This is a genomic window from Aminobacter sp. BE322, assembly GCF_050433525.1.
Lineage (GTDB): Bacteria > Pseudomonadota > Alphaproteobacteria > Rhizobiales > Rhizobiaceae > Aminobacter.
This window is the reverse complement of the sequence record NZ_JBNPXB010000001.1, coordinates 393,111-619,362: the sequence shown is the minus strand read 5'-3', so window position 1 is coordinate 619,362 and position 226,252 is coordinate 393,111. Positions and strand designations below refer to the sequence as shown.

General features: G+C 65.9%; 209 protein-coding genes, 1 tRNA gene, 2 other RNA genes, 1 pseudogene and 1 riboswitch (2 of these 214 only partly in view). Of the genes and pseudogenes, 141 read left to right on the top strand and 72 right to left on the bottom strand.

Features of this window, described 5'->3' with window-relative positions:
• Positions 1-613: the 5' portion of a phytanoyl-CoA dioxygenase family protein gene (locus J2X50_RS02985; protein WP_429091307.1), read on the bottom strand. 185 nt of this gene lie to the left of the window's left edge; 613 of the gene's 798 nt are visible here — the first part of the coding sequence; it begins with the start codon at positions 611-613; the stop codon falls past the left edge of the window.
• Between the two features lie 83 nt (positions 614-696).
• Between J2X50_RS02985 and J2X50_RS02980 the strand changes: the two genes are divergently transcribed.
• Complete coding sequence (locus tag J2X50_RS02980; protein ID WP_429091305.1) at positions 697-1,605, top strand: LysR family transcriptional regulator; 909 nt, start codon at positions 697-699, stop codon at positions 1,603-1,605.
• Between the two features lie 57 nt (positions 1,606-1,662).
• Here the strand turns inward: J2X50_RS02980 and J2X50_RS02975 are convergent, their stop codons facing one another.
• Both J2X50_RS02975 and J2X50_RS02970 read right to left on the bottom strand, forming a co-directional pair.
• Positions 1,663-2,721 carry a peptidase M14 gene (locus J2X50_RS02975; RefSeq protein ID WP_429091304.1) on the bottom strand — a complete coding sequence of 353 codons (1,059 nt, stop codon included), beginning with the start codon at positions 2,719-2,721 and terminating at the stop codon, positions 1,663-1,665.
• A 94-nt stretch (positions 2,722-2,815) separates the two neighbouring features.
• Positions 2,816-3,919, bottom strand: coding sequence for an NADH:flavin oxidoreductase/NADH oxidase (locus J2X50_RS02970; RefSeq protein WP_429091302.1), 1,104 nt, complete (start codon positions 3,917-3,919; stop codon positions 2,816-2,818).
• A gap of 112 nt (positions 3,920-4,031) precedes the next feature.
• Between J2X50_RS02970 and J2X50_RS02965 the strand changes: the two genes are divergently transcribed.
• From J2X50_RS02965 to J2X50_RS02955, 3 genes are all read left to right on the top strand, one after another.
• A complete protein-coding gene (locus J2X50_RS02965) occupies positions 4,032-5,324 on the top strand; it encodes an amidase (RefSeq protein WP_429091301.1) in 1,293 nt (430 codons plus the stop codon).
• 178 nt (positions 5,325-5,502) lie between these two features.
• Positions 5,503-6,558, top strand: coding sequence for a sugar phosphate isomerase/epimerase family protein (locus J2X50_RS02960; RefSeq protein WP_429091299.1), 1,056 nt, complete (start codon positions 5,503-5,505; stop codon positions 6,556-6,558).
• Between the two features lie 163 nt (positions 6,559-6,721).
• The gene (locus tag J2X50_RS02955) at positions 6,722-7,894 is read left to right on the top strand and encodes a Gfo/Idh/MocA family protein (protein ID WP_429091297.1); all 1,173 of its coding nucleotides are present in this window, start codon (positions 6,722-6,724) and stop codon (positions 7,892-7,894) included.
• A 37-nt stretch (positions 7,895-7,931) separates the two neighbouring features.
• Here J2X50_RS02955 and J2X50_RS02950 read toward each other — a convergent pair whose 3' ends face one another.
• Positions 7,932-8,723 carry an alpha/beta fold hydrolase gene (locus J2X50_RS02950; RefSeq protein ID WP_429091295.1) on the bottom strand — a complete coding sequence of 264 codons (792 nt, stop codon included), beginning with the start codon at positions 8,721-8,723 and terminating at the stop codon, positions 7,932-7,934.
• Between the two features lie 330 nt (positions 8,724-9,053).
• Between J2X50_RS02950 and J2X50_RS02945 the strand changes: the two genes are divergently transcribed.
• From J2X50_RS02945 to J2X50_RS02925, 5 genes are all read left to right on the top strand, one after another.
• Positions 9,054-10,079 carry an amino acid ABC transporter substrate-binding protein gene (locus tag J2X50_RS02945; protein ID WP_429091293.1) on the top strand — a complete coding sequence of 342 codons (1,026 nt, stop codon included), beginning with the start codon at positions 9,054-9,056 and terminating at the stop codon, positions 10,077-10,079.
• A 70-nt stretch (positions 10,080-10,149) separates the two neighbouring features.
• Entirely contained in the window at positions 10,150-11,298 is a 1,149-nt protein-coding gene (locus J2X50_RS02940; RefSeq protein WP_429091292.1) for an amino acid ABC transporter permease, read from the top strand.
• Position 11,299: 1 nt separating this feature from the next.
• Positions 11,300-12,394, top strand: coding sequence for an amino acid ABC transporter permease (locus tag J2X50_RS02935; protein WP_429091291.1), 1,095 nt, complete (start codon positions 11,300-11,302; stop codon positions 12,392-12,394).
• 276 nt (positions 12,395-12,670) lie between these two features.
• Positions 12,671-13,180 (top strand): hypothetical protein, encoded by a 510-nt coding sequence (locus tag J2X50_RS02930; RefSeq protein WP_429091289.1) that lies wholly within the window; start codon positions 12,671-12,673, stop codon positions 13,178-13,180.
• Between the two features lie 95 nt (positions 13,181-13,275).
• Entirely contained in the window at positions 13,276-13,887 is a 612-nt protein-coding gene (locus J2X50_RS02925; RefSeq protein WP_429091288.1) for a hypothetical protein, read from the top strand.
• Between the two features lie 169 nt (positions 13,888-14,056).
• On the opposite strand, the gene J2X50_RS02920 is transcribed toward J2X50_RS02925, so the two are convergent.
• The 6 genes from J2X50_RS02920 to J2X50_RS02895 form a co-directional block, all read right to left on the bottom strand.
• Entirely contained in the window at positions 14,057-15,106 is a 1,050-nt protein-coding gene (locus J2X50_RS02920) for a sulfate/molybdate ABC transporter ATP-binding protein (protein ID WP_429091287.1), read from the bottom strand.
• A 13-nt stretch (positions 15,107-15,119) separates the two neighbouring features.
• The gene (cysW, locus tag J2X50_RS02915; RefSeq protein WP_429091286.1) at positions 15,120-16,004 is read right to left on the bottom strand and encodes a sulfate ABC transporter permease subunit CysW; all 885 of its coding nucleotides are present in this window, start codon (positions 16,002-16,004) and stop codon (positions 15,120-15,122) included.
• Positions 15,997-16,848 (bottom strand): sulfate ABC transporter permease subunit CysT, encoded by an 852-nt coding sequence (cysT, locus tag J2X50_RS02910; RefSeq protein WP_429091284.1) that lies wholly within the window; start codon positions 16,846-16,848, stop codon positions 15,997-15,999. Before cysT ends, cysW begins: the two co-directional genes overlap by 8 nt.
• Before the next feature lie 24 nt (positions 16,849-16,872).
• A complete protein-coding gene (locus J2X50_RS02905; RefSeq protein ID WP_429091282.1) occupies positions 16,873-17,898 on the bottom strand; it encodes a sulfate ABC transporter substrate-binding protein in 1,026 nt (341 codons plus the stop codon).
• A gap of 307 nt (positions 17,899-18,205) precedes the next feature.
• Positions 18,206-20,308, bottom strand: coding sequence for a penicillin-binding protein 1C (pbpC, locus tag J2X50_RS02900; protein ID WP_429091280.1), 2,103 nt, complete (start codon positions 20,306-20,308; stop codon positions 18,206-18,208).
• A gap of 227 nt (positions 20,309-20,535) precedes the next feature.
• A complete protein-coding gene (locus J2X50_RS02895) occupies positions 20,536-25,995 on the bottom strand; it encodes an MG2 domain-containing protein (protein WP_429091839.1) in 5,460 nt (1,819 codons plus the stop codon).
• Between the two features lie 282 nt (positions 25,996-26,277).
• On the opposite strand from J2X50_RS02895, the gene J2X50_RS02890 reads away from it, so the two are divergent.
• The 9 genes and pseudogenes from J2X50_RS02890 to preA all read left to right on the top strand — a co-directional run bounded on the left by J2X50_RS02890 (position 26,278) and on the right by preA (position 43,400).
• Positions 26,278-28,212, top strand: a complete 1,935-nt coding sequence (locus tag J2X50_RS02890; RefSeq protein ID WP_429091278.1) for an autotransporter assembly complex protein TamA — start codon at positions 26,278-26,280, stop codon at positions 28,210-28,212.
• Between the two features lie 9 nt (positions 28,213-28,221).
• Complete coding sequence (locus J2X50_RS02885; protein ID WP_429091276.1) at positions 28,222-32,397, top strand: translocation/assembly module TamB domain-containing protein; 4,176 nt, start codon at positions 28,222-28,224, stop codon at positions 32,395-32,397.
• 298 nt (positions 32,398-32,695) lie between these two features.
• A complete protein-coding gene (locus J2X50_RS02880) occupies positions 32,696-34,348 on the top strand; it encodes an ABC transporter substrate-binding protein (RefSeq protein ID WP_429091274.1) in 1,653 nt (550 codons plus the stop codon).
• A 101-nt stretch (positions 34,349-34,449) separates the two neighbouring features.
• Positions 34,450-35,484 (top strand): ABC transporter permease, encoded by a 1,035-nt coding sequence (locus tag J2X50_RS02875; RefSeq protein WP_429091272.1) that lies wholly within the window; start codon positions 34,450-34,452, stop codon positions 35,482-35,484.
• A gap of 12 nt (positions 35,485-35,496) precedes the next feature.
• On the top strand, positions 35,497-36,654 hold the full coding sequence (locus J2X50_RS02870) for an ABC transporter permease (protein ID WP_429091271.1): 1,158 nt from the start codon (positions 35,497-35,499) through the stop codon (positions 36,652-36,654).
• A gap of 45 nt (positions 36,655-36,699) precedes the next feature.
• Positions 36,700-36,852: pseudogene (locus J2X50_RS02865) on the top strand (ABC transporter ATP-binding protein); the annotation flags it as partial.
• A 47-nt stretch (positions 36,853-36,899) separates the two neighbouring features.
• Positions 36,900-39,029 carry a dipeptide ABC transporter ATP-binding protein gene (locus tag J2X50_RS02860; protein WP_429091269.1) on the top strand — a complete coding sequence of 710 codons (2,130 nt, stop codon included), beginning with the start codon at positions 36,900-36,902 and terminating at the stop codon, positions 39,027-39,029.
• Positions 39,030-40,722: 1,693 nt separating this feature from the next.
• Complete coding sequence (locus tag J2X50_RS02855) at positions 40,723-42,075, top strand: NAD(P)-dependent oxidoreductase (protein WP_429091268.1); 1,353 nt, start codon at positions 40,723-40,725, stop codon at positions 42,073-42,075.
• Between the two features lie 11 nt (positions 42,076-42,086).
• Positions 42,087-43,400 carry an NAD-dependent dihydropyrimidine dehydrogenase subunit PreA gene (preA, locus tag J2X50_RS02850; protein ID WP_429091266.1) on the top strand — a complete coding sequence of 438 codons (1,314 nt, stop codon included), beginning with the start codon at positions 42,087-42,089 and terminating at the stop codon, positions 43,398-43,400.
• A gap of 65 nt (positions 43,401-43,465) precedes the next feature.
• On the opposite strand, the gene J2X50_RS02845 is transcribed toward preA, so the two are convergent.
• Positions 43,466-44,098, bottom strand: a complete 633-nt coding sequence (locus tag J2X50_RS02845; RefSeq protein WP_429091264.1) for a TetR family transcriptional regulator C-terminal domain-containing protein — start codon at positions 44,096-44,098, stop codon at positions 43,466-43,468.
• Between the two features lie 239 nt (positions 44,099-44,337).
• Here J2X50_RS02845 and J2X50_RS02840 point away from each other — a divergent pair, with 239 nt between their 5' ends.
• From J2X50_RS02840 to J2X50_RS02795, 10 genes are all read left to right on the top strand, one after another.
• The gene (locus tag J2X50_RS02840) at positions 44,338-45,666 is read left to right on the top strand and encodes an aspartate aminotransferase family protein (protein WP_429091262.1); all 1,329 of its coding nucleotides are present in this window, start codon (positions 44,338-44,340) and stop codon (positions 45,664-45,666) included.
• Positions 45,667-45,924: 258 nt separating this feature from the next.
• The gene (locus J2X50_RS02835) at positions 45,925-47,175 is read left to right on the top strand and encodes a Zn-dependent hydrolase (RefSeq protein WP_429091260.1); all 1,251 of its coding nucleotides are present in this window, start codon (positions 45,925-45,927) and stop codon (positions 47,173-47,175) included.
• A gap of 169 nt (positions 47,176-47,344) precedes the next feature.
• The gene (locus tag J2X50_RS02830; RefSeq protein WP_429091258.1) at positions 47,345-47,710 is read left to right on the top strand and encodes an endonuclease domain-containing protein; all 366 of its coding nucleotides are present in this window, start codon (positions 47,345-47,347) and stop codon (positions 47,708-47,710) included.
• A gap of 114 nt (positions 47,711-47,824) precedes the next feature.
• On the top strand, positions 47,825-49,276 hold the full coding sequence (gene hydA / locus J2X50_RS02825; RefSeq protein ID WP_429091256.1) for a dihydropyrimidinase: 1,452 nt from the start codon (positions 47,825-47,827) through the stop codon (positions 49,274-49,276).
• A gap of 42 nt (positions 49,277-49,318) precedes the next feature.
• Entirely contained in the window at positions 49,319-49,813 is a 495-nt protein-coding gene (locus J2X50_RS02820; protein ID WP_429091254.1) for a hypothetical protein, read from the top strand.
• A gap of 118 nt (positions 49,814-49,931) precedes the next feature.
• The gene (locus J2X50_RS02815) at positions 49,932-50,753 is read left to right on the top strand and encodes an ABC transporter ATP-binding protein (RefSeq protein WP_429091252.1); all 822 of its coding nucleotides are present in this window, start codon (positions 49,932-49,934) and stop codon (positions 50,751-50,753) included.
• Positions 50,743-51,324 carry an endonuclease domain-containing protein gene (locus tag J2X50_RS02810; RefSeq protein WP_429091250.1) on the top strand — a complete coding sequence of 194 codons (582 nt, stop codon included), beginning with the start codon at positions 50,743-50,745 and terminating at the stop codon, positions 51,322-51,324. The genes J2X50_RS02815 and J2X50_RS02810 overlap by 11 nt, the downstream gene beginning before the upstream one ends.
• A 4-nt stretch (positions 51,325-51,328) precedes the next feature.
• Positions 51,329-52,207 carry an ABC transporter permease gene (locus tag J2X50_RS02805; RefSeq protein WP_429091248.1) on the top strand — a complete coding sequence of 293 codons (879 nt, stop codon included), beginning with the start codon at positions 51,329-51,331 and terminating at the stop codon, positions 52,205-52,207.
• Positions 52,204-53,337 (top strand): ABC transporter permease, encoded by a 1,134-nt coding sequence (locus J2X50_RS02800; protein ID WP_429091246.1) that lies wholly within the window; start codon positions 52,204-52,206, stop codon positions 53,335-53,337. The genes J2X50_RS02805 and J2X50_RS02800 overlap by 4 nt, the downstream gene beginning before the upstream one ends.
• Positions 53,338-53,386: 49 nt before the next feature.
• Positions 53,387-54,358 carry an ABC transporter substrate-binding protein gene (locus tag J2X50_RS02795; protein WP_429091244.1) on the top strand — a complete coding sequence of 324 codons (972 nt, stop codon included), beginning with the start codon at positions 53,387-53,389 and terminating at the stop codon, positions 54,356-54,358.
• Between the two features lie 181 nt (positions 54,359-54,539).
• Here J2X50_RS02795 and J2X50_RS02790 read toward each other — a convergent pair whose 3' ends face one another.
• The 6 genes from J2X50_RS02790 to J2X50_RS02765 all read right to left on the bottom strand — a co-directional run bounded on the left by J2X50_RS02790 (position 54,540) and on the right by J2X50_RS02765 (position 61,224).
• The gene (locus J2X50_RS02790; RefSeq protein WP_429091242.1) at positions 54,540-56,228 is read right to left on the bottom strand and encodes an ArnT family glycosyltransferase; all 1,689 of its coding nucleotides are present in this window, start codon (positions 56,226-56,228) and stop codon (positions 54,540-54,542) included.
• Between the two features lie 8 nt (positions 56,229-56,236).
• Complete coding sequence (locus J2X50_RS02785) at positions 56,237-56,566, bottom strand: lipid-A-disaccharide synthase N-terminal domain-containing protein (RefSeq protein ID WP_340038697.1); 330 nt, start codon at positions 56,564-56,566, stop codon at positions 56,237-56,239.
• Positions 56,563-57,279 (bottom strand): glycosyltransferase family 2 protein, encoded by a 717-nt coding sequence (locus J2X50_RS02780; RefSeq protein WP_429091240.1) that lies wholly within the window; start codon positions 57,277-57,279, stop codon positions 56,563-56,565. Before J2X50_RS02780 ends, J2X50_RS02785 begins: the two co-directional genes overlap by 4 nt.
• A gap of 102 nt (positions 57,280-57,381) precedes the next feature.
• Entirely contained in the window at positions 57,382-59,031 is a 1,650-nt protein-coding gene (locus J2X50_RS02775) for a thiamine pyrophosphate-binding protein (protein WP_429091238.1), read from the bottom strand.
• Entirely contained in the window at positions 59,028-60,203 is a 1,176-nt protein-coding gene (locus J2X50_RS02770; RefSeq protein ID WP_429091237.1) for a CaiB/BaiF CoA transferase family protein, read from the bottom strand. Before J2X50_RS02770 ends, J2X50_RS02775 begins: the two co-directional genes overlap by 4 nt.
• Before the next feature lie 88 nt (positions 60,204-60,291).
• A complete protein-coding gene (locus J2X50_RS02765) occupies positions 60,292-61,224 on the bottom strand; it encodes an alpha/beta fold hydrolase (protein ID WP_429091235.1) in 933 nt (310 codons plus the stop codon).
• A gap of 200 nt (positions 61,225-61,424) precedes the next feature.
• Here J2X50_RS02765 and J2X50_RS02760 point away from each other — a divergent pair, with 200 nt between their 5' ends.
• Positions 61,425-62,351, top strand: coding sequence for an ABC transporter ATP-binding protein (locus tag J2X50_RS02760; RefSeq protein WP_429091234.1), 927 nt, complete (start codon positions 61,425-61,427; stop codon positions 62,349-62,351).
• A complete protein-coding gene (locus J2X50_RS02755; RefSeq protein WP_429091232.1) occupies positions 62,348-63,109 on the top strand; it encodes an ABC transporter permease in 762 nt (253 codons plus the stop codon). The genes J2X50_RS02760 and J2X50_RS02755 overlap by 4 nt, the downstream gene beginning before the upstream one ends.
• Before the next feature lie 35 nt (positions 63,110-63,144).
• Here the strand turns inward: J2X50_RS02755 and J2X50_RS02750 are convergent, their stop codons facing one another.
• Entirely contained in the window at positions 63,145-64,017 is an 873-nt protein-coding gene (locus J2X50_RS02750) for a LysR family transcriptional regulator (protein WP_429091230.1), read from the bottom strand.
• 126 nt (positions 64,018-64,143) lie between these two features.
• On the opposite strand from J2X50_RS02750, the gene ampC reads away from it, so the two are divergent.
• Positions 64,144-65,316: a class C beta-lactamase gene (gene ampC, locus J2X50_RS02745; protein ID WP_429091228.1), complete on the top strand. Its 1,173-nt coding sequence runs from the start codon at positions 64,144-64,146 to the stop codon at positions 65,314-65,316.
• A gap of 167 nt (positions 65,317-65,483) precedes the next feature.
• Positions 65,484-67,133, top strand: coding sequence for an energy-dependent translational throttle protein EttA (ettA, locus tag J2X50_RS02740; RefSeq protein WP_429091227.1), 1,650 nt, complete (start codon positions 65,484-65,486; stop codon positions 67,131-67,133).
• Between the two features lie 28 nt (positions 67,134-67,161).
• Here ettA and J2X50_RS02735 read toward each other — a convergent pair whose 3' ends face one another.
• Genes J2X50_RS02735 through J2X50_RS02715 form a run of 5 tightly spaced genes read right to left on the bottom strand, consistent with a single transcriptional unit; the run spans position 67,162 to position 70,678 of the window.
• A complete protein-coding gene (locus tag J2X50_RS02735) occupies positions 67,162-67,761 on the bottom strand; it encodes a BglII/BstYI family type II restriction endonuclease (protein ID WP_347964993.1) in 600 nt (199 codons plus the stop codon).
• A gap of 3 nt (positions 67,762-67,764) precedes the next feature.
• On the bottom strand, positions 67,765-68,568 hold the full coding sequence (locus tag J2X50_RS02730) for an MT-A70 family methyltransferase (RefSeq protein ID WP_429091225.1): 804 nt from the start codon (positions 68,566-68,568) through the stop codon (positions 67,765-67,767).
• A gap of 11 nt (positions 68,569-68,579) precedes the next feature.
• Complete coding sequence (locus J2X50_RS02725; protein WP_429091223.1) at positions 68,580-69,398, bottom strand: hypothetical protein; 819 nt, start codon at positions 69,396-69,398, stop codon at positions 68,580-68,582.
• Positions 69,391-69,651, bottom strand: a complete 261-nt coding sequence (locus J2X50_RS02720; RefSeq protein WP_429091221.1) for an acyl carrier protein — start codon at positions 69,649-69,651, stop codon at positions 69,391-69,393. The genes J2X50_RS02725 and J2X50_RS02720 overlap by 8 nt, the downstream gene beginning before the upstream one ends.
• Complete coding sequence (locus tag J2X50_RS02715) at positions 69,644-70,678, bottom strand: hypothetical protein (protein WP_429091219.1); 1,035 nt, start codon at positions 70,676-70,678, stop codon at positions 69,644-69,646. Before J2X50_RS02715 ends, J2X50_RS02720 begins: the two co-directional genes overlap by 8 nt.
• Before the next feature lie 244 nt (positions 70,679-70,922).
• Here J2X50_RS02715 and J2X50_RS02710 point away from each other — a divergent pair, with 244 nt between their 5' ends.
• Positions 70,923-72,044, top strand: a complete 1,122-nt coding sequence (locus J2X50_RS02710) for a beta-ketoacyl-ACP synthase III (protein ID WP_429091218.1) — start codon at positions 70,923-70,925, stop codon at positions 72,042-72,044.
• Between the two features lie 94 nt (positions 72,045-72,138).
• Positions 72,139-72,756, top strand: coding sequence for an MOSC domain-containing protein (locus J2X50_RS02705; protein ID WP_429091216.1), 618 nt, complete (start codon positions 72,139-72,141; stop codon positions 72,754-72,756).
• Between the two features lie 196 nt (positions 72,757-72,952).
• Here J2X50_RS02705 and J2X50_RS02700 read toward each other — a convergent pair whose 3' ends face one another.
• Complete coding sequence (locus tag J2X50_RS02700) at positions 72,953-73,990, bottom strand: hypothetical protein (RefSeq protein WP_429091214.1); 1,038 nt, start codon at positions 73,988-73,990, stop codon at positions 72,953-72,955.
• A gap of 91 nt (positions 73,991-74,081) precedes the next feature.
• Between J2X50_RS02700 and J2X50_RS02695 the strand changes: the two genes are divergently transcribed.
• A complete protein-coding gene (locus J2X50_RS02695; RefSeq protein ID WP_429091212.1) occupies positions 74,082-74,681 on the top strand; it encodes a TetR/AcrR family transcriptional regulator in 600 nt (199 codons plus the stop codon).
• 50 nt (positions 74,682-74,731) lie between these two features.
• On the opposite strand, the gene J2X50_RS02690 is transcribed toward J2X50_RS02695, so the two are convergent.
• Positions 74,732-75,046, bottom strand: coding sequence for a DUF2293 domain-containing protein (locus J2X50_RS02690; RefSeq protein WP_429091210.1), 315 nt, complete (start codon positions 75,044-75,046; stop codon positions 74,732-74,734).
• A gap of 2 nt (positions 75,047-75,048) precedes the next feature.
• Complete coding sequence (gene tsaA / locus J2X50_RS02685) at positions 75,049-75,552, bottom strand: tRNA (N6-threonylcarbamoyladenosine(37)-N6)-methyltransferase TrmO (protein ID WP_429091836.1); 504 nt, start codon at positions 75,550-75,552, stop codon at positions 75,049-75,051.
• Positions 75,553-75,670: 118 nt separating this feature from the next.
• Here tsaA and J2X50_RS02680 point away from each other — a divergent pair, with 118 nt between their 5' ends.
• Positions 75,671-76,678 carry an ArsR/SmtB family transcription factor gene (locus J2X50_RS02680; protein WP_429091208.1) on the top strand — a complete coding sequence of 336 codons (1,008 nt, stop codon included), beginning with the start codon at positions 75,671-75,673 and terminating at the stop codon, positions 76,676-76,678.
• The gene (gene metF / locus J2X50_RS02675; protein ID WP_429091206.1) at positions 76,678-77,592 is read left to right on the top strand and encodes a methylenetetrahydrofolate reductase [NAD(P)H]; all 915 of its coding nucleotides are present in this window, start codon (positions 76,678-76,680) and stop codon (positions 77,590-77,592) included. The genes J2X50_RS02680 and metF overlap by 1 nt, the downstream gene beginning before the upstream one ends.
• A 444-nt stretch (positions 77,593-78,036) precedes the next feature.
• Here the strand turns inward: metF and J2X50_RS02670 are convergent, their stop codons facing one another.
• The gene (locus J2X50_RS02670; RefSeq protein WP_429091204.1) at positions 78,037-78,933 is read right to left on the bottom strand and encodes a DMT family transporter; all 897 of its coding nucleotides are present in this window, start codon (positions 78,931-78,933) and stop codon (positions 78,037-78,039) included.
• Between the two features lie 173 nt (positions 78,934-79,106).
• Between J2X50_RS02670 and J2X50_RS02665 the strand changes: the two genes are divergently transcribed.
• The gene (locus J2X50_RS02665; RefSeq protein WP_429091202.1) at positions 79,107-80,330 is read left to right on the top strand and encodes an alanine racemase; all 1,224 of its coding nucleotides are present in this window, start codon (positions 79,107-79,109) and stop codon (positions 80,328-80,330) included.
• A 97-nt stretch (positions 80,331-80,427) separates the two neighbouring features.
• Here the strand turns inward: J2X50_RS02665 and J2X50_RS02660 are convergent, their stop codons facing one another.
• Positions 80,428-81,606: a lytic murein transglycosylase gene (locus J2X50_RS02660; protein ID WP_429091201.1), complete on the bottom strand. Its 1,179-nt coding sequence runs from the start codon at positions 81,604-81,606 to the stop codon at positions 80,428-80,430.
• A 187-nt stretch (positions 81,607-81,793) separates the two neighbouring features.
• Positions 81,794-82,597, bottom strand: a complete 804-nt coding sequence (locus J2X50_RS02655; RefSeq protein ID WP_429091199.1) for a glycoside hydrolase family 25 protein — start codon at positions 82,595-82,597, stop codon at positions 81,794-81,796.
• Between the two features lie 221 nt (positions 82,598-82,818).
• On the opposite strand from J2X50_RS02655, the gene J2X50_RS02650 reads away from it, so the two are divergent.
• The gene (locus J2X50_RS02650) at positions 82,819-84,204 is read left to right on the top strand and encodes a serine hydrolase domain-containing protein (protein ID WP_429091197.1); all 1,386 of its coding nucleotides are present in this window, start codon (positions 82,819-82,821) and stop codon (positions 84,202-84,204) included.
• Here J2X50_RS02650 and J2X50_RS02645 read toward each other — a convergent pair.
• Both J2X50_RS02645 and J2X50_RS02640 read right to left on the bottom strand, forming a co-directional pair.
• On the bottom strand, positions 84,197-84,862 hold the full coding sequence (locus tag J2X50_RS02645; RefSeq protein WP_429091195.1) for a class I SAM-dependent methyltransferase: 666 nt from the start codon (positions 84,860-84,862) through the stop codon (positions 84,197-84,199). The genes J2X50_RS02650 and J2X50_RS02645 overlap by 8 nt on opposite strands.
• Positions 84,859-86,106, bottom strand: coding sequence for a DUF3419 family protein (locus J2X50_RS02640; protein WP_429091194.1), 1,248 nt, complete (start codon positions 86,104-86,106; stop codon positions 84,859-84,861). Before J2X50_RS02640 ends, J2X50_RS02645 begins: the two co-directional genes overlap by 4 nt.
• 210 nt (positions 86,107-86,316) lie before the next feature.
• Here J2X50_RS02640 and J2X50_RS02635 point away from each other — a divergent pair, with 210 nt between their 5' ends.
• Positions 86,317-86,526, top strand: a complete 210-nt coding sequence (locus J2X50_RS02635) for a hypothetical protein (RefSeq protein ID WP_429091192.1) — start codon at positions 86,317-86,319, stop codon at positions 86,524-86,526.
• Positions 86,527-86,577: 51 nt separating this feature from the next.
• On the opposite strand, the gene J2X50_RS02630 is transcribed toward J2X50_RS02635, so the two are convergent.
• Entirely contained in the window at positions 86,578-87,480 is a 903-nt protein-coding gene (locus J2X50_RS02630) for a DMT family transporter (RefSeq protein ID WP_429091191.1), read from the bottom strand.
• 157 nt (positions 87,481-87,637) lie between these two features.
• On the opposite strand from J2X50_RS02630, the gene J2X50_RS02625 reads away from it, so the two are divergent.
• The 6 genes from J2X50_RS02625 (at position 87,638) to J2X50_RS02600 (ending at position 91,188) form a co-directional block, all read left to right on the top strand.
• The gene (locus J2X50_RS02625) at positions 87,638-88,357 is read left to right on the top strand and encodes a TerB family tellurite resistance protein (RefSeq protein WP_429091189.1); all 720 of its coding nucleotides are present in this window, start codon (positions 87,638-87,640) and stop codon (positions 88,355-88,357) included.
• Positions 88,354-89,121 (top strand): peptidoglycan recognition protein family protein, encoded by a 768-nt coding sequence (locus tag J2X50_RS02620; protein ID WP_429091187.1) that lies wholly within the window; start codon positions 88,354-88,356, stop codon positions 89,119-89,121. Before J2X50_RS02625 ends, J2X50_RS02620 begins: the two co-directional genes overlap by 4 nt.
• 197 nt (positions 89,122-89,318) lie before the next feature.
• Entirely contained in the window at positions 89,319-89,984 is a 666-nt protein-coding gene (locus J2X50_RS02615; RefSeq protein WP_429091185.1) for a lytic transglycosylase domain-containing protein, read from the top strand.
• 82 nt (positions 89,985-90,066) lie between these two features.
• Positions 90,067-90,463, top strand: an RNA gene (gene rnpB / locus J2X50_RS02610) — RNase P RNA component class A.
• Between the two features lie 149 nt (positions 90,464-90,612).
• Complete coding sequence (locus J2X50_RS02605) at positions 90,613-90,885, top strand: type II toxin-antitoxin system ParD family antitoxin (protein WP_429091183.1); 273 nt, start codon at positions 90,613-90,615, stop codon at positions 90,883-90,885.
• 9 nt (positions 90,886-90,894) lie between these two features.
• Complete coding sequence (locus J2X50_RS02600; RefSeq protein ID WP_429091181.1) at positions 90,895-91,188, top strand: type II toxin-antitoxin system RelE/ParE family toxin; 294 nt, start codon at positions 90,895-90,897, stop codon at positions 91,186-91,188.
• A 4-nt stretch (positions 91,189-91,192) separates the two neighbouring features.
• Here J2X50_RS02600 and J2X50_RS02595 read toward each other — a convergent pair whose 3' ends face one another.
• Entirely contained in the window at positions 91,193-92,308 is a 1,116-nt protein-coding gene (locus J2X50_RS02595; protein WP_429091179.1) for a cystathionine gamma-lyase, read from the bottom strand.
• A 408-nt stretch (positions 92,309-92,716) separates the two neighbouring features.
• Here J2X50_RS02595 and mraZ point away from each other — a divergent pair, with 408 nt between their 5' ends.
• The 22 genes from mraZ (at position 92,717) to J2X50_RS02485 (ending at position 119,054) form a co-directional block, all read left to right on the top strand.
• Positions 92,717-93,175: a division/cell wall cluster transcriptional repressor MraZ gene (mraZ, locus tag J2X50_RS02590; RefSeq protein ID WP_429091833.1), complete on the top strand. Its 459-nt coding sequence runs from the start codon at positions 92,717-92,719 to the stop codon at positions 93,173-93,175.
• Positions 93,172-94,188 (top strand): 16S rRNA (cytosine(1402)-N(4))-methyltransferase RsmH, encoded by a 1,017-nt coding sequence (gene rsmH / locus J2X50_RS02585; RefSeq protein ID WP_429091177.1) that lies wholly within the window; start codon positions 93,172-93,174, stop codon positions 94,186-94,188. Before mraZ ends, rsmH begins: the two co-directional genes overlap by 4 nt.
• Before the next feature lie 5 nt (positions 94,189-94,193).
• Positions 94,194-94,568 (top strand): cell division protein FtsL, encoded by a 375-nt coding sequence (ftsL, locus tag J2X50_RS02580; protein WP_429091175.1) that lies wholly within the window; start codon positions 94,194-94,196, stop codon positions 94,566-94,568.
• The gene (locus J2X50_RS02575; protein ID WP_429091173.1) at positions 94,565-96,274 is read left to right on the top strand and encodes a peptidoglycan D,D-transpeptidase FtsI family protein; all 1,710 of its coding nucleotides are present in this window, start codon (positions 94,565-94,567) and stop codon (positions 96,272-96,274) included. The genes ftsL and J2X50_RS02575 overlap by 4 nt, the downstream gene beginning before the upstream one ends.
• Before the next feature lie 48 nt (positions 96,275-96,322).
• The gene (locus J2X50_RS02570) at positions 96,323-97,777 is read left to right on the top strand and encodes a UDP-N-acetylmuramoyl-L-alanyl-D-glutamate--2,6-diaminopimelate ligase (protein WP_429091172.1); all 1,455 of its coding nucleotides are present in this window, start codon (positions 96,323-96,325) and stop codon (positions 97,775-97,777) included.
• Entirely contained in the window at positions 97,774-99,207 is a 1,434-nt protein-coding gene (locus J2X50_RS02565; RefSeq protein ID WP_429091171.1) for a UDP-N-acetylmuramoylalanyl-D-glutamyl-2,6-diaminopimelate--D-alanyl-D-alanine ligase, read from the top strand. Before J2X50_RS02570 ends, J2X50_RS02565 begins: the two co-directional genes overlap by 4 nt.
• A 24-nt stretch (positions 99,208-99,231) precedes the next feature.
• Positions 99,232-100,314 carry a phospho-N-acetylmuramoyl-pentapeptide-transferase gene (mraY, locus tag J2X50_RS02560; protein ID WP_429091169.1) on the top strand — a complete coding sequence of 361 codons (1,083 nt, stop codon included), beginning with the start codon at positions 99,232-99,234 and terminating at the stop codon, positions 100,312-100,314.
• A gap of 7 nt (positions 100,315-100,321) precedes the next feature.
• Entirely contained in the window at positions 100,322-101,725 is a 1,404-nt protein-coding gene (gene murD / locus J2X50_RS02555) for a UDP-N-acetylmuramoyl-L-alanine--D-glutamate ligase (protein WP_429091167.1), read from the top strand.
• Positions 101,722-102,876 carry a putative lipid II flippase FtsW gene (ftsW, locus tag J2X50_RS02550; protein WP_429091165.1) on the top strand — a complete coding sequence of 385 codons (1,155 nt, stop codon included), beginning with the start codon at positions 101,722-101,724 and terminating at the stop codon, positions 102,874-102,876. The genes murD and ftsW overlap by 4 nt, the downstream gene beginning before the upstream one ends.
• A gap of 1 nt (position 102,877) precedes the next feature.
• Complete coding sequence (murG, locus tag J2X50_RS02545; protein WP_429091163.1) at positions 102,878-104,005, top strand: undecaprenyldiphospho-muramoylpentapeptide beta-N-acetylglucosaminyltransferase; 1,128 nt, start codon at positions 102,878-102,880, stop codon at positions 104,003-104,005.
• The gene (murC, locus tag J2X50_RS02540) at positions 104,002-105,408 is read left to right on the top strand and encodes a UDP-N-acetylmuramate--L-alanine ligase (RefSeq protein WP_429091161.1); all 1,407 of its coding nucleotides are present in this window, start codon (positions 104,002-104,004) and stop codon (positions 105,406-105,408) included. The genes murG and murC overlap by 4 nt, the downstream gene beginning before the upstream one ends.
• Positions 105,405-106,373 carry a UDP-N-acetylmuramate dehydrogenase gene (murB, locus tag J2X50_RS02535; RefSeq protein ID WP_429091160.1) on the top strand — a complete coding sequence of 323 codons (969 nt, stop codon included), beginning with the start codon at positions 105,405-105,407 and terminating at the stop codon, positions 106,371-106,373. The genes murC and murB overlap by 4 nt, the downstream gene beginning before the upstream one ends.
• Positions 106,374-106,689: 316 nt before the next feature.
• Positions 106,690-107,616 (top strand): D-alanine--D-alanine ligase, encoded by a 927-nt coding sequence (locus J2X50_RS02530; protein ID WP_429091158.1) that lies wholly within the window; start codon positions 106,690-106,692, stop codon positions 107,614-107,616.
• Positions 107,604-108,545: a cell division protein FtsQ/DivIB gene (locus J2X50_RS02525; RefSeq protein ID WP_429091156.1), complete on the top strand. Its 942-nt coding sequence runs from the start codon at positions 107,604-107,606 to the stop codon at positions 108,543-108,545. The genes J2X50_RS02530 and J2X50_RS02525 overlap by 13 nt, the downstream gene beginning before the upstream one ends.
• A complete protein-coding gene (ftsA, locus tag J2X50_RS02520) occupies positions 108,542-109,852 on the top strand; it encodes a cell division protein FtsA (RefSeq protein WP_429091155.1) in 1,311 nt (436 codons plus the stop codon). Before J2X50_RS02525 ends, ftsA begins: the two co-directional genes overlap by 4 nt.
• Positions 109,853-109,924: 72 nt before the next feature.
• Entirely contained in the window at positions 109,925-111,619 is a 1,695-nt protein-coding gene (ftsZ, locus tag J2X50_RS02515; RefSeq protein ID WP_429091154.1) for a cell division protein FtsZ, read from the top strand.
• Between the two features lie 372 nt (positions 111,620-111,991).
• Positions 111,992-112,927, top strand: a complete 936-nt coding sequence (lpxC, locus tag J2X50_RS02510) for a UDP-3-O-acyl-N-acetylglucosamine deacetylase (protein ID WP_429091153.1) — start codon at positions 111,992-111,994, stop codon at positions 112,925-112,927.
• A gap of 183 nt (positions 112,928-113,110) precedes the next feature.
• Entirely contained in the window at positions 113,111-113,983 is an 873-nt protein-coding gene (locus tag J2X50_RS02505; protein ID WP_347965035.1) for an outer membrane protein assembly factor BamD, read from the top strand.
• Positions 113,984-113,993: 10 nt separating this feature from the next.
• Positions 113,994-115,670 (top strand): DNA repair protein RecN, encoded by a 1,677-nt coding sequence (gene recN / locus J2X50_RS02500; protein WP_429091151.1) that lies wholly within the window; start codon positions 113,994-113,996, stop codon positions 115,668-115,670.
• 136 nt (positions 115,671-115,806) lie between these two features.
• The gene (gene ligA, locus J2X50_RS02495) at positions 115,807-117,957 is read left to right on the top strand and encodes an NAD-dependent DNA ligase LigA (protein WP_429091149.1); all 2,151 of its coding nucleotides are present in this window, start codon (positions 115,807-115,809) and stop codon (positions 117,955-117,957) included.
• Positions 117,958-118,089: 132 nt separating this feature from the next.
• On the top strand, positions 118,090-118,761 hold the full coding sequence (locus J2X50_RS02490) for an AzlC family ABC transporter permease (RefSeq protein ID WP_429091830.1): 672 nt from the start codon (positions 118,090-118,092) through the stop codon (positions 118,759-118,761).
• Entirely contained in the window at positions 118,758-119,054 is a 297-nt protein-coding gene (locus J2X50_RS02485; RefSeq protein WP_347965038.1) for an AzlD family protein, read from the top strand. The genes J2X50_RS02490 and J2X50_RS02485 overlap by 4 nt, the downstream gene beginning before the upstream one ends.
• Before the next feature lie 42 nt (positions 119,055-119,096).
• On the opposite strand, the gene J2X50_RS02480 is transcribed toward J2X50_RS02485, so the two are convergent.
• From J2X50_RS02480 to J2X50_RS02465, 4 genes are all read right to left on the bottom strand, one after another.
• Positions 119,097-120,926: an aminopeptidase P family protein gene (locus J2X50_RS02480; RefSeq protein WP_429091148.1), complete on the bottom strand. Its 1,830-nt coding sequence runs from the start codon at positions 120,924-120,926 to the stop codon at positions 119,097-119,099.
• Between the two features lie 168 nt (positions 120,927-121,094).
• Positions 121,095-121,967, bottom strand: a complete 873-nt coding sequence (locus J2X50_RS02475) for a 50S ribosomal protein L11 methyltransferase (protein ID WP_429091146.1) — start codon at positions 121,965-121,967, stop codon at positions 121,095-121,097.
• Between the two features lie 19 nt (positions 121,968-121,986).
• Complete coding sequence (locus tag J2X50_RS02470; protein ID WP_347965041.1) at positions 121,987-122,565, bottom strand: SCO family protein; 579 nt, start codon at positions 122,563-122,565, stop codon at positions 121,987-121,989.
• Positions 122,566-122,593: 28 nt separating this feature from the next.
• Entirely contained in the window at positions 122,594-122,737 is a 144-nt protein-coding gene (locus J2X50_RS02465) for a hypothetical protein (protein ID WP_429091144.1), read from the bottom strand.
• A 163-nt stretch (positions 122,738-122,900) separates the two neighbouring features.
• Here J2X50_RS02465 and J2X50_RS02460 point away from each other — a divergent pair, with 163 nt between their 5' ends.
• From J2X50_RS02460 to J2X50_RS02440, 5 genes are all read left to right on the top strand, one after another.
• The gene (locus J2X50_RS02460; protein WP_429091143.1) at positions 122,901-123,389 is read left to right on the top strand and encodes a CreA family protein; all 489 of its coding nucleotides are present in this window, start codon (positions 122,901-122,903) and stop codon (positions 123,387-123,389) included.
• A 36-nt stretch (positions 123,390-123,425) separates the two neighbouring features.
• Positions 123,426-124,055, top strand: coding sequence for a DapH/DapD/GlmU-related protein (locus J2X50_RS02455; protein ID WP_429091142.1), 630 nt, complete (start codon positions 123,426-123,428; stop codon positions 124,053-124,055).
• 33 nt (positions 124,056-124,088) lie between these two features.
• Positions 124,089-124,454, top strand: a complete 366-nt coding sequence (locus J2X50_RS02450) for a DUF488 domain-containing protein (protein WP_429091140.1) — start codon at positions 124,089-124,091, stop codon at positions 124,452-124,454.
• A 53-nt stretch (positions 124,455-124,507) separates the two neighbouring features.
• Positions 124,508-124,912 (top strand): low affinity iron permease family protein, encoded by a 405-nt coding sequence (locus J2X50_RS02445; RefSeq protein WP_429091138.1) that lies wholly within the window; start codon positions 124,508-124,510, stop codon positions 124,910-124,912.
• A 128-nt stretch (positions 124,913-125,040) separates the two neighbouring features.
• Entirely contained in the window at positions 125,041-125,340 is a 300-nt protein-coding gene (locus tag J2X50_RS02440; protein WP_429091136.1) for a hypothetical protein, read from the top strand.
• Between the two features lie 89 nt (positions 125,341-125,429).
• Here J2X50_RS02440 and J2X50_RS02435 read toward each other — a convergent pair whose 3' ends face one another.
• Together J2X50_RS02435 and J2X50_RS02430 are read right to left on the bottom strand one after the other, a co-directional pair.
• Positions 125,430-125,621, bottom strand: coding sequence for a DUF1059 domain-containing protein (locus tag J2X50_RS02435; RefSeq protein ID WP_347965048.1), 192 nt, complete (start codon positions 125,619-125,621; stop codon positions 125,430-125,432).
• Between the two features lie 270 nt (positions 125,622-125,891).
• Positions 125,892-128,390: an ATP-dependent helicase gene (locus tag J2X50_RS02430; protein WP_429091134.1), complete on the bottom strand. Its 2,499-nt coding sequence runs from the start codon at positions 128,388-128,390 to the stop codon at positions 125,892-125,894.
• A 262-nt stretch (positions 128,391-128,652) separates the two neighbouring features.
• Here J2X50_RS02430 and J2X50_RS02425 point away from each other — a divergent pair, with 262 nt between their 5' ends.
• The gene (locus tag J2X50_RS02425; protein WP_429091133.1) at positions 128,653-129,531 is read left to right on the top strand and encodes a dienelactone hydrolase family protein; all 879 of its coding nucleotides are present in this window, start codon (positions 128,653-128,655) and stop codon (positions 129,529-129,531) included.
• Positions 129,532-129,605: 74 nt separating this feature from the next.
• Here J2X50_RS02425 and J2X50_RS02420 read toward each other — a convergent pair whose 3' ends face one another.
• On the bottom strand, positions 129,606-129,803 hold the full coding sequence (locus J2X50_RS02420) for a hypothetical protein (protein WP_429091131.1): 198 nt from the start codon (positions 129,801-129,803) through the stop codon (positions 129,606-129,608).
• A 148-nt stretch (positions 129,804-129,951) separates the two neighbouring features.
• Positions 129,952-130,431, bottom strand: a complete 480-nt coding sequence (locus tag J2X50_RS02415; protein WP_429091129.1) for a thioesterase family protein — start codon at positions 130,429-130,431, stop codon at positions 129,952-129,954.
• Between the two features lie 117 nt (positions 130,432-130,548).
• Between J2X50_RS02415 and J2X50_RS02410 the strand changes: the two genes are divergently transcribed.
• From J2X50_RS02410 to J2X50_RS02400, 3 genes are all read left to right on the top strand, one after another.
• A complete protein-coding gene (locus J2X50_RS02410; RefSeq protein ID WP_429091127.1) occupies positions 130,549-131,964 on the top strand; it encodes an FAD-binding oxidoreductase in 1,416 nt (471 codons plus the stop codon).
• 155 nt (positions 131,965-132,119) lie between these two features.
• The gene (locus J2X50_RS02405) at positions 132,120-132,572 is read left to right on the top strand and encodes a GNAT family N-acetyltransferase (protein ID WP_429091125.1); all 453 of its coding nucleotides are present in this window, start codon (positions 132,120-132,122) and stop codon (positions 132,570-132,572) included.
• A gap of 172 nt (positions 132,573-132,744) precedes the next feature.
• Positions 132,745-136,677, top strand: a complete 3,933-nt coding sequence (locus tag J2X50_RS02400) for an AsmA family protein (RefSeq protein WP_429091124.1) — start codon at positions 132,745-132,747, stop codon at positions 136,675-136,677.
• Between the two features lie 24 nt (positions 136,678-136,701).
• On the opposite strand, the gene J2X50_RS02395 is transcribed toward J2X50_RS02400, so the two are convergent.
• From J2X50_RS02395 to J2X50_RS02380, 4 genes are all read right to left on the bottom strand, one after another.
• Positions 136,702-136,947, bottom strand: a complete 246-nt coding sequence (locus tag J2X50_RS02395) for a ribbon-helix-helix domain-containing protein (RefSeq protein ID WP_429091123.1) — start codon at positions 136,945-136,947, stop codon at positions 136,702-136,704.
• A complete protein-coding gene (locus J2X50_RS02390) occupies positions 136,944-137,141 on the bottom strand; it encodes a DUF4169 family protein (RefSeq protein WP_429091121.1) in 198 nt (65 codons plus the stop codon). Before J2X50_RS02390 ends, J2X50_RS02395 begins: the two co-directional genes overlap by 4 nt.
• 18 nt (positions 137,142-137,159) lie before the next feature.
• The gene (locus J2X50_RS02385) at positions 137,160-137,693 is read right to left on the bottom strand and encodes an SspB family protein (RefSeq protein ID WP_429091120.1); all 534 of its coding nucleotides are present in this window, start codon (positions 137,691-137,693) and stop codon (positions 137,160-137,162) included.
• A gap of 92 nt (positions 137,694-137,785) precedes the next feature.
• Positions 137,786-138,445, bottom strand: coding sequence for a TetR/AcrR family transcriptional regulator C-terminal domain-containing protein (locus J2X50_RS02380; RefSeq protein WP_429091119.1), 660 nt, complete (start codon positions 138,443-138,445; stop codon positions 137,786-137,788).
• Between the two features lie 165 nt (positions 138,446-138,610).
• Between J2X50_RS02380 and J2X50_RS02375 the strand changes: the two genes are divergently transcribed.
• On the top strand, positions 138,611-139,816 hold the full coding sequence (locus tag J2X50_RS02375; protein WP_429091118.1) for a multidrug effflux MFS transporter: 1,206 nt from the start codon (positions 138,611-138,613) through the stop codon (positions 139,814-139,816).
• Positions 139,817-140,004: 188 nt separating this feature from the next.
• Positions 140,005-141,150 (top strand): diguanylate cyclase domain-containing protein, encoded by a 1,146-nt coding sequence (locus tag J2X50_RS02370; RefSeq protein WP_429091116.1) that lies wholly within the window; start codon positions 140,005-140,007, stop codon positions 141,148-141,150.
• On the opposite strand, the gene J2X50_RS02365 is transcribed toward J2X50_RS02370, so the two are convergent.
• The gene (locus J2X50_RS02365; protein ID WP_429091115.1) at positions 141,147-141,698 is read right to left on the bottom strand and encodes an AAA family ATPase; all 552 of its coding nucleotides are present in this window, start codon (positions 141,696-141,698) and stop codon (positions 141,147-141,149) included. The two genes, J2X50_RS02370 and J2X50_RS02365, sit on opposite strands and share 4 nt — an antisense overlap.
• A gap of 126 nt (positions 141,699-141,824) precedes the next feature.
• Positions 141,825-142,184, bottom strand: a transfer-messenger RNA (tmRNA) gene (ssrA, locus tag J2X50_RS02360).
• Positions 142,185-142,353: 169 nt separating this feature from the next.
• Between ssrA and J2X50_RS02355 the strand changes: the two genes are divergently transcribed.
• The 4 genes from J2X50_RS02355 to groL all read left to right on the top strand — a co-directional run bounded on the left by J2X50_RS02355 (position 142,354) and on the right by groL (position 145,942).
• A complete protein-coding gene (locus J2X50_RS02355; protein WP_340038781.1) occupies positions 142,354-142,665 on the top strand; it encodes a DUF2853 family protein in 312 nt (103 codons plus the stop codon).
• A gap of 192 nt (positions 142,666-142,857) precedes the next feature.
• Positions 142,858-143,652 carry a thymidylate synthase gene (locus J2X50_RS02350; protein ID WP_429091114.1) on the top strand — a complete coding sequence of 265 codons (795 nt, stop codon included), beginning with the start codon at positions 142,858-142,860 and terminating at the stop codon, positions 143,650-143,652.
• 178 nt (positions 143,653-143,830) lie between these two features.
• On the top strand, positions 143,831-144,133 hold the full coding sequence (locus tag J2X50_RS02345; RefSeq protein ID WP_429091112.1) for a DUF982 domain-containing protein: 303 nt from the start codon (positions 143,831-143,833) through the stop codon (positions 144,131-144,133).
• Positions 144,134-144,316: 183 nt separating this feature from the next.
• Positions 144,317-145,942 carry a chaperonin GroEL gene (gene groL, locus J2X50_RS02340; RefSeq protein ID WP_429091111.1) on the top strand — a complete coding sequence of 542 codons (1,626 nt, stop codon included), beginning with the start codon at positions 144,317-144,319 and terminating at the stop codon, positions 145,940-145,942.
• A gap of 229 nt (positions 145,943-146,171) precedes the next feature.
• Here groL and J2X50_RS02335 read toward each other — a convergent pair whose 3' ends face one another.
• Positions 146,172-146,411 (bottom strand): hypothetical protein, encoded by a 240-nt coding sequence (locus J2X50_RS02335; protein ID WP_429091110.1) that lies wholly within the window; start codon positions 146,409-146,411, stop codon positions 146,172-146,174.
• Between the two features lie 236 nt (positions 146,412-146,647).
• Between J2X50_RS02335 and J2X50_RS02330 the strand changes: the two genes are divergently transcribed.
• The 7 genes from J2X50_RS02330 (at position 146,648) to J2X50_RS02300 (ending at position 152,015) form a co-directional block, all read left to right on the top strand.
• Positions 146,648-147,169 (top strand): dihydrofolate reductase, encoded by a 522-nt coding sequence (locus tag J2X50_RS02330; RefSeq protein ID WP_429091108.1) that lies wholly within the window; start codon positions 146,648-146,650, stop codon positions 147,167-147,169.
• Positions 147,170-147,318: 149 nt separating this feature from the next.
• Complete coding sequence (gene hflK / locus J2X50_RS02325) at positions 147,319-148,416, top strand: FtsH protease activity modulator HflK (protein WP_429091107.1); 1,098 nt, start codon at positions 147,319-147,321, stop codon at positions 148,414-148,416.
• Positions 148,416-149,360, top strand: coding sequence for a protease modulator HflC (gene hflC / locus J2X50_RS02320; RefSeq protein WP_429091106.1), 945 nt, complete (start codon positions 148,416-148,418; stop codon positions 149,358-149,360). Before hflK ends, hflC begins: the two co-directional genes overlap by 1 nt.
• A gap of 8 nt (positions 149,361-149,368) precedes the next feature.
• On the top strand, positions 149,369-149,554 hold the full coding sequence (locus tag J2X50_RS02315) for a DUF2065 domain-containing protein (RefSeq protein WP_429091105.1): 186 nt from the start codon (positions 149,369-149,371) through the stop codon (positions 149,552-149,554).
• 121 nt (positions 149,555-149,675) lie between these two features.
• Positions 149,676-151,190: a DegQ family serine endoprotease gene (locus J2X50_RS02310; protein ID WP_429091104.1), complete on the top strand. Its 1,515-nt coding sequence runs from the start codon at positions 149,676-149,678 to the stop codon at positions 151,188-151,190.
• Between the two features lie 139 nt (positions 151,191-151,329).
• Positions 151,330-151,752, top strand: a complete 423-nt coding sequence (locus tag J2X50_RS02305) for a putative toxin-antitoxin system toxin component, PIN family (RefSeq protein WP_429091103.1) — start codon at positions 151,330-151,332, stop codon at positions 151,750-151,752.
• Positions 151,749-152,015, top strand: coding sequence for a pilus assembly protein HicB (locus J2X50_RS02300; protein WP_429091101.1), 267 nt, complete (start codon positions 151,749-151,751; stop codon positions 152,013-152,015). Before J2X50_RS02305 ends, J2X50_RS02300 begins: the two co-directional genes overlap by 4 nt.
• Here J2X50_RS02300 and J2X50_RS02295 read toward each other — a convergent pair.
• The gene (locus J2X50_RS02295; RefSeq protein ID WP_429091100.1) at positions 152,008-152,580 is read right to left on the bottom strand and encodes a GNAT family N-acetyltransferase; all 573 of its coding nucleotides are present in this window, start codon (positions 152,578-152,580) and stop codon (positions 152,008-152,010) included. The genes J2X50_RS02300 and J2X50_RS02295 overlap by 8 nt on opposite strands.
• Complete coding sequence (serB, locus tag J2X50_RS02290) at positions 152,577-153,464, bottom strand: phosphoserine phosphatase SerB (RefSeq protein ID WP_429091099.1); 888 nt, start codon at positions 153,462-153,464, stop codon at positions 152,577-152,579. Before serB ends, J2X50_RS02295 begins: the two co-directional genes overlap by 4 nt.
• On the opposite strand from serB, the gene miaA reads away from it, so the two are divergent.
• Together miaA and J2X50_RS02280 are read left to right on the top strand one after the other, a co-directional pair.
• Positions 153,448-154,401 (top strand): tRNA (adenosine(37)-N6)-dimethylallyltransferase MiaA, encoded by a 954-nt coding sequence (gene miaA / locus J2X50_RS02285; protein ID WP_429091097.1) that lies wholly within the window; start codon positions 153,448-153,450, stop codon positions 154,399-154,401. The genes serB and miaA overlap by 17 nt on opposite strands.
• A 54-nt stretch (positions 154,402-154,455) precedes the next feature.
• Positions 154,456-155,244 (top strand): GGDEF domain-containing protein, encoded by a 789-nt coding sequence (locus tag J2X50_RS02280; protein WP_429091095.1) that lies wholly within the window; start codon positions 154,456-154,458, stop codon positions 155,242-155,244.
• A gap of 123 nt (positions 155,245-155,367) precedes the next feature.
• Here J2X50_RS02280 and J2X50_RS02275 read toward each other — a convergent pair whose 3' ends face one another.
• Positions 155,368-157,185, bottom strand: a complete 1,818-nt coding sequence (locus J2X50_RS02275) for an ATP-binding protein (protein WP_429091093.1) — start codon at positions 157,183-157,185, stop codon at positions 155,368-155,370.
• A 366-nt stretch (positions 157,186-157,551) separates the two neighbouring features.
• On the opposite strand from J2X50_RS02275, the gene J2X50_RS02270 reads away from it, so the two are divergent.
• The 9 genes from J2X50_RS02270 to J2X50_RS02230 all read left to right on the top strand — a co-directional run bounded on the left by J2X50_RS02270 (position 157,552) and on the right by J2X50_RS02230 (position 164,524).
• Complete coding sequence (locus tag J2X50_RS02270; protein ID WP_429091092.1) at positions 157,552-159,336, top strand: acetolactate synthase 3 large subunit; 1,785 nt, start codon at positions 157,552-157,554, stop codon at positions 159,334-159,336.
• 75 nt (positions 159,337-159,411) lie between these two features.
• Complete coding sequence (ilvN, locus tag J2X50_RS02265) at positions 159,412-159,984, top strand: acetolactate synthase small subunit (protein ID WP_347965075.1); 573 nt, start codon at positions 159,412-159,414, stop codon at positions 159,982-159,984.
• A 249-nt stretch (positions 159,985-160,233) separates the two neighbouring features.
• Complete coding sequence (locus J2X50_RS02260) at positions 160,234-160,830, top strand: LysE family translocator (protein ID WP_429091090.1); 597 nt, start codon at positions 160,234-160,236, stop codon at positions 160,828-160,830.
• Positions 160,831-160,877: 47 nt separating this feature from the next.
• Complete coding sequence (gene nthA, locus J2X50_RS02255; protein ID WP_429091088.1) at positions 160,878-161,495, top strand: nitrile hydratase subunit alpha; 618 nt, start codon at positions 160,878-160,880, stop codon at positions 161,493-161,495.
• A complete protein-coding gene (gene nthB, locus J2X50_RS02250; protein WP_429091086.1) occupies positions 161,492-162,151 on the top strand; it encodes a nitrile hydratase subunit beta in 660 nt (219 codons plus the stop codon). The genes nthA and nthB overlap by 4 nt, the downstream gene beginning before the upstream one ends.
• A complete protein-coding gene (locus J2X50_RS02245; protein ID WP_429091084.1) occupies positions 162,138-162,488 on the top strand; it encodes a nitrile hydratase accessory protein in 351 nt (116 codons plus the stop codon). The genes nthB and J2X50_RS02245 overlap by 14 nt, the downstream gene beginning before the upstream one ends.
• A 223-nt stretch (positions 162,489-162,711) precedes the next feature.
• The gene (locus tag J2X50_RS02240) at positions 162,712-162,957 is read left to right on the top strand and encodes a type II toxin-antitoxin system VapB family antitoxin (protein WP_340038801.1); all 246 of its coding nucleotides are present in this window, start codon (positions 162,712-162,714) and stop codon (positions 162,955-162,957) included.
• A complete protein-coding gene (locus J2X50_RS02235) occupies positions 162,954-163,349 on the top strand; it encodes a type II toxin-antitoxin system VapC family toxin (RefSeq protein WP_429091082.1) in 396 nt (131 codons plus the stop codon). The genes J2X50_RS02240 and J2X50_RS02235 overlap by 4 nt, the downstream gene beginning before the upstream one ends.
• A 47-nt stretch (positions 163,350-163,396) precedes the next feature.
• Complete coding sequence (locus tag J2X50_RS02230) at positions 163,397-164,524, top strand: ATP-dependent DNA helicase (protein ID WP_429091080.1); 1,128 nt, start codon at positions 163,397-163,399, stop codon at positions 164,522-164,524.
• Here J2X50_RS02230 and J2X50_RS02225 read toward each other — a convergent pair whose 3' ends face one another.
• On the bottom strand, positions 164,525-164,932 hold the full coding sequence (locus tag J2X50_RS02225) for an STAS/SEC14 domain-containing protein (RefSeq protein ID WP_429091078.1): 408 nt from the start codon (positions 164,930-164,932) through the stop codon (positions 164,525-164,527).
• Positions 164,933-165,051: 119 nt separating this feature from the next.
• On the opposite strand from J2X50_RS02225, the gene J2X50_RS02220 reads away from it, so the two are divergent.
• The 3 genes from J2X50_RS02220 to J2X50_RS02210 all read left to right on the top strand — a co-directional run bounded on the left by J2X50_RS02220 (position 165,052) and on the right by J2X50_RS02210 (position 169,160).
• Positions 165,052-165,792 carry a pyridoxine 5'-phosphate synthase gene (locus J2X50_RS02220; RefSeq protein WP_429091076.1) on the top strand — a complete coding sequence of 247 codons (741 nt, stop codon included), beginning with the start codon at positions 165,052-165,054 and terminating at the stop codon, positions 165,790-165,792.
• A 107-nt stretch (positions 165,793-165,899) separates the two neighbouring features.
• Positions 165,900-167,819: a potassium transporter Kup gene (locus J2X50_RS02215; RefSeq protein ID WP_429091074.1), complete on the top strand. Its 1,920-nt coding sequence runs from the start codon at positions 165,900-165,902 to the stop codon at positions 167,817-167,819.
• 66 nt (positions 167,820-167,885) lie between these two features.
• The gene (locus J2X50_RS02210; RefSeq protein ID WP_429091072.1) at positions 167,886-169,160 is read left to right on the top strand and encodes an FAD-dependent oxidoreductase; all 1,275 of its coding nucleotides are present in this window, start codon (positions 167,886-167,888) and stop codon (positions 169,158-169,160) included.
• A gap of 39 nt (positions 169,161-169,199) precedes the next feature.
• On the opposite strand, the gene J2X50_RS02205 is transcribed toward J2X50_RS02210, so the two are convergent.
• A complete protein-coding gene (locus J2X50_RS02205) occupies positions 169,200-170,252 on the bottom strand; it encodes an SDR family oxidoreductase (RefSeq protein ID WP_429091071.1) in 1,053 nt (350 codons plus the stop codon).
• 92 nt (positions 170,253-170,344) lie between these two features.
• Between J2X50_RS02205 and J2X50_RS02200 the strand changes: the two genes are divergently transcribed.
• The 6 genes from J2X50_RS02200 (at position 170,345) to J2X50_RS02175 (ending at position 175,370) form a co-directional block, all read left to right on the top strand.
• On the top strand, positions 170,345-171,274 hold the full coding sequence (locus tag J2X50_RS02200; RefSeq protein WP_429091069.1) for a LysR family transcriptional regulator: 930 nt from the start codon (positions 170,345-170,347) through the stop codon (positions 171,272-171,274).
• A 115-nt stretch (positions 171,275-171,389) separates the two neighbouring features.
• Complete coding sequence (locus J2X50_RS02195; RefSeq protein ID WP_429091067.1) at positions 171,390-172,022, top strand: hypothetical protein; 633 nt, start codon at positions 171,390-171,392, stop codon at positions 172,020-172,022.
• 137 nt (positions 172,023-172,159) lie between these two features.
• Positions 172,160-172,813 carry a TetR/AcrR family transcriptional regulator gene (locus J2X50_RS02190; protein WP_429091065.1) on the top strand — a complete coding sequence of 218 codons (654 nt, stop codon included), beginning with the start codon at positions 172,160-172,162 and terminating at the stop codon, positions 172,811-172,813.
• Between the two features lie 24 nt (positions 172,814-172,837).
• Positions 172,838-173,857 carry a ketol-acid reductoisomerase gene (ilvC, locus tag J2X50_RS02185; protein ID WP_429091063.1) on the top strand — a complete coding sequence of 340 codons (1,020 nt, stop codon included), beginning with the start codon at positions 172,838-172,840 and terminating at the stop codon, positions 173,855-173,857.
• Between the two features lie 206 nt (positions 173,858-174,063).
• Complete coding sequence (locus tag J2X50_RS02180) at positions 174,064-175,128, top strand: trypsin-like peptidase domain-containing protein (RefSeq protein ID WP_429091061.1); 1,065 nt, start codon at positions 174,064-174,066, stop codon at positions 175,126-175,128.
• 8 nt (positions 175,129-175,136) lie between these two features.
• Positions 175,137-175,370 (top strand): hypothetical protein, encoded by a 234-nt coding sequence (locus tag J2X50_RS02175; RefSeq protein WP_347965090.1) that lies wholly within the window; start codon positions 175,137-175,139, stop codon positions 175,368-175,370.
• Between the two features lie 32 nt (positions 175,371-175,402).
• On the opposite strand, the gene J2X50_RS02170 is transcribed toward J2X50_RS02175, so the two are convergent.
• The gene (locus J2X50_RS02170; RefSeq protein WP_347965091.1) at positions 175,403-175,696 is read right to left on the bottom strand and encodes a PilZ domain-containing protein; all 294 of its coding nucleotides are present in this window, start codon (positions 175,694-175,696) and stop codon (positions 175,403-175,405) included.
• 138 nt (positions 175,697-175,834) lie between these two features.
• The gene (locus J2X50_RS02165) at positions 175,835-176,176 is read right to left on the bottom strand and encodes a BA14K family protein (RefSeq protein WP_429091059.1); all 342 of its coding nucleotides are present in this window, start codon (positions 176,174-176,176) and stop codon (positions 175,835-175,837) included.
• 298 nt (positions 176,177-176,474) lie between these two features.
• Between J2X50_RS02165 and J2X50_RS02160 the strand changes: the two genes are divergently transcribed.
• The 9 genes from J2X50_RS02160 (at position 176,475) to J2X50_RS02120 (ending at position 184,858) form a co-directional block, all read left to right on the top strand.
• Positions 176,475-177,587, top strand: a complete 1,113-nt coding sequence (locus tag J2X50_RS02160) for an endonuclease/exonuclease/phosphatase family protein (RefSeq protein ID WP_429091827.1) — start codon at positions 176,475-176,477, stop codon at positions 177,585-177,587.
• Between the two features lie 9 nt (positions 177,588-177,596).
• The gene (locus tag J2X50_RS02155; protein WP_429091057.1) at positions 177,597-178,313 is read left to right on the top strand and encodes a hypothetical protein; all 717 of its coding nucleotides are present in this window, start codon (positions 177,597-177,599) and stop codon (positions 178,311-178,313) included.
• A gap of 221 nt (positions 178,314-178,534) precedes the next feature.
• Positions 178,535-179,449 carry a PhzF family phenazine biosynthesis protein gene (locus tag J2X50_RS02150; RefSeq protein WP_429091055.1) on the top strand — a complete coding sequence of 305 codons (915 nt, stop codon included), beginning with the start codon at positions 178,535-178,537 and terminating at the stop codon, positions 179,447-179,449.
• Positions 179,450-179,551: 102 nt separating this feature from the next.
• Positions 179,552-179,627, top strand: a tRNA-Lys gene (locus J2X50_RS02145).
• Between the two features lie 137 nt (positions 179,628-179,764).
• The gene (locus J2X50_RS02140; protein WP_429091054.1) at positions 179,765-180,703 is read left to right on the top strand and encodes a glutaminase; all 939 of its coding nucleotides are present in this window, start codon (positions 179,765-179,767) and stop codon (positions 180,701-180,703) included.
• Between the two features lie 198 nt (positions 180,704-180,901).
• Positions 180,902-182,860, top strand: a complete 1,959-nt coding sequence (locus J2X50_RS02135; RefSeq protein ID WP_429091052.1) for an AI-2E family transporter — start codon at positions 180,902-180,904, stop codon at positions 182,858-182,860.
• Between the two features lie 186 nt (positions 182,861-183,046).
• Positions 183,047-183,319: a glycine zipper domain-containing protein gene (locus tag J2X50_RS02130; protein WP_340038821.1), complete on the top strand. Its 273-nt coding sequence runs from the start codon at positions 183,047-183,049 to the stop codon at positions 183,317-183,319.
• A 331-nt stretch (positions 183,320-183,650) separates the two neighbouring features.
• On the top strand, positions 183,651-183,803 hold the full coding sequence (locus J2X50_RS02125; RefSeq protein WP_429091050.1) for a hypothetical protein: 153 nt from the start codon (positions 183,651-183,653) through the stop codon (positions 183,801-183,803).
• Positions 183,804-183,940: 137 nt separating this feature from the next.
• Positions 183,941-184,858 (top strand): LLM class flavin-dependent oxidoreductase, encoded by a 918-nt coding sequence (locus tag J2X50_RS02120; protein ID WP_429091048.1) that lies wholly within the window; start codon positions 183,941-183,943, stop codon positions 184,856-184,858.
• 9 nt (positions 184,859-184,867) lie between these two features.
• Here J2X50_RS02120 and J2X50_RS02115 read toward each other — a convergent pair whose 3' ends face one another.
• From J2X50_RS02115 to cobA, 6 genes are all read right to left on the bottom strand, one after another.
• Positions 184,868-185,317: an RrF2 family transcriptional regulator gene (locus J2X50_RS02115; RefSeq protein WP_429091046.1), complete on the bottom strand. Its 450-nt coding sequence runs from the start codon at positions 185,315-185,317 to the stop codon at positions 184,868-184,870.
• A gap of 292 nt (positions 185,318-185,609) precedes the next feature.
• Positions 185,610-186,596: a sulfate ABC transporter substrate-binding protein gene (locus tag J2X50_RS02110; protein ID WP_429091044.1), complete on the bottom strand. Its 987-nt coding sequence runs from the start codon at positions 186,594-186,596 to the stop codon at positions 185,610-185,612.
• A gap of 190 nt (positions 186,597-186,786) precedes the next feature.
• On the bottom strand, positions 186,787-187,797 hold the full coding sequence (gene cobT / locus J2X50_RS02105) for a nicotinate-nucleotide--dimethylbenzimidazole phosphoribosyltransferase (RefSeq protein WP_429091042.1): 1,011 nt from the start codon (positions 187,795-187,797) through the stop codon (positions 186,787-186,789).
• 24 nt (positions 187,798-187,821) lie between these two features.
• Positions 187,822-188,580, bottom strand: coding sequence for an adenosylcobinamide-GDP ribazoletransferase (gene cobS / locus J2X50_RS02100; protein ID WP_429091040.1), 759 nt, complete (start codon positions 188,578-188,580; stop codon positions 187,822-187,824).
• Between the two features lie 3 nt (positions 188,581-188,583).
• The gene (locus tag J2X50_RS02095; protein WP_429091038.1) at positions 188,584-189,897 is read right to left on the bottom strand and encodes a cobyrinate a,c-diamide synthase; all 1,314 of its coding nucleotides are present in this window, start codon (positions 189,895-189,897) and stop codon (positions 188,584-188,586) included.
• Positions 189,894-190,679 carry a uroporphyrinogen-III C-methyltransferase gene (gene cobA, locus J2X50_RS02090; RefSeq protein WP_429091036.1) on the bottom strand — a complete coding sequence of 262 codons (786 nt, stop codon included), beginning with the start codon at positions 190,677-190,679 and terminating at the stop codon, positions 189,894-189,896. The genes J2X50_RS02095 and cobA overlap by 4 nt, the downstream gene beginning before the upstream one ends.
• Before the next feature lie 53 nt (positions 190,680-190,732).
• Here cobA and J2X50_RS02085 point away from each other — a divergent pair, with 53 nt between their 5' ends.
• Positions 190,733-191,848, top strand: a complete 1,116-nt coding sequence (locus J2X50_RS02085) for a cobalt-precorrin-5B (C(1))-methyltransferase (RefSeq protein WP_429091034.1) — start codon at positions 190,733-190,735, stop codon at positions 191,846-191,848.
• Here the strand turns inward: J2X50_RS02085 and cobM are convergent.
• The 3 genes from cobM to cbiE are packed head-to-tail and all read right to left on the bottom strand — an operon-like array spanning position 191,815 to position 194,188.
• On the bottom strand, positions 191,815-192,579 hold the full coding sequence (gene cobM, locus J2X50_RS02080) for a precorrin-4 C(11)-methyltransferase (RefSeq protein ID WP_429091032.1): 765 nt from the start codon (positions 192,577-192,579) through the stop codon (positions 191,815-191,817). The genes J2X50_RS02085 and cobM overlap by 34 nt on opposite strands.
• Positions 192,576-192,962, bottom strand: a complete 387-nt coding sequence (locus tag J2X50_RS02075; protein WP_429091030.1) for a cobalamin biosynthesis protein — start codon at positions 192,960-192,962, stop codon at positions 192,576-192,578. Before J2X50_RS02075 ends, cobM begins: the two co-directional genes overlap by 4 nt.
• The gene (gene cbiE, locus J2X50_RS02070) at positions 192,959-194,188 is read right to left on the bottom strand and encodes a precorrin-6y C5,15-methyltransferase (decarboxylating) subunit CbiE (RefSeq protein ID WP_429091028.1); all 1,230 of its coding nucleotides are present in this window, start codon (positions 194,186-194,188) and stop codon (positions 192,959-192,961) included. The genes J2X50_RS02075 and cbiE overlap by 4 nt, the downstream gene beginning before the upstream one ends.
• Positions 194,189-194,454: 266 nt before the next feature.
• Here cbiE and J2X50_RS02065 point away from each other — a divergent pair, with 266 nt between their 5' ends.
• Positions 194,455-195,219 (top strand): cobalt-precorrin-6A reductase, encoded by a 765-nt coding sequence (locus tag J2X50_RS02065; RefSeq protein ID WP_429091026.1) that lies wholly within the window; start codon positions 194,455-194,457, stop codon positions 195,217-195,219.
• Here the strand turns inward: J2X50_RS02065 and J2X50_RS02060 are convergent.
• From J2X50_RS02060 to J2X50_RS02025, 8 genes are all read right to left on the bottom strand, one after another.
• Positions 195,183-195,947: a precorrin-3B C(17)-methyltransferase gene (locus J2X50_RS02060; RefSeq protein WP_429091025.1), complete on the bottom strand. Its 765-nt coding sequence runs from the start codon at positions 195,945-195,947 to the stop codon at positions 195,183-195,185. The genes J2X50_RS02065 and J2X50_RS02060 overlap by 37 nt on opposite strands.
• On the bottom strand, positions 195,944-196,696 hold the full coding sequence (locus J2X50_RS02055) for a precorrin-2 C(20)-methyltransferase (protein WP_429091023.1): 753 nt from the start codon (positions 196,694-196,696) through the stop codon (positions 195,944-195,946). Before J2X50_RS02055 ends, J2X50_RS02060 begins: the two co-directional genes overlap by 4 nt.
• The gene (locus J2X50_RS02050; protein WP_429091021.1) at positions 196,693-197,325 is read right to left on the bottom strand and encodes a precorrin-8X methylmutase; all 633 of its coding nucleotides are present in this window, start codon (positions 197,323-197,325) and stop codon (positions 196,693-196,695) included. Before J2X50_RS02050 ends, J2X50_RS02055 begins: the two co-directional genes overlap by 4 nt.
• Before the next feature lie 2 nt (positions 197,326-197,327).
• On the bottom strand, positions 197,328-198,965 hold the full coding sequence (gene cobG / locus J2X50_RS02045; RefSeq protein ID WP_429091019.1) for a precorrin-3B synthase: 1,638 nt from the start codon (positions 198,963-198,965) through the stop codon (positions 197,328-197,330).
• A complete protein-coding gene (locus tag J2X50_RS02040; protein WP_429091018.1) occupies positions 198,962-202,612 on the bottom strand; it encodes a cobaltochelatase subunit CobN in 3,651 nt (1,216 codons plus the stop codon). The genes cobG and J2X50_RS02040 overlap by 4 nt, the downstream gene beginning before the upstream one ends.
• A 14-nt stretch (positions 202,613-202,626) precedes the next feature.
• Complete coding sequence (gene cobW, locus J2X50_RS02035) at positions 202,627-203,664, bottom strand: cobalamin biosynthesis protein CobW (RefSeq protein ID WP_429091016.1); 1,038 nt, start codon at positions 203,662-203,664, stop codon at positions 202,627-202,629.
• On the bottom strand, positions 203,661-204,095 hold the full coding sequence (locus J2X50_RS02030; protein WP_429091014.1) for a DUF1636 family protein: 435 nt from the start codon (positions 204,093-204,095) through the stop codon (positions 203,661-203,663). The genes cobW and J2X50_RS02030 overlap by 4 nt, the downstream gene beginning before the upstream one ends.
• Positions 204,096-204,133: 38 nt before the next feature.
• Positions 204,134-204,336: riboswitch (cobalamin riboswitch) on the bottom strand.
• Positions 204,332-205,558, bottom strand: coding sequence for a winged helix-turn-helix domain-containing protein (locus tag J2X50_RS02025; protein ID WP_429091013.1), 1,227 nt, complete (start codon positions 205,556-205,558; stop codon positions 204,332-204,334). (Overlaps the previous riboswitch by 5 nt.)
• Before the next feature lie 343 nt (positions 205,559-205,901).
• On the opposite strand from J2X50_RS02025, the gene J2X50_RS02020 reads away from it, so the two are divergent.
• From J2X50_RS02020 to proS, 20 genes are all read left to right on the top strand, one after another.
• Positions 205,902-206,267 (top strand): NADH-quinone oxidoreductase subunit A, encoded by a 366-nt coding sequence (locus J2X50_RS02020; protein ID WP_340038842.1) that lies wholly within the window; start codon positions 205,902-205,904, stop codon positions 206,265-206,267.
• Positions 206,258-206,839: a NuoB/complex I 20 kDa subunit family protein gene (locus J2X50_RS02015; protein WP_429091010.1), complete on the top strand. Its 582-nt coding sequence runs from the start codon at positions 206,258-206,260 to the stop codon at positions 206,837-206,839. The genes J2X50_RS02020 and J2X50_RS02015 overlap by 10 nt, the downstream gene beginning before the upstream one ends.
• Positions 206,840-206,845: 6 nt before the next feature.
• The gene (locus J2X50_RS02010; protein WP_347965116.1) at positions 206,846-207,451 is read left to right on the top strand and encodes an NADH-quinone oxidoreductase subunit C; all 606 of its coding nucleotides are present in this window, start codon (positions 206,846-206,848) and stop codon (positions 207,449-207,451) included.
• A gap of 9 nt (positions 207,452-207,460) precedes the next feature.
• On the top strand, positions 207,461-208,651 hold the full coding sequence (locus J2X50_RS02005; RefSeq protein WP_429091008.1) for an NADH-quinone oxidoreductase subunit D: 1,191 nt from the start codon (positions 207,461-207,463) through the stop codon (positions 208,649-208,651).
• 395 nt (positions 208,652-209,046) lie between these two features.
• On the top strand, positions 209,047-210,114 hold the full coding sequence (gene nuoE / locus J2X50_RS02000) for an NADH-quinone oxidoreductase subunit NuoE (RefSeq protein WP_429091006.1): 1,068 nt from the start codon (positions 209,047-209,049) through the stop codon (positions 210,112-210,114).
• An 11-nt stretch (positions 210,115-210,125) separates the two neighbouring features.
• Positions 210,126-211,427: an NADH-quinone oxidoreductase subunit NuoF gene (nuoF, locus tag J2X50_RS01995; RefSeq protein WP_429091004.1), complete on the top strand. Its 1,302-nt coding sequence runs from the start codon at positions 210,126-210,128 to the stop codon at positions 211,425-211,427.
• 92 nt (positions 211,428-211,519) lie between these two features.
• Positions 211,520-212,263, top strand: coding sequence for an NADH-ubiquinone dehydrogenase (locus J2X50_RS01990; RefSeq protein ID WP_429091002.1), 744 nt, complete (start codon positions 211,520-211,522; stop codon positions 212,261-212,263).
• Between the two features lie 139 nt (positions 212,264-212,402).
• Positions 212,403-214,484, top strand: a complete 2,082-nt coding sequence (gene nuoG / locus J2X50_RS01985; RefSeq protein ID WP_429091001.1) for an NADH-quinone oxidoreductase subunit NuoG — start codon at positions 212,403-212,405, stop codon at positions 214,482-214,484.
• A gap of 8 nt (positions 214,485-214,492) precedes the next feature.
• Positions 214,493-215,536, top strand: a complete 1,044-nt coding sequence (nuoH, locus tag J2X50_RS01980; RefSeq protein ID WP_347965121.1) for an NADH-quinone oxidoreductase subunit NuoH — start codon at positions 214,493-214,495, stop codon at positions 215,534-215,536.
• Positions 215,536-216,027 carry an NADH-quinone oxidoreductase subunit NuoI gene (gene nuoI, locus J2X50_RS01975; RefSeq protein WP_340038851.1) on the top strand — a complete coding sequence of 164 codons (492 nt, stop codon included), beginning with the start codon at positions 215,536-215,538 and terminating at the stop codon, positions 216,025-216,027. The genes nuoH and nuoI overlap by 1 nt, the downstream gene beginning before the upstream one ends.
• A gap of 128 nt (positions 216,028-216,155) precedes the next feature.
• Entirely contained in the window at positions 216,156-216,776 is a 621-nt protein-coding gene (locus J2X50_RS01970) for an NADH-quinone oxidoreductase subunit J (protein WP_429091000.1), read from the top strand.
• A gap of 2 nt (positions 216,777-216,778) precedes the next feature.
• On the top strand, positions 216,779-217,087 hold the full coding sequence (gene nuoK / locus J2X50_RS01965; protein ID WP_429090998.1) for an NADH-quinone oxidoreductase subunit NuoK: 309 nt from the start codon (positions 216,779-216,781) through the stop codon (positions 217,085-217,087).
• Positions 217,088-217,097: 10 nt separating this feature from the next.
• The gene (nuoL, locus tag J2X50_RS01960) at positions 217,098-219,086 is read left to right on the top strand and encodes an NADH-quinone oxidoreductase subunit L (protein WP_429090996.1); all 1,989 of its coding nucleotides are present in this window, start codon (positions 217,098-217,100) and stop codon (positions 219,084-219,086) included.
• Entirely contained in the window at positions 219,086-220,591 is a 1,506-nt protein-coding gene (locus tag J2X50_RS01955) for an NADH-quinone oxidoreductase subunit M (RefSeq protein ID WP_429090994.1), read from the top strand. Before nuoL ends, J2X50_RS01955 begins: the two co-directional genes overlap by 1 nt.
• Positions 220,592-220,608: 17 nt before the next feature.
• Positions 220,609-222,045: an NADH-quinone oxidoreductase subunit NuoN gene (gene nuoN / locus J2X50_RS01950; RefSeq protein WP_429090993.1), complete on the top strand. Its 1,437-nt coding sequence runs from the start codon at positions 220,609-220,611 to the stop codon at positions 222,043-222,045.
• A gap of 4 nt (positions 222,046-222,049) precedes the next feature.
• A complete protein-coding gene (locus tag J2X50_RS01945; protein ID WP_429090991.1) occupies positions 222,050-222,877 on the top strand; it encodes a biotin--[acetyl-CoA-carboxylase] ligase in 828 nt (275 codons plus the stop codon).
• A gap of 21 nt (positions 222,878-222,898) precedes the next feature.
• Positions 222,899-224,569, top strand: a complete 1,671-nt coding sequence (locus J2X50_RS01940; protein ID WP_429090989.1) for a ribonuclease J — start codon at positions 222,899-222,901, stop codon at positions 224,567-224,569.
• A 17-nt stretch (positions 224,570-224,586) separates the two neighbouring features.
• Positions 224,587-224,991, top strand: a complete 405-nt coding sequence (gene mce / locus J2X50_RS01935) for a methylmalonyl-CoA epimerase (protein WP_429090987.1) — start codon at positions 224,587-224,589, stop codon at positions 224,989-224,991.
• Positions 224,988-225,257, top strand: coding sequence for a DUF1467 family protein (locus tag J2X50_RS01930; RefSeq protein WP_429090986.1), 270 nt, complete (start codon positions 224,988-224,990; stop codon positions 225,255-225,257). Before mce ends, J2X50_RS01930 begins: the two co-directional genes overlap by 4 nt.
• Positions 225,258-225,699: 442 nt before the next feature.
• Positions 225,700-226,252, top strand: partial view of a proline--tRNA ligase gene (proS, locus tag J2X50_RS01925; RefSeq protein ID WP_429090984.1) — the beginning only. 776 nt of this gene lie beyond the right edge of the window; 553 of the gene's 1,329 nt are visible here — the first part of the coding sequence; it begins with the start codon at positions 225,700-225,702; the stop codon falls past the right edge of the window.

The following is a 226,252-nucleotide window of genomic DNA, read 5'->3' as shown; positions in this document are numbered from 1 at the left end:
TCTTGTAGTCGAAGGCCACCGCATCGCCCGGCTCCATCTCCCATTCCACGATCTTCATCCCTTCGGCATCCGGATCGGGCACCGGCATGTAGGCATCGGCGTCGGGATAGAAATTCTGCTCCGACAGCCAGCGCGTCGGCAGCACCGGCTTCTCCCACAGATGCGAGCCGGCGACGCAGCGCAGCGAGGCTTCCCGTACCGGGTCGAGCGGCGACCAGAAGCTGACCGTCTGCCGGCCTTCGACGAAGTAATAGGGCGAGTCCTGGTGCCAGGGGGTGGGTTTCGACGTTCCCGGCTCCTTGACCAGCACATGGTCGTGGAACAGCTGCACGGCGTTCGACTGCATCAGGTCGGCGGCGACCTCGGCGGCGGGCGACGTGCGGATCACCGCCTCGAACTCCGGGATGCGCTGCCAGTTGCAATAGTCGTCGAAGAAGCGGCCGCCTTCGCCCGCCTTAAGGTTCTCGGCCGCGTATTCGCCGGGCTCGGCCATGTTGGTCTCGACGCCCTTCCGCAGCGCCTCCACATGGTCGCGGAAGAGGCCCTTGACGAGCACGACCCCGTCGCGCCGGTAGCTGTCGATATGATCCTGGGTGATGAGCGGGTGGGGCATGGCTGTCTCCTGCTGAATGCCCCGATCATGCCGCCGGTCGATTTTAACTTCCAATAATATATGGATAAGTTAAATATAAGCAGATGTTATATATCTCGCTCAGGCAGCTCGAATATGTGGTGGCGGTGGCCCATGCCGGCAGCCTGACCGTTGCCGCCCAGCAGGTGAACGTCTCGCAGCCGGCGCTGTCGGTGGCCGTGACCCAGGTCGAGGCGCATCTGGGGCGCAAACTCTTCCTGCGCCGTAAGGGCGTGCCGGTGATGCTCACCGGCTTCGGGCGGCTTTTCCTGGCGGATGCCGAGGCGCTGCTGGCCGATGCTGCGCGGCTGGAGGACCCCGGGGCGTTGGGGCGGCGACGGCTGGCGCGCGTCACGCTCGGCATCTTCGAGGACCTGGCGCCGACCTACCTCGCGCCGCTGCTGCGGCGGTTGCGCGACGGCTTCCCCGATGTCGAGATCAGGACCCGGGTGGCGAGTTTCGAGACCCTAGCCGAAGCCGTGCCGGCGGGCCAGATCGACCTGGCGCTGACCTACGACCTCGGGCTCGACGCCAGCTTCCGGCGCGAGCTCTATGCCCGGGTGACGCCGCAGGCGTGGCTTGCGCCGGACGATCCGCTGGCCGGGCGCGTCGAGGTCAGCCTCGCCGAACTCGCCGGCCGGCCGCTGATCCTTTCCGATCAGGGCCTGTCGATCCGCCACATGCTCGGGCTGTTCCGATCACGGGGGCTGATGCCGCTCGTGGCGCATCGGGCGGCCTCGGTCGAGGTTTTGCGCAGCCTGGCGGCGAATGGCGAGGGCGTGGGCATCAGCTACACCAATCCGGCAGGTGCGGTGAGTTATGACGGCAGGCCGCTCGCGCGGGTGCCGGTCGCCGACGCCAGGGAGCCCATCGTCCTGGTCCATTGCGGCGACCAGCCGGCGCCGTTGCCCGAGATCCGCGCCGCCATCCTGGCCACTGCCGCGCAAGAGCCCGCCAGCCATTCAGTCGGATGACAGGTCGAGATCGGCTCGGCGAAGCGCAGACGGCCGGCGCTCCGCCGCCAGCCCGGCCTACGCCTCCAGCGCGCCGGAGCGGGCGTGCTTGCTCGGGCCGATCCCGACCAGCTTGACGAGATCGTCGCCGGCGCCGGTGAAGCGGTGCGAGCGGCGGGTGAGGATGTAGCCGTCCTGGGGGGCAAAGACCTCGACGCGGCCGCCGTCCTCGCCGGGCGCGCACACGATCGTTGCCAGCCGAGCGCCGGCCATGACCCGGTCGCCCGGCTTCACGTCATAGAGGATGGCGCCGGAGCAGGGCGCGGGCATCATCTCGATATGGTCTATGGGCGCTACCACACCGGCGAACGGCTTCGGCGCCTCGACCGATTGATCGGCGACAACGCCGCGCGTCACCAGCAGGCGGTAGATGCCGTCGGCGTCGTGCTCGGCCGTGCCGGCATGGACGTCCGACGTGCCGCGATATTCCACCGTGGAGATGACGCGGCTTTCGAGGCGGGCTTCCTTGCGCGGCAGCTTCAGCCAGGGATGCAGCGAAGCCTCGTCGAAGGAAGCGCCCGACTGGCCGCCCCACAGGATGACGGCGTCCACACCCATGGCCGAGGCGCAATCGGCCATCGCCGGCCACAGCTCCTCGGGCACGTAGAGATAGGCGACTCCCTCGTCGTCGCAGTGCAGGTCGAGCACGATCTCGTGGCCGACCGACAGCTTCAACAACCGCGCCTTGAGCCGCTTGTCGGCGGTCATCGCCACCTCGTCGCCCGGCAGCAGCGACAAGTCGGGCCGGTCGAGCAAGGGGAAGTCGCGGTTGTAGTTGACGCGCGTGCCGAGGTCGAAGCGGCCCTGCGCGCTGTGGAAGAGCTGCTGATTGCCGCCGATCGGATTGGCGCGCGGCACGACGGTGAGGTTACCGCGGATGCGGCCTTCTTTCTCCGCCTTGCGCAGGCGCGGCATCAGCGCGTCGATGGCGACCACGCCGGGCAGTTCGTCGCCGTGGAGGGCGGCCTGGATATAGGCCGAGGGCGCATCGGCCGCCGAGCCCTTCAGGTGCAGCACCGCAAATTCATAGGCGATGCCGTCGCGGTCGCCCCTGATCGTCTCGACGCTCTTTTCCAACTTTTCGACCCCTCGATTCTTTTGCCTGAGCGGTAGAGCAGACCGCGGCTGCGCCGTCCTGATCCAGCCGCACCCGTCCGCCGCGCCAGGCGGCTCAGGCCACTGCCGCACCCCACTGCTTCATCAGTTGCACGGAGCGCGCCAGCTGCGGCGCGGCATGGAACTCGTGGCCGAGCGTGGCCGCCGCCCGCCAGGGCCAGCGCGGGTCGGCGAGCAGCGCGCGGCCGAGCGCCACCATGTCGGCGCGGCCGTCGCGGACGATCGCGTCCGCCTGGCGCGGCTGGTCGATCATGCCGACGGCCCGCACCGGAATGCCGGTCGCCTGCTTCACGGCTTCCGCCAGATGCACCTGGTAGCCGGGGCCGGTGCGCAGGCTCTGGTGCGGAGAGTTGCCCCCGCTCGAGCAGCAGATATAGGCGATGCCGGCCGCCGCATAGGCCCTGGCCACCTCGGTGCCTTCCTCGAGCGTGAAGCCGCCTTCGACCCAATCGGTCAGCGACATGCGCACGCCCACCATCAGGTTCGGCACGGCTGCCACAACGCGGCGGGCGATCTCGATGGCGAAGCGCATGCGGTTTTCCAGCGAGCCGCCCCATCTGTCAGTGCGGTGGTTCGAGAGCGGAGACAGGAACTGGTGCAGCAGGTAGCCATGCGCCGAATGCAGCTCGATGAAGTCGAAGCCGGCGCGCTCCGCCCGCTTCGCCGCTTCGACGAAATGACCGATCGTCTCCTCGATCTCGCCCTCGCTCAGCTCGTGCGGCACCTGCCAGCCATCGGCATAGGCGAGTGCGGAGGCCGACACCACCGGCCAGGCATCCTCGTCTGGCGCCAGCGGACCGCCGCCTTCCCACGGCCTGCGGTTCGCGGCCTTGCGGCCGGCGTGGGCCAATTGCACGCCGAACCTGGCGCCGGGCGTCGCCACCCGCCTGGCGGCATCCAGCGCCCGTTTCGCCGCCGCCTCGTTGGCATCCGAATAGAGCCCCATGCAGCCATGGCTGATGCGGCCGCGCCGCTCGACGTCGGTCATCTCGACCGTGATCATGCCGGCGCCCGACATGGCGAGGTTCATCCAGTGCTGCAGGTGCCAGTCCGACGCCGAGCCGTCGTCGGCCGAATACTGGCACATGGGGGCGACCGCGATGCGGTTGGGGAATTCCAGCTTGCCGAGCGTGATCGGCGAGAACAGATGGACGGTCATGGCGGCTCCGAGCGGTGGGTGCCGCGAATGTAAGGTCTTTGCTGCCGCCGACAACCGTGTTGCATGGGGCCAGCGCGTGTTATTCGGGTATCGCCCAGAATCGGATGCACCCATGAAGACCAGAGACCGGCTCGAAGCCATCCTTGCGCGGCTCTCCGCCCGCGCCGGCGAAGAGCGCGTGTTCATGAAGCTCTATGCGGAGGCCGCCCGCGCCGCGGCCGACGCCGCCGATGCGCGGGCCAGGGCGGGGCTTTCGCTCGGCCCGCTCGACGGTGTCATCGTCTCGATCAAGGACCTGCTAGACGTCGCCGGCGAGCCGACGCTGGCCGGTTCGCTGATGCGCCGCGAGGCAGCGCCCGCGCAGGACGACGCGCTGGTGGTGAAGCGCCTGCGCCGCGCCGGCGCCGTCATCGTCGGCAAGACGGCGATGACCGAATTCGCCTTCACCGCGCTCGGCATCAATCCGCATTACGGCACGCCCGGCAATGCCGCCGATCCCACGCTCATCCCTGGCGGTTCGTCGTCGGGGGCAGGCGTGTCGGCCGCGGAGGGCACCTCCGACATCGCCATCGGCTCGGACACCGGCGGCTCGGTGCGCGTGCCGGCGGCGCTCAACGGCGTCGTCGGCTTCAAGCCGACGGCGCGGCGCGTGCCGCTCGACGGCGCGTTTCCGCTGTCGCCGTCGCTCGATTCGCTTGGGCCGCTGGCGAAGACGGTGGGGGCCTGCATCGCCGCCGACGCCGTCATGGCCGGCAAGGAGCCCGCCGGCCTCGCGCCGCTTCCGCTTGCCGGCCTGCGCATCGGCGTGGCGCGCGGGCGGCTGATGGAAAACTGCGATGCCGTCGTCACCGCCGCCTTCGACCAATCGCTGAAACGGCTTGCGGCCGCCGGTGCCCGCGTTGGCGATCTTGCGCTCGACGACCTGCTCGCCGGCATGCGCGACGCCACCCGCGCGGCCTCGATCGCGGCAATCGAGGGCGCCGAGATCCATGCCGACTGGCTGTCCGCCGGTGCCAAGGTCGCGGTCGACCACCATGTCAGCGGCTCGCTCGGCCGCGCCTTGCAGGTGCCGGCCGTCACCTACATCCGCACCATGCGCCGGCGCGCCGAACTTGCGGCGGCGATGGACGAACGGCTGTCCGCAGTCGATCTTGTGGTGCTGCCGGCGACGCCGGTCGTCGCCCAGCCGATCGCCGAGATGCTGGCCGACGGGATGCATGGCAACCGCATAGAGGGGCTCTTGCTGCGCAACACCCAGGTCGCCAACCAGTTCGACCTCTGCGCCCTGTCGCTGCCCATGCCGGGCACGGCCCTGCCGGCCGGCCTCATGCTGGTCGGCCGCCACGGCCACGACCGCCGTGTGCTTTCGGCGGGGCTCGCGGTCGAGGCCATGCTGCGGGGGTAATTCATGGTCCCGCGCTTCGGCGACTCGGCGCGCCGGCCGCTTTTCGCACGACGCCCGGCTCGGGATCCATGGCCGGCACTGGTTCGGTAGACGGCCCGCTGCCGCCTCTTGCGGAGCCGGCTCAAATGATGGTCATCTGCCCCAGGACGTTGCAGGACCGGAATCGGGAGGATGTGAGATGCCGTCGACAATGAAGGGACCAGCGATCTTCCTCGCCCAGTTCGCCGGCGACGCGGCGCCGTTCAATAGCCTGAAATCGATTACATCCTGGGCCGGCAGCCTCGGCTACAAGGGCGTGCAGATCCCGACACCGGATACGCGGCTGTTCGACCTGCAGAAGGCGGCGACGTCGAAGACCTATTGCGACGAGATCAAGGGCATCTGCGCTGATGCCGGCGTCGAGATCACCGAGCTCTCCACCCACCTGCAGGGCCAGCTCGTCGCCGTCCACCCGGCCTACGATGCCCAGTTCGACGCGTTCGCGCCCGCCGCCGTGCACGGCAAGCCGAAGGCGCGGCAGCAATGGGCGGTCGAGCAGATGAAGCTCGGCGCCAAGGCCTCGCAGAACCTCGGCCTCAAGGCCTGCGTGTCGTTTACCGGGTCGTTGGCCTTCCCCTATCTCTATCCCTGGCCGCAGCGGCCGGCCGGGCTGATCGAGGAGGCTTTTGCCGAACTCGGCAAGCGCTGGCGGCCGATCCTCGACGCCTATGACGAGGCCGGCGTCGACCTCTGCTTCGAGCTGCATCCGGGCGAGGATACCTTCGATGGCATGACCTTCGAGATGTTCCTCGACGCGGTGGGCGGCCACAGGCGCTGCAACATCAACTACGACCCGTCGCACTTCCTTTTGCAGCAGCTCGACTATCTCGCCTTCATCGATATCTACCACGAGCGCATCAAGGCGTTTCACGTCAAGGACGCCGAGTTCAACCCGACCGGGCGCCAGGGCGTCTATTCCGGCTACCAGGGCTGGCTCGGCCGCGCCGGCCGCTTCCGTTCGCTCGGCGACGGCCAGGTCGATTTCACCGGCATCTTCTCCAGGCTCGCGCAATATGGCTACGACCGCTGGGCGGTGCTCGAATGGGAATGCTGCCTCAAGCATCCGGAAGACGGCGCCGCCGAGGGCGCCCCTTTCATCGAGAGCCACATCATCCGCGTCACCGACAAGGCGTTTGACGATTTCGCCGGCGGGTCCAGTGATCGGAAGATGCTTAGGAAAATGATGGGGATTTGAACGCAGCGCTGCCCCTCATCCCCTGCCGGACCTTCTCCCCGTGAACGGGGAGAAGGAGGCTGGCCGCGAGGGGCCCGCTTGCTCCTTCTCCCCGTCACTATACGGGGAGAAGGTCCCGGCAGGGGGATGAGGGGCAGCGCCAACATTCGAGGGAGGACACAACATGGTCGGTGCATCGAAATCAGCAGACGCCAACGGCCCGATCCGCTACGGCATGGTCGGCGGCGGGCAGGGTGCCTTCATCGGTGCCGTGCACCGCATCGCCGCCCGCATGGACGGCGATTTCCAACTCGTCGCGGGTGCCCTGTCGTCCAACCCCGAGCGCGCCAGGGCGTCAGCCGCCGAGATCGGCCTCGACCCCGAGCGCTCCTACGCCTCCTATGCCGAGATGGCCAAGGCCGAGGCGAAGCGCCCCGACGGCATCGAGGCGGTCGCCATCGTCACCCCCAACAACATCCATTTTCCTGCCGCCAAGGCGTTCCTCGAGGCAGGCATCCACGTCATCTGCGACAAGCCGCTGACGGCGACGCTAGCCGAGGCCAGGAAGCTCGCCGCACTGGTCGAGAAGACCGGCAAGGTCTTCGTGCTCACCCACAACTATACCGGCTATCCGATGGTCCGGCAGGCGCGCGAGATGGTCGCCAAGGGCCTTCTGGGCGACATCCGCGTCGTCCAGGCCGAGTACCCGCAGGACTGGCTGACCGAAGACCTCGCCGCCACCGGCCAGAAGCAGGCGACCTGGCGCGCCGATCCCAAGCAGTCGGGCGCCGGCGGCGCCACCGGCGACATCGGCACCCACGCCTACAATCTCGCCCGATTCGTCTCCGGCCTCGAACTCGACAGCCTGTCCGCCGACCTCGACGCCTTCGTGCCCGGCCGGCTGCTCGACGACAACGTCAACGTCATGCTGCGATTCAAGGGCGGGGCCAAGGGCATGATCTGGGCAAGCCAGGTGGCGCCCGGCCACGAGAACGGGCTCAAGCTGCGCGTCTACGGCTCCAGGGGCGGCATCGAATGGGTGCAGGCCGATCCGAACTACCTCTGGTACACACCCTTCGGCCAGCCCAGGCAGCTGATCACCCGTGGCGGCGTCGGCGCGGGACCCGCCGCGGCGCGGGTGACGCGCGTGCCGTCGGGCCATCCCGAAGGCTATCTCGAAGGCTTTGCCAACATCTACCAGGAGGCGGCCCGCGCCATCCGCGCGGCGCGGAAAAAAGGTGGCAAGCCGGCCAGGGACGTGATCTATCCGACCGTCCAGGACGGGGTCGAGGGCGTGGCCTTCATCGAGGCCTGCGTGCGCTCGTCGAGGAAGAACGCCGCCTGGACGAAGCTCTGAGCCCAGGCCTGTTGCGCGCCACCCGGCGCCGCGACCGTCAGTCCGCGAAGAACGCGGCGGTGCGCTGCGTCCAGCTCTTCACGTCGTCGACGCTGCGCGCGACGTGCAGGGTCGCGTCGGGGATCAGCTCGGCCAGCCGTTCGGCGGTGGTCACGGGATGCAGCGGGTCGGTGTCCCAGGCGAGAATCAGCGTGGGGTGCGGCAGCCCGGCCAGAGCGGCCGGGTCGGGCAAGTCCGAGCGCCCGGCGCCGCGCAGCACGGCCGGCACCAGCCTGTCATCGATGTCCGGGCTGAACTTCGCTCGCGGATAGTCGGCGAAGATCGGCAGCGGCGGCATTTCGGCCCACTGGCGCCGCCATGCGGCCGGCCCGATCTCCTCGATGCTGTCGGCGGTGTCGAAGTACCATTGTTTCAACTGGTCGGGCCCCGTCTCCCAGGCAACCGGCGGGATGAGCAGCGCCAGACGCCTGAAGCGGTGCGGCGCGGCCAGGGCGGCGTAAAGGGCGGCGGCAGCGCCGAGGGAGGAGCCGGCGAAGTCGATGGGTTGGTCGATCCCGGCCACGTCGAGCAGGCCGAGCAGGTCGGCGGCGACCCGTTCGAACCGGTAGTCGGCGGATTTCGGCCGTCCGGTCGAGTGACCGTGCGCGCGCTGGTCGTAGGTGAGCAGCGGGCGACCGGCCGCGATGACGTCGAGGTCGAAGATGCCCAGGCCCCGCACGGCGGCCCTGCTCAACAGGATGCCGTGAGCATATCCGACCGGAACGCCCGCGCCGCCGGCGAGGCTGTAGGCGATGCAGGCCCCTTCGGCGGCGAACTGTCTGTCGGTCATGTCAGTCTCCTGGCGGGTTGACGTAGGTGTGAGGCTGCGCGTTCCCGGCGATGGAGGGTCAAGCACTTTCCGAATTTTCACGATTTCTCGCAGCTCGCCCGCCATCGCAGTCGGTCTTGGCTCCGGGGCAGAACAGGATGCAGCCGATCCCGGCGCTGGCCTTTTCGGCCTTATTCACAAGTACGAATAATTGTATACACCACTTCGTTGCACCCTCTTCCTAATCGTACACAATATATGCATACATAGCCCGGCGAAGCTCCGACGCCGCGCTCCGGGGAAGGCAGGCGCGGGCGGATCTTACGAGGATCAACACCCAGGGAGGGATGAATGAAACGTGGATTTCTGGCGCTGTGCGCCGCAACCGCAGCACTCGCCGGCGTGGTCGCCGCCGGGGCGGCGCAGGCCGCGACGCTCGACACGGTCAAGAGCCGCGGCAAGCTGATCTGCGGCGTGTCGCTGAGCACGCCCGGCTTCGCGGCCGCGGACGAAAAGGGCCGGATGCAGGGTTTTGACGCCGATATCTGCCGCGCCGTGGCGGCCGCCGTGTTCGGCGATCCGGAGAAGGTCGACTTCGTCCTCACCAACATCAACACCCGCTTCCAGGCGCTGCAGTCGGGCGAGATCGACGTGCTGTCGCGCCAGACCACCAACACCTTCTCGCGCGAGACCTCGCTCGGCCTCGATTTCGGCCCGACCGTGTTCTACGACGGCCAGGGCCTGCTGGTGCCCAAGTCGCTCGGCGTCTCCAGCGCCAAGGAACTGACCGACGCGGCGATCTGCACGCTGCCCGGCACCACCACCGCGCAGAACCTGACCGACTTCTTCCGCACGATCGGCGGCAAGTTCGAACTCGTCGTGTTCGAGAGCCCGGACGAGAACCGCGCCGCCTTCTATTCCGGCCGCTGCGAGGCGATCTCGTCCGACCGTTCCGACCTGGCGTCGATCCGCGCGGTCGCCAACAATCCGGACGACTACGTGCTCCTGCCGGAGACGATCTCCAAGGAGCCGCTGGCGCCTGCCGTGCGCCAGAACGATTCCAACTGGCGCGACGTCGTCTCCTGGTCGGTGTGGATGCTGATGGCCGCCGAGGAGAAGGGCATCACCCAGGCCAATGTCGACGAGAAGCTGAAGAGCGAGGACCCCGAGGTGCAGCGCATGCTGGGCGGCGCCGACGAACTCGGCAAGATGCTCGGCCTCGACAACAAGTGGGGCTACAACGTCATCAAGGCCGTCGGCAACTACGGCGAGGTGTTCGACCGCAACCTCGGCGAGAAGACCAAGCTCGGCATGACCCGCGGCCCGAACACGCAGTGGAACGCCGGAGGCCTGCTCTACGCGCCGCCGGTGCGCTGACGACACCGGTCCGCGCCGCCGCAAGCCGGCGCGGACCTTTCCTTTTCCGGTCCACCTGCTCGGCGCGCCCATGATTTTCCTGAACGACGCGCGATTCCGCGCCGCCTTCTATCAATTCGTCGCGATTTCCGCCGTGCTGCTCGCCGGATGGGCGATGTACGGCACCGCGAGCGCCAATCTCGCCAAGCAGGACATCGCCACCGGCTTCGGCTTCCTGTCGCGGCAGGCGGGCTTCGAGATCAGCGAGACGGCGATCGCCTTCCAGTCGACCGACAGCGTCGGGCGCGCCATCCTGGTCGGCATCGCCAACACGGTGAAGGTGTCGTTCCTGGCCGTGCTGTTCGGCACGGTCATCGGCCTGTTCGTCGGCATCGGCCGGCTGTCGACCAATCCGCTGCTCGGCCGCCTCATGCTCGCCTATGTCGAGGTGCTGCGCAACGTGCCGCTGCTGCTCTACCTTTTGCTGTGGTACTCGTTGATCATCCTGGTGTTTCCGCCGGTCAAGCAGGCGATCCAGTTCCTGCCCGGCTTCTTCCTGTCCAACAGCGGCCTCGCCGTTCCGGCCATCCAGTGGCAGAGCGGCTTCTACGCGCTGCTGGGCGCCGTGGCGGTCGGTGTGGCGGCAGCCTTCATCGCGCACGCGATCGCGCGCCGGCGGCGCATCGCCAGTGGCCGGGGTGGCTCGGGTTGGGCCATGGCCGCAACGCTGTTCCTCCTGCCCATCGTTGCCGTCTGGGCCAGCGGCCAGGTCGCGGTCACCTGGGAGGCGCCGGAACTCGGGCGGTTCCGGCTTACCGGCGGACTGCACATTCGTCCCGAATTCGTCGCCCTGCTGTTCGGCCTGGCGCTCAACCTGTCGGCCAGCGTCGCCGAAATCGTCCGCGGCGGCATCCAGGCGGTGAACCGGGGGCAGTGGGAGGCGGCGATGGCGCTCGGCCTGTCGCGCTCGCTGGCGCTGCGGCTGGTCGTGCTGCCGCAGGCGCTCAGGGTCATCGTGCCGCCGCTCACCAACAACTACCTCAGCGTCTTCAAGAACAGCTCGCTCGCCATCGCCATCGGCTATCCCGACCTGGTGATGGTGTCGAACACGGTCATGAACCAGACCGGCCAGGCCATCGAGACCATCGCCATCTTCATGGGCGTCTATCTCGGCCTGTCGGTGCTGATCTCGGTGTTCATGAACTGGTACAACGCGCGTGTCGCGCTGAAGGAGCGCTGACATGACCGATGTCCAGGCACTCCCCACGGCTGCGGAGAAGGTCGCCCGGCCGCCGCGTCGGTCACGCTGGCGCGAAGCCTATTTCGGCACGCCGGGCAATGCCGTCGTCACGCTGGTTTCCGGCGCGGTCATCCTGCTCTTGGCCAAGCTCGCCATAGGCTGGCTGTTCGTCGACGCCGTGTTCGACGGCGGTTCCGAAGACTGCAAGCAGAGCTCGGGCGCCTGCTGGCCGTTCCTCGCCGGCAAGCTGCGCTACATGCTGTTCGGCTTCTATCCGTTCGAGGAGCAGTGGCGGCCGCTCGCAGCACTCATCCTGTTCATCGGCAGCTGTGCGCTGTCCATGGTTCCGCGGCTGTGGGGCAGGGGCCTGCTGCTCGCCTGGGCGCTCGTCATCCTGCCGCTGCTCTACGGGCTGATGGCCGGCGGCGTCTTCGGCCTCACGCCCGTGCCGACGTCGAAATGGGGCGGCCTGCCGCTGTCGTTCACGCTGTCCTTCGTCGGCCTGGCGTTTGCGCTGCCGCTCGGCATCGGGCTTGCGCTGGCGCGCGCCTCGGAGCTGCCCGTCATCCGCGTGCTCGGCACGGGCTTCATCGAGATCGTGCGCGGCGTGCCGCTGATCAGCATCCTGTTCATGGCGGCGGTGATGCTGCCGCTGTTCATGCCCGACGGGGTCACCATCGACAAGCTCTTGCGCGCCCAGGTGGCGATCATCCTGTTTGCCGCGGCGTATATCGCCGAGGTGGTGCGCGGCGGCCTGCAGGACGTGCCCAAGGGCCAGTTCGAGGCCGGCCGCTCGCTCGGGCTGCACTACTGGCTGGTGATGTTCAAGATCGTGCTGCCGCAGGCGCTGAAGAAGGTGATCCCGGCGCTGGTCGGCCTGTTCATCGCCTTCTTCCAGGACACCACGCTGGTGACGATCATCGGCCTGCTCGACTTCCTCGACACCGTGCGCACGGCGCTGCGCGACCCCGAATGGCAGGGCATCGCCGTGCTCGAAGGCTATGTCTTCGCCGCAGCCGTCTACTTCCTGTTCAGCGCCGTGATGGGTGCCTACAGCCGCTTCCTCGAAAGGCACTTCAACACGTCGTACCGGTAGGGGGGTGCGCGCGAGTGCCCAGCAGCGGTTCTGACCCGGAGTTCCCTTGGCATCCGAGGGGCTCAGAACCGTGTGTCCATGCGCATCGTCGGTCTAAGCTAGGTTATTGTGGCGCTCTACTGGAACTTTGTTCGGTGTACCACGCTTGCGCCCAGCACCCGGCCTATTGCCGCCACGAGACATGTTTGATTTCCTGCAACAGGGTTTGATTGTCTTTCAAAAGGGGCGCGTGTGTCTGCGGCAAGGGGGGCGCTTGGTAGATTAGCCAAGTTCTTGATGATCGCTTGGATATTGCTCGGCCTGTTGCCCATGCTTGCCCAGATGTTCGGCGGCGGCTTCGTGCCATCGACCGAATGGGCATCCACAACACGCGGCCCTGGACTTGTTGCCGGTCTAGGAACCGTGATGCTGTGGCTTTGGTCGGTATGGAGCGCCGACGATTGGCCTTCGCGCAGTGACCTCAGCAAGTTTGGTGCTGCTCTTGGCGTGCTGCTTTTGGGTTTTATGACCGGCAAGAACATCGTTGACGTTACCGGCCCGATGGCAATTGCCCTTGTTGCTGGCGGAGAGACTGAGCTGCAGTTCACTGTAGAACGCGCTGACAGCTTCGGACCCAAAGGCTGTCGTTCGCAGGTGGAGCTGCAGGGGCTGCCGCTCCTCTTCGATAGCGCTTGCGGCGTTCCGAGTGACTTCAGGGACAGCCTCACCCCAGGTACACGCGTCGTCGTCTCTGGCCGCGGGACCAGTCTAGGCGTCTATGCAAGGTACATGCGTCGAGCTGATTGATTGGCGGCAAGGAGGTAGGCGACGAAGCGCTGCTGCTTGTCAGTTGGCGCCATGGGGGCTTACCTGTGCTTTCAATACGGCAGGAGGGGTAGTGAATGACACCGGAACTATTGGGAGAGTGGTTGCTGCCGGTCGCGCTGGCAGCATGCATACTTGGCGGATTAGCGATCGTCTTCGTTTCCGTTCGGACGGGGTGGGTCAAACAAGCAATCAGCTGGGCAACCGTCTCGTTCGGTTTGATAGGAGCGGTCATGATCTTGTCCCCCAAATGGACGACTTTCGCCATCGAGTGGGGAGACCTAAAAGCAACAGTTGCCAAGCTTCAGGACGAAAACCGGAAACTTGCTGCGGAGAACGGGAACCTCACATCGCAAATCGCACAGGTTTCGAGCCTTGCCCGTAGTGATTTTGCTTCTGCGCAAGACGCAGTGACTTCCATCCTCAATACGCGCAACGCGGTAGCGTGGGCGGACTTCCTTCCAGCAACTCCGGAGGCCTACCGCCTGGAAATCTCGCCAGAGAATTCGAATTTCGCAGCGGAAATAGCCGCAAAACTGAATACTTCGCCAACGGACGTGACTAAAGCGTTCGAAACTTCTGGCTATACACTTCTGAAGTTGCCCACCCCAACCGACCTAAAGAACAGCCCAGCGAAGTCGCTTTGGGTTACACCGCGCGAGGATTTCAGTGGCCAAGTAAAGCAGTAGCGGCGCTCGACCGGGTATTCTTGGTTTTCCGTTGCGGCCGGGAAGGGATGATCGTATCGTTCAGCCGGCGACGGCCCTCGCACCTGCCGGCCAGATGGATATGTCCTAGGCTTACCCGTCCCCGACTGCAGGGCCGTCGCTTTCTGGCCTCGCAAGGGGCCGCTGCCCCTCAGCCCTCCGAATTCTTCGGAAACACCTTCCACCGCTTCGGCCTGAACGCGACCCGGCTCTTGTGGGCGGCCGGATGGCCGACCGGCAGCTCGATCTCGACGCGCTCGCGGCCGCCGCCGATCTCGAGTTCGACGCGGCGCGTGCCGGCGACGCGGCGGCTCGACGCCACCGTGCCGGCGATGCAGCCGTTGCATTCGTCGAGCAGCTCGACATGGTGCGGGCGGAAATAGAGCGTCGCCTCGCCATTCGGCAGGTCGGGCGTCGCAAGCCCGATCGGCCGGTCGGAGATCCAGACATGGCCGTCCTCGACCTTCACCGGCAGCGAGCTCGATTCGCCGATGAAGCCGTAGACGAAGGGCGAGTTGGGCTGGTCGTAGACCTCGTCGGCGGTGCCGACCTGCTCGATGCGGCCCTGGCTCATCACCACCACGCGGTCGGCGAGTTCGAGCGCCTCCTCCTGGTCGTGGGTCACGAACACGGTGGTGTGGCCGGTGGCGTCGTGGATCTCGCGCAGCCAGCGCCGGAGTTCGCGCCTGACCTGCGCGTCGAGCGCGCCGAACGGCTCGTCGAGCAGAAGCACCCGCGGCTCGATCGCCATGGCGCGGGCCAGCGCCACGCGCTGCCGCTGGCCGCCCGACAATTGCGCCGGATAGCGCTTTTCGAGGCCCGAGAGCTGCACCAGGTCGAGCAGTTCCGAGGCGCGGCGGCGGATTTCAGCCTTGGGCGGACGCTTGCCGCCCGGCCGCACCTTGAGGCCGAAGCCGATGTTGTCGGCGACCGTCATGTGGCGGAACAGGGCGTAGTGCTGGAACACGAACCCGACATTGCGCTCCTGGATCGTCCTGTTCGAGGCATCTTCGTCGCCGAAGAAGATGGTGCCCCGGGTCGGCCGCTCCAGCCCCGCGATCAGGCGCAGCAGCGTCGTCTTGCCCGAGCCGGAGGGCCCGAGCAGCGCGATCAGCTCGCCGGAGCGTATGTCGAGCGAAACATCGCGCAGCGCCGGAAACCGGTCGAATTCCTTGCGCACATTGGCAACGCGAACATCCATAAATCAACCTCGGTCAATGTCCGCGCGTAGCGGCAAGTTCGGCGCCGTAGCGCATTTCAAGTATGGTTTTCAGCACGAGCGTCACCAGTGCCAGGCCGGCGAGAACGGATGCGACGGCGAAGGCGCCCACGGCATTGTACTCATTGTAGAGGATTTCGACCTGCAGCGGCATGGTGTTGGTCTGGCCCCTGATGTGGCCCGAGACCACCGATACGGCGCCGAATTCGCCCATGGCGCGGGCGTTGCAGAGCAGCACGCCGTAGAACAGGCCCCATTTGATGTTGGGCAGCGTCACGTGCCAGAAGGTCTGCCAGCCGTTGGCGCCGAGCGAAAGGGCGGCTTCCTCGTCGCCAGTACCCTGTTCCTGCATCAGCGGGATCAGTTCGCGCGCGACGAAGGGGAAGGTCACGAAGATCGTGGCGAGCACGATGCCGGGGACCGCGAACAGGATGACGATGCCCTGCGCCTTGAGCCACGGCCCGAGCAGGCTCGATGCGCCGAACAGCAGCACATAGACCAGGCCCGAGATCACCGGCGACACCGAAAAGGGCAGGTCGATCAAGGTGATGAGGAAGGCCTTTCCCTTGAATTCGAACTTGGCGATGGCCCAGGCGGCGGCGACGCCGAAGACGAGGTTGAGCGGCACCGAGATCGCCGCCACCAGGAGCGTCAGCTTGATCGCGGCGATCGTGTCAGGTTCGTTGACGGCTGCGAGGAAGGCGCCGATGCCCTTGGCGAAGGCCTGCTCGAAGACCACGATCAGCGGTACCACCAGGAAGATGCCGAGGAAGGCGAAGGCCGTCGCCATCAGCAGGAGGCGTGCTGCCGGCGCTTCGCTGGTGGCGAGCGAGACGTGCTCGTGCAGTTGGTCTGCGGGGTAAAGGTCCGGATCAGCCATAACGCTTGCGGGTCCACGCCTGGATGAGGTTGATGACGAAGAGCAGGCTGAAGGACAGCAGCAGCATGATCGCGGCGATCGCCGTGGCTGCGGCGTAGTCGTATTCCTCCAGCCGGATGATGATCAGCAGCGGCGTGATCTCCGACACGTAGGGCAGGTTGCCGGCGATGAAGATGACCGAGCCGTATTCGCCGACGCCGCGGGCGAAGGCGAGCGCGAAGCCGGTGGTGACGGCCGGCGCCAGCCCCGGGAACAGCACCCTGGTGATCGTCTGGAAGCGGTTTGCGCCGAGCGTGGCGGCCGCTTCCTCGACCTCCTTGTCGATCTCCTCGATGATCGGCTGCACGGTGCGCACGACGAAGGGCAGGCCGATGAAGATCAGCGCGATGACGATGCCGAGCGGGGTGTAGGCGACCTTGATGCCCAGGGGTTCGAGCAGGCGGCCGATCCAGCCTTGCGTCGAATAGAGCGTGGTCAGCGCAATGCCGGCCACCGCGGTCGGCAGCGCGAAGGGCAGGTCGACCATGGCGTCGACGACGCGGCGCCCGGGAAAGCGGTAGCGCACCAGCACCCAGGCGACCAGCGTGCCGAACACGACATTGACCAGTGCTGCGATGAAAGCGGTGCCGAAGCTGATCTCGAGCGCCTTGAGCGTGCGCCGGTCCGTGGCAATGGCGAGGAAGTCGCTCCAGCCGAGCGCCGCCGAGCGCCATACGAGAGCCGCCAGCGGGATGAGGATGATGAGGGTGAGGTAGGCAAGCGAGAAGCCGAGCGTCAATCCAAAGCCTGGAATGACGCTCGGCTGTCTGAACCGCCACCCCGCCGTAGCGGGTGCTGAACTCATGTCGTTTGGAACTTCCCTGCTGGCTTACTGCGCTGGCTTGTAGATCTGGTCGAATATACCACCATCTCCGAAATGATAGGGCTGCGCTTTTGCCCAGCCGCCGAAGATCGGATCGTCGATGGTCACCAGCTTGAGTTCGGGAAGCTTCTCCACGTCGACCGGAACCAGCTCCGGCTTGGACGGCCGGTAGTGGTGCTTGGCGATGATCGTCTGGCCTTCCGCCGAATAGAGGTAGTTGAGATAGGCCTCGGCCACCTTGCGCGAGCCCTTGGCGTCGACATTGGCGTCGACCACGGCAACCGGCGGCTCGGCCAGGATCGACGAGGGCGGGATGACGATGTCGAAATTGTCGGCGCCGAATTCGTCGAGGGCGAGATAGGCCTCGTTCTCCCAGGCCAGCAGCACGTCGCCCAGGCCGCGCTCGGCGAAGGTCACCGTCGAGCCGCGCGCACCGGTGTCGAGCACCGGCACGTGGGCGTAGAGGTTGCCGACATACTGCTTGATCTTGCCCTCGTCGCCGCCGAACCGGCCGTTGGCCCAGGCCCAGGCGGCGAGGTAGTTCCAGCGCGCACCGCCGGAAGTCTTGGGGTTGGGCGTGATCACCTGCACGCCTTCCTTCACCAGGTCGCCCCAGTCCTTGATGCCCTTGGGGTTGCCCTTGCGGACGAGGAAGATGATGGTCGAGGTGTAGGGCGAGGAATTGTTGGGCAGCCTGCCGCGCCAGTCGGGATTGATCGTCTTGGATTTCTCGACGATCGCGTTGATGTCGCTTTCGAGTGCCAGCGTGACGACGTCGGCGTCGAGGCCGTCTATCACCGCACGCGCCTGCTTGCCCGAGCCGCCATGCGACTGCTGGATGGTCACCGTCTCGCCGGTCTCGGCCTTCCAGTGCTTGGCAAAGGCCTCGTTGTAGTCCTTGTAGAGCTCGCGGGTGGGATCGTAGGAGACGTTGAGCAGCGTCGTCTCGGCATGGGCAGCGCTCAGGCCGCCGAGTTGCACGGCCCCGGCGACCAGCGCCGAGAGGAGCAGCGTTCTGCGTGAAGTGGTCATTTCCGCCTCCGTTCGAATAGGCATAGTCTATCGAACTGGTAGAAATTAGATGCGGCGAACGTTCCGAATTTTGCCGCCGCGGGGCAATTTTCGGCCACACCGGGACCGGTCGCGAAATTTTTTTGCTCGCCCAAAAAGTCCTGGTCGGCGGAGCAACGATTCGCCACAGGCCATGACAGCTAGCGGAGTTGTTGGGGCGGGCAAGGGGCCGCGGTCGGGGATGAGCTTGGTTGCAGCCCCACGGAATTTGCGGCCAGTCGAAATATTCTGCACGGGCATTGGTGCAGCCGTCACGGCATGGATCGATCTACTCCACGAACACCCGCACGCTCGCAGCCCGCCCTGCCGCATCGATCACGGTCAGCGTCGAATAGCCCGCGCCGTCGGGCTGCCAGGTGGCCTCGCGCCGGCGTTCGACGGCGTCCAGCGGCTTGCCGTTGGCGAGCCAGCGGAACGGCGCGCGGCCGCCCTGCAGCTTGAGCACCAGCGGGCTCGTGCCGCCGCTCGTCGCGCCGAGCTCGACCCTGGCGCCGTCGGGCGGGAAGACGATCTGCGGCGCCGGCTCGGTGACGGCGGCGGTGACGACCGTCGGCAGCTGGCCGGCCGAGGAGAAGCGTTCGAGCGTCACCGGCAGGTCGGCACGGGCCAGGCGCAGGGCACCTGCGGGCGCCTGCGGCAGCGGCATCGCCGGCAGGCCCGAACGGGCAAAACCCTCGAACAGGATCGGCGCCGCCGAGACGTAGCCGGACAGGCCGGGCACCGCGCCCGCATCGGCGCGTCCGGCCCATACGCCCAGCACGTAGCGGCCGTCGTAGCCGACCGACCAGGCGTCGCGGTAGCCGTAGGAGGTGCCGGTCTTGTAGGCGATGCTGCGCTTGGCCGCCCCTTCGGGCGCGCGCACGCCGGCAAGGATGTCGGCCACCTGCCAGGCCGCCTGTTCCTCCAGGATCGTGCCGTTGGCGAGCGGTGCGGGCGTGGAAGGCTCGGTGCCGTCACGCAAGACCTTGGCGCGGCCGCCATTGGCGAGCCCGGTATAGAGTTGTACCAGGTCGCGCAGCGAAACGCCGACGCCGCCCAGCCCGATGGCGAGCCCCGGCACCTCGCCCGGCGGCAGCGAAGGCGTCACGCCGGCCTGGCGGAAGCGCGCCGTCAGCCGCTGCGGCCCGACGGCGTCGAGCAGGCGGATGGCCGGCACGTTGAGCGACAGCTGCAGCGCCTGGCGCACCGACACGTCGCCCTGGTAGCTCATGTCGAAATTCTTCGGCCGGTAGCCGGCGAAATCGGCCGGCCGGTCCTCGATCAGCGTTTCCTGCGCCACCAGCCCCTGTTCGAAGGCGAGCCCGTAGATGAAGGGCTTCAGCGTCGAGCCGGGCGAGCGCACCGTCCGGGTCATGTCGATCCAGCCGGATCGGGACGCATCGAGATAGTCGGCCGAGCCGACCTCGCCGAGGATCTCGCCGGTCATGGCGTCGGCCATCACCAGGGCAACCGATATGCGCGGCCCGAGCCGCTGTCCTGCCTCGCGCGCCACGGCCTCCAGCCCGGCCTGCACGCCTTTGCGCAAGGTGAGCCGGTGCCTGGCGATGCCGGGCGCATTGCGCAACGCCAGGTCGGCTGCGTGCGGCGCCATGGCGGGCAGCGCGAGCCGCGTGGTGCCGACGTCCTCGAGTGCGGCGCGCGCCGCCTCGGCCTCGCCGAGCAGCCCCGCCGTCACCATCCGCCCCAGCACCCGGTCGCGCGCCACCTGGGCGTTGTTCGGGTTCCTGTCGGGCCGGCGCCGCTCCGGCAGTTGCGGCAGCGCCACCAGGAGCGCCGCCTCGGACACGGTCAGGCGCTTCGGCTCCTTGCCGAAATAGGCGAGCGCAGCGGCGCGCACGCCTTCCAGGTTGCCGCCATAGGGAGCGAGCGTGAGATAGCGTTCTAGGATTTGCTCTTTCGACAGCCGTCGCTCGATCTGCACGGCGCGGGCAAGCTGCCTGAGCTTGGAGCCGAAGCTGCGTTCGGCGCGCGGCTCGATCAGCCGCGCCAGCTGCATCGACAGCGTCGAACCGCCGGAGACGATCCTGCCGTTGCTGGCGAACTGCCAGGCGGCGCGGCCGAGTGCCAGGAAATCGACGCCCTCATGCTCCCAGAAGCGCTTGTCCTCATAGGCGACCAGCATCTTCACCAGCTGCGGGTCGACGTCGTCGAGGCCGACGCCGAGACGCCAATGCCCGGACGGCGTCGCATAGGCGCGCAACAGCTGGCCTTCGCGGTCGACCACCTCGGCCGAAACGACGAGCTTTTCGGGCAGGGGCGGGGGGAAGGCCCGGTCGAGCACGACAAGGCCGCCGACGGCCAGCACAGCCAGGCCGGTTGTCACGGCACCGGCCAGCAGCAGTCTACGCAACGTCTTTCCGGTCGGGCGCATAGTCGCCCCTCATCTGTTCTGTGCAAGAGGCAAGGTGCTCGCTTGTGGAGTTACCCCCACCCCCGACCCCTCCCCACAAGGGGGAGGGGAATCTTGTGGCAACGTCGTCGCACCCCAACCACCGCTGGACCGCATGGCAGCATCGGTGAAGTTGTCTCCCTCCCCCTTGTGGGGAGGGGTCAGGGGTGGGGGTACAAGGGCGCTCACCTTCGCACTCCGAAGGCGGATCACTCCGCCTTCACCTCCATCATGCCGGTGGCCGTGCGGGCCGAATATTGCGGACGGTACATGTCCTCGACATTCGCCGCCGGGTGGGCATAGACGCCCGGCGTCACCGCGCGGACGACATAGGCCAGCGTGAATTCCTGGTCGGCGCCTTCGCCGCTGTCCATGGCGGCGACGAAGCGGTCGTTGCGGAATTCGAGATGTGCTGCCTCCGTCTGTGTCAGCCACGGGAAGTTCGACAGGTTGGCGCTGTTGACCAGCCCCGGATTGTCGATCTCGAAGCCGGCGGGCAACATGTCGGCGACGACGATGCGCGAGGGCCAGTCGTTGAGCTCGCTGATCTTGAGCACCACGACGAAGCGCTCGTTCTGCTTCACCTCCGTCACGTTGGCCTCGCTGCCGTCGAGCCGGTAGTAGGTGCGCTCGATGGTGAAGCCGTCACCGCCCGCGGGCAGCGGCTGCACCGGCGGCGCCACCGTCGTCACCACCGCCTGCAGCGTATCCTTGCCGGTGTTCGACACCACGATCGGGTTGACCAAAAGGTCCGCCCCGCTGACCCGCTCCGAATAGGCGCCGCTGCGCGCCGTACCGTTGACGTCGAGCGAGATCGCCTCGTTGCCGGCCTTGAGCGCGCGTGCCGCAAGCAGCATCCAGGCATCGTCCTGGGTGCTGGTCCAGTTCGCGGTGATGCGATCGGCCGCCACCATCTTGACCAGCTCCGGCACCACCGAGGGCATCGGCTTGCTCTCGGCGGCCAGCGCCAGCATGGCAGCGCCGTCGCGCAGGCGCGAACCGTAGTCCGAGCGGTACCAGTCGTAGTCGGTCGCGGCCTTGGCAAGCTGCAGCGCGGCTTCGAAGGTCTGCTCGGAGCGCTGGGCGTCGCCATAGAGCGCGAGGCTCGCGCCCAGCTGGGCCACCGCCATCGGGCTGGTGAAGGCCTCGAGCTTGGTGTCGGCAAAGTAGCGCAGGTCGCCCACCGAGGCCTGCTTGTTGCGCGCCAGCACGTAGAGCGCATAGGCGATCTCCGAGCCGCGGTCCTCGACGTCGACGTCGTAGCCGATCGAGTTCTGCAGGTTGTTGAGCGCCTGCATCATCGCCTGCTGCGGCACCTCGAAGCCCTTTTCACGCGCCCTTGTCAGGAAGTCGGAGACATAGGCGTCGAGCCAGAGGTCGCCGGAGCCCGGCCCCCACAGGCCGAAGCTGCCCGCCGAAGCCTGGTAGTTGAGCACGCGGTAGATCGCGCCCTGGATGCGCTCGCGCAGCTCCGGATCGTCGGCCATGCCGTAGTCGCCGCTGAGCTCGCTGAGATAGAGCAGCGGCAAGGCCCGGCTGGTCGTCTGCTCGGCGCAGCCATAGGGATAGCGGTCGAGCGTCATCAAGAGCGACGGCACGTCGAAGGCCGAGGACTGCGACACGCCGATGCTGACATGGGCGTCCTGCAGCAGGCTCGCCGCGAGCAGCTCCCTGTCGATGCGCAGCGCGACGTTGGGCTTGAGGTCGACGACCATGCGCGTGGTCACCGGCAACTGGCCGGGCCGCACGGGGATGGAAAGCTCCTGCTCGACCGTCAGGCCCTCGGCATTGGCGAGGCGGATCGTCAAGCCTGCCGTGCCCGCCGTCACCGGCATCAGCGGGATTTTCACCGTCTGGCGCTTGCCGGGCTCCAGCGCAAGCTTCTGCGTCAGGGCGGCATCGCCGGTAGAAAGATCGCCGGTGGTGTCGACCGACAGCGTGTAGTCGCCTGACGGAGCATCGGTGTTGGCGATGTCTAGCGTCATCTCGGCGAAATCGCCGGGCGCCATGAAGCGCGGCATGCCGGCGGTCAGCACGATCGGGTCGCGCACGATAACGTCGCCCACGGCGCGTCCCACGGCATCCTTGGTCCAGGCCACGCTCATCACGCGCACCGTGCCGTTGAACTGCGGAATGTCGAAGTCGACGGTGGCCTTGCCGTCTGCATCGAGCTCGACGACGCCGGAGAAGAAGGCGACCAGCTTCTCCTTGGGCGGGCTGCCCTGCGAGGTCATGGAGGCGCCGTCGCCGCCGGTGCGCAGCTTGCCCATCGCCCCCAGCGAGCCGTCGATCAGCCGGCCGTAGAGGTCGCGGATCTCGAGCCCCATCATGCGCTGGCCGAAATACCAGTCCTCGGGGTCGGGCGCGCGGTAGTTGGTGAGGTTGAGGATGCCGACGTCGACGGCGGCGACCATCACATAGGCCTTGTCGCCGGCCTTCGCCCCGGTCACGGCGACCGGGATCGACAGCGTCTTGCGCGGCTCGGTCTTCTCGGGAAGCGTGAGTGCCACGCCGAGCTTCTTGTCGGCGGGGTCGACCGCCAGCCATTTCAGGCCGATGGCGCGGGCCGGCATGCGCGATTCCTGCGCCTCGCCGGGCCGGTAGAGCGTGGCCGTCACATAGGCGCCGGCGCCCCAGTCGTCGCCGACCGGGATGTCGATGGTGGCGCCGTCGGCCGGCACGCTGGCGGTGACGGTCCTGATCAGCTTCTCGGCGCCGATGGTGACCAGAAGCTCGCCGGCGAAGCGCGGCGAAACCTTCAGCTTGGCCACCTCGCCGGCGGCATAGGTCTCCTTGTCGAGCGCCACTTCGAGGCCGTCGGGCGTTTCGGTCGAGGTCGCGGCCACGTACCAGCCGGCATCGAACTCGTAGCTCGAGGCCGGTCCGGCCGGGTCGGCGGTTTCAACCTCCAGGCGGTAGCGGCCCCAGTCGACCGGCAGCGAAACGCTCGGCTCGCCGTTGGCGTCGAGGTCCACCTGGCCGGTCGCAATCGACTTGGTGAAGGTCACCGGCTCGTAGTTCCAGGAACTGCCCGAGCGGTACCACTGGTAGTTCCGCTCGACCTTGACCAGCGACCACTGCGCGCCCTTGAGCTCGGCACGCCTGCCGTCGGGCTGTGCCGCGATCAGGCTGAACTTGGCTGTGCCGCCCTGCGGTACCTCCTCGCCGGAGAAGTCGGGGCGGATGCCGATCATCGTGCCTTGCGGCAGGATGCCGATGTCGAGCCGCTCCTCGACGGCGCGGCCGCCGGTCTCGCGCATGCGCAGCGTCAGCGCCGCGTTGACCAGGCGCGTGGTCGAGGGCACCGAGCCGATCTCGACGGGGAAGGTCGCCTTGCCGTCGTCGCCGACCACGGGCAGGCCGGTCAGCGGAATGCGGGTCGCTTCGCCTTCCTGTTCGTCGGCGAGGCCGAAATAGTAGCCCTTGAAGGCGTCCCATTCGCGCTTGGTCGACAGCGTCACCTCGCCCTCGATCGCCAGCCCCGCGGCCGGTGCGCCATAGAGGAAGCGTCCGTCGACGGTGGCGGTGGCGGTCTCGCCCACCGCGACCTCCTTGCGGTCGGCGGTGAGGTCGAACTCGATGCGGTCGGGAACGAAGTCCTCGACCAGGAACATCTGGCTGGCGACCGCCGGCTGCTTGGGATCGGTGTAGATGCCGAGGCTCCAGGTGCCGCGCATGGCGGCGCTGGACAGGGGCAGGTCGACGGCGTGGCCGCCGGCATTGCCGCCCTGGCTGACGATGCGCCGGTCCTCGACGCCGTCGGGACGGGTGAAGATGAAGGTCAGCGGCAGGTCGTTGGCGCGGGCCGCGTCGTCGCGGGCAAGGGCCGCCGCATGCACCGTCTCGCCGACGCGGTAGATGCCGCGCTCGGTCCAGGCATAGACGTCGAGCGCGCCGGGTGCGGCGCGGCCGGTCACGCCGCGGTCGGACAGGTCGAAGCCGGCCCTGGTCATGTCGAGGAAGACGAAGTCGTCGCCCCCGTTGCCCGCCATCAGCACCGCCGGCGCAAGGCCCGAGTCGCCGCGGGTCAGGCCGGGATTGAAGGTGGCGCGGCCCTCGGCGTCGGTCCTGGCGGTGCCGAGGACCTCGTTGTTGCGGGCGAGCAGGGTCACTTCGGTGTCGGCGATGGGCTTTGCGGTCGCCAGCGAGCGGGCGAAGACGTTGAGCCCGTCCTGGCCGGTATAGGTCGAAAGCCCGATGTCGGAGACCACGAACCATTGCGTCGCCTTGGTCGCCCACTCCTCGCTCCTGTCGTCGAGCGGCTGGGCGGTCAGCACATAGACGCCCGGCTTGCGGCTGGGCAGCGCCTCGTCGACGGGGAAGGAGGTCGTCACTTCCTTGTTGAGCTCGTTGGCGATGACCAGCTGGCCCTCCCAGATGGGTTCGCCCATCTGGTCGGAGATGCTCGACAGGTCATAGCTGTCGAGCTGGCGCAGGAACTGGTAGCCGGAGAGCAGCTGCGCCAGCGAGCGGTCGCCGATGCGGTAGAGCTTCATCGCCGCCGCGTCCATGTTGACCGTGACCACCGGGATGCCGCGGCGCGCGGTCGACGGCAGCACGAAGCTGTCGCCGGTGAAGCGGGCCGACTGCGCCCGATCCTGGATGTAGACGCTGAGCACCACCGGCGCCTCCAGCACCTCGCCGATCGCCGCCGGCAGGCCGGGGCGGAAGGTGACGCGATAGTGCTTGCCGTGCTCCAGCCCCTCGACGCAGATCTGCTGGTCCTTGGCCTCGACGGCCTTCGGGGCGGCATCGTCGACGGTCACGAAGGGGGTGTAGTCGACCCCGGCCTTGACCAGCGCCTCGGAGAACTGGGCGCAGACGCGCGGCGAGGTGGTGTCGGCGTCGATCGAGTGGTCGACGACACGGAAGCCCTTGCGGGCCTTGAGGTCTTCGTATTCGGCGCGCACCGAGGCCGAGTTGTCGAGCGCCAGGCTGGCCTCGTAGGCCTGCAGCGCCGGGCGGAACATGTCGCGCTTGTCGAAAGCGCGGGCGATGAGCGTCAGGCTCTCGGCACGCACCTTGGCGGTGCGCGACAGCAGGTAGGCGTTGTAGGCGCTGGCGGTGGCGTCGCGCTGCTGGTTGGCCGTCTCGTTGCCGTCATTGGGCTGGATCAGCAGCACGGCATTGGCCAGCCGGTTCCAGATCGCGGTGTCGTCGGGCAGGATTTTCAGCGCGGCGCGGAACTTCTGGCTGGCCGCGCGGCCGTCGCCGCCCTGGATGGCCGCCTCGCCGGTATCCACCAGGCCCGCCAGGCCTTCGCTGCCGTCGATCTGGCCGCCGGTGACCTCGGCGCGAAACTTGCGGGCTTCCTCCACGAACGCGGCGGGAAAGAACGACAGTTCGGCCGGCGCGCCGATGTCCGGATCGCCGCTCACCGGCACCACCTTGCCGGCGACCGCGCCGCTGAACGGCTTGATGGTCGCGAAGTCGGACTTGAGGAAGCACCATTTGGCCTTGGTGTTGTAGGTGAAGGCGCGGCAGACCGAATCGCCCAGGCAGGAGGTCTGGCACTGGTCGAGCGTCACGTTCTGCTCCGACCTCAGGTCGAAGCCGAAATAGTCGCTGTTGTCGGTGGTCACCACGCGCCGGGCCTCGAGCGCCGCCGCACTGAGCGTCCAGCCGAGCAGGAAAAGAACGAAAACCGGAAAAACACGCGCCGCACGCATCATCAGTCCCTCCGACAGGCTCGTCGCCGTTCAAGTCGCATTCAGGCTAGCCTCCCTACAGGCAATACGGAAGCCTGCATGCGAGTGCTCGCCAAGGTTGTCGCTTGTCTTGGAAGCCATGCATGGTATTGCCCCCACCATGCGGTTGCCCAGATGTACTGCCGAATCCCTATCGCGGGGCTCGACCTTTCGCCCACTGGAATCTCACGCCTCTATTGTGTCTGCTTTACGAATGCACAGAAACTTCATTCCAATTTTAGATTTGAAGGTTACGTTGGCTTGATGTTTGTGCGGCGTAAGCGTGGAATCGATGGTCCTGCCCGCGCCCGCGTGCTTTGGCGCGCGGCGATGGCGGCGCTGTTGTCCACCACGATTCTCGCCGCCGAAGCGCGCCAGGCGTCGGCGCTCGAAATCTTCGGCATCAAGCTTTGGGGATCGAGCAAGGACGAGGACGCCGACATCGTCGATCCGCTCGACTATGCCGTCACCTTCGAGGTCGCCGGCGACGACGACGACCTGCGCGAAGCGCTCGAGAACGTCTCCTTGCTCAAGAGCGAGGAGGAGCGTCCGGTCTCCGGTTCGCTCGGCCTGCTCGCCAAGGCGCGCAGCGACCGCGAACGGCTGATCGCCGCACTCTTCTCCAGGGCGCGCTACGATGGCGTCGTCGAGATTGCGATCGCCGGCAGGCCGCTCGACGAGCTCGAGCCCGACGCCGTGTTCGACGGGCCCCAGCCCGTCCCGGTGACCGTCCGCATCCAGCCCGGATCGCAGTTCACTCTGGGCGACATCGTGCTCAAGGGCGACGCGGCCGGCATCCGCGGCGCCGATTTCGGCCTGATCGCCGGCGGCGACGCCTCGTCCGACGCCATCCTCAAGGCCGAGGCCGAGATCGTGCGGGCGCTGAAGGAGGAAGGCCGGCCGCTGGCGCGCGTCACCGACCGCGCCATCGTCGCCGACCACGCCACCACCACGCTCGACGTCACGCTCGGCGTCGAGGCGGGCCCCATCGCCGGCTACGGCGACACCTCCGTGGAGGGCACCGAAGCCGTCGACCGCGACTTCACCGTCTACATGACCGGGCTGGAGCGCGGCCGCCGCTACTCGCCCAAGGAAATCGACGACGCGCGCGACCGTCTTCTGGCGCTCGACGTCTTCTCCAGCGTCTCGATCAGCGAGGCGGCGGCGCTCGATCCTGCCGGCCAGATCCCCATCGACGTCCGCGTCAGCGAGCGCAAGATGCGCTATTTCGGCGCCGGCGCCACCTTCTCCAACACCGAGGGCGCCGGCATCGAAGGCTACTGGGGCCATCGCAACCTGTTCGGGCGCGCCGAGAAGCTGCGCATCGGCGGCGCCATCAGCCGCATCGGCGACACCACCGAACTCGGCCAGCTCAACTACAATGCCGGCATCATGTTCGAGAAGCCGGGCGTGCTCGGCCCGGCGTCGAAGTTCTTCGCCAACGCCAAGGTGGTGTTCGAGCATCCCGACGCCTACGACCGCTTCTCGGTCAAGGGCGGCGCCGGCGTCTCCTACGAGCTGACCAAGCAGCAGACGGTGTCGGCCGAGGTCGCGGTCGACTATTCCGACATCGAGGACGCGCTCAATCCCGACGGCAAGCGCTACCTCCTGGTCAGCCTGCCGCTGCAATATGTCTACGACAGCCGCGACGACAAGCTGAACCCGACCCGCGGCTTCCGCGCGCTCGCCTATGTCGAGCCCACCTACGACACGCTCAATGGCAAGGCCTTCGTCAAGCTCAAGGGCGAGGGCTCGGCCTATTACGGCCTCGGCGCCGACAACCGCTTCGTGCTCGCCGGCCGCGTCGCCATGGGGTCGATCCTCGGCGCCAGCCTCGAGGATGTGCCTGCCGACCGGCGCTTCTATTCCGGCGGCGGCGGCTCTGTGCGTGGCTACGCCTACCAGGGCATCGGCCCCAAGTCGGGCGACCAGCCCACCGGCGGCCTGTCCTATGCCGAGACCTCGGTGGAGATGCGTTATGCCGTCAACGACAAGTTCGGCATCGTGCCCTTCATCGACGCCGGCACGGTTTCGACCAGCCAGTTCCCGAATTTCTCGGCCATGAAGGTCGGCGCCGGAATCGGCGTGCGCTACCTCACGCCGTTCGGCCCGCTGCGCGTCGACGTCGCGGTTCCGCTCAACCCCGGCCCCGGCGATCCGAGCTACGGCATCTATGCCGGCGTCGGCCAGTCGTTCTAGGCTCGCTCAATGGCCATGCTGAAGATCATCCTGCGCTTCCTCCGCATCGCCGTCCTCGTCGTGCTGGCCTTGGCCATCGGCGCGGCGGCGGTCCTCACGCTCACCGCCAAGGGACGTGAAAACCTCGCCGGGCTGATCTCCAGCGTCGCCTCCAGCGACGACCAGAAGATCAAGCTGAGCGGACTGAGCGGCATCTGGTCGGGCAATCTCCGCCTCGACAACGTCGTGATCGAGGACAAGGAGGGCGCATGGCTCGCCCTGCGCAGGGTTTCGGTCGACTGGTCGCCGCTGGCGCTGCTGTCGTTCACCTTCCGCGCCGACCGGATCGCGGCGGAGCGGATCGAGGCCGCGCGCCTGCCCAGGCCGGGCACGCAGCAGGCGAAGAGCGAAAGCGGCGGCTTCGCCCTGCCGGTGGCGCTCGACATCAGGCAGGTCGACCTGCCCGAGATCGCGCTCGGCGAGGAGCTTGCCGGCGTGGGCATCGCCGAGCTTTCGGCCAAGGGCATGTTGCGCGCCGGCGGTTCGCCGCTCGCGGTCGAGACCAGGCTCAATGTCGCGCGCAGCGACGGCAGGCAGGGCAGCGTCGATGCCGACATCGCGTTTGCGCCCGAGGAGAACCGGCTGACGCTGAACGTCCGCGCCGCCGAGCCGGCCGGCGGCATCATCGCCAACATCCTCAAGCTGCCCAACCAGCCGGCGGTCGAACTGGTCGTCGCGGGCGAGGGGCCCCTGGCCGACTGGAGCGGCAACGGCACGTTCGCCGTCGACGGCAACGTCGTCACCCGCGTCTCCGGCACGCACCGGCTCACCGACCAGGGCAACGTCGTCACCGCCATCGGCGACGGCGCCTTCGAGGATTTCCTGCCCGCGGCCCTCAAGTCGCTGCTTGCCGGCAGCACCAGCTTCGACATCGCCGGCACCCGCACCGCCACCGGCGGCCTCGACATCGAGCGTGCCACCATCGCCAGCGGCGCGCTGACCGCCACCGCCACCGGCTCGCTCGATCCGCAAGGTGCTGCCGACCTCGCGCTCGACGTCAAGGCCAATGACGGGCCGATCGTGCTCAGCCTCGGCAGCGACGCCCAGCCGGTCACCGTCGCCATCAACGCGGCCAGCCTGCGCGCGCTCGGCGACGGCAAGGCGCCGGCCGTCGATTTCAGCGCCTCGCTGCTTTCGGTCATCGCCGGCAACACCGAGCTGCGCGACATCGCCGCCTCGGCCCAGTCCGACGGCTTCGACATCGCCGACCGCAGCGGCCCGGTATCGATCAAGCTCGGCGTGGCCGAACTCAAGACCGACATCGCCACGCTGGCGCCGCTCGTCGCCGGCCGCGTCTCGGTCGACATGGCCGGTTCCATCAACAAGGACGCGGTGGTCGTCGACCGCGGTACAGTCCGCAGCGACGCGCTCAACGGCGAGATGAATGCCCGCCTGGCGCTGGCCGACCTGGCGCTGACGCTGGGCCTGAATGCCGACGTCGCTTCGAACGCGCTGCCCGCCGGCGTCCGCATCGCACTTGCCGAGCGGGTGCAGCTGTCGGCCACCGCGAGCCGCGACGCCGAAGGCAGCTTCGCCGCCAATGCCATCGAGCTGACTTCCGGCGCGCTCAAGGCCCAGGGCACCGCACGGATGAAGGGCAGCGAGATCGACGCCGATCTCAAGGGCGCCTTCGCCGACGTCTCGCTGCTGTCGAAGGACGCCAAGGGCGCCATCGATTTCGCCGTCACCGCCAAGGGCGCGCGCACCGCGCCCGACGTGTCGCTGACCGTCACCAGCGACCGCATCGAGGCGGCCGCGCGCGAGATCACCGGACTCAACCTGACCGCCACCGGCAAGGTCGACCCGGCCAATCCCGCCGCCAATGTCGCGCTTTCGGGCGACGTCGCCGGCCAGAGGCTCCAGGGCAGCGCCGTGCTCGCCACCGCCGACGGTTCGAGCCAGATAAAGGGCCTGTCGCTGTCGCTCGGCCAGAACAGGCTGTCGGGCGACCTCGTGCTCGACAAGGGCTTCGTGCCGATCGGCAGCATCGACATCGACATGCCCGACATCGGCCCTCTGGCCGCACTCGCCCTGGAGAAGGCCGAGGGCGATATCCGCGGCAGGATCGACTTCACCCGCAGCGGCGACGTCCCGCAGGTCAAGGTCGCGCTGGATACGGCGCAGCTCAGGCGCGGCGACCTCGCCGCCAACTCGGTCGCCGTCAGCGCCGATGTGCTGAATTACCTCGAGGCGCCCGCCATCTCGGGAAGGGTCAAGGCCAAGTCGGTCACCTCGGGCAAGACCGTCATTTCCGGCATCGGCGTCGATCTCAAGCGCGACGGCGAGTGGACCGGCTTCTCCGGCGGCGCGACCGTCGCCGACATTCCGGCCAAGGCCGTAGGCCGCCTCAAGGTCGGCGGCGGCACGACCACCATCGAGCTTGCCTCGGGCGAGGCGATCGTGCGCGGCATCCGCGCCGCCATCGCCCGGCCGACCACCGTGGCGATCGCCGGCGGCACGACGACGCTCGACCGCCTGGCCCTCAACCTCGGCGGCGGCACGGCAACCGTCTCCGGCACCGCCGGTTCCGCGCTCAACCTCAACGTCGCGCTTGCCAACGTGCCCGCGTCGCTGGCCAACTCGTTCGCGCCGGGCCTCGATGCCGCCGGCTCGATCTCCGGCACGGTCAAGGTTTCCGGTGCCGCGTCCAACCCGACCGTCGGCTACGACCTCAAGGTCGCGGACGCGGCCACCTCCCAGACCCGCGGCGCCGGTTTCGGCGCCATGAACATCGGTTCGACCGGAACCTTCGCCGGCGGCAAGCTCGCCTTCCAGTCGACCATCGGCGACGGCTCGGGCCTGGCGCTGAAGGGCGGGGGCACGGTCGTCACCAACAAGCCCGTCGCGCTCGACCTGAATTTCTCGGGACCCGTGCCGTTTGCCTTCCTCACCGGCACGCTCGCGGCGCAGGGCATGGCGCTGACCGGCACGGCCGACGTCAACGTGCAGGTGCGCGGGCCGGCCACGTCGCCCGTCATCGGCGGCAGCGTCCGCTCCACCGGCGCGCGCCTGGTCGCGGCGCAGATGGGGCTCGCCATCAACGACATCGCCCTCGACATCGGCATCGCCTCCGGCGTGGCCACCATCAACCGGCTCACCGGCTCGCTGTCGACCGGCGGCTCGCTGTCGGCCAGCGGCACGGTGGGCATCGATGCGGCGAAGGGGCTGCCGGCCGACATCTCCGTCAAGCTGACCGACGGCCGCTACACCGACGGCCGCGTCGTCACCGCCAATCTCGGCGGCGACATCGCCGTCAAGGGACCGCTGGCCTCGGCGCCGGTGCTGAGCGGGACGATCAACCTCGCGCGCACGGTCATCAGCATCCCCGAGAAGATTCCCGGTTCGCTGACCGCCGTCGACGTCAAGCACAAGAACGCCCCCAAGGCCGTCGTCGCCCAGCAGGAGGCGATGCGCCCGCCGGCCAAGGCGAGCGGCGGCAGCGGCGCGCTCACCCTCGACGTCACGGTCAATGCGCCCAATCAGATCTTCGTGCAGGGCCGCGGCCTCGACGCCGAACTCGGCGGCTCGCTGCGCCTGACCGGATCGTCGGCCTCGCCTCAGGCGGTGGGCAAGTTCGATCTCAGGCGGGGCCGCTTGTCGATCCTAGGCAAGCGCCTCAACTTCACCCGCGGCTCCGTCGGCTTCGCCGGCTCGCTGGTGCCCACCATCGACTTTGCCGCCGAAACGACGGCCACCGACGCCACGGTGACGGTCGGCATCAGCGGCCAGGCCAACAATCCGAAGTTCACCTTCTCGTCGGTGCCGGCACTGCCCGAGGACGAGGTTCTGGCGCGGCTGATCTTCGGCCGGTCGATGTCGAACCTGTCGCCGCTGCAGATCGCCCAGCTCGCCGACGCTGCCGCGACCATGGCCGGCATCGGCGGCTCCACCTCGCTGCTCTCCAGCCTGCGTGCCACGCTCGGCGTCGACGATCTCGACGTCAGGACCAACGAGAAGGGCGACACCTCGGTGGCTGTGGGCAAGTATCTCAACGACCGGACCTACATGACCATCGAGAAGGGCGACAAGCCCGGCTCGGGCAAGGCCACCATCGACCTGACCATCGGCCGCGGAGTCAAGCTGCGCGGCCAGGCGTCGGATGACGGCGAGGCCAAGGGCGGCATCTTCTACGAGCGCGAGTACTGATCCTTCCGGGGTCGGAAAACCGGCTTGTCAGAGGAATTCTTACACTCTGCTGACATCATCCTACGCCGACCACAGCCCTGTCGCGGAAGGTGGTCTCGTTGCCATATGTGACATCGGTGAAGTTTCCCTGGAATCCGGCGCGCATTACCATTTTTGCGCCAATCCTGTCGTTATCGCGCGAACTGCTCCACTCCCAAAATTGCAAAGTTGATCCGGGAACAACGACATCCACACGTTTTTGACAACGGCAGTTGGATGCGGAATGGTAGCCAACAGGCCAATACAATGGGAGAAGCAAATGGCATTCTACAAAAGCAACTCTGATCTTGTCCCCGGCCACATCCGTGAGCTGGCGCGGGACGTCATCGACGGCAAGATGGACCGCCGCGAGTTTCTCGCGATGGCAACGACCTTCGGCGCCTCGGCCGCCATGGCCTATGGCATGATCGGCCTTGCCGCGCCGACCGAGGCGCGGGCTCAGGAAGCCAAGAAGGGCGGCATCCTCAAGGTCGCGCAGTGGATCAAGGATCCCAAGGACCCGCGCAAGGCCGACTGGTCCGAGATCGCCAATGCCGAGCGCCAGGCGCTCGAGCCGCTGGTCAAGTACACCGCCAAATACACCTTCGAGCCCTACCTGCTCGAAAGCTGGGAAGTGAACGACGACGCCACCGAATACCTCCTGCACGTGCGCCCGGGCGTGACCTGGAACAACGGCGACCCGTTCACCGCCGACGACGTGATCTTCAATTTCACCCGCTGGGCTGACAAGAGCGCCGAGGGCAACTCGATGCCCGGCCGCCTGGGCACGCTGTTCGACGACAAGACCGGCAAGCTGCGTGAAGGCGCGGTCGAAAAGGTCGATGACAAGACGGTCAAGCTCAAGCTGACCAAGTCCGACATCTCGATCATCCCGAACCTGTGCGACTATCCCGGCCTGGTGGTGCACAAGACGTTCGACGAGAAGGGCGGCGACTTCAAGTCGTGCCCGATCGGCACCGGCCCGTTCGAACTCGTCTCCTACGACGTCGGCCAGAAGGTGGTCTACAAGCGCCGCGAGGACAACAAGTGGTGGAACGGCGAGGTCTATCTCGACGGCATCGAGATGATCGACTACGGCACCGACCCGGCCGCCATGGTCAGCGCCTTCGAGTCCGGCGAGGTCCACACAAACTTCGAAACCTCGGCCGACTACGTCAAGATCCTCGACGATCTCGGCCTGGTGAAGTCGGAGGTCGTGACCGCGGCGACGATCGTGGCGCGCACCAACGTCGCCAACAAGCCCTATGACGACCAGAAGGTGCGCCAGGCGCTGCACAAGGCGGTCGACAATTCGGTCGTTCTGCAGCTCGGCTATGGCAATGCCGGCGAGGCGGCGGAGAACCACCACGTCGCCCGCATCCATCCGGAATACTTCGAGCTGCCCAAGCAGGTCCGCGACATGGCTGCGGCCAAGAAGATGATGGAAGAGGCCGGCCAGGCCGACTTCGAGCACGAACTCATCACCGTCGACGAGGACTGGCACAAGAACACCGGCGACGCCATCGCCGCCCAGCTGCGCGAGGCCGGCATCAAGGTCAAGCGCACGGTGCTGCCGGGCTCGACCTTCTGGAACGACTGGACCAAGTACCCGTTCTCGATGACCAACTGGAACATGCGCCCGCTCGGCGTGCAGGTTCTGGCGCTCGCCTACCGCACCGGCGAGGCCTGGAACGAGACTGCCTGGTCCAACCCGGACTGGGACGCCAAGCTCAACGCGGCGCTCGCGGTGGCCGACGCCGACAAGCGCCGCGAGATGATGAAGGACATCGAGCAGATCCTGCAGGATTCCGGCATCATCATCCAGCCGTTCTGGCGCAAGCTCTACAACCACTCGGTGGCGGCGGTGAAGAACCACGGCATGCACCCGACCTTCGAGGCCGACTACGGCAAGGTCTGGCTCGAGGAGGCATGACCTCAGGCCACGAGCCGGGGAGGGGTGCCCGCCACCCCTCCCTCCCATCGCGAGCGGGCTGACCGCACCGGACCCCAAACCCGCAAAGGCAGGGGACGTACATGCTATCTTTCATCATGCGCCGGCTGGGCACCATGGCACTCACCATGGTGTGCCTGACGCTCGTTGTGTTCTTCCTCATCAATCTCGAGCCCAACCTCAAGAAGCTCGCGATCAGCCAGACCGAGATGCGCACCACCGCCGACCAGCTCGAAAGCTGGCTGCAGCGCAACGGCTACCGCCAGAACTTCTTCGTCCGCTACGGCCAGTGGCTCGGCGTCGTCCAGAAGCAGCCCAACATCGACCCGGCCACCGGCCAGGCCGTGCCGCGCTTCCGCTTCTGCAACGAGCCGGCGGAGCCTACCTATTCCGGCATCCTGCAGGGCGATTTCGGCTGCTCGACCAAGTTCAAGACCCCGGTCGCGACAAAGCTCTTCCCGGCACTCGGCTCCACCGGCATCCTGATGTTCTGGGTGCTGGCGACGATGGTGCCGATCGCCCTGCTCATCGGCATCCTCGCCGGCATGCGCGAGGGCTCGCGCACCGACCGCACGCTGTCGGTCGCCTCGATCGCCACGACGGCGACGCCCGAATATGTCTCGGGCGTCATCTTCACCGTCGTCTTCGCGTCGTGGCTGGGCTGGCTCAACGGCTCGGCGGCCTCCGCCAGCCAGGGCATCACCTTCTACAACTTCACCCTGCCGGTGATGACGCTCGCCATCTACGGCATCGGCTACATCGCCCGCATGACGCGCGCCTCGATGGTCGAGGTGATGACGCAGCAATATATCCGCACGGCGCGCCTCAAGGGCCTCGGCTTCGGCGCGGTGGTGGTCAGGCACGCGCTGCGCAACGCGCTGATCGCGCCGTTCACCGTCATCATGCTGCAGTTCCCGTGGCTGCTCACCGGCGTCGTCATCGTCGAGGTGATGTTCCGCTACCAGGGCTTCGGCTACACGCTGGTCGAAGCCGCCGGCAACAACGACATCGACCTCCTGCTCGGCTGTTCGCTGGTGTCGGTGTTCATCGTGCTGATCACCCAGCTGATCTCCGACATAGGCTATGCCTATCTCAATCCACGCATCCGGGTTCAGTAGGGAGCGCGCTTGATGCAGATCGAATATATCGGCGGCTTCCAGGTCTTCCTCGGCGTGCTGGCGCGGTTCTGGCCGGTGTGGGCGGCACTCGCCATCGTGCTCGTCGCCAGCTTCAACTTCCGCAAGCATCTCGGGCTCTACGGCCAGCTCTACGATTCCGGCGTCGGCATCGCCGGCGTGTTCATCTGCCTGTTCTGGCTGTTCACGGCGATCTTCGCGACCAGGATCGCGCCCTTCGATCCGCTCAGCCAGATCCCGGTCATGAAGGATGCGCTGCCCGGCGCGATCGAGCCGACGTCGAAGCAGATCTATCTCTTCGGCGGCGACAAGCTCGCCCGCGACGTGTTCTCGCGCATGGTGTTCGGCAGCCAGATCGTGCTGATCATAGCGCCCGCGGCAACCGCCTTCGCGCTGATGGTCGGCATCACGCTCGGCCTGCCTGCGGGCTACTATGGCGGGCGGATCGATGCGTTCCTGTCGTTCCTGGCCAACCTCGTGCTGGCCTTCCCGGTCATCCTTCTGTTCTACCTCCTGGTCACGCCCGGCATCATGGACACGCCGATCCCCTATGCCATGGCGGGCGTCTTCTTCCTGTTCCCGATCATCTTCTTCGTCACGCTGTTCTACACCCGCTTCAAGGCGCGGCCGGAGCGGCTCTATCTCCTGGTTGGTCTCACGCTCGTGCTCGGCGGCTGGGTCTATGCCGGCCTGGTCTTCGACGCCGACCCGCTCGGCATCGTCTCGATCGACCCCAACCAGCTCAACATCTTCGTCGCCGTCGTCTTCGCCTCCAGCCCCGGCGTATTCCGCATCGTCCGCGGGCTGACCATGGACATCAAGACGCGCGACTACGTCGCCGCCGCACAGACCCGCGGCGAGAGCCCGTGGTACATCATGCTGTGGGAGATCCTGCCCAACGCGCGCGGCCCGCTGATCGTCGATGCCTGCCTGCGCATCGGCTACACCACCATCCTGCTCGGCACGCTCGGCTATTTCGGCCTTGGCCTCGCGCCCGAAAGCCCCGACTGGGGCACGGCGATCAAGGATGCCAGCCGCCTGCTGCGCTCCTTCATCCACCCGGCGCTGCCGCCGACGATCGCGCTGATGTCCTTCGTGCTCGGCCTCAACCTTCTGGCCGACGCGCTGCGCGAACAATCGATGAAGGATTGAGGCGCTATGGACACGGCACGTCGTTCCTCAGCACCCCCCTCTGTCCTGCCGGACATCTCCCCCGCAAGGGGGGAGATCACGCCGTCATGGCGACCTTCGCCAATCTCAGGCGTCGCAGGATGGGCGAGATCCAGGCAACTGCCGATCTCCCCCCTTGTGGGGGAGATGTCCGGCAGGACAGAGGGGGGTGGGAAGGATCGCGACCTCGCCGTCTTCCAGATCAGCCAATTGGAACGGAGACCATGATGAACCAGGTCGTCACCAATCCAATCCAGCCCATCCTCGAGATCGAGAACCTCTCCATCTCCTTCTTCACCCGTGCCGGCGAGATCCCGGCGGTGATGGACTTTTCCTGCACCGTCATGCCGGGCGAGGCGATGGGCATCGTCGGCGAGAGCGGCTGCGGCAAGTCGACCGTGTCGCTCGGCATCATGCGCGACCTCTCCAACATCGGTAAGATCGTCGGCGGGCGCATCCTGTTCCAGGGCAAGGACATGGGCGAGATGTCCGAGGCCGAGCTGCGCGCCGTGCGCGGCAACAAGATCGCCATGATCTACCAGGAGCCGATGGCGAGCCTCAACCCGGCCATGAAGATCGGCAAGCAGCTGATGGAAGTGCCGCTTATCCACGACAAGGTGTCGAAGGAGGAGGCCTACGGCAGGGCGCTCGACATGGTGCGCGCGGTCAAGCTGCCCGATCCCGAGCGCATGATGCGCTCGTTCCCGCACCAGCTCTCCGGCGGCCAGCAGCAGCGCATCGTCATCGCCATGGCGCTCCTGTCCAAGCCGGCGCTGCTCCTGCTCGACGAGCCCACCACCGCGCTCGACGTCACCGTCGAGGCCGGCATCGTGCAGCTGGTCAAGGGGCTCGGCAAGCAGTTCGGCACCTCGATGATCTTCGTGTCGCACAATCTCGGCCTGATCCTCGAGACCTGCGACCGCATCACGGTGATGTATTCGGGCGAGGCGGTCGAGACCGGTTCGATCAGGGACGTGTTCGACCGCATGCGCCACCCCTACACGCAGGGGCTGTTCCGCTCGATCCCGCTGCCCGGCGCCGACAAGAACGAGCGGCCGCTGGTCGCCATCCCCGGCCAGCTGCCCTTGCCGCACCAGCGGCCCAAGGGCTGCAACTTCGGCCCGCGCTGCCACCACTTCGTCGAAGGGCTGTGCAACGCCGCCGAGATCCCGATGATCCCGGTCGCCGGCCATGACGGCCATTTCAGCCGCTGCGTGCGCTTCAACGAGATCGACTGGGCGGCACTTCCGCCCGGCGCCAAGGCGGGCCAGGAGCCGGTCAAGCCGGGCGCGCCGGTGCTCAAGGTCGACGACCTCAAGAAATACTACCGCGTCGGCGGCAACGAGGTGTTCGGCGGCGGCGAGGGCAGGGTGGTCAAGGCCAACGAGACCGTCAGCTTCGAGGCGCGCGAATCCGAGACCGTCGCCATCGTCGGCGAGAGCGGCTGCGGCAAGTCCACGCTCGCAAAAGTGCTGCTCGGCCTGGAGACCGCCAGCTCCGGCAAGGTGGTGCTCGGCAACAAGGAGATCCAGTCGACCGGCATCGAATCCCGCGACGTCGGGACCGTGTCGTCGATCCAGATGGTGTTCCAGAACCCGTTCGACACGCTGAACCCCAGCCATTCGGTCGGCTCGCAGATCATCCGCACTCTGGAGAAATTCAAGGTCGGCAGGAACGCCGCCGAGCGCAAGCAGCGCATGCTGGAGCTGCTCGACCTGGTCAAGCTGCCTCGCGCTTTCGCCGAGCGCATGCCGCGCCAGCTCTCGGGCGGCCAGAAGCAGCGCATCGGTGTCGCCCGAGCCTTCGCCGGCAACGCCCGCGTCGTCGTTGCCGACGAGCCGGTGTCGGCGCTCGACGTCTCCGTCCAGGCGGCGGTCACCGAGCTTCTGATGGACATCCAGCGCAAGTCGAAGACGACGATGCTGTTCATCAGCCACGACCTGTCGGTGGTGCGCTACATCGCCGACCGCGTGGTGGTCATGTATCTCGGCCACATCGTCGAGCAGGGCACGACCGACCAGATTTTCTCCCCCCCCTATCACCCCTATACCGAGGCCCTGCTCTCGGCGATCCCGATCGCCGACACGTCGGTGGTCAAGAAGCACATCGTGCTCGAGGGCGACGTCCCCTCGGCGATGAACCCGCCGTCGGGCTGCCCGTTCCAGACCCGCTGCCGCTACAAGTCCCAGGTGCCCGGCAATCTGTGCGAAACCCAGGTGCCGCCGGTGCGCGACATGGGCGGCGGCCACCAGATCAAGTGCCACCTGCCGCAAAGCGCCTTCGATGCCATGGAGCCGGTCATCAGCCTCGGCAAGGGCGCTGCCCCCGGCGCGCACGACATCACCCCCGAGGCGTGAGGGGAGAGGCCGTCGGCCTGGACCTGTCGTGGTTTCCACGCGGTCGGGATCAGCAACCCGACGAGGCGCCGGCATTCGTCATCCCAGGGCAGAGCAGGCGCGTCAGCGCCGTCGCGGAGACCTTGGGATCCATGCCGTGAACTCTGTTCGCGCGTGGACATCTTTTCCACGGCCGGGTGATTTTTCTCTCTCCAGCGCGCCATTCCTTCCGGGGGCATTCGGCACTTTCGGCGACCACGCCTGGCCAGCCAATCGCATGTGAACCTACCCCCACCCCTGACCCCTCCCCACAAGGGGGAGGGGAATTCTGCGGCACCGCCGTCGCGCCAACCGTCAACGATCTTGGCCGCAAGGGCGGCAAGCAAGTCCCCCTCCCCCTTGTGGGGAGGGGTCAGGGGTGGGGGTATGAGGCTGGTCAAATCCTCAAATCCCTTGCGGTATGAAAGTCGGGGTGAGACGCCGGAGCTGCCAATCTCCCCCTTGCGGGGGGTGAGGAGTGGTCGCCGAAGGCGACGAAAAGCCAATTGCTTGGCTTTTCGAACGACGAACGCCGGCAGGGCAGAGGGGGGTGGGACGGAATGAGACGCTGAAGGTCTGCGTCGTGAACCGGCTCAGGATGTCCGCCAATTTGTCAGGAACTCTGTCAGCAATGTGCGTGGAGAAATCCACCCGTTTTTCCACCCCCTGCAAAACCTCCCGTATCCTTGTGTCATCGCCCTTGTCGGGACCTGGTGCGCACCGGGTGTCAGGAAGGGCGGCGGTGACCTCCCGCCACGGCTGCGGTAGCCGTGGCTCCGAGGGCCCGTCGACAGGCCGGCGTCGTCCGGCGCGCGCCGCAAATGGCGGGTGCCGGAGGGTGCGGAGAAGCCGCGGGTTCAGGCCACGAAAAGACCGTGGGACGGACCTGTGACCGGCCGACCGAGGGACAGACACCGGGCGGGGCGCGGGGTTCGCGCCACGTATCAATCTATCGGACGGCTCGGCCGCGCGCCCCGCTTCCCGAACCACCTCCCGGCAAGGGAGTGTTCTTTGACAATGGCCAGGCGCGAAAGCGAGCGTGGCAATGGATAGGTATGTGGGACAGCACCCCCCTCTGGGCTGCCGCCCATCTCCCCCACAAGGGGGGAGATCGGGCCGTCACCGAGGTCCCGGCCAATCACCAGCGTTGCAACAGAATTCCTTAAGAGTCGGTAGAAAGGGGCGAGGCGTTGAAGCTGCCAATCTCCCCCCTTGTGGGGGGTGAGGAGTGGTCGCCGAAGGCGACGAAAAGCCAATTGCTTGGCTTTTCGAACGACGAACGCCGGCAGGACAGAGGGGGGTGGGAAGGAATGAGACGGTCGCGACGTCTCCCTTCCCCTCGAGGGGAGGGTCGATCCGCGCAGCGGATCGGGGGTGGGGTCGCCCGAGGCAGTGCTCGACTTTTCTCCCCACCCTCGATGGGGGAGGTGCCGAGCGGAGGGGGTAACGCAACAAGCACGTGGAGGAGACTGTGGAAGCCGAACGGTCCTCGACGCCACACACCACCGCGAATCCTTCCCCGACGGAACCGGCCAGCCTCGATTGCCCTAATCATGACTAGAATAATCATATTATTTTCCAGCAAAATCAGTCGCTTATCCAAAAATTTGACCGATTGATAAAAAAACAGAAAGTGCTACGCTTCCTCAAAACCAATAAAAACTGGGGAACTGGAATGGCAGAAGGTCTTTTCAAGGAAGGCATCGTCGGCGGCCGCCTTGACACCGCTCAATACGCCGAGAATTTCTCCGACCTGCACCCGCCGCTCGACAACCACGAGGCGCTGGTCGAGGCCGATCGTTGCTATTTCTGCTATGACGCGCCGTGCATGCAGGCATGCCCGACCTCGATCGACATCCCGATGTTCATCCGCCAGATCGCGACCGGCAATCCGCTGGGATCGGCCAAGACCATCTTCGACCAGAACATCCTCGGCGGCATGTGCGCCCGCGTCTGCCCGACCGAGACGCTGTGCGAGGAGGTCTGCGTCCGCGAGGTGGCCGAGGGCAAGCCGGTGCAGATCGGCCGCCTGCAGCGCTACGCCACCGACGTCGCGATGGAGGAGGGCAAGCAGTTCTACGGTCGCGCCGCCTCGACCGGCAAGAAGGTCGCCGTCGTCGGCGCCGGCCCCGCGGGGCTTGCCGCCGCCCACCGGCTCGCCCGCCACGGCCATGAGGTGATCATCCTCGAGGCACGGCCCAAGGCCGGCGGCCTCAACGAATACGGCATCGCCGCCTACAAGAGCACCGACGACTTCGCGCAGGCCGAGGTCGACTACGTCACCGCCATCGGCGGCATCAGGACCGAGAACGGCAAGGCGCTCGGCCGCGACTATCATCTCGCCGACCTGACTGCGTCCTACGACGCCGTGTTCCTGGGCCTCGGCCTCGCCGGCGTCAACGCGCTGCGCGCCGAGGGCGAGGACGCCGACGGCGTCGCCAACGCGGTCGACTTCATCTCGACCCTGCGCCAGGCGAGCGACCTTTCGAGCCTGCCGGTCGGACGCCGCGTCGTCGTCATCGGCGGCGGCATGACGGCTATCGACGCCGCCGTGCAGTCCAAGCTGCTCGGCGCCGAGGAGGTGACGATCTGCTACCGCCGCGGCCAGGAGCACATGAACGCTTCCGTCTTCGAGCAGGATCTCGCCGCCGCCAACGGCGTCGTCATCCGCCACTGGCTGCAGCCGAAGAAGGTCATTTCCGAAGGCGGCAAGGTCACTGCCATCGAGCTCGAATACACCGCCATGAAGGGCGACAAGCTCGCGGGCACCGGCGAGACCGTGCGGCTCGCCGCCGACCAGGTGTTCAAGGCCATCGGCCAGAGCTTCGAGCCGTCGGCGCTCAACGGCAGCGGCCCGTCGGTCGCCATGGAAGGCGGCCGCATCAAGGTCGATGGCGAAGGACGTACTTCGCTCGCCAAGGTCTGGGCCGGCGGCGACTGCATCGCCGGAGGCGACGACCTGACCGTCTCGGCCGTGGCGCAAGGGCGCGACGCGGCAGAATCCATCAACCGCGCCCTGATCGGCTGAGGGAGGACAAGATGGCAGACATTCGCAACAACTTCGTCGGCATCAAGTCGCCCAACCCGTTCTGGCTGGCCTCTGCGCCGCCCACCGACAAGGCCTACAACGTCGAGCGCGCCTTCAAGGCGGGCTGGGGCGGCGTCGTCTGGAAGACGCTGGGCGAGGAAGGCCCGCCCGTCGTCAACGTCAACGGCCCGCGCTACGGCGCGATCTGGGGTGCCGACCGCCGCCTGCTCGGCCTCAACAACATCGAACTGATCACCGACCGCGACCTGCAGACCAATTTGCGCGAGATGAAGCAGGTCAAGATGAACTGGCCGGATCGGGCGCTGGTCGCCTCGATCATGGTGCCGTGCGAGGAAAACGCCTGGAAGGCGATCCTGCCGCTGGTCGAGGAGACCGGCGCCGACGGCATCGAGCTCAACTTCGGCTGCCCGCACGGCATGAGTGAGCGCGGCATGGGCTCGGCGGTCGGCCAGGTGCCCGAATATATCGAGATGGTGGTGCGCTGGTGCAAGCAGTACACGCGCATGCCCGTCATCACCAAGCTGACGCCCAACATCACCGACATCCGCAAGCCGGCGCGGGCGGCGAAGGCGGGAGGCACGGACGCCGTCTCGCTGATCAACACCATCAACTCGATCACGGGCGTCGACCTCGACAGCTTCGCACCCCAGCCGACCATCGACGGCAAGGGCAGCCATGGCGGCTATTGCGGCCCGGCCGTGAAGCCGATCGCCATGAACATGGTGGCCGAGATCGCCAGGGACCCCGAGACGCGCGGCCTGCCGATCTCGGGCATCGGCGGCATCACCACCTGGCGCGACGCGGCGGAGTTCATGGCGCTCGGCGCCGGCAACGTGCAGGTCTGCACGGCTGCCATGACCTACGGCTTCAAGATCGTGCAGGAGATGATTGCCGGCCTCGAGAACTGGATGGACGAGAGGGGCCACCGCTCGCTCGACGACATCGTCGGACGTGCCACGCCCAACGTCACCGACTGGCAGTATCTCAACCTCAACTACGTCGCCAAGGCGCATATCGACCAGGACGCCTGCATCAAGTGCGGCCGCTGCCACATCGCCTGCGAGGATACCTCGCACCAGGCGATCACCAGCATGGTCGACGGCGCCAGGCACTTCGAGGTGATCGAGGAAGAGTGCGTCGGCTGCAATCTTTGCGTCAACGTCTGCCCGGTCGAGAACTGCATCACCATGGAGCCGCTGGCAGCAGGCGCCATGGACAAGCGCACCGGCAAGCCGGTGTCGCCGACCTACGCCAACTGGACGACGCACCCGAACAACCCGATGGCCAAGGCGGCCGCGGAGTAGGGAGCCGAGGGCCGGGATTGAGCGGGAGCATCTCGGGGGCGGCCTCGACCCCGAGAGAAACCGTTTCAGCCCTTCGGCCTGAGCCCTTCGAGGAAAAGCTGTTCGAGGAAGCGGGCGGCATCCTCGAAGCGGCCGTCGCCGCCGCGGTCCTGGCCGAGCACGGCGCGGACCTGGACGTCGAAATCGGCGTAGTGCTGGGTCGTGGCCCAGATGGCGAAGATCAGGTGCCAGGGGTCGGTCCTGGCGATCTTGCCCGACCGCATCCAGCCCTTGATGACCTCGACCTTCTCGTCGACCAGTTCCTTCAGCTCGCCTTCCAGCATCGGCATGATGCGGGGTGCGCCCTGCAGGATTTCGTTGGCGAACAGCCGGCTCTCGCGGGGATAGTCGCGCGCCATTTCGAGCTTGCGGCGGATGTAGCTCCTGAGCTCGGTCATCGGGTCGCCGATGTTGTCGAGCTCCTTCAGCGGCGCCAGCCAGGTGTCGAGCAGGCGGTGCATCAGCGTCTCGTGGATATCTTCCTTGCGGCGGAAATAATAGAGCAGGTTGGGCTTGGACATGCCCGCGGCCTCGGCGATCTGGTCGATGGTCGAGCCGCGGAAACCGTTGGCCGAAAACACCTCGAGTGCCGCCTCGAGGATGACCTCGCGCTTCTCCTTCTGGATGCGGGTGCGGCCGCGCGGTGTCGAGCCTTCCATGGTCATGGCGTCCCGCATTCGAGAGTGGACAGCGATCGTATCTGGACCAATCCGCTGGACCAGTTCTTGCCGACCTGTGGAGCGCGCCTCAGAAGCCGCATTTCCGGTAGTAATCCCTTGACCGCGAATGCGGCGGTGCTAACGTTTGTCCAATCGGTCAAAAAATTGCGTAGCATGAAAACGCACCGAAGACCAAGCGTTGGCCGTACCGAAACAGGGGAAGAAAGGAAAGCTTGGTCATGTCGGACAGGCTAAAAGTTACGCCCAACGATCTCAGCGCATTCTGGATGCCGTTCACCTCGAACCGGCAGTTCAAGCAGGCGCCGCGCATGATGGTTGCGGCCAAGGACATGCATTATACGGCCAGCGACGGCCGCAAGATCCTCGACGGCACCGCGGGTCTCTGGTGCGTCAATGCCGGCCACTGCCGGCCCAAGATCACCGAGGCGATCCAGCGACAGGCTGCCGAGCTCGACTATGCGCCGGCCTTCCAGATGGGACATCCGATCGTCTTCGAACTGGCCAACCGCCTCGTCGACATCGCGCCCAAGGGCATGGACCATGTGTTCTTCACCAATTCCGGTTCGGAATCGGTCGACACCGCGCTGAAGATGGCGCTGGCCTACCATCGCGTGAAGGGCGAGGGCTCGCGTACCCGCCTCATCGGCCGCGAACGTGGCTATCACGGCGTCAATTTCGGCGGCATCTCGGTCGGCGGCATCGTCACCAACCGCAAGATGTTCGGCACGCTGCTCACCGGCGTCGACCATCTGCCGCACACCCACCTGCCGGGCAAGAACGCCTTCACCAAGGGCGAGCCGGAGCATGGCGCGGAGCTGGCCGACGAACTCGAGCGCATCGTCACCCTGCATGACGCCTCGACCATCGCCGCCGTGATCGTCGAGCCGGTCGCCGGCTCCACCGGCGTGCTGATCCCGCCGAAGGGCTACCTGCAGAAGCTGCGCGACATCTGCACCAAGCACGGCATCCTTTTGATCTTCGACGAAGTCATCACCGGCTTCGGCCGTCTCGGCACGCCGTTCGCGGCCGACTATTTCGGCGTCGTACCCGACATCATCACCACCGCCAAGGGCGTCTCCAACGGCGTCATCCCGATGGGCGCGGTGTTCGTGAAGAAGGAAATCCACGACGCCTTCATGACCGGCCCCGAGCACATGATCGAGTTCTTCCACGGCTACACCTATTCGGGCAACCCGATTGCCTCGGCCGCGGCACTCGCCACGCTCGACACCTACAAGGACGAGGGGCTGCTCACGCGCGGCGCGGAGATCGGCGCCTATTGGGAAGAGGCGCTGCATTCGCTCAAGGGCGAGCCGCATGTCATCGACATCCGCAACATCGGCCTGATCGGCGCGATCGAGCTTCAGCCGATCGCGGGCGCGCCGACCAAGCGTGCCTTCTCGGCCTTCGTGAAGGCATTCGAGCGCGGTGCGCTGATCCGCACGACGGGCGACATCATCGCGCTGTCGCCGCCGCTGATCATCACCAAGGGCCAGATCAACGAACTGATCGATCACGTCCGCGAGGTGCTGAGGATGATCGACTGACGCATCCGTCCGAAGATCGGGTTCGGTCTTCGGCGATGCGATTGAAGATGTTGGAGCGTCTGTCGGCGTCAAAGTGGACGCACATCGCTCTGGAGCTTGAACCCGCAGGGTGTCCGTGCTCTGCGGGTATCGCTCCGACGAAGATGGGAGCCCCGTTCCGAAGGCGTGGGGCTCCGGGCGAAAGCCGACCGAAGGAGATCCGGCGCCGGGAACCGCTGGGGTTTCCGGGCAGAACAAGAAAATGAGAGGACGTTTGCGATGGCCGCCCCCGGCGAAAATCTGCGAATCAATTCAGAGCGTTTGTGGGATTCGCTGATGGAGATGGCGAAGATCGGCCCCGGCATCGCCGGCGGCAACAATCGCCAGACCCTGACCGACGAGGACGGCGAGGGCCGTCATCTTTTCAAGAAATGGTGCGACGCCGCCGGGCTCGACATGGGCATCGACGAGATGGGCACGATGTTCGCCCGCCGCGAGGGCACCGATCCCGACGCGTTGCCGGTCTATGTCGGCAGCCATCTCGACACCCAGCCGACGGGCGGCAAGTTCGACGGCGTGCTGGGCGTGCTGGGCGGGCTCGAGGTGATCCGCAGCCTGAACGACCTCGGCATCAAGACCAAGCACCCGATCGTCGTCACCAACTGGACCAACGAGGAGGGCACCCGCTTTGCGCCGGCCATGCTTGCGTCGGGCGTGTTCGCCGGCGTGCTCGAACAGGACTGGGCCTACGAACGCAAGGATGCGCACGGCAAGCTGTTCGGCGACGAACTGGAGCGCATCGGCTGGAAGGGCACCGAGAAGGTCGGCGCCCGCAAGATGAAGGCGTTCTTTGAACTTCACATCGAGCAGGGGCCGATCCTCGAGGACGAGGACATCGACATCGGCGTGGTCACCCACGGCCAGGGGCTGAAGTGGCTGCAGGTGACGCTGACCGGACGTGAGAGCCACACCGGCTCGACGCCTATGCCCAAGCGCCGTAACGCTGGCCTCGGCATGGCGCGCGTGACCGAACTGGTGCACGAGGTGGCGATGGACTACCAGCCGGACGCCGTGGGCGCGGTCGGCCACATGGAGGTCTATCCCAACTCGCGCAACATCATTGCAGGCCGCACCGTGTTCACCATCGACATCCGCTCGCCGGAGAAGGAGGTGCTCGACACGATGGACGCGCGCATCCGCGAGGGCATCGCCACAATCTGCGAGGCGCTGGACATCTCCTACGAGGTCGAACAGGTCGGGCATTTCGATCCTGTCGCCTTCGACAAGGACTGCGTGAAGGCCGTGCGTGATGCGGCCGAGCGGCTGGGCTACAGTCACCGCGACATCGTCTCGGGCGCCGGCCACGACGCCTGCTGGATCAACCGCGTGGCGCCGACGGCCATGGTGTTCTGCCCGTGCGTCGATGGCTTGAGCCACAACGAGGCCGAGGAAATCTATCCGGAATGGGCCGCCGCCGGCTGCGACGTGCTCTTCCACGCCGTGGTGGAGACGGCGGAGATCGTGGAGTGAGGTTTTGGGCTCATACCCCCACCCCTAACCCCTCCCCACAAGGGGGAGGGGAATTCGTCACCGTTGAGCCCTTCCTATGCCGACACGAGGTTGAAGGTGGTGTGATGACGGCGCGACGCCAGGCCTCCCTCCCCCTTGTGGGGAGGGATTGAGGGTGGGGGTCTCTGTCATGGCTCCAACCGCAATCGATCCGGCAGCGATAAAGCGCGCCAGATCGTTGCGCAGGAACATGACGGAAGGCGAGCGCAAGTTGTGGTCCGAACTGAAGGAGTTCCGCCGGCTCTATGGGCTTCAAGCTCGAAAGCAGGCGCCAATCGGGCCCTACATTGCCGATTTCGTTCTGCGTGAGAAAGCGGTCGTTATCGAGGTGGATGGCGAGCACCATTTCAGGGCGGAACAAATGGAAAGGGACCGCGCACGCGATATCTGGTTTCGTGAACAGGGTTATCGCGTGCTCAGGTTTTCGACTGGAGAACTGGCGGATTCATTCGACGGGTGCGTCGAGGAGATTCTGCGCGAGGTGAATGTGATGTGAGTTTTCGGAACGCCGGCCCCTGGCCCTTCTGGAGCAGTGTGCGGCGATCCTAGGTAGATCTGAACCAATGCCGAAGCGCTCGCAAAGAAGCGCGGCAATACAAGGGGAACTAAAATGACCAAGGTCATCAGAAACGGCACCATCGTCACGGCCGACCGGACGTGGAAGGCCGACGTGCTGATCCAGCACGGCAAGATCGTCGCCATCGGCGAGAACCTGCATGCCGACCACGAGTTCGATGCCACCGGCTGCTACATCATGCCTGGCGGCATCGACCCGCACACCCATCTCGAAATGCCGTTCATGGGCACCTATTCGGCCGACGACTTCGAGAGCGGCACGCGCGCTGCCCTTTCCGGCGGCACGACGATGGTGGTGGATTTCTGCCTGCCCGCGCCCGGCCAGTCGCTGCTCGAAGCGCTGCAGATGTGGGACAACAAGACCTCGAAGGCGTGTTCCGACTTCTCGTTCCACATGGCGATCACCTGGTGGGGCGAGCAGGTGTTCAACGAGATGGCCGAGGTCGTCGACAAGGGCATCACCTCGTTCAAGCACTTCATGGCCTACAAGGGCGCGCTGATGGTGGACGACGACGAGATGTATGCGTCGTTCAGGCGCTGCGCCGAACTCGGCGCGCTGCCCCTGGTGCATGCCGAGAATGGCGACGTGGTCGCGCAGTTGCAGCAGAAGCTGATGGCCGAGGGCAACAACGGCCCCGAGGCGCACGCCTATTCGCGTCCGCCCGAGGTGGAAGGCGAGGCGACCAACCGCGCCATCATGATCGCCGACATGGTGGGCTCGCCGCTCTACGTGGTGCACACCTCCTGCGAGCAGGCGCATGAAGCGATCCGCCGGGCGAGGCAGAAAGGCATGCGCGTCTTTGGCGAGCCGCTGATCCAGCACCTGGTGCTCGACGAGACCGAATATTTGAACAAGGACTGGGACCATGCGGCGCGCCGGGTGATGAGCCCGCCCTTCCGCAACAAGCTGCACCAGGACTCGCTGTGGGCCGGCCTACAGGCGGGCTCGCTGCAGGTGGTGGCAACCGACCATTGCTCGTTCACGACCCAGCAGAAGCGCACCGGCGTCGGCGACTTCACCAAGATCCCCAACGGCACCGGCGGCCTCGAGGACCGCATGCCGGTGCTGTGGACCAAGGGCGTCAACACCGGCCGGCTGACGATGAACGAGTTCGTGGCGGTGACCTCGACCAACATCGCCAAGATCCTCAACATGTACCCGAAGAAGGGCGCCATCGTCGAAGGGGCCGACGCCGACATCATCGTGTGGGATCCCAAGCGCAAGAAGACGATCGCGGCCAAGAGCCAGCAGTCGGTGATCGACTACAACGTCTTCGAGGGCATCGAGGTGACGGGCCTGCCGCGCTTCGTCTTCACCCGTGGCGAGCTGGCGATCCAGGAGCACGAGGTCAAGGCGCATCCAGGCCACGGCGAGTTCGTCGCCCGCGAGCCGCATGCAGCGGTCAACCGGGCGCTGTCGCAGTGGAAGGAGATCACTGCGCCGCGCAAGGTGGAGCGCACCGGCATCCCGGCGACGGGCGTGTGATCACTCGCTCCTGGTGGTTTCGATAGAGGCGGGGGCCTTCCGATGGCACCGGAAACCGTCACGTCCAGGCGACAGTTTTACAGGCACTTTTCTTTTGGCGCGCTTATCGGAAGTGTGTTCGCCGGAATCTGGGCTGGTGGGGCTATGTTGATGCTCCTCAATGTCAATTCAATGACGGAGCTGCCATGGCATGCGGCTGGTTCGGCTTTTGTGAGCATGGTGATTGCCATCTTCTGGACTATTCCTATGAGTGTGGTCGTCGGTCCGGTCGTCTTTGTGGTGGCCATAGTAGGGCGCAGTCGCCCGCTGCCGGGCTCTTTAGGGGTTATGGGGTTGGGTGCCGCCGTCGGCTTGACGATTGGATTGCTGCTCGTTTTGCCCGATGTCTTCTCCCGTGGGGCTGTGTTTCTTCTGCGCAGCTTGCCGGTCGTCCTGGCCGGAATCGTGGGTGGAATGGTTGGCGGGGCCGCGTATCGGGCACTTTATGTCTACCGTTGTCCGGACGACGGGCATGGTCGGCAAGGAGGTCTCGTTTGACCAATCAGGGCTCCACGGCAAAAGGCCGGCCGTGTCCTGCGTTTAGAAAAAGTCTCGATCAAGTGGACGCTTCCCTCATCTTCGGAGAGGATGGCACTATGTGGGGTAAAGTCGGGCAATGCTCATGACAGTCAATCAAGCCACGGCGACCAGCGTCGAACAGAACGCCGTCGTCGAAGCCAGAAAGCTGGGGCTGACCTTCCAGACCAATGACGGCCCGGTGCGGGCGCTTTCCAACGTCGACCTCACCATCAACAAGGGCGAGTTCGTCTCCTTCATCGGCCCTTCGGGCTGCGGCAAGACGACGTTCCTGCGCGTCATCGCCGATCTCGAGAAGCCGACAGAAGGCGCGATCTCGATCAACGGCATGTCGCCGGAGCAGGCGCGCGAGGCGCGGGCCTATGGCTACGTGTTCCAGGCGGCGGCACTGCTGCCGTGGCGGACCATCGAGCGCAATGTCGGGCTGCCGCTCGAGATCATCGGCCTCTCCAAGGCCGAGCAGCAGGAGCGCATCAAGCGCACGATGGATCTCGTCAACCTTTCCGGCTTCGAGAAGAAGTATCCCTGGCAGCTCTCCGGCGGCATGCAGCAGCGGGCGTCGATCGCGCGCGCGCTCGCCTTCGATGCCGACCTGCTCCTGATGGACGAGCCGTTCGGCGCGCTCGACGAGATCGTCCGCGACCACCTGAACGAACAGTTGCTGCAGCTTTGGCGGCGGACCAACAAGACCATCTGCTTCGTCACCCACTCGATCCCGGAAGCGGTGTACCTGTCGACCCGCATCGTGGTGATGTCGCCCAGGCCCGGGCGTGTCACCGACGTGATCGAGTCGACGCTGCCGCGCGAGCGGCCGCTCGACATCCGCGAAAGCCCGGAGTTCCTGGCGATCGCCGCTCGCGTGCGCGACGGGCTCAGGGCGGGGCACAGCTATGAGGATTGAGGCGAGGACTCGCGGCGAGGCGTTACCCCCACCCCTAACCCCTCCCCACAAGGGGGAGGGGGATTCTGGCGCGCATGCATCCGATGAAGGGCGCAGGCGGGGGCGCATTTTTTCCCCTCCCCCTTGTGGGGAGGGGCTAGGGGTGGGGGTATTCTTGATGCCTTCGGGAATTGGACAATCAACGATCTCCCGCGCGCGCCGGCTACGCAGGGGCATGTCCGATGGCGAACGCAAGCTCTGGTCGGAGCTTCGGGAGTTCAGGCGCTGGTATGGTGTCCATGTGCGCCGGCAGGCGCCAATCGGTCCCTATGTCGTCGACTTCGTGATCCACGAGAGTGGTCTCGTCATCGAAGTTGACGGCGAGCATCATTTCACTCCCTCGGGGCTGTCGCGAGATCGGGTGCGCGACGACTGGCTGGCCGCTCAAGGCTACAAGGTTCTTCGTTTCAACACTGGTGAACTCGAGGCGTCGTACAACGGCTGCATCGAGGAGATATTGCGGGAGCTTGGTCTGATGCGTGACACCCCCACCCCTAACCTCTCCCCACAAGGGGAAGGGGGACGAGGGTAGCGCCATGGACCGTGTCAGAGACAAGATCATCCCGGTTCTGACTATCCTCGCGGCGCTCGTCGCCGTTTGGTACGTGGCGGCCATGTTCATGAACGCGCCGTTCCAGCGTGACCTCGACCGGCGCTCGGGCGAGACGCCTGGGACCGTCGAGTTCATCGGCAAGACGCTGTCGCAGCCGAAGCCGACGATGCCGGCGCCGCACCAGGTGGCGCAGAATTTCTTCGAGAATACCTTTCTCCGTAAGGTCACCAGCAACCGCAGCCTCGTCTACCATGCGTGGGTGACGCTGTCGTCGACGCTGCTGGGCTTCGCCTTCGGCACCGCGCTCGGTATCCTGATCGCTGTCGGCATCGTGCATGTGACGGCGCTCGACCGCAGCCTGATGCCGTGGATCATCGCCTCGCAGACCATCCCCATCCTGGCGGTCGCGCCGATGATCATCGTGGTGCTGGCGGCCATCGGCATCACCGGGCTGATCCCCAAGGCGCTGATCTCGACCTACCTTTCGTTCTTCCCCGTCGCCGTCGGCATGGTGAAGGGCCTGCGTTCGCCCGAGATCATGCACCTCGACCTGATGCACACCTACAATGCCAGCCGTTCGCAGACCTTCTGGAAGCTGCGCGCGCCCGCCTCGGTGCCGTTCCTGTTCGCCTCGATGAAGGTGGCGGTGGCGGCGAGCCTCGTCGGCGCGATCGTCGGCGAGCTGCCGACCGGCGCGGTTGCCGGCATCGGCGCCAAGCTGCTCGCGGGGGCCTATTACAGCCAGACCATCGATATCTGGGCGGCACTGGTCGCCGGCTCGGTGGTGGCGGCGATGCTGGTCGTGCTTGTCGGGCTCGTCGGCAAGCTGGTCGAACGGTCCATGGGCGGGAGGCCGGCATGAGTTTTTCGAGACTGTCCTGGCAGGTCGGGCTGGCCCTGGTGCTGTGCGCCGTGGCCATGACCACGATGCCCATGTTGGCGGCCGAGGCCGCAGAACCGATGTCGAACGGCACGTCGACCTTGATCATCGGGCTCATCGCGTTGAGCGCTGTCGCCTCCTTCGCCATGTTTTCGGGCGCCGCCAGTGCCGCCGTGCTTTTCTTTGGAGCACACGGGGCTGCCTGGCTGCTGATTGCGGGCATTGCCGGCAATGAAGGCATGGCGCGCATGCCCTATTTCCTGCTGCTGGCCGCCGCATGGCTGCTCGCCTGGCGCTGCGTTGCCGAACTGTCGGCGATGAAGCCGGCGAAGCGGCAGGTAAAGACCCTGCTCAGGCTCCTGATCCCGGCGATCTTCGGCGCCTGGATCCTGATCATCTGGGAGGCGGTGACGCGCGGCGCGGGCATCCCGTTCATCCTGCTGCCGCCGCCGAGTTCGGTCGCAGCCCGCATCGCAAGCTCGCTGCCGATCCTTGCCGCGGACGTGCAGCAGACGATCTTCAAGGCCGTGCTGTTCGGCTATGTCGTCGGCTGCGGGGCGGGGTTCGCCGTCGCGATCCTCGCCGACCGTGTGGCCTTCCTGCGCCGCGGGCTCCTGCCCATCGGCAACATGGTGTCGGCGCTGCCGATCATCGGCGTGGCGCCGATCATGGTGATGTGGTTCGGCTTCGACTGGCAGTCGAAGGCGGCCGTGGTCATCATCATGACGTTCTTCCCGATGCTGGTGAACACGGTCGCCGGTCTCACCGCCTCGGGCCACATGGAGCGCGACCTGATGCGCACCTATGCGTCGAGCTACTGGCAGACGCTGTTCAAGCTGAGGCTGCCGGCCGCGGCACCGTTCATCTTCAACGCGCTGAAGATCAACTCGACGCTGGCCCTGATCGGCGCCATCGTGGCCGAATTCTTCGGCACGCCGGTCGTCGGCATGGGCTTCCGCATTTCGACCGAGATCGGGCGCATGAATGTCGACATGGTCTGGGCGGAGATCGCGGTTGCGGCTCTGGCCGGCTCACTCTTCTATGGCATGGTCGCCCTCGCTGAGAGGGCAACCACATTCTGGCATCCGTCCGTCCGTGGTGGACGGGCGTGACCTAAGCTCCGGGGGCGGGGCCGCGGTCCAACTTCAGAGGGAAAAGAAGATGAAAAGACTTGTGGTTTCACTGATGGCGGGGGCGATGTCGCTGGCCGCGGTGCAGGCGATGGCAGCGGAGAAGGTGACGCTGCAGCTCAAATGGGTGACGCAGGCGCAGTTCGGCGGCTACTACGTCGCCAAGGACAAGGGCTTCTACGAGGAGGAAGGCCTCGACGTCGACATCAAGCCGGGCGGTCCCGACATCGCGCCGGAGCAGGTGATCGCCGGCGGCGGCGCCGACGTCATCGTCGACTGGATGGGTGGCGCGCTGGCGGCCCGCGACAAGGGCGTGATGCTGGTCAACATCGCCCAGCCGTTCAAGAAGGCCGGCATGCAGCTGGTCTGCCCGAAGGACGGCCCGGTCAAGACGGAAGCCGATTTCAAGGGCAAGACGCTGGGCGTCTGGTTCTTCGGCAACGAGTATCCGTTCTATGCCTGGATGAACAAGCTCGGCATCCCGACCGAGGGCGGCAAGGACGGCGTGACCGTGCTGAAGCAGAGCTTCGACGTGCAGCCGCTGATCCAGAAGCAGGCCGACTGCATCTCGGTGATGACCTACAACGAGTACTGGCAGCTGATCGATGCCGGCTACAAGGCGGAAGACCTGACCGTCTTCAACTACTCGGCCATGGGCGTCGACCTGCTCGAGGATGGCCTCTACGTGATGGAGGACAAGCTCAAGGACCCGGCCTTCGAGGAGAAGATGGTCAAGTTCGTCCGCGCTTCGATGAAGGGCTGGAAGTATGCCGTCGACAATCCCGATGAGGCGGCCGAGATCGTGGTCGAGAACGGCGGCCAGGACGAGAACCACCAGAAGCGCATGATGGGCGAGGTGGCCAAGCTCATCGACAACGCCGACGGCAAGCTGATCGAGGCCGCCTACGAGCGCACCGCCAAGGCGCTGCTCGACCAGAAGATCATCACCAAGGAGCCCTCGGGCGCCTGGACCGCGGCCATCACCGACAAGGCGATCAAGTAAGGCTCGCCGCAGGGATGCAAGGAGAGGGGCGGGCGACCGCCCCTTTCTCTTTGGCGAGCCTGTCGAACCACGGGATTTGGAGCAGGCAGGGTGTCGTGCCTGGCGCGCCCTCGTGGTTCGCCTGGCTCACCATGAGGGCCGCTGAAGCGTCCGCGCGACTTCGGGCTGCTGAACGTCCGCGCTACTTCGCCAGGGTGTAGAAGGTCAGCGTACGGGGCTCGCCCTTGGAATAGTTCATGCCCTCGATGCGTCCGAGTTCCCTCAGTGCGGCAGCACCGCCCGGCACGGCGTCGAGGAAGCGCTTGGTTTCGGCCGCCGAGACGACCGCGATGGCGCAGGCCGGATCCTGGGCGAGTACTTCGGCCGCGTCCTTGCCGTTGCCGAGCAACGTATTTGTGCCGGCGAGGAAGACGAGGCTCGGCTCGCCATAGCCGGCGGATGCGAGCCGCGAGGTGGGGCAGGCCTTCAACTGATCGAATTGTGCGGCGATCTGCGGGCTGAGCCACAGGGGCCGCAGCGGCGGCAATACCTTCCAGGTGAGGACGCCGAAGGCGGCTGCCGCGGCGGCGGCGGCAAAGCCGGTGCGCCGGAGCGGCGACATGTCCTTCGGCATGCCGGCGCCGAGGGCGGCGGCGACCAGCACCAGCAGGCCGGCGAGCTGGCCCCACCAGGAATACTGGCCGAGGAAATAGGGCGTGACCCCGGTGGCGATCGCCGCCAGGCCGGCGCTGACGCCGATCACGCCGAAGGCGCAGACGCGGCGCAGCCAGAGCTGCCAGCGCGGCTGGACGATGCCTGACGCCACCGGGTCGGTCAGCGACCAGGCCATCAGCAGGATCAATGCCGGATAGGCCGGCAGCGCATAGTGCGGCAGCTTGGTCGGGATGAGCTCGATGGCGATCCAGTAGGGCAGGTACCAGGCGAGGCAGAACAGCAGCCGCGGATCGTCGCGGAAACGGTTGAGCGCCTTGAGCCCGCCGTCCAGCGCCGCCAGGGCAAAGGGCCACATGAACACCGAATAGGTGAGGAAGTAGTAGCCCGGCGGGAAGCCGTGGGATTCCTGGCCGGAACCGACCTTGCTGAGCAGGTCCTTGCCGACCGATTCCTGCCAGAACTCTGCGCCGGTCTTGATGGTGATGAGGACCAGCCAGGGGGCGGCGACGAGCAAGGTCAGCAGGAGGCCGGTGAAGGGGCGCAATTTGCGCAGCCAGGCGCGGTCGCGGTCAAAGATGGCGAGAGCTGCGATGGTAAGCACGCTGAGGAAGGGCACGACCGGGCCCTTGATGAGCAGTGCCAGGCCCTGGGCGAACCAGAACAGCCAGTTGGCGTGGCCCTTAGGCCTGCCGGCGCGATGGCCGAGATAGATGGCGGCGAGCGCCCCTTGGGCGAGGAGGGCCGTGGCCAGCAATGTCGCATCGGTCTTGGCGATGCGCGCCTCGATGCCGAGCACCAGCGCTCCGGCGAGGCCGAGCCCGGCGATCAGGCCGGCGGTGCGGCCGAACATGCGGTCGCCGACGAAGGCGAGTGCCAGCACCGAGAACGTTCCGGCAAGCACGGAGACGAGCCGGTAGACCCAGATCGGCGCGTCGCTGCCCTGGCCGCTGGCGAGGACCGCGGCCGACTGCAGCCAGTAGATGCCGGCCGGCTTCTTGTAGCGCGGTTCGTCCTGGAAGCGGATGTCGACGTAGTCGCCGCTCTCGACCATCTGCTTGGTGGCCTGGACGAAGCGCGATTCATCGCGGTCGGTCGGCGGCAGCGAGGCGATGCCCGGCGCGAAGGCGAGCAGGCAGAAGACGGCGAGCAGCAGATAGTTGAGCGGCGTCAGTGCCTTGCGCTGCTTCTCGGAGAAATTGATTCCGGCGTGCCGCATGCCACCGGTCACTCCGTCTGCGCCATGGCGGCGCGGCGCTCATTGGCGATCAGCCAGAGATTACGGATGTAGATGAACAGGCCCAGCCCCTGGCCGGCGATGAACACCGGGTCCTGCCTCTGGATGGCGTAGATCAGGAGCAGGGCGCCGCCGCCGAGCGAGAAGAACCAGAAGGCGACCGGCACGACCGAGCGCTTGGCGCGCTCGGATGCCAGCCACTGCACCACGAAGCGCATGGTGAACATGCCCTGGGCGATGAAGCCGAGCAGGATCCAGCCGTCGAACTGGGCGACGAAGACGTCGTGCAACCAGGTGCCGAGTTCGGAAATGAAGGTCATTGGCCAAGCTCCGTGACCGTCGGCACGACCCTGCGGCGGCGGCGCAGCCACCAGACCCCGGTGAGGTCGAGGATGCCACGCAGGCCGCGATCGAGGATGCCGTAGTTTGATTTGCCGTGACGGCGCGAACGGTCGACGACGTCGACATGGACGACGGCGCGGCCCTCGCGGATGACCAGCGCCGGCAGATAGCGGTGCCAGCCATCGAAATAGGGCAGCTGGCGGAACAGTTCGGTGTGCAACGCCTTGAGCCCGCAGCCGGAATCGCGCGTGCCGTCGCGCAGGATCCGCTCGCGCAAGCCATTGGCGAAACGCGAGGAGAATTGCTTCAGCTTGGTGTCGGTCCGCTTGAGCCGCTGGCCAGCGGCGATGCCGACCCCGGGGCCGGCCGCGGCAAGCGCGTCGGCTAGCCTGGGCAGATAGGCGGGATCGTTCTGGCCGTCGCCATCCATGGTCACGACGATGGCGCCCCTTGCGGCGAACACGCCGGACCGGACCGCCGCACTCTGGCCGGCCGAGCGGTCGTGGCGGACGTGACGCAGGCGGCCGGCGGACCCGGCAAGGTCGGCGAGCACCTGGGGCGTGCGGTCGGTCGAGCCGTCGTCGACGACGATCACCTCGTAGTCGCGCCCGTCCATCGCCGCGTGAACCTCGCCGATCAGGATCGGCAGGTTGTCGGCTTCGTTCTTGCACGGAATGACGATCGATATCATCAGCTTGCCTGGAGAATGTCGGAACAATGCGGGGAAATGCGCGGCCTCAATAGCATCAAAGCCGCGCGTTTGCCACGGTTCCCGGTTTCCGCAAAGGAAGGATCAGCGCTTCTCCCGGATGTCGGTCAGGGTGCGCATCGGCGTGATGGCCTCGGGATCAAGCTTGATCTCGATGATCGACGGCTTGCCGCTCGAGCGCGCGCGTTCGAAGGCGGCGGCGAACTCGTCGGTCTCGCGCACCGTCTCGCCATGGCCGCCATAGGCCCGGGCAAGGGCTGCGAAATCCGGGTTCTTGAGCTCGGTCGCCTCGACGCGGCCGGGATACTCGCGCTCCTGGTGCATGCGGATGGTGCCGTAGATGCCGTTGTTGACGACGATCACGATGATCGGCAGGCCGTATTGCACGGCGGTGGCGAATTCCTGGCCGTTCATCATGAAGCAGCCGTCGCCGGCAAAGGCGATGACCTCGCGCTCCGGGAACAGGCCCTTGGCGGCGACCGCGGCCGGCGTGCCGTAGCCCATCGAGCCGGAGGTCGGCGCGCCCTGCGTTGCGAACCGGCGAAAGCGATGGAAGCGGTGTACCCAGGTGGCGTAGTTGCCGGCGCCGTTGGTGAGGATGGCGTCCTCGGGCAGGACTTTCTCCAGCCAGTTCATGATCGGGCCCATCTGCACCGCGCCCGGACCGGTGAGCGGCGGCGTCGACCATTCGAGATAGGCGGCGTGCAGCGCCTTGGTGGCCTCGGCCCATGCCGGCTTGGCGGCGGGCTTGCGCCTGGCGAAGGCCTCGACGAAGGCCGCGGGCGAGGCGTTGATGGCGATCGTCGGGCGGTAGACGCGGCCGAGCTCGTCGGCGTCGGCATGGACGTGGACCAGCTTCTGGTCCGGGTAGGGGCTCTTGATGAGCGTGTAGTCGGACGACGGCATCTCGCCGAAACGGCCGCCGACGAGGAGCACGACGTCGGCGTCCTTGATCGCCTTGGCGATCTTCGGGTTGACGCCGATGCCGACGTCGCCGGCGTAGTTGTCGTGCAGGTGGTCGAACAGCATCTGGCGGCGGAAGGAGACGCCGACCGGCAGGGACCAGGCCTCGGAGATATTCTTCATGCGCTCGACCGCCTCGGCGTTCCAGCGTGTGCCGCCCAGGATGACGAAGGGGTTCCTGGCGCCGTTGAGCAAGGCTTCGAGCTTCGCCAGCTCCTGTTCGCCCGGGTGCGTCTCGACGGGCGTGGCCGGCAGCGCGACGGGCGCCTCGACCTCGCTGGTCAGCATGTCCTCGGGCAGCGAGATGACGACGGGGCCGGGACGGCCGGAGGTGGCGACGGAGAAGGCGCGCGTGACCAGTTCGGGGATGCGCGCGGCGTCGTCGATCTCGACCACCCACTTGGCGATGTCGCCGAAGAAGCGGCGGTAGTTGACCTCCTGGAAGGCCTCGCGCTCCTTGGCGTGGCTCGCGACCTGGCCGATGAACAGGATCATCGGGATCGAATCCTGCATGGCGATGTGGACGCCGGCCGAGGCGTTGGTGGCGCCGGGGCCGCGGGTGACGAAGCAGATGCCCGGCTTGCCGGTGAGGCGACCGTGGCAATCGGCCATCATCGCTGCGCCACCCTCCTGGCGGCAGACGATGCTGCGGATCCTGGAATCGTGCAGCGCGTCGAGCACCGCCAGGTAGGATTCGCCCGGCACGCAATACATCCGGTCGACGCCATTGGCTTCGAGGGCCTCGACGATCAGCTTTCCGCCGGTCTTCATTTTTCGGTCTTCTCCAGTTCGGCAAGGATTTCCGCGGTGTGCTCGCCGAGCCGTGGCGAGGGGCGGTTGTAGCAAAGCGGCGTCTCGGACATGACCATGGGCGCGCGCACGGAAGGCAGCTTGTTGCCGTGGCCGTCGTCGAGGTCCATGCGCATGCCGCGGGCAATCGCCTGCGGGTCGGCGAATGCCTGGCCGATATTGTTGATCGGACTTGCCGGCACGCCGGCCTTTTCGAGCAAGCCGAGCAGCGCCTCGCGCCCGAAGCCAGAAAGGGCGGCGACCATCTTCTCGCGCAGCGCGACGCGGTTGGCGACGCGGGCCGAGTTGGTGGCGAACAGCGGGTCGGTGGCGATGTTCTCGAGGCCGACGACGGCGCAGAACTTCTGGAACTGGCCGTCATTGCCGACGGCGAGGATGAAGTGACCGTCCTTGACCGGCAGCACCTCGTAGGGCGCGATGTTGGGGTGGGCGTTGCCCATCTGCACCGGCGCATTGCCCGAAACCAGATAGTTGAGGTTCTGGTTGGCGAGCACCGACATCTGGGCGTCGAACAGGGCCATGTCGATGTGCTGGCCCTCTCCGGTGGCCTCGGCGTGGCGCAGTGCCGCCTGGATGGCGATGACCGAATAGAGGCCGGTGAAGATGTCGGTGACGGCGACGCCGACCTTCTGCGGCTCGCCGCCGGCGGGGCCGGTGATCGACATCAGGCCCGACATGCCCTGGACGATGAAATCGTAGCCCGCGCGTGGTGCATAGGGGCCGGACTGGCCGAAGCCGGTGATCGAGCAGTAGACCAGCCTGGGGTTGATCTTTTTCAGGCTCTCATAGTCGAGGCCGTATTTCTTCAGGCCTCCGAGCTTGAAGTTCTCGATCAGCACGTCGGCGCCGGCGACCAGCTTGCGCACCACCTCGGCACCCTCGGGCGTGGCGAAGTCGAGTGCGATGGAGCGCTTGCCGCGGTTGCAGGAGTGGTAGTAGGCGGCCGACAGGTTCCCGCCGTCGTGGCCGGTGACGAAGGGCGGGCCCCATTTGCGCGTGTCGTCGCCGCCGTCGGGATTTTCCACCTTGATGACGTCGGCGCCGAGGTCGGCGAGCAACTGGCCGGCCCAGGGGCCGGCGAGAATGCGGGCGAGTTCGATGACACGGACGCCGCTAAGGGGCGGATTGCTCATAAGGCACCACAGTTCATTTCAGTCGGGCCACGCTCTATCAGGAGTCCTTATGTCCCGCCACCACGTTGCAATGGGCCAGTCGTGCCGTTCATGTGGGCAACGCGCCATCCAGCCAGGCGGCAAAGTCCTGCATGACCACGTCGCGGTTCACCTCGTTGAGGCTTTCGTGGCGGGTCTCGGGGTAAATCCTTGAAACGAGATTCGAAAAGCCCATCCGGCGCATGCGCCGGGCGAGCACTTCTACGGCCTTGCCGCCATCGGTCGCCGGGTCGTGGGCGCCGCCGACGAGGTCGAAGGGCAGGTCCTTGCGCACGGATGCGAAGTTGCGGTCGTCGGCCCCCGTAAAGATCAGCTCGAAGACGTCTGCCCACATCGACACCGAGGCGTCCCAGCCGCAGAGCGGGTCGGCGACATAGGCGTCGACCTCGGCAGGATCGCGCGACAGCCAGTCGAAGTCGGTGCGGCGGCCTGCGATCTTCTTCGCCCAGTCGCCGAAGGTGAGTTTCGGCAGGATGCGGGAGGGGACGTCGGAGCCGAGCCGGAAGCGCTCGATGGCAAGGATCGCCTGGGCCAGGCGGCCGAGCACGCCGGCGGAGAAGTTGGCGTTCCAGACGGCGGCGGCGGCGATGCGGCCGGAATGGCGCAGCACGAAATTGAGCGTAATCAGCCCGCCCATCGAATGGCCGAAGATCGCTACCGGCAAGCCGGGATGATCGGCGGCGATGCGGTCGTGCACGGCGAGCACGTCCGCCAGCACGAGGTCGACGCCGCCCTTGGTGGCGAAGCGCCCGGTCGGGGCATCCGGCGCGCGGGTCGCGCCATGGCCGCGATGGTCGTGGGCGTAGACGTGAAAGCCGCGCGCGGCGAGGAAATCGGCGAAGCGGGCATAACGCGCGGCATGCTCCGCAAGCCCGTGGTTGACCTGCACCACGGCGCGGGCAGGCGCCTCGGCGCGGCGCATGTAAAGATTGAGCTGCGCCCCGGTCGGCGAGGCAAGCGCGATGCGACTGTCGAACGGCATTCTTGTTCCCCTGGCGGGACTGTTGAGGGACAACACCGCAATCGTCAAGCTCATGCCGGGCGCGCCGCACGGCGACAATGTCAGGAGCCGTCGAGGGTGGCCTTGCAGGTCCGGAGTCAGCCCATATATTTCGCTTACCTTCCAGGCCGGTCCGTCCCCGCCGTCCGCGTCTTGCATCCTCCGAACCGCAAGTGACCGCCATGCAGCCGATTATTTCCGTCTCCAATCTTTCCAAGACCTATGCGTCGGGCTTCACGGCGCTGAGGAACGTCAATCTCGATATAGGCCGCGGCGAGATCTTCGCGCTTTTGGGGCCGAACGGCGCCGGCAAGACGACGCTGATCAGCATCATCTGCGGCATCGTCAATCCGTCCGAGGGACGGGTGCTGGCCGACGGCCACGACATCATCAAGGACTATCGCGTGGCGCGCTCGCGCATCGGGCTGGTGCCGCAGGAACTGACCACGGACGCCTTCGAAACGGTATGGGCGACGGTCAGTTTCAGCCGCGGCCTGTTCGGCAAGCCGGCGAACCCTGCCCACATCGAAAAGATCCTCAGGGACCTGTCGCTGTGGGACAAGAAGGACAACAAGATCATCACACTGTCGGGCGGCATGAAGCGGCGCGTGATGATCGCCAAGGCGCTGTCGCACGAACCGCAGATCCTGTTCCTCGACGAGCCGACCGCCGGCGTCGATGTCGAGCTCAGGCGCGACATGTGGGAGGTGGTCCGCTCGCTGCGCGAGACCGGTGTCACCATCATCCTCACCACCCATTACATCGAGGAGGCACAGCAGATGGCCGACCGGGTGGGGGTGATCTCCAAGGGCGAGATCATCCTGGTGGAGGAAAAGGCCGAACTGATGCGCAAGCTGGGCCGCAAGCAGCTGACGCTGCAACTGCAGAGCCAGATCGACACCCTGCCGGCAGCGCTCGCCAGCCATGGGCTGGAACTGGCCGAGGGCGGCCACGAGATCGTCTACACCTATGACACGCAGGGCGAGCGCACCGGGATCACGACCCTGCTCAAGGATCTCAACGACAACGGCATCCGCTTCAACGACCTGCAGACCAAGCAGAGCTCGCTCGAAGAGATCTTCGTCAATCTGGTGAGGGAACGGCGATGAATTATTACGCGATCCGGGCGATCTACCTGTTCGAGATGGCGCGCACCTGGCGCACGCTGCTGCAGAGCATCGTCTCGCCTGTCATCTCGACCTCGCTCTATTTCGTCGTCTTCGGCGCGGCCATCGGCTCGCGCATCAGCGAGATCAACGGCATCAGCTACGGCGCCTTCATCGTGCCGGGGCTGATCATGCTGTCGCTGCTCACCCAGAGCATCTCCAACGCCTCGTTCGGCATCTATTTCCCGAAATTCGTCGGCACGATCTACGAACTGCTCTCGGCGCCAGTGTCCTACATCGAGATCGTCATCGCCTATGTCGGGGCAGCGGCATCGAAGTCGGTCATCCTCGGGCTCATCATCCTGGCGACCGCCTCGCTGTTCGTGCCGCTCAGCATTGCGCACCCTTTCTGGATGTTGGTCTTCCTGGTGCTGACGGCGGTTACCTTCAGCCTGTTCGGCTTCATCATCGGCATCTGGGCCGGCAGCTTCGAGCAGTTGCAGTTCGTGCCGCTCCTGATCGTGACCCCGCTCACCTTCCTGGGCGGCAGCTTCTATTCCATCGACATGCTACCGCCGTTCTGGCGGGCGGTGTCGCTGTTCAATCCGGTGGTCTATCTGGTCAGCGGCTTCCGCTGGAGCTTCTTCGGCATGTCGGACGTCAATGTCGGCATCAGCCTCGGCATGACGCTGGTGTTCCTTGCCGCGTGCCTGACCGCGGTGTGGTGGATCTTCCGGACGGGCTGGCGGATCAAGGTCTGACCGAGGCGGCAGGGCATATTTCGGGCGGCGTGCGATCAATTCGCGCCGACTTCGGCCTGCAGCCATTTCCGGAACGCCTTCATGGACGGCGTTTCCGGCCGCGACTTGAGATGCGTCAGCCAATAGCTGCCGGTCGAGACGGCCGTGCTGAACGGCTGGACGACGCGGCCTTGCTGGATTTTCCGGGTGAACATGGCAACTGGTACGAGGACAACGCCGGCGCCCTGGGCGGCGGCCTCGACCAGCGAAAGCGACGAATCGAACATCCCGCCGCGCAGGGCGGGCGGCTCGAGGCCGGCGGCGCCGAACCAAAGCGTCCACTCGTCCCTGCGGTAGGAGCGCAGCAACTCCTCATTGGCGAGGTCCGCAGGGACTGCGAGCCGCGCGGCGATCGATGGCGAGCAGACGGGGGAAAGCGGGGCGTCCATCAGATGGGATGCTTCGGTGCCGTGCCATGCGCCGTCGCCGAAGCGGATGAAGAAATCCAGGCCATCGAGGAGCATGTCGGCGCGGTTGTTGTTGGTCTTCAGCCGCAGGTCGACATGCGGGTGCTGCTGCTTGAAGGATGTCAGCCGAGGCAGGAGCCAGCCGATGGCGAAGGTCCCGACGACACCCACCGTCAGGATCTCGCGAAAATTGCCTTCCTCGAACTGACTGAGGGTGGCGCTCATGCGGCGGAACGCGTCGGTGAGCACAGGCAGCAAGGCGTGGCCCTCGTCGGTCAGGGCCAGCCCGCGCGGCAGGCGCTTGAACAGCGTCGCGCCCAGCGTCTCCTCGAGCGCCTTGACCTGATGGCTTATCGCCGTCTGCGTTACCCGCAATTCGAGGCCTGCGCGGGTGAAGCCGCCGAGCCGGGCAGAGGCCTCGAAGGCGCGCAGGGCGTTGAGGGGCAATTGCGAAACTTCCATGCGAAGCAATTCTCCGAGGCCAAGTTTTTCTCATGTCTGAGCAGAGAATTGATCATTTGGCGAGGGGCAGGTTCCCGCGTATCGGCCTGGGGAGGCGGCGGACAAATGCAAATGCGAGTATCAGTCATGAAGAATGTTTCCCTTCCCACGCTCGGGATTCTGCTGGCCGGAAGCTTGCTGCTCGGCGCTTCGGCGCAAGCGGCGGACGATGCCGACCCGGCCAAGCTCCGGCGCGTCGTCGATGAGGCGATCCGGCCGGTGCTGGAACAAAACGACGTGCCGGGAATGGCTGTTGCGGTCACGGTCCGGGGGAAGAAGCACTTCTTCAACTACGGCGTCGCCTCGAAAGAGGGTGGACAGAAGGTCTCCGAGAACACGATCTTCGAGATCGGTTCGGTCAGCAAGACGTTTACCGCGACGCTCGGTGCCTATGCGCAGGCGCAAGGAAAGCTTTCGCTTGGCGACCGGGCGAGCAGATACCTGCCGGGGCTTGCCGGCAGCAGTTTCGACCAGATCAGCCTGCTCGACCTCGCCACCTATACGGCGGGCGGGCTGCCGCTGCAGTTTCCGGACGGCGTCTCCGGCGAGACGATGGTCGACTATTACAGGGGCTGGCGCCCGGACTACGCCCCGGGCAGCACCCGGGTCTATTCGAACCCGAGCATCGGGCTGTTCGGCTATCTGGCGGCAAAGAGCATGGGCGAGCCTTTCGACGACCTGATGGAGCAGAAGCTGTTCCCGATGCTCGGCCTGCAGAACACCTACATCAACGTGCCCAAGCAGCGGATGGGCGACTACGCCTTCGGTACTTCGAAGTCCGGCAAGCCCATTCGAGTGTCGCAGGGCTTGCTGGCCTCGGAAGGCTACGGCGTGAAGACGAGCGCGGCCGACATGATCCGCTTCGTCGAGGCGAACATCAATGGCTCAGGGCTGGACGAGGCGCTGCAGCGCGCGATCGCGGCGACGCAAGCCGGCTACTACAAGGTGGGCGACACGACGCAGGGGCTTGGGTGGGAGATGTATGCCTATCCGACCAGCCTGGAGCGGCTGCTTGCCGGCAACTCGACGCAAATGGCGCTCGAACCCAACAAGGTGACCAAGCTTGCGCCGCCGCAGCCGATGCGGGGCGACGTGCTGGTCAACAAGACCGGCTCGACCAACGGTTTCGGCGCCTATGTCGCCTTCGTCCCCTCAAGGGACATCGGCATCGTCATGCTGGCAAACAGGAATTATCCGAACCCGGAAAGGGTGAAGGCCGCGCACCGGATCCTGCAGGCGCTGGACGGGCAGGCCGACTGACGGCTTCACCCGGAAGGAAGAGGGCTCGCCACGCGCCTTGCCGGCGCGAGGCGGGCGCTGCTTTTGCCGTGCGGCGGCGCGCGCTGCCCGAAAGCATTTGCCGTTTCGGGCTGGATCGCCTACATAGCGGCCAACTCTCCACCAACTGAGCAGCAGGATACGCGCGCGTGGCACGCCAGTTCATCTATCACATGTCGGGACTGACCAAGTCCTACGGCACCAAGAAGGTGCTGGATAACCTCAACCTGTCGTTCTACCCGGACGCCAAGATCGGCATCCTCGGCCCGAACGGCGCCGGTAAGTCGACCGTGCTGAAGATCATGGCCGGCCTCGACAAGGAATGGTCGGGCGAGGCCTGGCTCGCCGAGGGGGCTACCGTCGGCTACCTGGCGCAGGAGCCGCAGCTCGACCCGAAGAAGACGGTATTCGAGAACGTCATGGACGGCGTCGCCAAGAAGACGGCCATCATCGAGCGCTACAACGAGCTGATGATGAACTACTCGGACGAGACCGCCGACGAGGGCGCGCGTCTGCAGGACGAGATGGACCGCCTGAACCTGTGGGACCTGGAACAGCAGGTCGAGATGGCGATGGACGCGCTGGGCTGCCCGCCCGGCGACTCCGAGGTCACCAACCTTTCGGGCGGCGAGCGCCGCCGCGTGGCGCTGTGCCGCCTGCTGCTCGAACAGCCCGACCTTCTGCTGCTCGACGAGCCGACCAACCACCTCGACGCCGAGACCACCGGCTGGCTGGAAAAGCACCTGCGCGACTATCCGGGCTCGGTGCTGATCATCACCCACGACCGCTACTTCCTCGACAACGTCACCGGCTGGATCCTCGAACTCGACCGCGGCCGCGGCATCCCATACGAGGGCAACTACACCAAGTACCTGGACGCCAAGGCCAAGCGCCTGATCCAGGAAGGCCGCGAGGACGACGCCCGCCAGAAGGCGATCTGGCGCGAGCGCGAGTGGATCGCCTCCTCGCCCAAGGCACGCCAGACCAAGTCGAAGGCGCGTATCAAGGCCTATGAGGAACTGGTCGAGCAGTCGCAGAACCGCAAGCCGACCGACACGCAGATCGTCATTCCGTCGATCGAGCGCCTCGGCAACCGCGTCATCGAGGTCGAAGGCCTGAACAAGGGCTATGGCGACGAGCTGCTGATCGAAGACCTGACCTTCAAGCTGCCCCCCGGCGGCATCGTCGGCGTCATCGGCCCGAACGGCGCGGGCAAGACCACGCTGTTCAAGATGATCACCGGCCAGGACAAGCCCGATTCAGGCTCGATCCACGTCGGCGAGACCGTCAAGCTCGGCTATGTCGACCAGAGCCGCGACGCGCTCGACCCGAACAAGACGGTCTGGGAAGAGATCTCCGGCGGCGCCGAAGTCATCAAGCTCGGCAAGCACGAGGTCAACAGCCGCGCCTATTGCTCGTCGTTCAACTTCCGCGGCGGCGACCAGCAGCAGAAGGTCGGCAACCTCTCGGGTGGCCAGCGTAACCGCGTCCACCTCGCCAAGATGCTGAAGAACGGCGGCAACGTGCTGCTCCTCGACGAACCGACCAACGATCTCGACACCGAGACGCTGGGCGCGCTCGAGGACGCGCTCGAAGCCTATGCCGGCTGCGCCGTCATCATCAGCCACGATCGCATGTTCCTCGATCGCATGGCCACCCACATGCTCGCCTATGAGGGCGACGCCCATGTCGAGTGGTTCGAAGGCAACTTCGAGGAATACGAGAAGGACAAGGTCCGCCGTCTCGGCGCGGAGGCGACCACCCCGCACCGCATGACCCACAAGCGCCTGACGCGCTGATGCGGAAACTTATCTGATCGGCCGGCTCTTACGCTGGCCGATCATCCTCGTACAAATCGGGGGTCATGGCAAAAACGAGCACGGGGCAGCCACCCGCGCCGCCACCAACTATTCGGGGTCCGAGCTTGTCGAAGTGCGTTGTAGAAGAGCCGGTTCCTGCCGTATTGCGCCCCAGCTGAAATCCATCTCGCTGTAATAAGTCCATCAGGGATGTGGCTCGGGTGACTACAATCCCTAGGTCTGCTACTCGCAGGTCGTACAATAGTCGAAAGTTGTTTAGATCTCGGTCGTAAAAGGGGTCTTTATTATTCCATTCAACTTCGAGCGCAACTTTTCCCTTGAAGCAGTCAACCTTGTGGGTTGGAGAATCACTTCTCGTGCCGTCTACTAGGAAGGCTGTTTCAAATTTTCGTTCGCGCCAACCCATCGCGTATAGTGCGGAATCGATCGCACCGGAGATTGGGCTCTTTCTACCACCGGGGGTAGCCAAGTCACTGTGACGTAGTCGAAAATCACTGAGCACCTGCAGTATTTCCAACCACTCGGCGGTGTGGCCGTGCTCCAAAATGGTTTTTGCATTTCTCCAATCATAGCAATCCCAGCCGGGGATTAGATCAATCTTGTTCAATCATTACTCCGCGGGCTCAACAGTAGAATTATATGCATATGTCTTCCAGGTAGGCTTGTAGCTTTCGTCGGCTTGATTGCCCCAGTACGTCCATCCGGGTCTTGTTCCCCGCGCAAACATTTCCAGGTAGGGGCCCTTTGAGCAGCTTTCAATAAGATCATATTGCTCATCTGGCTTGCGAGAATGCTCGCGTTTACGCGACGACATATAATTTACCTGACTGCGAGCGGGAGCTTCGGTTCGAGCATTCTTTCCGCGGACGCCAAATAACAACAGCTCTGTCACATTGCGGAAGTAGAAGCCAACGCCCCGTCCGTCCGAGCCTCCGTCCTTACGAATTTTATGCCATACAATATTTGCTTTGTACTCGAATCCCCATGAAGTCATCACTCGCAATCCATCGGGCAGTAGGGCGTTAGGAACCCAAAGGTAAAGGTGAGCTGGCTGATAGGTAAGGTCGGCAACAGGGAGTGCGCAGATCGCATCAGTGCTCATAGTCTCATAGCGAGACAGCCGTCGATGCTCGGGCGCAACCTTGCCCGTTCTGTTGATGAATCTCCAGGGCGGGTCTGCCAAAACCGTATGAAACTTCTTCCCGGCAGTACGCCGGACAAGATCGATTGTCGGCTCCAAGGCTTCGGCATTCATAGCAGTTCCCCGCACTTGGGTACGAACAAAAACAGAACAAACTTCATATGTCAACAATGGCTGATTCTTGTTGGGAAGTCCTGTGAGGCGATCGATTTCCCCGTGGACATTGCTGCCATCTGCAGCTTGTTGGCGAGGCGCGACGAGTGCCTGAGGCAAGTGGCCGCCGCTCAGCCCATCAATGCGGCAAGGCGGGCCGGGTCGGGCTCGCGGGCGAGATCGAACATCTCGGCGTGAAAGTCGCCTAACCTTCCCCTGTCCTTGAGGGCGATCGGGAAGTTATGCTTGCGGCAGGGCACGCCGATCCTGCGGCTTGCGGGGGCGATCGCGGCGAGCATGGCCGCGTGGTCGGCGTCTTCCCGGCAGCCCGTACTGTAGAGGAGATAGCTGGGCGTCTGCAGCGGCGAGCGACAGTTGCACAGCGCGTCAAACGCGCCGACCCGCAGGCCCTTCGCCATCGATCCGGGATGCCAGGTAAACCTGCCGCCGACGCTGATCGCCCGGTCGGCGGCCATGAGGTTGCCGGCTCGTATGGCGGGAAATCCGCCCATGCTGGTGCCGTAGGTCATGATCGACCGATAGCCGCGCCGGCGGGCCAGGTCGCCGACGCGCAATGCCAGGTCATGCAGCGACGGGGCAAACCCCTCGATGCCGCCGTCGAAGAATTCGCGCCGGGGATCGGCAAGCTGCAGGAAATCGTGCCCGGCATCGTCCAGATCCTGGAGGAACAGCGACGCGCCCATCATGATGAAGCCATGCTTGGTGGTGAAGCCGACGACCAGATTGGGGGCGCCGCGCCCGGCCGAGTAGAGATTGACGTTGGCTGCGATTTCGGTTCGCGAGAAGCGCGTCAGCGGCGGTTCGGCCGGGCTCATCAGGCCGAAGCGGACGAGATTCTTCGATATGCCGCGCGGCAGCTTCGACCCAAGGCCGGGGGAGGCCGCCTCGGCCGCGACCTCGGAGGCGGTTCGCCTGCGGAACCTAAACACGCGCGGCCGAAATGAGCGCCGCGAGCTCGCCGACATTGGCGCAGCCGTTGACGGCTTCTTCGTCGAGCAGGACACCGAAGCGCTCTTCCAGGCCCATGACGTATTCCATGACGGTGAGGCTGTCGACGTCGAAGGAATCTATCGGATCGGACAGTATCTGCGCGTCCGAGGTGCCGGCGCCGTGGCTCGAGCTGTTCAGGCCGGCGATGTCGCGGAACATCTCGACGCAGGCCCGGCGAATTTCTTCAGTCATGGATGCTCACTCGCGCATATTCGGGGAAGCTGAAGGCATAGTCCCCCGTCCTCATCTTGATCTCACCGATGGCGAAATGCCGTACATTGGTCGCCAGTGCCTTGACCAGGCTGCGCCATATGGCGAGGGTCGCCGGCTTTCCCAGGCAGAGGTGGCGGCCCTTGCCGAACAGCAGATCGGCCTCATCTTCGGAGACGTGATAGGCGGTCGCGTCGATCATCAGCCGGACGCGCTGCCCCTTGCGCACGGCGAGGCCGCCGATTTCCAGGTCCTCGGTGGCTACCCTCTCGATGAAGGGGACGCCCGTCGAGGGCAGATCGTCGGGGTAGGCGATTTCATCCAGGCGCTTGCCGGGGTTGCGCGACAGTGTGTGCCACAATGACAGCGCGATCGAGCCGATGAGGGCGTCGTTGCCGAGGATGTTCATGGCGACGGCGATCTCCGGCGTCGTCGGCAGCCGGGCCTGCTGCCCGGCAAAAGCGCAGGTCATGGCTGCAACCTGGTCATTCACGCCCTTGCGGCGGTTGAGGCTCATCGTCATGTCGAAGACTTGCGAGACGTTCATGTGCTCGACGAGCTCAGATTGCTCCAGGCCGAACCAGAGCGAGAACAATCTGTCGAAGATCGGCATGGCCACGTCGTGCACCAGATCGACTTCGCGTCCGCCGGTGAAGGTTGCCACTGTCAGCGCCGCGATGAAGCCTTCGATGGCACTCAGCTTGCCGCGCGAATCTGCGCCTATGACCGACGCGACCTGTCCGCGGAGATGGCGGTGATGGTCGCCTTCGTTGGCCAGCGGCACATGGTGCAGTGCTGCGATGCTCGCATCGAAATCGATCTTGGTGCGGTCCGCTATCTGGCGGTAATGGTCGGCAAAAGCGATGACCTTGAAACGATCAGAGCGGAATATTTCCGCGATGAGGTCTTTGTCGAAAACACAGATGCATCTTAGCTGTTCGTCGAAACGAAACGGCTGCATTGCTCTATATGCATCAGCTCGGTCAGGGTCGTGATGAATTTTAAGCATTGGCTACTGCCGGGCATGTAACTCACCCCACGTAGCGGATTCAACTTTATGGCTCAAGCTTGTTCGCGTATTTCGTGCATCAGCTTTCACGAATTCAGCGAAAAGTTGGTATTCAAACGCGGGAAGGCTGACGATGATGGCAATGCGAAACCGATTCCGAAATTGCAGGCCATGCGCTAGACGTCAGTAGGATTGTGCAGGCGGTATTCCAGTGACCGCACGAGAATTGGACGGACAGTATTTCATGCATCGCGTCATCATCAGCGGCATCGGCGTCGAAATCCCCGAGGCCTCTATCAGCAACGACGAATTGGTCGCTAGCTTCAACGCCTGGGTCGAAACCGAGAATCTGAAGCGCGCGGCGACCGGCCAGGAGCCGCTGGCCAAGTCCGACAGCGACTTCATCGTCTATGCCTCGGGCGTGAAGCAGCGCCATGTGCATACGCTCGACGGCATCCTCGATCCGGAGCGCATGGCGCCGCGCATTCCGGCGCGCGCCGACGACGCACTTTCGGTGGAAGCGGAGTTCGGGGCCGCATCGGCGCGCAAGGCGCTCGACCATGCGGGGCTGACCGGTGCCGACATCGATATGGTGATCTGCGCGGCCTCGCACCAGCAGCGGCCCTATCCGGCGATCTCGATCGAGATCCAGAAGGAACTCGGCATCGAGGGTGCGGCCTTCGACATGAATCTCGGCTGCTCCTCGGCGGCGGCGGCCCTGCATGTCGCCAACAATCTGGTGCGCGCGGGCGGACAGAAGCGCGTGCTGATCGTCACGCCCGAGATCATCACAGGCCATCTCAATTTCCGCGACCGCCAGACGCATTTCATCTTCGGTGACGCCTCGGTGGCGCTGGTGGTCGAGGCGCTCGGGCCAAAGGAGACGCGGCCGGGCCGCTTCGAGATCCTCGACACGCGCAACTGGACGCAGTTCTCCAACAACATCCGCACCAATTTCGGCTTCCTTTTGAGGGCAGGGCAGGAAAGCACCTCCGTCGTCGAGATGGAGGGCAACATGATCAAGCAGGTCGGCAACAAGGTGTTCAAGGAGGTGACGCACGCGGCGCACCGTTTCATCACCGCCTTCCTGGCCGACCACGGCATGACGCCGTCGGACGTGCGCCGCTTCTGGCTGCACCAGGCGAACGCGCGCATGAACGCGATGATCCTGAAGCTGGCGCTGGGTCACGAGGCCGGCCACGACACCGCGCCCATGGTGCTCGAACGGCTGGGCAATACGGCCGCCGCCGGCGCCATCGTCGCGCTCAAGGAAAACCACCAGGACATGAAGGCGGGCGACCACGGGCTGATCTGCGCCTTCGGCGCCGGCTATTCGATCGGCGGCGCGCTGGTCAGGATGATGTAGCGATCAAAGCCTGTGATGGGAAAGATCAGGCTTTTTGTCTGGATTTTCCGGGCGATGCGGGCCAAGGCTGCGGTCCGAAACCGAGAGGCGAAAGATGCTCGATCCGACGATGCACCGCGAAGGCGAACCCGAAATCCTGCCGGGCAGGAAGCTCGCCGCGCGCGTCGCCGGCGTCTATACGGCACCGCTCGACCATTTCGTCACCCGGGCGGTGGGGACGCTGCCGCTGAGCTTCGAGGGCATCGAAGGCGACTACCACGCCGGCCACACGCGCCGCTCGGGCGGGCGCGAGCCCTGGTATCCGCGCGGCACCAAGATGCGCAACGAGCGGCAATTGTCGATCGTCGCGCCCGACGAATTGGCCATGATCGCCGAGCGCATGGGGCTCGCCGAGGTCCGGCCGGAGTGGATCGGGGCCAATCTCCTGCTCGACGGCGTTCCGATGCTGTCGATGCTTCCGGCGGGCACGATGCTGTTCTTCAAGGGCGGCGTGACCGTCAAGGTCGACGGCCAGAACGCGCCCTGCCGGCTCTCCGGACGCTCGGTTGCCGAGCATGCGCGCATGGCTGACCAGGACGCAGGTTCGCTGCTGTTCCCGAAAGTGTCGCGCCGCCTGCGCGGGTTGGTCGCCTGGGTGGAGAAGCCGGGCGTGATCAGCGCCGGCGAGGAGGTCACCGTGCGCGTGCCGGAGCAGTGGATCTACCGGGCGTAGCTCAAGCCCCGGTTTCCAGCCGGAGAGGGGCAGCTTCGCTTCCCTCGCGCAGTTGGCCGTTCTCGACGTACAGGTATTGTGGTTGTTCGTTGGAGGGGGCGTTGGCAAGTGCGAGCAGGCAATGGGTCAGATCGAAGGCGATATGCAGGCCGCCCACCTTTCGGCGCGTCTGCCTGCCGGAAGCCTCGGAAGCCGGCTAGGATTTTCCCCCGGCGTCGACGCGGTCCGCGGCGGATTCCGCCCGGCACAGCCGCATGAAGGCCCATGCGAGCAGCGACAGGACGCCGAGCATGATGGCGGCGTTGGAGATGTATTTCATCGCATAGGACGGATTGCCGAGGGGGGCGACGACAAAGGAGAAGGCGGCATTGACCACGAGGGCAGCGCCAGCCGCCGCCAGCACGTGCCTTTGCGTCCAGGCAGCGCGGCCGGAAAAATGGAGCAGGAGCGCCCCGGCGAGGAGCAGCGCCGCTGCCGACAGGGCGATCCCGGACCAGGTCGGTGCCGATAGCGTTTGCACGGTCAGGGCTGCCAACGCGAGCAAGCCGATGAACGAGGGGTGCGGCACCCATCCGGCCGCGAGGCTGGAGCGCCGGGGGATCGCGAAGGCGGCGACGGCAAGCAGCAAAGCGATCGCCGCCGTGGCCGCCAGTTGCGTTGGCGTCGCCGTGAACTGCTCGGTCTCGAGATGGTCGTTGAAGACGAGGGCGGCCGCGATCAGGTAGAGGGCCACCATCACGGCCATGCCAGGCTTGCCGAGCCAGGGGCGGCGGGCAAGCCCGGGCACGCAGGATTCGACCACGGCGATCGGCGCGGCGAAGCTCCAGATGATGTGCCCGCCGACGAAGTCCAGCACATGGTTGGCGCTTACCCCGAGGCTTTGAACAAGCGTAGGCCGCCGTTCGGCGTCCCAGTAGGGAATATCGACCTCGCCGCCATATTCGGGATTGAACAGGCTCTGGTCGATCAGCCCCGCCTGGACCAGCCCGAAGGCGCCGCCGAGCAGCAGGATCGACGGCCAGCCCCGCCCGGCCCGCCGCGCGAATTCCCGGATGAGTACCGCGACGGCTCCATATAGTGGCCCGAGGACAAGCAGACCCGCGAGCATCTCCAGGGGGTTGCCGATGCTCTCGGCGTAGCCGATCAAATATTCGGCGCAGATCGGAGACAGAAAGAACAGGCCGACGACCGCCGGCAGGCGCTGCATCCGCGGCGGGCTGGTGGGATCGGGCATCGGAAGCTCCATGGCCGCTTGCCATTAATAGAGTGATTGCTCTATTAATGGCCATGGCGCCTTGGGCTGTCAATGGATACATCTGGACCCAATGCGAACCGTCGACCCCGAAAAACATGCCCTGAGGCGGGCAAACATCGTCGCTGCCGCTGCCGGGGAGTTCGCCGCCAACGGCGTGGACGGCACCTCGACCGCGGCGATCTGCAGGCGTGCCGGAATCGGTTCGGGCACGCTGTTCCATTACTTCCCGACCAAGCGCGACATCTTCCACGCCGTGTTCAGCGACGATTTCGAGCGCAGTGCCGCAATCTACGAGGAAGCGGTGACCGCAGTTCGGGCGGAGGCAGGCCTTGAGCTGCTGGTGGATCACCTCGTGGTCAGCTTGGCGGACCCGCTGGCGCCCGGCCTGATGGCGGCCGCGGTGCTGCAGGCCTATCGCGACGAGGAGTTCGGCCGCCTGCTCGCCGGCGACGAAGCCAGGTTGAGGGCCGCCTTGACCCGCCTGCTGGAGCGGATGGCCGCCGACGGGCGCCGGCTGGCGTTCGGTCCGGACCGGACGGCCCGCTGGATACAGCGGCTGTTCGATGCGAGTTTCCTGGCGATCGGCGACGCAGATTGCGATCCGAGCGTGCAGGCCACCGAACTGAGAAAGACCATCGACTGGCTGACGGGGCGCCAAGGGGCCCGATAGGTGCTCACGCGATCGATCTGGCCGAAGATAGGCGGCGCTTCCGGTAGCGCCTACACATCCTCGTCGCCGGCATCGAGCAGCCGGGTGGCGCGCCAGCGGGTGAGGGTGGCGTTGACCTGGTCGATGACGAAGAAGCGGGCGGAATCGCGGTCGTAGCCTTCCGACAGCAGCTTCTCGTAGTCGGTATGGGCGTGGCGGACATGGGCGACGGTGGCAAGCCACACGGCGATCGACGGCGGCAGCGTCTTCATGTGGACTGCGAGCGAATCGGCGCGGATGACCTCGGTGTCGGCGTAGGGCGCGAGTGGCAGCAGTGCGGTCAGCGCCTTGGCCACGGCGCGCCGGCGGCCGGTGGGGGCCGCCATGCTCAGGCTTCCTTGGTCGGGCGCGTGGCGTCGGGGAAGGCGTCGACCGAGGCGAAATAGGGCTTCAGGTCGATGACAGGCGTGCCGTCGAGCGCATCGATGGCGTCGAGCTCGATTGTGCCGGCCTCGACGTCGAGCGCGACGATCGCCGCGACATGCAGGCCGACCGGGTTCGGCCGCGCTGGCGAACGAAGGGCAAAAACGCCTTTGGCTTCAGTGGCATGGCGCGGTTTCTGGACAATCAGATTCCGCGGCGCCTGCGCAAACCAGCTGAGGACCACGACATGGCTGAAGCCGCCGAGACCGGCGAGGCCGGCGCGATAGGGCACCTCGACCATCACCGTCGCGCCGCCGCCCTTCTCGCGCGCCGCATCCATGTTCTTGGGGCAGTCCTCACGACGCTTCCATGGCGAGCGGATGCGGCCGATGAAGGCCAGGCGGGCATCGTTCGCCTCGGAGGCCGGATCGCCCGCAAGTGCAACCTCGCCCTCGCGCTGCTCGAACATCTGCATGATGACCTCCCACGGCCGCGCCATTTTCTTGCCCGCATGCGACATTGGGCGTTGCAATCATTCTCTGCGTCACATAAAGATATGTTTATGTCTTTTGGCAAGAGATAAGCCGATGCACGTGACGCTCGATACGATGGTAGATACCTTGAAGGCGGCAGCCGAATCCAGCCGCCTGCGCATCCTGACGCTGCTTTCCCGCGGCGACCTGACGGTGTCCGATCTTACCGAGATCCTCGGCCAGTCGCAGCCGCGCGTATCGCGTCACCTCAAGCTCCTGCTCGAGGCAGGGCTGATCGACCGCTACCAGGAGGGTTCCTGGGCGTTCTTCCGGCTTTCGGATGCGGATCAGGAGCGAGGTTTCGTGCAGGGGCTGGTCTCCGGCATCGACAGGGGCGATGGCCAGGTGACGCGCGACCTGGAGCGGCTCGACGACGTCAAGCGCCGGCGGCAGGAGCGGGCGGCCCACTATTTCAGCGCCAATGCGGCGAGCTGGGACGAGATCCGTTCGCTGCACGCGCCGGACCGCGCGGTCGAGGCGGCCCTGCTCAAGCTCGTCGGCAAGCGACCGTTCCAGTCGATGCTCGACCTCGGCACCGGCACCGGGCGCCTGCTCGAGATCTTTTCGCCGCTCTACCGCCGCGGCGTCGGCATCGACATGTCGCGCGAGATGCTGACCGTCGCCCGCGCCAATCTCGACAAGGCCGGCATCGCCAACGCACAGGTGCGCCAGGGCGACATCTTCTCGCCGCCGGTCGAGCGCGATGCCTTCGACCTCGTCACCATCCACCAGGTGCTGCACTATCTGGACGACCCGGCCCGCGCCATCCAGGAGGCGGCGCGCCTGCTGCGCCCCGCGGGGCGGCTGGTGATCGTCGACTTCGCTCCGCACGGGCTCGACTTCTTGCGCTCCGAGCATGCGCACCAGCGGCTCGGCTTCTCCGACCGGCAGATCGCCGACTGGCTTGCCGAGGCCGGCCTGGAGCTCGAGGAGACGCAGGAGTTCGAGCCGCGCAGTTCGGCCAAGGCGAGCCTGACGGTGAAGCTCTGGCTTGCACGCGACAAGCGCCTGTTGATCGCCGACCCCAATCCTGAAATCCAAGCCGCGAGGGAAACCGCCTGATGAACCAGTACAATCTTTCCAGGCGCTCCGACATCGGCAACAAGATCCGCGTTTCCTTCGAGTTCTTCCCGCCCAAGAACGACGACATGGAGGCGCGGCTGTGGGACACGGTGACCCGGCTGGAGCCGCTCAGGCCGCAGTTCGTGTCGGTGACCTACGGCGCCGGCGGCACGACGCGCGAACGCACGGCCCGCACCGTCAAGCGCATCCTCGAGGAAACGACGCTGACGCCGGCGGCGCATATGACCTGCGTGGACGCCACCCGCGAGCAGGTGGACCAGGTGATCGCGGAGTTCGCGGCGATGGGCGTGAGCCGCTTCGTGGCGCTGCGCGGCGACCCGGCCGAGGGCGTGGGCGCGGCCTACCAGCCGCATCCTGGCGGCTATGCCAACGGCGCCGAGCTCGTCGGCGCGCTGAAGGCCCAGGGCGACTTCGACATCTCGGTATCGGCCTATCCGGAAAAGCACCCCGAGAGCCCCGACTTCGCCACCGATTTCGACATGCTCAAGCGCAAGGTCGACAATGGCGCGACGCGGGCGATCACCCAGTTCTTCTTCGACAACGACCTCTACGAGCGCTATGTCGAGCGCGCCCGCAAGGCCGGCATCTACATTCCGATCGTGCCGGGTGTGCTGCCGGTCCACAGCTTCGCCCAAGTGGCCAACTTTTCGGCCCGCTGCGGCGCGCATGTGCCGAAGTGGATCGCCGAGCGCTTCGAGGGGCTGGACAAGGACCCGCAGACGCATGCGCTGGTGGCGTCGGCTGTGGCTGTCGAGCAGGTGTTGGACCTCGTCGAGCGCGGCGTCAACGACTTCCACTTCTACACCATGAACCGGGCCGACCTGGTGGTCGCCGTGTGCCACATGATCGGGATCCGGCCGCAGGCGGCGGTGCAGGGCTCGGCCGCGGCCTGAGGGCGCGGCCCCGAATCAAAAAGGCCGGGAGGGTGATCCCGGCCTTTTCGAAGCTTCCACCTTGGAGGTGTCATCGTCTTCCGCCGTCGAGCGGCCTTATGGAAGAACTCCAACAATCAGCGCGGCAATGAAGGCAAAGGCCGCGCAAATCATGAGTGCATTGATTGACCTAGTCAGTCCCATGCATAGCCTCCTCTTTGCAAGCCACAGGGCGGAATCTAGGGGCATTTCGGCCACACACAAGAAAAAAATGTGCTGCATTGCGACAGGATTATGAGAAAAACGACAAATTTATTCCGCTTAGCCTTTGGATTTGTTCGGTAAATGCGGCGGTTACGGTTGTGGAGAAATTGTGGCTAATCGATTAGCCACACCAGTGACGTGCGTCCCGTCGGGCGCGCAAAAAGGGACGCCGCAGCAATCTTGAATTGTGCTTGATCGGGGTCATGCCCCCGCCGCCTGGCGGCGCCTGAACAGGCGTCCGTCGATGGTGACCAGCCCAAGAGCGATCAGCGCCATGCCGCCCATCTCGAACAGCTCCAGCCGCTCGCCGAGGAACGTCACCGACAGCAGCATGGCGCTCGCCGGCACGATCAGCGTCACCAGCGAGGTGTTGGTGGCGCCGGCCGAGGCGACCAGCTTGAAGAACAGGATGTAGGCGAAGGCGGTGGCCACCAGGGCAAGCGCCAGCGTGGCGAGCCAGGCATTGGCGCTGGCCGAGAACAGGTTCGTGGTGCCGTAGGTCGCGAGCACGACGGGGACCATGATGATGGTGGATGCCGTCATCTGGCCGGTGGCGATGATCGCCGGAGGAACGCCGCGCAGCCGGCGGGCGACCATCAGCGCAAACGCATAGGAAAGCGACGCGCCGACGAGCGCGAACTTGGCCCAGACCGGTCCGCCGAGGCCGGCGACGATGCCCGGACCGACCATGACGGCGGTGCCGGCGATGCCGAGCGCAGTGCCGGCGAGCTTGTTCCAGTTGAGCTTCTCGTCGCTGGTGAAGGCGTTGGCCACGATCAGCGTCCAGAACGGGGTGGTGGCGTTGAGGACCGAGGCGAGGCCGGCGCCGATCTCGGTCTGGCCGATGCTGATCAGCGAAAACGGGACGACGTTGTTGAGCAGCGCCAGGAAAAAAAGGATGCCGGCGTGGGGCAGGGCCAGCCGGAAGGACGGGCCGCGCAGGAGCAGGAAGAGGTGAAGGGCAGTTCCGGCGATCAGCACCCGGAACATCACCAGTTTGAGCGGCGGGATCTCGGGGACGGCGATGGCGACGCAGAAGAACGACCCGCCCCAGATCGCTCCCAGCAGCAGCAGCCTTGCCCAGTCGCGCGCACTCATGTCGAATCCCTTCTTCGCTTCGTCACATTCGACCGCTAAGCGCATTTCACCGGTAGGGCCACCCGATTCCAGCAGCCTGACGCAACGCTCCTGCCAAACTCTTCGGCCAGATCTGCTCAGGTTGCATCGCGGTTCGCTTGGGTTAGATTCCAGCCGGCAGACGAGGAGCTTCCATGCAGCGATTCGAGAATGCACGCGAGGCAGCCCTCGCTCTCCGCCCCGATGCCCCGGTCTATTGCTTCCGGCCGGAAGTGCTGAAGACGGATGCCCGCGCCTTCATGGAGATGTTTCCGGGCAAGACCGCCTATGCGGTGAAGACCAACGGCGAACTGATCGTGCTGAAGGCGCTGGTCGAGGCCGGGGTGACGGCCTTCGACGTCGCCTCTCCGGGCGAGTTCGCCGCGGTGCGCGAGGTCTCGAAGGACGCCGAGATGCTCTACATGCATCCGGTCAAGGCGCAGTCGGACATCAGGCTGGCGCTCGAGACCTACGGCATCCGCGTCATCTCGGTCGACCACGAGGACGAGATCAACAAGCTGAACCGCGTCGTGCGCGCGCTCGACATCGACCCGGGCGCGATCTCGGTATTCGTACGGGTGCAGACCAAGGGCTCGGCGGCCTACGAGCTGTCGAAGAAATTCGGGGCGGGGCCGGCCAATGCGGTCGAACTGGCCGAGCGGCTGAACCGCAACGGCTACAAGGTCGGCCTGTGCTTCCACGTCGGCAGCCAGATCGAGGACCCCGACACCTACGAGCGGGCGCTGGCTTCGGTCGACTGGGTGCGCAACCGGGTGAGCTTCGACCTCGCCGGCCTCGACGTCGGCGGCGGATTTCCGGCCGAATACGGCCACGACCCGAACAGCCGCAAGCCGGCCATGCCGTCGATCGGGCAGATCATGTCGCGCTTCCGCGCCGACCTGAAGGAATACGGCTTCGACGAGATGCCGCTGGTGGCGGAGCCTGGCCGCGTGATCGTGGCGCGCTGCCTGTCGCTGATCGTGCGCGTGCTGTTGCGCAAAGGGCGGCGGCTCTACATCAACGACGGCATCTGGGCATCGCTGTCGGATTCATGGACCGGCAAGATCACGCTGCCGGCGCGCTTCATCCCGGATCCTGCGATCCGCACGCGCAATGGCGATGCCGGCAACATCGTGCCGTTCAAGGTGTGCGGGGCGACCTGCGATTCCGTCGACATCCTGTCGCGGCCGTTCTGGCTGCCCGAGACCATCGACACCGGCGACTGGATCGAGATCGGCCATATCGGCGCCTATTCGCTGTCGCTGCGGACGCGCTTCAACGGCTTCTACCCCGACACCTTCGTGGAGGTGACCACGCCGTTCGACGAGGGCGAGGCGCCGCAAGGGTTTGCCAGCCTCGAGACGATGGCGGCGGAGTGAGGGACGGAGCGAGTAGTGAGCAGTAAGTAGAGATCGATCAGATTGACGGCATCTGCGCGCCATCAATCCCTCTCACTACTCACTACTCACTACTCACTCACAGATTCGCCAACAGCTCCTGCGTCGGCCAGCCGTCGACCGGCAGCTTGAGGCGCATCTGCTCCTGGCGGATGGCCTCGCGGGTGTTGGTGCCGAGGATGCCGTCGATGCCGCCGACGTCATAGCCCTTGTCGGCGAGCTTCTGCTGCAGCGCCTTCATCGCCTCGCCGGTGAGTCCCGCGTCGGGGTTGCCGAGGCCGAAGGCGGGCTGGCCGGCGAGCCGGGCGGCGAGGTGCGCGGCGGTCAAGGTGTAGGTGGCCGACTGGTTCCACTGAAGATAGACGTCGTAATTGTCATAGGCCAGGAAGGCCGGTCCCTTGCGGCCCATCGGCAGCACGACGCCGGCCTTCAGACCGTTGTCCTGGAGCGGGCTGCCGTCGCGGTTGGTGACTCCCATCTTCGCCCATTCGGCGAGGGGCAGCTTGTTGGTTCGGCCGGTCATTTCCCAGGCCATCTCGGCGGGAACGCGAACCTCCTCGATCCAGGGCTGGCCGCGCTTCCAGCCGCGCGACTCGATCTTGCGCGCGGTGGTCAGGATGACGTCGGCGGGCGTGTTGCGCAGGTCGACGATGCCGTCGCCGTCGGCGTCGACGCCGCGCGCCAGATAGTCGGACGGCAGGATCTGGGTCTGGCCGATCTCGCCGGCCCAGGCGCCCTTGACGTCGGCCGGAACCACCCCGCGGTCGATCAGCGTGAGCAGCGGCACGACCTGCGGCCTAAACAGGTCCGGGCGGCGGCAATCATGCGCCAGCGTGACCAGCGCGTTCAGCGAGTTGAAATTGCCCTGGACCGCGCCGAAGTCGGTCTCCAGCGCCCAGAAGGCCGCGACCACCGGGCCGGGCACGCCGTAGTCCTGCTCCCCCTTGGCGAAGTACTGGGCATATTTCTGCAGGTTGGCGGCGCCGTTCTTGAGCCGATAGCCGCTGATCATGCGGTCGGAGAACTGCGCGAAGGTCTGCGAGAAGACGCCCTGGGCACGGTCGCGCTCCAGCACCTTCGGATCGAGCGTTGCCGAGCCAAGCGCGGCAAGGCCCTTTTCGCCGACGCCTGCGGCGCGCGCCTCGTTGGCGAGGTTCTGCTTCCAGGTGGCGAAGTCGTCGCCGCATTCCTGGGCAATTGCCGGCAGTGTGGTGGCGGTGACGAGGAGGGCGGCGAGTGCTTTGCTGAGCAGTTTCATGGGCAGAGGTCTCTTGCTTTGCCTGGCAGATTCCATTCATGCCCGCGCCAGATGGCGAAAAGCGGGCAAGACGGCAGGCTGGATGGCTTGGCGGACTTCTACAAGAGCGGGGTTGGATCCGCACTCCCTCTTGTTGTCGCATCTGCCATGCGAAATGTGGTGAGCAGGGCGGCGGGACGTCCGCGCCCTACCGTGTGTTCACCGCGAGCCACTTCTTCCAGGCCTGCTCGCTGCCGTTGAAGACGTTGATGTCGGCATTGCCGCTTATGCCGGGCACCACGCCGGTGCCGGTGTACTGCCAGAAGGTGAAGGGATGGTCGCCGTATTTCTGGGTCGGATGGCCGGCGACGGAGCGCAGCCAGTAGGGGTAGCCGCGGAAGGTCGCGAGGTCGTTGTCGTCGAAGAAGTCGACGGAGGTGTAGATGATCGGCTTCTTGCCGTAATATTTCTCGACGATGTCGAGGAAGATCTTCATCTCGCTGCGCACGGTTGTTGCGGGCGGCCTGAGCTTGCAGCTCGGCGAATCCGGGTTCCACTCCATGTCGAGGATGGGCGGCAGCGCCGAGGCCTCGTTGGGCACGTTCTGGATGAACCAGCGCGCCTGTTCGGCGGCCGGGCGGCAGAAATAGTAGAAGTGGTAGGCGCCGCGCGGAACGCCGGCTGCCCTGGTGGCACGCCAGTGCTCGGCGAAATAGTCGTCGATGCGGTCGCCGCCTTCGGTCGCCTTGATGAAGGCAAACGAGATACCGCTGCCCCTGGCGGTCTGCCAGTCGATCGAGGTCTGGTATTTCGAGACGTCGGTGCCGTGGATGGCGTAGGTCCAGGGCGCGCCGCTGTCCCACTGGTGCGGATCGCTGTCGCTGAAGCGCGGGTTCTTGACCGAGACGCCGGCGAGCGTGGACGATTTGCCGGAAGGCGCAAGGGACAGGGTGTCAGCGGTCGAGCAGGCGCCGAGGAAGGCGAGCAGCAAAAGGGCCGAAGGGCTGCGCATCAGGTCTCCTTGGGACCGGCGCAACCGGTCGAACCAACTGGCTTGGGGCTGGTCCTGACGACCAATCAGATTTTCGCTGGATGGCGGTTCCCCACGAGACCGCATATCCCCTCCCTGTCTCGCCGATCATGGTTGATAAACCGTTGATCCCGCTCGACAGCCTTCGAGATTTGCGGAAGGAATGACGGCATTTCGATGGCGCGGGGGCGCGAGGGGGAGCGATGCGAAAGGCAGGCAGGATAGCGAGGTGGCTCGCGGCTTTGCTGGGCCTGGCGGCGGCGGGACTTTTCGGCTGGCTCTACTTCGCCCCGCCGGAACTGATCCGGGTCGGCTCCGGCTATGCCGCCAAGATCGTCTGCTCCAACGTCTTCATCGCCGGCCGCGACGCGAACCAGGTGCTGGCCGACGACGTGCAGGCGCCCGGACACCCGCTGCTGAGGCTGATGTCGGTCGATGTCGACGAAAGCGCCGGCACGGTGCGCGCCGGGCTCTTCGGGCTGTTCGGCAGGGGGCTGGCGATCGCCCAGGACGGGGCCGGATGCACGAACGTTCCGGATGGCGACATTGCCTCGGCCAAGCTCGGGCCGGTGCCGGTCGCGGCCGCACCCGACACGGACGCGCTGTGGCCCGAGGGCGAGCGGGTCGAGCCGTCGCAGGCGCCCGAGGTCGGCGCGGTCCTCGACGATGCCGGCCTGGTGGGCCCCGGGATGAGGGCGATCGTCGTGGTGAAGGACGGCCGGATCGTCGGCGAGCGCTACGGCGAGGGCTTCAGCCAGGCTACGCCGCTGCTCGGCTGGTCGATGACCAAGACGGTCACGGCCGCGATCATCGGCACGCTGGTGGGCGAGGGCAGGATGTCGGTCGACAAGACCGGGCTGTTCGAAGCCTGGAAGGCCAACGGACGCGCCAGGATCAGCCTTGCCGACCTGATGGCGATGTCGAGCGGGCTGGCCTTCAACGAGGACTACGGCGACGTCACCGACGTCACGCGCATGCTCTACCTCGAAACCGACATGGCGGGCTTCGCGGCGGCCAAGCCGCTCGCAGGCGAGACCGGCAAGGTGTTTTCCTATTCCAGCGGCACGACGCTGCTGTTGTCGCGTCTGTGGCAGGAGGCGGTGGGCGACAAGGCCATGGCACTGGCCTGGCCGCGCGAAAGGCTGTTCGGGCCGGCGGGCATGAAGAGCGCGGTGCTGGAGGCCGATGCGAGCGGCACCTTCGCCGGCTCGTCCTACATGTATGCCAGCGCGCATGACTGGGCACGCTTCGGCCAGTTGCTGCTGCAGGACGGCACTTGGGACGGGAACCGCATCCTGCCGGAGGGGTTCGTGGCGTGGATGCGCGAGGCGGCACCCGCCTCGAACGGCGAATACGGCCGCGGCCAGCTGTGGCTGCGGGGACCGGAAGGCGGCTCGCCGCCCGGCGAAAATCCCGACACGGGCTTCGACCTGCCGGCGGACACCTTCTGGATGCAAGGCCATGACGGGCAGAGCGTGGCGATCGTGCCGTCGCAAAGGCTGGTGGTGGTGCGGATGGGGCTGACGCCGTCGACGCTGCACTACAAGCCGCAGGCGATGCTGGCGGCGCTGGTGGCGGCGCTCAATTAGCCCCCGGCCCGTCGACGACGACGAGCCAGGCATAGCCGCGGTAGAGCGCCGAGAAGTGCGGATTGCGTCCCAGGGCGAGGGCCTGGCGGCCGACCTCGGAGAGCAACGTCTCGCGCGGGGAGACGTGGAATTTCGCGAGCCAGCCGCGCAGGAGCGTTCGAAACCAACCCGGAAGCCGTTCCTGCTGGCCGAAGTCGACGATGTGGAGGGAGCCGTCGGCGGCGTTCAGCGCGGCTGCCACCGCACGTTCCCAGCCGGGGATCATCGACAGCGAATAGGAAACGAAGACCCGGTCGAAGCCGCTGCGGCCGAACAGCGCCTTGGCGTCGAAGGCGGTGGCGTCGGCCTGGGCGAGCGTGATGCGGTCGGACAGGCCGGCCCGGGCAATCGAGGCCCGTGCCGTCGCCAGCATCTCGGCGGAGATGTCGAGGCCGTAGCAATGCGCGTCGGGGAAGCGGCGGGCGGCAAGGATGAGATTGCGGCCGGTGCCGCAGCCGAGCTCGAGTACCGTGCCGCCGGCCGGAGGGTCGAGTTCGGCGATCATGCGGTCGCGGCCGAGCAGGTAATATTTGCGCGTCAGGTCGTAGATGTGGCGCTGGTGCCGGTAGACCCGATCCATGAGGCCGGAATGGGCGGACGAGAAATCGGAGGCGCTCATGCGGGCTTCTTCACGTAGAGGTGGAAACCGCCATAGATGGCCGAGCGGTCGCGGGCGGTGAAGTCGCGCGACTGCGCCTCCTCGTAGCTCCACTGGTCGAGCAGCGCGGGCGACAGCCGGCCGGGCAGCAGGCTCGGTTCGGCGGCGGTCCGGAAGATCACCCGGGCACCCGGCGCCGCGGTACGGCTGATCTCGGCCCAGAGGGCGTTGAGCTGGGCATCGCTCATCCAGTCCTGGGCGTCGAGAAGCACGAAACGGTCGACGGATGCGGCTTCCCGGGCTGCGAGGTGCTCGGTGAAGTTGGCGTGGTGGATGGCGACGCGGTCGACGTTGCCGCGGATCGTGGCGTAGTTCGCCTGTTCGAGATAGGCGGGCAGGGCCGCCTCGCCAGGCTTCGGATAGCGCCGGGCGAAGGCCTGCCAGGCGAAGTAGTTGTCCTCGAGCGGGAAGTCGCAGGCGAGCTTTTCGAGACGGGCCTTGAGCACGCCGGCCATGGAGCCGTCGCCCGAGGTCAGCAGCGAGTCGTACTGGGCGGGCGGAATGCCGAGGCCAAAGAGCGAGGCCTTGCGCGACGTGACCCAGCGCAGCATACGCCGCTCGAACACCGGGGCGAGCCGCTCGTCGAAGAAGCGGCGCTGTGCCTCGCGGCCGCCGGCAAGCATGATGCCGGACGGATCGACGCCGTAGAGCTTGGCGACGCCGTGGCCGGCGGCGATGAACAGGCCAAGCAGGCCGGTTCGGTAGAAATTGCCGTCGAAGGTGGCGATGCGGCGCCGGCCGCGCCAGTCGCGGCGCTCCCAGTAGCTGCGGCTCGTGGCGTCGAGCTGGGGCGCTATGAAGCGGTCGTAGGCCTGCGAATTATGCGCGACGCCGGCCTCGCCGAAAAAACGGAACAGGTCGGAATGGGAGGGCAGGTGGCGGACCGCCGCCAGCTTCATCCGGTTCAGCGCGATGTGGGCGGCGTTGAGGTCGACGGCATCGATACGTACGGGCGAGCGCGTCAGATAGGCGAGGATGTTGCAGCCGCCGGAGGCGATGGTGACGATGCTGTGGCCCTCGGAGAGCTGCATCGCCTCCATGTCGACTTCCGGGTCCTCCCATATCTGCGGGTAGACGAGGCCCGAGAACAGCAGGGCGAAGAGCCGTTCCGAAATGCCGGCCTTGGAAAGCGGGCGGTTCTGGTAGACCGCCTTTCCGACTTTCCTGCCGCGACGAAAGACGAGTTCTCCGGAAACGTCGGTCATGGAAATGCGATTCCCCACTTCGTTGCTGGGCGCAGCGGGTAGCGCACCGGCATGACAGCGCGGTGACGGAGCAATGACGGCCACGCGACAGCCGGCCGGCGGGGCCAACAATGTGACAGGCGGTCACCGAACGTTATGAAACTGCATGCCGGGCGCCGCATTGTTTGTCCGACTGCCCGCTTGGCGGGCGTGTCACTGAAAGGAGAGATCATGAGGAACATCATTCTGGCGTCGGTCGCGGCGATCGCACTGCTGGGCGTTGCCGCCTGCAGCGACACGGACAACACCACCACGCAGAGCGTGGACCAGCCGCCGGCAACGACCGAGCAGCCGGCGCCGCAGACCGGCGCCGGCGGCGCCATGCAGGGCAGCGAACCGACGCAGCCCAAGCCGGTGCAGCCGGATGCCTCCGGGCAGTAGCCAACGGTGGGTGGCAGGAAGGGCCGGAACTCAGTCTCCGGCCTTTTTCGTTCAGCGCGACACGCGGGCCCGCCGCCCTAGTGCGACGATGGCAATGACGCCGAGCGCGAACAACACGGTCTGCGCGCCGACATGTTCGCCAAGCAGGAAGGCGGAGATGGCAAGCGTGACGAAGGACTGCAGCAGCTGAACCTGGCTGACGCGGGCGATGCCGCCCATGCCGAGCCCGACGTTCCAGGCGAAGAAGCCGAGGAACATCGAGCCGAAGCCGAGATAGAAGAACGCGAAGGTCTCCGCCGAGGAGGCCTGGGCAAAGGCCTGATCCCAGCTCCAGATCGCCGCGGGAATGGAGATCGGCGCGGTCAGGATAAGGGACCAGCAGATCACTTCCCAGCCGGGCATGTGGCGCGACAGTTTGCCCGAGACGACGTAGCCGAGGCTTGCCGAGATGGCTGCGAGCAGCAGGAACAGGTCGCCGAGGGTGAGCGTCATGCCGTTGTCGCGCATGGCGAAGGCTATCACCAGTGCCGCGCCTGATATCCCGCAGAGCCAGAAGAACGCCGACGGCCGCTCGCCGCCGATGATCGCGGCAAAGATGCTGGTGGTGAGCGGCAGGACGCCGAGCACGACGCCGCCATGGGAAGCGGGCACGGTCTGCATGGCGATCGACGAGAAGATCGGGAAGCCGAAGACGAGCAGCAGGCCGGCAAGGAACAGCGCCGGCGCGTCTCGCCTGGGGAAGCGCTTGCGCAGCACCAAGAGCAGCGCCGCTGCCGCGATCGAGGCCATGGCGGCGCGGCCGTAGGTGATGAACCAGGGCGAAAAGGTGCCCAGCGCCACGCGTGTCGCCGGCAGGGTTCCGCCGAAGATGAACACCCCCAACGCGCCCAATGCGAGGCCGATCGTCTCGCGCGAAACGGCCGATGTCGGCGGGTTGGGGTTGCGTGCATCCATGGGCGCCACAGTTAGCGGGCCCCGGACGGCGCGTCGTGCAATTTCGGTTGGTCCAGAATTATGGTCCAGAGGCTGCCGGCACCCGTCGCCGACAAAGTTGCCGGGCGCGCAAGTTGGCATCTCGCCTTCGCGAGTGTTTCATCCTAAGAAGCTGGCCATGTCGATTTGGGACCGTCTCGGCGACTTTGTCGCGCGTATCTCGGCAACAGCAGCGAACGGCGTCGCAGACGTCGTGGAGGCCGTCCGGACAATCTTCTCGGGCGATGCCGAACTGCGCCGGCGCGTCGCCTTTTCGGTGGCGATGATCGCGCTTTCGGCCAAGATGGCCAAGGCCGACGGCATCGTGTCGCAGGACGAGATCCGGGCCTTCTACGAGATATTCACGGTGCCGCCGAAGCATGCGCGCGACGTGGCGCGCCTCTACAACATCGCCCAGCAGGACGTTGCCGGCTACGAGATCTACGCCCAGCGCATGGCGCGCCTGTGCGGCTCCGGCCACCCCAATTGCGGCATGCTGGAGGACATACTCGACGGGCTGTTCCACATCGCCAAGGCGGACGGGATGATGCACCAGCGCGAGGGGACGTTCCTGCACCACGTCTCGCAGATCTTCCGCATCGAGGAGGCCCACTACCAGACCATCCTGGCACGCCATCTCGACCTCGGCGAAACCGATCCCTACCGCGTCCTCGGCATCGAGCGGGGACAGCCGTTCGAGGACGTGCGCAGGCACTATCGCAAGCTCGTCGCCAACAACCACCCGGACCGGCTGATCGCACGCGGACTGCCCGAGGAATTCATCCGCATCGCCACCACGCGCATCGCCGCCATCAACGCGGCCTACGAGATGATCGAAAAGGGGCTCCGGCACGTATGAGCGGTTTTTCGCCCGATCATCGGCACGCGGACGTGCGCGTCTCGCCCAATTTCGGGCCGCGCCGCGAGAGCGTCAAACCCGACATGATCGTGCTGCACTACACCGGCATGGAGACGGGGGCGGGCGCCGAAGCCTGGCTGTGCGACCCGGTTAGCGAAGTCTCCTCGCATTATCTCGTCCACGAGGACGGGCGCATCGTCCAGATGGTCCGGGAAGGCGACCGCGCCTGGCATGCCGGCAAGAGCTCCTGGAGCGGCCAGTCCGACATCAACTCCTGCTCGATCGGCATCGAGATCGTCAATCCGGGCCATGCCTTCGGCTACCCGGCCTTTCCGAAGCGCCAGATCGGTGCCGTCATCGAACTCTGCCGTGGCATCATCGCGCGCCACGCGGTCGCGCCGCAGCGCGTGCTGGCTCATTCGGACGTGGCGCTCGGCCGCAAGATCGACCCCGGCGAGAAGTTCCCGTGGCGCGCGCTGTTCGAAGCCGGCGTAGGGCATTGGGTCGCACCTTCGCCGCGCAACGGGCGCGCCGGCCTGAAACCGGGCGATGCCGGAGAGACGGTGGAGGAGCTGCAGTCGATGCTGGCGCTCTACGGCTACGGGGTCGAGATCACCGGCCGGTTCGACGAGCTGACCGAGACCACGGTGCAGGCATTTCAACGACATTTCCGGACGCGCTGCGTCGACGGCGTCGCCGACGCCTCGACGCTGTCGACGCTCAGGCGGCTGATCGCCGAGCTTCCCGAAGGCCTTGACCAATAAAGCGATGTGATTCGCATAGTTACATATTGTAACTTAATGTGACTTGCCGCGCCTTTTTTCCCGCCAGTTCGCCCGGCAAATGCATCGCCGTGCAAGGCGCCGGGCAAATCCTGCCAACGCTCCGAAGAGAGCCCCCGGCGTTTAGGAAGGGATGCTGCGCGATACTGTTCGCGCGGCCTGTCGAGAACAAGGATAACATGAAGAATTTGACCGTTGTTGCGGTGGCATTAGCCGCCGGCCTGACTTCTTTTGCCGCTCACGCCCAGGAAGGCGCCGTCAGGGCCTCCAAGACGATCATCGAACAGACCGCCAAGAACAAGAACGCCAAGGCCGAAGCCAAGAAGGCCGACGATTGCCCCTATCTGTTCGGCTGCTCGAAGAAGGCTGAGATCGATACGTTCACCACGGCATCCATCGGCGCCAAGGGCGCCAAGACCGTCAAGGAGCAGGCCGCCAAGTCCGCCAAGGCCACCAAGACTGCCGCCTCTGGCAAGCCCTTTGGCGACATCGTCGCCCGCTACGCCTCCGCCTACGGCGTCCCGGTATCGCTCGCCCATGCCGTCATCAGCGTGGAGAGCAACTACCGCCCGAACACGCGCGGCAGGGCCGGCGAGATCGGGCTGATGCAGATCAAGCCGGCGACGGCGCGCATGATGGGCTACAGCGGCTCCGCCAAGGGGCTGTTCAACCCCGAGACCAACATCAAGTTCGGCATGCTGTACCTGGCCAAGGCGCACGAACTGAGCGGCGGCACCACCTGCGGCACGATCCTCAAGTACAATGCCGGCCACGGCGCCAAGCGCATGAACCCGGTCTCGGCCGCCTACTGCAAGAAGGTCCAGTCCCGCCTGGCCGGTGCCTGATGGAAAGCAGCCAGGGCTGAGGTGCGCGAAGCGCCGACGTTTTTGGTTGCGTTTTCCGGCACAAATCCCTTTATACGCCTTGCCAGCTGGCCGGGCGGCCGCACCTGCGAAGCCGAAAGGCTGCAGGTGAGGAAAGTCCGGGCTCCATGGAGACACGGTGCCGGTTAATGGCCGGCGGGGGCGACCCCAGGGAAAGTGCCACAGAAAGCAAACCGCCGCGGGTTTCCGCGGCAAGGGTGAAAGGGTGGGGTAAGAGCCCACCGCGCGACTGGCAACAGGAGCGGCACGGTAAACCCCACCGGGAGCAAAACCGAATAGGGGCGGTGCGAGGGGAAACCCTCAGGGCTGTTTCCGGCCTGCCGCCCGGGTTGGTTGCGTGAGGCGTGCAGCAATGCCCGTCCAAGAAGAATGGCCGCCACGTTCCCGTGCCGCGAGGCGCGGGGGCCATACAGAACCCGGCTTACAGGCCAGCTGGCGCTGCCTGTTTTCCAACTTGGCCGTGCAAGCGAATTGTCCTGCGGGCACCAGGTTTTGCGACACCTGGGCGGATGCCCCGCCGCCTGCGTGCCCGGGCGCTTGTCTGCGGTGCGATTTATTCGTACCATCTCCAATCATCAGGAGGCGCGGCATGGGCCACATCGACAAGCGCAGCATCACGCTTTCGCCCGAGCTGGCGGCCGCCGTCGACGGTGCCGTCGAGGCCGGCGAATACGCCTCCGCCAGCGAGGTGATCCGCGACGCTCTCAGGCTGTGGAAGGAACGGCGCGAACTCTACGGCTATACGCTCGAGGAGCTTCGCGCGCTGGTGCAGGAGGGCATCGACAGCGGGCCGGGACAATTCGACACGATGGATCAGCTCAAGGCCGAAGCGCGCAAGCGATTGGCTCAAACCAGATCTTGAGGCAGGCAGGTGCGCATCAGACGGACCGCCAAGGCGGAAGCGGATCTGCTCGCAATCTGGTGCTACATCGCGGCCGACAACGAAGCCGCCGCCGATCGTCTGCTCGACCGTTTCGAGTTGAGGTGGAATGCCTTGGCGCATCATCCGTCACTCGGCCGGACGTGCAGCGACATAGCCGAAGGCGTCCGGTGTCTCGGAGAGGGCGAATATCTGATCTTCTGTCGCGTGGCGGAAGAGAGTGTGGATATCCTTCGCGTGCTGCACGGCCGCCGCAACATTACCGGCGACGACCTCTCGTCCTGATCGCTCACCCGCCGATCCTGTCCAGCGACGCCTTCATCGCCGCCCAAAGCTCCTCCACCGGCTCGCAGCCGACGGAAAGCCTGACGAAGCCGGGCGTGACCGCATCGCCGCGCCGCAGGCGGCGCTCGGCGACGGTGTGCACACCGCCGAAAGAGGTGGCGGCGTGCATCAGTTCGCAGCCATTGATGAAGTTTTCCGCCCTTTGCTCCGAGCCCAGATCGAAGCTGATGAGGAAGCCGAAGCGTTCCATCTGGGCGCGGGCGAGGTTGTGGGACGGGTCGCCCTCGAGGCCTGGGAAGCGAAGCCCGCTCACCGCGGGATGGGCCTTGAGCCGCGGGGCGATCGCTTCGGCCGAGGAGCACATGCGGTCGAAGCGCAGTTCCAGCGTCTCTAGCCCGCGATGCACCAGCCAGGCCTCGAACGGGCCGGGGATGCCGCCGGCATTCTGCCGCCATTCGGTCACGGCCGCGACGACATCGGGATTGCGGCTCGCGACATGGCCGAACAGTACGTCGGAATGGCCGTTGGGCGCCTTGGTGTCGGCGGCGACGACGATGTCGGCGCCGAGGTCGAGCGGACGCTGGCCGAATGGCGTCATCGTGGTGTTGTCGACGACGAGCAGTCCGCCCGCCCGGTGCACGGCGTCGGCCGCGGCCCTGATGTCGCAGATGTCGAGCGTGGGGTTCGACGGGCTTTCGACGAAGACGAGGCTATAGTTCTCGAAGCTGCCATCGAGGAATGACGATGTCGGCCTCACGTCGGTGGAGACGCCGAAGGCGCCGAGGAAGCGCTCCGCCATCAGGCGGGTCGTGTGGTAGCCGTCGGACGGCAGCAGGATCCGGTCGCCCGCCTTGAGCAGGGCGAAGAACGTCGCCGAAATCGCGCCCATGCCCGAGGGAAAGGCCACACAGGGCGCGGCCTCGAGATGGCCGAGCATTTCCTCGACCGCCGCCCAGTTGGGATTGCTGAAGCGACCGTACTGGTTGAAGCCCGTCGCATCGCCCGGCGCGTGGTAGATGGCGGCCATGGTGAGCGGGAGAGGGATGGGGTCACCCTTCGACAGCCTGGAGCGGCGGAGATGGGCAAGAGAAGCTGCGCGTTCCTTCATCGTCTCGGTCATGGTCTGCGCATCCCCCTGAAGCATTTCCCATGATGCCGAGGCTAGGGCGCAGGTCGGCGCCAAGCAAGGCCCGGTTCGGCTGCTGCGTTGGGCCACGCTAAGACTTCGTTAGCCTTAATGGAGCATAAAAATCCGAATGCCGCGAAAGGGTCCATCAGTCCCGGTTGCGACAAGATCGTGTGCCGTGTTCCCGTTGACGCCCATATAGCCCCATGTTATCCCAAATCGGTAACCATGATTTCGTTCCAGTAAAGGGTGAGGCGTATGCCGACCCGGCGGCCGCGGCGGCTGCGGGTCGCCGTACGGATTCGGCCGGGGGCGGGAGTGGCTTGCGGATCTGGACGGGCCGGCGTGGCGCGGACGGCATGAAGACGAGGGGCGCGGCAGCGGAAGCGGCCGTATCATGTGATGGACCGGTTTCTGTCGAATGCGGTGAACAGGATCGATGCGAAGGGGCGGGTCTCCGTTCCGGCGCATTTCCGTGCCGTACTGCAGAAGCGCGGCTATACCGAGCTCTATGCGCTGCGTGCGCTCGACGTGCCGGCACTCGATGTCGGCGGGCTGGATCTGCTCGACCGCTACGAGCAGCGCATCGCGCAGGAGGATCCGTTCCTGCAGACGGCGGACGACATGTCATTCTTCGTCCATGGCGACAGCACTTTCCTGAAGCTCGACCAGGACGGGCGGATTTCGGTCTCGGACTTTCTGCGCGAGCACACCGGGATCACGACGGAAGTGGCATTCGTCGGGCGAGGGCAGTTCTTCCAGATGTGGGAGCCCGAGCAGTTGCATGCCCACGGTGCGGAAGTGCGCGCACGCCTGCTGAAACTCCGGCATCGGACAGCGCAAGGGGAGCAACCGGAATGATGGCGGGTCACGGGGATGACCATCAGGCCGCCGGCGGACCGGCCCGCCATGTTCCGGTTCTGCTTGCCGAAGTGATTGCAGCGCTTCGCCCCGCCGAAGGCGAAGTGCATGTGGACGGCACCTTTGGCGCCGGCGGCTATACCCGCGCGATCCTCTTGGCCGGCGCCTCGGTGGTGGCCATCGACCGCGACCCCGATGCGATCGCGGCGGGCAGGGCGCTCGAAAGCCAGTCCGGCGGCAGGCTGAGGCTGGTTCAAGCTCCCTTCTCCAGTCTCGACGAACATGTCGACCAGGTTGACGGCGTGGTGCTCGACATCGGCGTCTCGTCGATGCAGCTCGACCAGGCCGAGCGCGGCTTCTCCTTCCGCGCCGACGGCCCTCTCGACATGCGCATGGCCCAGGTGGGGCCGAGCGCGGCCGATGTCGTCAACCGCTTCAAGTCGGGCGACCTCGCGCGCATCTTCGGCTTCCTCGGCGAGGAGCGGCATGCCGGACGGATCGCGCGGATGATCGAAAGCCGCCGCGAAAAGCGCCCCTTCGAGCGCACGCTCGACCTCGCCGATGCGATCGAGACCCATATCGGGCGCAGCCCCAAGGACAAGATCCACCCGGCGACGCGGGTGTTCCAGGCGCTGCGCATCTATGTCAACGACGAGCTCGGCGAACTGGCCCGGGCGCTCTTCGCCGCCGAGCGAGCGCTCAAGCCCGGCGGGCGGCTGGTCGTCGTGACTTTCCATTCGCTGGAAGATCGCATCGTCAAGCGCTTCATCGCCGACCGGTCCAGCGCGCCGTCGCGCTCCCGCTACATGCCGGAACTCGAAACGATCGCCACGACCTTCGAAAAGTCGGGCGGCGCGGTCGGGCCGGGCGACGCCGAAACCGCCGCCAACCCGCGTGCCCGCTCTGCCAAGCTGCGTGCTGCCGTGCGCACCGCCGCGCCGGCGCGCGCTGAGGATTTTTCCATCTTCGGGCTTCCGAAGCTTCCCGACGTCGGCCAGACGGGAGAAAGGTAAGACTCGTGTTCCGTACCAGCGACATGGTCCTGATCGCCGTGATGGTTACCGCCGCGGCGTTCACCTACAAGACCAAGGACGAGGCCGAAAACCAGCTCAAGGCCGTCAACAAGATCGAGGCGCAGATCCGCTTCGAGGAAGACACCATCGACCTTCTGAAGGCCGACTGGAGCCTGCTTACGCAGCCCGCGCGCCTGCAGACGCTTGCCGATGCCTACCAGGCCGAGCTGAAGCTCCAGCCGGTCGACGCGCGCCAGATCGTCGGCCTGGATGCGCTGCCCGCTCGTCCGCTGACCATCGAGGACCTGACGCGCGAAGCATCCGGCGGCGCGGCTGACACCACGCTCGACCAGATTTTGACCGGGGGAATATCGCAATGATCGGCTGGCTGGGCAAAAAGCGGCACAAGGCGGAAGCCGACGCGGCGATCGTGTTCGACAGCGCGCGCAAGAAGACCGGCGGGCGCACGCGCAACCGCGTCATCATGACGATGGTCGTGTTCTTCTCGATCTATGCCGCCATCGCCGGCCGGCTGGTCTATCTCGGCATGCTCGATCCGGAGACTTCGGCCGGGCCGGAATCGCGCGTGACCGCCTCGCGTCCCGACATCGTCGACCGCTACGGCGAGGTGCTGGCGACCGACATCAAGACGGCCTCGCTGTTTGCCGAGCCGCGCCGCATCGTCGATGCCGACGAGGCGATCGAGAAGCTGACGACCGTGCTGCCGGATCTCGACGTCGAGCAGACCTACAACAAGCTGAAGAGCGGCACCGGGTTCGTCTGGCTCAAGCGGCAGCTGACGCCCAAGCAGCAGGCCGAGATCATGGCGCTCGGCATTCCCGGCATCGCTTTCCGCACGGAAAAGCGCCGCTTCTACCCGGCCGGCGAGACCACCTCGCACATCGTCGGGCTGACCAACGTCGACAACAAGGGCATTTCCGGCCTGGAAAAGTACATCGACGACCAAGGTCTGGCCGATCTCCAGGCGTCGGGCCTTGCCGTCGCCAAGGACCTCAAGCCGGTCAGGCTGTCGATCGACCTGCGCGTGCAGCATATCGTGCGCAGCGAAATCGTCGCAGCGCTCGAGAAGTACCGGGCCATCGCCGCGGGCGCCGTCGTGCTCGACGTCAGGACCGGCGAAGTGCTGGCCCTGGGATCGGTCCCGGATTTCGACCCCAACAATCCCTTCAACGCCCTGCAGAATGACCGCCTGAACCGGATGTCGGCAGGCCTCTACGAGATGGGCTCGACCATCAAGAGCTTCACCACCTCGATGGCGCTGGATTCCGGCAAGGTGACGCTGCAGAGCACATTCGACGCGAGCAAGCCGATCAAGATCGGCGGCCAGACGATCCGCGACTTCCGCGGCAAGGGCAGGGTGCTCAGCGTGCCGGAGGTGTTCATCTACTCCTCCAACATCGGCTCGGCGCGCGAGGCCGAGGCAGTCGGCGTCGAGGCGCATCGCGAATTCCTCAAGCGCATGGGGCTGCTCGACCGGATGCAGACGGAGCTGCCGGAGGTCGCCAAGCCGACCGAACCGAAAGTCTGGAAGAGGGTGCACTCGATCACGGCCGCGTTCGGGCACGGTTTCTCGACCACGCCGCTGCAGACGGCCGTCGGCGCCGCCGCGCTGATGAACGGCGGCAAGCTCCTTCCGCCGACTTTCCTGATCCGCACCCAGGAGGAGGCGAATGCGATCGGCAAGCAGGTGGTCAAGTCGCAGACCGTCGAGGACATGAAGTATCTCTACCGCCTCAACGCCGAAGAGGGCGGCGCCAAGCGCGGCACGGTTCCCGGCTATCGCGTCGGCGGCAAGACGGGTACGGCCGAGAAGGTCGTCAACGGGCGCTATTCGAAGGAAAAGAACTTCAACGCCTTCGTTGCCGCGTTCCCGATGGAAGATCCGAAGTACCTGGTGCTGACCATTGTCGACGAGCCGAAGATGGAAGGTTCCACACGCTCGGCCACGGCGGGCCTCACGGCCGCACCGATCGCGTCCAACATTATCCGGCGCGCGGCCCCGCTGCTTGGCGTGAAGCCAGAATTCGGCCAAGAAGGTGAGGCAACGCTGGCTTCCTACCCTTGATTCTCAGGCGCGCCAAAGAACGCGCCGCTCTTTGACGAACGGAACTCGATGAAAATAAAAGACCTTGCCGGTATCCTGCCCGTCGATGGGGTTCTCTCCCACGATGTCGAGGCGAGCGGGGTTTCCTCGGATTCGCGGCAGGTGACGCCGGGAACGCTGTTTTTTGCCGTGCCCGGCAGCAAGGCCGACGGTGCCGCCTATGCCGCCGATGCGGCCAAACGTGGCGCACTCGCCGTGATTGCCTCGAAGGAAACCCAGATTTCGGCGGTGGGCGTGCCCGTCGTCCTGGTCGACGATCCGCGCCAGGCCCTGGCCTTGAGCGCTGCCAAGTTCTACGGCCGCCAGCCCGGGACCATGGTTGCCGTCACCGGCACCAGCGGCAAGACCTCGGTCGCCGCCTTCACGCGCCAGATCTGGGAGCAGGCGGGCCTGGCCGCGGCCAGCATCGGCACGACGGGCGTCGTGGCGCCGGGCCGCAACGAATACGGGCAACTGACCACGCCGGACCCGGTGGCGCTGCACAAGCTGCTGGCCGAACTCGCCGATGCCGGCGTGACGCACGCCTCGATGGAAGCGTCCAGCCACGGCCTCGACCAGCGCCGCCTGGATGGCGTGCGGCTCGCGGCCGGCGGCTTCACCAATCTCGGCCGCGACCACATGGACTACCATCCCACGGTCGAGGATTATCTGCGCGCCAAGCTGCGCCTGTTCGACACGCTGCTGCCCAAGGGCGCGCCGGCGGTGATCTTCGCCGACGATGCCTGGTCGCAGCCGACGATCGAAGCCGCGCGCGCGGCCGGCCTCGAAGTGCTGACGGTCGGCCGGCACGGGGAGTTCCTCAGCCTGAAGCGGGTGGAGCACGAACGCCACCGGCAGCGCGCCGAGATCGAATGCGGCGGCACGATCCACGAAATCGACCTGCCGTTGGCCGGCGACTTCCAGGTCGCCAACTCGCTGGTCGCGGCGGGACTGGCGATCGCGACCGGAACGGACGCGGCAAAGGCGCTGGCGGCGCTCGAGCATCTCAAGGGAGCTCCGGGTCGGCTCGACCTCGTCGGCACCACCGTGGCCGGCGCGCCCGTCTATGTCGACTATGCCCACAAGCCCGACGCGCTCGAGAACGTGCTCGCCTCGGTGCGGCCGTTCACGACGGGCCGGGTCATCGTGGTCTTCGGCTGCGGCGGCGACCGCGATCGCGGCAAGCGCCCGATCATGGGCGAAATCGCGACGCGGCTCGCGGACGTCACCATCGTGACCGACGACAACCCGCGTTCCGAGGTTCCCGAGACCATCCGCGCGGCGATCATGGCCGCCGCCCCCGGCGCGATCGAGATCGGCGACCGCCGCCAGGCGATCCACGAGGCGGTCGCCATGCTGCACGAGGGCGACACGCTGATCGTCGCCGGCAAGGGGCACGAGGAAGGCCAGACGATCGGCAGCCAGACGCTGCATTTTTCGGACCATGAGGAAGTGCGCAAGGCGCTCGCCGGGAGCCCGGCATGAGCCTGCTGTGGACCTCCGAGGCACTTGTCGAGGCAACGGGCGGCCGTCCGTTCGGCCAGATGCCCGAAGGCATCACCGGAATTTCCATCGACAGCCGCAGCCTCGAGCCGGGCGACGCCTTCTTCGCCATCAAGGGCGAAACGATGGACGGCCACGACTTCGCCACCGCCGCCATCAAGGCGGGGGCGGGGCTTCTGGTCGTCTCGGAGAGCAAGCTGCCGGCGCTCGGCCGGCTGACGGCGCCGATGATCGTGGTGCCCGACGTGCTCGCGGCGCTCGAGAAGGCCGGTGTCGCGGCGCGTGCCCGGTCGCGCGCGCGCATCATCGCCGTCACCGGTTCCGTCGGCAAGACCAGCACCAAGGAGGCGCTGCGGCATACGCTGTCCTCGGTCGGAAAGGTGCATGCCTCGGTCGCCTCGTTCAACAACCACTGGGGCGTGCCGCTGACGCTGGCGCGCATGCCCGAGGACAGCGACTACGCCGTCTTCGAGATCGGCATGAACCATCCCGGCGAGATCTGCCCGCTGGTGCGCATGGTGCGGCCGCATATCGCGGTCATCACGCTGATCGCGGCCGCCCATCTCGGCTTCTTCCGCAGCCTCGACGAGATCGCCAAGGCCAAGGCCGAGATCTTCGAAGGGGTCGAGCCAGGCGGGGCGGTGCTGCTCAACCGCGACGACGGCCGCTTCAAGCTGCTGGAAAAGTTCGCCCGCGCGGCAGGCGTGGACAATGTGATGAGCTACGGCGAGAACGCGCGCGCGACCTTCCGGCTGCTCAAGTGCACGCTCGAGGCCGACCACTCGATGATCGTCGCGCGCGTCGCCGGCCGCGACGTGCCGGCTCGCGTCGGCGTGCCGGGACGCCATGTGGTGCAGAACGCGCTCGCGGTGCTGGGAGCGGCGCATCTCTGCGGCGCCGACGTGCCGACGGTCGCGACCGCGCTCGCCTCGATGTCGGCCGCCAGCGGGCGTGGCCAGCGCCACATCCTGCACCTGCCGAACGGACCGATCACGCTGATCGACGAAAGCTACAACGCCAATCCGGCGTCGATGAAGGCGGCGATCGAGCTTCTCGACGCCACGCCCGTCGCCGCGGGCGGCCGGCGCATCGCCGTGCTCGGCGACATGCTGGAACTGGGCACGCATTCGGCCAGGCTGCATTCGGCGCTCGCGGAATTGATCGGCTCGACCAGGACCGACATGGTGCTGCTCGCCGGCCCGGAGATGAAGGCTCTCGCCGATACGCTGCCCGAGGGGTTCAAGGCCGAGTATCGCGCCGGCGTCGAGGAACTGAAGCCGGTGCTTCTGAGCACGGTGCGCCCCGGCGACGCCATCATGATCAAATCGTCGAAGGGCATCGGCTTTTCCCGGCTGGTCGACGCGATGATCAAGACATTCCCGGCCCATGCCGGCAACACCACACCGACCTGACAGGGTCTCGGGGGACGGATACGCATGCTAACTCTGCTTGTCGATTTCGCGGACAAGGTCTCGTTCTTCAACGTCTTCCGCTACATCACCTTCCGTACCGGCGGGGCGCTGATCACGTCCGCGCTGATCGTCTTCATCTTCGGGCCGGCCATCATCAATTCGCTGCGCCTGAGGCAGGGCAAGGGCCAGCCGATCCGCGCCGACGGGCCGCAGACCCATTTCAAGAAGGCCGGCACGCCGACCATGGGCGGCCTGATGATCCTCTCCGGCATCATCGGGTCGACGCTGCTCTGGGCCAACATCGCCAGCGTCTATGTCTGGGTGGTGCTGTTCGTGACGCTCGGCTTCGGCGCCATCGGCTTCTACGACGACTATCTCAAGGTCACCAAGCAATCGCATCTCGGCTTTTCGGGCAAGGCGCGCCTGGGCATCGAGTTCGTGATCGCCGCCATCGCCGCATGGGTCATCATGCAGAACGGCCAGGCGCCGTTCTCGTCGTCGCTGACCTTCCCCTTCATCAAGGATTTCCTGCTCAATCTCGGCTGGTTCTTCATTCCCTTCGCCTGTTTCGTGGTGGTCGGCGCCGGCAATGCGGTGAACCTGACGGACGGCCTCGACGGGCTCGCCATCGTGCCGATCATGATCGCCGCGGCGTCGTTCGGCGTCATCGCCTACCTGTCGGGCAACGCGGTCTTCGCCGAATACCTGCAGATCCACTTCGTGCCCGGCACCGGCGAACTGGCGGTCATCCTGGGCGCGGTGATCGGCGCCGGCCTCGGTTTCCTGTGGTTCAACGCCCCGCCCGCCGCCATTTTCATGGGCGACACCGGTTCGCTGGCCCTCGGCGGGCTGATCGGCACGGTCGCGGTCGCCACCAAGCACGAGATCGTCATGGCCATCGTCGGCGGCCTGTTCGTCATGGAGGCGCTGTCGGTCATCATCCAGGTGGGATTCTTCAAGCTCACCGGCCGGCGGGTGTTCCTGATGGCGCCGATCCATCATCATTTCGAGAAACTTGGCTGGACCGAGAGCCAGGTGGTCATCCGCTTCTGGATCATTGCCGTCATCCTGGCGCTGATCGGCCTGTCCACTCTCAAGCTGCGCTGAGGCTGCGATGATCCGAGCCACCTCATTTGCCGGCAAGCAGGTCGCGCTCTTCGGGCTCGGCGGTTCCGGCATCGCCACCGCACGGTCCTTGGCCGAGGGCGGGGCGCAGGTCGTTGCCTGGGACGACAACCCCGAGAGCGTGGCCAGGGCCGCGGCCGACGGCATAGCCACGGCCGACCTGCGCGGCATCGACTGGTCGGCCGTCGCGTCCTTCGTGCTGTCGCCCGGGGTGCCGCTGACCCATCCCAAACCGCACTGGACGGTGGAACTGGCCCGCGGCGCCGGCGTAGAGGTGATCGGCGACATCGAGCTGTTCGCGCGCGAGCGGCTGGCCACTGCGCCGACCGCGCCCTTCGTGGCGATCACCGGCACCAACGGCAAGTCGACGACCACGGCGCTGACCGCCCATATCCTGCAGTCGGCCGGGCGCGACACCCAGATGGGCGGCAATATCGGCCGGGCGGTGATGACGCTCGACCCGCCCGAGGCCGGCCGGCACTACGTCGTGGAGTGCTCCTCCTACCAGATCGACCTGGCCCCTTCGGTCAATCCGACGGCCGGCATCCTGCTCAACCTTACGCCGGACCATCTCGACCGCCACGGCACGATGCAGCACTACGCCTCGATCAAGGAAAGGCTGGTTGCCGGCAGCGACACGGCGATCGTCGGGGTCGACGACGTCTATTGCGCCCAGATCGCCGACCGGCTGGAACGCGCCGGCAAGGACGTGGTCCGCATCTCCAAGCGCCTGCCGCTGACAGACGGCTACTTTGCCGACGGCACCGACCTGATGGAGGCGATCGACGGGCGCTACAGCCGCATCGCCTTCCTGGAAGGCATCGGCTCACTGCGCGGCCAGCACAATGCCCAGAATGCGCTCGCCGCGGTTGCCGCCTGCCTCAGGATCGGCCTGGACCTCGGGGAAATCCAGGCAGGGCTCGAGAGCTTTCCCGGCCTTGCCCACCGCATGGAGCAGGTGGGGCGCAAGGGGCACGTGCTGTTCGTCAACGATTCCAAGGCGACCAATGCGGACGCTGCGGCACCTGCCCTGTCGAGCTTCCAGCGCATCTACTGGATTGCCGGCGGCCTGCCGAAGGAAGGTGGCATCGAGCCGCTGCGCAGCTTCTTCCCGCGCATCGCGCGTGCCTATCTCGTCGGCGAGGCCGCGCCGGCCTTCGCCGCGACACTGGGCGAGGCGGTTCCGTATGAAATCTCCGGAACGCTGGCTGCCGCGGTCGAGCACGCCGCGGAGGACGCGGCCAAGGACGACGGCGGCGAGGCAGTGGTGCTGCTGTCGCCGGCCTGCGCCAGCTTCGACCAGTTCAAGAATTTCGAGGTCCGCGGCGAAGCCTTCAGGCAAGCCGTGAGTGCTATTGATGGCGTCAGCGCTATCGGAGGGGCAAGGCCATGATCAGTCGTCTCGACAGAAGTCCCGTCGCCATGTGGTGGTGGACGGTCGACAGGTGGTTCCTCGCGGCGTTCCTCATGCTGATGGGGCTGGGCATCGTGCTTTCATTCGCCGCGAGCCCGGCGGTGGCGCAGCGCATCGGCCTCGACATGTTCCATTTCGCCACGCGCCAGATCATCTTCACCATCCCGGCGCTGATGGTAATGATCGGGGTGTCGTTTCTCGATGTGCGGCAGATCAGGCGCTTGTCGATCATCATGCTCGGCATCATGCTGGTCTTGATGGTGGCGGTGCTGTTCGTCGGCGTCGAGGTCAAGGGCGCGCGGCGCTGGGTCTCGTTCGCCGGCCTCTCCATCCAGCCGTCGGAATTCCTCAAGCCCGCTTTCGTCGTGATCTCGGCCTGGCTGATGTCGGAGCATGAGCGCCATCACGAAATTCCCGGCAATCTCTTCGCCATGATCCTGCTCGGCGTCGTGCTTGCGCTGCTCATGGCGCAGCCCGACTTCGGACAGACCATGCTGGTGCTCGGCACCTGGGGCGTCATGTTCTTCATGGCCGGCATGTCCTGGTTCTGGATCATCACGCTCGGCGCACTCGGCGCCGGCGGCGGCTTTGCGGCCTACCTGTTCTTCCCGCACGTCGCCGGCCGTATCGACCGCTTCCTCACCGGGGAGGGCGATACCTTCCAGGTCGACATGGGGCGCGAAGCGATCGTCAGCGGCGGTTGGTTCGGCGTCGGACCCGGCGAGGGCGTGGTCAAGCGCGTCATTCCCGACAGCCATGCCGACTTCGTCTTCTCGGTCGCGGGCGAGGAATTCGGCATCGTGCTGTTGTTCGCCATCATGTCGATCTTCGCTTTCATCGTGTTGCGCGGGCTGAGGGCGGCGCTCAAGGAGCAGGACGACTTCACCCGCTATGCGGTGGCGGGACTCGTCGTCGTGTTCGGCTTCCAGTCGATCATCAACATGAGCGTGAACCTGCAGCTGATGCCTGCCAAGGGCATGACGCTGCCGTTCATCTCCTACGGCGGCTCCTCGCTGATCGCGATCGCCATGTCCATGGGCATGGTGCTGGCGCTGACCCGCAAGAAGCCGGAAAAGCTCAGGCAGACGGGCTTCGGCGCGGCCAGCCGGCGCATGCTCCCGGCCGAATAAGATGGCCAAGGGTACCGTCATGCTTGCCGCCGGGGGGACCGGCGGCCATCTCTTTCCCGCCGAGGCGCTGGCGCACGAACTGACGGCGCGCGGCTGGCAGGTGCACCTCGCCACCGACGACCGAGCGGAGCGCTTCGCCGGAAAATTCCCGGCGGCCGCCATCCATCCCATCCCCTCGGCGACGATCGGCTCCAAGAACCCGATAGCGCTTATGCGCGCGTTCTGGAGCATCTGGCGCGGCGTGCGCGAGGCATCCCGGGTCATCGCCAGGATCAAGCCGGCGGTGGTGATCGGCTTCGGCGGCTACCCGACGCTGCCGCCGCTCTATGCGGCGACGCGGCGCAGCGTGCCGGCCATGGTGCACGAGCAGAACGCGGTGATGGGCCGCGCCAACAGGGCGCTGGCAGGCAGGGTCGATGCCATTGCCGGCGGTTTCCTGCCGGAGAACACGGGCGCCAACAGCGCCAAGACCGTGGTGACGGGCAATCCGGTGCGTCCAGCAGTGATCGAGGCGGCCAAGGCGCCGTATGCGACTTCCGGCGCTTCGGACCGCTTCAACCTGCTGGTGTTCGGCGGCAGCCAGGGCGCGCAGTTCTTTTCCGATGCCGTTCCGGAGGCAATCGCGATGCTGCCGGAGGCGCAGCGCAGGCGGCTTCGTGTCACCCAGCAGGCCCGCGCCGAGGACGCCGACAAGGTCAAGGCGGCCTATGCGATGCTCGGCATCGAGGCCGACGTCTCGCCTTTCTTCACCGACATGGCGCAGCGCATGGCGGCTGCCCATCTGGTGATTTCGCGCTCGGGAGCGTCGACGGTCTCCGAGATATCGGTGATCGGCCGGCCGGCACTGCTGGTGCCTTATCCGCACGCGCTCGACCACGACCAGGCGGCGAATGCGGCGCGTCTTGCGGCTGCGGGCGGTGCGGAAGTGCATCCTCAGTCGACGCTGTCGGCCGAGCGCATCGCGGCCCTTCTCGGCGCCGCGATGGCCGAGCCGGAGCGGATGGCGGCGATGGCGGCTGCCGCGAGGTCGGTCGGCAGGGCGGACGCCACGAGGTTGCTCGCCGACCTCGCAGAGGCTATTGCCTCCAGCATACCCGTTGCTGAATTCAAGAAGGGAGTGCGGCCATGAAGATGCCGCAGACCATCGGTCTCGTTCATTTCATCGGCATTGGCGGCATCGGCATGAGCGGTATCGCCGAAGTGCTGCACAATCTCGGCTACAAGGTGCAGGGATCGGACCAGGCCGACAGCGCCAACGTGCAGCGCCTGCGCGCCAAGGGCATCGAATGCTTCGTCGGCCACAAGGCCGAGAACCTGGGCGACGCCGAAGTGATCGTCGTGTCGACCGCGATCAAGAAGTCCAATCCCGAATTGAAGGCAGCGCGCGAAAAGTTGCTGCCGATCGTCCGTCGCGCCGAGATGCTGGCCGAGCTGATGCGCTTCCGCAATGCGGTGGCGATCGGCGGCACGCACGGCAAGACGACCACCACCTCGATGGTGGCGACGCTGCTCGATGCCGGCGGGCTCGACCCGACCGTCATCAACGGCGGCATCATCAACGCCTATGGCACCAATGCGCGCATGGGCGAGGGCGAGTGGATGGTGGTCGAAGCCGACGAGAGCGACGGCACCTTCCTCAAACTGCCGGCCGACGTCGCCGTCGTCACCAACATCGATCCGGAGCACCTCGACCACTACGGCACCTTCGACAAGGTGCGCGAGGCGTTCCGCCAGTTCGTCGAGAACGTCCCCTTCTACGGCTTCGGGGTGATGTGCACCGACCACCCCGAAGTGCAGGCGCTGGTCAGCCACATCGAGGACCGCCGCGTCATCACCTATGGCGAGAACGCCCAGGCCGACGTGCGCTTCACCAACCATCGCATGGACGGCGCGGTCTCGGTCTTCGACGTGGTCATCCGCAACCGCAAGTCGGCGTCGTCTACGACCATCGAGGGTCTTCGCCTGCCGATGCCCGGCCGCCACAACGTCTCCAACGCCACGGCGGCGATTGCGGTGGCGACCGAGCTCGGCATTTCCGCCGAGGCGGTGAAGCGCGGGCTGTCGTCCTTTGGCGGCGTCAAGCGCCGCTTCACGCACACCGGCAGCTGGAACGGCGTCGAGGTGTTCGACGACTACGGCCACCATCCGGTCGAGATCAAGGCGGTGCTCAGGGCGGCGCGCGAGGCCACCGGCGGGCGCGTCATCGCCATCGCCCAGCCGCACCGCTTCACCCGCCTGCATGATCTGTTCGACGACTTCGCGGCGTGCTTCAACGACGCCGACACGGTCATGGTCGCGCCGGTCTATGCCGCGGGCGAAGATGCCATCGACGGCGTCAACTCCGAGGCGTTGACCGCGCGCATCCGCGCCGGCGGCCATCGCGACGCCCGCTACATCGACGGGGCAGCGGCAGTCGCGCCGATCGTGCGCGAGCTTGCCAAGCCGGGCGATTTCGTCGTCTTCCTCGGCGCCGGCAACATCACGCAATGGGCCTATGCCCTGCCGGGCGAACTCGCCGGGGGTGGGTCGTGACGGGCGGAGGAGAAGCGCTTCTCGCCAAACTCGCCGATCGGCTGTCGGGCCTGCGCGGGCGCATGACCGTCAATGCCGAGATGGAGAAGATCACCTGGTTCCGCGCCGGCGGCATCGCCGACGCGCTGTTCCAGCCGGCCGACGAAGAGGATCTCGCGGCGTTCCTGAAGGCCGTGCCGGAGGAAATCCCGGTCATGGTGGTGGGCATCGGCTCCAACCTCCTGGTGCGCGAGGGCGGCATTCCCGGCTTCGTGGTGAGGCTGTCGGCGAAGGGTTTCGGCGAAGCCGAGACGGTGTCGGACACGCAGATCCGGGCAGGGGCGGCGACGCCCGACAAGCGCGTGGCGGCACTCGCCCACGACAGCGGCATAGGCGGCTTCCATTTCTACCACGGCATCCCCGGTGCCGTCGGCGGGGCGTTGCGCATGAATGCGGGCGCCAACGGCGTCGAGACGCGCGAGCGCGTCGTCGAGGTGCGGGCGCTCGACCGCGCCGGCAACCTGCACGTGCTCTCCAACGCCGACATGGGCTACAGCTACCGCCATTCGTCGGCCGCGCCCGACCTGATCTTCACCTCGGCGCTGTTTCAGGGTTATGGCGAGGACAAGGACGCGATCAAGGCGGCGATGGACGCGGTCCAGCATCATCGCGAGACGGTGCAGCCGATCCGCGAGAAGACCGGCGGCTCGACCTTCAAGAACCCCGAGGGCACCTCCGCCTGGAAGGAAATCGACAAGGCCGGATGCCGCGGCCTGATGATCGGCGGCGCGCAGATGTCGCCGATGCACTGCAACTTCATGATCAATACCGGCACCGCCACCGGCTACGACCTCGAATATCTCGGCGAGACCGTGCGCGGCCGCGTGCTGGAGCATTCCGGCATCCGCCTGCAGTGGGAGATCAAGCGCATCGGCAGGTTCAAACAGGGTCACGAAGTGCAGGAGTTCCTTGGGCAAATGCTCTAGGGAGACTGACCCGCGGCGTTGCTGCACAGCCCCCGATGTCCACGGCGCCGGGGGCTTTTTGCTGCCCGAATTTCGCCGCGCGCCGTTGCCAATCCGAGGTGGCAAGGGAATCGCCCGGGTCACGAATTCGCAATGATTTCCAATCGGCACTTGCCACGGAATCAAGTCTCTGATTCTCTGACCTAAAGCGTTTCCTGATTTGAGTCGCGTGACGCGTAGCCCGCGTTTTCATCCGGAGGTTCCACTTCCGGACGGGTCGGATTCAGTCTTTGGAAACAAGGCGTTGCGTTCTGAGTTGAGAGGGGATTCTCGCAAGATGAAGTCGAAGCGCGTTGCTGTCCTGATGGGTGGATTCTCGTCCGAGCGGCCCGTGTCCCTTTCGTCCGGTAATGCCTGCGCGGATGAACTCGAGCGGGTGGGCTACCAGGTCAGTCGCGTCGATGTCGGGCGCGATGTCGGCGCCGTGCTTTCGGCGCTCAAGCCGGACGTCGCGTTCAATGCCCTGCATGGTCCCTTCGGCGAGGACGGCACGATCCAGGGCGTCCTCGAATTCCTTGACATCCCTTACACCCATTCGGGCGTGCTGGCCTCGGCGCTTGCCATGAACAAGGAGCAGTCCAAGAAGGTTGCCAAGGCCGCTGGCATTCCGGTGGCCGAATCCAGGATTCTCGACCGCTTCACCATCCGCAACGAGCATCCGATGGCGCCGCCCTATGTGGTGAAGCCGGTGGCCGAGGGATCGAGCTTCGGCGTGGTCATCGTGAAGGAGGACCAGTCGCATCCGCCGCAGATCATCTCGTCGCCCGAGTGGCGCTATGGAGAGACGGTCATGGTGGAGCGCTACATCCATGGCCGCGAGCTGACCTGCGCGGTGATGGGCGACGTGGCGCTGGGCGTCTGCGAGATCGTGCCGACGGGGCACGCCTTCTACGATTACGATTCAAAATACGTGCCGGGCGGATCAAAGCACGAATGCCCCGCGAAAGTTTCACCGATTATTTACCAAAAAATACAAAGACTGGCGCTCAAGGCTCACCAAGCGATCGGGTGCCGGGGCGTCTCCCGGTCTGACTTCCGGTACGACGACCGCCATTCCGAAAACGGGGAGGTCGTCTGGCTGGAGGTCAATACGCAACCCGGCATGACGCCGACGTCGCTGGTGCCTGAGATTGCCGCCCAAGCCGGGCATTCGTTTGGTGAGTTGTTGAGTTGGATGGTGGAGGACGCTTCGTGTTTGCGTTGAAGACGGGATATGACAGGGAGGTGCGCGGCGCGAAGCCGGGTCCCTTCGGGCTGTCCCTGTCGGCGGAGCATTTCGTGCTGCCGCGGTATCTGCGCAAGCCCGTCCGTTTCCTGTCGCGCTTGGGGCGCGGGGACTTCACGCCGCCGCGCTATGCGGCGTCGATCATGACGGTTTCTTTCCTGGCCGCCAGCTCGCTCTACGGCGCCTATGTGGGCGGCCATTTCCCGACGATGGTTCAGGGGGTGACGGCGCGCAGCGGCTTCGCGGTCGACCAGATCAAGGTTTCGGGCAATCGCGAAACCTCCGAGATCGACATCCTCGACAAGCTCGAGCTCAACGGCTGGACCTCTCTCGTCGGCTTCGATGCCGGCCAGGCGCGCCAGCGCATCGTCAGCCTGCCCTGGGTGCGTGGCGCCGACGTGCGCAAGGTCTATCCCAACTCGATCGAGATCCGCATCGACGAGCGCGAAGCCTTCGCGATCTGGCAGCATGGCCGCCAGCTCAGCGTCGTGGACAAGTCGGGCGGGGTGATCGCCCCCTTCACGGGCGGCAGCCAGTTAATGCTGCCGATGGTGGTGGGGCTGGGTGCCGCCGAGCAGGCCGCAGGTTTCGTGGCGCAGGTGCAGAAGGTGCCGGGACTGGCGCCGCGCGTCAGGAGCTACATCCGCGTCGGCGAACGCCGCTGGGACCTCAGGCTCGACAACGGGATTGCGGTCAAATTGCCGGAATTCGGCGTCGATTCGGCGCTTGCCGAACTGATGGCGCTGGATCGCGACAACGGACTTTTGAGCCGGGACATCTCGGCCGTGGACATGCGTCTTGGCGACCGGCTGGTCGTGCAGCTCACGCCCGAGGCCGTCGAGCGCCGCGCGGCCGAGCTGAAGAACAAGCCCAAGACCGTCAAGGCTAAGGCGGAGAAGAGAATATGAGCTGGCTAGGCGGTCAGAAGGATGCGGGTTCACGCCGGTCGGGCATCCTTACCGTGCTCGACGTGGGGTCGAACAAGGTCTGCTGCGTGGTGGCCAAGCTGAAGCCCGCCGAGGGCAGCCAGTTGCTCAAGGGCCGCACCCATCAGGCGCAGGTCATCGGCATCGGCCACCAGAAGTCGCAAGGCGTGAAATCGGGCGTGGTCGTCGACCTCGACCGCGCCGAGCATGCGATCAGGCTGGCGGTCGACGCCGCCGAGCGCATGGCCGGGCTTACTGCCGACTCGCTGATCGTCAATCTCTCGGCCGGCCGCATCAAGAGCGAGGCCTTCTCGGCGACCGTCAATCTCGGCGGCCATGAGGTCGAGGAAGCGGATGTCAGCCGCGTGCTCGCGGCCGGTGCCAAGCAGGCGCTGCGGTCCGAACGCGAGGTGATTCACTCCTTGCCCGTTGCCTTCTCGCTCGACGCCGAGCGCGGCGTGCGCGATCCGCGCGGCATGGTCGGCGAGACGCTCGGTGTCGACATGCACGTGCTGAGCGGGGACTTGGCGCCGCTGCGCAACCTCGAACTCTGCATCAACCGCTCGCATCTGTCGGTCGAGCAGATGGTGGCGACGCCCTACGCCAGCGGCCTGGCCGCGCTCGTCGACGACGAGCTCGAGATGGGTGCCGCCTGCATCGACATGGGCGGCGGCACGACCACGCTGTCGGTCTTCGCCGAAGGCAAGTTCGTCCATGCCGACGCCATTCCTATCGGCGGCAACCACGTGACCATGGATCTCGCAAAGGGGCTGTCGACGCGTCTGGAGGACGCCGAGCGGCTCAAGGTCATGCACGGCTCGGCCTTGCCGGGCGGCGCCGACGACCGCGACCTGGTCAGCATCCAGCCGATCGGCGCCGATGACGGCGACGTGCCGCTGCAGATTCCGCGCTCGGTGATGGCGCGCATCATCCGCGCCCGGATCGACGAGACGCTCGAACTGCTCCGCGACAGGCTCAACAAGTCGGGCTACGGCAACGCGGTGGGTAAGCGAGTCGTGCTGACCGGCGGCGCGAGCCAGCTGGTCGGCCTGCCCGAGGCGGCGCGCCGCATCCTCGGCCGCAACGTGCGCATCGGCCGCCCGCTCGGCGTGGCCGGCCTGCCGGAGGCGGCCAAGGGGCCGGCCTTCGCGACCGCGGTGGGGCTGCTGATCTATCCGCAGGTGGCCGGCATCGAAAGCCAGGCGGCAAAGGGAATTTCCCGTTACAGGGCGACGGGAACGGGCGGAAAACTGCATCGCATGAGTCAGTGGTTGAGAGACAGTTTTTAGGAATTGACCGGGGGCGACCCCATACAAGGCCGTACGGCGAAACGGCTTGAAAAGGCAAAAAGGACGAGGACAATGACGATCAATCTCAAGAAGCCGGATATCACCGAGCTCAAGCCGCGCATCACGGTGTTCGGCGTGGGCGGCGGCGGCGGCAACGCCGTCAACAACATGATCACCGCCGGCCTGCGCGGCGTCGAGTTCGTGGTGGCCAACACCGACGCCCAGGCGCTGACGATGTCGAAGGCCGAGCGTCTCGTCCAGCTCGGCGCGCACGTGACCGAGGGTCTCGGCGCCGGCTCGCAGCCGGAAGTCGGCCGCGCCGCCGCCGAGGAATGCATCGACGAGATCATCGACCACCTGTCGAACACCCACATGTGCTTCGTCACCGCCGGTATGGGCGGCGGCACCGGCACGGGTGCCGCGCCCGTCGTTGCCCGCGCAGCGCGCGAGAAGGGCATCCTGACCGTCGGCGTCGTCACCAAGCCGTTCCATTTCGAAGGCCAGCGCCGCATGAAGACTGCGGACATGGGCATCGAAGAGCTGCAGAAGTGCGTCGACACGCTGATCGTCATCCCGAACCAGAACCTCTTCCGCCTCGCCAATGACAAGACGACCTTCGCGGACGCCTTCGCCATGGCCGACCAGGTGCTCTACTCGGGCGTCGCCTGCATCACCGACCTGATGGTCAAGGAAGGCCTGATCAACCTCGACTTCGCCGACGTCCGTTCGGTGATGCGCGAGATGGGCAAGGCGATGATGGGCACCGGCGAAGCTTCGGGCGAGGGCCGCGCGATGGCCGCCGCCGAGGCCGCGATCGCCAACCCGCTGCTCGACGAGACCTCGATGAAGGGCGCCAAGGGCCTGCTGATCTCGATCACCGGCGGTCGCGACCTGACCCTGTTCGAAGTCGACGAGGCTGCGACCCGCATCCGCGAGGAAGTGGACCAGGATGCCAACATCATCCTCGGCGCGACCTTCGACGAGGATCTCGAAGGCGTCATCCGCGTCTCCGTGGTCGCCACCGGCATCGACAAGTCGGCGGCCGACATCGCCGCAGCCCCGCTGACCATCCGCCAGGCGCCGCCGAAGCCGGCACAGCGCCCTGCCGCCGAGGCGCGCCCGGCACAGCCGCAGGTTGCCGTGCAGGAGCAGCCGCGCATGGAAATGCGCAGCAACGATCCTGTCGCCGACGCGATCCGCCTGGCCGAATCCAACGCCGTCGCCATGGCGCAGCCGCGTGCCGCCGCACCGGCCGAGGACTTCCGCCCGCAGAGCAAGCTGTTCCAGGCTCCGCCCGCACAGCCGCAGCCGCAGGCCTATCAGCCGCAGCCGCAGCAGTTCCACCAGCCGGCGCCGCAGCCCGTCGTGCAGCAACAGGTGGCACCTCAACGCGAGATGATGCAGCCGGCTCCGGCGCCGCGCATGCCGCGCGTCGAGGATTTTCCGCCGATGGTGAAAGCCGAGGTGGCCGCCAAGGCACAGCCGGTCGATCATGAGGAGCGCGGTCCGATGGGGCTGCTCAAGCGCCTGACCAGCGGCCTGACCCGGCGCGAGGAAGAGCCGGCGCGGCTCCAGCCGGCACAGCCGCGCGAACCGCGCCTGCGCCAGCCGGCTCCCGAGCAGCGTCGCGTGGCCAGCCAGGAAGCGCAGCTCTATGCGCCGCGCCGCGGCCAGCTCGACGACCAGGGCCGGATCGCCCCGCAGCCCAGGCAGCAGGAAGACGATCAGCTGGAGATTCCGGCATTCCTTCGCCGGCAAGCCAACTAAACTGTGAACGAGCGGTAACACTGATTGAAAGGCGGGCGTCTCGACGCCCGCCTTTTGATATGAAAAGGTAAGTCAAATCAGAAGGTTGAGGGGGCGAGTCGAAGCGGCCCCGCAGTTACACAGAGTAAGAAACCGTGATTTGGAGTCTATCAGCCGGAAGACTATCTTCGCGCCGACTAGTGCATCGGGCCGTAAGTCTATTTCGGCCAAATGCGGTGCGCAAAGTCGAGGAACGTGCAACTGGCTTCGGTTCGAAGCCGCGGCGTTCCGAAGTCGGCAGGGCGGGTGCTGTGGGGATGAGGCACCGTCCATTCAAGCCGACGAGAGTCATGTTCCGTTTCATGGCGAAGCGGGCGTGACGTGGACGGGCATATGGGGATCGACTTGCAGGACTATCAGACAACTCTCAAATCGCGTGCGACGCTGTCGGGCATCGGCGTGCATAGCGGCAAGCCCGTGTCGATCCATTTCGTGCCGGCGGACGCCGACACGGGTGTAGTGTTCCACGTTGATGGCCGAGAGTTCCGCGCAATTGTGTCGGAAGTGGGTGCAACCGACCTTTGTACGCTGCTCGGCGACCCGGCCGGCGCGCATGTGGCGACGATCGAGCACCTGATGGCGGCGCTTTTCGGCCTCGGCATCGACAATCTCGTCATCGAGGTCGAAGGCAACGAGATCCCGATTCTCGACGGCAGCGCCGCGCAGTTCGTCGAGGCTATCGACCAGGCCGGCATCGAGACGCTTGGTGTCAAGCGCCGCTATATCCGCGTGCTGAAGCCGGTGCGAATCGAGAGCGGCGCCTCCTGGGCTGAATTCCGTCCCTATGGCGGAACCCGCTTCGAGGTCGAGATCGACTTCGAGAGCCCGGCCATCGGCCGCCAGTCCTTCGCCTCGGACGTCAATGACGACATCTTCCGCCGGGAGATTTCGCGCGCCCGCACCTTCGGTTTCATGAAGGACGTGGAACGCCTGTGGGCCGCCGGCTATGCGCTCGGCTCGTCGCTCGAGAACTCGGTGGTCATCGGCGACGACAACCACATCATCAACATCGAGGGCCTGCGCCATTCGAACGAGTTCGTGCGCCACAAGACGCTCGATGCCATGGGCGACCTCGCACTCGCCGGTGCGCGCTTCATCGGCTGCTTCCGCTCCTATCGCGGCGGCCACAGGCTGAATGCCGCCGCGCTGCGCCGGCTGCTTTCGGATCGCTCCGCCTTCGAGATCGTCGAGACGTCGCGCCGCGAGCGCGGCCGCTCGGCTGAACTGATCGCCGTCAGCGCTGCCGTCCACGCGCCCTGGACCTTGTGACGGCCGGCATTCGCGGAACGGTGGTGTGGCCCTGCTGCACCACTTGGCCGGCGAAGTGGCGCGGACCAGCGCGTGCCACAAAATTGCGCGAATGACCGGAGATAGCGTTGCCCGGCGCGGCCAGTTGTGATCTATGGCCGTTTGCCTAAAAGCGAAACTACGCCGAAGGGGCGGAATTCTGTGATGTCATTGATTCGTGCCGGTGGACCGAAGTTGCGCGTGAAGCCGATTGCCGTGGCGCTGTCGCTCGTTGTTCCCGGGCTTGCACTTTCCGGTTGCATGTCGAGCGAGGCGGATGTCGATCTCGCCACCTATGTCGAGCAGACCGAGCCGGCAGACGTGCTCTACAATCAGGGCCTCGCCAACCTCAATGCCGGCCGCCTGAAGGAGGCGAGCCGCAAGTTCGAGGCCGTAGACCGCCAGCATCCCTATTCGGAGTGGGCGCGCAAGTCCATGGTGATGGGCGCCTTCGCCAGCTATCGCCAGGGCTCCTACGAGGAAGCCATCAACTCGGCCAAGCGGTATCTCTCGCTCTATCCCTCGACCGACGATGCGGCCTACGCCCAGTACATCATCGGCCTGAGCTATTTCCGCCAGATTCGCGACGTCACCCAGGACCAGAAGGAAGCGCGGCGCACGATCGAGGCGATGCAGGAAGTGGTGCAGCGCTGGCCCCAGTCGGAATATGTCGACGACGCCAACGACAAGATCCGCTTTGCCCGCGACCAGCTCGCCGGCAAGGAAATGCAGATCGGCCGCTACTATCTCGAGCGCCGCGAGTACATCGCCGCCGCCAAGCGCTTCCGCAACGTGGTCGAGACCTACTCGAACACGCGTCATGTCGAGGAGGCTCTCGCGCGTCTTACCGAGACCTACTACGCTATGGGCCTGACCTCGGAGGCGCAGACCGCCGCCGCTGTGCTCGGGCAGAACTATCCCGACAGCCAGTGGTACAAGGACTCCTACAAGCTGTTGCAGACCAACGGCCTGGAGCCGCGCGAAAACGCCGGCTCGTGGATCTCCAAGGCCGGGAAGCTGTTCTCCGGCGACGCCTGACCCCAAATCGATGCTCTCGCGACTGTCGATCCGCGATATCGTCCTGATCGAACGGCTGGACATCGATTTCAATGCGGGCCTGTCCGTGCTCACCGGCGAGACCGGCGCGGGCAAATCCATCCTTCTCGACGCATTGTCGCTCGCGCTCGGCGCGCGTGGCGATGCGTCGCTCGTACGCCACGGCACGAGCCAGGGGCAGGTGACGGCCGTCTTCGACGTGCCGCGCAACCATCCAGCCCGGCAGATGCTCGCCGACAACGCCATCGAGGACGACGGCGACATCATCCTGCGACGCGTGCAGACCGGCGACGGCCGCACCCGCGTCTTCGTCAACGACCAGCCGTCGAGCGTCACGCTGATGCGCGACATCGGCAGGGCGCTGGTCGAAATCCACGGACAGCATGACGACCGGGCGCTCGTCGACGCCGGCGCGCATCGCGACGTGCTCGATTCCTTCGGCGGCCACGTCGGCGAGGCGAGGGCGACCGCCGAGGCCTGGAAGCTCTGGCGCAACGCCGATCAGGAATTGTCCCGCCACCGGGCACGCGTCGAGGCCGCGGCCCGCGAGGCCGAATATCTGCGCGCATCGGTCGCCGAACTCGGCAAGCTCGATCCGCAGCCGGGCGAGGAGACCGAGCTCGCCGAACTGCGCGCCTCGATGATGCGGGTCGAGAAGATCGCATCCGAAATCCAGGATGCGCAGGACGTGCTGTCCGGCTCGTCGTCGCCGTTGCCGCAGCTGGCGAGCCTGCTGCGCCGGCTGCAGCGCAAGGCGGCCGAGGTGCCTGGCCTGCTCGACGAGGTGGTGAAGTCGCTCGACGAGGCGATGATCTCGCTCGATGCCGCACAGTCGGGCGTCGACGCGGCGCTGCGCGCCACCGAATACGACCCGCAGCGGCTGGAGAAGGCCGAGGAGCGGCTGTTCGCGCTGCGCGCCGCCGCCCGCAAGCACAACGTCGCCGTCGACGACCTCGCCAGGCTGCGCGACACGATGGTTGCCGACCTTGCCGATCTCGACGCCGGCGAGGAACGCCTGCATGGGCTCGAAAAGCAGGCCGCCGCCGCCCGCGATGCCTATGACCGCGTCGCCGCAAACCTCTCCGAGCTGCGCAAGACGGCGGCCGAGAGCCTGCGCAGGACGGTGATGGCGGAACTGCCGGCGCTCAAGCTCGAACGCGCCGAGTTCATCGTCGAGATGTCGAGCGAGGTCGACAACCGGCTGCAGGAAGGCATCGACCAGGTCGAGTTCTGGGTGCGCACCAATCCGGGCACGCGGCCCGGGCCGATGATGAAGGTCGCTTCCGGCGGCGAGCTGTCGCGCTTCCTGCTCGCGCTCAAGGTCGCGCTCGCCGATCGCGGGTCGGCACCGACGCTCGTCTTCGACGAGATCGACACCGGCGTGGGCGGCGCCGTCGCCGACGCCATCGGCCAGCGGCTGGCGCGGCTCGCCAACCGCGTCCAGGTGCTTTCGGTCACCCACGCGCCGCAGGTCGCCGCGCGGGCGGAGACCCATTTCCTGATCTCGAAGCAGGGCAACACCGACCGCGTCGCGACCGGCATCCACGAGATGGACCGGCCGGCGCGCCAGGAAGAGATCGCGCGCATGCTTTCGGGCGCGACCATCACCGAGGAGGCGCGGGCGGCAGCCGAGCGCCTGCTTCGCGAGAACACCGCAGCGGTTTCCTAGAGGCATGGGCGTGGATGGGCTGTTATTGTCAGGAGCCTGCGCGATCCTGCTGATTTGACGTGGAATTCGCCCTGGCTGCCTCCCGTGAGCGGGCATCCTGATCTATGGTGGCGCGCCATTGTGACGGAGCCGCACCATGTCCGAAAGAAGCGTCGATTCGCTGAGCGAGGCCGAGGCCGCCGTCGAGCTAGGGCGGCTGGCCGAACAAATCGCCGAGCACGACCGGCGCTATCACGCCGAGGACGCGCCGACGATCTCGGATGCGGACTATGACGCGCTGCGCCGGCGCAACCTCGCCATCGAACAGCGCTTTCCGCATCTGGTGCGCGAGGATTCGCCATCCAGGACCGTGGGCGCGGCCGTCTCGGAGAAATTCGGCAAGGTCACGCATGTCGTGCCGATGCTGTCGCTCGACAATGCCTTCGCCGACGAGGACGTCGGCGAATTCGTCGGCCGTATCAGGCGGTTCCTCAGGCTTTCCGCCGACGAGCCGATCGCAATCACCGCTGAGCCCAAGATCGATGGCCTTTCGCTTTCCATCCGCTACGAGGGCGGACGGCTGGTGACGGCGGCGACACGCGGCGACGGGCAGGTGGGCGAGAACGTGACGGCGAACGCCCGCACCATCGCCGACATTCCCAACGTGCTTCACGGCGACTTCCCCGAAGTGCTCGAGGTGCGCGGCGAGGTCTATATGAGCCATGCCGACTTTGCCGAACTCAACCGGCGCAACGGCGAGGCCGGCAGGCAGATCTTCGCCAATCCGCGCAATGCGGCCGCCGGGTCGCTGCGCCAGCTCGACACCTCGATCACGGCCAGCCGGCCGCTGCGCTTCTTCGCCTATGCCTGGGGCGAGGTGAGCGAGATGCCCGCCGACACGCAGATGGGCATGGTCGCCGCCTTCGGCCGCTACGGCTTCAAGACCAATCCGCTGATGAAGCTGTTCGACGGCGTGGACGGGCTCCTGTCGCAATACCGGCTGATCGAGGCCGACCGGGCGGCGCTCGGCTACGACATCGACGGTGTCGTCTACAAAGTCGACCGCCTCGACCTGCAGCAGCGCTTGGGCTTCGTCTCGCGCAGCCCGCGCTGGGCCATCGCCCACAAGTTCCCGGCCGAGAAGGCGACGACCATCCTCATCGGCATCGACATCCAGGTCGGGCGCACCGGCGCGCTGACGCCGGTGGCGCGGCTGCAGCCGGTGACGGTGGGCGGCGTGGTGGTGACCAACGCCACGCTGCACAACGAGGACTACATCAAGGGCATCGGCAACAGCGGCCAGGCGATCCGCGAGGGGCGCGACATCCGCGTCGGCGACACGGTGATCGTGCAGCGGGCAGGGGACGTCATCCCGCAGATCCTCGACGTGGTGCTGGAGAAGCGTCCCGCCGATGCGCGGCCCTACCAGTTTCCGACGCTCTGCCCGGCCTGCGGCAGCCACGCCGTGCGCGAGGAGGGCGAAGCGGTGCGGCGCTGCACCGGCGGCCTGATCTGCCCGGCGCAGGCGGTGGAACGGCTCCGCCACTTCGTGTCGCGCAACGCGCTCGACATCGAGGGCCTGGGCGAAAAGCAGATCGAGTTCTTCTTCCAGTCGCAGGACCCGTCGCTGCACATCGGCTCGCCGGCCGACATCTTCACGCTCAAGCGGCGCCAGGAGGCCTCGCTGACCAAGCTCGAGAACATCGAGGGTTTTGGCGCGACCTCTACGCGCAAGCTGTTCGCGGCCATCGACGACCGCCGCGAGGTGGAGTTCTCGCGCCTGCTGTTTGCGCTCGGCATCCGCCACATCGGCGAGACCAACGCCAAGCGGCTCGCCCGCCATTACGTCGGCTTCGATGCCTTCCGCGCGGCGGGCATGGACGCCATGATGCCCGAGGGCAAGGGCGCCAAGGGCAATGCGGCCTGGCAGGAACTCATCGCGATCAACGGCATCGGCTCCATCGTCGCCGAGGCGGTGGTCGAGTTCTTCGCCGAGGAGCACAACCGCCAGGTCGTCGAGGCGCTGCTGGCGGAAGTCACGCCGCGCGACGAGGAGCGCATCGGCGACGTGTCGTCGCCGGTCTCCGGCAAGACGGTGGTCTTCACCGGCTCGCTCGAGAAGATGTCGCGCGACGAGGCCAAGGCCATGGCCGAGAAGCTCGGCGCCAAGGTCGCAGGCTCGGTGTCGAAGAAGACCGACCTGGTGGTGGCGGGCCCGGGGGCAGGCTCGAAGCTCAAGACCGCCACCGAACTCGGTATCGAGGTGATCACCGAGGACCAGTGGTTCGAAAGGGTCGGCCGGTCGTGAGCCGGCTTCGCTGATCCTTGGCTCAACCGAATTGATGTGACAGGGCGCAGCCACGGCCCTATTCAGGGCCTCCCTAAGCAGGAGACGGCAGTCTTGAACAATCGCCAAGGTCAGTTCTGGCGGGGCGTGCGCATGAGCGTACCGGTCGTGGTCGCGTCCGCGCCCTTCGCCATCCTGTTCGGGGCGCTGGCGGTCGACAACGGCCTTTCCGTCTACGAGGCGACGTTCATGAGCGCCACGATCTATGCCGGCGCGAGCCAGCTGGTCGGCATCGAGCTGTTCGGCCAGAACGTTGCGCCCTGGCTCGTGGTCCTGTCCATCTTCGCGGTCAATTTCCGCCATGTGCTCTATTCGGCCGCGGTGGGCCAGTTCATCAGCCACTGGTCCGTCTTCAGGCAGGCCTTCGGCTATTTCTTCCTGGTCGATCCCCAATATGCGGAAACCGAGCGGCTGGGCGAAAGCGGCGAACAGGTGAGTTTTGCCTGGTACATGGGCATGGCGACGCCGATCTACGTGTTCTGGGTGGCGGAAAGCGCACTCGGCGCGCTGTTCGGCCGGCTGATACCCAATCCCCATGCGCTCGGGCTGGATTTCCTGCTGCCGATCTACTTCCTCGGGCTGGTGATGAGCTTCCGCAAGCGCTCGCGCTGGTTGCCCATCGTCGTCGCCAGCGCCGTGGCGTCCATGATCGCCTACAAGACGATCGGTTCGCCCTGGCACGTCACGGTCGGCGCGCTGGCCGGCGTGCTGCTGGCCGCGGCCCTGCCGGTGCGGGCCGAAGCGGCTGCGGAGGCAACGGCATGAGCACGACATTGTGGATCATCATCGGCGGCGCGGTCGCGACCTATCTGACGCGGATCGGCGGGCACCTGGTCATTTCGCGCTTCGAGCGCGTCCATCCGCGCGTCGAGGCCGGGCTCAACGCGGTGCCGGCGGCGGTGCTGACCACGCTGGTGGCGCCGGCGGCGCTCTCGGCCGGCCCATCGGAGCTTGCCGCGCTGGCGGTCGCCGCGGCCGTGTCGCTGCGCGGCAGCCTGATGGCGATGTTCCTGGCCGGCGCCGCGGTGCTGATCGCGCTGCGGCACTTCATCGGCTGAGGACCGTCGCCACCAGGCGCCGGTCCGGTTGGCTTTCCTCGCTCAGACGATCGGCTTCGTCGCCTTCTCCAGCCATGCCAGGGTTTCCCCGTCGAGCATCGTTCCGATCTCGGCCAGGACGCGGGCATGATAGGCGTTCAGCCAGTCCAGCTCCTCGCGGGTGAGCAGGTCGGTGCGCAGCATGCGTTGATCGAAGGGCGCCAGCGTCAGCGTCTCGAAGCCATGCATGGCGATATCGCCGCCCGCAAGCCCGTCGGGGCGCGTGACCAGGATCAGGTTTTCCAGCCGGATGCCGTATTGGCCGGGCTTGTAGTAGCCCGGTTCGTTGGACAGGATCATGCCGGCAAGCAGCTTCTCGACGCCGGTCTTGGCGATGCGCTGCGGACCCTCGTGCACCGCCAGATAGGAGCCGACGCCGTGGCCGGTGCCGTGGGCATAGTCGAGCCCGCGCTTCCACAAAGCGCTGCGGGCGAGCGGGTCGATGTCGGCGCCGCGGGTGCCGGCGGGAAAGCGCGCCGCAGAGACCGCGATCAGGCCCTTGAGCACCAGGGTGTAGCGCTCGCGCATCTCCTCGGTCGGCGTGCCGACGGGAACGGTGCGGGTGATGTCGGTGGTGCCGTCCTCGTACTGCGCGCCCGAATCGAGCAGGAACAGCTCGCCGTCGCCCAGCATACGGTTGGTCGCATGCGAGACGCGGTAGTGCATGATGGCCCCGTGCGGACCGGAACCGGAGATGGTGGCGAAGGAAACGTCGCGCAGCGGCATCTGCGTTTCCTCGCCGGTGATACGCCGGGATTCTTCAAGTTTGGTGACGACCGTGATTTCGTCGATGCTGCCGGGTGCCTGCCGGTCGAGCCAGCAGAGCAGCTTGGCGACGGCCGCCCCGTCGCGGCGATGCGCCGCCCGCGAGCCTGCGACTTCGGCGCCGTTCTTGGTGGCGCGGGGGAGGCGTGCCGGGTCGGGTGCCGAAACGATGGTGCCGCCGTTGTCCTCGATCAGCGCGCGCAGCCTTTCGGCGGCAAGCGCCGGATCGAGCGCGATCTTCGCGCCGGAGCCGGCGAGGTCAGCGATGAAGTTCTCTAGGTCGCCGGGAGCCCTGATCGCGGCAAGCTGGGTCAGGTAGGCTTCCTCGGTACGGCCGAGCTTGCGCTTGTCGAGGAAGACGGCGTGCCGGCCGTCGGCCGCGAGCACTGCGAAGCCGAGCGCAAGCGGGGTGTGGGGCACGTCGCCGCCACGGATGTTGAACGTCCAGGCCAGTGACGAAGGGTCGGTGAGCACGGCGTGGGTGGCGCCGTCGGCGGCGATGGCCGATGCCAGGCGCTTCAGCTTGTCCTTGGCGAGTTCGCCCGCATAGGCTTCCGGATGGATGTGGGCCGGAGCCAGCGGCGGCTCGGGCTGGTCCCGCCAGATGGCATCGACGGGGTTGCCGGAAAGCGGCACCAGGGTCGCGCCGACCTTTTCCGCCGAGGCTGTAAGGGCCTTGATGTCGCCGACGGTGTGCAGCCAGGGATCGAAGCCCAGCCGCGCGCCCTTGGGCAGGTTCTCCCTGATCCAGGCGGCCGGCGGGTTGTCGACGAGACTTTCGATCGCAAAGACGTCGAGATCGACCTGGTCGCGCACCTGCAGGGTGTAGCGGCCGTCGACGAAGACGAAGGCACTCCCGGCGAGCACGATCGCCACGCCCGCCGATCCGCTGAAGCCGGTCAGCCATTTCAACCGCTCGGAACGAGGGGCGACATACTCGCCCTGGTGCTCGTCGGCACGCGGCACGATGAAGCCGTCGAGGCCGTTGTCGGAGAGCCATCGCCTGAGAAGGGCGACGCGCGGCTTGCCCACCGAAGGGTTGCCGGCGGATTCGAAGGACTGGAACATGGGAGTACCCGTATGCTTAATCTTCGGTAAAGGTAACTTTGCTGGCCTTGGCTGGCAACGCCGCGGGCATGGGCCAGAGGCGAATGAGGGTCACACCAAGTGCTGCAGCCCGGCCCGTGCCTGCGCACGTTCCGTCGAGCAAGCCATGGCTATTCTGATGCTGATGCTTCAGCGCTTGAGGTGAATGGTCACCCAGCCCTCGCGGTGGAATGTCTCGACGTGGCGGAAATCCTGCGCCGTATAAGCGTCGAGCACCGCGTCGTGCTGGCGGTCGAGGATACCCGACAGGATCAGCGAGCCGGCAGGGGCGAGATGGGTCGCCATTTCCGGGGCGAGCTGCATCAGCGGCTGTGCCAGGATGTTGGCGACGATCAGGTCGAACGGGCCATGCCTCGCAAAGACCGGGTCGTCGAAGCCTTCCGCCGTCGCCGTGTCGACGTGTTGGGCGACCCCGTTGAGCCTCACATTGGCGGCCGCGACTTCGGTGGCGACCGGATCGATGTCGGTGGCGAGCACGGCAATCGGCGCGAGCTTGGCGACGGCGATGGCGAGCACCGCGCTGCCGGTGCCGAGATCCAGGGCGTTTGCCGGCTTCTCGCCGGTCACGACCTTCTCGATCATCTCCAGGCAGCCGGCGGTCGTGCCGTGATGGCCGGTGCCGAAGGCGAGGCCGGCCTCGATCTCGATGGCGATCTGGCCCGGGCGCACTTCGCTCCGGTCATGCGAGCCATGGACGATGAAGCGCCCGGCCTCGACCGGCTTCAGCCCTTCCAGCGACTTCGCCACCCAGTCGACGTCCGGCAGGACTTCGCGGCCGATCGGCCCGGTGTGGCCCTCTTCGGCGAGCACGGCGGCCATGCGGCGCTCGATGTCGGCGATGTCGCCATCGGCATAGAGCGATACTTCCTGGATGTCGCGGTCCTCGTCGACCTCGAGCACGGCGATCGGCCAGCCGTCCTCCTCGAAGACGGTCTCAAGGGCGGCGAAGATGCGGCTCGCGGCTTCGCGTCCGGTGATGATGTGCAGCCGTGTCTGGGGCATGTCCTATCCGGGAAAAATGTCAGCCTTCGTTGGCCAGGCGCTTGAGCTTGGCGAGCGCAGCCGTGGGATTCTCCTCATAGGCGATGGTGCCGAAGAAATCACCCTTGCTGTCGAGCAGCAGGACCGAGGCTGTGTGGTCCATCGTGTAGTCGCCGCCTTCGGTCGGGACCTTCTTGAGATAGATGCCGAAGGACTTGGCCATGGCGCGGACCTTTTCGGGGTCGCCAGTGATGCCGGTGATGCGCTGGGAGACGTTGCCGACATATTTGTCCATGACCTCGGCGGTGTCGCGCTCTGGGTCGACGGTGACGAAATAGGCGCGGATGTCCTTGCCCTCGTCGCCGAGCTGCTCCAGCCAGCTGTCGAGCTCGACCAGCGTGGTCGGGCAGACTTCGGGGCAGTTGGTGAAGCCGAAGAAGACGGCGCTCGGCTGGCCGCGGAAAGCCTGCTCGGTAATGCCCTGGCCCTTCTGGTCGACGAGCGCGAAGGGCGCGCCGAAAGCCTGGCCGCTGTTCTGGCCGCGATACCAGTCGAAGGTCAGCCAGCCGACGCCGGCGGCCATGAGGATCAGAATGCCGGCAAGGATCGTGCGCATCATCGGTCTAGGATTCCGTGGAATGAGAGGTTCAGAAGCACCAGGACATGCCGGCTTCGACGAGCGACATGAAGATACCCGCGCCCTTGTCCAGCCAGGACGCGAAGGCGAGGCCGGTGGCCGCCGCAAACGCGGCCAGGCCGAGCGCGATCCCCGCCGTCTTCGCCATGGACATGGGCAGAGCCTGTTTCATCCTTCCTACATAGCGCGCCGCGAGGCCTACCAAAAGGGACATGTTGACGCCGGTCCATGCGCCAGCGCGTCGTGGGCACTTCGCTCTTGCAAGGGGAGCGCCTTCGACCCAAGTGAAGGTGGCAACCATATCCCAGGAGGTTTCCATGCGGCTTCGCCTTTCCGTCCTCGCTGCGGCTCTCGCCTTGGGCGCCACCGTTCCGGCCGTCGCCCAGCAGGTGGGGGAGGTCGGTGTCGACTGGTTCGGCAACGACATCATCGTCGAGGCGATCAAGGACCCCAAGGTCGAGGGCGTGACCTGCCACGTCTCCTATTTCGACCGGGGCGTGATCGACAGGCTGCAAAAGGGCAACTGGTTCGAGAATCCCTCCGATACGGCGATCTCGTGCCGGCAGACCGGGCCGATCACCATCAGCGACATCGATCTTGGCGAGGATGGCGAGGAGGTGTTCAAGCAGGGCATCAGCCTGATCTGGAAGGAGCAGGTGGTGAACCGCATCTACGACAAGCAGAACCAGACGCTGATCTATCTCGCCCATTCGCGCCAGGTGCAGGACGGTTCGGCCAAGATGTCGATGACGACGGTGCCGCTCTATGGCCAGGAGGTCGTGTGGACCAAGGGCAAGCCCGAGTAGCTTGCGGGCGCAACGCAGCAAGCGTAAAGCCGCGATATGGACACGCCCGCCGACCTGCGTTTCAAGGATGACGAACCGCGCATCCATCCGACCGCCGAGCTGAAGGGGTGCCGGCTCGGCCGCCACGTCGCCATAGGCGAGCGCGTGGTGCTGCGCGAAGTGACGGTCGGCGATTATTCCTATTTCGAGCGCCACGCCGAAGCGATCTACACGACGATCGGCAAATTCTGCTCGATCGCGGCGAACACCCGCATCAATGCGCTCGAACACCCGATGGAACGGCTGACGACGCACAAGGTGAGCTACCGGCCGAACGAATATTTCCGCTATCTCGGCGTCGACGGCGATTTCCGCGAGCGGCGGCGGGCGAAGCCGGTGACGGTCGGCAACGACGTCTGGATCGGCCACGGCGCGGTGATCATGCCGGGCGTGAGCATCGGCAACGGGGCGGTGATCGGCGCCAATGCGGTGGTGACGCGCGACGTCGGGCCCTTCGAGGTCGTCGCCGGCGTGCCGGCGACGCGGCTGAAGATGCGCTTTCCAGCCGAGGTCGTGGCGCGGATCGAGGCGCTCGCCTGGTGGGACTGGCCGGCCGAACGGCTGTTCGAGGCGATCCCCGACATGCAGCGCCTGCCAATCGAGGATTTCCTCGACCGCTGGAGCTAGCGGCGGCGTTCGGGCGCGGACGGGGAGGGCGGCATGGAATCAATCCGCGTCAAGCGGATCTATGAGGTACCGACGCCGGACGACGGCTTCCGGGTGCTCGTCGACCGGATATGGCCGCGCGGCATCACCAAGGCCACTGCTGCGGTCGACCTGTGGATGAAGGAGGTCGCGCCTTCGAGCGAACTGCGGCAATGGTTCGGGCACGACCCGGCCCGCTGGGAGGAGTTCCGCCGGCGCTACCACGGCGAACTGGGCGCGCGGCAGGACCTGCTCGCCGAACTCCAGGCCCACGCCGCGAAGGGACGGCTGACGCTCGTTTTTTCCGCGCACGATGCGGCGCACAACCAGGCCGTGGTGCTCAGGGAGGCCCTGGAGGGGAAGGCCTCGCCGACCCAGTGACGGAACCCATTGCCGCGTCCTCGTGTTTTGATCGTTGCACGGAGGAAGCCGCGATGTTCGAACGACCGTTCACGCGCATTGCCAACCGGGTCGCCTATGCCGCCGGGATGCCGTCGGCGTTCATGATCTGCTGCCTGGTGATCGTGGTCTGGGCGGTGACGGGGCCGATCTTCGCCTTTTCCGATACCTGGCAGCTCATCATCAACACCGGCACGACCATCATAACCTTCCTGATGGTGTTCCTGATCCAGAACACCCAGAACCGCGACGGCGTGGCGATCCAGGCCAAGCTGGACGAGCTGATACGCGTAGGCCGCGCCAGCAACGCGCTGATCGGCATCGAGCACCTGACCGAGTCGGAGGTGGAAGAGATCCGCGAGAAATGCGAGGCGGCGGCGAAGCGGCACGAGCAGGAGCGGCAGGCGGACCATGCGGCGGCCAAAACAAGGGCACACTGAGAGGCGCGGCCAGTGACACGGTCGACAGGCTGTCGACCGTGTCACGGCACGAGCCGCTTTACCTAGCTCCGGACATCCGGTTGACGCTTTGCCGTCTACGGACCAAGATCGCGACGGGTGGGCATGCCGTGACTGACTGGTTGAAGATCCTCAACGAACAGGCCGAGACGGGCGCGGAGATGGCACGCGAGGTGCCGGCCACGCTGGCAAATCCCGACATCAGCCGCGACCAGGTGAAGAAGCTGTTCGCGGCGCTCGAACAGCAGGCCGAATTCGTCGAGCGGCTGCGGCAGGTGCTCGAGTCCAACGACTTCGAGCCCGAGGTCGTGGTCGCCGCCGAGGCGCTCGAGGAGCAATATGCCGAACTTGCCGCCGCAGCAGCCGAAAGGCTGAAGGAGATGCGCGCGACCACGCGCATCGCAAGCTAGGCCCGGCGCCTGCTATTCCGGCGTTGGACGATCGGGTCCCTTCAAGGCAAAAGCGCCGGCGCATCTGGCGACGCGTCGGCGCCCGGAATTCAGGCGGGTGGCGTTCCGGGGTGGATGATCTTCCTGACCTCGGCACGGAACTCGGGCGTGTCCTTTTCGCCATGGACGGCCACGGCGTGCTGCACGGCAGCGTTGATCAGCTCTTCTTCATTGTCGGCCGCAATGGCGACCGAGCATTTCATTTCACTGGGGTATTCGCGGCAATCGATATATTGGCGCATCGTCTTCGCCTCCTTGCGACACAACATCAGCGCGCGCTAATCTTATGCTTGGGGCGCGGGTACGGCAACCTGCATGAAAGGAGATGCGGCCTGACCGAATGCATCAGGGGCGGCTGCCTGAAGCTGGGGGGGGGGGCCCGGCTTTTGGGCGGGAAAGCTGGGAGAGAGTTGACCTTGCGCGGCTCAAGGCGAGGGCGGCGGAAGAGGGTATGCCCTACCAGACGCTGATCAATTCGATCCTGCACAAATATGTGGAGGGGTAGGAAGCCCTCACACGCCCGCGACGAAACTCTCCAGCACCTTCTTCTGGCCAGCCTTGTCGAAGTCGATGGTGAGCTTGTTGCCGTCGATGGCCGAGATGTTGCCGTTGCCGAATTTCTGGTGGAAGACGCGGTCGCCGACGTTGAAGCGCGAGGGTTCGGTGGCGACCGACTTTGCCACCAGCTCGCCTTCGATGGTGCGGCCCTTGACCGAGCCGCGGCCGGCGCCGAAGCCGGAATCGGTCTCGCCATAGCCGATGCGCTCGACCGAATGGCCGGAACGCGAGCCCCAGTTGCGGTCGGTGGCTTCGGTGCGGTTCTGCTGCGCCCGCTGCCAGCCCGGCGTGGCATAGGTGTTGGAGAAGGATTTCTGGCCGACATCGTCGAAACGTGATGTGCCGTAGGGATTGCGGCCGCCACCGCCATAGCCGCCGTAGGAATTGCCGGCGTCCGCCACCTCGACATGCGCCTCGGGCAATTCGTCGAGGAAGCGCGAGGGGATGGTCGACTGCCACAGGCCGTGGATGCGGCGGTTGGAGACGAACCAGATGTGCAAATTCTTCTTGGCGCGGGTGACGCCGACATAGGCAAGGCGGCGCTCTTCTTCCAGGCCCGAGCGGCCGCCCTCGTCGAGGGCGCGCTGGTGCGGGAACAGGCCTTCCTCCCAGCCGGGCAGGAACACGGTCTCGAATTCGAGGCCCTTGGCCGAATGCAGCGTCATGATCGAGACGGCGTCGAGCTGCTCGTCCTGCTCGGCATCCATGACCAGCGCGACATGTTCGAGGAAGGAACGCAGCGACTCGTATTCCTCCATGGAGCGGATCAGCTCCTTGAGGTTTTCGAGCCGGCCCGGCGCCTCGGCCGAGCGGTCGTTCTTCCACATGTCGGTGTAGCCGCTCTCCTCGAGGATGATCTCGGCGAGTTCGGTGTGCGGGGTGTTGTCGAGCGCCTTCTGCCAGCGTTCGAAATTGGCCGCGACCTCGCGCAGCGCCGCCCGCGGCTTGGGCTTGAGCTCGTCGCTCTCGGCGAGCTGGGCGGCTGCCTGGAGCATGGGCACGCCGAGCGCGCGCGCCGTGTCATGGACCTGGCGGATAGCGGCCTCGCCGAGGCCGCGCTTGGGCACGTTGACGATGCGCTCGAAGGCGAGGTCGTCGGCGGGCTGGGCGACGACGCGGAAATAGGCCATGGCGTCGCGGACTTCCTGGCGCTCGTAGAAGCGCGGGCCGCCGATGACGCGGTAGTTGAGGCCGAGCGTGACGAAGCGGTCCTCGAACTCGCGCATCTGGAACGAGGCTCGGACGAGGATCGCCATGTCGTTGAGATTGTGCTTCTGGCGCTGCAGCTGCTCGATGGTCTCGCCGACGGCGCGGGCCTCCTCCTCGGAATCCCAGGCGGCGTGGACGTGGACCTTGGTGTCGTCGGGGTCGGCCTGCTCGGTGAACAGGGTCTTGCCGAGGCGACCCTCGTTGTGCGCGATCAGGTGGGCGGCGGCGCCCAGGATATGTGCCGTCGAGCGGTAGTTGCGCTCGAGGCGGATGACGACGGCGCCCGGGAAATCCTTGTCGAAGCGCAGGATGTTGTCGACCTCTGCGCCGCGCCAGCCATAGATCGACTGGTCGTCGTCGCCGACGCAGCAGACGTTCTTCTGCCCCGGGGCTCCCGTTTCCTGCGCCAGCAGCCGCAGCCACATGTACTGGGCGGTGTTGGTGTCCTGGTACTCGTCGACCAGGATGTACTTGAAGCGCTTGTGGTATTCCTTGAGCACGTCCGGGTAGGCGCGGAAGATGCGGATCGGATGGCACAGCAGGTCGCCGAAATCGCAGGCGTTCAGCGTCTGCAGGCGGTCCTGGTAGGCCTTGTAGAGCTCGCGGCCCTTGCCGTTGGCGAAGGAGCGTGCGTCGCCCTCGGGGATCTCGGACGGGCCGAGGCCCTTGTTCTTCCAGCCGTCGATCATCATGGCGAACTGGCGCGCCGGCCAGCGCTTGTCGTCCAGACCCTCGGCCTGGATCAACTGCTTGATGAGGCGGATGACGTCGTCGGTGTCGAGGATGGTGAAGTCGGAGCGCAGGCCGGCAAGCTCGGCATGGCGGCGCAGCATCTTGACGCCGATGGAGTGGAAGGTGCCGAGCCAGGGCATGCCTTCGACCGCTTCGTCGATGAGCAGGCCGATGCGGCTCTTCATCTCGCGCGCGGCCTTGTTGGTGAAGGTGACGGCGAGGATTTGGCTGGGATAGGCGCGCCTAGTTGTCAGGATATGGGCGATGCGGGTGGTGAGCACGCGCGTCTTGCCGGTGCCCGCGCCGGCGAGCACGAGCACGGGCCCCTCGGTGGTCTCGACCGCCTGGCGCTGCTCCGGGTTCAGGCCCTTGAGATAATCGGGCGCAGACGGTGCCTGGCGGGCGGCCATGGCGCGCGCGGCGATGCCGCCCGGTGCAGGCGCACCAGCGGACCGGGGTGGCATCCCACCGGGCTCGTCGAAGAACGGCATGTCGTCCGGAAAACCTGACATTGCCCCGAATGTAGTGATTCGGGGCGGAAAGGCCAGCCACGTCTCTGTTTTGTTCCGCTTTGTGCCCGGCTTGTCGGCGGCCGGGCCTCCGGCAGCGGGGCGGGAATGCGGGGCGATCGACCCGCTCCGCAACCGTGCCGCCAGCGCGGGGTGGGCACGCCCGACCGTGGCAATTCCGGCATCCGGATCACGCAACAGTGAGAGCAGGCAAGATTTCGCGCGCTAAATTCCTTGCCGTTACAGGCAAGACAGGGAGCGCGACATGACCGGACCTGCCATCACCCAGGCGATGATCGACGCCTATGACGAATATACCCACCTGACGCTCGACCGGCGCGGCTTCATGGAGAAGCTGACCAAGCTCACAGGGACGGCCGCGGCGGCGGCGGCGATCGCGCCGATGCTTGCGGCCAACCAGGCGCGAGCCGCAATGGTGGCCGAGGACGACTCACGGCTGAAGGGCGAGGACATCAGCTATCCGGGCGGTACGGGCGAGATGAAGGGCTATCTCGTCAGGCCCGCCGACCAGTCGGGCAAGCTGCCCGCCGTCATCGTCATCCACGAGAACCGGGGACTGAACCCGCATATCCGCGACGTGGCGCGCAGGATCGCGCTCGAAGGCTTCGTCGCGCTCGCGCCCGATTATCTGTCGCCGCTGGGCGGAACGCCCGCCGACGAGGACAAGGCACGCGAGATGTTCGGCGAACTGGATCCGGCGCAGACGGTGGCGAACGGCGTGGCGACGGTTGCCTTCCTCAAGGCGCACGAGCTTTCCAACGGCAATGTCGGCGCCGTCGGCTTCTGCTGGGGCGGCGGCACGGTCAACCTGCTTGCCATCAATGCGCCCGACCTCAAGGCCGGCGTCGCCTATTATGGCGCCCAGCCCAGGGACGAGGCCGCCGTCTCCAGGATCAAGGCGTCGCTGCTACTGCACTACGCCGGCATGGACGAGCGCATCAATGCGGGCATCGCCGCCTACAAGGCGGCGCTTGAGAAGGCCGGCAAGGATTTCCAGATCTTCGTCTACGAAGGGGCGCAGCACGCCTTCAACAACGACACGTCGGAGGCCCGCTACAACAAGGCTGCGGCGGAGCTGGCCTGGGGGCGGACGATCAGGTTCTTGAAGGAGAAGCTGGGCTAGGTCCCGTTTGCTATGGGTGGCCGATGGGATTGGCCCCCGAGCGGCCGGGCCAGGCGGCCCGGCGCGGCGAATGTTCAGACGACGCCGCGCTTGGAACGCGCCTGACGCAGGATGACGCGCCAGCGCAGCATCTCGATCGGGATCGGCCCGTTGTTGTTGGCGATCTCGAATATCTCGTTGTTGAGGTTTCGGAGCGAGCGCCAGAAATCGTAGTCGCTGATGCGCGGATCGCAGGCAAGCCTGCTGGCCGTCGCTTCGATGTCTGTGTGCATGCCTTGCCTCAAGCCGTCCGGTGCCCGCCGCCGCGACTCAACTTCGCTGCGTCGGATTCTCGGGGCGAGGCGGCGGCCGATCAACGAACCGCCGGCTGCGATACGGGTTATGAACAGGTAAGGTTAATCGCCTGTGGCTCTGGTGCCACTATGCCGGCTTGCGCCTGATGCCGATCGACCGGCCGGCGCGCTCGGGCATGGGCAGTACGGCATGGGCCGCGCGCATTGCCTCCAGGTTGGCCATGATGTCGGCCGGGATAGGGGCAACCTTCGGGCCGCTCATGTCGACATGGAGCGACAGGTTTTCCGAGGTCGCCGCCAGCCAGCCGTCGACATGATGCAGTTCCTGGTAGACGCGGAAGCGCTTCTCGTCGTGGTCGAGCAGGTGGAAGGTCGCCGTGACCTTGTCGCCGCGGTGCAGTTCCTGCACGTAGCAGATATGCACTTCCGCCGTGTAGACGGTGAGCTTCCTGTCGCGGACATAAGCAGCGCCCATGCCGAGCAGGTCGAGCGCCTGGTCGCAGCAGCGGTCGAACAGGACATTGTAATAGGCCATGTTCATGTGGCCGTTGTAGTCGATCCAGTCGTTTTCGACCTCCATGACGCGCGAGACGAACGGGGCTGGCATAGGTGATCCTCTTCGACTTTGGCCTTTGGTGGCGCTGGACAAACCGCCGGGGCTGGCAGATTAGCGGAGCATAGGGTGCCGGCAAGGCGCAAGGCTGTTCCAATCGCGGAGGAAAAGATGGCTCTGAGCGACCTGAAGGCGATGGCCCGCAACGAGGAGGGGATTGCCGCGGCGCTGGGCATCCTCAAGCAGAAGTTCGGCGAGCGTTTCCAGACCGGCCAGTCGATCCGCGAACAGCACGGCCACACCACCACCTACCTGCCCAACCAGGCGCCGGATGGCGTGGTGTTCGCCGAAAGCACCGCCGACGTGCAGGAGGTCGTGCGCGTTTGCGCAGCGCACCGCGTGCCGGTGATCGCCTTCGGCACGGGCACGTCGCTCGAAGGCCACGTGAATGCGCCCGCCGGCGGCATTTCGGTCGACACGTCGCGGATGGACAGGATCGTCTCGGTCAATGCCGACGATCTCGACTGCACGGTCGAGGCCGGCGTGACGCGCGAGGCGCTGAACAACCATCTGCGCGACACCGGCCTGTTCTTCCCGATCGATCCGGGCGCGAATGCCAGCCTCGGCGGCATGGCGGCAACGCGCGCCTCGGGCACCAATGCGGTGCGCTACGGCACGATGCGCGAGAACGTGCTGTCGCTCAGGGCGGTGATGGCCGACGGCAGCGAGGTGGTGACCTCGCACCGGGCGCGCAAGAGCTCGGCAGGCTACGACCTGACGCGGCTTCTGGTGGGGTCGGAAGGCACGCTCGGCATCATTACCGAGATCACGCTCAGACTGCAGGGCATCCCGCAGGCGATTTCGGGCGGGGTTTGCCCGTTCCCGACGGTCGAGGCGGCCTGCCAGGCAGTGATCGCGACGATCCAGATGGGCATCCCGGTGGCACGCATCGAGCTGGTCAACGCCTTGCAGATGCGGGCGATGAAGACCTATTCGAAGCTCGACTATCCCGAGAGCCCCTGCCTGTTCCTCGAATTCCACGGCTCGGATGCGGGCGTTGCCGAGCAAGCGGAGAGCTTTGGCGAGATCGCGGCCGAATATGGCGGCGGGCCGTTCCTGTGGACCAAGGTGGCCGAGGAGCGGTCGAAGCTGTGGAAGGCGCGCCACGACGCCTATTGGGCATCGCAGACGCTGCGTCCCGGCGCCCGCGCACTGTCGACCGACGCCTGCGTGCCGATCTCCAGGCTCGCCGAATGCATCGCCGAGACCGAGGCCGATATCGAGCGGCTGGGGCTGATCGCGCCGATCGTCGGGCATGTCGGCGACGGCAATTTCCATACGCTGGTGCTGATGGATCCGAACGATCCGGCCGACATCGGCCGGGCCGAGGAGTTCGTGAAGCGGCTGGCCGAGCGGGCGATCGCCATGGACGGCACCTCGACCGGCGAGCACGGCATCGGCCAGGGCAAGATGGGGCTGATGGAGCGCGAGCATGGGCATGGCGTGGCGGTGATGCGGGCGATCAAGGCCGCACTCGATCCGCTCGGCATCATGAACCCGGGCAAGATCCTGCCGGCGGCGGAATAGGCGGACGTTGACCCGGTGGCGTCGGCTTGCTAGTCCGGCGCCGTCCAACGAGGAATTTTATGCGCAGAGGCTTCATCTCCTGAAGATTGAGGCGGCCGAAGGGCCGAACGGGCGTTTGTGCCCATCTCTGAAATGCATATTCCAAGGACAAGTCCATGAAACACGCTCACGGCGCGACCATCCGCGCCCATACCGACGCCGACCGCGAGCGGCTGGCCGAGATTTGGCTCGAAGCTTCGCGCGTCGGCCATCCCTTCCTGCCCGAGGCCGACCTGCTCGGCCAACAGGCGATGGTCAGGGACATCTACCTGTCGCAAGCGGAAAACTGGGTGGCCGAGCTCGACGGCAAGCCGGTGGGCTTCATCGGCCTGATCGACGCCTTCATCGGCGGATTGTTCGTCACCCCGTCGGCCCATGGCCACGGATTGGGGAAGGCGCTGGTGCTCCATGCGGCGGGGCTCAAGGGTGACCTCGAGGTGGAGGTCTACGCCGCCAATGACACCGCCGTCGGCTTCTACCGGCGGCTGGGCTTTGCCGAGACGCTCAGGCACGACGAGGATGACGAGGGGCGGCGGCTGCAAGTGATCCGCATGCGCCGGCCGGCATGACAACCGGCCATCCGGTTGCCTGGCCGGCAGCCGGATGGCCGGAAGCGTGCCGAAAGTCTTTTTGTGGGGCATGCCAGCCGCGGCGTTGACGCGCTGCGGCCCAGCATGTCACCAAATGACCACGCTCCTCGGCTAGATGCCCGGGACGAATGAAAAGATTTGCCCCGAGGCAATGCTCGCTCGCCTGTTCGTGATCGTTGGTGGAATGTTCGTCTTGGTGCTGTTCGCAGCGCTGGTGGGGCCGTATTTCGTCGACTGGTCGGGCTACAAGGCCGATTTCGAGCGCCAGGCGAGCGTCATCCTCGGGCGCAAGGTGACCGTCGAGGGCGAGGTCACGGCGCGCATCCTGCCATTTCCGTCAGTGACCTTTTCCGACGTGATCGTGGGCGACGGCGCCGAACCGGCGATGACGGTCGAGACCTTCTCGATGGATGCCGAACTCGCCCCGCTGCTCAGCGGCGAGTTCTTCATCTTCGACATGCGGCTGGTGCGGCCGAAGGCGGTCATCGACGTTGCCGCCGATGGCACGGTCGACTGGACGATGCGGCCGTCGGCGCCATTCAACGTCAGGCAGATCGCCATCGAAAAGCTGACGGTCACCGACGGCCAGGTAACGATCCGGCACGCATCCGGCGCACGCAATCTGGTGCTGTCGGAGATCGACACGGTGGTGTCGGCGCGGGCGCTCACCGGCCCCTGGCGGATCGACGGTGGCTTGCGCGTCGATGGCGTGGCCACGCGGCTTACCGCATCGACGGGTGCGGCAGATGCCGATGGCCAGATGCGGCTACGGGTACGCGCTGCGCCGGCAGGCTATGGCTTTGCGCTGGAGAGCGACGGCAATGTCAGCGCGCCTGGCGGGCGGGTGCTCTATGCCGGCGGCTTCGACGTCACGGCGAGCGAGCCCGACGCCAGGCCGGCCGCGGAGATCCAGAAGGCGAAACCGGCAAAACCCGCCGATCCCGGCTTCAGGCTGAAGGGCAAGTTCGCCCTGGACCACGCCAGGCTCGCCGTCGAGGAATTCCGCTTCGAAACCGGGCCGCTCGACGACCCTTATACGGCGGACGGCAGTGCCGTGGTCGACCTCGGGGCGGAGCCGAAGTTTTCGATAACCGCCAAGGGCGCGCAGGTGCGCTTCGACGAGGCCGTCGGCGGCGATCAGGCGGGCGGGGCGCTTTCCGTGTCGCAGCGGCTCTCGGCGCTGGAGCAGGTGCTGGCCGGCCTGCCGAAACCCACCATTCCTGGAACGGTGGAAGTGGACCTGCCGGCGATCGTCACCGGCGACACCACCGTGCGCGACGTCAGGCTCTCGGCCGAGCCGGGCGATGGCGGCTGGAAGCTGAAGTCGGTGGCGGCGACCCTGCCGGGCCGGACCCGGCTCGAGGCCGATGGCTTCCTGCGCACCGGCGACGGCTTCGGCTTCGACGGAAACCTCCTGCTGGCGGTCGGCCAGCCCTCCGGCTTCGCGGCGTGGGTGGCCAGGGACGTCGACGAGGCGGTGCGGCGGCTGCCGGCCGCCGGCTTCAAGGCCAAGGTGGCGCTGACGCGCGAGCAGCAGAGGTTCGACAACGTCGAACTGATTCTCGGCACGGCGAAATTCAAGGGCGAGCTGGACAGCCTGCAGCCGGGCGATGCCCGCGCCTCGGTGACCATGAAGCTCGACGGCGGGGAACTCGACGTCGAGGGCCTGCGCGCCTTCGCCAGCCTGTTCGTGACCGACGCGGGCGTCAACCGCTTCGCCGACACGGACCTCGATCTCGCCGTGCGGGCCGGGCCGGTGGGCCTCGCCGGCGTCCGCGCCGACACCGTCGACACGGCGCTGCGCCTGCGCGAAGGCGTACTCGAGATCGACAGGCTGACGGTAGGCGGACTGGCGGGCGCCTCGGTGAGCGCCACAGGCAGGATCAAGGACTTTCCGGCGGCGCCCACCGGCAACCTCGACGCCTCGGTGGTGGCCGTGGACCTCGCGCCGCTGGTGCAGCTGGTTGCGGCGCAGCAGCCCGAAAACCGGCTGCTTGCGGGGCTCGCGCAACAGGTGGCGGAAACTCCGGGGCTGCTGACCGATGCGCGGATCGATGTCGTGGCGAGTGCGGTCGAGAACGGAGACGGCACGACAGGCGTGGCCTTCAGCGCGCAGGGCGAGGCGGGCGGCTCGGCGCTGCTCGCGACGCTTTCCGTGCCGGCGTACTCGGGCGACGCGGGGCTGGCGCAGGCGAAGCTCGAGCTTTCCGCCCGCAACGAGGATGCAACCTCGCTGCTGGCGCTGGCCGGCCTGCCGGTGCTGCCACTGGGATTGGTCGGCCCCGGCGAGATCGAGGTCAAGGCCGATGGTGCTGCCCGCAGCGGGCTCGACGTGAGCGCGAATTTCAAGGGAGAGGATGTCTCCGCGAGCTTTGCGGGAAGGGTGGCGCTGCGCCAGGAGGGGCCGAGCCTGAATGGCCGGGCGACCCTGAAGGCCGCCGACATCGAGCCCTGGCTGATGACCGGCGGCGTGTCGCTTCCCGGCCTGGGGACCGGCACGCGCGTGGACCTCGCGGCGGACGCCAGCTATGCCGGCGGACCGCTCGTGCTGGGCCGGCTCGACGGAATGGTCAACGAAGGGGCGGTGGTCGGCAGCATCGCCGTCGACCTTGCCGACGGTGTGCCGCAGTTTGGCGGTTCCCTGACCCTGGACGAACTCGATCTTGCCCGCCTCGCCGAGATGCTGACCGGGGCGAACGCGCTGGACGGCGGCGACCAGGGCGCTTGGCCGGCGGCGCCATTTGCGCAAAAGTCCACGGCCCCGTTCGGCGCCGATCTCGAGATCGTCGCGGCTACGCTTGCGGCCGAGCCACTGGTCACGGCCAGCGACGCGGTGCTGGCGCTGAAGCTCGACGGCCAGTCGCTGCGCGTCTCGGGCCTCAAGGCCAAGCTCTACGGCGGCAACCTCGACGGCCAGGCCGAACTGAAGAACAACGGCGGTACCGCGCTGCTCACCGCGCAGCTGAAGCTCGACGGATCGGATGTGTCGGCGATGCCCGGCCTGGCCGGCCTCGGCGGCAAGGGCGATTTCTCGGCTTCGCTGTCGGCGAGCGGCAAGTCGATCGGGGGACTGGCGGCATCGTTGTCGGGGTCCGGTACGGCGAGCGTGGACGGGATTACGCTGCAAGGCTTCAACCCCGATGCCCTGCCTGCGCTGATTGCGCGCGCCGACACGCTCGGCCGCGACGTCAACGCCGCGCGGGTGGCGGAGTTCGCGCCGAAGATCGCGGGCGAGGGCATCTTTGCAGCCGAACGCGCGGAAGTGGCATTCACGCTCGCCGGCGGCATTTTGCGCGTGCCGCCGATCACGCTGAAGAATTCGGGCGCGAGCATCACCGCCGACCTACGCGCCGATCTCGGCGGCGGCACGGTGAGCGGCAGCGGCAGCATCGCCTATGCCCCCGGCGACGAGGAGGTGGCGGGGACGGAGCCCGCGCTGCGCTTCACGATGGAGGGCAAGCCGGGGGCGACGGTTCGGCGCTTCGACAGCGAGCCGATGGCGCAGTTCCTGACCCAGCGGGCGCTGGAGAAGGAACAGGCCCGCGTCGAGGCGATGCAATCGGCGCTGCTCGAAAAGCAGCGGCTGCGGCGCGAAACGCGCTATTTCGCGGCGGTGCAGGTCGAGCGGGAGCGCATTGCCGAGGAGGCAAGGCTGGCCGAGGAGGCGCGCAAACGCGCCGAGCAGGAGGCGGCCAAGGCTCGCGCCGAGGAAGCGCGTCGCAAGGCGGAGGAAGAGGCTCGCGCCGCTGAGGCCGCGGCCCAGGCGAAGGCCGAGGCGGAAGCTCACGCGGCCGAGGCTGCGGAGCGCCGGGCTGCGGAGGAGCGGGCCCGCCAGCAGGCGCTGGAGCAGGCCCGGCAGGCCGAAGAAAAAGCCAGGATCGAGGCCGAGGACGGGGCGCGGCGCGAGGCCGAACAACAGCCCACGCCGCCCGAGATCGAGCGTGCGCCACTGCCCGAGGTCCGACCGCTCGACATGCCTGAAGCGGCGACGCCGCCCGGATCGGCCGTGCCGCAGGTGCTGCCCAAGAAGAAGCTCGAGCCGCAGACCATCGAAGAGTTTTTCAAATCGCTGGAAAGCCAGTAGCCGCCAGCGATTTGCCGGCACCTGCTACTCGCTGGGTGGGGGAGTGGCGCCGGCCGCGGCGCGCTTGGCCTGTTCGAGGACGAATAGCCTCAGCGCGGAGGACAGGTTCGCCTCGCGCGGGCGCCGGTCGTCGACTTCGGCGATCAGCGCGGCAAGGGCGATGCCGCGCGCCGCGGCGATGGCGACGAGATCGTCATGGAAGGGCTTTTCGAGCGAGTAGCTGGTGCGGTGCCCGCGGATGGTCACCGAGCGCTTTTCGACCAGGCTCACCGGTCGGGCTTTTCAGGGGCGGGGTCGCGGCGGTGGCCGTCGACGAACTTGCCGGCGCGGTCGGCCTCAAGCAGGTCCCGTTGCCTTTCGGCCTTGGTTCGTCCGTGGAGCGCGCGATTCTGCTCGGCGGTTGCCTCCCGCTCGCTGCGCGCCTTCTGCTTCCTGAATTGCCTGAGATTGACGATGTCGGCCATGGCCTCCTCGTCCGGTCGCTACTTCTTGCGGAACGCGTCGAGCGAGACCACGTCGGCGCTCTTGGCGGGCGCTGCCTCGTCCCGCGCTTCCTTGGCCTCGGAATCCGCGGCCTTCTTCTTGGAAGCGGACTTGGGCTCGGCCGGCTTGGAGATGGCGACCGGCTCGGCCGCCGGCGCCTCGTCGTCGGCGGTCTCGGTCCTGACCTCGAACTCGAGCTCGAAATTGACCGAGGGATCGTAGAAGCCGCGTACGGCGGAGAACGGAATCTCGAGCTTTTCCGGCACGTCGGAGAAGGAAAGACCGACCTCGAAGCCGGTGTCGGTGACCTTCAGGTCCCAGTACTGGAACTGGATGACGATGGTCATCTGCTCCGGATAGCGCTCGCGCAGGCGGCTCGAGATGCGCACGCCCGGCGCACCGGTCATGAAGGTGATGAAGAAATGATGGTTCCCCGGGAGGCCCGTTCGCGCGACTTCCGCCAGGACTTTGCGCATGACGCCGCGCAGTGCCTCCTGGGCGAGAATGTCGTAGCGGATCTGATCTTCGGCCATATGTCGGTGCGGGGGTCCGAGTGAATCGTCCCCTTACCTGTAATCAAGCTTGAGGCCGTCGTAAACCAGATATAGCGCCTTATTGGGGTTGCTCAGGCGGTGTTCCGATGCGCCTTGCCGAAGGCGCGGAGGAAGGTGCGCACCGCGTTGGTCGCGGCCTGGCGCAACTGCTCTTCCGAAAGTGTGTCGCCGAAGATCATCGCCATCTGCAGGTCGGCATTGACGAGGGCCAGGAACTGGCGCGCGGCGACGTCCGGATCGTCGATTTCCAGCCAGCCGGCATGCGCAAGCCGCGCAAAGCGCGCAGCAAGTGCTGCCCAGGTCTTGGCCGGGCCGTGTTCGCGCCAGCCGGCGAAGAGTTCGGGATAGCGAGAGCCCTCGGCCTGCAGCAGCTTGCGCAGGAACTTTCCGTCGCGATTGCACATGCAGTTCTGGTTGAGCCGCACGGCGAAGGCGACCAGTTCCGCCTCCAGGTCGACCGGCCTGTCGGGGAAGGTGGCGAGCGTTTCGAAGACACCGGCACTCATGCGCTCGGTGATCTCGCGGACGACGGCGACGAGCAGATTCTCCTTGTCGCCATGGTGATTGTAGACGGTCTGGCGCGACACGCCCGCCTCGGCGGCGATCAGGTCTATGTTGGCGCCGGCGAACCCTTCGCGACAGAAGACCGACGCGGCGGCGTCGATGATCGAATGCCGCTTGGTGCTGTGGCTGCGGTGGACGGAAATGTCAGGGGCGTTGGCAGGTGTCATGGAAATTTTATATACGCCTGATTGACGATTTGGACAAGTATGTCTAAAAATATGTACTCAATCTGGTGTTCCGGTTCGGGAGGAGTCGGAATCGCGGGTTGTCGAACGTCATTGGATTGCGCGTCGCGGCATCCGCGACCGAAACCAGACCGAAAGAATCACGCCATGACACCACAATTCCTCCGCGTAGCGGTCGTGCTCGGCCTTTTGTCGGCCATCGGACCGTTCGCCATCGACATGTATCTTCCGGCGCTGCCCTCGATCGGCGCCGATCTCAACGCGGGCACCGCCGCCGTGCAGATGAGCCTTCTGGTGTTCTTCCTGTCCATGGGGCTGGCGCAGATCGTCGTTGGCCCGATCTCCGACATGATCGGCCGCAAGGCGCCGCTCTATCTGGGGCTGGGGCTTTTCGCCGTCGGCGGCATCGGCGCGGCACTCGCGCCCGACATCGAATGGCTGATCGGCTTCCGCTTCCTGCAGGGGCTGGGCGCCTCGGCGGGCATGGTGGTGCCGCGTGCCGTGGTGCGCGACCTGCACACCGGCACGGAAGCTGCGAGGCTGATGTCGCTGCTGATGCTGGTGTTCAGCGTCTCGCCCATCCTGGCGCCGCTGACCGGCAGCCTGGTGATCGAGAGTTTCGGCTGGCGCGCCGTGTTCTGGACCGTGACGGGCGCAGCCGTGCTGGCGGTGATCCTGCTCGCGACCTCGCTGAACGAGACACGCCCGGCCGAACATCGCGCCGGAAGCTCGATCCGCAGCGCGCTCGTCGGCTACCGCTTCCTGCTCGGCGACCGCAACTTCCTCGGCCTCACCTTCATAGGCGGCTTCGGCATCGCCAGCTTCTTCGTCTATCTCGCCAACTCGTCCTTCATCCTGATCGACCACTACGGCCTGTCGCCGTCGGTCTACAGCGTGTTCTTCTCGATCAACGCGGTGGCCTTCATCGGCATGTCGCAGCTGACGGGCCTGCTGACCGAGCGGTTCGGGCTGAAGCGGGTGGTGCGGGTAGCGGTCGTCGGCTACGCCACCACGATGGTGGTGCTGCTTGCCGTCTTCGCTTCGGGCGTCGACCGCCTCGACGTGCTGGCGACGCTGTTGTTCATCGGCTACGGCTTCCTCGGCCTCGTCATCCCGACCACCTCCGTGCTGGCGATGGAAGAGCACGGCGAGATCGCCGGCACTGCGTCGGCGCTGATGGGCACGCTGCATTTCGCCACCGGCGCGGTTGCCATGGCCACAGCCGGCCTGTTCTTCGACGGCACCCCGCTGCCCATGCTCTTCGGCATCACCACCTCGGCCGTGATCGCCTTCGTGCTGGCCCAGGTGACGCTGGGACGCGGCCGGGAAGTGGCCGAGGTTCCGGCCGAATGAGCTTTCGGGGCCAGACCACGCCCGGCTCCTGATATCAATGCCCGCCATCCGGCGGGCATTTGCACATCTGGACCAATGCTCGCGGTCCATGTCATACGGCCTTGATATCGTCTTGTTTACAAAGGGCGCGTAAGTCTGCACCAAGACCACCGGAAGTAGAGCGACGACGCCGAAGGCCGCGGATAATCTTGAAATTCATTCCCTCCGCCCTGTTGCTGCTCTTCGCGGCCACTTTCTTCTGCATATGGCTGCTGGAGCGCCGTCGCCGGCACCTGCTGTTCTTTGCTCTGGCATTTGCGGCTGTCGGGTTTGGCACCATCGTGCAGTTTGCGCTTTGGCCGCCCGATATTGGCTACAACACCATCGTATCCGCCATGCTCTACACCGCCGGTCCGCTGCTGCTGGTGGAAGGTGTGCTCGCGCGTTCGGGCCGGTCGATGCCGCTTGGGCTGCACGCCGTCTGGTTCGCGGCCATCGTCGGTGTGCTCTGCTATTTCTATTACGTCGAGAACAACCTCCAGATCCGTGTCTATGCGCTCAATATCGGCATGGGCAGCATCATCCTGAATGGCGCGTGGAAGTTGCGCGGCCTGATGCGCGGCAGCGTCATCGACCGCGCCATGCTCTGGCTGCTGGTCGGGCTCGGACTGACCTTCTTCGTCCGCGTCATGCTCGACGGCAACTCGGTTCCGACCGACGATGTCGATGCATTTTTTGAATCGGACTTCTGGATCTGGGCGCAATTCACCATGTCGGTGCTCGGCGCGGCCATGGGGCTGGGTCTTCTGGTCGTCGTTTGTGCCGACATCGTGCGGGGGCTGAAGACCGAGCGCGACACGGACCCGCTGACGGGGCTGCTGAACCGCCGCGGCCTGCAGGGGCGGGAGGCGCGCCTGCTGTCGGCCGGCAGGCACAAGCCGCTGAGCATCGTCGCGTGCGACATCGATCGCTTCAAGGGCATCAACGACCGCTTCGGGCATGCCGCCGGCGACGTGGTGCTGACGAATGTCGCCGGCATCATCAGGCGCCGGCTGCGCAGCGGCGACGTCGCAGCGCGTACCGGCGGCGAGGAGTTCGTCCTTTGCCTCAAATCCAATACGGTCAAGGGCGCGTTCAGGCTGACTGAACAGTTGCGACGCGAGATTGCCGGCCTGCGCTTCGCCGAGTTGCCGGACGATTTCGTAGTGACCTGCAGCTTCGGCATTGCCGAACTCCATGCGGACGAAGGACTGTGGGACGCCATCGCCCGAGCCGACAAGATCCTCTATGCGGCCAAGCGCGCCGGCCGCAACCGCACCTTCGCCGAAGGGGTGCAACTGCCGAGCGCGGCCTAGGCCGGCTGCGATTGCTCCAGCACGAAGCGCAGGCGCACATGCACCGGCGCCTTTGGCACCTCGATCAGATCGTAGCCAAACTCCCTGTAGGTCTCGACCATTCCGGCATGCGTGCGGCGGGCCTCGTCTTCATCCTGCCGCCTCTCGCTGTCCCGGGTGAAGATTTCGGGCCAATGCGGCAGGACGAACACCGTTTTGGCGTAGCGATAGCCGCTCGCGGCCTGCTCGACATGGGCCGGCACCGGCAGGCCCATGAGGCGCAGGTAGCCGACGACATCGGGCATGCCGCGGTCGAAGAAAACGGGACCGGGCAGTGCCGAGGCCATGGCGTGCGAGCGCATTTCCCAACTCAGCATCAGCTCGGCAAAGAGGGCGGGATCGCGCCAGGGCAGGGCGGGGCCGTCGATCGCCATCTGATCGCGGATGATGCCCCGGCCGGCCTCGACCATGGTGGAATGGCTGGCCGCGGCGAGGGCGTCGACAAGCGTCGTCTTGCCCGAGCCGGGACCGCCGGTGAGCACGTGGAAACGATCGGTGTCTGGGATCATGAAGGTCTCCGAAAATGAACGGGACCGGCCGTGCGCAGGCAGGCTGACGCCACCAGGCGAATGCCGGCATCGGAAAGCCAGCGAAGGCCGGCAAACCGCAGATTGGGGGAAGCGGATGGGGAGAGAAGTGGAGGTTTCTGTTGCCAGGTACCTCCGAACCCCGCCTAGAAGTGCGAACCGCTAGGACTTGATTTGAAGCTATCGCGCCGCATTAAGCAGCGAGACGTGCTTCCGCATAGTTGTCGTTGGCAACTATAAGTTTAGCCCGATAACGGTGGTACAATGCCGGGCAAAAGTCCGATCTTTACACCCTCGTCGATCCTATTTCGCCCCCAGCAAAAACCGTCGCAGTCGGACGGCGGCTTTTGGTGGAGGCGCCGGGTACCGCCCCCGGGTCCGAATGGCTTATTTCATCGGCAGTTTATTGCCATAGTCAGTCGAGCTGACGGGGCGAATATAGGGAGGCCCGGCGCAAAAGGGAAGGGCGGAACCGCAGGCCGACCGCTCCATCCGCAATCGAATTGTGGTCCACGCGAACACACGGGGTTGACTCGCGCCATGCGCGAAACGAAGCTCGCGGCCCGCCGCAAGGCATGGCCAGCGGCGAACTCGGGGGGCATCCGAACAGAGGTCAACCGCCTAAGAGGGGACTTACATGACCGACTACCTTGCAGACGTGAAGAAATACGATGCCGGCGCCAAGGACGAGGCGGTGAGCAAGATCGTCAAGCACCTGGGAATTGCACTGCGCAATCGCGATTCGTCGCTCGTCTCCTGTACCGACCAGAAGGAACTGGACCGCGTGAAGGCCGGCTGGATCGCCAAGAAGCTCGGCGTCGAGGACGCCAAGAAGGCCGACGGCGCGCTGGAGAAGGTCTGCAAGGCGATGTCGGCGGACAACACCAAAAGCCGCGTCACCTTCTACTATCTGGTGGCGAAGGAACTCGGGAAGCTCGGCGCGCTCTGAGCGGCGCCGAGGCCGCGGGCCGACGCCTGATCCGGCGACGCGGGCAGACAGGCAGCAATGCCGGTGTGTCCGGTCGCTGTAGCGGGCATGAGCCGGCTACGGCGGGCGCGGCTGGGGAAACGGCTCTGCGTTCGTTTCCTCCAGCGCCTTTGACCGCTATGATCGGGCGCTACACGAATCGAGCCCCGACCGATGCGCCAGTATCTCGACCTTCTCAGCCATGTGATGGAAAACGGTTCCGACCGCGGCGACCGCACCGGAACCGGTACGCGTTCGGTCTTCGGCCACCAGATGCGCTTCGACCTGGCGAAGGGCTTCCCCGTCCTCACCACCAAGAAGCTGCATCTGAAGTCGATCATCCACGAACTACTGTGGTTCCTGGCCGGCGATACCAACATCAAGTATCTCAAGGACAACGGCGTCTCGATCTGGGACGAGTGGGCCGACGAGAATGGTGACCTCGGCCCGGTCTACGGCAAGCAGTGGCGCTCCTGGCCGACGCGCGACGGCGGCGAGATCGACCAGATCGCCAACCTTCTGGTGCAGATCCGCAAGAACCCGAATTCGCGCCGGCTGATCGTCTCGGCCTGGAACCCGGAAGAGGTGGACGCCATGGCGCTGCCGCCGTGCCACTGCCTGTTCCAGTTCTATGTTTCCGACGGCCGGCTGTCGTGCCAGCTCTACCAGCGTTCGGCCGACATCTTCCTCGGTGTGCCGTTCAACATCGCCTCCTATGCGCTGCTGACGATGATGGTGGCGCAGGTGACGGGGCTGAAGCCGGGCGATTTCGTCCATACGCTGGGCGACGCGCATATCTACCACAACCATTTCGATCAGGCGCGCGAGCAACTCGGGCGCACGCCGAAGGCTCTGCCCACCATGTGGATCAATCCCGAGGTGAAGGATCTCTTCGCTTTCCGCTTCGAGGATTTCCGGCTCGACAACTACGTTGCCGAAGCGAGCATCCGCGCGCCCATCGCCGTGTAGGCCGCGCCGCCCGCTCGGCCGGTGACACAACGGAACCGAAATGCCGCTGGCGCGTTCTTGCGTGCGAGTCGGCGGTCCGTAATCTGCACATTTTTCCCCTAGCCGTGCGTAGTGCTTTTCACCTATCAATACCGTGCCCGGCGTGGGACCGGGCCGCCTCTGTTGCATGGAGACTGCGATGGAAGCCAAACCGTTCGGCAATCCCGTCCTGGTGAAGGAGGGTGAGGACCGGATACGCGAAATTGCCTGCATCGACGAAGCCCTGACTTTCCTCGGAACCTGGCCGGCAACGCGGCGCGGGCCGATCTACCAGACGGCCGTGAGGGCGTGCCGGGCGGCCTGCGAAGGCTCGATGGCGCCGGAAAAGGCGCGAAGCGCTTTCGCCGGATTTGCCCGTTCCACCGGCATCCTCGAGAAGGCCATCGTCACGCTGGAGCCTTGGAAGATAGATCCGAAGCGGGGCCGGGACATACCTATCTGACCGCCGTCGGCGGGACACGTATGCCTTTCGAAGCGATGTCGACCTGTTGCCGCGGCAGAGGGCGGCCGTTGCAGTCGGAAGTTGTTGCCAGACGGGCCGCCACGCGTGAAAATCAGGACCTTATACGGCGCTCGACGTCGACCAGAACAGCCAACGCGATGCTGCCGATGAAGGAGTAGGACGATGGCCGCCAAGGAAGTCAGGTTTCACGGCGACGCACGGGCCAAGATGCTGCGTGGTGTCGATATCCTCGCCAATGCCGTCAAGGTCACGCTCGGTCCCAAGGGCCGCAACGTCGTCATCGACAAGGCGTTCGGCGCCCCGCGCATCACCAAGGACGGCGTGACGGTCGCCAAGGAGATCGAACTCGAAGACAAGTTCGAGAACATGGGCGCCCAGATGGTGCGCGAGGTCGCCTCGAAGACGAGCGACGTGGCAGGCGACGGCACCACGACGGCGACCATCCTGGCTCAGGCGATCGTCCAGGAGGGCGCCAAGGCGGTTGCCGCCGGCATGAACCCGATGGATCTCAAGCGCGGCATAGACAAGGCGGTCGAGGCGGTCGTCGAAGAGCTGAAGCGCCATGCCCGCAAGGTGACCAGGAACGACGAGATCGCCCAGGTCGGCACCATTTCGGCCAATGGCGACACCGAGATCGGGCGCTTCCTGGCGGAAGCGATGGACAAGGTCGGCAACACCGGCGTCATCACCGTCGAGGAAGCCAAGACGGCCGTGACCGAACTCGAGATCGTCGAGGGCATGCAGTTCGACCGAGGCTATCTCAGCCCCTACTTCATCACCAATCCGGACAAGATGCGGGCCGAGCTGGAGGAGCCCTACGTCCTGATCCACGAGAAGAAACTCGGCAACCTGCAGGCGATGCTGCCCATCCTTGAAGCCGTGGTCCAGTCCGGCCAGCCGCTGCTGATCATCGCCGAGGACATCGAGGGCGAGGCGCTGGCCACGCTCGTGGTCAACAAGCTCAGGGGCGGCTTCAGGATCGCGGCCGTCAAGGCGCCCGGCTTCGGCGACCGCCGCAAGGCCATGCTGGAGGACATCGCGATCCTCACCGGCGGAACGGCGATCTCCGAAGATCTCGGCATCAAGCTCGAGAACGTGACGCTCAACATGCTGGGCCGCGCCAAGAAGGTCGTCATCGAAAAGGAAAGCACGACCATGGTGGAGGGCGCGGGCAAGACGGAGGAGATCCAGCGACGCATCGCGCAGATCAAGGCACAGATCGAGGAGACCACGTCGGACTACGACCGCGAGAAGCTGCAGGAGCGGCTGGCCAAGCTCGCCGGCGGCGTGGCGGTGATCAGGGTCGGCGGTTCGACCGAAGTCGAGGTACGCGAACGCAAGGACCGCGTCGACGATGCGCTGCACGCAACACGGGCGGCGGTCGAGGAAGGCATCCTGCCCGGCGGGGGCGTGGCGCTGCTGAGGGCCGCAAACGCGCTCGCCACCGTGCAGGCCGACAATCCCGACCAGAAGACGGGCGTCGACATCGTGCGCCGCGCGGTCGAGATGCCGGTGCGGCAGATCGCCGAAAATGCCGGCGCGGAGGGCTCGATCATCGTCGGCAAGCTGCGCGAACAGGCCGATTTCGCCTTCGGCTGGAATGCGCAGACCAACCGGTTCGGCGACCTCTACAAGCAGGGCGTGATCGATCCTGCGAAGGTCGTGCGCACCGCCCTCCAGGATGCCGCCTCGGTTGCCGGGCTGCTGGTGACGACCGAGGCGATGATCGCGGAGAGACCGAAGAAAGAGACCACGCCGCCGATGCCGGCCCCCGGAATGGATTTCTGACCGGCGCGGGGCGCCGACTACCTTGGGGGCGCTTGCCAGTCCGGCGCGGACTTGCCTGGGGCCAGCGGCGTCGTCGAAGCGGCGACCCGCGCCAATGCGGTGCGCGGCACGGGCCTGCCGCCCCATCCGACCGCCGGTGCTGCGCAGCGCCGCCCACCCGGAGGACGGCAGCGGCAGCAAGCCGGCGGCCGAAGCCGCCGAGAACCGCGCATCTCGCGGTCACGCAAGGTCAATGATGGATAGGCGCTTCCAGGTTCAGGGAGGGCATGGGCGGATATACCCTGCGGCAACCCCGCATGAGTTGGGTGAGGCGCGCCTCGTCGGTCACGCCGGTGCCGAACAGGCAGACCAGCGATGCTGCTTGCATCTCCCGGTCTTCCGATGTCGGGGCCGTGGGCAGGCTTCGGGCAAGAACCCGCGCCAGCATCTCAAGGTCTTCGGGGGAAAGAGACCTAGCATGCTCGGACATGCGACCTCCCTTATCGTTATCGTTGTGTTCCCTCTCGAATTTCACTGTGCGCTACAACCTGAACCGGTGTCGACTCACTTTTGATTGCATCGGGAAGGCGCGCCGCTGGGACGACCTTCGAGATGGTGGCCGAGAACTTTTATCCCGAACGCGATGTCGATATTCTGATCCTGCAACCCTACGATAGCGGCAGGTAAGGGGCGTCGCCGAGATTCGCCCGGACAGGGAAGCGGCCGATGGACATAGTGATCTACGTTGCGATTGCGGAGAACGGCGTGATCGGCCGCGACAACGGTTTGCCGTGGCGGCTTTCCAGCGACCTCAAGCGCTTCAAGGCCGACACGATGGGCAAGCCGATCGTCATGGGGCGCAAGACGTGGGAGAGTTTTCCGAAGCGGCCCCTGCCGGGGCGCATCAACATCGTGGTGACCCGCGACCGGGGATATCGCGCCGAGGGGGCCGAGGTGGTGCATTCCCTGAAGGATGCGATCACGCTGGCGACCGCGCGAGGGCGATGCCTGGCGGGCGCCGACGACATATGCGTGATCGGCGGCGGCGAAATCTATCGCCAGGCGCTGCCGATCGCCGACCGGCTGCATGTCACCCACGTCCTGACCTCGCCCGATGGCGACACCCGCTTTCCCGAGATAGATCCGAACACCTGGTCCGTCGCCAGTTCGGAGGCGTTTCCGGCCGGCGAAAAGGACAGCCATGCGACACGCTATACCATTTACCGGAGGCGATCGGCGGCGCAGTAAGGGACTTCGTTCATACATCTGTAGCGAAAGGACGGCATGCAGCCGACCGTCGCGTTGAAAGCACGTTGTTGCATCCCTATAGATGGTATCAGTAAATGGGCGGCCGTTTCAGGCGCGGCCGTCGTCATCGTGCAGTCGAAAGGACATTCATGCCCTGGAACAATCAGAGTGGAGGCGGCAGCGGCGGCCCTTGGGGCGGCGGCGGTGGCGGTGGCGGCGGACCCTGGGGGCAGGGACCACGACCGAGCGGACCTCCGGGATCGCCCCCCGATCTCGAGGACATCATCCGGCGCGGCCAGGACAAGCTCAAGCGCGCGCTCCCGGGCGGCGGCGGCTCCAGCCCGGCGCTGTTCGGCCTGATCGCGGCCGGCCTGGTCGCGCTCTGGGCATTCCAGACGGTCTACACCGTGCAGCCAGACGAGATCGCGGTCGAATTGCGGTTCGGCAAGCCGAAGGAAGAGCTGTCGCAGCCGGGTCTGCATTTCCACTGGTGGCCGATCGAAACGGTCGAGAAGGTCAACACCGCCGAAAAGCTCGTCGACATCGGCGAAGTGCGCGGCAGCACCTCGTCCGGCCTGATGCTTTCGGGCGACCAGAACATCGTCGACGTGAAGTTCTCGGTTGCCTACCAGGTCTCTGATCCGAAGGCCTATCTGTTCAATGTGGCCGAACCCGACGTGATGGTGCGCCAGGTCGCCGAGAGCGCCATGCGTGAAGTGGTCGGCCGCAGGCCGGCTCAGGACATCTTCCGCGACGATCGCCAGGGCATCGCCTCCAACGTGCGCGACATCATCCAGGCGACGCTCGACGAATACGGCACGGGATTGTCGGTGAACGCGATCTCTATCGAGGACGCCGCGCCGCCGCGCGAAGTGGCCGACGCCTTCGACGAGGTGCAGCGCGCCGAACAGGACGAAGACCGCTTCGTCGAGGAATCCAACCAGTATTCCAACCAGAAACTCGGCCAGGCACGCGGCGAGGCGGCACAGGTCCGCGAGGACGCGGCCGCCTACAAGAACCGCGTCGTGCAGGAGGCCGAAGGTGAGGCGCAGCGCTTCATCTCGGTCTACGACGAATACGCCAAGGCGCCCGAAGTGACCCGCAAGCGCCTCTATCTCGAGACGATGGAAAAGGTGCTCCAGGGCTCCGGCAAGGTGATCGTCGAGCAAGGCAGCGGCCAGGGCGTGGTGCCCTATCTGCCACTGCCCGAACTGCAGAAGCGCGCTCCGGCGGCGGGAGGCCAGTAATGTCGAACCGACTTCCCATCATCGGCGTCTTCGCCGCTATCATCCTGTTCCTGGTCTATTCGTCGATCTTCGTGGTCAACGAGCGCCAACAGGCGATCGTGCTGCGCTTCGGCGAGATCGTCGACGTCAAGTCCGAGCCCGGCATCTACTTCAAGGCGCCGTTCTCGATGTTCGAGGCCGACAATGTCCAGATCATCGAGGACCGCGTGCTGCGGCTCGACCTCGACGACATCCGCGTCCAGGTTTCGGGCGGTAAGTTCTATGACGTCGACGCCTTCGTCGCCTATCGCATCAACGATGCCCGCAAGTTCCGCTCGACGGTCTCGGGCAGCGTGGAACTGGCCGAACAGCGTCTGCGCACCCGCCTCGACGCCGCACTCCGCCGCGTCTATGGCGTGCGCGGCTTCGAATCGGCCCTTTCGGAAGAACGTGCGTCGATGATGCGCGACGTCCGCGACCAGTTGCAGCCGGACGCCAATGCGCTCGGCCTGCAGGTCGAGGACGTCCGCATACGCCGCACCGACCTGACGGCCGAGGTGTCGCAGCAGACCTACGACCGCATGAAGGCCGAACGTCTGGCCGAGGCCGAGAGGCTGCGGGCACGGGGCCGCGAGGCGGCGCAGCGCATCCGCGCCCGCGCCGACCGCGAAGTGGTCGAGATCGTTGCCGAGGCGCAGAAGGAATCGGAAATCCTGCGCGGCCAGGGTGAGGCCCAGCGCAACGCCATCTTCGCCAACGCCTTCCAGCGCGATCCGGAGTTCTTCGAGTTCTATCGCTCGATGACCGCCTATGGCACGGCTCTCGATCCGAACGGCACGACCATGGTGCTGTCGCCCGAATCGGAGTTCTTCCGCTATTTCCGCAATCCGGACGGCGGCACGACCCCGGCACCGAAGCCTGCACCCGCCCCGCAGGCGGGCACCGCTCCCGGCACCGGCAACTAGTCACGCCGGTGCAGGACCTGATCGTCGCCATAGGTCTGGTTCTCGTCATCGAGGGCGTGGTCTATGGCGGCTTTCCCGCGCAGATGAAGCGCATGGCCGCCCAGATGGCGGATATCCCCGAAAACGCGCTGCGGGTGTTCGGCCTGGCGGCGATGGCCATCGGCGTCGGCATCGTGTGGCTGGTGCGGGGATAACGGAATTTTTGCGCCTCTCAGATAGCGATGGCCGCAAACAGGCCTTATTTATTTTCATGATGACGCTTCGCGCGCGGGAGGCCCGGCGCGACCAACGCCAGACAGCCGGGAGGCTTCTCCAATGAATTCCAAGTCCCTTTTGCGCGCCATGCGAAAGGCTTCCCTTACCGCCACGACGGCGCTAATGATCGGCGCGATCGCCGCACCCTCGCTGGTTCCGCCGGCCTTCGCACAGCAGCAAGGACCGGATTCGGTCGCCGACCTCGCCGAGGGGCTTTTGGGCGCCGTGGTCAACATTTCGACCTCGCAGACCGTCAAGGGCGGCGAGGGCGAGAATGCGGTGCCGATGCCGCAACTGCCCGAGGGCTCGCCCTTCCAGGACTTCTTCGACGACTTCTTCAAGGATCGCGAGGGCGAGGGCGGAGGCGGCGCGCAGAAGGTGCAGTCGCTGGGCTCGGGCTTCGTCATCGATGCCGAGAAGGGCATCGTGGTGACCAACAACCACGTCATCGCCGACGCCGACGAGATCGAGGTGAACTTCTCCGACGGATCGAAGCTCAAGGCCGAACTGGTCGGCACCGACACCAAGACCGACCTCGCCGTGCTCAAGGTCGACCCGAAGGGCAAGAAGCTGACGGCGGTGAAGTTCGGCGATTCCAACAAGATGCGGATCGGCGACTGGGTGATGGCGATCGGCAATCCGTTCGGCCTCGGCGGCTCGGTGACGGTGGGCATCATTTCGGCGCGCAACCGCGACATCAACTCAGGCCCGTATGACGACTTCATCCAGACCGATGCCGCAATCAACCGCGGCAATTCGGGCGGACCGCTGTTCAACATGAGCGGCGAGGTCATCGGCATCAACACCGCGATCATCTCGCCGTCGGGCGGCTCGATCGGCATCGGTTTCTCGATTCCCGCAGAGATCGCCTCCGGCGTCGTCGACCAGCTGGTCAATTTCGGCGAGACCCGCCGCGGCTGGCTCGGCGTGCGCATCCAGCCGGTGACCGACGACATTGCTGAAAGCCTCGGCATGAAGACCGCCAAGGGCGCGCTGGTGGCCGGCATCATCAAGGGCGGACCGGTCGACAATGGCATCGTCCAGCCCGGCGACGTGATCATCAAGTTCGACGGCAAGGACGTCATCGAGATGCGCGACCTGCCGCGTGTCGTGGCCGAGAGCCCGGTGGGCAAGGCGGTCGACGTCGTCATCGTGCGCAAGGGCGTCGAGCAGACCGTCAAGGTGACGCTCGGCCGGCTCGAGGACGGCGAGAAGCTGGCCGAGGGCGAAAACGGCGCGCCCGAGGGAACTCCCGACCAGGGCGCTGAGGTGGCGACGGCCAGCGTGCTCGGCATGACGATCGGCGAACTCAACGACGACACGCGTGCCAAGTTCGGCATCGCCCAGGACGTCTCGGGCGCGGTGGTGACTTCGGTCGCCAAGGATTCGGCCGCGGCCGAGCGTGGCATCGCCGCCGGCGAGGTGATCACCGAGATCGCGCAGGAATCGGTTTCGACGCCGAAGGACGTGATGGACCGCATCGCCAAGCTCAAGGAGCAGGGTCGCAAGAACGCGCTGCTGATGCTGGCCTCCAAGACCGGCGAGCTGCGGTTCGTGACGGTGCGGATGGATTGAACCCGGAAATCCGGACAAGCCATTGAGATCGAATGAGAAAGGCGGCTATACGGCCGCCTTTTTTGTTCTGTCCTTGGCTGCCGGTGGCCGCTACGGCTCATGTTTGTAGCATCCTATGGGATGTACTACATTGCCTCCCATGCGGGTCGTTCTTGATACGAATGTGGTCGCGGCCGGTTTGCGGAGCCGCAATGGGGCGTCGTTTGCGGTTCTAAAGCTGGTTGCCGACGCGCGCATGCGTCCGCTGGTGACGACTGCACTGTTTCTTGAATACGAGACGGTGTTGCGCAGGCCCGAGCATCGCGCAGCCAACGGCCTTTCGAATGCTGACATCGATCGCTTTCTGTCGGGACTTGCCGCGTTGGCGGAGCCGGTCGAGGTTCATTTTCGGTGGCGGCCGCAATTGTCGGATCCGAAGGATGAAATGGTGCTGGAGGCAGCAGTCAACGGTCGTGCCGATGCCCTCGTGACGCACAATTTGCGGGACTTTCAAGAAGTCTCGAAACGGTTCGAACTCAAAGTGCTCAAACCAGCTGAACTGCTCGAAGGATCAAGGCGATGAGCAAAGCAACCTACCCACTCAAGCTGCCGCTGTCGGTGAAGGAAGCCGCTATGCGTCTGGCCAAGGCCGACGGGGTGTCGCTCAATCAATGGATCGCATCGGCTGTGGCCCAAAAGGTCGGCGCCGTCGAGACCGCTTCCGAATTTCTGAAGCGTCGTGCCGGTCAGGCGTCGCCTGGCGATCTCTCGGCGATTCTCGACAAGGTAGCGAATGCGCCGGCGGAGGCGGGCGACGACCTTCCGCAAGACCGTACGGCTAGATAGGCGCCTTTTTTTGTTCCTGCCAGTCGCTGCGCGAAAGCCGGTAGAGCACGTGCCGCGCAAGATGCGGGTGGCTGCCGGGCACGCTCGGGTGGTCGAAGTCGCCGGTTGCATCGTCACGCATGCCGAGGCGCTGCATGACGGCGGTGGAGCGATGGTTATTCCAGACCGCGAAGGAGACCACCTCGTCCTCGCAGACGACCTCGAAGGCTTGGGCCAGCCAGGCTTCGGCGGCCTCGGTGACATAACCCTTGCCCCAATGCTCGGGCGCGAGCCTCCAGCCGATCTCCATGGTACCCTTGGCAATGAAGGGTTCGAGATCGGTGCGGGTGATGCCGACGAAACCGATGCACGTGCTGCCGTCGGCGACCTCGGCCGCGGCGAAGCCGAAGCCGTCGCGGTCGATGTTTCCCCGTATCCGGTCGAAGAGTTCGTCGCTCTCGGCCCGGTTGCGGCGCATCGGGAAGAACTCCATCACCGTGTCGTCGCAGTTGATGCGATGGAACAGCTCGCGGTCGCGCTCTTCCCAGTTACGCAGGATCAGGCGCTGGGTGCGGATCGGCTTCATCGAGCAAAGTCGGCGTAACCGTAGCCTTGCAGATAGAGCAAGGCGGTCAGGTCGGAATGGTCGATGCGGATCCTGGCTTCGGCGGCCACCGAGGGCTTGGCGTGCAGCGCAACGCCGGAGCCGGCCAGGCGGATCATGTCGAGATCGTTGGCGCCGTCGCCGACGGCGATCGCGTCCGACGGGGTCAGGCCGAGGCGCGCCGAGATTTCGTTGAGTGCGTCGGCCTTGGCAATGCGGCCGAGGATCGGCTCGGAGACCTGGCCGGTGAGGCGTCCGTCGGCCTCGATCAGGTGGTTGGCGCGGTTCTCGTCGAAGCCGAACTTGGCGGCGATGCGCGAGGTGAACACATCGAAGCCGCCCGAGACGAGCGCGGTGTATGCGCCATGCGCCTTCATGGTGGCTACCAGCGCCTTGCCGCCGGAGGCCAGCGTCAGGCGATTGTCGATGATGCGGTCGATGACCGAGGCGTCCAGCCCGGCAAGCAGGGCGACGCGCTCGCGCAAGGCCGGTTCGAAGGCGATCTCGCCGTTCATCGAGCGGGCGGTGATGTCGGCGACGCGGTCCTTGACGCCGATCTCGTCGGCCAGTTCGTCGATGCATTCCTGGTCGATCATGGTGGAATCCATGTCGGCGATCAGGATCTTTTTCCTACGTGCGGCGTTTTCCTGCACGGCGAAGTCGACGGCCTCCCCGGTGAGCGCCGCCGACAGGGCTGCGGCTGCCTCTTCGGCCGAAAGTCCTGCGGGGAGGTCGATGTCGCAGGCGACGGCTTCGGACAGCCAGCGAATGCCGCTTGCGCCAAGACCTCGCATGGCCTTATCGGCAAGGGACGGCTGCAGCAGAGCGCGGTCGGGATGGGAAATCAGCGTGGCGACGAGCGGCATCGAAAATTCCGGGAAAGGCGAGGGGCGCATCAGGAACGCGACCCTGATAGCCGGGCCGACCGCCAGCGGCAAGTCGGCACTGGCGCTGAAGCTGGCCGAGCGCGACGGCGGCGTGATCGTCAATGCCGATTCGATGCAGGTCTATGGCGTGCTCGACGTGCTGACGGCACGGCCGAGTGCTGCCGAACTCACCCGCGTACGCCATTTTCTCTACGGCCATGTGTCGCCGGCGACGGCCTATTCGACCGGCGCATGGCTGCGCGACGTGGCGGTGCTCGCCGATAGCGGCACCTTCGATGCGCAGCGGCCGATCTTCGTCGGTGGAACGGGGCTCTACTTCCGGGCGCTCGCCGAGGGCATATCGGAGATGCCGGACATTCCCCAGGAAGTCCGCGACCGCTGGCGCTGGCGGCTCAACGAGGAAGGCGCGCCGAGGCTGCACCGCCTGCTCATGCGGGTCGACCCCGAGGTGGCCATGCGCCTCAAGGCGAGCGACGGCCAGCGCATCGTGCGGGCGCTCGAAGTGCTGCAGGCCTCGGGCCGTTCGATCCTCAAATGGCAGGCCGATCGCGGCCATCCGATGATCGACCTTGCGACAGCGCGTTTCCTCGTCCTCGAGCCCGACCGCAAGGCGCTGATCGAGCGGATCGACGCGCGCTTCGACAAGATGATCGAAGCGGGAGCGCTCGAAGAGGTGAAGGCGATCGGCGCGATGCGGCTCGCGCCGGAACTTCCGGCGATGAAGGCGATCGGGGTGCGCGAGCTTGCCGCGGCGATGGCGGGCGAGATGGGGTTCGACGAGGCGATCGAACGGGCAAAGATCGCGACGCGCCAATATGCCAAGCGGCAGTCGACCTGGTTCCGCAACCAGTTCGGACCGGAATGGCATCGGATAGGTGGCGAGGGCGGCGAAACCCTGGTGCAGCCATCCGATTAACCCTCCGTAAGGCCCAGCCGTGACATAAGCGCGGAAGGGCTGCACAGGGACATCATGCGCTTTCACAAGGCTGAAACCGCGTTCTTCTTCTTCATTGCGCTGATTTCGTCCGCGGCGCTGGCGACTTTCTATGCCTGGAGCCTGATCGATCATCCTGATCTGCTCAACGTGTCCGGCCGGGCCGAAACGATCATGACGCTACAGGTGCTGCTGTTCGTGACCGCGGTGCTGCTTGCCGGCACGGTGGCATTCGGACTGTTCTTCATCCTGCCGCTCATCCGCACCCAGGTGAAGGAGGGCGGCAAGCTGCGGGAAATGACGGCCTCGCTCAGAGCCCGTTCGCGCAACCTCGAACAGGCGGCGCTGACCGACGGGCTGACCGGCATGCAGAACCGACGCTACTTCGACGATGCGCTCAAGGAATATCTCGGCGAGTTCCGTCGCATCGGCAAGCCGGTCGGTCTGATGATCCTCGACCTCGACCATTTCAAGCAGGTCAACGACACCTACGGCCATGACGTCGGCGACGAGGTGCTTCGCTCCGTGGCCACCTGCCTGAAGAGCATGACGCGATATCACGACGTCGTCGCGCGTCTCGGCGGCGAGGAGTTCGCGATCGTGGCGCCGAACATGGACCTCGCATTGCTGCAGCGCCTTGCCGAACGGATGCGCAAGGCGATCGCCACGCTGGAGATCAGTGGCGGCAGCGCCCAGTTCAACGTGACCTCCAGCGTCGGGCTCGCGCTTTGGGACCAGGAGGAGACGGCAGAGGAATTCTATCGCCGCGCCGACAAGCAGCTCTACGAGGCAAAAAGGCAAGGCCGCAACCGCGTCTGCGCGTGAGGCTGTCCCGGCAAGATCATCGGTTGGACTTCGCCTGGCAATTCCTGGTCGTCAACTACATCGGCTGGAATTCGATGCTGGCGCGCGAAAAGCAGGCCTGAGTGAACGGGCGGGGGCGGCCCCTCAGCCGTTTGGCGGCCGGCCGCCGAACGTGGTCGGGCGCAGGCCGAAACGGGTGTCGAAGTCGTCGTCCGGCTGCGGTCTCGAGGCCGGCTTGCGATAGTCGGAATCGCCAGCCTGCTTCTGGGCGTCGACGACATCGGCGAAGCCCAGAGCTGCCTGTGGCCTGGGGACGTTGCGCAGGCGTTCGACGATAGCGGCGAGATCGACTTCATCGCTGCCTGCCGAGGCTGCTTCGACGGCACGCTTGGAGACGCCGGGGATCAGTTCCGACGACAGTTTCTCGAATTTGAGGCGCATCGTGGTGGCGACGCCTTCGCCGAAGGCGATCGCCTCGCGCTGGCCCATGGACGACAGGAAGGACAGGGTGGAGGCCGAAGAATCGGCGATCGCTGAACGGATGATCGCCTGGTCCTGCTCGTTGGCCAGCCGCATGGCGAAGACGGTGGAGCACTGCGAAAGCACGGTCGGATCGAGTTCGCCCGGGCGCTGGGTGACCACGCCGAGGTAGCAGCCATATTTGCGGCCCTCCTTGGCGATGCGCGACAGTGCATGGCGGGTGGGCGCGAAGCCGAGCCGATGGTCGGCCGGCATGTAGCGGTGGGCCTCCTCGCAGAGCAGCAGGAGCTTGAGCCGGCCGTCGCTCCATAGTGCAAGGTCGAAGGCGAGGCGCGCCAGCACCGAACAGACGGAATTGACCACCTCCGAGGGCAGGCCCGCCATCTCGAAGCAGGTAACCGAGCGGCCGTGGGTCGGCACGCGGAAGATGTTGCCGATGGTTTCGTGGATCGTGTCCTCGATCAGCCGCGAGTGGAACATGAAGCGATAACGCGGATCGGCGAGGGCGGATTCGATGCGCGTGCGCAGCGATTTCAGGATCGGCCGCTCGTTCTTGGATTCGAGCATGCCCATGCGCTCGTCGATCTGCTTGATGAGGTCGGCGATGCGGTAGGGAACGGGCGTGTCGGCCGTCAGCGCGTCGGCGCCTCTTCGCAAGAAGGCGCCGCCATGCGGGTTGCGGTAGAGGTTCTTGGCGGCCGGGATGAGGTCGCGCAGCGCATCGATCTCTTCGGCGTCGGTCTCGCGGCCGCGGAACAAAACCTCGGCGAATTCCTCCAGCCGGAACAGCCAGAAGGGCAGGTCGAGCGAATTGGTGTCGACCTTGATGCAATATTCCGGCAGCGAAGCAGCGAACTCGTTGTGCGGGTCCATGATCAGCACGCGCAGGTCCGGCCGCGCTGCGATCGCCTTGCGCAGCAGCAGCGAGACTGCGGTCGACTTGCCAACGCCGGTGGTGCCGACAACGGCGAAATGGCGTGCCAGGGTCTCGTCGATGGCGATGCAGGCGTCGATCGTCTCGTCCTGCGACAGCCGGCCGATGGTGACGCTGTGGCGGCCGGCGAGGTCGTAGACGGCCTGCAGGTCGCGGCTGCGGATGCGGTGGGCGATGGCGCCGATATGGGGGTAGCAGGTGATGCCACGGTCGAAGACCGGGCGCAGGTCCGATCCGGTGTCGCGAACCTCGCCGATGAGTTCGACGCTCACCTCGATGGGGTTGTCGCCTTCGCTGCTCCAGGAGCGGTCGGCCTTGCCGATCGAATAGACCAGCCCGATGGTGCGCGTCTCGCCGAGGTTGATCGAGATCATACGCCCAACGGTCCACAGTCCCGACGCCACCGCGCCGCCGCTTTCGGCATAGGCGCTGATGACGGCGCGTGCGCCGTCGCATTGCACCACGTTGCCGAGGATGCGGGCGTCGTCCTGCGACGGGTCCCGCCGTTCCTGCGGATTTCCCGTCGTGGCCTGGCGTTCGACGTACATTTCGATTTTCTTCCCCAGTTCCTTGTCGCAAACCCTAACGCGACGCAGTTAAGGTCGGGTGAGGTCGGATGGTGTGGCAAAGGTTAAGCGAATGGGGACAATTCGAACGATTGGATGGCCAATGACGTTGCGGAAAATTTCCGCCCTTGCCGTTGACAGCGCGCCCGGGTCCGCATTAACGTCCGCGGCCATGAAGATGGCACTCATTCTCGTAGTAGGAACGCGCATGGGCAAGGCGGTGTAACCGCCGGGCGAAATCCTCCCATGCGCAGACGCAAGGCTCCCTCGGGGGCCTTTTTTATTGCCTGAAACAGGACTAAACGACCAGTAACCGCCGAGAACGGCAGAAGAAGACGGGACGGACCGATGAGCGGACATAGTGAAAGCGGGCGACGCGAAATGACCGGCGCCGAGATGGTGGTGCAGGCGCTGAAGGACAACGGCGTCAAGCACCTCTTCGGCTATCCGGGCGGCGCGGTCCTTCCGATCTATGACGAACTGTTCCAGCAGGACGACGTCCAGCACATCCTCGTGCGCCACGAGCAGGGCGCGGGGCATGCGGCCGAAGGCTATGCGCGCTCGACCGGCAAGGCCGGCGTGATGCTGGTGACCTCCGGCCCCGGCGCAACCAACGCGGTCACGCCGCTGCAGGACGCGCTGATGGATTCGATCCCACTGGTCTGCATCACCGGCCAGGTGCCGACCTCGCTGATCGGTTCCGACGCCTTCCAGGAATGCGACACGGTCGGCATCACGCGGCCCTGCACCAAGCACAACTGGTTGGTCAAGGACGTCAACGAGCTGGCCGGTATCCTGCACGAGGCCTTCCATGTCGCCACCACGGGCCGTCCGGGCCCGGTGGTCGTCGACATCCCCAAGGACGTGCAGTTCGCCAAGGGCATCTACACGCCGCCGCAGACGGCGCCGCGTACCTCCTACCAGCCGAAGGTCCAGGGCGACCTCGAGCGGGTGAAAGAGGCCGTGGCGCTGATGGCGTCCGCAAAGCGGCCGATCATCTATTCGGGCGGCGGCGTGGTGAACTCCGGTGCCGAGGCGAGCCACCTGCTGCGCGAGCTGGTCGACCTGACGGGCTTCCCGATCACGTCTACGCTGATGGGCCTCGGCGCCTATCCGGCATCGGGCAAGAACTGGCTCGGCATGCTCGGCATGCACGGCAGCTACGAAGCCAACATGGCGATGCATGATTGCGACGTCATGGTGTGCGTCGGCGCGCGTTTCGACGACCGCATCACCGGCCGGCTGAACGCGTTCTCGCCGAACTCGAAGAAGATCCACATCGACATCGACCCGTCGTCGATCAACAAGAACGTTCGCGCCGACGTGCCGATCCTCGGCGATGTCGGCCGGGTGCTGGAAGACATGGTCCGCCTGTGGCGGGCAACGGCCAAGGCCGACAGGAAGGCGCTCTACCCGTGGTGGGAGCAGATCGCCAAGTGGCGCGCGCGCGACAGCTACGCCTACAAGGCCAACAGCGACGTGATCATGCCGCAATATGCCATCCAGCGGCTCTACGAGAACACCAAGCACCTCGACACCTACATCACCACAGAGGTCGGCCAGCACCAGATGTGGGCGGCCCAGCACTACGGCTTCGAGAAGCCGAACCGCTGGATGACCTCCGGCGGCCTGGGCACGATGGGCTATGGCCTGCCGGCGGCGCTGGGCGTGCAGATCGCGCACCCTGAAGCGCTGGTCATCGACATCGCCGGCGACGCCTCGGTGCAGATGTGCATCCAGGAGATGAGCACGGCGATCCAGTACGATGCGCCGATCAAGGTCTTCATCCTCAACAACTCCTACATGGGCATGGTGCGCCAGTGGCAGCAGCTGCTGCACGGCAACCGCCTGTCGCACTCCTACACCGAGGCCATGCCCGACTTCGTCAAGCTGGCCGAGGCCTATGGCGGCCACGGCATCCGCTGCGAGAAGCCGGACGAACTCGACGACGCGATCAAGGAGATGATCTCGGTGAAGAAGCCGGTGATCTTCGACTGCCGCGTGGCGACGCTTGCCAACTGCTTCCCGATGATTCCCTCGGGCAAGGCGCACAACGAGATGCTGCTGCCGGACGAGGCGACCGACGAAGCGGTGGCGAATGCCATCGACGCCAAGGGCCGCGAGCTGGTCTGAGGGTTGCCGTGCGGCCTTCTATGAGGGCCGCACATTCAACGAGTTAGCGCAAAAGCCTGAGATCGAGATCCTTTCATGAATGCACAGCTACAACCCACCGGCTCGGCCTATTTCATCGCCAAGGAGACGGCGCTGCCGGAGACGCACACGCTGTCGGTGCTCGTCGATAACGAGCCGGGCGTGCTCGCCCGCGTCATCGGCCTGTTCTCCGGCCGCGGCTACAACATCGAAAGCCTGACCGTCTCCGAAACCGAGCACGAGAAGCACCTGTCGCGCATCACCATTGTGACGCGCGGCACACCGCACGTGCTCGAGCAGATCAAGCACCAGCTCGAGCGCATCGTGCCGGTGCACCGTGTCGTCGACCTGACCGTCACGGCGCAGGAACTCGGCACCGGCGGAGCGCTGGAGCGCGAACTGGCGCTGGTCAAGGTTTCCGGCACCGGCGATGCCCGTGTCGAGGCGCTCAGGCTGGCCGATGCCTTCCGAGCCAAGGTGATCGACGCCAACACCGAGCATTTCATCTTCGAGCTGACCGGCAAGGTGTCGAAGATCGAGCAGTTCATCGCCATCATGAAGCCGCTCGGCCTGGTCGAGGTGTGCCGCACCGGCGTGGCGGCGATGAACCGCGGCCCGCAGGGGATGTAAGGCGTTCCTTCAGCCGGAATGAAAAAGCCGCCGATGCGATGAACGGCGGCTTTTTGCGTTTTCGGGGCGCCAGGGCCCTTCGAGCTCAGAAACCGACGTTCTCGTTGACGGCGAACGTGTTGGTCCGCGAGACGCGCGGACGGCAGACAGCGTCTATCGCTGGTCCAGCGGTCTGGCGGGCGTGGATCGTTGTCGAAGCGACCATAAGGTCAGTAATACTGACATAAAAATTCCCGATGGGAGGGATCAGTGACGTACGACGCATTCCTCGCATTGCTGGTCTATGCCTTCGTAACCTCGATCACGCCGGGGCCGAATAATTTCATGCTGCTCGCCTCGGGCGTGAATTTCGGCTTCGTGCGCACGATCCCGCACATGCTGGGGATAGGCTTCGGCTTCCTGTCCCTGCTGCTCGGCGTGGGGTTCGGGCTCGGCGCGCTGCTGACGACCTTTCCGATCCTGCATGGCGGCCTCAAGATCGCCGGCGCCGCCTATCTGCTCTATCTCGCCTGGCGCATCGGCATGTCGCGCTCGCTCGGCAAGGACGGGGAGACCAAGGCGCGGCCGATGACCTTCCTGGAGGCGGCCGCCTTTCAGTGGATCAATCCCAAGGCGTGGGTGATGGCGGTGACCGCCATGGCCGTCTACACCAGCCCGGAAGCACCCTTCGTGTCGGTGCTGCTGATCTCGGGCGCCTTCGCGCTGGTCAACCTGCCGAGCGTTTCGAGCTGGGCCGGGTTCGGCATGGCGCTGCGCGGCTTCCTCGCCGACCCCGCGCGGCTGAAGTGGTTCAACATCGCCATGGGCGTGCTCTTGGCGGCCACGCTGTGGCCGATGCTGAAGTGACCGGCTGGGCGCTTGCGTCGCGTCGCCACCGGGCATAGCCTCCGTCCATGCCGCACGATCACGATCATCACCATGACCACGACAACGAACTCGACCCGATGGCCGCAAGGGTTCGGGCGCTGGAGACGATCCTGACGCAGAAGGGACTGATCGACCCGGCGGCGATCGACGTCATCGTCGACACCTACGAGACCAAGGTCGGCCCGCGCAACGGCGCACGCGTGGTGGCGAAGGCGTGGAGCGATCCGAGCTTTGCAGAGTGGCTGAAGCGCGACGCCACGGCCGCGATCGCCTCGCTCGGCTATACCGGGCGGCAGGGCGAACACATGCAGGCGGTGTTCAACACCGACGAGATGCACAACCTCGTCGTCTGCACACTGTGCTCCTGCTACCCGTGGTCGGTGCTGGGGCTGCCGCCGGTCTGGTACAAGGCGCCGCCCTATCGCTCGCGTGCGGTGATCGATCCGCGCGGGGTTTTGGAGGAGTTCGGGCTGACAGTGCCCGAGGACAGGAAGATCCGGGTCTGGGACTCTACCGCCGAGCTGCGCTATCTCGTCGTGCCGCAACGGCCCGAGGGCACGGACGGGTGGAGCGAGGAAAGGCTGGCCGACCTGGTGACGCGCGATTCCATGATCGGAACCGGCGTGGCGCGGGAGGTCGCATGAACGGTCCTCACGATCTCGGCGGGCAGATGGGCTTCGGTCCGGTCGCGCCCGAAAGGGACGAGCCGATCTTCCATGCCGAATGGGAGAAACGGGCGCTGGGCGTGACGCTCTGCGCCGGGGCGATGGGCGCCTGGAGCATCGACGAAAGCCGCTTCACGCGCGAAAGCCTGCATCCGGCCGACTACTATGCGTCAAGCTACTACGAAATCTGGATCAAGGCGCTGGAACAGCTGTTGCAGCGGCACGGCTTCGTAACCGCCAACGATCTGGCCGTGGGCGCGGCCGTCGATCCGGCGGCGGAGCCCAAGCGGGTGCTGAAAGCCGAGAACGTGCCGGCAGTACTCGCCAGGGGTGGTCCGTGCGACCGACCGGTGTCGACGCCGGCACGGTTTTCGGCGGGTCAGCGCGTGCGGACCAGGAATTTCCACCCGACCGGCCACACCCGCCTGCCGCGCTATGCGCGAGGCAAGGTGGGCGTGATCGACGCCGTGCGCGAGGGCTACGTGCTTCCCGACACCAATGCGCACGGGAAGGGCGAGAACCCGCAATGGCTCTACACGGTGGTGTTTTCGGCCGGAGAATTGTGGGGCGAGGGCGCTGATCCGACGCTTGAAGTCAGCATCGACGCCTGGGAGGGGTATCTTGAGCCGGCGTAACCTGCCCGCGGGCATCGACGAGCCGGTGTTTTCCGAACCATGGCAGGCGGAAGCCTTCGCCATCGTGGTGGCGCTGCACGAGCGCGGGCTGTTCAGCTGGGCGGAATGGGCGGCACGGTTGTCGGCAGAGGTGAAGGCGCCTGGCGCTGCCGCCGACGGCAGCGACTATTACGAGCGCTGGCTAGCCGCGCTCGAACGGCTCCTGGCCGAGAAGGGTTTTGCGGGGCGTGACGAGATCGACGCGGTTGCCGCGGCCTGGGAGCGGGCTGCCCATGCAACGCCGCACGGCCAGCCGATCCTGCTGGAGAACGATCCGGAGCGGTCTTCGGCTTCGTAATGGTTGCGGCGGGTTCGCTTGTGCGGCGGATGCAGACTAAAGCGGTCGGCCGCAGATGGTTTCAGCATTGGGGTGCATGAAACTCCTCAGCAAATCTGACTGCCGCATTTAGAGTGCGGTTGAGCAAGCCGGATTGGTTTTTGGCAACCTTAAAATGTTCTCCTTGTGTTCTAAAAATCTATACGGTAATATTGTTGTGTTGACCCTTTAAGGTTGTGTTAATATGATTCTACACGTTAGAGATGAAGAGACGGATCGTCTGGTCCGGGCTCTCGCAAGCCGGCGAGGCATTAGCATCACCGATGCGATCCGGGAGGCTGTTGAAGAGGCGTTGGCTGCTGAAAACAGCAAGCAGTCATTGTGGGAGCGTACGGCAGACCTACGGGCACGGGTCAGCGCATATCCACTGACCGGGAAGGTCGCTGACAAGCAGTTCTACGACGAACTCTGGGAGGAGGACGGCAAGTGAGCTTCGTGGATAGCTCCGCTCTGGTGGCTCTGATTGCTCCAGAGCCGGAGGGCGAGACTATCGCTCTCAAGCTTCAGCTCGAGCCGCCGCATTTCACATCCCCGCTTGTGATGTTCGAAACGGTGCTGGCACTTTGCCGTATTCGCGAGGCGCCTATCGAAGAAATGACCTTCATCGTCCACGATTATCTGGCGCGTGCCAGGATCTCCATCGAGCCCGTTGAAGCGGATACATATCTCACGGCGCTGCAGGCGTTCGATCGTTATGGCAAAGGGACTGGTCATCCGGCTCGCTTGAACTTTGGCGATTGTTTTTCCTATGCCGCAGCAATCCGTTCTGGCGTTCCCTTGATTTACAAGGGCGGCGACTTTTCCCTCACCGATCTCGCTTGATCGGCAAATCCCTTGCCCTTCCCCGTCGAATCCTGTCAGTCAGACCCATGGAATTCTCTCCTCAGCAGGACGATGCGCTGCAGGCCGTGGCGCGCTGGCTCAAATCGGGAAAGCCACAGGTTTTCCGCCTGTTCGGCTATGCCGGCACGGGCAAGACGACGCTGGCGCGCTATTTCGCCGAGCATGTCGACGGGCAGGTGCAGTTCGCGGCCTTCACCGGCAAGGCCGCCCAGGTGCTGCGCTCGAAGGGCGCCACCAATGCTCGCACCATCCATTCGCTGATCTACCGGCCGAAGGGGGAGGAGGCGATTGCCGATGAGGCGACCGGCAAGACGTCGATGTCGCCGACCTTCTCGCTCAACCGCCAGAGCCCGATCGCCAAGGCCAAGCTCGTGGTCATCGACGAATGCTCGATGGTCGACGAGCAACTCGGGCGCGATCTGCTGACATTCGGCACGCCGGTGCTGGTGCTGGGCGATCCGGCGCAGCTGCCACCGATTTCGGGAGGCGGTTTCTTCACCGAGCACGAGCCGGATTTCCTTTTGACCGAGATCCACCGCCAGGCGCGCGACAACCCGATCATCCGGCTGGCGCTAGACGTGCGCGAGGGCCGCGAGTTCATGCGCGGCGACTATGGCACGGCCCAGGTCATCGGCAAGGAAGACGTGACCCAGGATCTCGTGCTCGGCGCCGACCAGGTGCTCGTCGGCACCAACCGGACGCGGCGGCGCTACAATCAGCGGCTGCGTGAGCTCAAGGGCTTCACCGCGGGCTATCCGCAGGCCGGCGACAAGCTGGTATGCCTGCGCAACGACCCGGCCAAGGGCCTGCTCAACGGCTCGTTGTGGAAGGTCATGACCTCGTCGCGCGAGACGGTGAAGCCGGGCATCAACCTCCTGGTGTCGCCGGAAGAGGACGATCCGGACCGGGGCGTCGCCAAGATCAAGCTGTTGAAACAGACCTTCGAGAATCCCGACGAGGACATCCCTTGGGGTACCAAGAAGCGTTACGACGACTTCGACTATGGCTACGCGCTGACCGTTCACAAGGCTCAGGGCTCGCAATGGAACGACGTCGTGTTGTTCGACGAGAGCTGGGCTTTCAAGGACACGCGCCAGCGCTGGCTCTACACGGCGATCACGCGCGCAGCCGAACGGCTGACGATCGTACGCTGATCAGGCCCTTGGTTCGATCGGTCTGGCGCCGAGCCAGGCCCATGCCTTGGCCTCGTCCGCCGGCGGGAAATACCTGATGTCGATGGGGCTCAAGGGTGCGAAGAACCGCATCATCGCGCCCATCCAGGCGGGACCGCCGACCAGGGCATAGCGCCGTATGTGATTGAATGCCTTGAATTCCTCCTTCCAGGTCGAGCTGCTGAAGATCGGCGACCAGTCGAAGCCTTCGTAGCCTTCGGCGCGGACCAGGATGTCGATCTTGTCGTGGCCCCGGTAGGCTGCGTCGAGCAGTCCGTAGGTGTTTTCGTAGTCTGCCGGTGTGAAGCGGCCGACGATCTCGAAGCCGAAGACATCGTCCTTGTCGGTTTCGATGCGGCGTACGGCAGGGCGGATGTCCATCGGTGCCATGAATGCCTCCTCGCAAATGGCGCAGCATGCGCCATCCATGCTGGAACACATAAAAAGGCTCTCTGTTCCCATCCCGGTCGTGCTAGGTCGGGACGACGCGAACCTGCCGTGAGTTGCCGATGCCTGCCAAGCTTTCCGTGAACCTCAATGCCATCGCGATGCTGCGCAACCGGCGGGACCTGCCCTGGCCCAGCCTCACCGGCCTGGGGCGCATCGCCCTGGCCGCCGGCGCGCATGGGTTGACCGTGCATCCGCGTCCCGACCAGAGGCATGTGCGCTTCACCGACCTGCCCGAGATCCGGGCGCTGATCGACGACGAGTTCCCCAAGGCCGAGTTCAACATCGAGGGCTACCCTACAGAAGATTTCCTGGGGCTGGTCGAGAAGCACCAGCCGGAACAGGTGACGCTGGTGCCGGACGATCCGGCGCAGGCCACCTCCGACCATGGCTGGAACTTCGTCGCGGAGGCAGGCTTCCTCAAGCCGATCGTGGCGCGGCTGAAGAAGGGTGGTTTTCGCGTGTCGCTGTTTTCCGACCCGGACCCGGCCGGCGCGAACGCTGCGCGCGATACGGGGGCCGACAGGATCGAACTGTTCACCGGGCCATACGGTGCAAGCCACGCGGACCCCGCGCAGGCCGCCAGGCATCTGGAGCTGCTCGGGCGGACTGCCGACGCGGCGCGGGCGGCAGGACTTGCGGTCAATGCGGGGCACGACCTGACGGTCGCCAACCTGCCGCAACTGATCGGCCGCATCCCGGCGCTCGCCGAAGTCTCGATCGGCCACGGCCTGACGGCCGATGCGCTCGAATACGGCATGTCGCGCACGATCGAGCGCTATCTGAAGGCGTGCGGATGGTGACGAACCATCCGCCGCTATGCGTTGGCTGAAGATTAGCTGTTACAAATCAGCTGTTGCTTTTGCCCTTTAGCGAGGGTAGAGCCCCGCGGCTTCACGGAGACTCTTCCATGGCCGACGCCGACGCTGGCAAGGTGGAAAAGAACGGGCAGACCGCCCCGACGGATGCCCATTCCCAGGATATCAGGATTCTGGTCATCGGGGCGCTGGGCGTCGTGTTCGGCGATATCGGGACGAGCCCGATCTACGCCTTCCGCGAGGCGCTGGTCGCGTCCTCCTCGGGCGGGGAAGTGGCGTCGCGCGAAGACATCCTCGGCGTGCTGTCGCTCATCATCTGGGCGCTCACGGTCATCGTCACCGTCAAATATGTCATGTTCGTGCTGCGCGCCCACAACCGCGGCGAGGGCGGAACGCTGTCGCTGATGGCGCTCGCCCGCCGCAGCTATGCCAAGCGCTCCGGACTGATCCTTGCGCTCGGCATGATCGGCGCGTCGCTGTTCTATGGCGATGCCGTCATCACCCCGGCGATTTCGGTGCTGTCTGCGGTGGAAGGGCTCAAGGTCGTGACGCCGGCGTTCGATCCCTATGTCGTGCCGCTGACCCTGGTGATCCTGGCCTTGGTGTTTGCCGTGCAGCGCTTCGGCACGGGCGGCGTGGCCATCATCTTCGGGCCGATCACTCTGGTCTGGTTCCTAGCAATCGGCTATGCGGGCATAGTGCACATTGCCGATGACCCCGAGATCCTGCTTGCGGTCAATCCGATCTATATCGTCCAGTTCCTGATGAACCAGCCGGAGGTCTCGTTCGTGACCATCGGCGCGATCTTCCTGGCCGTGACCGGCGCCGAGGCACTCTACGCCGACCTCGGCCATTTCGGCCGGCGGCCGATCGTGCTGGCCTGGCTGGCCATCGTCTTTCCGAGCCTGCTGCTCAACTATGCCGGCCAGGGCGCCTTCGTGCTCGCCCATGGCGGCACGGTCGGCCATCCGTTCTTCGAGATGAACGAGGGCTGGATGCTGGTGCCGATGGTGTTGCTTGCCACCGCCGCGACCGTCATCGCCAGCCAGGCGGTCATCACCGGCGCGTACTCGCTGACCCGCCAGGCGGTGCAGCTCAACATGCTGCCGCGATTGGCGATTCTGCACACGTCGGAGACGACGCAGGGCCAGATCTACATGCCGCGCGTCAACCTGCTGCTGGCGCTGGCTGTGATGATGCTCGTGGTCGGCTTCGGCGAATCGAGCCGGCTGGCCGCCGCCTACGGCATCTCGGTCACCGGCAACATGCTGGTGACGACGCTGCTGCTGTCGATCGTCATGCTGCGCATCTGGCGCTGGCCGGTTGCCACCGTCATCGCTGCCATTACCGTGTTCGCCCTCATCGACATCGGCTTCTTCCTGTCCAACATAGTCAAGGTGTTCGAGGGCGGCTGGGTGTCGCTTGCGGTTGCCTTCGTCATCATCGTCATCATGTGGACGTGGGTGCGTGGCAGCCACTACCTGTTCGAGAAGACGCGCAAGAACGAGATTCCGCTCGATTTCCTGGCCGAGAACCTGAGCAAGAAGAAGCCGCAGCTGGTTCCGGGCACCGCGGTGTTCCTGACCAGCGACCCGGAGAGCGCGCCGACCGCGCTGATGCACAGTCTCAAACACTACAAGGTGCTGCACGAACAGAACGTCATCCTCTCTGTGGTGACCGCCCAGCAACCGGTGGTGCCGGACAGCGAGCGGGTCAAGATGGAGCAGGTCAATGAGCTGTTCATGCGCGTGAAGCTGAAGTTCGGCTACATGGAGCAGCCGAACATTCCCAAGGCGCTGGCCATCTGCCGCAAGCAGGGCTGGAAGTTCGACATCATGACGACCTCGTTCTTCCTGTCGCGCCGTTCGCTGAAGGCCTCGCCCAATTCGGGCATGCCGATCTGGCAGGACAGGCTGTTCATCGGCCTGGCCCGTACGGCCGCCGACGCGACCGAATATTTCCAGATCCCGACCGGCCGCGTGGTCGAGGTCGGCACGCAGGTGTCGATCTAGCGGGGCAATGTGAAGCATTGCCAACGCACATCTGCCCGTGACTGTCGGTTGCGGGCGGAGAGGTTCATGAACGGTCGAAAACTTCACATCGCAATCGCCGGCGCCGGACCGGCAGGGCTGGCCGTGGCGCTTTATCTCAAGCGCGACGGGCACCGCGTCACCGTGCTCGAGCGCTTCGACGAGCCGAAGCCGCTCGGCTCGGGCCTGATCCTGCAGCCGACGGGGCTGACCGTGCTCGACGATCTCGGACTGCTGGACGAAATCCTGCATCTCGGCAGCCGCATCGACAGGCTCCACGGCACGGATGCCGAAAGCGGGCGAACGGTGCTCGACGTTCGCTACGACGCCCGGAGCGGCGGGCGTTTCGGGGTGGCGGTGCATCGCGCGACCCTTTTCGGCGTGCTCTACGGGGCAGCGCGGCGCGAAGGCATCGACATCGCCACCGGCATCGACCTTGTTGCGGTCGAGACGGGTGAGACGCCGCTGCTGCGCGATGGCTCGGGGCGTGCCTACGGCAGCTTCGACCTCGTCGTCGATGCGACGGGCGCGCGCTCCAATTTGCGTGGCAGCGCTGGGTTGACGGACCAGCCCAGGCCGCTCGAATACGGCGCCTTCTGGGCCTCGCTCGATTGGCGGGCAACGGGCTTCCAGGAACATGCGCTGAGCCAGCGCTACCGCCGCGCCAGCGTGATGATCGGCGTGCTGCCGATCGGCCGGGCCGAGCCTGATGGGCGCGGCATGGCGGCGTTCTTCTGGAGCCTGAAGCCCGCGGCGGCGGAGCGTGTTCGTGAGGAAGGGCTGGAGGCCTGGAAGGCGCGGGTCGCGTCGCTCTGGCCGGAGTGCTCTGCCTATCTCGACCAGATCACCGACTTCGACCAGTTGACGCTGGCACGTTACGGCCAGCACACGTTGCGGCATCCCGCGGCGCGCGGCTTTGCGGTGATCGGCGACGCGGCCCATTCGACCAGCCCGCAACTGGGGCAGGGGGCGAACATGGCCCTTCTGGATGCGGCCGCCCTGGCCCATGCGCTTCGCCGGCATGGGACCCTCGATGCCGCGCTTGCAGCCTATGTCCGCTCGCGCCGCGCGCATGTGCGGCTGTTCCAGGCGCTGTCCCATGCGTTCACGCCCTTCTACCAGTCGGACTCCGTGCTGTTGCCCCTTCTGCGCGACAGGCTCGTGGCGACGGTAGCGAAAGTGCCGCCGGCGCCACAGATACTGGCTTCCATCGTTGCCGGCACGCTGGTCGATCCCTTCGGCCCGATCGGGCTCAGGGAAGCGCCATGGCAAGATCGGCTGCGTCCGGCAGCCGAGACCATTGCGAGCGTTCCCGTGGGCTAAGGGCGACCGCGGAGCGAGCACCTGCCATCCATCGTCGGGTCAGGGAATGATCCGGCGCTGCCGCATTTCCGCAAACGTGCGCTGGAACATCTCCTCTGTGTCGACGAAATCGTGGAAGCCGAAGCGGCGTGCCTTGGTGCCGTCGCCGAAAAAGTCGTAGTCCCAGCCGAAGACGAAGTCGGCAAAACGCCACGACGAGACGTCGCCGTAAAGCGTGTCGGCCAGCCCATGCCGGGCCTTCATCTTCTCCCAAAGCGGCTGCTTGTCGCTCATGATCGTGTCCAGCGACATGGGCAGGGGTGGGGCCGTGTCGAGGCCGAAGCTGGCGGCGATCTTCGGCCACATCTCGTTCCAGCGAAACAGGTCGCCATTGGTGATGTTGAATGCCTGGTTGGCGCAGCGTTCGTCCGTTGCGGCCCAGACAGTGGCCCGCGCGAGCAGGCCGGCATCGGTCATCTCGATGATCTTGTCGTGGGCGCCGGGCTTGCCGGGAAAGCGCAGAGGCAGGCCGAGTTCCTTCGACATCGAGGCGTAGACCGCAATGGCGATCGCCAGGTTCATCGGATTGCCCAGCGCCTGGCCGATGACCACCGACGGGCGCAGCGCCGACCAATTCCAGCGCTTACCCTTCTGCCTGTCTTCGAGCAGGTCCTGCTGGTCGATGTTGAATTCCGGCGGCATGTGGTTGGCGTCGGTCTCGCGCGCCGGCGTCTTGAACGGCCCGAGATGCGCGCCATAGACCTTGTAGCCCTGCATCAGGCTGATGTGGCGCAGGTTTCGAGCCGTTGGCTCGAGCACGTCGACGACGTTGCGCAGCATGGCGACATTGGGCTCGACAAGTTCGGTCCAGGTCGGCCGGTCCTGATAGGCCGCATAGAAGACGTGGGTGACGTCGCTCAGGCCGTCGAGTTTTTCCCTCGTGTCCCGACGATCCAGCAGATCCACCGCGATGTGCCGGATCGGGCCCTGATCCGGGCCGCCGCGCCGCGACAGCCCGACGATGTTCCAGTTTCCGAGTTCGGCCAGATGGATGGCCAGGTTGCTGCCGATGACGCCATGGGCGCCGACGATAAGGGCTGTGTTGGATTTCATCGTTCATGTCTCCTGTAGAGCGCCGATATGGACGGGATTGGCAGGATGAAGTAGACGTCGAACGATCTCAGGATTTATGACGTGAATTCACAATGATACGCGTGGACGTCAATCGTTTCGGCGAGATGGAAGTGTTTGCCCAGGCCGTGGAGAGCGGTGGCTTCTCGGCTGCGGCGCGCGCGCTGTCGATGTCGCCATCGGCCGTCAGCAAGCTGGTCTCGCGGCTGGAGAACCGGCTCGGGACGCGGCTGGTCAACCGCTCGACCCGTCGCCTGCAACTGACGCCGGAAGGCTGCGCCTTCTATGAGCGCAGCGTCGCCATCCTTGCCGATCTCAGGGAGGCGGAGCAGTGCGCGGCAGCCGGCGAGGCGCCGCGCGGGCGCCTGCGCGTCAACGCCAACGTGCCGTTCGGCAAACATTTCCTGTTGCCGCTGCTGCCGCAATTCCTGGCGCGCTATCCGGAAATCACGGTCGACGTTGTGCTGTCCGACATGGTCGTCGACCTCCTGGAGGCGCGTGCCGACGTGGCGATCCGGGCGGGGCCGATGAAGAGTTCCAGCCTCGTCGCGCGCAAGCTGGGCGCGACCCGGATGATGATCGTCGCAGCACCTGCCTATTTCGCAACGCGTGCCATGCCGCGCACAGTCGACGAGTTGAAACAGCACAATCTGCTTGGGCCGTCCTATGCCCGGACGATGCCGGCATGGCCGCTGCTGCAGAATGGTGTCGTCGTCGACGTGGTGCCGACAGGCAACGTCCAGGCCAGCGACGGCGAAGCGCTGCGCGAGCTGGCGCTGACCGGGCTGGGGCTCACTCGCACTGCGGCGTTCCAGGTGCGCGACGATCTCGCGGCAGGCAGGCTGGTCAGCGTGATGGAGGACGCCAACCCCGGCGATTTCGAGGACGTTCATGCGGTCTTTCTGGGGAGCGGCGGGCCGGTGCCGGCGCGGGTAAGGGCGTTGCTCGACTTCCTGGTCGAGACCGTCGATCTCGGCGCAGCGAGCTCGGCAGGGGCAAAATGAATCATTGCCAGCACGCCCCGACGTACAGCATTTTTGGGGCTGCGGGTAACGTCAGGTTGTGGCGGCTGCATCGGGGAAGGGTGGCCAGGCGCAAGAGCAGCCGATCGGGGGGATCATGCAGCCACGTGCGTTTGCAGGGCAGTTGCGGTTGCGTGGCCTGCACCGGTTGTCGGCAATACTCATCGGAGTGTTCCTGCTTCTGCATATGGCCAATCATCTGGCCGGACTGAGCGGGCAGGAGGCGCACATGACCTTCATGGCCAAGGCGCGGGCGTTCTATCGGCATCCGGCCATCGAAATCCCGCTTATTGGCCTGTTGTTGTGGCAGGTCGGCAGCGGGCTACGCATGCTTGTGCGCGGCTGGGCCAAGCGGCGAGGGGCGGTCGCCTGGCTGCAGGCCATATCCGGCGGCTATCTTGCCTTCTTCCTGCTCAACCACGTCGGCGCGGTGGTTGCCGGACGAACGTTGCTGGGGCTGGACACGGATTTTCGCTTCGCCGCCGCCGGATTCTTCGCTTCGCCCTGGCAGTGGTTCTTTGCGCCCTACTATTTCCTCGGCGTCGTGTCGCTCTTCGTCCATGTCGGTTGCGCGGTGTACTGGAACGTTGACTGGAGCGGGCGCACCGTGTTGCTCAGCGGCATCAGCCTGCTCGGCGTGGCGTTTGCGACATCGCTTGTTCTGGCACTGTCGGGCACTCTGTACCCGGTCGACATTCCTGCGAACTATCTCGCTACCTACGGCCAATAGGGCGGGGCACTCGAACATTTTCGGGTGAGGCCGCGCATTGGGCTTGCGAAGGTTCCGTGATTGCGGCATAAGCCGAACCGTAACGTACGGTACGGTGATTTCGGAGCCACCGTACCCGGGATCCACGGCCGGCGAAAATGCTGCAGACGACCACCGAGATGATGGAAGGCGAGGGGCCGACGGCGCGTCAGCAGGACGTGCTCGACGCCGTGCTGCGCCTGCTCGTCGAGGAAGGCGACCGGCTGACCATGGCGGCGGTTGCGCGTCGCGCCAGCTGCTCCAAGGAAACGCTCTACAAGTGGTTCGGCGACCGCGACGGGCTGCTGACAGCGACCGTGCAGTGGCAGGCAGCCAAGGTGCGCGTCACCCCTGTTGACCGCAAGGGCCTCGACCTTGCCGCACTCACCGCCAGCCTGGAGCGCTTTGCGTCGGACTGGCTGCGGGTGATTTCCAGCGACACCTCGATCGCGCTCAACCGGGTGGCAGTCGGCCATGCCGGCTCGGACAAGCGCGATCTCGGCGCCATCGTGCTTGAGCGCGGTCGTTTCGCGCTGGGCCGGCGGTTGAAGCCGGTGCTGGAAGCCGGCCGGGAAGCAGGCATACTCGAATTCGACGATGCCGAGACGGCATTCCGGACATTTTTTGGGCTGGTCGCCCGCGACGTGCAGATCAGGCTTCTGCTCGGCGACCGGATTGAATTGACTGAGGCGGAGGTCAACGGCGATGCCGTGCGCGCGACGCAGCAGTTCCTGGCTCTTCATGGAGCGAAAACCGGGCCCAAGGCCCTCTGACTGCAAACGGGAAGGAACCCACCAATGCGTGTCTATTACGATCGTGATGCCGATCTCAATCTGATCAAGGGCAAGAAGGTCGCCATCATCGGCTACGGCAGCCAGGGTCGCGCGCACGCGCTGAACCTCAAGGATTCGGGCGCCAAGGAGATCGCCGTTGGCCTGAAGGCCGGTTCGGCGACCGCCAAGAAGGTCGAGGCCGACGGTCTCAAGGTGATGACGGTGGCCGAGGCCGCCAAGTGGGCCGACCTGATGATGATGGCGACGCCCGACGAGCTGCAGGCCGACATCTACAAGAGCGAGATCGCTCCGAACATCCGTGACGGCGCTGCGATCGCCTTCGCCCACGGCCTCAACGTGCATTTCGGCCTGATCGAGCCGAAGGCTTCGGTCGACGTCGTCATGATCGCACCGAAGGGTCCCGGCCACACCGTGCGCGGCGAATACCAGAAGGGCGGCGGCGTGCCGTGCCTGGTCGCCGTCCACCAGGACGCTTCGGGTAACGCCCTTGACCTCGCGCTCTCCTACGCCTGCGGCGTCGGCGGCGGTCGTTCGGGCATCATCGAGACGAACTTCAAGGAAGAGTGCGAAACCGACCTGTTCGGTGAGCAGGTCGTCCTCTGCGGCGGCTTGGTCGAACTCATCCGCGCCGGCTTCGAGACGCTGGTGGAAGCCGGCTATGCTCCCGAGATGGCCTATTTCGAGTGCCTGCACGAAGTGAAGCTGATCGTCGACCTGATCTATGAAGGTGGCATCGCCAACATGAACTATTCGATCTCGAACACCGCCGAGTGGGGCGAGTACGTGACCGGTCCGCGCATCATCACCGACGAGACCAAGGCCGAGATGAAGCGCGTCCTCAAGGACATCCAGACCGGCAAGTTCACCTCGGAGTGGATGCAGGAGTACAAGTCGGGTGCCGCCCGCTTCAAGGGCATCCGCCGCGTCAACGACGCCCACCAGATCGAGGAAGTCGGCGCCAAGCTGCGCGGCATGATGCCGTGGATCTCGAAGAACAAGCTGGTCGACAAGGCGAAGAACTAAGCCTGTCGATCCATGGAGTCTAGCTCTGCCTGTCCTCGCGCTTTGCGCTGCGGGCAGGCGGGGTGATCTCTAAGAACAAGCTGCTCGACAAGGCGAAGAACTAACCTTCTTCCAGACTGGCAGGAGACAAGGGCCGCGGCTGAGACCGCGGCCCTTTGTTTTTGCTAGACTCCGATTCGGCGGACGGGCGCGTAGGAGAGGACGAGATGCGACTCGAATCCGCGCTGGAACTTCAGGCGATCATCTTTTCGACGATCTTCAATTTCGTCGAACTGCCGGCGGCTGCCGGTATGGAGCAGGCTCTCCCGGGGCTGTATCTCGACCCCTACCTGCTGGAAACCAAGGCCGCCTATCCGAAGAAGGCCACAAGGAAGCGCGCCGTCGAGGATATCGCGCTCGGCGTCAGCCGGGCCAATGGCGACGAAGCGAAGCTCGCCGTGCTGGTGCAGAGCCGCAACAAGCTGCAGAGCCGGGTGGTGGAGCAGATCGTCGAGAGCGCCAAGGGCGAAGCCGAAGTGCTCTATATCGGCCGGCAGAAACCCTTGTGGACGACAATGCGCAACGACCCGATACGGCTGGGCGCGAGCATCTCGCCGACGACGGTCGAATATGCCGGCACGCTCGGCTGCTTTTGCCGGGACGAGATCAGCGGCAGGGACGGCATATTGTCCAACAATCACGTTCTGGCCGACGTGAACAACATTGCGATTGGAACGACGATCATGCAGCCAGGCGCGCGAGATCGCGGCAGGCCGGCCAGCGACCTGATCGCGGAACTGCTGCGTTTCGTCCCCGTGCAGTTCGGCGGCATCCCGAACCTGGTGGACTGCGCGGTCGCGGCACTGACCGACCACGGACGGGCCGAGGACCGCCGCACCCTCTATGACAGCTCCGACGAGCCGCGGCCGGCCGTCACCATCCAGCCCGGACAACCGGTCGAGGCGGTTCCGGGCATGACCGTCTTCAAGACCGGCCGGACCACAAGGCACACGCGCGGCCGCGTAAGGGCGGTCAACGTCAACAACTACCTCGTCGACATGGGCGTGGGCGTCGCACGTTTCGACGGGCAGATCGCCATCGAGATGGACATGTCGCCGGCGCGGGCCTTCAGCCGTCCCGGCGACAGCGGCTCGCTGATCGTCGACGAGGAGGGCAGGCCGGTGGGGCTGCTGTTCGCGGGCTCCGCCTCGGGAGGGCCGGGAAACGTTGGAATAACGGGTGCAAACCCTATATCCTCGGTGACAAGTCAGCTCGAAGTGACGCTGATCTGAGGCTGGGAATGGCTGACACCAAGCACTCGATGAAAGAAGCCATCGAGATCCAGCGGGCTTTCGAGGAAAGGTTCGCCGGATTCGACGGGGTGGTCGGCGTGGGCATTTGCCTCAACATCGGCCGCGACGATCTGGCGCTCAATGTTCAGGTCGCCAGGAACAAGCAGGCGGCGCAGTTGCCTAAAACCTTCGACGGGCTGGACGTCATGGTCGATGTGGTCGGAGACGTCAGGGCCTTTTGACGCCTGCAAGGGCGCGAGAGGACGTGCGCCGGTTAGCCGTAGTGCCAGGACGGCTTGGGCTCGGTGCCCTCGAACTGGACGCCGACGCGGTCGTTCCTGCGCCAGCGGACGACTGAGCGATAGCCGATGCCGTCTACCGGAATGTAGAGCAGGAAACGCTCGGGAACGCGCGCATCGGCCGGGACGCGAAGTTCGGCGCCGCCGCTGTTCTGGTTGCGGACGGTGACGCTGATCTCGGAATTGGTCACACCAGTGATGATCGACGCACCCTTCAGCACTCGGTTGCGGTGTTCACGCGGTGGTTTGGTTGCGGCGTCATCGGTCATGGGAGGCTCGTGGGCGCGCGCATCCGAATCGCGCACCGGCGGCAGCCTGCGCCAAATCCGTAAATTTGATGTTATTTACGGGCGCGTCGCTGCGACGGTGCCGCAGGCGCCGCAGTCACATCCGATTCCGGTTCTGCCTCAGATGTAGGGCGACCAGCATTGCTGCCGCGGGCCTACATAGGGCTGGAAGGTGTTGTCCCAGGCCCGATAGGAGCGGTAGCGGCTGTAGCACCAGCGGATATGTGCCGAAGAGAGCGGACCGGCCCTATAGAGCCGCTGCGGCGCGTAGTAGCGCGGGCGATAGTAGCCCGGGTCGTAAAACGGGTCGTAGTAGCGGTAGGCCGGAATGCCGAAGTTCAGGAAGATGCCCACGCCGCTGTGGCGCCTGGAATAGCGCCGGTACCGCCAGCGATCATCGTCGTCATAACGACGAAAGTGCCGCCAGCGCCGGTAGTCGCCGTCGCGGTGGTTTATGGGCACGACGTCGTATGCCGGCTGCGTTGCCGCAGGCACAGGCATCTGGGCCAAAGCGACTGGCGCGGCGCTTGCTGACAGCGGGATGCCGGCCACAATGCCGAGGGCCACGAGCCCCCCGCGTGCGAAAGTGGAAAGACCGTGTGTCATGATCGTCTCCTGAAGTGCGAATCCCAAAGGCCCCACACCCCGTATTTTTGGACGGAGATGACGTATATTGCGCCTTTCACGCTGAACGTGTGATGAACGGTGCGGGTTCCGCGGGGCTTGTGTTTGGGCAGCGATGAAGGCAATGCTCGCCGCCATGTCGCTGCGCCTCGCCACATTCAATGTCGAGAACCTGATGAACAGGTTCGATTTTTCCGGCTATCGCAACCAGCTGAACGAGGACAGGACGCTGGCCCTGTTCGAGATCGGCAGCGAGGCCGAGTACCAGCTTTTGGAGAAGGCCCGGGCGATCGCCCATGCCGACGACATGCGCCAGCTGACCGCGCTGGCGATTGCCGAGACCAGGGCCGACATCATCTGCATGCAGGAGGTGGACAACATCGAAGCGCTCAAGGCCTTCGAATACGGCTATCTGTTCAAGATGGTGGGGCAGGGCTACCAGCAGAAATACACGACCTCCGGCAACGATTCGCGCGGCATCGACGTCGCCGTGATGATGCGGGCCGAGACCGCACACGGCCAGCCGATCGAGTTCGTGCGCATGACCAGCCACGCACATGTGACCTTCGAGGAGTTCGGCCTGCATACGCCCGAACTCGCAGCACTCGGTCAGGAACCGTTCGAGCGCATCTTCCGTCGCGACTGCCTGGAGATCGACGTCAAGGTCGGCGGCAAGCCGCTGACGATCTATTCCGTGCATTTCAAGTCGATGGGCTCGCCGCGCAACGGCCTCAACGGGCGCGAGGCGACGATGCCGATCCGCGATGCCGAGGCCAAGGCGGTGCGGCGCATCATCGAGAACCGCTTCGGCAAGGACCACACCGCCGACAAGCGCTGGGTGATCTGCGGCGACCTCAACGACTATCGCGAGCGGATAGTCATCGGCGGCGACGCCTTCCAGGGCTACAGCTTCACACCGGTCGAAGAGACGGCGTCGTGCCTGGACGTCTTCCTGGGCGACGGCTTCGCGGAAAACCTGGTGGAACGCCGCCCGGAGATGGACCGCTGGACCCTCTACCACACGCGCGGTCCCCAGGAACGGCACCTGTGCCAGCTCGACTACATCCTGGCCTCGCCTTCCTTGGCGCGGACGAATTCGCAGGCGGTCCCCGACATCGTCAGGCGCGGCCAGCCCTGGCGCACCATCTTCCCGCCCGGCCAGGACGTCGACCGGTATCCGCGCGCCGGCTGGGACCGGCCCAAGGCTTCCGACCATTGCCCGGTGGCCGTCACCCTCGATATCGCCTGAGAGTTCAAAGTGGCCTTCGACATCCCGCGCAACGTGATCCTGCCGGTCGACGTCGTCGACGTGCGCCTCGACGCTGCCCAGCACCCGTTCGAACGCGACAATGCGGCGGCGATCGCGGCCAACTGGGAGGCCGAGAAGGCGCATCGCCCGGCCCTGTTCGACGGCACCGTGGTCCTGCTGTCGGAACTCGCCTATCGCGACAACAGCATTGTCGGCCGCTGCCATGCCGTGCGCTTCTCTACCTTCATGCTGTGGCGCAAGCTCAAGCCCGTCACCAGCGCCGAGCATGCCTTTGCGCATGCCATGCTGATCTCCAGCGACAATGCGCTGGTGGCGATCCGCATGGGAAGTCACACCGCCAATGCCGGGAAGGTCTATTTCGCGGCGGGTTCCTTCGAGCCGGAGGACTTTCGCGAGGGGCTGGTCGATCTCGACTACAACATGATCCGCGAGGTGCGCGAGGAGACGGGCCTCGACCTGCGCCAGGCGCGCCGGGAGGAGCGCTGCCATGCCTTGTCGGTCGAGAGCGGCACGGTGATCGTGCGCTGCTTTCGCGCCCGCGAAACCGCAGAGCAACTGGCGGAGCGCATCGCGGGCTTCGTGGCAGCCGATCCCGATCCGGAGATCGAGGGGCCGGTCATCATCCGCGGGCGCAATGACCTGCCCGAAGGGCTGATGCCGCACATGCGTCCCCTGGTGGACTGGCATTTTTCGCAGCCTGGCTGAGGGACGCTCGCGGGGCTGCGGCCATACAGTCCGATGCGGGGCGGCAGGCGGCACAGGGCGGCGCGAAATGCGATCGAACGTGCAGCCGACGTGGCGCCGCAGCTTCCAATCCGCCAATTGACAAGCCGGTCCAAGCCTGCCCCCAATTGGCTTCCGAGAAATCCCAAAAGGTCCACAAAGCGGTCGCTCATGTTGCCGACGGCAGGGCAGAAGGAATGAACATGAGAGCTGGACGCAAGTATTTTATCTACGACGTATTCACCCAGCGTCCTCTCGACGGCAATCCACTCGCCGTGGTGATCGATTCGGAGGGGCTCGATACGGCTGCGATGCAGGCGATCGCGCGCGAATTCAACCTGTCCGAGACCGCCTTCGTGCTGCCGCCCAAGAACCCGACGCACAAGGCGCGCGTGCGCATCTTCACCCCCGACTACGAGATGCCGTTTGCCGGGCATCCGACGGTCGGCACGGCGATCGCGCTGTCGGAGATGGCGGAGGGGAACGACCTTGCCGGCATTTTCGTGCTCGAGGAGAATATCGGCCTGGTGCGCTGTGCCATCGACAAGCTGGACAACGGCCTGTTCGCCGAATTCGACGTGCCGCAGTTGCCCGAACAGTTGCCGCTCTCGGCCGATCCGGAGGCCATCGGGGCAGCACTTGGGCTCGGGCCGCACGAGATCGGCTTCGAGAATCACCGCGTGTCGCTATGGTCGGCCGGGGTGCCTTACATCGCCGTGCCGGTCGCCGACCTCAAGGCCGCTGCGAAGGTGAAGCTGAACAACGATGCCTGGGTGGAGTTTTCTCCGCGGAAAAGCGAGTTCGCGGTGGCCAGCGCCTACATCTACGGCCGCGAGACGGTGGATCACACCAGTTCGTTCCATGCCCGCATGATCGTGCCCGGCAACCCGTCCTACGAGGATCCGGCGACCGGTTCGGCGGCTGCCGCCTTCGCCGGCACGATCATGCGCTTCGACCAGCCCACCGACGGCAGCCACCGATTCTGGATCGAGCAGGGAATCGAAATGGGCCGTCCGTCCAGAATCAGGCTCGAGATCGACGTGGCCGGCGGAAAACTGGCGGCTGCCCGCATCGGCGGGCATGCCGTGCGCGTCGCGGAGGGTGTTCTGCTGGCCTGAGGCGCAGGAATTTCGGCCGTCGCGAAGAAAATGTGCCGGATGGGGTGGACAGGCGAAAATGCGTTGGCTATATGCCGCCCACGGTCGCTGAAACGACTGTGTGGGTGCGTAGCTCAGTTGGTAGAGCAGCTGACTCTTAATCAGCGGGTCACAGGTTCGATCCCTGTCGCACCCACCACTTTTCTCCTTACGATCCGGGATGTTGGCGAGGTTTCTTAACGATGCCGAGCGCTTCGCCCCCTGCTCCCGGAGCGGAGTTGGAGTAGAAGCGATCGACGGTCGCGGGACCGATTCTTGAGGGGCGCAGGGAACGCGATGCAGAAGCTGCAAGCCGTCCTGGACGAGATCGTCGCGGAAATGTCTGCCCAGGCGGATCGCGGCGAGGTCGCCACCTACATCCCCCAACTCGGCAAAATCGACCCTGGAAAGTTCGGGATCGCCGTCGTGCTCAACGACGGCTCCTCGGCGGTTGCCGGCGACGCCGAGGAGCCGTTTTCGGTTCAGAGCATCTCCAAGGTGTTCACCCTGGCGCTGGCGCTCGGGCGCGTCGGCGATGCCTTGTGGAATCGGGTCGGGCGGGAGCCGTCGGGCACGCCGTTCAATTCCATCGTCCAGCTCGAGCGGGAAGAGGGCATTCCCCGCAACCCGTTCATCAACGCCGGCGCGATCGTCGTCTCGGATATATTGCTTGCCGGCCACCAGCCGCGCGAGGCAATCGGCGAGATCCTGAGCTTCGTGCGAACGGTGGCGGATGACGACACCATCGTCATCGACGCAGACGTCGCCAATTCAGAGCGCGCCACCGGCTACCGCAATTTTGCCCTGGCCAACTATCTCAAGGGCTTCGGCAACCTGCACCATGCCCCGGAAATGACGCTCGGGGTCTATTTCCATCATTGCGCCATCGCCATGAGCTGCCTGCAACTGGCCAATGCCGGCCGTTTCCTGGCGAGTGCCGGCAGGGTGCCGTCTTCCGGCCATACCGTCGTCTCCAGCGAGCGCGCCAGGCGCGTCAATGCGTTGATGCTGACCTGCGGCCACTATGACGGCTCCGGTGAATTCGCCTTCCGGGTCGGCATCCCCGGCAAGAGCGGCGTCGGCGGCGGCATATTGGCGATCGTGCCGGGCGTGGCCTCTATCGCCGTCTGGTCGCCGGGCCTGAACGCTCGCGGCAATTCAATGCTCGGCTCGATCGCCCTGGAGCAACTGACCAAGCGGATGAACTGGTCGATCTTCTCCTCCCGGTCCGCCTAGCGTTCCCGCGGCACCAGGCCGGCATCTGGACACCGCGGCAAGATCCGCGAAAATGGCTGCGAAGGGACGTATAGCGCGGGCCTCCGTCCGGAGCCGAGGAACGAACCGTGACAATGGTCATTGTTCTGCCGACGGCCGGAAGGTCGCGGCAGCGCTCTCGCCGACGCCGTCATGGCCGGCGAGGTAGGGAGATCGCATATGGTCGATGCCAGTCCGAGGAACCAGGGCCAGACGGCCGAGCGGCCGCTATTTCGGTCTCACCCGAGGACCGCACTGCCGACCTTCGCCGCCACTGCGGCGGTCGTGGCCATACTCTACTTCGCCCGCGACGTCTTCCTGCCACTTGCCATCGCCGTTCTGCTGACCTTCGCCTTGGCGCCCATCGTGTCGTCGCTGCGGCGACTAGGCATCCCCCGCCTCGCGGCTGTCATCATGTGCGTTCTGGCGGCATTTGCCGTCGTGGGCGCTTTCAGCTTCGTGGTCGTCTCGCAGGTGGGCGAAGTGGCCGAGAACGTGCCGACCTACCAGGCCAATATCCTTGAGAAGGTCCGGTCGCTCAAGGACGCCGGCAGCGAAGGCGGCATCGTCGACAGGCTGAGCAAGGTCATCGAGCGCGTAGGCCAGGAAATCGAGAGGCCGGAAGTGGCCGAAACGCCTGTGGCCCAGCCATCCCGGCCCGACCCGTTGCTGGTCGAGATATTCACGCGGCAGAAGCCCATCGAGACCCTGCGCAACTTCATCTCGCCGCTCGTCGGGCCGCTGGCGACGGCCGGCCTCGTCGTCGTGGTCGTCATCTTCATGCTGATGGAGCGTGAGGACCTGCGCGACAGGTTCATCAGGCTGGTCGGCTACGGCGACCTGCACCGGACCACGGAGGCGCTCCAGGACGCGGGACGAAGGGTGGGGCAGTACCTGCTGATGCAATTGGTGGTGAACGTGCTCTACGGTGTCCCCATCGGCATCGGGCTATGGCTTCTGGGCATACCGAACGCGATCCTGTGGGGGCTGCTGGCGGTCGTGTTGCGCTTCGTGCCCTATATCGGCCCGGCCATCGCGATGATCCTGCCGCTGTTCCTGGCGCTCGCCGTGGCGCCCGGCTGGTCGCTCGTGCTGTGGGCTGCGGCGCTGTTCCTCGTCATGGAACTGGTCATCAACAACGTCATCGAACCCTGGCTGTACGGCTCGAGGACCGGGCTGTCGCCGCTGGCCATCATCGTCGCCGCCATCTTCTGGACCTGGCTCTGGGGGCCGATCGGCCTGGTGCTGTCCACACCGCTGACGGTCTGCCTGGTGGTCCTCGGAAAACACGTTCCGCAGTTCGAATTCCTCGAAGTGCTGTTCGGCAACGAACCCGTGCTCGATCCCAAGGAGCGGCTCTATCAGCGCCTGCTCGCCGGCGATCCGGACGAGGCGACCGACCATGCCGAAGAGATGCTCGAGGATGAGTACCTGGTCGACTACTACGGCGGCGTGGCGATCCCCGCGTTGCTGCTCGGCGAAAGCGACAGGGCACGGGGCGCGATGACCGACGAGCAGCGGACGCGCGTGGCCCAAAGCGCCATGGCGGTCGTCTCGAACCTGCGCGAGATCGCGCAGGACGAGGCAGATGAAGACGATGACGGCGACGTACCGGACGATGCCGAGGACGGGGACGGCCAATCCAGCATGGAACTGCCCGACGGATCGGGCAAATCCGTGCTGTGCGTCGGCGGGCGGGGCGAACTCGACGATGCCGCCGCCGCAATGCTTGCCCAGGTCCTCACTGTCCAGGGGGCGGAGGCCCGGACGGCCAGCCACGCGGAGGCGGAGCCGGCCAATATGCGCAACCTTCCGCTCGAAGACGTCGAAAGCGCGGTCGTCGGGTTCCTCAACGCCGATTCGCTGAACCACGGACGCTTCTTGGTGCGCCGGCTCAAGCGGTTCAAGCCGACGATCAGAGTTGGGATCGTGCTCTGGTCGGAAAGCAGCCCCGACCTGGATGCGGAACGGCTCGCGGGCGAACTGAATGCCGACTTCGTGGCATTCGATATCACGGGCGCCGTGACCGGCGCGCTCGCCGATGCACCCGCTGTGCCGCTGAGGCCCACCAGGCGCAAGATGCGGCGCCCTGCGCCGGCAAAGCGCACCAGCAAGGCCAGGGAAAAGGCGGCCGGCTGATCCATCCGCCGCGGCCCGGACCGCCGTCGCATCCGTCGATCGCTGCCCGATTGCTGCCGATATGCGGCCGCATGACGGCTGTCGAAGGGATTCGCCGGTCCGGCACGAAAAAGGTGCCATGGATCGTTTTTCGCCTCCGTGCATTGTAGGCTCGGCGGGCGATGCAACCTTTTGGGAGTGACGGTAATGAAGATGGCTGGTGTGAGTATCGCGCTTCTCTTGACGCTGGCGGCCTGTTCGCAGACCGAGCAGGGAGCGGCTATCGGGGGGCTTGGAGGCGCGGCGATCGGAAGTGCCGTTGCCGCACCTGGAAATCGCGCCGAGGGTGCGCTCGTCGGAGGCGCCGTCGGCGCAGTGGCCGGCGCGCTCATCGGCCGGGCGAACGAGCCAAACAGTTGCCGCTATCGCGACCGCTACGGCCGCACTTACATCGCGGAATGCCCGCGCGGATATTACTGAGGACCCGACCCGCATACCTCTGAAGATGCCGGAGGTGCCGACGCGCCTTCGGCATCGTGACCAGACGCTGTTTGATTGTTCGGGCTTCCAAGCCGAATCAATTTTAGATGCTATCTGTTTGTCGAAGCACGATTATCTTGCCACCTGATGGGCAGGCGGCCGAACTGACTACTCTTGCTGCGGGGCTCCGTCCCGATCCTCCCAAGCTCAGACAGGGACAAAAATGCCCCTTCGCCTCGGCCGGCGAAAAATGCCGTTCCACAATCTTGCCAAAATTAGCAATCGACAAAGTCTATTAATTTAATAGACTAACGGCATGATGGAGATTGCGATGGCACAGACCCAGTATCTCTCGAATGGCCGCGCCGCACAGTCGGCGGCCACCGCTGGCAAGCCGGCTACGGTTGCGCAGCTGGTTTCCTACCTCATCTTCACGGTCTCGTTCGGCTTCACCGTGGCGATGGTGATCGGTTTGATCCACTAGGCGGATCACCTGGGCGCCGATGGGCGCAATGTTCCCTCAATCGAATCGAAGAAGGTTTCAAAGTAGCGCGTGAACCGGCGCGGGCGGCGCCAGGACTGTCCCTGACAGACTGTTCCTGACATGACGGAGGAGATGCGATGCAGATCGACTTCACCCATTGCCCGGGCGGCGTTGCCGACAGTGACGAGCTTCACCCTTCCTACTTTGCCGACACCGCACTTGCCGTGCAACGGCTGCGCCAGCTCGAGAACGCCGGCTTCAGCCGCGTCATGATCGACGACTTGGCGGGGCTGCTCGCCAATATGGACCTCGCGTCGCTGGCGCTCAGGGCTACGCAATCCCTCGGCATCCTGGTCTCGCACTGGCCGGGCATCGTGGCGCCCGTGGTTGCCGCACGGCAGTTTGCGGCCCTCGACAAGCTGCGGCCGGGCCGGCTGTCGCTGCGTGTGCCTGCAAGCCGCGGCCTGCGAGGCATACCCGACGGGCTCGCAGCCTTCGACGGTCTCGACCGCACCGACGAATATCTGGTGCTGCTCAAGCGGCTGTGGACGAATATGCGGCCTTTCGACCACGAAGGGATATTCTACCGCGTCCACGGCGGCTTCGTGCCGCTGAAGCCGAAAGGCGGCGTCGACATCCAGCTCCAGCTCGGCGGCCAGTCGGGCACTGCACTGAAGGTGGCGGGCAAGCATGCCGATCTGTTCGAGCTGCCGGCTGGTGGGCTGGAAGAAACGCGCCGCCTGACCGAGCGGGTCAAGGTCGCGGCTCAGCCTTTCGGCAGGGCGGGCCGCGTAAGATTTTCGCTGCCGGTCCATGCCGGGGAGGGCGCGGAGGATTGGCAGCTCGGCGCTGCGCCGGACCGGGCGGCCGAGCGACTGGTCGCCTATGCCGAGCTTGGCGTGGCCGACTTCCTGGTCCACGGCCTCGACGACGCCAATGCGATCGAAGCATTCGGCCAGGAGATCGTCCCGCAGGTCCGGAGGATGTCGAGGCGCCACGATGCGCCGCCGACGGGGCGCAGAGGCAGTCCGGTGCAGTTGCGCCGCGTCGTCTAGGGCCGGCAGCTAGGCGTGATGCATCACGCCTGACACGACGTCGTCGTTGTCGGCGTCGCGGACCTGGGCCAGGCTGCGGTTGTCGAGCACCCCGGCGATGGCCTGCCTGACCTCCAGCATCATGTGGCGGATCTGGCAGGTGGCCTCGTCGCAGTCGTCGCAGGGCTGGTACTGGGTGCGGCTGGCGCAGGGAATGGGCGCCAGCGGCCCGTCGAGCACGCGCACGACATGGCCGATCCTGATCTCGGTGGCCGGCTTGGCCAGCCGGTAGCCGCCGTCCTTGCCCTTGCGGCTCTGGACGAAGCCGGCATTGCGCAGCTCGCCGAGGATGGCGTCGAGAAACTTTTTCGGAATGTTGTTGGCGGTGGCGATGTCGCCGACGAAGGCCAATTGGCCCGGCGGCAGTTGCGATAGATGGACGAGGGCCTTGAGGCCGTATTTGCCTTTTTTAGTCAGCATTGCGAGAACGCGTCATCGACTTCGGCTGCCAGTCGCAGCGAGTTGCAGAGGGCCGCGGATGACGATTCGTCCCCATCGCATTCCGGCTGTCATTAGAGATAAATTCCAGCGACTTGATATACAAGCCGAAAGCGGTTGAGATTCCGTAAGTTTCGGCCACCCTGGCGCGAGAATCCGCCTAATTGCCGGCGACCGACGCCGACAGCTACCCCCGACCGCCCACCGCCTGGCCACAAATGGCGAAAGCCGGCGCAGGCCGGCTTCCCCATATGCGGCGGCGATGCCGGACGGTTCAGCGCTTGCCGTAGATCTGTTCCAGCAGGCCGCCGGGACCGAAATGTTCCTTTTGGACCTTGTCCCAGCCGCCGAACACCTCTTCCACCGTCACGAGGCGGACATCGGGGAACTGCGACTTGAATTCGGCCGCTACGGCGGCATCGTGGACGCGGTTGCCGTATTCGGCGGCGATGCGCTGGCCTTCGGTGGTATAGAGGAAGTCGAGATAGGTCTTGGCGAGATCGCGCGAGCCGCGCTCGTCGACCACCTTGTCGACGATGGCGACCGGGAATTCGGCGAGCAGGCTGACCGAGGGGGTGACGCTTTCGACCTTTTCGGTGCCGTACTCCCTGGCAATGCCGCGCGTCTCGGCTTCGAAGGTGATCAGCACGTCGCCGATGCCGCGTTCGACGAAGGTGGTGGTGGCGGCGCGGCCGCCCGTGTCGAACACCGGCACGTTGTCGAACAGCTTGGCGACGAATTCCTTGACCTTGGCCTCGTCGCCCTTGAACGCCTCCTTGGCGTAGGCGGTGGCGGCGAGATAGGTGTAGCGCGCGTTGCCAGAGGTCTTGGGGTTCGGGAAGATCACCTGCACGTCGTCGCGGACGAGATCGGACCAGTCCTTGATGTTCTTCGGATTGCCGGCGCGGACGAGGAAGGACGGCAGCGAATAGAAGGGCGAGGCCTGGTTGGGGAAATCCTTCTGCCAGTCGTCGGACACGAGGCCGTTCTTGACCAGGAAGTCGACGTCAATCACCTGGTTGAAGGTGACGACGTCCGCCTGCAGCCCCTCGACGATGGAGCGCGCCTGCTTGGAGGTGCCGGCATGCGACTGGTCGACGGTGACCCCCGGATTTGCGGCGGCGAAAGCCTTGTTCTCGGCGGCGAAGAGTTCGCGGGCGACGTCGTAGGAGGCATTCAGAATCTTGTCGGCGGTCTGGGCCTGGGCAGGACCCGCGAGGATCGCGGCAAGTGCCGCGCCGACGAGTAGGAAGCGTTTCATTGGGGCGTTCTCCTGAGACTTGCGGCAAATTTTCGAAGTTGCGGCAAGTTACCGGGGAGCACCCGTGAGGAGGAGGCAGAGGCAAGTTGCCTCTGCACGATCCCATGGAACGAAATCCCAAATCTCGGTCGATTTCAGAAATCAGTTTCCAGGGTGATGTAAAACCCGCTGCCCCGAGAGCAACAGCCGACTATTTGTCGGTCACGCCGGCTTCTGCGAAGCTCGCCATCCTGGCGTGGCACTCGAGCGCCGAGCGGACGACGTTGACGGCAAGGCAGGCGCCCGAGCCTTCGCCCAGCCGCATGCCCATGTCGAGCAGCGGTGAAAGCTTCAGCTGTTCGAGCAGCTGCCGGTGGCCGGCCTCTGCCGACACGTGGGCGGAGAGGGTATGGGCCAGGCCCTCCGGATGTAGCTTCGCCAGTGGCGCCGCGGCAGCCGTGACGACGAAGCCGTCGAGCAGAACCGGCACGTTGCGGTGGCGGGCGGCGAGGGTGGCGCCGAGGATAGCGGCGAGTTCGCGGCCGCCGAGGCATGCGGCGACGCCGAGCGGGTCGGCGAGGCGGTCCCTGTGGCGGGCGAGGCCGGCGTCGATCGCCACGAACTTGCGCGAAAGGCCACTGTCGTCCACGCCGGTGCCGCGGCCGGCCCAGTCACGCCCGGTGCCGCCGAAGAGGCCGGCGGCGATGGCGGCGGCCGGCGTGGTGTTGCCGATCCCCATTTCGCCGAAGCAGACGAGGTCGAGATCGTCGGCCACGGCGTCGTAGCCGGTGGAGACGGCGGCGAGGAAGTCGGCCTCATCCATCGCGACGGTTTGGGTGAAATCGCCGGCGGGGCGGTCGAGTTCGAGCGGGATGACCGCCAGTTCGGCGCCGGCCAGGCGGGCAAGCTGGTTGATGGCGGCACCTCCCGCGGCGAAATTGGCGACCATCTGCACTGTCACTTCGGACGGATAGGCCGACACGCCTTGCGCAGTGACGCCGTGGTTGCCGGCGAAGACGATGACCTTGACCTTATCCAGCCTGGGCATCTCGCGGCCCTGCCAGCGGCCGAGCCAGGCGGCGATGGTTTCCAGCTTGCCGAGGCTGCCGCGCGGCTTGGTCAGCGTGTCTTGGCGGGCGGCGACGGCTTGTGCCGCGGCGTCGCTGCCGGCCGGCAAGTCGAGGCAGGCACTGCGCAATTCATCGAGCGATTTGAAGGCCATGGCTGCGAAAACTCCGAAATTGAATCAAGCCAGGATGACGGATGCGGTGAACAGAAGGGTGATCTCGCCGAGCTGTTGCAGGGCGCCGATGGTGTCGCCGCTCTGGCCGCCGATCTGGGCGAGGCAGAGCTTCCTGAAGGCGAAGAACAGGACGGCGAGGCAAAGGGCCGTGACGATCGCGCCCTTGAGGCCGAGGACGAACAGGCCGAGCGCGCCGATGACAAGGGCTGCGATCACAACCTTGTCGGCAACCGCGCCGACGCCTGCGGCCAGCCCGTCGACGCGCGCCTGGGGCAGGTGACGCATGAAGGCCGGGATCAGCGCGCGCGAGCCGACATGGGCGGCGACGAGCGCGGCGAAGACGGGCGCGGGGTCTTCCAGTTCGGCGACCGCGCTCCAGCGGGCCAGGATGGAGAGCGCAAGTGCGCAGGCGCCATAGCTGCCGATGCGGCTGTCGCGCATGATCTCGAGCTTGCGCTCGCGCGTGCGGCCGCCGCCGAAACCGTCGGCGGTGTCGGACAGGCCGTCTTCGTGCAGGCAGCCTGTGGCCAGCATGGCGGCGGCGATCGCCAGGGCAGCGGCAAGGTTGGGTGCAAGGCCAACCGCGGAGCCCGCGGCAAAAGCGAGCCACGCCAAGAGGGCCACGGCGAGGCCGGCGAGCGGCGCGGTCCAGATGGCGTCGGCGAGCGACCGGTCCCTGACCTCGAAATGCGGCAGCGGCAGGCGCGTGAAGAAGACGAGGCCGAGGCGCAAATCGTCGAAGATGCTGCCTGCCGTGGTCATGGCTCAGCCCCGCGCGATGGCATGGAAGAAAGTGCCGGTGACGTGGCCGCGACGGCTGCCGAAATTGCCGAGCGGGTTGCCCTGGCCGTCGGCAATCTCGCCGAGCGGTGTGTCGTCGCCGCGCTCCACCGTCTGGGCGTAGTGGAATTCGTGGCCGCGAATGACGCTGCCCTCGGGACCGAGCGGGCAGGGTGCCGAAAGTGTGGCCTGGCGGTAGCCGAGGTTCATCTTGCGCTTGGCGAAGCTGGTCGCGTGGCCGAGCAGTCCCAACATTTCGTGGGTGACGCCGTCGGCGTCCTCGATCGAGCGGCCGAGCACCATGAACCCGCCGCACTCGCCATGGACGGGTTTTGTCTCGGCGAAACGGCGTGTTCCTGACAGAAAATTCGAAGCAGTGGCGAGGCGTCCGGCGTGCAGTTCGGGATAGCCGCCGGGCAGCCAGCAGACGTCGCAGGAGGCGTCGGGAGCCTGGTCGGCGAGCGGCGAGAAGGACACCAGTTCCGCCCCCATGGCGCGCCAGTGGGCGGCGACATGCGGGTAGAGGAAGGTGAAGGCGGCGTCCTGGGCGAGCGCGATGCGCTGGCCGGGCGGCGAGAGCGCGAATGATCGGTCGCCGGCGCCTGGCGCCAGCGGCGTCGCCAGCTCGACGATGGCGTCGAGGTCGAGCGAGCGCTCGACCATGTCGGCGAGTTTTTCGATATGGGCGAAGAGGTCGGCGTGCTCCTCGGCCTGGACGAGGCCGAGATGGCGCTCGGGAATGGACAGCGTGGGGTCGCGCAGGATGGCGCCGACGACGGGCAGGCCGAGCGCCTCGATGGCGTCGCCGGCAAGCTTGCGGTGGCGGTCGCTGCCAAGCCGGTTCAGCACCACGCCTGCGATGCGGACGTCGGGATCGTAGGTGGCAAAACCCTTGGCGATGGCGGCCGCCGTCTGCGACTGGCCGGAGACGTCGAGCACGAGCAGCACCGGCAGGCCGTAGAGCCGGGCGAGATCGGCGGCCGAGCCGGAGCGGCCCTTCTCGGCAGGGATGCCGTCGAACAGGCCCATGGCGCTTTCGAGGATCACCAGTTCGGCATTGGCGGATGCGTCGGCGGCGAGCGCGTTGAGCAGCGACGGAGCCATGGCCCAGCTGTCGAGATTGACGCCGGGCAGGCCGGTGGCCGCCTTGTGGAAGCCGGGATCGATATAATCGGGGCCGGACTTTGCGCCGCGCACCTTGATGCCGCGACGGGCGAGCGCGCGCAGCAGGCCGATGGTGACGCTGGTCTTGCCCGAGCCGGAGCGCGGCGCGCCGATGATGAGGCCGCGCGCCGTCATTTTTGGCCCAGCAGTTCGGCGCGCAGCGAAACGATGCCGCCGATGACGATGAGCGACGGCGACACGACTTTTTCGCGCTCGGCGGTGGCGACCAGCGTGCCGAGCGTGGCAGTGACCGTGCGTTCCTCCGGCATCGAGGCGTTTTCGACGAAAGCGGCCGGCGTGTCGGCGGACAGGCCGCCGGCCATCAGTTCGGCCACCGTCTCGGTCATGTGGGTCAGGCCCATATAGATGACGATGGGCTGGCCGGTGCGGGCAAGGGCCGCCCAGTCGGGGCGGTCGTCGCTGACAGCCGCAAAGCCAGTGGCCAGGATGATCGCGCCGTTGACGCCGCGCATGGTGGCTGGAATGCCCGCCGAGGACAGGCCGCCGAAGGCAGAAGTGATGCCCGAGAGCACGCGCCAGGGAATGTTCTCGCGGGTCAACACCAGCGCTTCCTCGGCACCCCGGCCGAAGACGAAGGGATGACCGCCCTTGAGGCGCACGACCTTGCGGCCCTCGCGCGCCAGCCTGACCAGAAGCGCGTTGATGTCACCCTGCGGGATCGACAGCCGGCCGCCGCGCTTGCCGACGAAGAATTTTTCAGCCTGCTCGGCGACGGCGACGATTTCGGGCGACACCAGCGCGTCATGCACCAGCGCGTCGGCCTGGGCGAGCGCCGACAAAACGTCGAGCGTCAGCAGCCCGGGATCGCCGGGGCCGGCACCAGCCAGCCAGACATGGCCGGGTTCGAGCTGGTGCTGCTTGTAGTTCAAACGCGAGATGGCAGTTTCAAGGCTCATGCGTGTCGCTTTCGGCGATGACGTGCAGGCTCGTCCAGCCTATAGATCGCGTCATGAATGAAGAAGATCGTCCGCTCAAGCGCGGCTGGACCACCGGCGCCTGCGCCACCGCTGCCACCAAGGCGGCGTGCGTGGCATTGAAGGCGGGGCAGTTTATCGACCCGGTGGAGATTGTGCTGCCGGGCGGCCAGAACGTGGCCTTCGCGCTGGCGAAGAGCCAACGCGGCGACGGCTGGGCGATGGCCGGCATCGTCAAGGATGCCGGCGACGACCCCGACGTGACCCACGGCGCGCTCGTCATGAGCACTGTACGGCCGAGCACGGCGGGCGGCGGTATCGTGTTCCGGGCGGGCAAGGGCGTCGGCACGGTGACGCGGCCGGGCCTGCCGATCCCGCCGGGCGAAGCGTCGATCAATCCGGTGCCGCGCAAGATGATCGCTGGCGTCGTGGCCGAGGTGCTGGGCGAGGGCGCCGATGTCGAGGTCGAGATTTCCGTCGCCGGCGGCGAGGAGATGGCGCTCAAGACGCTGAACCCGCGCCTCGGCATCCTCGGCGGCATCTCGATCCTCGGGACCACCGGCATCGTCATTCCCTATTCCTGCTCGGCCTGGATCCACTCGATCCATCGCGGCGTCGACGTGGCGCGCGCCATGGGCTTCGACCATGTCGCGGGCTCGACCGGCAACGCTTCCGAGATGGCCGTGCAGAAGTTCCACGGCCTGCACGAGGTGCAGCTGATCGACATGGGCGACTTCGTCGGCGGCATGCTGAAATACATCCGCGCCCACCCGGTGCCGAAGGTGACCATTGCCGGCGGCGTCGCCAAGATGACCAAGCTCGCGCAAGGGCTGCTCGACCTGCATTCGAGCCGCGGTTCGGCCGATCTGGACGGACTGGCTGCGGTCGCTGTCGAGGCCGGTGCGGACGCCGAACTCGAGGCTCGCATCAAGGGCGCCAACACGGTGGCCGAGGCCTTCATCGAGGCCAGCAAGGCCGGCATCGCCATTGGCGACGCGGTCGCCGCTGCAGCCTGGCGCACGGCGGCTAGCGTGTTCGATAGCCCCGAGATCGCGGTCGAGATCCTTGTCTTCAACCGCGAGGGAGAGCTGAGGGGGCATGCGCCCTTCGCGGCCTCTCATAGCCCGTCGCGGCCCCTGAAGCGGCGCTGATAGTAGGCGTCGTAGAGCGAGCTTTCGCGGAAATCCTCCGAAGCCAGCGACTGGCCGACGAAGATGATGGCGGTGCGCTCGATCGGGTCCTTCGCCAGTTCGGCCGCAATCGTCGACAGCGTGCCCCTGACGATGCGTTCGTCCGGCCAGGAAGCGCGGAAAACGACCGCCACTGGGCATTCCGGGCCGTAGTGCGGGGTGAGTTCCCCAACGACCTGGTCGATGGCGTGGATCGACAGGTGGACGGCGAGCGTGGCACCAGTGCGACCGAAGCCGGCGAGCGTTTCGCCCGGCGGCATCTTCGAGGCGCGGCCAGAGGTTCTGGTCAACACCAGGCTCTGGGCGACTTCGGGAATGGTCAGCTCACGCTTGAGCGCTGCCGCAGCCGCGGCGAAAGACGGCACGCCGGGGGTCAGCGTGTAGGGGATGCCGTGCTTCTCCAGCCGGCGGATCTGTTCGGCAACCGCGCTCCACACCGAGAGATCGCCCGAGTGCAGGCGGGCGACGTCGTGGCCGGCCTTGTGGGCTGCGACGTATTCCGTCTCGATTTCGTCGAGCGACATGGGAGCGGTGTCGACCAGTCGGGCGTCTGCAGGGCAGTAGGACAGTAGTTCCGGCGAGACGATGGAGCCGGCATAGAGGCAGACCGGGCAGGAGCCGAGCAGGCGGCTGCCGCGCACGGTGATCAGGTCTGCCGCGCCCGGGCCGGCGCCGATGAAATGAACGGTCAAGCTGTGGCTCCAGAGGTGGCGATAGCGCAGGTGGCGGGGCCGACGATCGTGCGCGGACCGAGCAGGGTGGCATCGGTGCCGGCGGCGGCGAGGGCAGATGCTTCCGACACCGACGGTGCGCCGGCGGCTTCCTGCGAGGCCCGGGAATGGCTGAGCGTGCGGGTTGCGACCGCCGACAGTGCTGCGTCGTCGACGACAAGCAGTGGCAGGTCGAGGCGGCGCGCGGCGGACAGGATGCCAGGCTCGTCGCGCTTCAGGCTCGCGGTGGCGAGCGCGGTCAATGCGGTGACCGCGAGGCCATGTGCTTCGAGCGCGGTTTCGATTGCCGAGAGGATGTCTTCGTGCGCCGCGCCTTTGCGGCAGCCAATGCCTGCAACCATCATGGCTTGACCCAGCTCCACTGCGTGACCGGCATCGCCGGCCGCCAGCCGGTCATCAAGCCAACGGGGGCGGCGCGGGAGACTTGAAGGCGCAAAAGCTCGCCGCCGAGCGCGGCATGGCGCGCCAGCAGCCGCGTTTCCATTTCGAGGGTGACGGCATTGGCGACCAGCCGGCCGCCTGATCGGAGTGCCGCGATGGCCGCATCGAAGACGCCTTCCTCCGAGCCGCCGCCGCCGATGAAGATCACGTCAGGCGTGGGCAGGCCGGCCAGTGCCTCGGGCGCGGCGCCGCTGACGACGGTCAAACCGGGCACGCCGCAGTTGGTGGCGTTGCGCGCGATCCGCTCGGCGCGTTCGGCATTGTGCTCGATGGCGATGGCGCGCAGCGAGGGGTGGCAGAGCATCCACTCGATGGAGATCGAGCCTGATCCTCCGCCAATGTCCCACAGCAGTTCGCCACGGCGCGGGGCGAGGGTGGACAGCGTCACGGCGCGGATTTCGCGCTTGGTGATCTGGCCGTCGTGCTCGAACAGATCGTCGGCGAGACCCGAGGCGAGCGGCAGGACGCGTGCCTGAGGACCTGATTCAATCTCGAGCGCCAAAACGTTGAGCGGATTGATGTTTTCGAGGCTGAAGCTGTCGGCGCGGGCCGTTCGGATGCGCTCGCTGTCGCCGCCCAATGCTTCGAGCACGGTCAGGCGCGAGGCGCCGAAGCCGCTGTCGGCGATGAGCGCTGCGATCTGGGCAGGGGCTTCACCATCGGAGGTGAGCGCGATGATGCGCGCGCCGTGATGCAAGAATGGGCGGATCAGGTCGATGGCATGGCCGTGCAGCGAGATCGTCTCGCTGTCCTTCAGTGCCCAGCCGAGCCTGGAGGCGGCGAGCGAGAAGGACGAGGGGGCGGGCAATACGCGCATTTCGGCGGGCGGCACGGCTCGGGCCAAGGTGACGCCGACGCCGTAGAGAAATGGATCGCCCGACGCCAGCACGCAGACGTTTTCGCCGTGCAGGGCGACGATGTCGCGCATCTCGCTGTCGAAGGGCGTTGGCCAGGGGCGGGCCGCGCCGCGGATCAGTTCGGCTGCCAGCGCCAGATGGCGCTTGCCGCCGAAGACGTGGGCAGCGGCTGAAATCGCGCGCTTGGCCTCGTCGCTAAGACCCGCCACACCGTCTTCGCCGATGCCGACGACGGTCAGCCACTTTTGCTCTGGGTTGCGGGAAGTAGTCATGTCGCATCGCCCCTCATCCGCCTGCCGGCACCTTCTCCCCGCAGGCGGGGAGAAGGAAGAAGCGGCGACGTCGATGTTCCTCTCTTCCCGACAGGAGGCTGGCACCTTCCGACAAGCGACAAAGACATCCCGGCGAGCGGCAGGACGTTCACGACAGATTTCCCGGCCGGGGACAAGGACGGGCGGTGACGTTGACGATCCCCTCTCCCCGTCCTTACGGGGAGAGGGTAAGGGTGAGGGGCAGTTTCTTGCGAACGCGGACGATCATGAAGACGGTTTTGATCCTGGGCGGTACCACCGAAGCGCGGCAGCTGGCGGCGAAGCTGGCCGCGCGCGGCGACCTCGACATCACGCTGTCGCTGGCCGGCCGGACCGAAAAGCCGGTCGCGCAGCCGGTGCCGGTGCGCATCGGCGGGTTTGGCGGTGTGCAGGGGCTGGCCGATTGGCTGGGCGAGCACAAGGCCGACCTGCTGATCGACGCCACGCATCCCTACGCGGCGCGCATCTCGGCAAACGCGGCGGAGGCGGCGCGCATTTCCGGCGTGCCGATATTCGCCCTGCGCCGTCCCGGCTGGGAGCAGGTCGAAGGCGATCGTTGGATACTGGTGGACGACGGCGAAGAAGCCGTTGCCGCGCTGGGCGACAAACCGCGCCGTGTGTTCCTGGCGCTCGGACGGCAGGAAGTGGCGGCGTTCGAGACCGCACCCCAGCATGCCTATGTCATCCGCAGCGTCGACCCGATCGAGCCGCCGCTCCGCGTGCCCGATGCGACCTATATCCTGGCACGCGGACCGTTCGCCGAGGTCGACGAGCGAGCGCTGCTCGAGGCGCAAAAGATCGACGTGATCGTCGCCAAGAACAGCGGCGGGCAGGCGACCTATGGCAAGATCGCGGCAGCTAGAGAGCTCGGTATCGAGGTGATCCTGTTCCGCCGGCCGCAACTGCCCGACGTGCTGTCGGCTCCGAGCGTGTCCGCAATGGCCGAGATGGTCGATCATTTTGCCGCCCCGGCCGAAAAGCGCGGCGTGTAGACCAACGGGCGCTTGCCGCCGCGCTCGATCAGGCGCGTTTCCGGCGAGCCGATGACGACGCAGGTTGCCATGTCGGCCTTTTCCGCAGCGGCTTCGCCAAGCGTGACGATTTCGATGCGCTCGTCGGGCCGGCCGGCGGCGCGGCCGAAAATGACGGGCGTCGCGGCGGGCAGATGGGCGCGCAGTGTCTCGAAGGCGCTGCCGAGCTGCCAGGGGCGGGCCTTGCTGATCGGGTTGTAGAGCGAAATCACGAAACCAGCCTGGGCGACGGCGACGAGGCGGCGCTCGACCAGATCCCACGGCTTCAGATTGTCCGACAGGTTGATGGCGCAGAAATCGTGGCCCAGAGGTGCGCCCACGCGGGCGGCGACCGCCAGCATGGCGGTGACGCCCGGAACCACAGCGAGATCGATGTTCCGCCATTCCCTCGGGCCGGCCTCGATGGCCTCGCAGACGGCCGCCGCCATGGCGAAGACGCCGGGGTCGCCGCCGGAAACGACCGCCACGTTGCGGCCGCTTGCCGCCATCTCCAGCGCCGCATTGGAGCGCGAGATTTCCTCGCGGTTGTCGGAGGCGACGTGGGTCTGGTCGGGCCGCAACTCGAGCCGGTCGAGATAGGGCTTGTAGCCGAAGAAATGGCTGGCTTCAGCGACCGCGCGGCTTGCCTCGGGCGTGATCTGGTCCGGATTGCCGGGGCCGAGGCCGATGACGACGAGGCGGCCGCTCACGTGTCCGCTCCCGGCTTGCCGGCCCAGCCGGGCACCAGCACGATGGCGAAATAGGGGGCCTTGTCGTCTGGCTTGTCGACGAGCCGCATATGCTGGGTGTTCGGCATGGTGCCGCGCTCGACATAGAGCGCACGGCCGAGCTTGCCGGTGGCTTCCAGCGCCTTGCGGATCTTGGGCAGGTTGCGGCCGACCTTCATGATGACGGCGGCGTCGGTGTCGGCGAGGCGGCGGGTGAGCTCGAACTCGTTCATGGTGCCCGGCAGCACCGACAGCACGTCGTCGCCCTGGACGATCGGAACGCCGGTCTGCGACCAGCAGCCCGACATGGCGGTGACGCCGGGGATGACCTCGGTCGGGTAGAGATGCGACAGGCGCACATGCAGGTGCATGTAGGAGCCGTAGAATAGCGGGTCGCCCTCGGACAGGATGGCGACCGTGCGGCCCTGGTCGAGATGGGCGGCAACGGCTTGTGCCGACTCCTCATAGAAGCCCGTGATGGCCGCGCGGTAGTCGTCGTGATCCTTGTCGATCTCCGTCGTGACCGGATAGACGAGCGGCAACTCGATCACGTCGTCGCGGAAATGGGCGTCGGTGATGGTGCGGGCATTGCCGTTGGCGCCGCGCTTGGAAAAATGCGCAATCACGTCGGCCTCGGCCAGCGCGCGCACGGCCTTGACGGTCAAAAGCTCCGGATCGCCGGGGCCGGTGCCGACGCCGATGAGGCGGCCTATTGCAGCGGCCGTGCTCATACGCCGGGCCTCGCCAGCGAGTTGAGGGCAGCGGCAGTCATCGCGCTGCCGCCGAGGCGGCCACGCACGATGGCACAGGGCACGCCATAGGAATTTTCGGCCAGCGCGTCCTTCGATTCGGCTGCACCTACGAAGCCAACCGGCATGCCGATGATGGCCGCAGGCTTCGGCGCACCGTCACGCAGCTTTTCGAGCAGGTAGAACAGGGCCGTCGGCGCGTTGCCGATGGCGACGACGGAACCTGCCAGCCTGTCGGTCCAGAGGTCGATTGCCGCAGCCGAACGCGTGTTGCCGATCTCCCTGGCGATATCTGCCGTGCGCGGGTCGCGCAGGGTGCAGATCACCTCGTTGTCGGCGGGCAGGCGGGCGCGTGTGACGCCGCGCGCCACCATCTCGGCATCGCAGAAGATCGGCGCGCCGGCCTGCAGGGCGCTACGCGCGGCAGAGACGAAGTTCTCGGAGAACACGAAATGCTGGGCAGCTTCGACCAGGCCGCAGGCATGGATCATGCGCACCGCGACGTCGGCCTCGTCCTCGGAGAAGCGCTTGAGGTCCGCCTCGGCGCGGATGATGGCGAAGGAGCGTTCGTAGATGGCCGTGCCATCATGGATGTAGTCGTAGGCGGCCATGTTCATTCCTGTGCCAGAGCTTGCGCGAGGTGCTTTGCGCCCAGCCTTGCGAGGCAAGCGGCGGCATCTTCGTCCGGCTTGCGCTCCTGGGCGAGCAATTTCGTGAGGCGGCCCATGCCGCGCGCGGCTTCATAGCTCGCGGTGTAGGCGGCCGGAAGGCCCTTCGCCGTTCCGCCGACGACAAATGCCGCGCCTTTTTCGTCACCGACGATGGTGAGCGTGGCAGGTCCCGGATGCGCACAACCCTTGGCGCAGCCGGAGACGTGCAGCGAGAGCGTCGTGTCGAGGCTTTCTCCGAGGTTAGTTGCGATGTCAGCGGCTACGTCGCGCGCGGCGATCATGCCCGAAGCGCAGGCAGGCGCGCCCGGGCAGGCTGCAATGCGGATGCGGGGATCGGCGGGCGAGGTGACGAGGCCGAGGGATTGGGCAGTGGTGGTGAGGGAGTGGGCGGCGGATGGGGCGAGGCCCATGACGAGCAGGGTTCGGCCCGGAGCGGGGCGGATGCCGGTGGCGCCGGCGTTTGTCGCTGCCTCGCAGAATGCGACCAACGTGGAAGCGTCGATGCTGCCGAAGGGGAGGGCTATGCCAAGGGCGATCCGGGCGTCGGTGAGGCGGAGGATTCCGATGGGAGATGAACCGGTTGTGGGAATCCGTTCAGATTTCGATTCATCAGCCCGGATAGCAGCGCCAGAGTGCATAGGGGACAAGCCAAGGGTGGCTTCGTCGCGATCCTTCGCACCCCCCTCTGTCCTGCCGGACATCTCCCCCACAAGGGGGGAGATTGGCAGCGCCGCCGTCTGCGCTTGACCTGCGATGTCGAAGTTCCCCACCGTAGAGGACGCAGACGGAGATGCGATCTTCTCTGGCGAGGCTGCGTGAAACTCTGTCTGTTCTGTGGGCGAAGCCGTCGATGACGGCGTGATCTCCCCCCTTGTGGGGGAGATGTCCGGCAGGACAGAGGGGGGTGGGAAGGAATGAGACCTCTCCAACCCTTCGATAGCGGCATGCACCGTCTCCGCGTCGAGATCACGAGCGCGACCCGTGCGGCCCAGTGCGGCGACAGCGCGAAGGATGTGTAGCGTAGCCGTGCACGGCTTGTGCGCATCGAATTCACCGACAAAGGTCGCAGCCTGTTCGTCGCCGGCGACTGACAAACTCCAGCGTGAAGCGCCGACCGCCACCAGCCTGACATCGCCCATGACCGAACCCAGTCCGATCGTGCCGCGACCGTCGACGACGACCGAGACCTTCGGCCCGAGCCGCGAGGCAAGGCCGGCATCTTCAATGCCAGCGCGGATGGCTGCCGCGACCGGCGCAGGGTCGGCGATTTCGGCCGGATCGATGCCGGCGAGCGGGCTGGTGTCGACGGGCACGCCGGTGCGCACCGCGATGCCGAGCGCATCGACTTCCTCGGCCAGCAAGCACGCGCTTTCCGCCGTCAGGCCCCGGATCTGGATGCTGCCGCGGGCGGTGACCTCGACGATGCCGTTGCCATGACGCGCGGCGGATTCCGAGAGTCCGATCAACGTCTTGGGCGCGAGTTCTCCAGCGAGCGGATTGATGCGGACAAGTAATCCGTCGCCCGTCTGCATCGGGGCTGAAAGGGCCGGGCAGGCGCCGCGTCGGGAGAAGCTGGTCATGCCGCGACCTCGCGCGCTTCAGCCTCGGCGATGAGGGCGGCGAGATCGTCGTCGATGGAGTTGCGCAGCGGGCGCCACAGGCCGCGCCGGCGCGCGGCGGCGAAGCGCTCGGCGATGAATTTCGCTGCCGCCGGGTTTTCGCGCAGCATGAAGTCGCGCACGGCGTCGTTGCCCACATAAGCGTCGTGGACGGCCTCGATCAGCGCGCCCGGGATGGCGTTGGTGGTCTCGGCGAAACCGATCAACCGGTCGACGGTCTCGGCGAATTCGGAGGCGCCGCGCGGGCCGTGGCGCATCTGGCCGGCGATGAAGCGGGCGTTGGTAGCGCGGGCGCGCACGACGCGGCCGACGGCTTCGGTGACGGACCGCGGGCGCGGTTTGTGCGGGTCGGAGGTGTCGAGCACGATGACGTCGGCATTCTTGCCGAGCGCAGTGAGCGCCGCCGTGAAGCCGCCGATGAAGGCGACGTCGGCGGACCCCTCGAGGATGTCGCGACCGGGGTCGTCGCCAGTGTGGACCAGCAGGTCGGCCTCGGCGATACGGCCGGCAAAGGCGCCGGGCGCCGAAACACCCTCGCCGTCGCTGCCGCCATAGGCATGCGACGCGGCGTCGAGATAGGCGCGGCCCAATTCTTCGCGGTCCTGCCAGTCGCCGCTGGACAAAAGGTCTTCGAGGCCGGCGCCATAGGTGCCGGGCGAGGAGCCGAAGATGCGCGGCTCGACCTTGCCCGCGGCACGGGTGCTGGCGGCGAGCGGGTTGTCGTGGTCGTCCTCGTCGCGGGTGGCGACGGCGCGGGCGGCTGCATCTATCAGCGCGATCTGGGTCGGGAACATGTCGCGGAACAGGCCCGAGATGCGCCAGGTGACGTCGACGCGCGGGCGGCCGAGCGCGGCCGGCGGCCGCACCTCGACGCCGGTGACGCGGCCGGTAGCGGCGTCCCATTGCGGCCGGCAGCCCATCAGCGCCAGGCCCTGCGCGATTTCCTCGCCGCCGGTGCGCAATGACGCGCTGCCCCAAAGGTCGATGACCAGCGCGCGCGGCCATTCGCCGTGGCTCTGCAGGTAGCTGCGCATGATCTCGTCTGCGGCTGCTTTGCCGAGGTCGAAGGCCGTCGGCGTCGGCATGGTGCGCGGGTCCGACGTAAACAAGTTTCGCCCGGTGGGGAGCACGTCGGTGCGGCCACGCGCCGGCGCACCTGACGGGCCGGCTTTGACGTGGCGGCCGTCGAGGGCGGCGATCAGGTTTTGCCGCTCGGCCTCGGCGCTGGCGCGGCGTGCCGCGTGAGGCTCGTCTGCTTCGGCTCGACCATAGATGTGCAAGCCGTCCTTGATGGCGAAGTCCTTGAGGTCGCAGAGCCAGGCGTCGATGCGGCGCAGCGCCTCGTCGGGCGCGTCGGTCTGGGCGACGCCGGCCTCGGCGGCGAGGCCGGTCTGGGCGGCGGTCTCGACGATGAGCTTGGCCAACCGGTCGCGGCGGCGGCGGTCGAGGCCGTCGGCTTGGGCGTATTCGTCGACCAGGCGCTCGAGCTTCTGCTGGTGCTCGTCCAGCCCGGCCGAAGCGAGCGGCGGCGGCAGGTGGCCGAGGGTGACGGCCGCAATGCGGCGCTTTGCCTGGGCGGCTTCGCCGGGGTTGGAGACGATGAAGGGATAGACCACCGGCAGCGAACCGGTGACGATCTCGGGGAAACAGTTTTGGCTCAGCGCCACCGCCTTGCCCGGCAGCCATTCGAGCGTGCCATGGGCGCCGACATGGACGATGGCGTGGACGCCGAGGGACTTTTGCAGCCAGAGCCCGAAGGCGAGCAGCGCATGGCGCGGCGGCAGCGTCGGGTCGTGATAGTCGGCGCGGCGGTCGGCCGAGCGGCCACGATCGGGGGCGAGGGCGACGGTGACGTTGCCGAAGGTGGCGGCGCGGAAGGGGAAATAGAGTGGCTCCTCTTCAGCGCTGAGCTGCTCACCTCGGAGGGCGAGCCGCCCCTCACCCTTACCCTCCCCCCGTAAGGACGAGGAGAGGGGGGCACCGGCGCTGCGGCCATCTTCATTGGCGTTGGCGCTGCGGCCAGCTTCCTTCTCCCCGTCCTGACGGGGAGAAGGTCCGGCAGGGGATGAGGGGCGGCGCGACGGCGGCGGCGTTTCAGCCTCCAGCGCAGCTTCCCCCCACGCCGCCTCGACTGCATTCCTTGCTTCCGTGGGCAGATCGGCGGAGAGTTCTACATAGTCTTCAAGCGCAAGCCCATGCCCGCCGGCCTCGATCAGGTCGAGAAGCGCCCGTGGCGATTCCGGAATCGATTCAACGTCGTAGCCGGCGTCCTTGAGGTCGTGCAGCATGGCGAGCAAGCTGGATGGCACGTCGAGGCCGACGGCATAGCCGGTGCGGCCGGGGGCGCTGGGGTAGTCGGGGATGAGGATCGCGAGCTTGCGTTTTTCGCGGGGCGTCTCACGCAGCCCGAGGTGTGCTGCAATACGGCGGGCGACCTGTTCGACGCGGTCGGGCTCTGGCCGGTTGGAAAACGCGCGGAAGCCGAGTGCGGGGTCGACGTCGCTCTCGGCCTTGAAGGAAATGGCGCAGGCGAGGATGCGGCCGTCGAGTTCGGGCATCACCACATGCATGGCGAGGTCGGCGGGCGCCAGGCCGCGCGGGCTGCCTTCCCAGGCCTCGCGGCGGGTGGTGGCGACGATGACCTGGAAGACCGGCACGCCGGCACGGTCGAACAGCGTTTCCGCGCCCGGTTCGGCGCCTGCGGCAAAGGCGGTCGCGGTGACGATGGCCGCGGGGTCCAGCTCGGCCAAAGCCGCGTCGACGAAGGCGAGGGAATCCTTGTCCTTGAGGCTGGAGACGAAGATCGGGACAGGGCGAAGACCTTGTGCCCTGAGTGCTTCGACCAATGCGTCGATCGGCGCTACGTCGGCGGCGAGCAGTATCGAGCGGTAGAAGAGGATGGGGATGGTGCTTCCTTCTCCCCGTTTACGGGGAGAAGGTGCCCCGAAGGGGCGGATGAGGGGCTGCGCCAAGAGGGGCGATGTGGGCTCCTGCCCCTCATCCCCCTGCCGGGACCTTCTCCCCGTGAACGGGGAGAACGGGGCCAAGGCCACGCCCCGCTCCGGATCATAGAATCCCGCCTTCGGCACCGAAACCGGTGCGACAGCTGTACTGCTAACGCCCGCCAATCCTGCCAGCCGCGCGACCAGCGCCTTCATGTTCTCGGGGCCGCCCTCGCGGAAGTAGCCGAGCAGAGCGTCGAGTTCTCCGCGCGGCAGCGTCGAGGCTTCGATCAGCCTGAGATCCTCGTCGTGGCTCTCGCCGGGCAGCAGCGCCAGCGCGATGCCTTTTTCGCGCGCAAGGGCTGCGAGGCGGTCGCAGCCGTAGCGCCACCAGTCGTGGCCGCCGAGGATGCGGACGAGGACGACCTTGGCATGCGCCGCAACGCTGTCGATCCAGAGGTCGACCGACATCGGGTGGCGGAGGTCGCGCAGATTGGCCAGTCGCATCGACGGCAGGTTTGTCGCCTCCGCCTTCCAGGCGTTGGCGAGGCCGGCCAGGTCGCTGTCGGTGAAGGACAGCGCCACCACATCCGCAGGCTTCTGCCTGAGGTCCACAGGCTCGATCAGGTCGTCGAGCGAGGCGGATGTGGTGGTGAGGATATGCATCCCTGTCGTCCGGTTCAGCCGACCAGGATGCGCTCGATGGCCGGGCGGTCGAGGCCCTTGAGGCCGATGACCACGAGACGCGAGCGGCGATCGTCTTCGACGGTCCAGGCGCGGTCGTAGTAGTGGTTGACGCGCGGGCCGACGGCCTGGACGAGCAGGCGCATCGGCTTGCCGCCGACGTCGACGAAGCCTTTTACACGCAGCACGTTTTCTTCCTCCGCGGCGGTGGCGACGCGCTTGGCGAGTTCTTCCGGGCTGGCGATCGAGGGGATCTCGATGACGAAGGTGTCGAAGTCGTCGTGCTCGTGGTCGAAGGCGCCGTCATGGTGGGTCTTGCGGTTCTCGATGTCGTCCTCGACGGCGAGGCCGAGGCCGAGCAGCACCGACGGATCGACCTTGCCATGCGCCGACGGCACGATCTTGACCGCGCGTGCCAGATGCTCGCCGACGATGGCGCTGGCACGCGCATGGCCGGCCTCGTCGAGCAGGTCGGACTTGGACAGGATGATGAGGTCGGCGCAGGCGACCTGGTCCTCGAACACTTCTTCGACCGGATCGTCATGGTCGAGCGAATCATCGGCCAGGCGCTGGGCGGCGAGCGCCTCCATGTCGGAGGCAACATTGCCGTCGGCAAGTGCGGGGCCGTCGACCACGGCGATGACGCCATCCACTGTGACGCGGCTCTTCACCGTCGGCCACTGGAAGGCCTGCACCAGGGGCTTGGGCAAAGCGAGGCCCGAGGTCTCGATCAGGATGTGGTCGACCTTCGGCGTGCGCGACAGAATCTGGTCGAGGGCCGGCACGAAGTCGTCGGCGACCGTGCAGCAGATGCAGCCGTTGGCGAGCTCGACGATGTTTTCTTCCGGGCAGGCGTCGATGCCGCAGCCCTTGAGGATCTCGCCGTCGATGCCGACGTCGCCGAATTCGTTGACGATGATGGCGAGGCGCTTGCCCTTGGAGTTCTCGAGGATGTTGCGGAGCAGGGTGGTCTTGCCGGCGCCGAGAAAGCCGGTGACGACGGTGCAGGGAACGCGTTCGACGGAGGCGGTCATTTGTCTTCCTTGATGAGAGCAAGTGGTGGGATGCGCGCGACGAGGCCGCGCTTGAGGCTGTCGGGACGGCCGCGCCAGGGGATGAGGCCGTCGGTCGAGGTGGCGAAGAGCCTTGCGCCGGTGACGAGGTCTTCGCCCGACGAGATGGTGAGATCGCCGAAGACGTAGCTCCAGGCGCCGTCGCGGATGAGCGCGGCGCTCAGTCGGCGCTTGCAGTTGCCGAGGCATTCGACGGTGCGCACGGCGACGTCGCCGCCGGCTGCGATACGGGCGTGCTCGGCAAGTTTCGCGCCGGCGCGGGGATGGGCGTCAGAGCCCGTCTCGTCGCGGCAGGAGGAGCAGACGAGGATGGTCACGTCGCAAGCAGGCGTGCCGGCTGCGTCGCAGCACGCGTCCGAAGTCCCGACCGGAAAATTGTCGTCGAAGTCCAAAATCCAGGCTCCCTGCCCGGGACACCCGCCAGGCGATCGGATCACAGTCTCAGACGGCAGGTCTCCTGGCTTGCGGATCGTCGCCGTCGCCCGCCTTCCCGGGAAATCTCCCAGTGGTCTTCGAGCTCGGCTCTTCGCTCACAGTTGCGGGGACAGCCGCGGAGTTGGCCGAAAAAGCCGCACCGCATTCCCTCTTAGCCTCCGCCTTTGCGGGCGGAGGACCGTCGACTGGCGATTTAGGCGGTAGGCAGGGTTGGAGTCAACGCAGCGGAGCGACCAACAATGTCGCTCAGCGCCGGCCCTAGGTCGCCGGCGGGCGTCACCTCGATGCGCTCGAGGCCGAGCCAGTCGCGCATCTGTTTGAGTTCTTCATAGAGTTCGGCTGCGGTTTCGGCCGGGGCACATGGTTCCGAATAGACCGCGTGAACGCGCAGCACGCCCGCCGGGCGATCGGCCTTCAGGTCGATGCGGGCGACGATGCGCTCGCCGAGCAGGAACGGCAGCACGTAGTAGCCGTACTGGCGCTTGTCCGCCGGGGTGTAGATCTCGATGCGATAGCGGAAGTCGAACAACTTCTCGGTACGGGTGCGTTCGAATACGAGCGGATCGAAGGGCGCGAGCAGGGCGCGTGCCTGGATCTTGCGTGGGACACGCGCCCCGGCGTGGAGATAGGCCTGCCGGTTCCAGCCTTCGACCCGCACCGGAACCAGTTCGCCCATCTCTACCAATTCCTCGAGCCGGTCCTTCATGTCGGCCGGCGACAGGCGAAAGTAGTCGCGCAGGCAGATGGCGGTGGCGACGCCGTGGGCGCGGGCGGAAATCCTGAGGAGTTCGCGATGCGCGTCGGCGGCTGGCAGGGCAGGGCGGTTAAATATCTCGCCGGGCAGGACGCGTTCGGGCAGGTCGTAGAGCCGCTCGAAGCCGCGGCGCGAATGGGTGGTGATGCGGCCGGCCCAGAACAGCCATTCGAAGGCATACTTCTCGCGGCTCCAGCCCCACCAGCCGCCCGAGCCTTTGGTCCCTTCTATATCGGACGCAGCGATCGGTCCGCGGTCGACGACCTCCCGGTAGATCGCTTCGATTTGGCTGCGGTGCTCGCGGCCGAATTTGGCCAGGCCCGAGTACATTTCCGTATCGGCGCACTCCATGCGCCAGCGGATCAGCGGAAAGGTCTCGAGCGGCAGCAGCGAGGCCTCGTGCGCCCAATATTCGAACAGCATGCGCTTTTTCGGCTGCATGGCATCGTCGAGCAGCGCCATCGGATAGGGGCCGAGTCGCGAATAGAGCGGCATGTAGTGGGCGCGGACGACGGCGCTGACCGAATCGATCTGGAACAGGCCGGTGCGGTCGAGCACACGCTTGAGGTGACGTCGCGTGATCGCTCCGGCCGGCGGCGGATCGGCAAAACCCTGCGCGGCGAGAGCGATGCGGCGGGCGGTGGCCAGGGAGATTTTTTCAGTCATTGCGGCAAGCTATCGCAGTCTTCGGAAATGTGACGCTAGGGCAGGGGAATCGCACTTTGCTGCAGATGCTAGCAGAAGCGCGGCTCGGGACTTGTCAGGAGAGTAAAGTGGAGTAAAAATAGAAGGAAATCAAAGATGGGCCGTGCCCCCAGGATTCTGGCCCAGCCGTGGGGTTTGCCACCTTTCGGACAAGGTTGGGCTTGCTTCGCCCGACTGCCTGCGCTAACCGTCGCCGCATTGCAGCACGACCGTTTCGTCCGAACCGGCGAGGAACCGTCGCGCTTCCGGAAACGGACCCCGTGCTGTAAGTCTGGGTGGATTGGCCACCAACGGAATTCGCAGCATGAACGCTCTCCTGAGTTCGTATCTGCCCATCGTCATTTTCATCGGTGTGGCGCTCGTAGTCGGCATCGCCCTCATCGTGGCGCCCTTCCTCGTCGCCTACCGCAGCCCGGACCCGGAAAAGCTGTCGGCCTACGAGTGCGGCTTCAACTCCTTCGACGATGCCCGCATGAAATTCGACATCCGGTTCTACCTGGTGTCCATCCTCTTCATCATCTTCGATCTCGAAGTGGCGTTCCTGTTTCCGTGGGCGGTGTCCTTCGGTGAGATCGGCATGCTCGGCTTCTGGTCGATGATGATCTTCCTGGCCGTGCTGACCATCGGCTTCGTCTACGAGTGGAAAAAGGGAGCGCTGGAATGGGATTGAACGACGCCTCCGGCACCCTGATCGCGCCGCGGCCCAAGGGCATCATCGATCCGAACACCGGCAAGCTGATCGGTTCGGACGACGCCTTCTTCGGCGAGCTGAACAACGAGCTTTCAGACAAGGGTTTCCTCGTCACCTCGTCGGAGGCGCTGATCACCTGGGCGCGCACAGGCTCGCTGATGTGGATGACCTTCGGCCTCGCCTGCTGCGCGGTGGAGATGATGCACATCTCGATGCCGCGATATGACGCAGAGCGCTTCGGCATCGCGCCGCGCGCTTCTCCGCGCCAGTCGGACGTGATGATTGTGGCCGGCACGCTGACCAACAAGATGGCGCCTGCGCTGCGCAAGGTCTACGACCAGATGCCCGAGCCGCGCTACGTCATCTCGATGGGCTCGTGCGCCAACGGCGGCGGCTACTACCACTATTCCTATTCGGTGGTGCGTGGCTGCGACCGCGTCGTGCCCGTCGACATCTACGTGCCCGGCTGTCCTCCGACCGCCGAAGCGCTCCTCTACGGCATCCTTCTTCTGCAGAAGAAGATCCGCCGCACCGGCACCATCGAGCGGTGATCCCACATGAGTGAAGCCCTGAAGGACCTTGCCGCCTATATCGCGGAAAAGCTCGACGCGGACATCGAGGAAAGCGTGCTCGCCTATGGCGAGCTGACGCTGACGGTGAAGGCTGCCGACATCGTCGACGTGCTGACCTTCCTGCGCAACGACGTGCAGTGCCAGTTCGTCTCGTTCATCGATGTGTCGGGCGTCGACTATCCGCAGCGCGCCAAGCGCTTCGACGTCGTCTACCACCTCCTGTCGCCGCGGCAGAACCTGCGCATCCGCGTCAAGGTGCGCACCGACGAGGACACGCCGGTCCCGTCCGTCACCCCGGTCTATCCGGGCGCCGACTGGTTCGAGCGCGAGGCCTACGACATGTACGGCATCCTGTTCTCGGGCCATCCCGACCTGCGCCGGCTTCTGACCGACTACGGCTTCGAAGGACACCCGCTGCGCAAGGACTTCCCGCTCACCGGCTTCGTCGAAGTGCGCTACGACGACGAGCAGAAGCGCGTCGTCTACGAGCCGGTCGAGCTCAAGCAGGAATTCCGCAATTTCGACTTTTTGTCTCCCTGGGAGGGCACCGAATATGTGCTGCCGGGCGACGAAAAAGCCAAGACGAATTGAGGCGGCGAAATGGCTGAAACCTCCGTCCGCAACTTCAACATCAACTTCGGCCCGCAGCACCCGGCCGCGCACGGCGTTCTGCGCCTGGTGCTCGAGCTCGACGGCGAGGTGGTCGACCGCGTCGATCCGCATATCGGCCTCTTGCACCGCGGCACCGAGAAGCTGATCGAGCAGAAGACCTATCTGCAGGCCGTGCCCTATTTCGACCGGCTCGACTATGTCGCGCCGATGAACCAGGAGCACGCCTTTGCGCTGGCGGTCGAGCGCCTGCACGGCATCGAGGTGCCGAAGCGCGGCCAGCTGATCCGCGTGCTCTATTCCGAGATCGGCCGCATCCTGTCGCACCTGCTCAACGTCACCACGCAGGCGATGGACGTTGGAGCGCTGACCCCGCCGCTGTGGGGCTTCGAAGAGCGCGAAAAGCTGATGGTATTCTATGAGCGCGCCTGCGGCGCGCGCATGCACGCGGCCTATTTCCGGCCGGGTGGTGTCCACCAGGATCTGCCGCAGAAGCTGGTCGAGGACATCGGCAAGTGGATCGATCCGTTCCTGCAGACGGTGAAGAACCTCGATGACCTTCTGACCCCCAACCGCATCTTCAAGCAGCGCAACGTCGACATCGGCGTGGTGTCGCTCGACGACGCCTGGGCCTGGGGGTTCTCGGGCGTGATGGTGCGCGGTTCTGGCGCTGCCTGGGACCTGCGCAAGAGCCAGCCCTACGAATGCTATCCGGAGATGGATTTCGACATTCCGGTCGGCAAGAACGGCGACTGCTATGACCGCTATCTCATCCGCATGGAAGAGATGCGCCAGTCGGCGAAGATCATGCGCCAGTGCGTCGATCTGCTGCTCGGCAAGGAGAGCACCGGTCCGGTGTCGAACACCGACGGCAAGGTGGTTCCGCCCAAGCGCGGCGACATGAAGCGCTCGATGGAATCGCTCATCCATCACTTCAAGCTCTACACCGAGGGCTACCGCGTGCCGGCCGGCGAGGTCTACGCGGCCGTCGAGGCGCCCAAGGGCGAGTTCGGCGTCTATCTCGTTTCCGACGGCTCCAACAAGCCGTACCGCTGTAAGCTGCGCGCGCCGGGTTTCGCCCATCTCCAGGCGATGGATTTCTTGTGCCGCGGCCACATGCTGGCGGATATCTCGGCCGTTCTCGGCTCCCTCGACATCGTGTTTGGTGAGGTGGATCGGTAATCATGCCGCGTGTGCTTGCCATCACCCTACTTGCGCTGCTGACGACTGGTGCTGTCGAGGCTAGGGAAGATGTGCGCGCATCCGAGACGTCCTCCGCAGACTTGCTCGCTGCCGGCTTTCGTGCCGTTGCGAATGGAGAGTTGCTGGCCGGGCGGACATACAGGGTCGATCGGATGGAGACGAGGCAGACTTCCCCGATGGCGGAAGAGTTCGTCGCCCAGGTTCCGAGCGTGTCACGCCCGCAAGCCGAGTTTGTGCGTTGGCTGGGCGACCGCTATGAGACCTATGTCCGGCTTGGCCGGGGAAGTGACGAGTTTGTGTGTATTTTAGCGCAGCCCGAGCGGTGCTACCGCGCGTATAGCTCAAGAAACTAAGAGACAAGCAAAGCGAATATCATGTCAGTCCGCCGTCTCGCAGAAGCCAGCGTCCAGCCTGCCTCGTTCGCCTTCAACAAGGCGTTCACTTCGCAGGCGAAAACCTGGATCAAGAAGTACCCCAAGGGCCGCGAGCAGTCGGCCGTGATCCCGCTCCTGATGCTTGCGCAGGAGCAGGACGGCTGGGTGACGAAGGCTGCCATCGAGCACGTCGCGGACATGCTCGGCATGCCCTACATCCGCGTCCTCGAAGTCGCGACCTTCTACACGCAGTTCCAGCTGAAGCCGGTCGGCACGCGCGCTCATGTCCAGGTCTGCGGCACCACGCCGTGCATGCTGCGCGGCTCGGAAGAGCTGATGGACGTCTGCCGTTCGAAGATCCACCGCGACCAGTTCCACACCAACGAGGCGGGCACGCTGTCGTGGGAAGAGGTCGAGTGCCTTGGCGCCTGCGTGAACGCGCCGATGGTCATGATCTTCAAGGACACCTACGAGGACCTGACGCCGGAGCGGCTCGCCGAGATCATCGACCTGTTCGAGGCGGGCAAGGGCAACCAGGTGAAGCCCGGCCCGCAGACCGGCCGCCACTATTCGGCGCCGATCACCGGCTTCACTTCGCTCAAGGACGAAAAGGGTGTGCTGAAGACCACCCGCGACAAGGAGGCCAAGGCGGCTGCGAAGGCCGCAAAGGCCGCTGCAACTGCCCCGGCAGCCGCAGCACCGCAGCCGGCAGCCGTTGCTGCCGTCGCGGAGAAGCCCAAGGCGGCACCGGCCAAGAAGGCCGATGCCCCGGCAAAGCCCTCGCTCGAGGACAAGAACCGTCCCGCCGGCATCGCCAGGCCGGCAGCCGTCGACGACCTCAAGCTGATTTCCGGCGTTGGCCCGAAGATCGAAGGCACGTTGCACGAACTCGGCATCTTCACCTTCGCCCAGGTGGCTGCGTGGAAGAAGGCCGAGCGCGACTGGGTCGACGGCTATCTGAATTTCAAGGGTCGCATCGAGCGTGACGACTGGGTCAAGCAGGCCAAGGCGCTCGCCAAGGGCGGTGTGGCCGAATACGTCCGCGTCTTCGGCAAGAAGCCGGTCTGAGGAGCAGAAACATGCTTGAGGACAAGGATCGCATTTTCACCAACATCTACGGCCGCTTCGACCAGTCGCTGGCCGGGGCGATGGCGCGCGGGCAGTGGGATGGCACCAAGGCCATCATCGACAAAGGCCGCGAGTGGATCATCAACGAGATGAAGGCGTCGGGACTGCGCGGCCGCGGCGGCGCCGGCTTCCCGACCGGCCTCAAGTGGTCGTTCATGCCCAAGACCAGCGACGGGCGCCCGTCCTACCTGGTCGTCAATGCCGACGAATCCGAGCCGGGCACCTGCAAGGATCGCGACATCCTTCGCCACGACCCGCACACGCTGGTCGAGGGCTGCCTGCTCGCCGGCTTCGCCATGGGCGCGGTCGCGGCCTACATCTATGTGCGTGGCGAATTCATCCGCGAGCGCGAAGCGCTGCAGCGGGCGATCGACGAGGCCTACGAGGCCAAGCTGATCGGCAAGAACAACAAGAACGGCTACGACTTCGAGATCTACGTCCACCACGGCGCCGGCGCCTATATCTGCGGCGAGGAGACGGCGCTGCTCGAAAGCCTGGAGGGCAAGAAGGGCCAGCCGCGCCTGAAGCCGCCGTTCCCGGCCAATGTCGGCCTCTATGGCTGTCCGACCACGGTGAACAACGTCGAGTCGATCGCCGTTGCGCCGACCATCCTGCGCCGCGGCGCCGCCTGGTTCTCGTCGATCGGCCGTCCGAACAATGTCGGCACCAAGCTGTTCATGCTGGTCGGCCACGTCAACACGCCCTGCACGGTCGAAGAGGCCATGGGCATCACCTTCCGCGAGCTGGTCGAGAAGCACGGCGGCGGCATCCGCGGCGGCTGGGACAACCTGCTGGCCGTGATCCCCGGCGGCGCATCGTGCCCGGTCGTCAAGGCCGAGGACATCATCGACTGCCCGATGGATTTCGACGGCCTGCGCGAGAAGAAGTCGTCCTTCGGCACGGCTGCCGTGATCGTCATGGACAAGTCGACCGACATCGTGAAGGCGATCGCGCGTCTCAGCTACTTCTTCAAGCACGAGAGCTGCGGCCAGTGCACGCCGTGCCGCGAGGGCACGGGCTGGATGTGGCGCGTGATGGAGCGTCTGGTGCGTGGCGAGGCGCAGAAGCGCGAGATCGACATGCTGCTCGACGTGACGAAGCAGGTGGAAGGCCACACGATCTGCGCCCTCGGCGACGCGGCCGCATGGCCGATCCAGGGCCTGATCCGCAACTTCCGTCCGGAGATCGAGCGGCGCATCGACGAATTCTCGCGCAACGCGAACCGCGTCGCGCCGCTTATGGCGGCCGAGTAAGGAAATATCAGAAAGTGCGGGCCTAAGGCCCGATGGCGAAACAGGAAACGACGAGGCAGAGGCGAACGGCGAAGGCGACAAGGAGCTTATCGATGTCGACATTTCCCATTCCCGAAGTTGCAGTGCCTGACATGGAACGTATGGAGCAGATGAACAGGGACTTCGCGGCCATGATGCTGCCGAAGGAGTTCGCCGGCGCGGCGAACCTTTTCGTGCATCCTGCCGCAGGTGTCGCTGCTGCCTCCGCACTCGGCGTCGGATTCGCCAGCCACGCGTTCGGCGTGTGGATGGGAGCCGTGGCCGGGGCAACCGAAGCAGCGCAACGGATGTTCTCGCCGGACTACGGCGATTTCGCCGGCGCGCTGCATGTCGCGGCGTCGCGCGAAACGGCGGCCAGGCGCGCGGAAGCGACCACCGCCTCGCTGATCGCCGATGTCAAGTCGCTGGCGCGCAAGCTGGAGCAGGCGAAGCAGCCTGAGGTGGCCGAGGCGGCACCGGCAGAGCCTGTGGAACCGACGACGGTCGCAGAAGACACCGGCACCCTGCTGCCCGAGGACTTCAGGCAGCCGCGCTCGGTCGACAGGCCGGCAACGCCGGACGACCTGAAGGCGATCTCCGGCATCGGGCCGAAGCTGGAGCAGGTGCTGAACGGCCTGGGCATCTGGACCTGGGCGCAGATAGCGGCCTGGACGCCGGCGGAAGTGGCCTGGGCCGACGACTACCTCGGCTTCAAGGGCCGGATCGGCCGGGACGACTGGATAGGGCAGGCGGCCACGCTTGCCAGCCACGCATCGGCCCGAAAATCGGACACGATTTTCGGAAAGCCCGATGCGTAGACTCTAAGTGCTAGAGCGTCCTTTGCGCGTCCGAATGGACGCGCGACGCTCTAGAAGTGAACTGAGGATTTCGGGGGCGCAGCCAAGGCCGCGCCCCTCGCAGGACGGAATGCGGGTTAGCCGCGGGATTTGAGGCGCTATGGCAAAGCTTAAGGTCGACGGGAAAGAGATTTCGGTACCCGACCACTATACGCTGCTGCAGGCGGCGGAAGAGGCGGGCGCGGAAGTGCCGCGCTTCTGTTTCCATGAGCGGCTGTCGATCGCCGGCAACTGCCGCATGTGCCTTGTCGAGGTGAAGGGTGGACCGCCCAAGCCGGCGGCTTCCTGCGCCATGGGCGTGCGCGACCTGCGCCCAGGCCCCAACGGCGAGGCACCCGAGATCTTCACCAACACGCCGATGGTCAAGAAGGCCCGCGAAGGCGTGATGGAGTTCCTACTCATCAACCATCCGCTCGACTGCCCGATCTGCGACCAGGGCGGCGAATGCGACCTGCAGGACCAGGCGATGGCCTTCGGCCTCGACGGATCGCGCTACCAGGAAAGCAAGCGCGCGGTCGAGGACAAGTACATCGGCCCGCTGGTCAAGACGATCATGACGCGCTGCATCCACTGCACGCGCTGCGTCCGCTTCACCACCGAAGTGGCCGGCATCTCCGAGCTCGGCCTGATCGGCCGCGGCGAGGACGCCGAGATCACCACCTATCTCGAGCAGGCGATGACCTCCGAGCTGCAGGGCAACGTCATCGACCTGTGCCCGGTCGGCGCGCTGACCTCGAAGCCCTATGCCTTCCAGGCGCGTCCGTGGGAGCTGACCAAGACCGAGTCAATCGACGTGATGGACGCCGTCGGCTCGGCGATCCGCGTCGACTCCAGAGGCCGCGAAGTGATGCGCATCATGCCGCGCGTCAACGAGCAGGTGAACGAGGAGTGGATCTCCGACAAGACCCGCTTCATCTGGGACGGCCTGCGCACCCAGCGCCTCGACCGCCCCTATGTGCGCCATAACGGACGCCTGGTGCCGGCGACCTGGGGCGAGGCCTTCGGCGCGATCAAGGATGCCGTCTCCAAGACGTCGGCCGACCGAATCGGCGCCATCGCCGGCGATCTCGCGACGACCGAGGAAATGTATGCGCTGAAGCAGCTGATCGCTTCGCTCGGCTCGAAGAACGTCGATTGCCGCCAGGACGGCGCAGCACTCGACCCGTCGCTCGGCCGCGCCAGCTACATCTTCAACCCGACCATCGAGGGTATCGAGCAGGCCGACGCCATCCTGATCATCGGCTCCAACCCGCGCTTCGAGGCTTCGGTCCTCAACGCCCGCATCCGCAAGCGCTGGCGCGGCGGCGAGGTGCCGGTGGCCGTCATCGGCGAGGTCGGCGACCTGCGCTACGACTACGAGCAGCTGGGCGCGGGCCCGGAGACGCTGAAGGATCTGGCCGAAGGCAACGGCAAGTTCTTCTCGGTGCTCAAGAAGGCTTCGCACCCGCTGATCATCGTCGGCCAGGGCGCGATCGCCCGCACCGACGGTTCGGCCGTGCTCGGCCAGGCCGCCAAGCTGGCCGGCGCCGTCAAGGCGAGCCGTCCGGACTGGAACGGCTTTGCCGTGCTGCACACGGCGGCCGCCCGCGTCGGCGGCCTCGACATCGGCTTCGTGCCGGGCGAGGGGGGCAAGAACGTTGCCGGCATGCTGGGCGAGACGGACGTGCTGTTCCTGCTCGGCGCCGACGAGATCGACATGTCGAAGACCGGCGACGCCTTCGTGGTTTATGTCGGCACGCATGGCGATGCCGGCGCGCATCGCGCCAACGTCATCCTGCCGGCCGCCGCCTATACCGAGAAGTCGGGCACCTACGTCAACACCGAGGGCCGCGTGCAGATGACCACCCGCGCCGGCTTCGCGCCGGGCGAGGCCAAGGAAGACTGGGCGATCCTGCGCGCGCTTTCGGACGTGCTCGGTCACAAGCTGCCGTTCGATTCGCTGCAGCAGCTGCGCGCCAGGCTCCACGCCGAGTTCCCGCACCTTGCCCGCGTCGACGAGATCGACGCCGGCGACAATGACGACATCGCCAAGGTCGCCAAGCTTGGCGGCCGGCTGAACAAGGGCGCCTTCCACTCGACCGTGAAGGACTTCTACCTCACCAACCCGATCGCACGCGCGTCGGCGGTGATGGCCGAGTGTTCGGCATTGGCCAAGAACGGCTTCAAGCAGGCGGCGGAGTAAGGGCTGTCATGGATACCTTCTTCTCCTTCTACGTCCTGCCGGCGTTGATCATCCTCCTGAAGTCGGTCGTTCTGATCGTCGTCCTGCTGATCTTCGTCGCCTACATCCTCTATGCCGACCGCAAGATCTGGGCGGCGGTGCAGCTGCGCCGCGGCCCGAACGTGGTCGGTCCCTGGGGCCTGCTGCAGGCTTTCGCCGACTTGCTGAAGTTCGTCTTCAAGGAGCCGGTGATCCCGTCGGGCGCCAACAAGGGCGTGTTCCTGCTGGCGCCGGTGGTTTCCGCCGTGCTGGCGATCGCCGCCTGGGCGGTGATCCCCGTCAGCGAGGGCTGGGCCATCGCCAACGTCAATGTCGGCATCCTCTACGTCTTCGCCATCTCCTCGCTCGAGGTCTATGGCGTGATCATGGGCGGCTGGGCGTCGAACTCGAAGTATCCGTTCCTCGGCGCGCTGCGTTCGGCCGCCCAGATGGTGTCCTATGAAGTCTCGATCGGCTTCGTCATCGTCTGCGTGCTGCTCACCGTCGGCTCGCTCAACCTCTCCGACATCGTGATGTCGCAGGGCGACGGCATCGGCACGCGGCTCGGCCTGCCGAACACGTTCCTCGACTGGAACTGGCTCGTGCTGTTCCCGATGTTCGTGATCTTCTTCATCTCGGCGCTGGCCGAAACGAACCGCCCGCCCTTCGACCTGGTCGAGGCGGAGTCGGAGCTTGTCGCCGGTCACATGATCGAATACTCGTCGACGCCGTTCCTGCTGTTCTTCCTCGGCGAATACGTGGCCATCGTCTTGATGTGCGCGCTGACGACGATCCTGTTCCTCGGCGGGTGGCTGCCGCCCTTCGACTTCGCGCCTTTCACCTGGGTGCCGGGCGTGATCTGGTTCGTGCTCAAGGTGTGCATGGTGTTCTTCATGTTCGCCATGGTGAAGGCCTTCGTGCCGCGCTACCGCTACGACCAGCTGATGCGCCTGGGCTGGAAGGTGTTCCTGCCGATCTCGCTGGCGATGGTCGTCATCACCGCCGCCGTCCTCAAGCTTACCGGAGCCGCCTGATGTCAGCTCTAGCCCAAGCCGCCAAGTCGCTGCTGCTGAAGGATTTCGTCGGCGCGTTCTTCCTGTCGATGCGGCAGTTCTTCGCGCCGAAGCACACGCTGAACTACCCGCACGAGAAGGGGCCGGTCAGCCCGCGCTTCCGTGGCGAGCATGCGTTGCGCCGCTATCCCAACGGCGAGGAACGCTGCATCGCCTGCAAGCTGTGCGAGGCGATCTGCCCGGCGCAGGCCATCACCATCGAGGCCGGCCCGCGCCGCAACGACGGCACCCGCCGCACGGTGCGCTACGACATCGACATGGTGAAGTGCATCTATTGCGGCTTCTGCCAGGAGGCCTGCCCGGTCGACGCCATCGTCGAGGGGCCGAACTTCGAATTCGCGACGGAGACGCGCGAGGAGCTCTACTACGACAAGGACAAGCTGCTCGCGAACGGCGATCGTTGGGAACGCGAGATCGCGCGCAACATCGCGATGGATGCGCCGTATCGCTGAGGCTTGAACGATGGGCGGGCCTTGCCGGCTCGTCTAAGGAACGCGCGGCCGGCTCCGGAGGCGGGGCAAGGACGTGAACAGGGCGGGGCGCTGCGCGCCGAGCCCGAAAGGAAAACCGGGGGAACCCCATGCTCAACGGACTTGAAGCGGTATTCTTCTACCTCTTCGCCTTCATCGCGGTGGCGTCGGCCTTCATGGTCATTTCCGCCCGCAACTCGGTTCATTCGGTGCTCTACCTGATCCTGACGTTCTTCAACGCCGCGGGCCTGTTCCTTCTGACGGGCGCCGAGTTCCTGGCGATGATCCTCTTGGTGGTCTACGTCGGCGCGGTCGCGGTGCTGTTCCTGTTCGTCGTCATGATGCTGGACGTCGACTTCGCCGAGCTCAAGTCGGGCGCGCTGCAATATGCCCCGATCGGCGCGCTGGTAGGCCTCATCCTCGCCGCCGAACTGATCGTCGTCACCGGCGGCTACGCCTTCGCGCCGAAGCTGGCCGAGACGGTGGCACAGCCCACGCCGGACGTCGCGGTGCGCCACAACACGGCGGCGCTCGGCGACATCCTCTACACGGACTACATCTACTTCTTCCAGATCGCCGGCCTCGTGCTTTTGGTCGCCATGATCGGCGCCATCGTGCTGACGCTGCGCCACAAGCCGAACGTCAAGCGCCAGAGCATCCCCGCGCAGGTGGCCCGCACCCCGGCCACCGCGATCGAGGTCAAGAAGGTCGAGACGGGCAAGGGAATCTGACCATGGTTGTCGGCATCGCACATTATCTGACCGTTTCGGCGATCCTGTTCACGCTCGGCGTGTTCGGCATCTTCCTGAATCGCAAGAACGTCATCGTCATCCTGATGTCGGTCGAGCTCATCCTGCTCGCGGTCAATATCAACTTCGTGGCGTTCTCGGCCCAGCTCGGCGACCTGGTCGGGCAGGTGTTCGCGCTGTTCGTGCTTACGGTTGCTGCCGCCGAGGCGGCGATCGGTCTTGCCATTCTGGTCGTATTCTTCCGCAACCGCGGCTCCATCGCGGTCGAAGACGTGAACATGATGAAGGGCTGACGGGACAAAAATGTATCAGGCAATCGTCTTCCTTCCGCTGCTCGGCTTCCTGATCGCCGGCCTGTTCGGCCGCGCGATCGGTGCGAAGGCATCCGAGTACGTCACTTCCGGGCTGCTGGTGGTTTGCGCCGTGCTGTCCTGGGTGGCCTTCATCACGGTCGGCCTCGGCGACGTCGAGGTGTTCACCGTGCCGGTGCTGCGCTTCCTCGATTCCGGCGCGCTGCAGGCCAACTGGGAATTGCGCATCGACACGCTGACGGTGGTCATGCTGGTCGTCGTCAATACCGTGTCGGCCCTGGTGCACATCTACTCGATCGGCTACATGCACCACGACCCGCATCGGCCGCGCTTCTTTGCCTATCTGTCGCTGTTCACCTTCGCCATGCTGATGCTGGTGACGTCGGACAACCTCGTCCAGATGTTCTTCGGCTGGGAAGGCGTGGGCCTGGCGTCCTACCTGCTGATCGGATTCTGGTACAAGAAGCCCTCGGCGAACGCTGCCGCCATCAAGGCCTTCGTCGTCAACCGCGTCGGCGACTTCGGGTTCCTGCTCGGCATCTTCGGCGTGTTCATGCTGTTCGGCTCGGTGAACCTGGGCACCATCTTCGCCAATGCCGCTTCGTACCTGCCGGCGGAAGGCGCCGCCGAGAACGGCGAGGCAGTGTTGAACTTCCTCGGCTATGCGCTCGACAAGTCCAATGCGATCACCGTCGTTTGCCTGCTGCTGTTCATGGGCGCCATGGGCAAGTCGGCACAGGTGCCGCTGCACACCTGGCTGCCGGACGCGATGGAAGGCCCGACTCCCGTTTCGGCCCTGATCCATGCGGCGACGATGGTCACCGCCGGCGTCTTCATGCTGGCCCGCCTGTCGCCGATCTTCGAACTGTCGGGCACGGCCCTGACGGTCGTGACCTTCATCGGCGCCTTCACCGCTTTCTTCGCGGCAACCGTCGGCCTCGTGCAGAACGACATCAAGCGCGTCATCGCCTATTCGACCTGCTCGCAGCTTGGTTACATGTTCGTGGCACTCGGCATGGGCTTCTACTCGGCCGCGATCTTCCACCTGTTCACGCATGCCTTCTTCAAGGCGCTGCTGTTCCTGGGATCGGGCTCGGTGATCCACGCCGTCTCGGACGAACAGGATATGCGCAAGATGGGCGGTCTCCGGAAGCTGATCCCCAGCACCTACTGGATGATGGTGATCGGCACGCTGGCACTTACCGGCGTCGGCATCCCGGCGACGATCATCGGTACGTCCGGCTTCTTCTCCAAGGATGCCATCATCGAAGGCGCTTTCGTAGGTCACAACGCGGTCGCGGGCTTCGCCTTTGCCGCGCTGGTCATCGTCGCCTGCTTCACCAGCTTCTATTCCTGGCGCCTGATCTTCATGACCTTCCACGGCACGCCGCGTGCCACCGCCGACGTCATGCACCACGTGCACGAATCGCCGCCGGTGATGCTGGTGCCGCTGTTCATCCTGGCCGTGGGCGCGCTGTTTGCGGGCGTGATGTTCCACCAGCAGTTCATCGGCGAGGCCTATGGCGAGTTCTGGAAGGGCGTGCTGTTCACGCTCGAGACCAACGAGATCCTGCATGAGTTCCACACCGTGCCGATGTGGGTGAAGCTCGCGCCGTTCGTGGCCACGATCATCGGCTTCGGCATGGCCTACCTGTTCTACATCCGCTCGCCGGAAATGCCGAAGATGCTGGCTCAGCGTCACCGCGGGCTCTACGCCTTCCTGCTCAACAAGTGGTACTTCGACGAACTCTACGACTTCCTCTTCGTGCGCCCGGCCAAGTGGCTTGGCCGCTTCCTGTGGAAGAAGGGTGACGGTTGGCTGATCGACGGCTTCGGCGCCGACGGTATTTCGGCCCGCGTCGTCGACGTGACGAGCCGCGTCGTCAAGCTGCAGAGCGGCTACCTTTACCACTACGCTTTCGCCATGCTGATCGGCGTGGCCGCCCTCGTTACCTGGATGATGCTCGGGAGCTCCTTCTGATGTCTGGCGTTCCCATTCTTTCGCTGGTCACCTTCCTGCCGCTCGTCGGCGCGCTCCTGATCCTGCTGATCCGGGACGACGGCGAAGCTGCGCGGCGCAACATCCGCAACGTCGCGCTTTGGACCACGGTGTTCACCTTCGCGGTATCGCTGCTGATCTGGGTCTACTTCGACAATGCGGAGCCGGGCTTCCAGTTCGTCGAGCAGGCCGCCTGGCTCGACTCCGGCATCTCCTACAAGATGGGCGTCGACGGCATCTCCATGCTGTTCGTCATCCTGACGACCTTCCTGATGCCGCTGTGCATCCTGGCGAGTTGGGAGTCGGTGGAAAAGCGCGTCAAGGAATACATGATCTCGTTCCTTGTCCTGGAGACGATGATGATCGGCGTGTTCTGCGCGCTCGACATCGTGCTCTTCTACGTCTTCTTCGAAGGCGTCCTCATCCCGATGTTCATCATCATCGGCGTGTGGGGCGGCAAGCGCCGCGTCTATGCGAGCTTCAAGTTCTTCCTGTTCACGCTGCTCGGCTCCGTGCTCATGCTTCTCGCCGTGATGGCGATGTTCTGGCAGGCCGGCACGACCGACATCCCGACCTTGCTGACATACGGCTTCCCGGCCAGCATGCAGACGTGGCTGTGGCTCGCGTTCTTCGCCTCGTTCGCGGTGAAGATGCCGATGTGGCCGGTACACACCTGGTTGCCCGACGCGCACGTCGAGGCGCCGACGGCGGGTTCGGTCATCCTGGCCGGCATCCTGCTCAAGATGGGCGGATACGGCTTCCTGCGCTTCTCGCTGCCGATGTTCCCGCTGGCCTCAGAGCTCTTCGCCCCGCTGGTCTTCTCCCTGTCGGTCATCGCCATCATCTACACCTCGCTGGTGGCGCTGATGCAGGAGGACATCAAGAAGCTGATCGCCTATTCGTCGGTGGCGCACATGGGCTACGTGACCATGGGCATCTTCGCCATGAACCAGGAAGGCGTGCAGGGCGCGATCTTCCAGATGCTCAGCCACGGCCTGGTGTCGGGCGCGCTGTTCCTCTGCGTCGGCGTGGTCTACGACCGCATGCACACCCGCGAGATCGCGGCCTATGGCGGCCTCGTCAACAACATGCCGAAATATGCCGTGGCCTTCCTGATCTTCACGATGGCCAATGTCGGCCTGCCCGGCACCAGCGGCTTCGTCGGCGAGTTCCTGACGCTGTTCGGCATCTTCCAGGTCAATACCTGGGTGGCGCTGTTCGCGGCGACCGGCGTGATCCTGTCGGCGGCCTATGCGCTCTGGCTCTACCGCCGCGTCGTCTTCGGCGCGCTGACCAAGGAAAGCCTGAAGGGCCTGTTCGACCTGTCCGGCCGCGAGAAGGTGGTACTCTACCCGCTCGTCATCCTGGTCATCTTCTACGGCGTCTATCCGGCGCCGGTCTTCGACGCCACGGCCGCTTCCGTGAAGGCGTTGATCAACAACGTAACCGTATCGATCGACGCCGCGCAGACCGCGGCGGCGAACTGACAGGGGTTTTGCGAACAATGACGCCCGAACTCCTTTCGAGCCTCTCGCTCTCGGCGCCCGAACTGATCATTGCCGCCGGCGCGCTCGCGCTGCTGATGGTCGGCGTGTTCTCGGGCGAGCGGGCCAACACGACCGTCACCGGCCTGGCCGTCGCGCTGCTGATCGCAGCGGGTGGCTGGATGCTGGTCTTCGGCGGCGACGGTGCGGCCTACGGCGGCGCCTTCGTCTCCGATCCCTTCGCCCGCTTCATGAAGATGCTGACGCTGGTCGGCTCGGTGGTCACGCTGGTGATGTCGGTGGGGTTCGCCAAGGCCGAGAAGTTCGACAAGTTCGAATATCCGGTGCTGGTCATGCTGTCGACGCTCGGCATGCTGCTGATGATCTCGGCGAACGACATGCTGGCGCTCTATCTCGGGCTCGAGCTGCAGTCGCTGGCGCTCTACGTCATCGCAGCGATCAATCGCGAGAACGTGCGCTCGACCGAGGCCGGCCTGAAGTACTTCGTGCTGGGCGCGCTGTCCTCGGGCATGCTGCTCTACGGCATCAGCCTGGTCTACGGCTACACCGGCCACACCTCCTTCGAGGCGGTCGCCACTGCGTTGAGCGGCGGCGAGCGTCAGCTTGGGCTGGTCTTCGGCCTGGTGTTCGTGCTGGCCGGCCTCTGCTTCAAGATCTCGGCCGTTCCGTTCCACATGTGGACGCCGGACGTCTATGAAGGCGCGCCGACGCCGGTGACCGCCTTCTTTGCCGCCGCCCCGAAGATGGCCGCGATGGCGCTGATCGTTCGCGTCACCGTCGGCGCCTTCGAGCCGATCGCGCCCGACTGGCAGCAGATCGTGGTCTTCATCTCCATCGCCTCGATGGCGCTGGGCGCCTTCGCCGCGATCGGCCAGAAGAACATCAAGCGCCTGATGGCCTATTCGTCGATCGGTCACATGGGCTATGCGCTGGTCGGCCTTGCCGCCAACAGCCAGGCCGGCGTCCGCGGCGTGGTCATCTACATGCTGATCTACATGGTCATGACGCTCGGCACCTTCGCCTTCATCCTGGCGATGCGCCGCAAGGACGGCAATGTCGAGCAGATCAGCGATCTGGCCGGCCTGTCGAACACCAACCCGATGATGGCGACCATCCTCACCATCCTGATGTTCTCGCTGGCCGGCATTCCGCCGCTCGCGGGCTTCTGGGGGAAGTGGTACGTCTTCCTCGCGGCCATCGACGCCAAGCTCTACGCGCTGGCCATCATCGGCATGCTGGCTTCGGTCGTCGGTGCGTTCTATTACCTGCGCATCATCAAGGTCATGTGGTTCGACGAACCGGTCGGCGGCTTCCAGCCGATGGCCGGCGAACTGCGCCTGGTGCTCGGGCTCTCCGGCGCATTCGTGTTGTTCTACGTGCTGATCGGTGGCCCCGTCGGGCAGATGGCGGAAGCCGCTGCCAAGACGTTCTTCTGACGGCATGGGGTTCCAACTCGCACCAACGGCCAGCGCTGCCGGCTTCCGCCTGGAAGCCCATGACTCGGTGGGGTCGACAAATGCGCTGGCGCTGGAGCGGGCACTGGCCGGTGACCCGGGAAAACTCTGGGTCGTCTCCAAGAAGCAGGAAAGCGGACGCGGCCGGCGCGGGCGCAACTGGGCGACGCCGGAGGGCAATCTCGCCGCGACGCTGCTCACGATCCTGGATCGCGATCTGCAATATGCCGCGACGCTCGGCTTCGTCGCCGGGCTGGCGCTGGCCGATGCGCTCGACGCGGTCGCTCCGAATGCACGCTTTGCCGTCGGTGTCGATGGCGGCAGCGGGCAGGGCGTCAAGCGTTTCGAGCTGAAATGGCCGAACGACGTCCTGGCCTCGGGGGCAAAGCTCGCCGGCATCCTGCTCGAATCGACGACGCTTCCGCATGGGCGGCTCGCCGTCGCGATCGGCATCGGCGTCAATGTCGTCGCCCATCCCACCGACGTTCCCTATCCGGCGACGTCGCTTGCCAGCCTTGGATCCGACGTCGATGCGGAGACGCTGTTCCTGGCGCTGTCCGACGGCTGGAGCGAGAACGAAAGGCTCTGGGCCGGGGGGCGGGGGCTTGCCGCAATCCGGCGGAAGTGGCTGGAGCGTGCCGCCGGTCTCGGCAGCGAGGTTGCCGTACGGCTCGAGGGAAATGTCGTGCGCGGAATCTTTGAAACCATTGACGAGGATTGTCGCTTCGTCATCCGTGACGCTAAAGGTGAGACGGTGAAGATCGCCGCCGGCGACGTGCATTTCGGCGCCGTGGCCTCTGCCGGCGCTGCCTGACTGACCTGAGAGGATTTTTGCATGGCGAACTCGAACAACGCCGAACTCGTATTCGTGCCACTCGGCGGCGTGGGCGAGATCGGCATGAACTTCGCCCTCTACGGCTTCGGCCCGACCGATGCGCGCGAGTGGATCGTCGTTGACGTCGGCGTGACCTTTCCCGATGCCGGCCTGCCGGGGGTCGATCTGGTGCTGCCGGATACCCGCTTCATCGAGGAGGAGTTGAAGAACCTCCGCGGCATCGTCATCACCCATGCGCATGAGGACCACTACGGCGCCCTGCACGACGTTTGGCCCAAGCTCAAGGCGCCGGTGTGGATGACGCCGTTCACGGCCGGCCTGCTGGAGGCCAAGCGGCAATCGGAGCAGGGTGCGCCGAAGATCCCGGTGACGATCTTCCGCGCCGGTGAAAAGTTCACGATCGGGCCGTTCGAGATCGAGGCGATCCCCGTGACCCACTCGATCCCCGAGCCGATGTCGCTGGCGATCACCACGCCGGCAGGCACCGTGATCCACACAGGCGACTGGAAGATCGATCCTGCGCCGGAGGTCGGCCCGCTGACGGACGAGGCGCGTTTCCGCGCCTATGGCGACAAGGGCGTGCTGGCGCTCGTCTGCGATTCGACCAACGCCATGCGCGAGGGCGATTCGCCCTCCGAACAACAGGTCGGGCAGGGGCTGAGGGAAGTAATCGAACAGGCCAAGGGCCGTGTCGCCGTCACCACCTTCTCCTCCAATGTCGGGCGCATCCGCTCGATCGCGGAGGCCGCACGCGACGCCGGTCGCCAGGTGCTGGTGATGGGCCGTTCGCTCAAGCGTGTCATCGACGTGTCGACCGAACTCGGCTACATGGACGGTCTGCCGGATTTCGTCTCCGAAGAGGATTACGGCTACATTCCGCGCGAGAACCTGGTCGTCATCTGCACCGGCAGCCAGGGCGAGCCGCGGGCAGCACTTGCGAAACTGGCGCGCGACGAGATGAAGACGGTTGCGCTGTCGCCGGGCGATACGGTCGTGTTCTCCTCGCGCACCATTCCGGGCAACGAGAAGGCGATCCTCGAGATCAAGAACCTGCTCGTCGACCAGGGCATGAAGATCATCGAGGACGGCGACGCGCTGGTGCACGTCTCGGGCCATCCCCGCCGCAGCGAACTCAAGCGCATGTATGAGTGGGTGCGGCCTCGGATCGGCGTGCCCGTGCACGGCGAGGCGGCCCATCTGGTCGCGCAGGGCTCGCTGATGGCGATGTCCGGCATTCCCGAGGTGGCGCAGATCCGCGACGGCGACATGCTGAGGCTGTGGCCGGGTGCCGCGGAAATCATCGACCAGGTGCCGTTCGGCCGCGTCTACAAGGACGGCAAGCTGATCGGGACCGACGAGGCGATGGGCATCCGCGAACGTCGCAAGCTGTCCTTTGCCGGCCACGTGGCCGTCAACGTGGTGTTGGACGAAAAATACGAACTGTCCGGCGATCCGGATTTGGTGGCCATCGGCGTCGCCGAAACCAACGCCGGCGGCGACGCGCTCGAAGAATTGATGCTCGATGCGGCAATAGGCGCCGTAGACTCCATACCCCGTGCTCGCCGAAAAGACCTCGATCTGGTTCAGGAGGCCGTTCGGCGCGCCGTGCGTGGCGCCGCCAACGAAGCCTGGGGCAAGAAGCCGCTGGTGACGGTGTTCGTCACGCGCTGAGGACAACAGGACTGAAGATGCTCGGACGTCTCAATCACGTCGCAATCGCCGTGCCGGACCTGGCGGCGGCGAGCGCTGTCTACCGAGACACGCTCGGCGCGCGGGTAACCGAGCCGCAGGCGCTGCCCGAGCACGGCGTGACCGTGGTGTTCATCGACGTCGGCAACACCAAGATCGAACTGCTCGAACCTCTGGGCGAGGGCTCGCCGATCGCGGCCTTCCTCGACAAGAACGCGGCAGGCGGCATGCACCATGTCTGCTACGAGGTCGACGACATCCTGGCTGCACGCGACCGGCTCAAGGCTTCCGGCGCGCGCGTGCTCGGCGACGGCAATCCGAAGATCGGCGCGCATGGCAAGCCGGTGCTCTTCCTGCACCCCAAGGACTTCCAGGGCACGCTCGTGGAGCTCGAACAGGCATGACCTGGGTTTCCATCATCGCGATGTATTTCGTCTTCTGGTGGCTGACCTTGTTCGCCATCCTGCCGTTCGGCCTGAAGACGCAGGACGAGGACAACGACGTCACCCTGGGCACGGTGCCGAGCGCTCCGCGCGGCCCGCATATGCTGAGGGCTATCTTGTGGACGACGGTGGTGACGGCGGTCTTGATGGGCGCCTTCTACGGCGTCACGCGCGGGCTCGGATATTCGATCAACGATATCCCGAGCTTCCTGCCGGAGCTCAAATAGAGCGACTTGATCGCCTTGTTGAGGAAGTTGGGCTAAGCTGATGTTCGGGCAAAAAAAATGCAAGGCGCGAGGCCTTGCAATTTAAACGCGTCCGATCTGCTTTCCGGTATCCGGCGGCAGCGAGTTACCGCGCCTAGATCGCATCCTCCCAAGACTTTGACCGCGTAGGAGAGCGGATTTTTTCTCCGCCCTCTCGGTTATCGGGGCACATTAGACCAAGCGGAAATGAATTGTCACGCGGAATTTTGCTTCCGTAAGAGCAATCCTATGCTGCGTTGCACAATTATCGGGCAGTCGTTGCCAGGCAAACAATCAGGGCATTCTGACGCGATGGGAAGCTGAGTGCGCGGGTTTCCATTCGGCCATGAAATGGCTATGAAGCGCGTTCAAGCAAGCCTCACCAATCTGCCGATTCCGGCACTTTCGCTTCATGGAACACTCGATGCGTCTGTCGCGCTATTTCCTGCCTATCCTGAAAGAGAATCCTCGCGAGGCGGAAATCGTTTCGCACCGGCTGATGCTGCGGGCGGGCATGATCAGGCAACAGGCCGCGGGCAGCTTCTCGTGGCTACCGCTCGGCAAGCGCGTGCTGGACAAGGTCTGCCGCATCGTGCGCGAGGAGCAGGACCGGGCAGGGGCGCTGGAAATCCTCATGCCGACCATCCAGTCCGCCGACCTGTGGCGCGAGAGCGGGCGCTACGACGACTACGGCAAGGAAATGCTGCGCATCAAGGACAGGCACGAGCGCGACATGCTGTTCGGCCCGACCAACGAGGAGATGGTGACGGAGATCTTCCGGTCCTACGTCAAGTCCTACAAGGACCTGCCGCTCAACCTCTACCACATCCAGTGGAAGTTCCGTGACGAGGTGCGTCCGCGCTTCGGCGTGATGCGCAGCCGCGAGTTCCTGATGAAGGATGCCTATTCGTTCGACCTCGACTACGAGGGCGCGAAGGCGGCCTACAACCGGATGTTCGTCTCCTACCTGCGCACCT

Excerpts from the sequence above, each read along its gene's own strand:
- J2X50_RS02980 (WP_429091305.1), top strand. The coding sequence starts at position 697 with ATGTTATATATCTCGCTCAGGCAGCTCGAATATGTGGTGGCGGTGGCC.
- J2X50_RS02970 (WP_429091302.1), bottom strand. The coding sequence starts at position 3,919 with ATGACCGTCCATCTGTTCTCGCCGATCACGCTCGGCAAGCTGGAATTC.
- J2X50_RS02965 (WP_429091301.1), top strand. The coding sequence starts at position 4,032 with ATGAAGACCAGAGACCGGCTCGAAGCCATCCTTGCGCGGCTCTCCGCC.
- J2X50_RS02960 (WP_429091299.1), top strand. The coding sequence starts at position 5,503 with ATGCCGTCGACAATGAAGGGACCAGCGATCTTCCTCGCCCAGTTCGCC.
- J2X50_RS02955 (WP_429091297.1), top strand. The coding sequence starts at position 6,722 with ATGGTCGGTGCATCGAAATCAGCAGACGCCAACGGCCCGATCCGCTAC.
- J2X50_RS02950 (WP_429091295.1), bottom strand. The coding sequence starts at position 8,723 with ATGACCGACAGACAGTTCGCCGCCGAAGGGGCCTGCATCGCCTACAGC.
- J2X50_RS02945 (WP_429091293.1), top strand. The coding sequence starts at position 9,054 with ATGAAACGTGGATTTCTGGCGCTGTGCGCCGCAACCGCAGCACTCGCC.
- J2X50_RS02940 (WP_429091292.1), top strand. The coding sequence starts at position 10,150 with ATGATTTTCCTGAACGACGCGCGATTCCGCGCCGCCTTCTATCAATTC.
- J2X50_RS02935 (WP_429091291.1), top strand. The coding sequence starts at position 11,300 with ATGACCGATGTCCAGGCACTCCCCACGGCTGCGGAGAAGGTCGCCCGG.
- J2X50_RS02930 (WP_429091289.1), top strand. The coding sequence starts at position 12,671 with ATGATCGCTTGGATATTGCTCGGCCTGTTGCCCATGCTTGCCCAGATG.
- J2X50_RS02925 (WP_429091288.1), top strand. The coding sequence starts at position 13,276 with ATGACACCGGAACTATTGGGAGAGTGGTTGCTGCCGGTCGCGCTGGCA.
- J2X50_RS02920 (WP_429091287.1), bottom strand. The coding sequence starts at position 15,106 with ATGGATGTTCGCGTTGCCAATGTGCGCAAGGAATTCGACCGGTTTCCG.
- cysW (WP_429091286.1), bottom strand. The coding sequence starts at position 16,004 with ATGGCTGATCCGGACCTTTACCCCGCAGACCAACTGCACGAGCACGTC.
- cysT (WP_429091284.1), bottom strand. The coding sequence starts at position 16,848 with ATGAGTTCAGCACCCGCTACGGCGGGGTGGCGGTTCAGACAGCCGAGC.
- J2X50_RS02905 (WP_429091282.1), bottom strand. The coding sequence starts at position 17,898 with ATGACCACTTCACGCAGAACGCTGCTCCTCTCGGCGCTGGTCGCCGGG.
- pbpC (WP_429091280.1), bottom strand. The coding sequence starts at position 20,308 with ATGCGCCCGACCGGAAAGACGTTGCGTAGACTGCTGCTGGCCGGTGCC.
- J2X50_RS02895 (WP_429091839.1), bottom strand. The coding sequence starts at position 25,995 with ATGCGTGCGGCGCGTGTTTTTCCGGTTTTCGTTCTTTTCCTGCTCGGC.
- J2X50_RS02890 (WP_429091278.1), top strand. The coding sequence starts at position 26,278 with ATGTTTGTGCGGCGTAAGCGTGGAATCGATGGTCCTGCCCGCGCCCGC.
- J2X50_RS02885 (WP_429091276.1), top strand. The coding sequence starts at position 28,222 with ATGGCCATGCTGAAGATCATCCTGCGCTTCCTCCGCATCGCCGTCCTC.
- J2X50_RS02880 (WP_429091274.1), top strand. The coding sequence starts at position 32,696 with ATGGCATTCTACAAAAGCAACTCTGATCTTGTCCCCGGCCACATCCGT.
- J2X50_RS02875 (WP_429091272.1), top strand. The coding sequence starts at position 34,450 with ATGCTATCTTTCATCATGCGCCGGCTGGGCACCATGGCACTCACCATG.
- J2X50_RS02870 (WP_429091271.1), top strand. The coding sequence starts at position 35,497 with ATGCAGATCGAATATATCGGCGGCTTCCAGGTCTTCCTCGGCGTGCTG.
- J2X50_RS02860 (WP_429091269.1), top strand. The coding sequence starts at position 36,900 with ATGAACCAGGTCGTCACCAATCCAATCCAGCCCATCCTCGAGATCGAG.
- J2X50_RS02855 (WP_429091268.1), top strand. The coding sequence starts at position 40,723 with ATGGCAGAAGGTCTTTTCAAGGAAGGCATCGTCGGCGGCCGCCTTGAC.
- preA (WP_429091266.1), top strand. The coding sequence starts at position 42,087 with ATGGCAGACATTCGCAACAACTTCGTCGGCATCAAGTCGCCCAACCCG.
- J2X50_RS02845 (WP_429091264.1), bottom strand. The coding sequence starts at position 44,098 with ATGGAAGGCTCGACACCGCGCGGCCGCACCCGCATCCAGAAGGAGAAG.
- J2X50_RS02840 (WP_429091262.1), top strand. The coding sequence starts at position 44,338 with ATGTCGGACAGGCTAAAAGTTACGCCCAACGATCTCAGCGCATTCTGG.
- J2X50_RS02835 (WP_429091260.1), top strand. The coding sequence starts at position 45,925 with ATGGCCGCCCCCGGCGAAAATCTGCGAATCAATTCAGAGCGTTTGTGG.
- J2X50_RS02830 (WP_429091258.1), top strand. The coding sequence starts at position 47,345 with ATGGCTCCAACCGCAATCGATCCGGCAGCGATAAAGCGCGCCAGATCG.
- hydA (WP_429091256.1), top strand. The coding sequence starts at position 47,825 with ATGACCAAGGTCATCAGAAACGGCACCATCGTCACGGCCGACCGGACG.
- J2X50_RS02820 (WP_429091254.1), top strand. The coding sequence starts at position 49,319 with ATGGCACCGGAAACCGTCACGTCCAGGCGACAGTTTTACAGGCACTTT.
- J2X50_RS02815 (WP_429091252.1), top strand. The coding sequence starts at position 49,932 with ATGCTCATGACAGTCAATCAAGCCACGGCGACCAGCGTCGAACAGAAC.
- J2X50_RS02810 (WP_429091250.1), top strand. The coding sequence starts at position 50,743 with ATGAGGATTGAGGCGAGGACTCGCGGCGAGGCGTTACCCCCACCCCTA.
- J2X50_RS02805 (WP_429091248.1), top strand. The coding sequence starts at position 51,329 with ATGGACCGTGTCAGAGACAAGATCATCCCGGTTCTGACTATCCTCGCG.
- J2X50_RS02800 (WP_429091246.1), top strand. The coding sequence starts at position 52,204 with ATGAGTTTTTCGAGACTGTCCTGGCAGGTCGGGCTGGCCCTGGTGCTG.
- J2X50_RS02795 (WP_429091244.1), top strand. The coding sequence starts at position 53,387 with ATGAAAAGACTTGTGGTTTCACTGATGGCGGGGGCGATGTCGCTGGCC.
- J2X50_RS02790 (WP_429091242.1), bottom strand. The coding sequence starts at position 56,228 with ATGCGGCACGCCGGAATCAATTTCTCCGAGAAGCAGCGCAAGGCACTG.
- J2X50_RS02785 (WP_340038697.1), bottom strand. The coding sequence starts at position 56,566 with ATGACCTTCATTTCCGAACTCGGCACCTGGTTGCACGACGTCTTCGTC.
- J2X50_RS02780 (WP_429091240.1), bottom strand. The coding sequence starts at position 57,279 with ATGATATCGATCGTCATTCCGTGCAAGAACGAAGCCGACAACCTGCCG.
- J2X50_RS02775 (WP_429091238.1), bottom strand. The coding sequence starts at position 59,031 with ATGAAGACCGGCGGAAAGCTGATCGTCGAGGCCCTCGAAGCCAATGGC.
- J2X50_RS02770 (WP_429091237.1), bottom strand. The coding sequence starts at position 60,203 with ATGAGCAATCCGCCCCTTAGCGGCGTCCGTGTCATCGAACTCGCCCGC.
- J2X50_RS02765 (WP_429091235.1), bottom strand. The coding sequence starts at position 61,224 with ATGCCGTTCGACAGTCGCATCGCGCTTGCCTCGCCGACCGGGGCGCAG.
- J2X50_RS02760 (WP_429091234.1), top strand. The coding sequence starts at position 61,425 with ATGCAGCCGATTATTTCCGTCTCCAATCTTTCCAAGACCTATGCGTCG.
- J2X50_RS02755 (WP_429091232.1), top strand. The coding sequence starts at position 62,348 with ATGAATTATTACGCGATCCGGGCGATCTACCTGTTCGAGATGGCGCGC.
- J2X50_RS02750 (WP_429091230.1), bottom strand. The coding sequence starts at position 64,017 with ATGGAAGTTTCGCAATTGCCCCTCAACGCCCTGCGCGCCTTCGAGGCC.
- ampC (WP_429091228.1), top strand. The coding sequence starts at position 64,144 with ATGAAGAATGTTTCCCTTCCCACGCTCGGGATTCTGCTGGCCGGAAGC.
- J2X50_RS02720 (WP_429091221.1), bottom strand. The coding sequence starts at position 69,651 with ATGACTGAAGAAATTCGCCGGGCCTGCGTCGAGATGTTCCGCGACATC.
- J2X50_RS02715 (WP_429091219.1), bottom strand. The coding sequence starts at position 70,678 with ATGCTTAAAATTCATCACGACCCTGACCGAGCTGATGCATATAGAGCA.
- J2X50_RS02710 (WP_429091218.1), top strand. The coding sequence starts at position 70,923 with ATGCATCGCGTCATCATCAGCGGCATCGGCGTCGAAATCCCCGAGGCC.
- J2X50_RS02705 (WP_429091216.1), top strand. The coding sequence starts at position 72,139 with ATGCTCGATCCGACGATGCACCGCGAAGGCGAACCCGAAATCCTGCCG.
- J2X50_RS02700 (WP_429091214.1), bottom strand. The coding sequence starts at position 73,990 with ATGCCCGATCCCACCAGCCCGCCGCGGATGCAGCGCCTGCCGGCGGTC.
- J2X50_RS02695 (WP_429091212.1), top strand. The coding sequence starts at position 74,082 with ATGCGAACCGTCGACCCCGAAAAACATGCCCTGAGGCGGGCAAACATC.
- J2X50_RS02690 (WP_429091210.1), bottom strand. The coding sequence starts at position 75,046 with ATGGCGGCCCCCACCGGCCGCCGGCGCGCCGTGGCCAAGGCGCTGACC.
- tsaA (WP_429091836.1), bottom strand. The coding sequence starts at position 75,552 with ATGTTCGAGCAGCGCGAGGGCGAGGTTGCACTTGCGGGCGATCCGGCC.
- J2X50_RS02680 (WP_429091208.1), top strand. The coding sequence starts at position 75,671 with ATGCACGTGACGCTCGATACGATGGTAGATACCTTGAAGGCGGCAGCC.
- metF (WP_429091206.1), top strand. The coding sequence starts at position 76,678 with ATGAACCAGTACAATCTTTCCAGGCGCTCCGACATCGGCAACAAGATC.
- J2X50_RS02670 (WP_429091204.1), bottom strand. The coding sequence starts at position 78,933 with ATGAGTGCGCGCGACTGGGCAAGGCTGCTGCTGCTGGGAGCGATCTGG.
- J2X50_RS02665 (WP_429091202.1), top strand. The coding sequence starts at position 79,107 with ATGCAGCGATTCGAGAATGCACGCGAGGCAGCCCTCGCTCTCCGCCCC.
- J2X50_RS02660 (WP_429091201.1), bottom strand. The coding sequence starts at position 81,606 with ATGAAACTGCTCAGCAAAGCACTCGCCGCCCTCCTCGTCACCGCCACC.
- J2X50_RS02655 (WP_429091199.1), bottom strand. The coding sequence starts at position 82,597 with ATGCGCAGCCCTTCGGCCCTTTTGCTGCTCGCCTTCCTCGGCGCCTGC.
- J2X50_RS02650 (WP_429091197.1), top strand. The coding sequence starts at position 82,819 with ATGCGAAAGGCAGGCAGGATAGCGAGGTGGCTCGCGGCTTTGCTGGGC.
- J2X50_RS02645 (WP_429091195.1), bottom strand. The coding sequence starts at position 84,862 with ATGAGCGCCTCCGATTTCTCGTCCGCCCATTCCGGCCTCATGGATCGG.
- J2X50_RS02640 (WP_429091194.1), bottom strand. The coding sequence starts at position 86,106 with ATGACCGACGTTTCCGGAGAACTCGTCTTTCGTCGCGGCAGGAAAGTC.
- J2X50_RS02635 (WP_429091192.1), top strand. The coding sequence starts at position 86,317 with ATGAGGAACATCATTCTGGCGTCGGTCGCGGCGATCGCACTGCTGGGC.
- J2X50_RS02630 (WP_429091191.1), bottom strand. The coding sequence starts at position 87,480 with ATGGATGCACGCAACCCCAACCCGCCGACATCGGCCGTTTCGCGCGAG.
- J2X50_RS02625 (WP_429091189.1), top strand. The coding sequence starts at position 87,638 with ATGTCGATTTGGGACCGTCTCGGCGACTTTGTCGCGCGTATCTCGGCA.
- J2X50_RS02620 (WP_429091187.1), top strand. The coding sequence starts at position 88,354 with ATGAGCGGTTTTTCGCCCGATCATCGGCACGCGGACGTGCGCGTCTCG.
- J2X50_RS02615 (WP_429091185.1), top strand. The coding sequence starts at position 89,319 with ATGAAGAATTTGACCGTTGTTGCGGTGGCATTAGCCGCCGGCCTGACT.
- J2X50_RS02605 (WP_429091183.1), top strand. The coding sequence starts at position 90,613 with ATGGGCCACATCGACAAGCGCAGCATCACGCTTTCGCCCGAGCTGGCG.
- J2X50_RS02595 (WP_429091179.1), bottom strand. The coding sequence starts at position 92,308 with ATGACCGAGACGATGAAGGAACGCGCAGCTTCTCTTGCCCATCTCCGC.
- mraZ (WP_429091833.1), top strand. The coding sequence starts at position 92,717 with ATGGACCGGTTTCTGTCGAATGCGGTGAACAGGATCGATGCGAAGGGG.
- rsmH (WP_429091177.1), top strand. The coding sequence starts at position 93,172 with ATGATGGCGGGTCACGGGGATGACCATCAGGCCGCCGGCGGACCGGCC.
- J2X50_RS02575 (WP_429091173.1), top strand. The coding sequence starts at position 94,565 with ATGATCGGCTGGCTGGGCAAAAAGCGGCACAAGGCGGAAGCCGACGCG.
- J2X50_RS02570 (WP_429091172.1), top strand. The coding sequence starts at position 96,323 with ATGAAAATAAAAGACCTTGCCGGTATCCTGCCCGTCGATGGGGTTCTC.
- J2X50_RS02565 (WP_429091171.1), top strand. The coding sequence starts at position 97,774 with ATGAGCCTGCTGTGGACCTCCGAGGCACTTGTCGAGGCAACGGGCGGC.
- mraY (WP_429091169.1), top strand. The coding sequence starts at position 99,232 with ATGCTAACTCTGCTTGTCGATTTCGCGGACAAGGTCTCGTTCTTCAAC.
- murD (WP_429091167.1), top strand. The coding sequence starts at position 100,322 with ATGATCCGAGCCACCTCATTTGCCGGCAAGCAGGTCGCGCTCTTCGGG.
- ftsW (WP_429091165.1), top strand. The coding sequence starts at position 101,722 with ATGATCAGTCGTCTCGACAGAAGTCCCGTCGCCATGTGGTGGTGGACG.
- murG (WP_429091163.1), top strand. The coding sequence starts at position 102,878 with ATGGCCAAGGGTACCGTCATGCTTGCCGCCGGGGGGACCGGCGGCCAT.
- murC (WP_429091161.1), top strand. The coding sequence starts at position 104,002 with ATGAAGATGCCGCAGACCATCGGTCTCGTTCATTTCATCGGCATTGGC.
- J2X50_RS02530 (WP_429091158.1), top strand. The coding sequence starts at position 106,690 with ATGAAGTCGAAGCGCGTTGCTGTCCTGATGGGTGGATTCTCGTCCGAG.
- ftsA (WP_429091155.1), top strand. The coding sequence starts at position 108,542 with ATGAGCTGGCTAGGCGGTCAGAAGGATGCGGGTTCACGCCGGTCGGGC.
- ftsZ (WP_429091154.1), top strand. The coding sequence starts at position 109,925 with ATGACGATCAATCTCAAGAAGCCGGATATCACCGAGCTCAAGCCGCGC.
- lpxC (WP_429091153.1), top strand. The coding sequence starts at position 111,992 with ATGGGGATCGACTTGCAGGACTATCAGACAACTCTCAAATCGCGTGCG.
- J2X50_RS02505 (WP_347965035.1), top strand. The coding sequence starts at position 113,111 with ATGTCATTGATTCGTGCCGGTGGACCGAAGTTGCGCGTGAAGCCGATT.
- recN (WP_429091151.1), top strand. The coding sequence starts at position 113,994 with ATGCTCTCGCGACTGTCGATCCGCGATATCGTCCTGATCGAACGGCTG.
- ligA (WP_429091149.1), top strand. The coding sequence starts at position 115,807 with ATGTCCGAAAGAAGCGTCGATTCGCTGAGCGAGGCCGAGGCCGCCGTC.
- J2X50_RS02490 (WP_429091830.1), top strand. The coding sequence starts at position 118,090 with ATGAGCGTACCGGTCGTGGTCGCGTCCGCGCCCTTCGCCATCCTGTTC.
- J2X50_RS02485 (WP_347965038.1), top strand. The coding sequence starts at position 118,758 with ATGAGCACGACATTGTGGATCATCATCGGCGGCGCGGTCGCGACCTAT.
- J2X50_RS02480 (WP_429091148.1), bottom strand. The coding sequence starts at position 120,926 with ATGTTCCAGTCCTTCGAATCCGCCGGCAACCCTTCGGTGGGCAAGCCG.
- J2X50_RS02475 (WP_429091146.1), bottom strand. The coding sequence starts at position 121,967 with ATGCCCCAGACACGGCTGCACATCATCACCGGACGCGAAGCCGCGAGC.
- J2X50_RS02470 (WP_347965041.1), bottom strand. The coding sequence starts at position 122,565 with ATGATGCGCACGATCCTTGCCGGCATTCTGATCCTCATGGCCGCCGGC.
- J2X50_RS02465 (WP_429091144.1), bottom strand. The coding sequence starts at position 122,737 with ATGTCCATGGCGAAGACGGCGGGGATCGCGCTCGGCCTGGCCGCGTTT.
- J2X50_RS02460 (WP_429091143.1), top strand. The coding sequence starts at position 122,901 with ATGCGGCTTCGCCTTTCCGTCCTCGCTGCGGCTCTCGCCTTGGGCGCC.
- J2X50_RS02455 (WP_429091142.1), top strand. The coding sequence starts at position 123,426 with ATGGACACGCCCGCCGACCTGCGTTTCAAGGATGACGAACCGCGCATC.
- J2X50_RS02450 (WP_429091140.1), top strand. The coding sequence starts at position 124,089 with ATGGAATCAATCCGCGTCAAGCGGATCTATGAGGTACCGACGCCGGAC.
- J2X50_RS02445 (WP_429091138.1), top strand. The coding sequence starts at position 124,508 with ATGTTCGAACGACCGTTCACGCGCATTGCCAACCGGGTCGCCTATGCC.
- J2X50_RS02435 (WP_347965048.1), bottom strand. The coding sequence starts at position 125,621 with ATGCGCCAATATATCGATTGCCGCGAATACCCCAGTGAAATGAAATGC.
- J2X50_RS02430 (WP_429091134.1), bottom strand. The coding sequence starts at position 128,390 with ATGTCAGGTTTTCCGGACGACATGCCGTTCTTCGACGAGCCCGGTGGG.
- J2X50_RS02425 (WP_429091133.1), top strand. The coding sequence starts at position 128,653 with ATGACCGGACCTGCCATCACCCAGGCGATGATCGACGCCTATGACGAA.
- J2X50_RS02420 (WP_429091131.1), bottom strand. The coding sequence starts at position 129,803 with ATGCACACAGACATCGAAGCGACGGCCAGCAGGCTTGCCTGCGATCCG.
- J2X50_RS02415 (WP_429091129.1), bottom strand. The coding sequence starts at position 130,431 with ATGCCAGCCCCGTTCGTCTCGCGCGTCATGGAGGTCGAAAACGACTGG.
- J2X50_RS02410 (WP_429091127.1), top strand. The coding sequence starts at position 130,549 with ATGGCTCTGAGCGACCTGAAGGCGATGGCCCGCAACGAGGAGGGGATT.
- J2X50_RS02405 (WP_429091125.1), top strand. The coding sequence starts at position 132,120 with ATGAAACACGCTCACGGCGCGACCATCCGCGCCCATACCGACGCCGAC.
- J2X50_RS02400 (WP_429091124.1), top strand. The coding sequence starts at position 132,745 with ATGCTCGCTCGCCTGTTCGTGATCGTTGGTGGAATGTTCGTCTTGGTG.
- J2X50_RS02390 (WP_429091121.1), bottom strand. The coding sequence starts at position 137,141 with ATGGCCGACATCGTCAATCTCAGGCAATTCAGGAAGCAGAAGGCGCGC.
- J2X50_RS02385 (WP_429091120.1), bottom strand. The coding sequence starts at position 137,693 with ATGGCCGAAGATCAGATCCGCTACGACATTCTCGCCCAGGAGGCACTG.
- J2X50_RS02380 (WP_429091119.1), bottom strand. The coding sequence starts at position 138,445 with ATGACACCTGCCAACGCCCCTGACATTTCCGTCCACCGCAGCCACAGC.
- J2X50_RS02375 (WP_429091118.1), top strand. The coding sequence starts at position 138,611 with ATGACACCACAATTCCTCCGCGTAGCGGTCGTGCTCGGCCTTTTGTCG.
- J2X50_RS02365 (WP_429091115.1), bottom strand. The coding sequence starts at position 141,698 with ATGATCCCAGACACCGATCGTTTCCACGTGCTCACCGGCGGTCCCGGC.
- J2X50_RS02355 (WP_340038781.1), top strand. The coding sequence starts at position 142,354 with ATGACCGACTACCTTGCAGACGTGAAGAAATACGATGCCGGCGCCAAG.
- J2X50_RS02350 (WP_429091114.1), top strand. The coding sequence starts at position 142,858 with ATGCGCCAGTATCTCGACCTTCTCAGCCATGTGATGGAAAACGGTTCC.
- J2X50_RS02345 (WP_429091112.1), top strand. The coding sequence starts at position 143,831 with ATGGAAGCCAAACCGTTCGGCAATCCCGTCCTGGTGAAGGAGGGTGAG.
- groL (WP_429091111.1), top strand. The coding sequence starts at position 144,317 with ATGGCCGCCAAGGAAGTCAGGTTTCACGGCGACGCACGGGCCAAGATG.
- J2X50_RS02335 (WP_429091110.1), bottom strand. The coding sequence starts at position 146,411 with ATGTCCGAGCATGCTAGGTCTCTTTCCCCCGAAGACCTTGAGATGCTG.
- J2X50_RS02330 (WP_429091108.1), top strand. The coding sequence starts at position 146,648 with ATGGACATAGTGATCTACGTTGCGATTGCGGAGAACGGCGTGATCGGC.
- hflK (WP_429091107.1), top strand. The coding sequence starts at position 147,319 with ATGCCCTGGAACAATCAGAGTGGAGGCGGCAGCGGCGGCCCTTGGGGC.
- hflC (WP_429091106.1), top strand. The coding sequence starts at position 148,416 with ATGTCGAACCGACTTCCCATCATCGGCGTCTTCGCCGCTATCATCCTG.
- J2X50_RS02310 (WP_429091104.1), top strand. The coding sequence starts at position 149,676 with ATGAATTCCAAGTCCCTTTTGCGCGCCATGCGAAAGGCTTCCCTTACC.
- J2X50_RS02305 (WP_429091103.1), top strand. The coding sequence starts at position 151,330 with ATGCGGGTCGTTCTTGATACGAATGTGGTCGCGGCCGGTTTGCGGAGC.
- J2X50_RS02300 (WP_429091101.1), top strand. The coding sequence starts at position 151,749 with ATGAGCAAAGCAACCTACCCACTCAAGCTGCCGCTGTCGGTGAAGGAA.
- J2X50_RS02295 (WP_429091100.1), bottom strand. The coding sequence starts at position 152,580 with ATGAAGCCGATCCGCACCCAGCGCCTGATCCTGCGTAACTGGGAAGAG.
- serB (WP_429091099.1), bottom strand. The coding sequence starts at position 153,464 with ATGCCGCTCGTCGCCACGCTGATTTCCCATCCCGACCGCGCTCTGCTG.
- J2X50_RS02280 (WP_429091095.1), top strand. The coding sequence starts at position 154,456 with ATGCGCTTTCACAAGGCTGAAACCGCGTTCTTCTTCTTCATTGCGCTG.
- J2X50_RS02275 (WP_429091093.1), bottom strand. The coding sequence starts at position 157,185 with ATGTACGTCGAACGCCAGGCCACGACGGGAAATCCGCAGGAACGGCGG.
- J2X50_RS02270 (WP_429091092.1), top strand. The coding sequence starts at position 157,552 with ATGAGCGGACATAGTGAAAGCGGGCGACGCGAAATGACCGGCGCCGAG.
- ilvN (WP_347965075.1), top strand. The coding sequence starts at position 159,412 with ATGAATGCACAGCTACAACCCACCGGCTCGGCCTATTTCATCGCCAAG.
- nthA (WP_429091088.1), top strand. The coding sequence starts at position 160,878 with ATGCCGCACGATCACGATCATCACCATGACCACGACAACGAACTCGAC.
- nthB (WP_429091086.1), top strand. The coding sequence starts at position 161,492 with ATGAACGGTCCTCACGATCTCGGCGGGCAGATGGGCTTCGGTCCGGTC.
- J2X50_RS02240 (WP_340038801.1), top strand. The coding sequence starts at position 162,712 with ATGATTCTACACGTTAGAGATGAAGAGACGGATCGTCTGGTCCGGGCT.
- J2X50_RS02230 (WP_429091080.1), top strand. The coding sequence starts at position 163,397 with ATGGAATTCTCTCCTCAGCAGGACGATGCGCTGCAGGCCGTGGCGCGC.
- J2X50_RS02225 (WP_429091078.1), bottom strand. The coding sequence starts at position 164,932 with ATGGCACCGATGGACATCCGCCCTGCCGTACGCCGCATCGAAACCGAC.
- J2X50_RS02220 (WP_429091076.1), top strand. The coding sequence starts at position 165,052 with ATGCCTGCCAAGCTTTCCGTGAACCTCAATGCCATCGCGATGCTGCGC.
- J2X50_RS02215 (WP_429091074.1), top strand. The coding sequence starts at position 165,900 with ATGGCCGACGCCGACGCTGGCAAGGTGGAAAAGAACGGGCAGACCGCC.
- J2X50_RS02210 (WP_429091072.1), top strand. The coding sequence starts at position 167,886 with ATGAACGGTCGAAAACTTCACATCGCAATCGCCGGCGCCGGACCGGCA.
- J2X50_RS02205 (WP_429091071.1), bottom strand. The coding sequence starts at position 170,252 with ATGAAATCCAACACAGCCCTTATCGTCGGCGCCCATGGCGTCATCGGC.
- J2X50_RS02200 (WP_429091069.1), top strand. The coding sequence starts at position 170,345 with ATGATACGCGTGGACGTCAATCGTTTCGGCGAGATGGAAGTGTTTGCC.
- J2X50_RS02195 (WP_429091067.1), top strand. The coding sequence starts at position 171,390 with ATGCAGCCACGTGCGTTTGCAGGGCAGTTGCGGTTGCGTGGCCTGCAC.
- J2X50_RS02190 (WP_429091065.1), top strand. The coding sequence starts at position 172,160 with ATGCTGCAGACGACCACCGAGATGATGGAAGGCGAGGGGCCGACGGCG.
- ilvC (WP_429091063.1), top strand. The coding sequence starts at position 172,838 with ATGCGTGTCTATTACGATCGTGATGCCGATCTCAATCTGATCAAGGGC.
- J2X50_RS02180 (WP_429091061.1), top strand. The coding sequence starts at position 174,064 with ATGCGACTCGAATCCGCGCTGGAACTTCAGGCGATCATCTTTTCGACG.
- J2X50_RS02175 (WP_347965090.1), top strand. The coding sequence starts at position 175,137 with ATGGCTGACACCAAGCACTCGATGAAAGAAGCCATCGAGATCCAGCGG.
- J2X50_RS02170 (WP_347965091.1), bottom strand. The coding sequence starts at position 175,696 with ATGACCGATGACGCCGCAACCAAACCACCGCGTGAACACCGCAACCGA.
- J2X50_RS02160 (WP_429091827.1), top strand. The coding sequence starts at position 176,475 with ATGTCGCTGCGCCTCGCCACATTCAATGTCGAGAACCTGATGAACAGG.
- J2X50_RS02150 (WP_429091055.1), top strand. The coding sequence starts at position 178,535 with ATGAGAGCTGGACGCAAGTATTTTATCTACGACGTATTCACCCAGCGT.
- J2X50_RS02140 (WP_429091054.1), top strand. The coding sequence starts at position 179,765 with ATGCAGAAGCTGCAAGCCGTCCTGGACGAGATCGTCGCGGAAATGTCT.
- J2X50_RS02135 (WP_429091052.1), top strand. The coding sequence starts at position 180,902 with ATGGTCGATGCCAGTCCGAGGAACCAGGGCCAGACGGCCGAGCGGCCG.
- J2X50_RS02130 (WP_340038821.1), top strand. The coding sequence starts at position 183,047 with ATGAAGATGGCTGGTGTGAGTATCGCGCTTCTCTTGACGCTGGCGGCC.
- J2X50_RS02125 (WP_429091050.1), top strand. The coding sequence starts at position 183,651 with ATGGCACAGACCCAGTATCTCTCGAATGGCCGCGCCGCACAGTCGGCG.
- J2X50_RS02120 (WP_429091048.1), top strand. The coding sequence starts at position 183,941 with ATGCAGATCGACTTCACCCATTGCCCGGGCGGCGTTGCCGACAGTGAC.
- J2X50_RS02115 (WP_429091046.1), bottom strand. The coding sequence starts at position 185,317 with ATGCTGACTAAAAAAGGCAAATACGGCCTCAAGGCCCTCGTCCATCTA.
- J2X50_RS02110 (WP_429091044.1), bottom strand. The coding sequence starts at position 186,596 with ATGAAACGCTTCCTACTCGTCGGCGCGGCACTTGCCGCGATCCTCGCG.
- cobT (WP_429091042.1), bottom strand. The coding sequence starts at position 187,797 with ATGGCCTTCAAATCGCTCGATGAATTGCGCAGTGCCTGCCTCGACTTG.
- cobS (WP_429091040.1), bottom strand. The coding sequence starts at position 188,580 with ATGACCACGGCAGGCAGCATCTTCGACGATTTGCGCCTCGGCCTCGTC.
- J2X50_RS02095 (WP_429091038.1), bottom strand. The coding sequence starts at position 189,897 with ATGACGGCGCGCGGCCTCATCATCGGCGCGCCGCGCTCCGGCTCGGGC.
- cobA (WP_429091036.1), bottom strand. The coding sequence starts at position 190,679 with ATGAGCCTTGAAACTGCCATCTCGCGTTTGAACTACAAGCAGCACCAG.
- J2X50_RS02085 (WP_429091034.1), top strand. The coding sequence starts at position 190,733 with ATGAATGAAGAAGATCGTCCGCTCAAGCGCGGCTGGACCACCGGCGCC.
- J2X50_RS02075 (WP_429091030.1), bottom strand. The coding sequence starts at position 192,962 with ATGATGGTTGCAGGCATTGGCTGCCGCAAAGGCGCGGCGCACGAAGAC.
- cbiE (WP_429091028.1), bottom strand. The coding sequence starts at position 194,188 with ATGACTACTTCCCGCAACCCAGAGCAAAAGTGGCTGACCGTCGTCGGC.
- J2X50_RS02065 (WP_429091026.1), top strand. The coding sequence starts at position 194,455 with ATGAAGACGGTTTTGATCCTGGGCGGTACCACCGAAGCGCGGCAGCTG.
- J2X50_RS02055 (WP_429091023.1), bottom strand. The coding sequence starts at position 196,696 with ATGAGCACGGCCGCTGCAATAGGCCGCCTCATCGGCGTCGGCACCGGC.
- J2X50_RS02050 (WP_429091021.1), bottom strand. The coding sequence starts at position 197,325 with ATGGCCGCCTACGACTACATCCATGATGGCACGGCCATCTACGAACGC.
- cobG (WP_429091019.1), bottom strand. The coding sequence starts at position 198,965 with ATGACCAGCTTCTCCCGACGCGGCGCCTGCCCGGCCCTTTCAGCCCCG.
- J2X50_RS02040 (WP_429091018.1), bottom strand. The coding sequence starts at position 202,612 with ATGCATATCCTCACCACCACATCCGCCTCGCTCGACGACCTGATCGAG.
- cobW (WP_429091016.1), bottom strand. The coding sequence starts at position 203,664 with ATGACCGCCTCCGTCGAACGCGTTCCCTGCACCGTCGTCACCGGCTTT.
- J2X50_RS02025 (WP_429091013.1), bottom strand. The coding sequence starts at position 205,558 with ATGACTGAAAAAATCTCCCTGGCCACCGCCCGCCGCATCGCTCTCGCC.
- J2X50_RS02020 (WP_340038842.1), top strand. The coding sequence starts at position 205,902 with ATGAACGCTCTCCTGAGTTCGTATCTGCCCATCGTCATTTTCATCGGT.
- J2X50_RS02015 (WP_429091010.1), top strand. The coding sequence starts at position 206,258 with ATGGGATTGAACGACGCCTCCGGCACCCTGATCGCGCCGCGGCCCAAG.
- J2X50_RS02010 (WP_347965116.1), top strand. The coding sequence starts at position 206,846 with ATGAGTGAAGCCCTGAAGGACCTTGCCGCCTATATCGCGGAAAAGCTC.
- J2X50_RS02005 (WP_429091008.1), top strand. The coding sequence starts at position 207,461 with ATGGCTGAAACCTCCGTCCGCAACTTCAACATCAACTTCGGCCCGCAG.
- nuoE (WP_429091006.1), top strand. The coding sequence starts at position 209,047 with ATGTCAGTCCGCCGTCTCGCAGAAGCCAGCGTCCAGCCTGCCTCGTTC.
- nuoF (WP_429091004.1), top strand. The coding sequence starts at position 210,126 with ATGCTTGAGGACAAGGATCGCATTTTCACCAACATCTACGGCCGCTTC.
- J2X50_RS01990 (WP_429091002.1), top strand. The coding sequence starts at position 211,520 with ATGTCGACATTTCCCATTCCCGAAGTTGCAGTGCCTGACATGGAACGT.
- nuoG (WP_429091001.1), top strand. The coding sequence starts at position 212,403 with ATGGCAAAGCTTAAGGTCGACGGGAAAGAGATTTCGGTACCCGACCAC.
- nuoH (WP_347965121.1), top strand. The coding sequence starts at position 214,493 with ATGGATACCTTCTTCTCCTTCTACGTCCTGCCGGCGTTGATCATCCTC.
- nuoI (WP_340038851.1), top strand. The coding sequence starts at position 215,536 with ATGTCAGCTCTAGCCCAAGCCGCCAAGTCGCTGCTGCTGAAGGATTTC.
- J2X50_RS01970 (WP_429091000.1), top strand. The coding sequence starts at position 216,156 with ATGCTCAACGGACTTGAAGCGGTATTCTTCTACCTCTTCGCCTTCATC.
- nuoK (WP_429090998.1), top strand. The coding sequence starts at position 216,779 with ATGGTTGTCGGCATCGCACATTATCTGACCGTTTCGGCGATCCTGTTC.
- nuoL (WP_429090996.1), top strand. The coding sequence starts at position 217,098 with ATGTATCAGGCAATCGTCTTCCTTCCGCTGCTCGGCTTCCTGATCGCC.
- J2X50_RS01955 (WP_429090994.1), top strand. The coding sequence starts at position 219,086 with ATGTCTGGCGTTCCCATTCTTTCGCTGGTCACCTTCCTGCCGCTCGTC.
- nuoN (WP_429090993.1), top strand. The coding sequence starts at position 220,609 with ATGACGCCCGAACTCCTTTCGAGCCTCTCGCTCTCGGCGCCCGAACTG.
- J2X50_RS01945 (WP_429090991.1), top strand. The coding sequence starts at position 222,050 with ATGGGGTTCCAACTCGCACCAACGGCCAGCGCTGCCGGCTTCCGCCTG.
- J2X50_RS01940 (WP_429090989.1), top strand. The coding sequence starts at position 222,899 with ATGGCGAACTCGAACAACGCCGAACTCGTATTCGTGCCACTCGGCGGC.
- mce (WP_429090987.1), top strand. The coding sequence starts at position 224,587 with ATGCTCGGACGTCTCAATCACGTCGCAATCGCCGTGCCGGACCTGGCG.
- J2X50_RS01930 (WP_429090986.1), top strand. The coding sequence starts at position 224,988 with ATGACCTGGGTTTCCATCATCGCGATGTATTTCGTCTTCTGGTGGCTG.